This is a genomic window from Nitratidesulfovibrio sp. SRB-5, from assembly GCF_019931275.1.
Lineage (GTDB): Bacteria > Desulfobacterota > Desulfovibrionia > Desulfovibrionales > Desulfovibrionaceae > Cupidesulfovibrio.
Window position 1 is genome coordinate 754864 of record NZ_JAIOTY010000002.1, and the last position, 230686, is coordinate 985549.

The 230686-nt window shown below is 67.7% G+C and carries 171 protein-coding genes, 2 tRNA genes, 1 other RNA gene and 1 pseudogene (2 of these 175 running past the window's edge); 83 read left to right on the forward strand and 92 right to left on the reverse strand.

Translation table 11 applies throughout. The features are described from left to right. Nucleotides 1–3823, forward strand: partial view of a DUF748 domain-containing protein gene (locus K6142_RS10640; protein WP_190244144.1) — the 3' portion only. 485 nt of this gene lie to the left of the window's left edge; 3823 of the gene's 4308 nt are visible here — the last part of the coding sequence; its start codon lies off the left edge, out of view; its stop codon occupies nucleotides 3821–3823. A gap of 775 nt (nucleotides 3824–4598) precedes the next feature. Here K6142_RS10640 and dnaB read toward each other — a convergent pair. The 5 genes from dnaB to alr form a co-directional block, all read right to left on the reverse strand. Further along, nucleotides 4599–6083 (reverse strand): replicative DNA helicase, encoded by a 1485-nt coding sequence (dnaB, locus tag K6142_RS10645; protein WP_223290262.1) that lies wholly within the window; start codon nucleotides 6081–6083, stop codon nucleotides 4599–4601. Continuing rightward, nucleotides 6034–6537, reverse strand: a complete 504-nt coding sequence (rplI, locus tag K6142_RS10650; RefSeq protein WP_012612484.1) for a 50S ribosomal protein L9 — start codon at nucleotides 6535–6537, stop codon at nucleotides 6034–6036. The genes dnaB and rplI overlap by 50 nt, the downstream gene beginning before the upstream one ends. Nucleotides 6538–6546: 9 nt before the next feature. Continuing rightward, entirely contained in the window at nucleotides 6547–6810 is a 264-nt protein-coding gene (rpsR, locus tag K6142_RS10655; RefSeq protein ID WP_007523772.1) for a 30S ribosomal protein S18, read from the reverse strand. Nucleotide 6811: 1 nt separating this feature from the next. Beyond that, entirely contained in the window at nucleotides 6812–7117 is a 306-nt protein-coding gene (rpsF, locus tag K6142_RS10660; RefSeq protein ID WP_012612483.1) for a 30S ribosomal protein S6, read from the reverse strand. Nucleotides 7118–7261: 144 nt separating this feature from the next. Then, nucleotides 7262–8380, reverse strand: a complete 1119-nt coding sequence (gene alr / locus K6142_RS10665; protein WP_190244145.1) for an alanine racemase — start codon at nucleotides 8378–8380, stop codon at nucleotides 7262–7264. A gap of 286 nt (nucleotides 8381–8666) precedes the next feature. On the opposite strand from alr, the gene K6142_RS10670 reads away from it, so the two are divergent. Continuing rightward, nucleotides 8667–11012: an LPS-assembly protein LptD gene (locus K6142_RS10670; RefSeq protein ID WP_190244146.1), complete on the forward strand. Its 2346-nt coding sequence runs from the start codon at nucleotides 8667–8669 to the stop codon at nucleotides 11010–11012. A gap of 284 nt (nucleotides 11013–11296) precedes the next feature. On the opposite strand, the gene queF is transcribed toward K6142_RS10670, so the two are convergent. Continuing rightward, a complete protein-coding gene (gene queF / locus K6142_RS10675) occupies nucleotides 11297–11863 on the reverse strand; it encodes a preQ(1) synthase (RefSeq protein ID WP_223290263.1) in 567 nt (188 codons plus the stop codon). Between the two features lie 184 nt (nucleotides 11864–12047). On the opposite strand from queF, the gene K6142_RS10680 reads away from it, so the two are divergent. From K6142_RS10680 to yjgA, 12 genes are all read left to right on the forward strand, one after another. After that, on the forward strand, nucleotides 12048–15110 hold the full coding sequence (locus K6142_RS10680) for an NAD-glutamate dehydrogenase domain-containing protein (RefSeq protein WP_190244147.1): 3063 nt from the start codon (nucleotides 12048–12050) through the stop codon (nucleotides 15108–15110). Nucleotides 15111–15282: 172 nt separating this feature from the next. Then, on the forward strand, nucleotides 15283–15471 hold the full coding sequence (locus K6142_RS10685) for a hypothetical protein (protein ID WP_012612478.1): 189 nt from the start codon (nucleotides 15283–15285) through the stop codon (nucleotides 15469–15471). A gap of 396 nt (nucleotides 15472–15867) precedes the next feature. Continuing rightward, nucleotides 15868–16686 carry a transporter substrate-binding domain-containing protein gene (locus K6142_RS10690; protein WP_012612477.1) on the forward strand — a complete coding sequence of 273 codons (819 nt, stop codon included), beginning with the start codon at nucleotides 15868–15870 and terminating at the stop codon, nucleotides 16684–16686. A gap of 250 nt (nucleotides 16687–16936) precedes the next feature. Beyond that, complete coding sequence (locus K6142_RS10695) at nucleotides 16937–17950, forward strand: amino acid ABC transporter permease (RefSeq protein ID WP_190244148.1); 1014 nt, start codon at nucleotides 16937–16939, stop codon at nucleotides 17948–17950. After that, nucleotides 17947–18678: an amino acid ABC transporter ATP-binding protein gene (locus K6142_RS10700; protein ID WP_190244149.1), complete on the forward strand. Its 732-nt coding sequence runs from the start codon at nucleotides 17947–17949 to the stop codon at nucleotides 18676–18678. The genes K6142_RS10695 and K6142_RS10700 overlap by 4 nt, the downstream gene beginning before the upstream one ends. Before the next feature lie 435 nt (nucleotides 18679–19113). Next, a complete protein-coding gene (locus K6142_RS10705) occupies nucleotides 19114–19971 on the forward strand; it encodes a LysE family translocator (protein ID WP_223290264.1) in 858 nt (285 codons plus the stop codon). Nucleotides 19972–20114: 143 nt separating this feature from the next. Beyond that, nucleotides 20115–20528: a hypothetical protein gene (locus K6142_RS10710; protein WP_190244150.1), complete on the forward strand. Its 414-nt coding sequence runs from the start codon at nucleotides 20115–20117 to the stop codon at nucleotides 20526–20528. A gap of 191 nt (nucleotides 20529–20719) precedes the next feature. Further along, the gene (locus K6142_RS10715) at nucleotides 20720–21535 is read left to right on the forward strand and encodes a molybdenum cofactor biosynthesis protein B (RefSeq protein ID WP_190244151.1); all 816 of its coding nucleotides are present in this window, start codon (nucleotides 20720–20722) and stop codon (nucleotides 21533–21535) included. Between the two features lie 213 nt (nucleotides 21536–21748). Continuing rightward, nucleotides 21749–23140 (forward strand): HD domain-containing phosphohydrolase, encoded by a 1392-nt coding sequence (locus tag K6142_RS10720; protein WP_223380835.1) that lies wholly within the window; start codon nucleotides 21749–21751, stop codon nucleotides 23138–23140. Further along, complete coding sequence (locus K6142_RS10725; RefSeq protein WP_190244153.1) at nucleotides 23137–23997, forward strand: UbiA-like polyprenyltransferase; 861 nt, start codon at nucleotides 23137–23139, stop codon at nucleotides 23995–23997. Before K6142_RS10720 ends, K6142_RS10725 begins: the two co-directional genes overlap by 4 nt. A gap of 64 nt (nucleotides 23998–24061) precedes the next feature. Next, nucleotides 24062–24544 carry a hypothetical protein gene (locus K6142_RS10730; RefSeq protein ID WP_190244154.1) on the forward strand — a complete coding sequence of 161 codons (483 nt, stop codon included), beginning with the start codon at nucleotides 24062–24064 and terminating at the stop codon, nucleotides 24542–24544. 191 nt (nucleotides 24545–24735) lie between these two features. Next, nucleotides 24736–25275: a ribosome biogenesis factor YjgA gene (yjgA, locus tag K6142_RS10735; protein WP_190244155.1), complete on the forward strand. Its 540-nt coding sequence runs from the start codon at nucleotides 24736–24738 to the stop codon at nucleotides 25273–25275. 144 nt (nucleotides 25276–25419) lie between these two features. Here the strand turns inward: yjgA and K6142_RS10740 are convergent, their stop codons facing one another. The 6 genes from K6142_RS10740 to K6142_RS10765 form a co-directional block, all read right to left on the reverse strand. Continuing rightward, the gene (locus K6142_RS10740) at nucleotides 25420–26931 is read right to left on the reverse strand and encodes a response regulator (RefSeq protein ID WP_223380836.1); all 1512 of its coding nucleotides are present in this window, start codon (nucleotides 26929–26931) and stop codon (nucleotides 25420–25422) included. 165 nt (nucleotides 26932–27096) lie between these two features. Continuing rightward, the gene (locus tag K6142_RS10745; protein ID WP_190245847.1) at nucleotides 27097–27684 is read right to left on the reverse strand and encodes a hypothetical protein; all 588 of its coding nucleotides are present in this window, start codon (nucleotides 27682–27684) and stop codon (nucleotides 27097–27099) included. Between the two features lie 406 nt (nucleotides 27685–28090). After that, nucleotides 28091–28750 carry a histidinol phosphate phosphatase domain-containing protein gene (locus K6142_RS10750; RefSeq protein WP_190245848.1) on the reverse strand — a complete coding sequence of 220 codons (660 nt, stop codon included), beginning with the start codon at nucleotides 28748–28750 and terminating at the stop codon, nucleotides 28091–28093. Nucleotides 28751–29328: 578 nt separating this feature from the next. Beyond that, nucleotides 29329–30057, reverse strand: a complete 729-nt coding sequence (locus tag K6142_RS10755; protein ID WP_190245849.1) for a bifunctional nuclease family protein — start codon at nucleotides 30055–30057, stop codon at nucleotides 29329–29331. 242 nt (nucleotides 30058–30299) lie between these two features. After that, nucleotides 30300–31745, reverse strand: a complete 1446-nt coding sequence (gene miaB, locus K6142_RS10760) for a tRNA (N6-isopentenyl adenosine(37)-C2)-methylthiotransferase MiaB (RefSeq protein WP_190245850.1) — start codon at nucleotides 31743–31745, stop codon at nucleotides 30300–30302. Nucleotides 31746–31820: 75 nt separating this feature from the next. After that, on the reverse strand, nucleotides 31821–32114 hold the full coding sequence (locus K6142_RS10765) for a hypothetical protein (protein ID WP_190245851.1): 294 nt from the start codon (nucleotides 32112–32114) through the stop codon (nucleotides 31821–31823). A gap of 290 nt (nucleotides 32115–32404) precedes the next feature. Between K6142_RS10765 and K6142_RS10770 the strand changes: the two genes are divergently transcribed. Continuing rightward, a complete protein-coding gene (locus K6142_RS10770) occupies nucleotides 32405–32614 on the forward strand; it encodes a heavy-metal-associated domain-containing protein (protein WP_012612461.1) in 210 nt (69 codons plus the stop codon). A gap of 151 nt (nucleotides 32615–32765) precedes the next feature. Here the strand turns inward: K6142_RS10770 and K6142_RS10775 are convergent, their stop codons facing one another. From K6142_RS10775 to K6142_RS10790, 4 genes are all read right to left on the reverse strand, one after another. Next, nucleotides 32766–33812 (reverse strand): GNAT family N-acetyltransferase, encoded by a 1047-nt coding sequence (locus tag K6142_RS10775; RefSeq protein ID WP_190245852.1) that lies wholly within the window; start codon nucleotides 33810–33812, stop codon nucleotides 32766–32768. Between the two features lie 362 nt (nucleotides 33813–34174). Next, nucleotides 34175–35023 (reverse strand): AmmeMemoRadiSam system protein B, encoded by an 849-nt coding sequence (gene amrB / locus K6142_RS10780; protein WP_190245853.1) that lies wholly within the window; start codon nucleotides 35021–35023, stop codon nucleotides 34175–34177. A gap of 237 nt (nucleotides 35024–35260) precedes the next feature. Further along, complete coding sequence (locus K6142_RS10785) at nucleotides 35261–38566, reverse strand: tetratricopeptide repeat protein (protein WP_223380837.1); 3306 nt, start codon at nucleotides 38564–38566, stop codon at nucleotides 35261–35263. 207 nt (nucleotides 38567–38773) lie between these two features. Further along, a complete protein-coding gene (locus K6142_RS10790) occupies nucleotides 38774–39826 on the reverse strand; it encodes a sigma-54 interaction domain-containing protein (RefSeq protein WP_190245553.1) in 1053 nt (350 codons plus the stop codon). 954 nt (nucleotides 39827–40780) lie between these two features. On the opposite strand from K6142_RS10790, the gene K6142_RS10795 reads away from it, so the two are divergent. Then, a complete protein-coding gene (locus tag K6142_RS10795) occupies nucleotides 40781–41794 on the forward strand; it encodes an AEC family transporter (RefSeq protein WP_012612456.1) in 1014 nt (337 codons plus the stop codon). Nucleotides 41795–42174: 380 nt separating this feature from the next. Here the strand turns inward: K6142_RS10795 and K6142_RS10800 are convergent, their stop codons facing one another. From K6142_RS10800 to K6142_RS10815, 4 genes are all read right to left on the reverse strand, one after another. Beyond that, complete coding sequence (locus tag K6142_RS10800; protein WP_190245554.1) at nucleotides 42175–42585, reverse strand: flagellar basal body rod protein FlgC; 411 nt, start codon at nucleotides 42583–42585, stop codon at nucleotides 42175–42177. Nucleotides 42586–42847: 262 nt separating this feature from the next. Next, the gene (gene folE2, locus K6142_RS10805) at nucleotides 42848–43627 is read right to left on the reverse strand and encodes a GTP cyclohydrolase FolE2 (RefSeq protein ID WP_012612454.1); all 780 of its coding nucleotides are present in this window, start codon (nucleotides 43625–43627) and stop codon (nucleotides 42848–42850) included. An 18-nt stretch (nucleotides 43628–43645) separates the two neighbouring features. Beyond that, complete coding sequence (gene nikR / locus K6142_RS10810; protein WP_012612453.1) at nucleotides 43646–44065, reverse strand: nickel-responsive transcriptional regulator NikR; 420 nt, start codon at nucleotides 44063–44065, stop codon at nucleotides 43646–43648. Nucleotides 44066–44293: 228 nt separating this feature from the next. Beyond that, nucleotides 44294–45076 carry a class I SAM-dependent methyltransferase gene (locus K6142_RS10815; RefSeq protein ID WP_223380838.1) on the reverse strand — a complete coding sequence of 261 codons (783 nt, stop codon included), beginning with the start codon at nucleotides 45074–45076 and terminating at the stop codon, nucleotides 44294–44296. Between the two features lie 385 nt (nucleotides 45077–45461). Between K6142_RS10815 and K6142_RS10820 the strand changes: the two genes are divergently transcribed. Together K6142_RS10820 and K6142_RS10825 are read left to right on the forward strand one after the other, a co-directional pair. Beyond that, nucleotides 45462–46040, forward strand: a complete 579-nt coding sequence (locus K6142_RS10820; RefSeq protein ID WP_223380839.1) for a biotin transporter BioY — start codon at nucleotides 45462–45464, stop codon at nucleotides 46038–46040. Continuing rightward, a complete protein-coding gene (locus tag K6142_RS10825; protein ID WP_223380840.1) occupies nucleotides 46037–46792 on the forward strand; it encodes an ATP-binding cassette domain-containing protein in 756 nt (251 codons plus the stop codon). The genes K6142_RS10820 and K6142_RS10825 overlap by 4 nt, the downstream gene beginning before the upstream one ends. A 124-nt stretch (nucleotides 46793–46916) precedes the next feature. Here K6142_RS10825 and K6142_RS10830 read toward each other — a convergent pair whose 3' ends face one another. From K6142_RS10830 to K6142_RS10845, 4 genes are all read right to left on the reverse strand, one after another. Then, nucleotides 46917–47993: a DMT family transporter gene (locus K6142_RS10830; protein ID WP_223380841.1), complete on the reverse strand. Its 1077-nt coding sequence runs from the start codon at nucleotides 47991–47993 to the stop codon at nucleotides 46917–46919. 329 nt (nucleotides 47994–48322) lie between these two features. Then, nucleotides 48323–49147, reverse strand: a complete 825-nt coding sequence (locus K6142_RS10835) for an AraC family transcriptional regulator (RefSeq protein ID WP_223380842.1) — start codon at nucleotides 49145–49147, stop codon at nucleotides 48323–48325. 447 nt (nucleotides 49148–49594) lie between these two features. Beyond that, nucleotides 49595–50776 carry an iron-containing alcohol dehydrogenase gene (locus tag K6142_RS10840; protein ID WP_223380843.1) on the reverse strand — a complete coding sequence of 394 codons (1182 nt, stop codon included), beginning with the start codon at nucleotides 50774–50776 and terminating at the stop codon, nucleotides 49595–49597. A gap of 304 nt (nucleotides 50777–51080) precedes the next feature. Continuing rightward, nucleotides 51081–52565: an aminopeptidase gene (locus K6142_RS10845; RefSeq protein ID WP_223380844.1), complete on the reverse strand. Its 1485-nt coding sequence runs from the start codon at nucleotides 52563–52565 to the stop codon at nucleotides 51081–51083. 331 nt (nucleotides 52566–52896) lie between these two features. Here K6142_RS10845 and K6142_RS10850 point away from each other — a divergent pair, with 331 nt between their 5' ends. Next, nucleotides 52897–53766, forward strand: coding sequence for a class I SAM-dependent methyltransferase (locus K6142_RS10850; RefSeq protein ID WP_223380845.1), 870 nt, complete (start codon nucleotides 52897–52899; stop codon nucleotides 53764–53766). A gap of 105 nt (nucleotides 53767–53871) precedes the next feature. Here the strand turns inward: K6142_RS10850 and K6142_RS10855 are convergent, their stop codons facing one another. From K6142_RS10855 to K6142_RS10865, 3 genes are all read right to left on the reverse strand, one after another. After that, nucleotides 53872–54864 carry a UDP-glucuronic acid decarboxylase family protein gene (locus K6142_RS10855; RefSeq protein WP_012612445.1) on the reverse strand — a complete coding sequence of 331 codons (993 nt, stop codon included), beginning with the start codon at nucleotides 54862–54864 and terminating at the stop codon, nucleotides 53872–53874. Between the two features lie 81 nt (nucleotides 54865–54945). After that, complete coding sequence (gene selA, locus K6142_RS10860; RefSeq protein ID WP_190245564.1) at nucleotides 54946–56466, reverse strand: L-seryl-tRNA(Sec) selenium transferase; 1521 nt, start codon at nucleotides 56464–56466, stop codon at nucleotides 54946–54948. A 45-nt stretch (nucleotides 56467–56511) separates the two neighbouring features. Beyond that, nucleotides 56512–58002, reverse strand: a complete 1491-nt coding sequence (locus K6142_RS10865) for a bifunctional folylpolyglutamate synthase/dihydrofolate synthase (RefSeq protein WP_223380846.1) — start codon at nucleotides 58000–58002, stop codon at nucleotides 56512–56514. Between the two features lie 586 nt (nucleotides 58003–58588). Between K6142_RS10865 and K6142_RS10870 the strand changes: the two genes are divergently transcribed. Both K6142_RS10870 and K6142_RS10875 read left to right on the forward strand, forming a co-directional pair. Continuing rightward, a tRNA-Arg gene (locus tag K6142_RS10870) sits at nucleotides 58589–58665 on the forward strand. Nucleotides 58666–59341: 676 nt separating this feature from the next. Next, nucleotides 59342–60007, forward strand: a complete 666-nt coding sequence (locus K6142_RS10875; protein WP_190244713.1) for a metallophosphoesterase — start codon at nucleotides 59342–59344, stop codon at nucleotides 60005–60007. 149 nt (nucleotides 60008–60156) lie between these two features. On the opposite strand, the gene K6142_RS10880 is transcribed toward K6142_RS10875, so the two are convergent. Genes K6142_RS10880 through K6142_RS10910 form a run of 7 tightly spaced genes read right to left on the reverse strand, consistent with a single transcriptional unit; the run spans nucleotide 60157 to nucleotide 70697 of the window. Next, nucleotides 60157–62928 carry a PEP/pyruvate-binding domain-containing protein gene (locus tag K6142_RS10880; RefSeq protein WP_190244712.1) on the reverse strand — a complete coding sequence of 924 codons (2772 nt, stop codon included), beginning with the start codon at nucleotides 62926–62928 and terminating at the stop codon, nucleotides 60157–60159. A gap of 2 nt (nucleotides 62929–62930) precedes the next feature. Then, the gene (locus tag K6142_RS16570; RefSeq protein ID WP_190244711.1) at nucleotides 62931–65495 is read right to left on the reverse strand and encodes a PEP-utilizing enzyme; all 2565 of its coding nucleotides are present in this window, start codon (nucleotides 65493–65495) and stop codon (nucleotides 62931–62933) included. A gap of 10 nt (nucleotides 65496–65505) precedes the next feature. Beyond that, complete coding sequence (locus K6142_RS10890; protein WP_012611855.1) at nucleotides 65506–65907, reverse strand: response regulator; 402 nt, start codon at nucleotides 65905–65907, stop codon at nucleotides 65506–65508. After that, nucleotides 65876–68509 carry a PEP/pyruvate-binding domain-containing protein gene (locus K6142_RS10895; protein ID WP_190244710.1) on the reverse strand — a complete coding sequence of 878 codons (2634 nt, stop codon included), beginning with the start codon at nucleotides 68507–68509 and terminating at the stop codon, nucleotides 65876–65878. The genes K6142_RS10890 and K6142_RS10895 overlap by 32 nt, the downstream gene beginning before the upstream one ends. 57 nt (nucleotides 68510–68566) lie before the next feature. Beyond that, a complete protein-coding gene (locus K6142_RS10900; protein WP_190244709.1) occupies nucleotides 68567–69331 on the reverse strand; it encodes a TIGR02186 family protein in 765 nt (254 codons plus the stop codon). A gap of 2 nt (nucleotides 69332–69333) precedes the next feature. Further along, the gene (locus tag K6142_RS10905) at nucleotides 69334–70272 is read right to left on the reverse strand and encodes a sulfite exporter TauE/SafE family protein (protein WP_190244708.1); all 939 of its coding nucleotides are present in this window, start codon (nucleotides 70270–70272) and stop codon (nucleotides 69334–69336) included. A 32-nt stretch (nucleotides 70273–70304) separates the two neighbouring features. Beyond that, nucleotides 70305–70697 carry a universal stress protein gene (locus K6142_RS10910; RefSeq protein WP_190244707.1) on the reverse strand — a complete coding sequence of 131 codons (393 nt, stop codon included), beginning with the start codon at nucleotides 70695–70697 and terminating at the stop codon, nucleotides 70305–70307. A gap of 245 nt (nucleotides 70698–70942) precedes the next feature. On the opposite strand from K6142_RS10910, the gene K6142_RS10915 reads away from it, so the two are divergent. Then, nucleotides 70943–72562, forward strand: a complete 1620-nt coding sequence (locus K6142_RS10915) for an ATP-binding protein (protein ID WP_190244706.1) — start codon at nucleotides 70943–70945, stop codon at nucleotides 72560–72562. Beyond that, the gene (locus K6142_RS10920; RefSeq protein WP_190244705.1) at nucleotides 72562–73908 is read left to right on the forward strand and encodes a sigma-54-dependent transcriptional regulator; all 1347 of its coding nucleotides are present in this window, start codon (nucleotides 72562–72564) and stop codon (nucleotides 73906–73908) included. The genes K6142_RS10915 and K6142_RS10920 overlap by 1 nt, the downstream gene beginning before the upstream one ends. 49 nt (nucleotides 73909–73957) lie before the next feature. Here the strand turns inward: K6142_RS10920 and K6142_RS10925 are convergent, their stop codons facing one another. Beyond that, on the reverse strand, nucleotides 73958–74302 hold the full coding sequence (locus K6142_RS10925; RefSeq protein WP_317846379.1) for a DNA/RNA non-specific endonuclease: 345 nt from the start codon (nucleotides 74300–74302) through the stop codon (nucleotides 73958–73960). Nucleotides 74303–74669: 367 nt separating this feature from the next. On the opposite strand from K6142_RS10925, the gene K6142_RS10930 reads away from it, so the two are divergent. Continuing rightward, on the forward strand, nucleotides 74670–74948 hold the full coding sequence (locus K6142_RS10930) for a MucR family transcriptional regulator (RefSeq protein WP_190244704.1): 279 nt from the start codon (nucleotides 74670–74672) through the stop codon (nucleotides 74946–74948). A 23-nt stretch (nucleotides 74949–74971) separates the two neighbouring features. Here K6142_RS10930 and K6142_RS10935 read toward each other — a convergent pair whose 3' ends face one another. The 5 genes from K6142_RS10935 to K6142_RS10955 all read right to left on the reverse strand — a co-directional run bounded on the left by K6142_RS10935 (nucleotide 74972) and on the right by K6142_RS10955 (nucleotide 80967). Then, on the reverse strand, nucleotides 74972–76330 hold the full coding sequence (locus K6142_RS10935; RefSeq protein ID WP_190244703.1) for a sigma-54-dependent transcriptional regulator: 1359 nt from the start codon (nucleotides 76328–76330) through the stop codon (nucleotides 74972–74974). Next, the gene (locus K6142_RS10940; RefSeq protein ID WP_190244716.1) at nucleotides 76327–77844 is read right to left on the reverse strand and encodes an ATP-binding protein; all 1518 of its coding nucleotides are present in this window, start codon (nucleotides 77842–77844) and stop codon (nucleotides 76327–76329) included. Before K6142_RS10940 ends, K6142_RS10935 begins: the two co-directional genes overlap by 4 nt. Nucleotides 77845–77846: 2 nt before the next feature. Continuing rightward, a complete protein-coding gene (phnD, locus tag K6142_RS10945) occupies nucleotides 77847–78755 on the reverse strand; it encodes a phosphate/phosphite/phosphonate ABC transporter substrate-binding protein (RefSeq protein ID WP_190244702.1) in 909 nt (302 codons plus the stop codon). Between the two features lie 503 nt (nucleotides 78756–79258). Further along, nucleotides 79259–79702, reverse strand: a complete 444-nt coding sequence (locus K6142_RS10950) for a universal stress protein (RefSeq protein ID WP_190244701.1) — start codon at nucleotides 79700–79702, stop codon at nucleotides 79259–79261. Between the two features lie 182 nt (nucleotides 79703–79884). Then, a complete protein-coding gene (locus tag K6142_RS10955) occupies nucleotides 79885–80967 on the reverse strand; it encodes a YeiH family protein (protein ID WP_190244700.1) in 1083 nt (360 codons plus the stop codon). Between the two features lie 374 nt (nucleotides 80968–81341). Here K6142_RS10955 and K6142_RS16575 point away from each other — a divergent pair, with 374 nt between their 5' ends. From K6142_RS16575 to eutC, 3 genes are read left to right on the forward strand one after another with little or no spacing between them, the layout of a single operon-like run. Beyond that, nucleotides 81342–81476, forward strand: coding sequence for a hypothetical protein (locus tag K6142_RS16575; protein WP_263284337.1), 135 nt, complete (start codon nucleotides 81342–81344; stop codon nucleotides 81474–81476). Nucleotides 81477–81488: 12 nt separating this feature from the next. Next, nucleotides 81489–82847 carry an ethanolamine ammonia-lyase subunit EutB gene (locus K6142_RS10960; RefSeq protein ID WP_190244699.1) on the forward strand — a complete coding sequence of 453 codons (1359 nt, stop codon included), beginning with the start codon at nucleotides 81489–81491 and terminating at the stop codon, nucleotides 82845–82847. A gap of 11 nt (nucleotides 82848–82858) precedes the next feature. Then, nucleotides 82859–83701: an ethanolamine ammonia-lyase subunit EutC gene (eutC, locus tag K6142_RS10965; RefSeq protein WP_190244698.1), complete on the forward strand. Its 843-nt coding sequence runs from the start codon at nucleotides 82859–82861 to the stop codon at nucleotides 83699–83701. Between the two features lie 121 nt (nucleotides 83702–83822). On the opposite strand, the gene K6142_RS10970 is transcribed toward eutC, so the two are convergent. The 6 genes from K6142_RS10970 to K6142_RS10995 form a co-directional block, all read right to left on the reverse strand. Beyond that, the gene (locus K6142_RS10970; protein ID WP_190244697.1) at nucleotides 83823–87104 is read right to left on the reverse strand and encodes an ATP-binding protein; all 3282 of its coding nucleotides are present in this window, start codon (nucleotides 87102–87104) and stop codon (nucleotides 83823–83825) included. A 279-nt stretch (nucleotides 87105–87383) separates the two neighbouring features. After that, complete coding sequence (locus K6142_RS10975) at nucleotides 87384–87980, reverse strand: cupin domain-containing protein (protein WP_223290327.1); 597 nt, start codon at nucleotides 87978–87980, stop codon at nucleotides 87384–87386. 170 nt (nucleotides 87981–88150) lie between these two features. Next, nucleotides 88151–89302, reverse strand: coding sequence for a sensor domain-containing diguanylate cyclase (locus tag K6142_RS10980; protein WP_190244696.1), 1152 nt, complete (start codon nucleotides 89300–89302; stop codon nucleotides 88151–88153). Between the two features lie 200 nt (nucleotides 89303–89502). Beyond that, nucleotides 89503–91137 (reverse strand): Mur ligase family protein, encoded by a 1635-nt coding sequence (locus K6142_RS10985; protein WP_190244695.1) that lies wholly within the window; start codon nucleotides 91135–91137, stop codon nucleotides 89503–89505. Beyond that, the gene (locus K6142_RS10990; RefSeq protein ID WP_223290326.1) at nucleotides 91130–92050 is read right to left on the reverse strand and encodes an alpha/beta fold hydrolase; all 921 of its coding nucleotides are present in this window, start codon (nucleotides 92048–92050) and stop codon (nucleotides 91130–91132) included. The genes K6142_RS10985 and K6142_RS10990 overlap by 8 nt, the downstream gene beginning before the upstream one ends. Nucleotides 92051–92425: 375 nt before the next feature. Continuing rightward, a complete protein-coding gene (locus tag K6142_RS10995) occupies nucleotides 92426–93652 on the reverse strand; it encodes a D-alanine--D-alanine ligase (protein WP_190244693.1) in 1227 nt (408 codons plus the stop codon). Between the two features lie 574 nt (nucleotides 93653–94226). On the opposite strand from K6142_RS10995, the gene K6142_RS11000 reads away from it, so the two are divergent. From K6142_RS11000 to K6142_RS11010, 3 genes are all read left to right on the forward strand, one after another. Then, complete coding sequence (locus K6142_RS11000) at nucleotides 94227–97046, forward strand: molybdopterin-dependent oxidoreductase (protein ID WP_223290325.1); 2820 nt, start codon at nucleotides 94227–94229, stop codon at nucleotides 97044–97046. A 213-nt stretch (nucleotides 97047–97259) separates the two neighbouring features. After that, the gene (locus tag K6142_RS11005; RefSeq protein ID WP_190244692.1) at nucleotides 97260–98309 is read left to right on the forward strand and encodes an ABC transporter substrate-binding protein; all 1050 of its coding nucleotides are present in this window, start codon (nucleotides 97260–97262) and stop codon (nucleotides 98307–98309) included. Nucleotides 98310–98479: 170 nt separating this feature from the next. Continuing rightward, nucleotides 98480–100696: a PAS domain-containing sensor histidine kinase gene (locus tag K6142_RS11010; RefSeq protein WP_190244691.1), complete on the forward strand. Its 2217-nt coding sequence runs from the start codon at nucleotides 98480–98482 to the stop codon at nucleotides 100694–100696. Between the two features lie 255 nt (nucleotides 100697–100951). On the opposite strand, the gene K6142_RS11015 is transcribed toward K6142_RS11010, so the two are convergent. The 3 genes from K6142_RS11015 to K6142_RS11025 all read right to left on the reverse strand — a co-directional run bounded on the left by K6142_RS11015 (nucleotide 100952) and on the right by K6142_RS11025 (nucleotide 104467). Further along, nucleotides 100952–102394, reverse strand: coding sequence for a catalase (locus K6142_RS11015; protein WP_190244690.1), 1443 nt, complete (start codon nucleotides 102392–102394; stop codon nucleotides 100952–100954). Between the two features lie 301 nt (nucleotides 102395–102695). Next, on the reverse strand, nucleotides 102696–103193 hold the full coding sequence (locus tag K6142_RS11020; RefSeq protein ID WP_190244689.1) for a Fur family transcriptional regulator: 498 nt from the start codon (nucleotides 103191–103193) through the stop codon (nucleotides 102696–102698). A gap of 257 nt (nucleotides 103194–103450) precedes the next feature. Next, nucleotides 103451–104467: a TerC family protein gene (locus K6142_RS11025; protein WP_190244688.1), complete on the reverse strand. Its 1017-nt coding sequence runs from the start codon at nucleotides 104465–104467 to the stop codon at nucleotides 103451–103453. A 1382-nt stretch (nucleotides 104468–105849) separates the two neighbouring features. Here K6142_RS11025 and K6142_RS11030 point away from each other — a divergent pair. The 4 genes from K6142_RS11030 to K6142_RS11045 all read left to right on the forward strand — a co-directional run bounded on the left by K6142_RS11030 (nucleotide 105850) and on the right by K6142_RS11045 (nucleotide 109896). Further along, the gene (locus K6142_RS11030; RefSeq protein ID WP_012612377.1) at nucleotides 105850–106209 is read left to right on the forward strand and encodes a TraR/DksA family transcriptional regulator; all 360 of its coding nucleotides are present in this window, start codon (nucleotides 105850–105852) and stop codon (nucleotides 106207–106209) included. 393 nt (nucleotides 106210–106602) lie between these two features. Then, nucleotides 106603–108195: a fused MFS/spermidine synthase gene (locus tag K6142_RS11035; protein ID WP_190245977.1), complete on the forward strand. Its 1593-nt coding sequence runs from the start codon at nucleotides 106603–106605 to the stop codon at nucleotides 108193–108195. Nucleotides 108196–108292: 97 nt separating this feature from the next. After that, on the forward strand, nucleotides 108293–108832 hold the full coding sequence (locus tag K6142_RS11040; RefSeq protein ID WP_190245976.1) for a CreA family protein: 540 nt from the start codon (nucleotides 108293–108295) through the stop codon (nucleotides 108830–108832). Between the two features lie 314 nt (nucleotides 108833–109146). Continuing rightward, nucleotides 109147–109896, forward strand: a complete 750-nt coding sequence (locus K6142_RS11045; protein WP_223290478.1) for a hypothetical protein — start codon at nucleotides 109147–109149, stop codon at nucleotides 109894–109896. A gap of 134 nt (nucleotides 109897–110030) precedes the next feature. Here the strand turns inward: K6142_RS11045 and K6142_RS11050 are convergent, their stop codons facing one another. Both K6142_RS11050 and msrB read right to left on the reverse strand, forming a co-directional pair. After that, nucleotides 110031–110291, reverse strand: coding sequence for a DUF5334 family protein (locus K6142_RS11050; RefSeq protein WP_223290477.1), 261 nt, complete (start codon nucleotides 110289–110291; stop codon nucleotides 110031–110033). 94 nt (nucleotides 110292–110385) lie between these two features. Beyond that, on the reverse strand, nucleotides 110386–111258 hold the full coding sequence (gene msrB / locus K6142_RS11055; RefSeq protein ID WP_190245974.1) for a peptide-methionine (R)-S-oxide reductase MsrB: 873 nt from the start codon (nucleotides 111256–111258) through the stop codon (nucleotides 110386–110388). Between the two features lie 465 nt (nucleotides 111259–111723). Between msrB and K6142_RS11060 the strand changes: the two genes are divergently transcribed. The 4 genes from K6142_RS11060 to moaA all read left to right on the forward strand — a co-directional run bounded on the left by K6142_RS11060 (nucleotide 111724) and on the right by moaA (nucleotide 115509). Continuing rightward, nucleotides 111724–112635, forward strand: a complete 912-nt coding sequence (locus tag K6142_RS11060) for a formate dehydrogenase accessory protein FdhE (protein WP_223380847.1) — start codon at nucleotides 111724–111726, stop codon at nucleotides 112633–112635. Then, complete coding sequence (locus tag K6142_RS11065; protein ID WP_190244432.1) at nucleotides 112635–113468, forward strand: formate dehydrogenase accessory sulfurtransferase FdhD; 834 nt, start codon at nucleotides 112635–112637, stop codon at nucleotides 113466–113468. Before K6142_RS11060 ends, K6142_RS11065 begins: the two co-directional genes overlap by 1 nt. A 239-nt stretch (nucleotides 113469–113707) precedes the next feature. Then, a complete protein-coding gene (locus K6142_RS11070) occupies nucleotides 113708–114319 on the forward strand; it encodes a molybdenum cofactor guanylyltransferase (protein ID WP_041728229.1) in 612 nt (203 codons plus the stop codon). 50 nt (nucleotides 114320–114369) lie between these two features. Beyond that, nucleotides 114370–115509, forward strand: coding sequence for a GTP 3',8-cyclase MoaA (gene moaA / locus K6142_RS11075; protein WP_223290292.1), 1140 nt, complete (start codon nucleotides 114370–114372; stop codon nucleotides 115507–115509). Nucleotides 115510–116137: 628 nt separating this feature from the next. Here the strand turns inward: moaA and K6142_RS11080 are convergent. From K6142_RS11080 to K6142_RS11105, 6 genes are all read right to left on the reverse strand, one after another. After that, nucleotides 116138–117949: a carbon starvation protein A gene (locus K6142_RS11080; protein ID WP_012612366.1), complete on the reverse strand. Its 1812-nt coding sequence runs from the start codon at nucleotides 117947–117949 to the stop codon at nucleotides 116138–116140. Nucleotides 117950–118518: 569 nt separating this feature from the next. Continuing rightward, a complete protein-coding gene (locus tag K6142_RS11085) occupies nucleotides 118519–120330 on the reverse strand; it encodes a LytS/YhcK type 5TM receptor domain-containing protein (protein ID WP_190244431.1) in 1812 nt (603 codons plus the stop codon). Nucleotides 120331–120463: 133 nt separating this feature from the next. Continuing rightward, on the reverse strand, nucleotides 120464–121246 hold the full coding sequence (locus K6142_RS11090) for a LytR/AlgR family response regulator transcription factor (RefSeq protein ID WP_190244430.1): 783 nt from the start codon (nucleotides 121244–121246) through the stop codon (nucleotides 120464–120466). 320 nt (nucleotides 121247–121566) lie between these two features. Further along, nucleotides 121567–122400 (reverse strand): response regulator, encoded by an 834-nt coding sequence (locus K6142_RS11095; protein ID WP_190244429.1) that lies wholly within the window; start codon nucleotides 122398–122400, stop codon nucleotides 121567–121569. Beyond that, nucleotides 122381–124441, reverse strand: a complete 2061-nt coding sequence (locus K6142_RS11100) for an ATP-binding protein (RefSeq protein WP_190244428.1) — start codon at nucleotides 124439–124441, stop codon at nucleotides 122381–122383. The genes K6142_RS11095 and K6142_RS11100 overlap by 20 nt, the downstream gene beginning before the upstream one ends. Continuing rightward, a complete protein-coding gene (locus K6142_RS11105; RefSeq protein WP_411722705.1) occupies nucleotides 124438–125796 on the reverse strand; it encodes an ABC transporter substrate-binding protein in 1359 nt (452 codons plus the stop codon). Before K6142_RS11105 ends, K6142_RS11100 begins: the two co-directional genes overlap by 4 nt. A gap of 516 nt (nucleotides 125797–126312) precedes the next feature. Here K6142_RS11105 and K6142_RS11110 point away from each other — a divergent pair. The 5 genes and pseudogenes from K6142_RS11110 to K6142_RS11130 all read left to right on the forward strand — a co-directional run. After that, nucleotides 126313–127113 carry a TlpA family protein disulfide reductase gene (locus K6142_RS11110; protein ID WP_190244427.1) on the forward strand — a complete coding sequence of 267 codons (801 nt, stop codon included), beginning with the start codon at nucleotides 126313–126315 and terminating at the stop codon, nucleotides 127111–127113. A gap of 134 nt (nucleotides 127114–127247) precedes the next feature. Continuing rightward, nucleotides 127248–128171, forward strand: a complete 924-nt coding sequence (locus tag K6142_RS11115; RefSeq protein WP_190244438.1) for a transposase — start codon at nucleotides 127248–127250, stop codon at nucleotides 128169–128171. Nucleotides 128172–129212: 1041 nt separating this feature from the next. Further along, nucleotides 129213–132239 (forward strand): formate dehydrogenase-N subunit alpha, encoded by a 3027-nt coding sequence (gene fdnG, locus K6142_RS11120; RefSeq protein ID WP_190244426.1) that lies wholly within the window; start codon nucleotides 129213–129215, stop codon nucleotides 132237–132239. Nucleotides 132240–132241: 2 nt separating this feature from the next. Continuing rightward, entirely contained in the window at nucleotides 132242–132949 is a 708-nt protein-coding gene (locus tag K6142_RS11125; RefSeq protein ID WP_190244425.1) for a 4Fe-4S dicluster domain-containing protein, read from the forward strand. Between the two features lie 365 nt (nucleotides 132950–133314). Continuing rightward, nucleotides 133315–134034, forward strand: a pseudogene (locus K6142_RS11130) (molybdopterin-guanine dinucleotide biosynthesis protein MobB); the annotation flags it as partial. A gap of 885 nt (nucleotides 134035–134919) precedes the next feature. Here the strand turns inward: K6142_RS11130 and K6142_RS11135 are convergent. Next, nucleotides 134920–136572, reverse strand: a complete 1653-nt coding sequence (locus K6142_RS11135) for a methyl-accepting chemotaxis protein (RefSeq protein ID WP_190244423.1) — start codon at nucleotides 136570–136572, stop codon at nucleotides 134920–134922. Between the two features lie 287 nt (nucleotides 136573–136859). Between K6142_RS11135 and K6142_RS11140 the strand changes: the two genes are divergently transcribed. The 15 genes from K6142_RS11140 to K6142_RS11210 all read left to right on the forward strand — a co-directional run bounded on the left by K6142_RS11140 (nucleotide 136860) and on the right by K6142_RS11210 (nucleotide 153414). After that, on the forward strand, nucleotides 136860–138491 hold the full coding sequence (locus K6142_RS11140; RefSeq protein WP_190244422.1) for a sigma-54 interaction domain-containing protein: 1632 nt from the start codon (nucleotides 136860–136862) through the stop codon (nucleotides 138489–138491). After that, the gene (locus K6142_RS11145) at nucleotides 138488–138883 is read left to right on the forward strand and encodes a dinitrogenase iron-molybdenum cofactor biosynthesis protein (RefSeq protein ID WP_190244421.1); all 396 of its coding nucleotides are present in this window, start codon (nucleotides 138488–138490) and stop codon (nucleotides 138881–138883) included. Before K6142_RS11140 ends, K6142_RS11145 begins: the two co-directional genes overlap by 4 nt. Before the next feature lie 579 nt (nucleotides 138884–139462). Further along, nucleotides 139463–139894 (forward strand): histidine kinase, encoded by a 432-nt coding sequence (locus K6142_RS11150; RefSeq protein WP_012612350.1) that lies wholly within the window; start codon nucleotides 139463–139465, stop codon nucleotides 139892–139894. A gap of 283 nt (nucleotides 139895–140177) precedes the next feature. After that, nucleotides 140178–140486 carry a hypothetical protein gene (locus tag K6142_RS11155; protein WP_223290291.1) on the forward strand — a complete coding sequence of 103 codons (309 nt, stop codon included), beginning with the start codon at nucleotides 140178–140180 and terminating at the stop codon, nucleotides 140484–140486. A gap of 292 nt (nucleotides 140487–140778) precedes the next feature. After that, complete coding sequence (locus K6142_RS11160) at nucleotides 140779–142758, forward strand: methyl-accepting chemotaxis protein (protein ID WP_190244419.1); 1980 nt, start codon at nucleotides 140779–140781, stop codon at nucleotides 142756–142758. Between the two features lie 265 nt (nucleotides 142759–143023). Then, on the forward strand, nucleotides 143024–143563 hold the full coding sequence (locus K6142_RS11165) for a chemotaxis protein CheW (RefSeq protein WP_190244418.1): 540 nt from the start codon (nucleotides 143024–143026) through the stop codon (nucleotides 143561–143563). A 196-nt stretch (nucleotides 143564–143759) separates the two neighbouring features. After that, nucleotides 143760–144299 carry an ArsR/SmtB family transcription factor gene (locus K6142_RS11170; protein ID WP_411722706.1) on the forward strand — a complete coding sequence of 180 codons (540 nt, stop codon included), beginning with the start codon at nucleotides 143760–143762 and terminating at the stop codon, nucleotides 144297–144299. Between the two features lie 23 nt (nucleotides 144300–144322). Further along, the gene (locus K6142_RS11175) at nucleotides 144323–144919 is read left to right on the forward strand and encodes a DUF3124 domain-containing protein (protein ID WP_190244417.1); all 597 of its coding nucleotides are present in this window, start codon (nucleotides 144323–144325) and stop codon (nucleotides 144917–144919) included. Nucleotides 144920–145374: 455 nt separating this feature from the next. Then, a complete protein-coding gene (locus K6142_RS11180; protein ID WP_012612344.1) occupies nucleotides 145375–146091 on the forward strand; it encodes a FadR/GntR family transcriptional regulator in 717 nt (238 codons plus the stop codon). Between the two features lie 178 nt (nucleotides 146092–146269). Further along, a complete protein-coding gene (locus tag K6142_RS11185) occupies nucleotides 146270–147289 on the forward strand; it encodes an alpha-hydroxy-acid oxidizing protein (RefSeq protein ID WP_190244436.1) in 1020 nt (339 codons plus the stop codon). Between the two features lie 255 nt (nucleotides 147290–147544). Continuing rightward, nucleotides 147545–148342 (forward strand): sulfite exporter TauE/SafE family protein, encoded by a 798-nt coding sequence (locus tag K6142_RS11190; protein ID WP_190244416.1) that lies wholly within the window; start codon nucleotides 147545–147547, stop codon nucleotides 148340–148342. 410 nt (nucleotides 148343–148752) lie between these two features. After that, nucleotides 148753–149220: a hypothetical protein gene (locus tag K6142_RS11195; protein ID WP_223380848.1), complete on the forward strand. Its 468-nt coding sequence runs from the start codon at nucleotides 148753–148755 to the stop codon at nucleotides 149218–149220. Nucleotides 149221–149762: 542 nt separating this feature from the next. Beyond that, nucleotides 149763–150626, forward strand: a complete 864-nt coding sequence (locus K6142_RS11200) for a YitT family protein (RefSeq protein ID WP_190244414.1) — start codon at nucleotides 149763–149765, stop codon at nucleotides 150624–150626. Nucleotides 150627–150777: 151 nt separating this feature from the next. After that, on the forward strand, nucleotides 150778–151920 hold the full coding sequence (gene dctP, locus K6142_RS11205; protein ID WP_190244413.1) for a TRAP transporter substrate-binding protein DctP: 1143 nt from the start codon (nucleotides 150778–150780) through the stop codon (nucleotides 151918–151920). 156 nt (nucleotides 151921–152076) lie between these two features. Further along, nucleotides 152077–153414, forward strand: coding sequence for an ABC transporter substrate-binding protein (locus tag K6142_RS11210; RefSeq protein ID WP_190244412.1), 1338 nt, complete (start codon nucleotides 152077–152079; stop codon nucleotides 153412–153414). Between the two features lie 317 nt (nucleotides 153415–153731). Here the strand turns inward: K6142_RS11210 and K6142_RS11215 are convergent, their stop codons facing one another. Then, on the reverse strand, nucleotides 153732–154037 hold the full coding sequence (locus K6142_RS11215) for a hypothetical protein (protein ID WP_155860507.1): 306 nt from the start codon (nucleotides 154035–154037) through the stop codon (nucleotides 153732–153734). 174 nt (nucleotides 154038–154211) lie between these two features. Between K6142_RS11215 and K6142_RS11220 the strand changes: the two genes are divergently transcribed. Next, a complete protein-coding gene (locus K6142_RS11220) occupies nucleotides 154212–154484 on the forward strand; it encodes a hypothetical protein (RefSeq protein ID WP_012612337.1) in 273 nt (90 codons plus the stop codon). A 319-nt stretch (nucleotides 154485–154803) separates the two neighbouring features. Here the strand turns inward: K6142_RS11220 and K6142_RS11225 are convergent, their stop codons facing one another. Beyond that, a complete protein-coding gene (locus K6142_RS11225; RefSeq protein WP_007523442.1) occupies nucleotides 154804–155121 on the reverse strand; it encodes a TusE/DsrC/DsvC family sulfur relay protein in 318 nt (105 codons plus the stop codon). Nucleotides 155122–156074: 953 nt separating this feature from the next. On the opposite strand from K6142_RS11225, the gene hrcA reads away from it, so the two are divergent. From hrcA to K6142_RS11245, 4 genes are all read left to right on the forward strand, one after another. After that, nucleotides 156075–157142, forward strand: a complete 1068-nt coding sequence (gene hrcA / locus K6142_RS11230) for a heat-inducible transcriptional repressor HrcA (protein ID WP_190244411.1) — start codon at nucleotides 156075–156077, stop codon at nucleotides 157140–157142. A 99-nt stretch (nucleotides 157143–157241) separates the two neighbouring features. Then, nucleotides 157242–157847, forward strand: a complete 606-nt coding sequence (locus tag K6142_RS11235) for a nucleotide exchange factor GrpE (protein ID WP_190244410.1) — start codon at nucleotides 157242–157244, stop codon at nucleotides 157845–157847. A gap of 425 nt (nucleotides 157848–158272) precedes the next feature. Next, complete coding sequence (locus tag K6142_RS11240; protein WP_190244409.1) at nucleotides 158273–159292, forward strand: DMT family transporter; 1020 nt, start codon at nucleotides 158273–158275, stop codon at nucleotides 159290–159292. Between the two features lie 42 nt (nucleotides 159293–159334). Continuing rightward, nucleotides 159335–159520: a hypothetical protein gene (locus K6142_RS11245; RefSeq protein WP_190244408.1), complete on the forward strand. Its 186-nt coding sequence runs from the start codon at nucleotides 159335–159337 to the stop codon at nucleotides 159518–159520. Nucleotides 159521–159775: 255 nt separating this feature from the next. Here K6142_RS11245 and K6142_RS11250 read toward each other — a convergent pair whose 3' ends face one another. From K6142_RS11250 to mqnE, 4 genes are all read right to left on the reverse strand, one after another. Continuing rightward, entirely contained in the window at nucleotides 159776–160813 is a 1038-nt protein-coding gene (locus K6142_RS11250) for a DUF429 domain-containing protein (protein ID WP_223290289.1), read from the reverse strand. A gap of 159 nt (nucleotides 160814–160972) precedes the next feature. Then, complete coding sequence (locus tag K6142_RS11255; RefSeq protein ID WP_190244406.1) at nucleotides 160973–161833, reverse strand: menaquinone biosynthetic enzyme MqnA/MqnD family protein; 861 nt, start codon at nucleotides 161831–161833, stop codon at nucleotides 160973–160975. A 337-nt stretch (nucleotides 161834–162170) separates the two neighbouring features. Continuing rightward, nucleotides 162171–163295, reverse strand: coding sequence for a cyclic dehypoxanthinyl futalosine synthase (gene mqnC, locus K6142_RS11260; RefSeq protein ID WP_411722709.1), 1125 nt, complete (start codon nucleotides 163293–163295; stop codon nucleotides 162171–162173). A gap of 32 nt (nucleotides 163296–163327) precedes the next feature. Then, the gene (gene mqnE / locus K6142_RS11265) at nucleotides 163328–164515 is read right to left on the reverse strand and encodes an aminofutalosine synthase MqnE (RefSeq protein ID WP_223380849.1); all 1188 of its coding nucleotides are present in this window, start codon (nucleotides 164513–164515) and stop codon (nucleotides 163328–163330) included. 370 nt (nucleotides 164516–164885) lie between these two features. Between mqnE and K6142_RS11270 the strand changes: the two genes are divergently transcribed. Both K6142_RS11270 and K6142_RS11275 read left to right on the forward strand, forming a co-directional pair. Beyond that, nucleotides 164886–165779 (forward strand): 1,4-dihydroxy-6-naphthoate synthase, encoded by an 894-nt coding sequence (locus K6142_RS11270; protein WP_190244403.1) that lies wholly within the window; start codon nucleotides 164886–164888, stop codon nucleotides 165777–165779. Nucleotides 165780–165973: 194 nt separating this feature from the next. Next, complete coding sequence (locus K6142_RS11275) at nucleotides 165974–166750, forward strand: substrate-binding periplasmic protein (protein ID WP_223290288.1); 777 nt, start codon at nucleotides 165974–165976, stop codon at nucleotides 166748–166750. A 509-nt stretch (nucleotides 166751–167259) separates the two neighbouring features. Here the strand turns inward: K6142_RS11275 and rny are convergent. The 5 genes from rny to glmU all read right to left on the reverse strand — a co-directional run bounded on the left by rny (nucleotide 167260) and on the right by glmU (nucleotide 171222). Next, nucleotides 167260–168819 carry a ribonuclease Y gene (rny, locus tag K6142_RS11280; RefSeq protein ID WP_190244402.1) on the reverse strand — a complete coding sequence of 520 codons (1560 nt, stop codon included), beginning with the start codon at nucleotides 168817–168819 and terminating at the stop codon, nucleotides 167260–167262. Nucleotides 168820–169099: 280 nt separating this feature from the next. Beyond that, a non-coding RNA gene (ssrS, locus tag K6142_RS11285) (6S RNA) lies at nucleotides 169100–169285 on the reverse strand. Nucleotides 169286–169307: 22 nt separating this feature from the next. Further along, nucleotides 169308–169571, reverse strand: a complete 264-nt coding sequence (gene zapA / locus K6142_RS11290) for a cell division protein ZapA (protein ID WP_012612325.1) — start codon at nucleotides 169569–169571, stop codon at nucleotides 169308–169310. Nucleotides 169572–169586: 15 nt separating this feature from the next. After that, nucleotides 169587–169823, reverse strand: a complete 237-nt coding sequence (locus K6142_RS11295) for a cell division protein ZapB (protein ID WP_012612324.1) — start codon at nucleotides 169821–169823, stop codon at nucleotides 169587–169589. Nucleotides 169824–169854: 31 nt separating this feature from the next. After that, entirely contained in the window at nucleotides 169855–171222 is a 1368-nt protein-coding gene (glmU, locus tag K6142_RS11300; RefSeq protein ID WP_012612323.1) for a bifunctional UDP-N-acetylglucosamine diphosphorylase/glucosamine-1-phosphate N-acetyltransferase GlmU, read from the reverse strand. A gap of 356 nt (nucleotides 171223–171578) precedes the next feature. Here glmU and K6142_RS11305 point away from each other — a divergent pair, with 356 nt between their 5' ends. Continuing rightward, nucleotides 171579–172049: an HAD family hydrolase gene (locus K6142_RS11305; protein WP_012612322.1), complete on the forward strand. Its 471-nt coding sequence runs from the start codon at nucleotides 171579–171581 to the stop codon at nucleotides 172047–172049. 208 nt (nucleotides 172050–172257) lie between these two features. Here the strand turns inward: K6142_RS11305 and K6142_RS11310 are convergent, their stop codons facing one another. The 6 genes from K6142_RS11310 to cbiD form a co-directional block, all read right to left on the reverse strand. Then, nucleotides 172258–173415, reverse strand: a complete 1158-nt coding sequence (locus K6142_RS11310) for a substrate-binding periplasmic protein (protein WP_223380850.1) — start codon at nucleotides 173413–173415, stop codon at nucleotides 172258–172260. Further along, nucleotides 173399–175126, reverse strand: coding sequence for a multicopper oxidase family protein (locus K6142_RS11315; RefSeq protein WP_190246011.1), 1728 nt, complete (start codon nucleotides 175124–175126; stop codon nucleotides 173399–173401). Before K6142_RS11315 ends, K6142_RS11310 begins: the two co-directional genes overlap by 17 nt. Before the next feature lie 338 nt (nucleotides 175127–175464). Next, complete coding sequence (gene cobM, locus K6142_RS11320) at nucleotides 175465–176382, reverse strand: precorrin-4 C(11)-methyltransferase (RefSeq protein ID WP_190246012.1); 918 nt, start codon at nucleotides 176380–176382, stop codon at nucleotides 175465–175467. After that, a complete protein-coding gene (locus tag K6142_RS11325) occupies nucleotides 176363–177301 on the reverse strand; it encodes a substrate-binding periplasmic protein (protein WP_190246013.1) in 939 nt (312 codons plus the stop codon). Before K6142_RS11325 ends, cobM begins: the two co-directional genes overlap by 20 nt. Further along, nucleotides 177298–178743 (reverse strand): precorrin-6y C5,15-methyltransferase (decarboxylating) subunit CbiE, encoded by a 1446-nt coding sequence (gene cbiE / locus K6142_RS11330; protein WP_223380851.1) that lies wholly within the window; start codon nucleotides 178741–178743, stop codon nucleotides 177298–177300. The genes K6142_RS11325 and cbiE overlap by 4 nt, the downstream gene beginning before the upstream one ends. Beyond that, entirely contained in the window at nucleotides 178740–180221 is a 1482-nt protein-coding gene (gene cbiD / locus K6142_RS11335) for a cobalt-precorrin-5B (C(1))-methyltransferase CbiD (protein WP_223290496.1), read from the reverse strand. Before cbiD ends, cbiE begins: the two co-directional genes overlap by 4 nt. Nucleotides 180222–180411: 190 nt before the next feature. Here cbiD and K6142_RS11340 point away from each other — a divergent pair, with 190 nt between their 5' ends. From K6142_RS11340 to K6142_RS11350, 3 genes are all read left to right on the forward strand, one after another. Next, the gene (locus K6142_RS11340; protein ID WP_223290495.1) at nucleotides 180412–180933 is read left to right on the forward strand and encodes a MauE/DoxX family redox-associated membrane protein; all 522 of its coding nucleotides are present in this window, start codon (nucleotides 180412–180414) and stop codon (nucleotides 180931–180933) included. A gap of 154 nt (nucleotides 180934–181087) precedes the next feature. Next, nucleotides 181088–181609, forward strand: coding sequence for a rhodanese-like domain-containing protein (locus tag K6142_RS11345; protein WP_190246065.1), 522 nt, complete (start codon nucleotides 181088–181090; stop codon nucleotides 181607–181609). Between the two features lie 124 nt (nucleotides 181610–181733). Continuing rightward, nucleotides 181734–182507 carry a C-GCAxxG-C-C family protein gene (locus K6142_RS11350; protein ID WP_223380852.1) on the forward strand — a complete coding sequence of 258 codons (774 nt, stop codon included), beginning with the start codon at nucleotides 181734–181736 and terminating at the stop codon, nucleotides 182505–182507. A 30-nt stretch (nucleotides 182508–182537) separates the two neighbouring features. Here the strand turns inward: K6142_RS11350 and K6142_RS11355 are convergent, their stop codons facing one another. The 3 genes from K6142_RS11355 to K6142_RS11365 all read right to left on the reverse strand — a co-directional run bounded on the left by K6142_RS11355 (nucleotide 182538) and on the right by K6142_RS11365 (nucleotide 188251). Then, a complete protein-coding gene (locus K6142_RS11355) occupies nucleotides 182538–183542 on the reverse strand; it encodes a quinone oxidoreductase family protein (RefSeq protein ID WP_190245436.1) in 1005 nt (334 codons plus the stop codon). 415 nt (nucleotides 183543–183957) lie between these two features. Continuing rightward, the gene (locus K6142_RS11360) at nucleotides 183958–187029 is read right to left on the reverse strand and encodes a hypothetical protein (RefSeq protein ID WP_190245437.1); all 3072 of its coding nucleotides are present in this window, start codon (nucleotides 187027–187029) and stop codon (nucleotides 183958–183960) included. A gap of 232 nt (nucleotides 187030–187261) precedes the next feature. Next, the gene (locus K6142_RS11365; RefSeq protein WP_223290409.1) at nucleotides 187262–188251 is read right to left on the reverse strand and encodes a diaminopimelate epimerase; all 990 of its coding nucleotides are present in this window, start codon (nucleotides 188249–188251) and stop codon (nucleotides 187262–187264) included. Between the two features lie 350 nt (nucleotides 188252–188601). On the opposite strand from K6142_RS11365, the gene K6142_RS11370 reads away from it, so the two are divergent. The 5 genes from K6142_RS11370 to K6142_RS11390 all read left to right on the forward strand — a co-directional run bounded on the left by K6142_RS11370 (nucleotide 188602) and on the right by K6142_RS11390 (nucleotide 193583). Continuing rightward, nucleotides 188602–189765 (forward strand): ABC transporter substrate-binding protein, encoded by a 1164-nt coding sequence (locus tag K6142_RS11370; RefSeq protein ID WP_012612309.1) that lies wholly within the window; start codon nucleotides 188602–188604, stop codon nucleotides 189763–189765. Nucleotides 189766–190050: 285 nt separating this feature from the next. Beyond that, the gene (locus tag K6142_RS11375; RefSeq protein WP_190245438.1) at nucleotides 190051–190971 is read left to right on the forward strand and encodes a branched-chain amino acid ABC transporter permease; all 921 of its coding nucleotides are present in this window, start codon (nucleotides 190051–190053) and stop codon (nucleotides 190969–190971) included. A gap of 30 nt (nucleotides 190972–191001) precedes the next feature. Further along, a complete protein-coding gene (locus K6142_RS11380) occupies nucleotides 191002–192078 on the forward strand; it encodes a branched-chain amino acid ABC transporter permease (protein ID WP_190245439.1) in 1077 nt (358 codons plus the stop codon). Nucleotides 192079–192090: 12 nt separating this feature from the next. After that, complete coding sequence (locus K6142_RS11385) at nucleotides 192091–192858, forward strand: ABC transporter ATP-binding protein (protein ID WP_190245440.1); 768 nt, start codon at nucleotides 192091–192093, stop codon at nucleotides 192856–192858. Then, nucleotides 192858–193583, forward strand: a complete 726-nt coding sequence (locus K6142_RS11390) for an ABC transporter ATP-binding protein (RefSeq protein WP_190245441.1) — start codon at nucleotides 192858–192860, stop codon at nucleotides 193581–193583. The genes K6142_RS11385 and K6142_RS11390 overlap by 1 nt, the downstream gene beginning before the upstream one ends. 121 nt (nucleotides 193584–193704) lie before the next feature. On the opposite strand, the gene K6142_RS11395 is transcribed toward K6142_RS11390, so the two are convergent. Next, nucleotides 193705–201282, reverse strand: coding sequence for a Calx-beta domain-containing protein (locus K6142_RS11395; protein ID WP_190245442.1), 7578 nt, complete (start codon nucleotides 201280–201282; stop codon nucleotides 193705–193707). A gap of 1773 nt (nucleotides 201283–203055) precedes the next feature. Between K6142_RS11395 and K6142_RS11400 the strand changes: the two genes are divergently transcribed. The 4 genes from K6142_RS11400 to K6142_RS11415 all read left to right on the forward strand — a co-directional run bounded on the left by K6142_RS11400 (nucleotide 203056) and on the right by K6142_RS11415 (nucleotide 210529). Next, the gene (locus K6142_RS11400) at nucleotides 203056–205260 is read left to right on the forward strand and encodes a type I secretion system permease/ATPase (RefSeq protein ID WP_190246050.1); all 2205 of its coding nucleotides are present in this window, start codon (nucleotides 203056–203058) and stop codon (nucleotides 205258–205260) included. A 27-nt stretch (nucleotides 205261–205287) separates the two neighbouring features. After that, a complete protein-coding gene (locus K6142_RS11405) occupies nucleotides 205288–206826 on the forward strand; it encodes an HlyD family type I secretion periplasmic adaptor subunit (RefSeq protein ID WP_223290492.1) in 1539 nt (512 codons plus the stop codon). Between the two features lie 401 nt (nucleotides 206827–207227). Continuing rightward, complete coding sequence (locus K6142_RS11410; protein ID WP_223380853.1) at nucleotides 207228–208154, forward strand: transglutaminase-like cysteine peptidase; 927 nt, start codon at nucleotides 207228–207230, stop codon at nucleotides 208152–208154. 131 nt (nucleotides 208155–208285) lie between these two features. Then, nucleotides 208286–210529, forward strand: a complete 2244-nt coding sequence (locus K6142_RS11415) for an HD domain-containing phosphohydrolase (RefSeq protein WP_190245166.1) — start codon at nucleotides 208286–208288, stop codon at nucleotides 210527–210529. 312 nt (nucleotides 210530–210841) lie between these two features. On the opposite strand, the gene K6142_RS11420 is transcribed toward K6142_RS11415, so the two are convergent. From K6142_RS11420 to K6142_RS11440, 5 genes are all read right to left on the reverse strand, one after another. Beyond that, nucleotides 210842–213262, reverse strand: a complete 2421-nt coding sequence (locus K6142_RS11420) for a Cache 3/Cache 2 fusion domain-containing protein (RefSeq protein WP_190245167.1) — start codon at nucleotides 213260–213262, stop codon at nucleotides 210842–210844. Between the two features lie 306 nt (nucleotides 213263–213568). Continuing rightward, nucleotides 213569–214369, reverse strand: a complete 801-nt coding sequence (locus K6142_RS11425; protein ID WP_190245168.1) for an RNA methyltransferase — start codon at nucleotides 214367–214369, stop codon at nucleotides 213569–213571. A 190-nt stretch (nucleotides 214370–214559) separates the two neighbouring features. Further along, the gene (locus tag K6142_RS11430; protein WP_190245169.1) at nucleotides 214560–215069 is read right to left on the reverse strand and encodes a DUF456 domain-containing protein; all 510 of its coding nucleotides are present in this window, start codon (nucleotides 215067–215069) and stop codon (nucleotides 214560–214562) included. Nucleotides 215070–215237: 168 nt separating this feature from the next. Then, nucleotides 215238–216542, reverse strand: a complete 1305-nt coding sequence (locus K6142_RS11435; protein WP_190245170.1) for a phenylacetate--CoA ligase family protein — start codon at nucleotides 216540–216542, stop codon at nucleotides 215238–215240. Nucleotides 216543–216788: 246 nt separating this feature from the next. Beyond that, nucleotides 216789–217937, reverse strand: coding sequence for a DUF1786 domain-containing protein (locus K6142_RS11440; RefSeq protein ID WP_190245171.1), 1149 nt, complete (start codon nucleotides 217935–217937; stop codon nucleotides 216789–216791). 346 nt (nucleotides 217938–218283) lie between these two features. Here K6142_RS11440 and K6142_RS11445 point away from each other — a divergent pair. Together K6142_RS11445 and K6142_RS11450 are read left to right on the forward strand one after the other, a co-directional pair. Then, nucleotides 218284–218370 (forward strand) — tRNA-Leu (locus K6142_RS11445). A gap of 338 nt (nucleotides 218371–218708) precedes the next feature. Beyond that, nucleotides 218709–220178: a cytochrome c peroxidase gene (locus K6142_RS11450; protein WP_223290380.1), complete on the forward strand. Its 1470-nt coding sequence runs from the start codon at nucleotides 218709–218711 to the stop codon at nucleotides 220176–220178. A gap of 137 nt (nucleotides 220179–220315) precedes the next feature. On the opposite strand, the gene K6142_RS11455 is transcribed toward K6142_RS11450, so the two are convergent. Next, complete coding sequence (locus K6142_RS11455; RefSeq protein WP_190245172.1) at nucleotides 220316–221239, reverse strand: LysR family transcriptional regulator; 924 nt, start codon at nucleotides 221237–221239, stop codon at nucleotides 220316–220318. A gap of 196 nt (nucleotides 221240–221435) precedes the next feature. Between K6142_RS11455 and K6142_RS11460 the strand changes: the two genes are divergently transcribed. Continuing rightward, complete coding sequence (locus K6142_RS11460; protein ID WP_190245173.1) at nucleotides 221436–221900, forward strand: carboxymuconolactone decarboxylase family protein; 465 nt, start codon at nucleotides 221436–221438, stop codon at nucleotides 221898–221900. After that, complete coding sequence (locus K6142_RS11465; RefSeq protein ID WP_190245174.1) at nucleotides 221897–222778, forward strand: sulfite exporter TauE/SafE family protein; 882 nt, start codon at nucleotides 221897–221899, stop codon at nucleotides 222776–222778. The genes K6142_RS11460 and K6142_RS11465 overlap by 4 nt, the downstream gene beginning before the upstream one ends. A gap of 96 nt (nucleotides 222779–222874) precedes the next feature. On the opposite strand, the gene K6142_RS11470 is transcribed toward K6142_RS11465, so the two are convergent. From K6142_RS11470 to K6142_RS11500, 7 genes are all read right to left on the reverse strand, one after another. Next, a complete protein-coding gene (locus K6142_RS11470; protein ID WP_190245175.1) occupies nucleotides 222875–224719 on the reverse strand; it encodes a potassium channel family protein in 1845 nt (614 codons plus the stop codon). Between the two features lie 341 nt (nucleotides 224720–225060). Beyond that, the gene (locus K6142_RS11475) at nucleotides 225061–226614 is read right to left on the reverse strand and encodes an L-lactate permease (RefSeq protein ID WP_190245176.1); all 1554 of its coding nucleotides are present in this window, start codon (nucleotides 226612–226614) and stop codon (nucleotides 225061–225063) included. 299 nt (nucleotides 226615–226913) lie between these two features. Further along, nucleotides 226914–227174 carry a hypothetical protein gene (locus K6142_RS11480; RefSeq protein WP_190245177.1) on the reverse strand — a complete coding sequence of 87 codons (261 nt, stop codon included), beginning with the start codon at nucleotides 227172–227174 and terminating at the stop codon, nucleotides 226914–226916. Nucleotides 227175–227580: 406 nt separating this feature from the next. Next, nucleotides 227581–228150, reverse strand: a complete 570-nt coding sequence (locus K6142_RS11485; RefSeq protein ID WP_190245178.1) for a hypothetical protein — start codon at nucleotides 228148–228150, stop codon at nucleotides 227581–227583. A 570-nt stretch (nucleotides 228151–228720) separates the two neighbouring features. Beyond that, complete coding sequence (locus K6142_RS11490) at nucleotides 228721–228906, reverse strand: hypothetical protein (protein ID WP_190245179.1); 186 nt, start codon at nucleotides 228904–228906, stop codon at nucleotides 228721–228723. After that, nucleotides 228903–229118 carry a hypothetical protein gene (locus K6142_RS11495; RefSeq protein ID WP_190245180.1) on the reverse strand — a complete coding sequence of 72 codons (216 nt, stop codon included), beginning with the start codon at nucleotides 229116–229118 and terminating at the stop codon, nucleotides 228903–228905. Before K6142_RS11495 ends, K6142_RS11490 begins: the two co-directional genes overlap by 4 nt. A gap of 123 nt (nucleotides 229119–229241) precedes the next feature. Then, the gene (locus tag K6142_RS11500; protein WP_190245181.1) at nucleotides 229242–229688 is read right to left on the reverse strand and encodes a flavodoxin; all 447 of its coding nucleotides are present in this window, start codon (nucleotides 229686–229688) and stop codon (nucleotides 229242–229244) included. Nucleotides 229689–230294: 606 nt separating this feature from the next. Here K6142_RS11500 and K6142_RS11505 point away from each other — a divergent pair. Beyond that, a protein-coding gene (locus tag K6142_RS11505; RefSeq protein WP_190245182.1) for a DedA family protein crosses the window boundary here: on the forward strand, nucleotides 230295–230686 show its 5' portion. Its footprint extends 259 nt past the window's final position; 392 of the gene's 651 nt are visible here — the first part of the coding sequence; it begins with the start codon at nucleotides 230295–230297; its stop codon lies beyond the right edge, outside the window.

Consider the following 230686-nt stretch of genomic DNA (forward strand, 5'->3'; position numbering starts at 1 on the left):
CCGTGCGGATCGCGCGGACGAGGCGAGCAAACCGCTGTTCCCCTTTGCTGCCAGCAATTTCGAGGTGGTCAACGGCACGGTGATCTTTCACGACGCGCCGCAGAAGACCATCCACACCATCACGGAATTGCAGTTCGTGGTGCCGTTCACCTCCACCATGGAACGTGACCGCGAGCGGATCATCACCCCCAGCCTCAACGCCACCGTGGACGGCAGGGCGCTGAACGTGCAGGGGCGGTTGCTGCCCTTTGCCGAGCACCTGCGCACCGAGTTCGACGTGGTCACCGATGAGGTGGACCTGACCCAGTACCGCGAATACCTGGCCGCGTTCACACCGCTGCGCCTGGAATCGGGGCGGCTGGGCGTGAACCTGAAACTGGTGGTGGAGCAGCCCGCCGCGCACGACGTGGAGTTCGGGCTGGCGGGGTCCGTGACCCTGAACGACCTGCGCGTGAACGCGCCCGACGGCAAGGAGGCGGTGTTGGGGCTGACCTCCGGCGTGGTGGAGGTGGAGGAATTTTCGCTGCTGGATCGGCACGTGGACGTGCGCCGGGTTGCCCTGGACGGGTTGCTGGCGCGGGTGGGACGGTTGGCCGACGGCAGCATCGACTGGCTGGGCTTCGTTGCCCCGGCGGGCGGGAAGCGGCAGGGGCCAGAGCAGTCCAAACAGGATCAGGCAAAACAGGTTCAGGCGAAACAGGATAGGGCAGGGCAGGTCGACGGCGCACGGAATGATCGCCAGAACGGCCCGCAGAATGGAACCATGGCCGCCAATGCCGCCGTTGCGTCCAGCGGGGCCAATGGAACGGGGGCGGGCGGAGCGACAGTGAAGAACCCGGCGTCGCCCCCGGCTTCGGGCACAGCGGCGGACCAGCTGCCTTTCGTGGTCAACGTGCACACCCTGGGCCTGCGCGATGCCACGGTGGTCTGGAAGGATGCCTCGGTGCCGGGCGGCGCGGTGGTGCGCCTGAGCGGCCTTGATGCGACCCTGACCGATTTCGCCACGCCCGGCGGCAAGCAGCAGCCCAAGGGCGGCGGGGCGTTCACCGCGTCGCTGCGCATGGACGGCGGCGGCGCGGCGGGTGAAGCCGCCAAACCCGGCGCCGGTGGCAAACCGGGCGCAGGCGCGGGCACCCTGAAGGCCGAAGGCACGCTGACATTGGAACCGCTGGGTGTCACCCTGCGGCTGGACGCGCGCGACCTGCCCCTGCTGCCGGTGCGCGGCTACCTGGCCCAGGCGGTGCCTGCCCTGTCGCTGGATGCAGGGGCGGCGGGCGTGCAGGGCGAGATGGACCTTTCGCTGGCCGCGCCGGATGCACCGGGGCTTGTGGTGCGCAAGGGCGCGGCGCAGGTGTCGGGTCTTGTCCTGTCACTTTCGGGGGCACTTGCCGACCAGAAGCAGCCGTCCGTGAGCCTGAGCAAGCTGGATGTGGCCGACACCTCGGTGGACCTTGCAGCGCGCAACGTGGCCGTGGGGCCGGTGACGTTGACCAGGCCCGACGTGCGGGTGGTGCGCGGCAAGGACGGCGCCATCGACCTTGCCGCGCTGGCGGGGGGAACCGCACCGGCGGAGTCCGCCAAGTCGCAACCAACCGGGGCCCGATCCGTACGGGGCAAGGGGCAGGAACGCCCGGCGGCGCGCGGGGCTTCACGCACCGCGCCGCAGAAACCCGCCGCCACGCCGGAAGGGCCGGAGTGGCAGGTGTCCGTGGCCTCCCTGCGTGTGGACGAGGGCCGCGTGACCTTCGAGGACCGGCAGCCAAGGGATGCGGGCGCGCTTTCCCTGGAAGGGATGCGTCTGGTCACCGGCCCGCTGTCGCTGCAACGCGGTGCGCCGCTGGACGTGGATTTTTCCGCGCGCTGGCAGAAGCAGGGCACCATCGGCATCAAGGCCAAGGGCACGGCGCAGCCGCTGCACATGACCGTGGACAGCAGGTTGGCCAAGGTGGACCTACGCCCGCTGGACCCGTACCTGGGCGAGGCGACCGACCTGCTGTTCGGCAGCGGGGAGGTATCGTCGGAACTCAAGGTGGCCCTGCGCGAGCAGCCCGCCCCGGCAACTCCGGCAGGCAGGGCACGCCGCGCGTCCCCATCCGGCGGACAGGGGGCGGAACCGGCGCTGGAGGTCAGCGTGGAGGGCGCGGCCCGGCTGGACAATCTGTCGCTGAAGCTGGCCGGGGGCAAGCAGGAGCTTGCCTCGCTGCGACGGTTTGCGGTGCGCGGGCTGCGCTTCGGCCAGCAGCCTTCGGGCGACCTTTCCCTGCGCGTGCAGGAAGTGGGGCTGGAAAAGCCCAAGCTTTCGGTGATGGTGTTCAAGGACGGCTCCACCAGCATCAGCCGGGCCATGGGGGCGAAGCCCCCTGCGGCGGCGAAGGACGCGAAGTCCCCGGCAGACGCAAAGGACGCGAAGGCTTCGGCAGCGGAGAAGGACGCGAAGGCTTCGGCAGGCGCCACCGCGCAGCCTCCCAAGGCTGCGTCCGGTCCCGCCACGGATTCGGCATCGCCGCCACCCGCGCCTTCCGCCGCCTCTGGTTCCTCTGGTGCGCCCGTACCCGGCGACGGTACGGAGGTCGTGGCGCGTCCCAACGCCGGGCCGTTCACCACGCTGGAGGTGGGCAGCCTGTCCATTTCCGGCGGAGCGTTGCGCTTCCGCGACGAGCGCATGTCCCCGGCCTATGCCGCCGAAGTGTCCGACATCGAGGGGCGCATCTCCGGCGTCTCGCTGGACCCGGCCTCGCGGGCCGAGGTGCAGTTGCGCGCGGGCATCGAAGGGGTGCCGGTGCTGGTGGGCGGCACGGTGAACCCGCTCATTCATCCCGTGTTCGCGGACATGCGTTTCACCATGTCCGGGCTGGATCTGGTGCCCCTGTCGCCCTACGCGGTGCAGTACATTGCCTATCCCGTGGAACACGGGCGCTTTTCCGCCGACGTGGCCGTAAAGGCGGAAAACTGGGTGCTGGACGCCGACAACCATTTCACCCTCAGCCAGATCGAACTGGGCAGCAAGGACAACAGGCCCGATGCGCCCAACTACCCGGTAAAGCTGGGGCTGGCCCTGTTGCAGGACATGAGCGGCAACGTGGACCTGCGCCTGCCCGTGAAGGGGCGGCTGGACGACCCGGAATTCCGCCTGGGCGGCGTGGTCATGCAGGCCGTGCTGAACCTGATGGTCAAGGTGGTCACCTCGCCCTTCGCGCTGGTGGGCAGCGTGCTCAGTCTGGGGTCCGGCGGCAGGGACATGCGCTACGTGGAATTTCCGCCCGGCGTCGCAACGCTGAACGAGGCGGCGGAAAAGGATCTGCGCGCCGTGGTCGAGGTGTTGCGCCAGCGTCCGCGCCTGAAGCTGGAAGTGCAGGGCGCGGCGGAACCGGATGGCGACACGCGCGGCCTGAAGGAACAGGCCCTGCTGCGCGCCCTGCGCGAGGCCAAGCACGCCTCGCTGTCGCGCGCCGAGCGGGCGCGGGTGAACGTGGACGATCTGGTCATCGACAAGGACGAATACGAGGATCTGCTGGACGAGGTGTACAAGGACGCGCCCTTCGAAAAGCCGCGCAACGTGGTGGGCTTTACGAAATCACAGCCTGTGGACGTGATGGAGGCCGCGCTGAAGGAACATCACGAGGTGACCCCGGAGGCGCTGAAGGAACTGGCCACCGCACGGTCCAAGGCCGTGCGCGACAAGCTGCTGGAAATCGATCCGACGCTGGGCGAGCGGGTGTTTTTGGCGGGGGCCAAGGTGGCGCCTGCTGCTGGCGGGAATGGTGGGACTGGTGGGGATGGCGCCAAGGGCGGAGGGAGCAGGGTTAATCTGGGATTGCAGTAGTAATTGGGAAAGGGATCAAGAGGGGAGAGGTTGTGCGCGGTTGCAACCGGCTTCCACGAAGACAGTCCCGCCCCTTTGACTGCCCTTGATTTCGTTATGTCTCCGACGGGCAGGGGGTGTTGTAACGAACACCCCCTGCACCCCCGCGTTCCAGGGGGACTTCGCCACCCCTGGACCCCAACGCTTCATTCACCGCGCTCCTTCCGTCGTCAGCTTCCCTCTGGCGCGGGGCGCCTTCGGGTGATCTGCCGACGGGAACGCGAATGTGCGCCCATCTCTCGTCGCCTTGACGTCGCCTGGGCGCCTTTTTAGTACGTATCCTGCACCGCATTCTTACGCCGGGCAGCTTCCCTGCGGCGCTGGCGCGCCTCGGGCGATCTGCCTGGCTGAATGCGATGTGCGCAAGGCTCCCGCAGGCAGGGTGCAGCGAGGGTGTCCGTGCCACACGTATCCTGCGCGGCGTTAGCTCGGCGTCAGCTTCCCTTCGGCGCGGGGCGCTTCCGGGTGATCTGCCGCCGAAGTGACGCCGCGTAGGATACGCTGGGGGGACCCGGGGGGCAGCGCCCCCCGGAGCGCGGGGGTACAGGGGGCCGCCGCTTAGTGGCCCCTTGCCCGCCGGAGGCATAACGAAATCGAGCGCAATCAACAGCGCACGACTGTTTTCGTAGAAGCCGACTACAACCGCGCACTCCCTCTCCCCAAACCGGCCAACACCCTGTTCCCCGTCACCAGCACCACCAAACAAAAGGGGCCACCTTGCGGCAGCCCCCATCAATCAATCCCCGTACCCCTCGGAGGGCGGCGGCGGAACGAACGTCAAATCCTCGAACGCGGTGTGCGAGGCCAGGTAGGCAAGCTCGGCAACGCCCACGGGCCCGTTGCGCTGCTTGCCGATGATGATTTCCGCGATGCCCTTGCGCGGGTTGTCGTCGCGCTTGTTGTAGGCATCGTCGCGGTAGATGAACATGATCACGTCCGCGTCCTGCTCGATGGCGCCCGATTCGCGCAAGTCCGAAAGCATGGGGCGCTTGTTGGTGCGCTCTTCCACCTTGCGGTTCAGCTGCGACAGGGCAATGACCGGGATGGTCAATTCCTTGGCCAGGGCCTTCAGCGAACGCGAGATTTCCGAAATTTCCAGTTCGCGCGAATCCACCCGGCGGGCGGAACGCATCAGCTGCAGGTAGTCCACCATGACCAGGCCCACGCCGCGCTCGGCACGCAGGCGGCGGGTGCGGGCACGCAGTTCCAGGGTGGTGATGGCGGGCGTGTCGTCGATGTAGATGGGCGCCTGCGACAGCACGTCGGCGGCGTGGTACAGGCGCTGCCAGTCCTCGTCGTCCAGGAAGCCCTTGCGCACCTTGGACAGGTCCACCTTGCCCAGCGAGCAGAGCATGCGCATGACCAGCTGCTCCATGGACATTTCCAGGGAGTACACCGCCACCGGCACGTTCTGGTTCACGGCGGCGCGCAGGCACATGTTCAGGGCGAAGGCGGTCTTGCCCATGGAGGGGCGCGCGGCCACGATGATCAGGTCCGACGGTTGCAGGCCCGAGGTCATCTGGTCCAGCTGCACGAAGCCGGTGGTGACGCCGGTGACCACTTCCTTGCGGTCGCAGCGCTTCACAAGGTCTTCGAAGACCTTGTTCACCAGTTCCTTGGCGCTGCGGAACATCTTGCCGCTGACCCGCTCGGAAATGGCGAACACCGCCTGCTCCGATTCGTCCAGCAGCTTCTGCACCTCGCGCGAGGCGTCGTAGCAGTTGCTGATGATCTCGGAACCCGCGCCGATCAGCGAACGCAACAGCGACTTGTCGCGCACGATGGTGGAATAGTGCTCTGCGTTGGCGGCGCTGATGGTGGACTGGGCCAGTTCCGCCAGGTACACGGCCCCGCCCACCCCTTCCAGACGGCTCTGCGATTGCAGGTATTCCGCCATGGTCACGAGGTCGATGGGGGCGTTGCGCCGGTACAGTTCCAGGCACGCGTCGTAGATCTGCTGGTGGGCGGGCAGGTAGAAGTCTTCCGGGCGCAGCGTGTCGACCACGGAATGCAGCACGGAGTTGCGAAGCAGAATCCCCCCGAGCACGGCCTGTTCGGCTTCGGTGCTGTGCGGGGGGACTCGGCGCAACAGATCGGCGGAAGCGCGTTCCGTCGGATCGGGAGCGCCGCCCCCGCCCTGATAGGCGGAGGCGGCGTCGGAATCGGAGTGGCTATTCGGCCGGGGTTTCCGGCTCGGCTTCCACGACGGGTTCTGCGGCATCGCTCACCTTGTCTTCGGCAACAACCTTGACGTTCAGGGTGGCCACCACGTCGGCATGCAGGCGGACGCGCACTTCGTGCGTGCCCAGGGTGCGGATGGCGGCGTCGAGCAGAATGCGGCGACGGTCGATGTCCACGCCCTTCTCGGCCAGCGCATCACCGATGATGGCGGTGGTGACGGAACCGTAGAGCTTGTCGTTTTCGCCCACGCGCACGGGGATCACCAGTTCGGTGGCGGCGATCTTGGCGGACAGGTCGGAGGCTGCGGTGCGCAGGGCGTCCATCTTGGCCTGAAGCTTCTTGCGCTCCAGTTCGAACGCCTTCAGGTTGGCATCGGAGGCCAGCATGGCCAGGCCCTGCGGCAGCAGGAAGTTGCGGCCGAAACCGGGCTTCACGGTGACGACGTCGCCGAGGCGGCCCAGGTTTTCAACGTCTGCACGAAGGATCAGCTTCATCCCATCCTCCTAGATCTGGCTCTTTTTCTTGACGTCGCTGGAGTGGCCCGCGGTGTAGAACAAGAGGGCCATCTGGCGGGCGCGCTTGATTTCACGGGTGAGCAGACGCTGGTGATGGGCGCAGGTGCCGGTGATGCGGCGGGCGATGATCTTGCCGCGCTCGGTGATGAAGTCGCGCAGGATGTCGGCGCGCTTGTAATCGAGGGGCAGGTCCTTGTCGGCGCAGAAGCGGCAGAACTTGCGACGCGGGGTGAACTTTTTCTTGAAGGCCATGTTATGCAACCTCCTCGACCGCGTCGGCCAGCTTGACGGTAACGAACTTGAAGATGCCGTCGGAGATGCGGATGTTGCGTTCCACTTCGGCCACGGCCTCGCCGGGGGCGAGGTATTCGAGGCGCACGTAGTAGCCGCGCATGTGCTTCTGCACGGGGTAGGCGAGGTCGCGCATGCCCCAGTGGTCGGCGGCGACCATCTTGCCCTGTTCACGCTCTACGACGCCGGTGAGGGTGCCAAGCAGCGCCTCGCGGGCATCCGCGGCCAGCTCCGGGGAAAGGAGCAGCAGCGTTTCAAACTTCCTCATGGGATTACTCCTTGTGGGCTTTGGCCCGCCCCGCACGTGGGGGCGAGCAAGGCAGAAACAGGGTCTATAGTCGCAGGCCGTCCGGGTGTCAACAACCCATTTGACGGCGCCGGGCAAGGCCGGGCGGGTGTGCGGCGCCCGCGTCTATTCCCTGTGGGTGCGCGGGTTCATGCCCAGCAGGCACAGCACCTCGTAGGATATGGTGCCCCACAGGTCGGCCAGTTCGTCGGGCGTCAGGGCCTCGCCGGGGCCGCCCAGCAGGTAGGCGTCGTCACCTGCGGCCACGCCGGGCACGTCGGTCACGTCCACGGCGGTCATCTGCATGCACACCCGGCCCAGGATGGGCACGCGGCGGCCATGCACGGTCATGGCGCCCTTGCCGGAAAGTCCGCGGCTGTAGGCGTCGGCGTAGCCGGTGGCCACGATGGCCACGGTCATGTCGCGCGGGGCGGTGAAGGTGCGGCCATAGCTGATGCTGCGCCCGGCGGGCAGCGGGTGCACCTGCAGGATGGGCGCGGCCACGTCCATGGCCGGTTGCAGGCCGTCGCCAAGGTGCTCTTGCGCGGTGCCGCGCAGCGGGTTCGCCCCGTACAGGGCAATGCCGGGACGCTGTACGTCGAAGTGCAGTTCCGGGTGGGCCAGCAGCGCGGCGGAATTGGCCAGCGAGCCCTGCGCGGCGGGCCAGTCGGCGCGCACCCCGGCCAGGATGCGCCCATAGGTTTCGCCCTGCTGCCGGGTGAAGTCGGCCCGCGAGGGATCGTCGGACACGGCCAGGTGGGACATGACCAGCACCGGGCGCAGCATGGGCCTGGCGTGCAGCCGGTCGAGCAGGGCGGGCAGGTCGGCTTCTGAAAAGCCCAGGCGGGCCATGCCGGTATCGAACTTGAGGGCAATGTCCACCTGCTGGCCGGGGGCCGCCCGCCCCGCCAGCATTTCCAGCTGGTCGGCGGAATACACGGCGGGCACGATGGACCGGGCCACGCAGCATTCGGCGTCGGCGGCGTCCGTGGCGCCCAGCAGGGCCACGATGCGGCCGGGAATGCCGCCGTCGCGCAGTTGGGCGCATTCACCCACGGTGCCCGCGGCAAAGGCGTCGGCCCCGGCGGCTTCCAAGGTACGGGCCACGGGCAGCAGGCCGTGTCCGTATGCGTCGGACTTGATCACTGGCATGGCGGCGGGGGCCATGCGGCGCAGCGTTTCGAAATTGCGGCGCAGCGCGCCAAGGCGCACGCGGACGGCTATCTTGTTGTAGGCAATGCTCATGCGGGGCTCCATGCGCGGGTCCGGCTGGGAGGTCGGAGGGCGGTTCCGGCAGATGAAGGGGCGGGCGTCGGGGTGGGGTGCGGCCAGCGGCTTTTCCTGCCGGGAAAGTTGTGGTAAACGACTGCGGTCCCGGTATTGTGCAGGGAGCGGTTGTACCCCCTCGCGCCGTGACATTCAACATCTTCGACACCCCGCCGCGCGCCGCTGCGAGATGCCGCGTGCCGGGATGGCGGAAACCCACGTGACTTCATAAACCGGGCCCATGCCCGGACGATCCGGACCGCGCATGACAGACGGCAGACTCCGCCCGCTCGCCGGGTTCGCGGCATATGTGTTCCTGCTGCTTTCCGGCCTCCTGTTCGCGGGCGGGGCGCACGCCGCCCAGCCGCCGCAGCCCAACGTGTTGCAGATGCGCACGGAGGATGACCGCGAGGTGACCTGGAACCTCACGGCCGATTCCGTCACGTCGCAGAACGACAGCAAGATCATCGAGGCCGAGGGCCGCGTGGCCCTGCGGCGCGGCCAGGACTACCTGAAGGCCGACTACATCCGCTATTATTCCGCCACCAACTGGGTGTACCTGAAGGGCAACGTCGAGGTGCACTTCGGCAAGGACGACATTGCCGCCGAAGAAGCGGAATTCGACCTGCGCAGCCACACCGGCTGGATGAAGAATGGCCGCATCTTCATGGGCGAACCCCACGCCTATTTTGCGGGCGAGCGCATCGACAAGAACTGGGGCGACCTCTACACCTTCACCAACGCCAAGATCACCGTGTGCGACGGCGATACCCCGGCCTGGTCGCTGACCGCCGAGGAAGCCGTGGTCGAAATCGACGGCTACGCCCGCCTGTGGCGTTCGAATTTTCAGGTGAAGAACAACGACGTCGCCTATTCCCCCTACTTCGTCATGCCCGCCAAGCGCACCCGCCAGTCGGGCTTCCTGATGCCGCAGTACGGCATCAGCTCTCGCGACGGTTTCTACTACAACCAGCCGTACTACTGGGTGCTGAACGAAACCAGCGACGTGACCCTGAACGAGTACTTCATGTCCGAGCGCGGGTTCATGCACGGCGTGGAGTACCGCTCGCGGCCCACCACGGACCAGACCGCCTGGCTGCGCCTGGACTGGCTGTACGACAACAAGGTGGTCGACAGCGACGGCGACGACCCCATCGACAGCGGCGACGGCCTGATCCGCACCAATCAGGAACGGTACTGGCTGCGCGGCATGTTCGAACAGCGCCTTGGCGACCCGCGCTGGCGGCTCAAGGGCGACCTGGACTACGTGTCCGACCAGAACTACCTGCGCGAGTTCAAGCGGGGGCTTGGCGGATTCAACGATTCGCGCGACAACCTGTTCACCCTGTTCGGTCGCGACATCAACGAGCGTGACCGCTACCGCACCAGCCAGGTCATGCTGACCCGCGACTGGGACCGCGTTTCCGTGGCCCTGGGCGGCCGGTACGATCAGGATCCGGAGCTGGGCAACGGCAACCATTCCTATTCGTCCGATTCGCTGCCCCAGCGCCTGCCCGAGGCCGACGTGTACCTGCACCGGGGCGCCCTGTTCGAGGAACTGCCGCTGGAAGTGCAGGCCTCGGCGCAGTCGGTGTACTTCCACCGCCGCAACGGCACCCAGGGGGCGCGGCACGACGTGCACCCGCAGGTGGTGCTGCCGGTGAACGGCAAGTACGGCTCGGTGATCTCTTCCGTGGGCCTGCGCCAGACCGTGTACGACACGGAACGCCGCGAGAGCCTGCCCGGTGACGGCGGCGATTCCTCCGGCGATTCCCGCACCCTGCCGGATTACAACATCGCCGCATCGACGGAAGTGGCCCGCGTCTACCGGATCGAAAGCGCGCCGCTTACCCTGACCGCCGAGAATGCAGGGCAAAGCCGTTGGACCGGCATCCGCCATGCGGTGCAGCCGCGCGTGGAGTACAACAACCTTCCGCTGCTGGATCAGGACGACAATCCCCGCTACGACGGCGACGACCGCATCGGCGCACGCAACGAACTGGTCTACTCCATCACCAACGTATTCACGCGCAAGCGCGAAATGGTGCGGATGAAGACCAACGACGAGGGCGTGGCGGAACCGGATCTGGGCACCGACTACCTGGAGTTCCTGCGGTTCAAGCTGCAAAGCGGCTATGACATCCGCGAGGCCACCCGCGACGAGGATCTTGATACCTACGGGCGCCGCCCGGTGCTCGACTACCGGGCCGAGGTGCAATACTTCCCGGTGGCGTGGTTGTCCTGGCGCAGCATTACCGCATGGTCGCCCTATACCGGCGATGTCACCCAGCACGACCACGGCCTGACCCTCATCGATGCCAACAGGGGACAACTGACCCTGGGCTACAACTGGCGCTCAAGTCTCGACGAGTACAACAGGAAGCGCGACTACGACATCAACGCGTTGTACCTGCGCGGAGAAGCTTCCGTGTGGGGGCCGTGGAGCGTGGGCGGCGAGTATCGCGTGGACATCGAGCAAGGTCGCGACCTGGAGCGGATTTTCGACATCATCTACACGCACCAGTGTTTCAAGCTCATCGGCCGGACCACGGTGGACCGGGAGGAAGAACGCTACGAGGTGCTGGTGGTGTTGCCGGGCCTCAGCGAGTAGATGGTGTCGCCACGAGCGCCTTTTTGCCATCTGCCTGACCGACCCGAAGGGCGCGCAGCGTGCCCGTTGGTCGAGCGCGCAGCGCGAGTCCTGCGGGCATCGAGAGCAGAGACCGATCCGAAGGGCGCGTAGCGTGCCCGTTGGTCGAGCGCGTAGCGCGAGTCCTACGGGCATCGAGAGCAGAGCTGCCAAACCTCCGCTGACTGCGCCGCGAACAAACGACGCCGCCGGGTCATCCCCCGGCGGCGTCTTCGTTTCTGGAATGTCTGGCGACAGGCGCGGCGCTACACGGTATGCCGTCCGCTTTCGCGTTTCCACTCCGATACCATTTCGCGCACCATGGCCGCGCGCGGTTCCTCCACCTGCTTGAAGCGCTCGGCGAACACGTGCAGGTGGGTGCCGCCGCGCGGGGTGAACAGCCCCTTCACCCGGCACCACAGCGGGTCCAGCGCCTCGGTCATGTGGTCGAGCACGGTATTGGTGATGGTTTCCATGAACGACTGGTGGTTGCGGTAGGCGAACATGTACAGCTTGAAGCTTTTCGATTCCACGCAACGCTGGTCGGGGATGTATTCGGTGACGATGGTGGCGAAGTCCGGCTGGCCGGTCACCGGGCACAGAGAGGTGAATTCCGGAAAGGCGATGCTCACGATGTAGGGCCGGTCCGGGAAGTTGTTGGGAAAGGCTTCCAGAATGTGCGGGCCGGGGCCCGCGTGCGGATATTCCGCCTTCACGCCCAGCGTGCGCAGGTGCCCGGTCTGGTCCTGGCTGCGGGTATAGGCGGCGTTGGCGGTATCTGATGCGGTGCCCGATGCGGTACCGGACGCGGGGGATTCGGACTTCTTGGTCATGCGGAGTTCTCCCGTGGGAATGTGATGCCTGCATTGTGGCTGCTGGCGTCGAGCTTGGCAAGGGCCGCAGGGTGGTTGCCCGTGGTGGTACTTTCGGCAACCACTCCGGGTGCCAGAAAACGGTTGCCACGGCGGGCCATTGCGCTATCCTGTCCGGTAAACCGCCCGCCACGGAGGATGTCCCATGGCCGAGTCCCATGCCAAAGGAGTGGAAGAAGCGCTCTCGCTCGTCAAGGGCGGGCTTGGCGGCATTGCCGATCAGGTGGTGCCGTGGTTTTTTGCCAACATGCCGGATTACTACCTGCGCACCCATTCGGTGACCGAGCAGGTGCACCACCTGCAAGCCATCATCTCGGGCCGGGTGGTCACGGACAACCACGCGGTGCGCTTGGCCAGCCCGGATGGTCGCAAGATCACCTATATTTCCCCTTTCGCCTCGCGCGACCTGCACGGCATCCTGGCCGGCCTGCTGGGCGAGCACATCGAAACCGCGCGCATCTACACCACGGCAGACGGGCAACTGGGCCTGAACGAATTCCTGCTGGCCCCGCAGCCCCGCGCGGGCAGCCTGCGCACCGGTGACGGTGGCGATGGCGGCGACCTGTTCAGCGCCGCCCTGGACGCCATGCGCGCCAGCGGCGAACTGCCGGAAACGGACATGACCGCCTTTGCCGCGTTTCTGGCCGCCGCCAACGCGGAATACGTGGAAAAGTTCGACCCGGTGCGGGCGGCCCGCCACTTCCGGCTGCTGCGCGAGATAGGCGGCGGCGACGATACCGGGCTGCTCATCGAGCAGTGTTCGGCCCCGACCATACCCGCCGCGCCCGCCGCGTCCGAAGCCGCCGGGGGGGCTGGCGGCGTCGGGACCGTGCTGTCCGCGGAGCCCTGCGACATCCGGCGCGAAACGCGCATCGTGGTGGCCATGCGCCATCCCCCGGCCACGGGCCTGCTGCTGCAAATCGCCCGGATCATGCGCCGCCTGGACATCACCGTGCACCGCTCCTACGCGGACACCTTCGCCGACGAGTCGGGCGAAACGGCCATAATGAGCTTCTACGTGTCGCACAAGGGCGACCTGATCCTGGACGATTCCGCCCTGTGGAAGAACCTGCGCAAGAAGCTGCGCCTGGTAAAGTGGTTCGCCCCGCACGAACTGGAAATCCTGGCCGACGAGGAATCCTGGCCCATCAAGCGCATCATGCTGTTGCAGGCGGCCTGCGGCTTTGCCCACGTGTTCCTGGCCAAGGACAACCAGTGGGCCTTCAGCACCCAGAACGTGGTGCGCATCGTGCTGGCCCGCCGGGCCGAAACCGCCGCGCTGGTGGACTGGTTCGAGGCTCGCTTCGACCCCACCCTGGGCGACCGCGAGGCGACCGCGCGCAGGCTGGAGGCCGACGCGACCGACGCCGTGAACGCGGTGGCCGACGAGCGCGAGCGCGCCGTGCTGCTGATGATCCAGCGTTTCTTCCGCCATGTGCTGCGCACCAACTACTTCCTCGATACCATCTACGGTTTGTCCTTCCGGCTGGACCCGGAATTCCTGCCCCCGGCCTACCGCTACGAAGGGGAGGAACTGCCCTTCGGCATCTTCTTCTTCCACACGCCGGGGGGGCTGGGCTTTCACATCCGCTACCGCGACATGGCGCGCGGCGGCGTGCGCGTGGTGCCCACCCGCACCCAGGAGCAGTTCGAGTTGGAATCGAACCGCCTGTATGACGAGGTGAAGGGGCTGGCCTACGCCCAGCAGGTCAAGAACAAGGACATCCCCGAGGGCGGGGCCAAGGCGGTCATCCTGCTGGGGCCGCTGGGCGACGTGGGGCTGGCCGTGGCCTCGGTAATCAATTCGCTGCTGGACGTGGTGCTGCCCGGACAGGACACCCCGGCCCTGCCCGGCGTGGTGGATTACCTGGGCCGCGAGGAAATCATCTATTGCGGCCCGGACGAGAACATCCAGCCCGCGCACATCGCCTGGATGGTGGAACGCGCCCGCCAGCGCGGCTACCGCTGGCCCTCTGCGTTCATGAGTTCCAAGGCCGGGGCGGGCATCAACCACAAGCAGTACGGCGTCACCAGCATCGGGGTGATGGTCTTTGCCGAGGAAATGCTGCGGCACCTCGGCATCGATCCCTTCTCCCAGCCGTTCACGGTGAAGATCACCGGCGGCCCCAAGGGCGACGTGGCGGGCAACCTGATGCGTCTGATGTTCGAGGCTTACGGCGACAACGTGCGCATCGTTGCCGTCAGCGACGGGCACGGCGGGGCCTGGGATCCGGACGGTCTGGACCGGGCCGAACTGCTGCGTCTGGTGGACGCGCAGCGCAGCATCAGCGCCTTCGACCCGGCCCGGCTGCGCGGCGAGGGGGCGTGGGTGGCCGTGTCCGACACCCCGGAAGGGGTGCGCCGCCGCAACACCCTGCACAACACCGCCCACGCCGATATCTTCATCCCCGCCGGGGGGCGGCCCGACACCATCAATACCCGCAACTGGCACGACTTCTTTGACCGGGGCGGGGTGCCCACGGCGCGCGCCGTCATCGAGGGGGCCAACCTGTTCGTGGCGCCGGAGGCGCGCAAGCGCCTGGCCGAACGGGGGGTGCTGGTGGTGCACGGCTCGTCGGCCAACAAGACCGGGGTCATCTGCTCCTCGTACGAGGTGCTGGGCGGGCTGGTCATGACCGACGAGGAATTCATCGCCCACAAGGACCGCTTCGTGGCAGAGGTGCTGGACATCCTGCGGGTGCGCGCCCGCGACGAGGCGCGCCTGCTGCTGGCCGAAATACGCCGCTGCGACGGCTGCAAGGCCCTGCACGAGATTTCCGTGGACGTCTCGCTGGAGATGAACGCCGTGGCCGATGCGCTGTACGCGGCGCTGGTGGCGCGCGGCGAACCGGTGGAGGCGGACCCCGCCCTGCGACAGGTGTTGCTGGGCTATCTGCCGCCGGTGCTGGTGGAGCGCTTTCCCGAGCGGATATTCGAACGCATCCCGCTGCGCCACCAGTACGCGCTGGTGGCCGCGCACACGGCTTCGCGCATCGTCTACGCGGAAGGCGCGGGCTGGCTGGCCCCGCTGGCGCGCCAGCGCGATGCCGAAAGCGTGGCCCGGGCCTGGCTGCGCGAGGACGGGCGCATCCGCGACCTGATCGCGGCGGTGTCGCGCAGCGGACTGCCGGAAGCCGGGGCCGTGGTGCACCTGCTGGAGCGCGGCGCGCGCAAGCGGGCCACGGAAGAAGCGCTGGGGCTGGAATGACCGCCGGGGGCGGCACCCTGCGGAAGGCGCATGCGAACCCGCACTGCCGTCGCGGGGGCAGATGCCGTACTTGCGGACTTGATTTTTCGCGGTGGCTCGCCCAATATGCCGGTCCGTTTCCGGTGGCGCGGGCAGGCGTGCACTGTCCGGAGGCGGGAAGGAGGTTGCTGCCGTGAACAGGGAAGGACAACACAAGGACGGTCCGTTGAAGGACCGTTACAGGCGCGGTTTCGTCGAGGTCATGTGCCCGAAGTGCCGCACCACGCGCATCATCGTGGTGCCGGAAGAACCCATGCCGCGCTGCGAGACGTGTCGCGTCGAGATGATCGTCAAGGAAGTGCTCACGGAAGGGAAGTATTAGTCCGCACGGGGGGCTTTCGTCTCCGGCTTCGTCGGATTTTGCCGGTTGCTCCGGTCACGTGCGACAGCGCGCCCTGCGGTTGTCATTCGCGCGTTGCGGTTCCCATCCGCAAGGTTCGCGCTTCGCGCTCTCCAACGGCTGGGACAACGCCCGCAGACGCGCATGACGACCGCCGCACGCTCCCTTGGCAATGGGCTCATCTTTCCTGCCGGAGAGCGAAATCCCTGCCGTGCGTGCAGGATGCCCCTGGCCTTCACGAAATTTCAAAGCGGGCTCCCGTGGGGTCCGCGCCGCGCCCCGCGCGTTTTGGGCGGATTGCCGACGCCCGCCGTGCGTCGGGGCGCGGCATCGCGTTGCCGGTTGTGGTTTTTCAACGATATCCGATTGGAGGAACGCATGAAACTGTTCAAGCTGCTGGCCGCCATGCTGCTGGCCGTGCTCGTCGCCGCGCCTGCCATGGCCGCCGACATCGAGCTGGCCAAGAAATCCACCCTCAACGAAATCATGGCGCGCGGCGAACTGCGCGTCGGCTTCGACGCGGGCTACATGCCCTTCGAAATGACCGACAAGAACGGCAACTACGTCGGCTTCGACATCGACCTGGCCAAGGAACTGGCCAAGGCCATGGGCGTGAAGTTCGTACCCGTGAACACCGACTTCGACGGCATGATCCCGGCCCTGCTCAGCGACAAGTTCGACATCATCATCAGCGGCATGACCGTGACCCAGGAGCGCAACCTGCGCATCAACTTCGCCAACCCGTACATCGTGGTCGGCCAGTCGGTCATCGTCAGCAAGAAGCATGAAGGCAAGGTCAAGACCTGGGAAGACCTGAACAAGCCCGAATACACCGTGGTTTCGCGCCTTGGCACCACCGGCGAGGAAGCCGCCAAGCGCATGCTGCCCAAGGCCAAGTACAAGTCCTTCGAAAAGGAAGCCGACGGCGCGCTGGAAGTCATCAACGGCAAGGCCGACGCCTGGGTGTACGACATGCCTTTCAACGTGGTGTTCATGGCCGAGCAGGGCAAGGGCAAGGCCATTCACCTGGACAAGCCCTTCACCTACGAGCCGCTGGGCTTCGGCATCAAGAAGGGTGACCCCGACTTCCTGAACTTCCTGGACAACTTCCTGAGCCAGATCAAGAACGACGGCCGTTACGACCGCATCTACAACAAGTGGATGAAGTCCACCGAGTGGCGCGCCCAGGTCCAGTAGCCTGAGTTTTCCGGCTGGGGCGGGCACCCGCCCGCCCCGCCTTGCTCCGTCTGGCCCGCATCCCCACGGTTTCGCGCGGGCGCGGTTCCTCCGTTTCTTTCCCATCACCGGGCAAGGGCAGGGAACCGCCCCCGCGCGAAGCCATGCGGCTTTCGCCGCGCCATGGCGCGGCCATCCCCCCGGCGCTTTCGCCGCCCGCAGGGTTTCGCACCCGCGTCGGGCGCGCGGTCGCGCCGCAAAAGGAATCACGATGACGCAGTACAGAGGGCTGGACAAGCCCAAGGGCAGGGGTTTCTTCCTGTTCTGGAAAGCCATGTTCGTGGCGGCCATGCTGGCGCTGGTGGCGTTCTTCTGGGTCGCCTCCTCGTCGGTGGAATACATCTGGCGCTGGAACCGCGTGCCCCAGTATTTCTGGGTGAACGAGGCGGCGGACGTGCGCGCCGAGGCGGAAGGCGATGTCACCATCATCGACCGACAGGGCAACGAACAGCGCGTGGTGGTGCGCGACGCCTCCGGCGAGGAACACACCCACCTGCTGCCCGGCGAAAGCAAGGTGCTGGTGTCTTCCGGCGACTTCGCCTACAGGGGCGACGTGCTGGGGCGCTACCAGCTGAACAGGCCCGGCATCCTGCTGGAAGGCTTGTGGATCACCCTTGAGGTCAGTGTGCTGGCCATCATCGGCGGCATCGTCATCGGGGTGGTCACGGGGCTGTGCCGCATCTCCATCAACCCCATGCTGCGCTGGGGCGCCATCGCCTACATCGAGATCATCCGCGGCTCTCCGCTGCTGGTGCAGATATTCCTGTGGTACTTCGTGGTGGGCACGCTCATCAACGCCCTGCTGGAGCACGTGGGCCTTGGGGGCATATCGCCCCTGTGGTACGGCGTCATGGCGCTGGCCCTGTTCACCGGGGCCTACGTGGCCGAAATCGTGCGCGCGGGCATCCAGTCGGTGCACCGTGGCCAGATGGAGGCCGCGCGCTCGCTGGGCATGAACTACGCCCAGGCCATGCGCAAGGTCATCCTGCCGCAGGCCTTCCGGCGCATCATGCCGCCGCTGGCCGGGCAGTTCATCAGCCTGATCAAGGACTCGTCCCTGCTCGGGGTCATCGCCATCCGCGAACTGACCAAGGCCACGCGCGAGGTGGTGACCACCTCGCTCCAGCCGTTCGAGCTGTGGATAGTCTGCGCGGTGCTGTACCTTGTGCTTACCTTCACCCTTTCGCTGTTCGTGCAGTACCTTGAACGCAGGGCCATCCGATGATCAACGCCACCAACGTCCACAAGTTCTTCTACACCCCCGACAAGTTGCACGCCCTGCGCGGCGTTTCGCTGTCCGTTGCCCCCGGCGAGGTGGTGGTCATCATCGGCCCCTCCGGCTCCGGCAAGAGCACCTTTCTGCGCTGCCTGAACCGGCTGGAATACGCCGATGAAGGCGCCATCCGCATCGAGGGCCGCGACATCCTGGACCCGGACTGCGAGATCAACGAGGTGCGGGCCGAGGTCGGCATGGTCTTCCAGTCGTTCAACCTGTTTCCGCACCTGACCGTGCTGGAGAACCTGACCCTGGCCCAGACCACCGTGCGCAAGCGCGGCAAGGTCGAGGCCGAAAAGAAGGGCATGGAACTGCTGCGCAAGGTGGGCATTGCCGAAAAGCACAACGTGTACCCGGACCAGCTTTCCGGCGGGCAGCAGCAGCGCGTGGCCATCGCGCGGGCGCTGGCCATGGACCCCAAGGCCATGCTGTTCGACGAGCCCACCAGCGCCCTGGACCCGGAAATGGTGGGCGAGGTGCTGGACGTCATGAAGAATCTGGCCCGCGAGGGCATGACCATGGTGGTGGTGACGCACGAGATGGGCTTTGCCCGTGAAGTGGCGGACCGCGTGGTGTTCATGGACCAGGGCAGCATTCTGGAAGTGGGGTCGCCGGACAAGTTCTTCACCGCGCCGGAGCATGACCGGACCAGGCTGTTCCTGAGCCAGATATTGTAGCGGAGAGGTGCTGGCTTGCAGGTCCGCGCGGCCATGCCGCCAGCGAAATCCGCACGCGCTGCGGTCGCCATCCGTAATGTTCGCTTCGCTCACATGACGGCTGCCGCTTTCGGGGCCGGGCGGCGTTGAACCGGGATTTTTGCTGCTCACGTACAAAGGTACGCTGCGCTCAAAAATTCCGGTTCGCCTTGCCCGGCCTCAAGAATCGTGATTTCTCGCCTCGTCTCCGCGCCAGCCCCCCGCGATGGAAGCCATCGCGGGGCATAAGGAAAAAGAGGGCAGGCGCGAGTTCGGCCTTCGTCTTGCTGAAAGGCGGGGCGTGGTTTTCAGGCAGACCGTGGGGGCATGAAAGGCCGTCCGCCCATGGGGGGGATACCCCCTGTTGCCCCCGTTCGGTGTAACGGGTAGAGTCGCGCCCATCCGGTGACGCGCCTGATGACGCGCCTGGTGACGCGCTTGGTGACGCGTCCGGTGACGCGTCCGGTGACGCGTCTGGCCTTTGCGGTGCGAGGGTTTGCCGTGGATCATGAATTTCTGGCCTTTCTGGGGCTGGCCGCGCTGCTGGTGGTAACCCCCGGCCCGGATACCATGCTGGTGGTGCGCAATTCGCTGCGCGTGGGCGCGCGGGGTGGCGTGGCCACCACGCTGGGCTGCGTGTCGGGCCTGCTGGTGCACGTGGTGTGTTCCGGCCTTGGCGTGTCCGCCGTGCTGGTGCATTCCGCCGGGGCCTTCCATGTGGTGCGACTGGTGGGGGCCGCCTATCTGGTGTGGCTGGGCGTGCGCGCCCTGCACGCCGCGTGGAAGGGCGTGTCAACTGCGCCGGTTGCACCAGTTGCGCCAGTTGCGCCAGTTGTACATGACGTTCCGGTCGCACCGGATGCGTGCGAAACGTCCTGCGCCGCGCCGTCCGGCCCGGCCCATTGGCGCGCGTACCGCGCGGCCTCGCGCGGCATGGTGCGCCGGGCGTGGGTGGAAGGTTTTCTGAGCAACGTGCTGAACCCCAAGGTGGCCGTGTTCTATCTGGCCGTGCTGCCCAACGTGGTGGCCGCCGGGGGCATGGCGGGGGTTGATGGCGTCACCGGCGCTGCCATGCTGGGCGGCGCCTTTGTCCGGGCCTGCCTGTTTGGCGGCATGCAGGCCGTGGTGGCCGTGCTGTGGTTTTCGTTCCTGTCCGTTTCGGTGCATCGGGCGCGCGCCACGCTGTTGCGCCCCGGCGTGCAGCGGGCCCTGGAAGGCTGCGTGGGCGGGCTGATGGTGGGCTTTGGCTTGCGCCTTGCCCTTGATCGCGGTTGACCGGTCGCCTGACCGGCCCTGACCGGGCCTGACCGGGCCCAATGGGGCCCGTCCGGTTCAATGGGGCCCGTCCTGTTCACCTGCCTCACCTGTGGATGACCACGCACGGCCTGCGCCGTGCGGCAGCTTCAACGGAGGTTTCCATGCGGCGAATTGCCCTGCCGGTTCTTGCGCCGGTCGCCCTCGTGCTGGTTCTGTCCCTTACCGGGTGCGGCGGGCGCGGCGGCCTGTCGCACGTGGCCACCGATCCGTTGATGACGGCCTGTCAGAAGCGTTGCCAGCAGGACGACGAGTACGGCGTGCTCACGCGCAACGGCTGCATGCGCGGGTGCGAGGCCACTCAGGTGCGTTTTCCGCTGCGCGGCAGTCATTACCTGTCCGAGGAAGCCTGCGTGAAGGGCGTGGATGCCCTGAATGTGGACGAGCAACTGCGCGCCATGAACACCTACTGTGAAGACACCTGGGTGAACATCCACGCCCGCAAGGGCTGCAAGGATGCCGCGCAGGCCTTCTACGGCGCCATGGGCGAGCATGTCTGCCGTCCCGACGCCCGCTAGGGGGGTGCGGTCTTTGCGCCCGGCCTGCCGCGCGGTCGGGCGAGCGTGCCCGCCGTGGATAGTGCAGGGCCAAGACGCCGCCCGGGCCCGGGCGGGGCACGCACGATTCTTGTCGCAGCGCAGGGTGGGGGGAAATCCGAATCATGTCCACGACGCACACCGCGACGCACACCGCATGCAGGGAGGCCGCCATGGGCGACGACCGCGTGATGCTTGACGTAGCCACCATGCCCGTGCCCAAGGGGGGCATCATCGCGCTGGCCGCAGGCCCCGTGGGGCTGCCGGGCGCGCTGCCCGCGCTGGCCGCCGTGCAGGCCGACGTGGTGCTGGGGCTGGCCGTGGGCGCCACCCTGCATGACGCCCTGCTGGACCCCATGGGCGACCCGTTGTTCCGGGTGGTGGGGCGCACCCTGTTGCCCCGTTCCGGCTCGGCGCATGCCGGGGCCTGCGTGTTCGTGGAAGCCCTGTGTGACGAGCCCGGCGGGCGGGTGCTGCACCTGCTGGCGCGACGCCGGGGGCGCGCCCTGGCCTGGGTGACCCTTTCCGACAAGGGCGCCGCCGGGCTGCGTCAGGATGCCAGCGGCCCCACCATCGCCGATATGGTGCGCGAGTCCATGCCCCTGTGCATCGAGCGCGGCTACCTGCTGCCCGACGACGGGCAGCGGCTGCGCGCCCTGCTGGTGGACCTGGCCCTGACCCAGGGTTACGACCTCATCCTGACCACCGGGGGCACCGGCATCGGCCCGCGCGACGTGACGCCGGAAGCCACCCTGGCGGTCATCGAACGGCGTCTGCCCGGCTTCGAGCAGGCCATGATGGCCGCAAGCCTGGCCAAGACTCCCAACGCGGTCATTTCACGCGCGGTGGCGGGTACCCTGGGTGGGGCGGTCATCGTCAACCTGCCTGGCAGCCGCAAGGCCGTGGCCGAAAATCTTGCCGCCGTGCTGCCCGCGCTGGCCCATGCGCTGGACAAGTTGCAGGGCGATCCCGCCGAGTGCGGCGGGTAGATTAAACCCCCGGGATTGACGTGGGTTGCCGCATGCCGGGGGCATGCATCATGGCGACCATACCCAACAATCAACCAGCATTCTGCGGCGCCTTGGCGGAAGGAAACGGACACCGCGCATTTCGGGGGAAAGCGCGGCGCTCGGGTCTGCCCGATTCGTCCTGTTCGTTCCGGTCGCCCAGTTTGCCCAGTTCGTTCCGTCAGAGACACACGCATGCAGCAGCCTCTGGAAGTCAGGCTCATCGACCTGACCGTGGCCTTTTCCCGTGCGCTCGACCTGGTGAGCCCGGCAGTGGCCGCGCATCACGTGCACGTGGGGTTCATCGCCGCGCGGCTTGCCGAGCGCCTTGGCCTGCCCGACAGGGACAGGTGCGAACTGCTGCTGGCCTCGCTGATGCACGACGCGGGAGCCGTGCCGCTGAAGGCGGCCCTGGAAGGGCTGGTCTTCGAGCAGGACATGGATTCGCATTCCCGCGCCGGGGCCGTGATGCTGGGCACCTGTCCGCGCCTGGCCGAGGCCGCGCGCCTGGTGCGCCACCACCATGCGCCGTGGTGCCACGGCAGGAAAGAGGACGGCGTCCCCGCCATCGCGCATCTCATCCACCTGGCCGACAGGCTGGACGTGCAACTGCGCCGTGACGAAGATCCTGCCCGCCAGTTTTCCCGCGCCCTGAAGCGGCTGGAGCGGGGGCGCTCCATCCTGTTCCGGCCCGATGCGCTGGACGCCCTGCATGACCTGACCGCCGACCCGGACTTTGCCGCCGGTCTGCGTGCGCCGGAATGCCACCTGCACACCGGCGCGGGCCACAGGCTGGAGGGTGAAGTTCTGGATGCCGACGGGATCATTTCGTTTTCCGCGCTGTTCTCGCTGGTCATCGACTCGCGCAGCCCCTTCACCGCCACCCACTCCAGCGGGGTGGCGGAAACGGCCCGGCTGCTGGCCCGCTGGGCCGGGTTCGACGGCCCGCAGGGCAAGGCCCTGTACGTGGCGGGGCTGCTGCACGACATCGGCAAGCTGGGCGTTCCGCTGGACATCCTGGAAAAGCCGGGGCGGCTGGACGAGCAGGAAATGGCGGGCATGCGCCGCCATGCGGAGCACAGCATGGACATTCTGGCCTCTGTCCCCGGTTTCACCAGTGTGGCCACCTGGGGCGCGCTGCACCACGAGCGCATGGACGGCAGCGGTTACCCTTACGGGCTGACGGGCGACGACCTGCCCCTGCCCGCACGCATCGTGGCCGTGGCCGACGTGTTCACCGCCATTGCGGAGGACCGGCCCTACCGGCGCGGCATGCCGCCCGAGGCGGCCCGGGCCGTGCTGCGCGACCAGGCCCGTGACGGCAAGCTGGACGGCGGGCTTGTGGACCTGTTGCTGTCGCGCTACGAAGAAATGGACGACGCGCGGCGTCAGGCCCAGGAGCGGGCGCGCCACGAATTCGGACTGGTGCGTGCGGCTCTGGAACACGAGCCGGACGATGCGGTGTGCCGTGAACCGGCAGCCCAGGTTCGCATGAACCCACCGGACCATGTCGAGCGGGACCGAACGGAGCTGATCGGAACTGCCCCCCAACTGCCACTAACCGAACCGGACCGGACGCCCACATGAATCCCTTTTCGCGCATCGCGGCCATCTGCCGCATGATCAAGATCGAGCACTCCGTGTTCGCGCTGCCCTTTGCCTATGCCGGGGCCTTTCTGGCCGCCGGGGGCTGGCCGGGCCTGGTGCCCCTGCTGGTGCTTACCGTGGCCATGGTGGCCGTGCGTTCGTTCGCCATGGCCTTCAACCGGCTGGTGGACCTGAAGTACGACCGGCTCAACCCGCGCACCGCGGGCCGCCCGCTGGTCACCGGCGAAATTTCCGTGGCCTGGACCTGGGCCTTCACCGTGTTCATGGCCGTGCTGTTCGTGGCCGCCTGCGCGGGGATGAACCGGCTGTGCCTGTACCTTGCCCCCGTGGCGCTGCTGGTGGCCGCCTCGTACAGCCTGCTGAAGCGCTTCACCTGGCTGTGCCATTTCTTCCTGGGCGGGGTGCTGGGGCTGGCCCCGGTGGCCGGGTGGATTGCCGTGGACCCGCAGTTCACCGTGCCCGCCGTGCTGCTGTTCTGGGGGGTGCTGTTCTGGGTGGCCGGGTTCGACATCCTGTATTCGTGCCAGGACATGGAGTTCGACAGGTCCATGGGCCTGCATGCCGTGCCCGCCCACTTCGGCCTGCCCGCCGCGCTGGTGGTTTCCGGCTTCTGTCATGCCAACGCGGCCATCTTCCTGCTGCTGGCGGGCTGGTCCGCCTCGCTGGGCTGGCCGTGGTACGCGGTGTGGGCCGTCATCGCCGGGGTACTGACGTGGGAGCACCGCATCATCAGCCCCGACGACATGTCGCGAGTGAACATGGCCTTCTTCACCCTGAACGGCGTCATCGCCTTCATGGTGCTGGGGGGGGCGTTGCTGGGGTTGTATTTCGGGTAGAGCGGGCGCCACGGGCGCCCTTCGGCCCGGGCTGTCTTCGGTTTCCATCGCCGGGAGGTCCACCATGCGGCTGACCATGGCGCAGGAATACAACCGCCGCAGGGTGCAGGCCATGTATGGCTGGCAGGTGGCGGTGCCCGTGCCGCATGACGGCATCGGCATGGACGGCGAGGCGGCCGGGCGGCTGCGCGAAGCCGCCGCGCAGGTGGCCGCCGATGCGGGCGTGCCCGTGGCGCTGGTGGCCCGGCGGCTGTTCGACTACGCCTACCGGCTGGAACCCACCGGCACCCTGGTGCTGCTGGTGGGGGTGCCCGAACGGGGCGTGGAGCTGTTCGTGGAGATGGGCGCCCAGCATTGGCGGCCCGTGCGGCCCGAAGATCAGGCGCCTGACGAAGCGGCGCCCGGTGACGAAGCCGATACCGGCGGGGCAGGCGGCAGCCCTGAAAGCCCCGCGAATCGCAACGGCGTTTCCGAAGCGCCCGCAGGCACCCATGGCTTGCCCGTGGTGCATATTTCCGACCTGATGGGCGGCCCGCGCCGCCGGTAGTCCGGCACGCTGGCACAACCCCGTCCCGCTCACCGGTCTGTTCACCAGTCCGGTGACAGCCCGGCGACCAGTCCGGCGACCGGCACAGCGACCGGCACACCGACCGGCACAGCCGTTGGGGCGCCCTTTCGCCCGTTCCCGCCACGTTCGGGAACCGCCTCATTCACGTATGGACAACAAGGAGAACGCGCATGGCGCGACGCAGGATACCCGACGCCCTGCCCCCGTCCGGGGTGGAGACAGACAACGACGTACGCGATGTGAGCCGCTCGCAGAAAAAGCGCGAAAGCAACGCCATGCAGACCCTGGGTCAGGAACTGGTCCGCCTGCCTGCTTCCAAGGTGCGGTCCATGGGGCTGCCCGACGATCTCGAAAAGGCCGTGCTGGAATGGCATGCCATGTCCACCCACGAGGCCCGGCGGCGCCAGTTGCAGTACATTGGCCGGGTCATCCGGGAAGGGGACTGGGAGGCCGTGTCCGCGCAGATGGGCGAGGTGCGTGCCGTGAAGCAGACCGAGGACGACGAGTTCCACCGCATAGAGGAACTGCGCGAGCAACTTCTGGCCGCAGGGCCGGACCGCCTGCACCCCTACCTGGAGCAGTGGCCCGACGTGGACCCCCGCCACCTGCGCCTGCTGGTGCGTGACGCCCTGGCCGAACGCGCCGCGGGCAAGCCGCCCCGCGCCGGACGCGCCCTGTTCCGGTTGCTGCGCGACGTGGCCGAGGAATAGCCGCTCCGTTCCTGCCGTTTTGCAAAAAAGACGCGCCGGGTGCTTCCGCATCCGGCGCGTCTGTCGTTGCATGGGGCGATGTCTGCTGTCCGGCAACGGGCCATGCGGCAGGCAGGGCGGCGGGTGAACCGGACAGTTGCGTTGCTAGATGCCAGCCTCGCGCAGTGCCTTCAGGGTATGCCGCGCCACGGTGACCACGTCGTGCAGCACCGTGCCGCCCAGCAGGCGGTCCAGCAGACCGGCGGGCTCTTCGTGGCCGTCCACGTCGATGCGCAGCGCCGTGCCGAAGCGCCCCAGCATGCGGCGATGCAACTGGGTGCCCAGTTCTGGGTCCGCGCTGGACAGGGCGCGGCACACGGCGGCTGCGGTGCGTTCCGGCGCGCTGGTGAACTGGCATGCGCGGGCCACGTGTTCGTGCAGGGGCGCGCCGGGTGTCAGTTCGCGTCCGGCCAGCAGCGCTGCCGCCGCGTCGTCGATGCGTCCGTCGCGCAGCAGGCGCGCGGCCTCCGCCAGCAGGGGGTTGGGGGTGTCCGGGGGCGAGTCGGCCAGCAGTTCGGCGAATATGTTCTGGGCGCGCCGCCATTGCCGGGCACGGGCGTATATCTCGCCCGCGCGGCTGCGGAATTCGCGGCTCTTGTCCAGGTCGCCCTTGCCCCGCCAGGCATCGGCCAGCCCCAGGCAGGCTTCGGCGTGCAGGGCATTGTAGCGCAGGGTGCGGTTGAAGGCGGTGATGGCAGCATCCCACTGCTCGCGCAGCAGGTGGGCCGTGCCTTCCAGGAAATGAGCCTCGGCCTCGTCGGCGGATTCGGTCGCCGCGTTGGCGAACCGTTCCAGAGCCTGGTCGAATTCTTCATCCGAGAGCATTTGCGTGCCCTCGGCCACGGTGCGTGCCGTGCGCGTTGCCAGCGCGCGCCGGGCGCGCAGCAGTTGCGCGTCCAGCGCGTCCACCGTGTAGGGGCGGCCCAGAAAGCCGCTGCACCCCGCGCCGACGGCGGACAGCACCGCCTCGCGCGTGGCCGCGCTGGACACCACCAGCACCGGCAGGTCGAGCAGGCGCGGGTACGAACGCAGCAGTTGCAGCAGGTCGAGGGCGGACATGTCCGCCAGCCGTTCGTGGCAGAGCACCACGTCGACAGGGGGAATCGCGTCGCTGGCGGGCAGGGTCGCATCGCGCGGCCCGGCGTGGGCACGGCGCTGCCGGGCCAGCATGCGCGCGGCGGCGCCGCCGGATGTCAGCACCGCCACGTTGCGGATGCCCGTCTGGCGCAGGGCGCGGCGGTCCACGGCGCTCAGTTCCTCTCGCGGGGCCAGGATCAGCGCGCTGACGAACCCGTGCGCGGGCACGGCATCCATGCGGGGCGCGGCGGCCCACGACGTTTCGGCGCGCACCGCTTCCACCAGGTCGGAAAGGCTGGCCGCGCCGCGCCCGGCCATGCGCATGGTGGGCGGCACGCCCAGGGCCGCGAGGCCGGTGGCGGTGATGCCGTCAAGCGGACGGGGCTGTCGGGGCTGGCGGGTCAGACTGGGCTGACTGGGCAGATTGGGCGCCTTGGTCCGCGCTGCCGATTCCATGGACTGGAGCGCCCGGGCCGCCGTGGCGGCAAGGCTGTCGGTGGCGCGGTGCGACGGTGTGGCGTGTCTGGCTGCGGACTGCATGTGTGGCCTTCCTTCCGGGAGATCACCCCGTGTACCGGATTCATCGGCGGCAGCGGGGGAAACTTTAGCGTGGCCGGCACATGGCGGGCCTTTCCGGCATCCGTAACGGCGAAGGCCCACCCCCTTGCAGGGACGGGCCTTCGATGCATGGCATGCGGATGGTTGCTATTTCACGAAGGGCAGCAGCTTGCCGACGCGGGCGGGACGAACGGACTGCGCGCCGGGCGGGGGGGCATCGGGCGCCAGATCGTCGCCCGCGCCAAGGCTGGCGGCGCGTCCCGTCCTGTTGGCATGGTCGGTCTTGCCGACCATGCTGGTCAGGTCGGCAAGTCCGGCCAGCGCGGTGCGCCCGGCATCATGGGCCGTGGCCAGCGCCGCCCCCAGGCCGAAGCCGGGCGCGGGCATGCCGTAGCGCGGCTCGCGGTCGTGCACGGTGCCGCAGGTGGCGCACTGCCACGTGTCTTCGTGCGCGGCCAGGCGTACCAGAACGCCATCGCGGTTGTAGCAGCTCTGGCAGAACGGTCCCTGCTTGATGTTGCCGGTGATCAGCCAATAGCAGAACCCGTCAAAGACAAGATTGCGCGACAGGTAGAGGATGTCCTCGAATTCCTGCACCTGCATTTTCAGCATGGTGTTTTCATCGCACAGGGAAACGTAGCGCGACTGCATTTCCATCAGTACGTGCCGTGCTTCCTCGGTCTTGCCTTTCATGAACAGGTCGTGGATTTCCTTGAATCTGTAATAGTCGAGCATGGCCGCACCTCTGCGGGATGGGGAACCGGCGACCGGTCAGCCGCGGTACATGGTTCCCATCGGCAGTTCGGGGCGGAACTTTAGGCCGGGGTGCGTTGCCGCATGCGGGGGGGGCGGAAGCGTGAAGTGGAACAGCCCCAGGGGCTTTCTCCAAATTAGGATTTTTGTTCGTTGGCAAGGAAAACGAGCCTGCCATGAGGGAGTGCCCTAGCCGTTTGGTGAGCGAAGCGAACCTTACGGATAGGGACCGCAACGCGTACTCTTGCTGTATTCGACTGATATGGCAGGTGAAGTTTGACCGCGTTGCGCTCGATGCCCGTAAAGCTCGCAAGCTCGCTTAACGGGCACGCTGTGCGCCCTTCGGGTCGGTTAGCCAACGGACAAAAAAACAATTTGGGGCCAGTCCCTAGCGGGCGGCGCGCACCAACCGTTCCACCAACTGGCGCTGGGTCTGCTCGGCGGCTTCGATTGCCGCCGGGGCAAGGCCCGCGCCCAGGGCCACGGCGCGGCGCTTTTCGGCGGATACGAAGTCTTCCTTGCGGTGGGCGTCGTTGTTGATGACCAGCCGGGCACCCGCGGCGCGCGCGGTGATGGCCACATGGCCGTTGGACAGCGCGTGCGAGGGGCGGGTGGTTATTTCCAGCAGCACGCCGCGCTCGGCGGCGTAGGCAGCGTCTTCCGCAGTGAGCAGGCCGGGGTGGGCCAGCACGTCCGCCCCGCCTTCGATGGCGGCAAGATTGGTGCCCGTCTCCACCACATCGGCCAGCGACTGGCCATGCACCACCACCAGTTGCGCGCCCAGCGCCCGTGCCTCCCTGATGGCGTCGGGGATGAGCGCCGGGGGCACGTGGGTCAGTTCCACCCCGGCAAAGACCTCTATGCCCGCGTACAGCCCGTACTGGCGGGCCATGGGCAGCACCTGGCGCAGGATGAGGTCCATGTTCGATCCGTCGGCATGGTCGGTGAGGGCCACCGCGCGATACCCGGCAAGGCGCGCGAAGCGCACGGCGGTGGCGGGCGTCATGGAGGAGTCGCTGAAGCAGGTGTGCACGTGCAGGTCGATCATGGGGTGGCTCCGGAAATGGCGATGGGTGTCGGCGGGCGGGCATCCGCCGCGTGCTGGTGGGGTGCGGGGTACGCATGCGGGCGCGGGCGCAGGTTGGGCATGCTGGCCGTACGCGGTGGCCGCCCAGCTTTGCCCGGCTCTGCCCGATTTCATTCAGTCGCGTGGAAAATGGTGGGCCACCGGTACACCACGGGCGCAGCGGACGCAACCCGGTGCCGGTGCATCAAGGCGGGTGCCGGAGTCCGAGAGCAGAATCCGGGTGCGGGGTCCGGGGGCAGAATCCGGGTGCGGAAGGCGGGGGGACGAAGGCAGCAGGCGGGTGCAGGAGAGCAGGCCGGGGAGGCCTTTGGCAGGACGCATGGCCGCGCGACAGGCATGAACTACCGACGCAACCGGCGCGGCGACCAACGGACTGGCCGACACCGGCGACCTGCTGGCGCGCGAACGCCGCGTTCCGGCGGGATGCCGGATGGTCCGGATGGCCCGCGTGGATTAGGTGCCCGGATGGTCCGCGTGGCCCCAATGACAACGGCAGCCCGGAAGGCGGCTGCCACCCGGCGGTGGGGGCGCCCGCAGCGCTACATGCGGTACTTGGTTTCCGGGTCCAGCGAGCGCAGCAGTTCCGCCAGTTGCTCTTCCAGATCGTGCTGATCGCGCGGGCGATTCGTTATCTGGTCTGCCGACGGATCAGTGGCCTGGTCGGCCTTGTGCTTCGCGGCGCGTTGATCTTCCATGGCCTCGCGGACGCGGGAAATCTGCTCCACGTTGATGGGGCTGCCCGCTTCGCCGTCGGCCCACGGGGGCTGGCCCGCCCTGCGGCGCACGTCGCGCCGGGCGGTTTCCTCTCGGGCCATGGCCGACGCGGCGTCGGTGGGGCGGCGGGCGGCGTTTTCGTCCATGTTGGGGCGCAGGCGGTCTTCAGCGGCGCGGCGCAGTACGTCCTCGCTGACGAAGATGGGCACGTCGGCCCGCAGGGCCAGGGCAATGGCGTCGGAGGGGCGACAGTCCACGCGGGTGCGAGAACCGTTCAGCAGGATGTCCAGTTCGGCGAAGTAGGTGCCGTCGCGCAGGTCCACCACGTCCACGGCCACCAGTTGCGCCCCCAGCGAACGCAGGGTGTTCAGCAGCAGGTCGTGGGTGAGCGGGCGCGGCACGTCCACGCTGTTGAGCGCTATGGAGATGGCCATGGCTTCCATGGCCCCTATCCAGATGGGCAGCAGTTCCTCCCCGGCCTCTCGGCGCAGGACGAGGATCGGCGCCTTGGTGGCGTCGTCCAGCGACAGCCCCACGACCTTCATTTCTATCATGGGATACCTGCCTGTGCGCCCCTGCGGGCGTTTTCGCATGGTGCCCGGATTTGCCGGACCTGCCGGACCTGCCGGATTTGCCGGATATGCCGGACTTGGCTGATCTGCCGTATCTGCCAGACCTGCCCGGTCAGTCCGATTTGCCCGGCCAGCCCGATCCGTCTGATCTGCCCGTTCGGCCTGACCGGCCTGACCAGTCCGGCCAGTGCGGCCTTGCGGGCCGATGCGGCGCCGGAAGCGGATCATGCCCGCAATACTCCGCGCAGCGAATGCTTCTTGGCCTCCACGATGGTCACCGGCACGATCCGGCCCAGCCAGCCTTCCGGGCCGCCCTCCGCACGGGGGGGCATCACCACGTTGACGGCCTGGCCGTAGGGGTCGCGCCCCTGCCAGCTTTCGCCGCCGGGAGTGCCCGTGGCGCCGTCATGCACGCCCTCGTGCGATTCCGGGGTGGCCATGCCGGGCTTGCGACTCATGCCGTCCAGTAGCACCATTGTGTGCAACCCTACCATGTTCCGCAAGCACTGTTCAGTATAATCATTCTGCCATTCCTGCAGACGGGCCAGGCGGGCGGCCTTTTCGGCGGCGTCCAGCTTGCCGGGCAGCATTTCCGCGCGGGTGCCCGGCCTGTCGGAGTAGCAGAACGAGAAGCTGGCGGCAAAGCCCACGGCCCGCATGGCGGACAGGGTGTCCTCGAAGTCCTGCTCCGTCTCGCCGGGAAAGCCCACGATGATGTCGGTGGAAAGCTGGATGTCTGGGCGGGCCGCCTTCAGCCGGTGCACGATGTCCATGTACCGGGCCATGTCGTACTTGCGGCCCATGGCCTTCAGGATGCGGTCCGACCCGGATTGCATGGGCAGGTGCAGGCGCGGGCACAGGTTGTCCAGCGTGCCGAAGGCGTCGATGACCTCCGGCGCTATGTCCTTGGGGTGCGGCGTGACGAAGCGCAGCCGGGCCAGCCCGGGCAGGGCGGCCACGCGGTGCAGCAACTCGGCGAAGGTCACGGCCTTGCCGTCACCCGCCGCCGTCGCCATGGTCGCCTGGCGGGCGGCTTCCGCGTCCTGCCCGTAGGAATTGACGTTCTGGCCGAGCAGGGTGATTTCCTTCGCGCCGCGCTCCACCAGTTCCGCGCATTCGCGCACCACCGCGTCCGCCGCGCGCGACTTCTGGCGGCCCCGCGTGTACGGCACGATGCAGTAGGCGCAGAAGTTGTCGCAGCCCTGCATGATGTTCACGAAGGCGGAAGGCGGCACCGGCCCGGCGTCCAGTTGGGCGTCGCGCTCGGGGTATTCCTCGGAAAAGTCCAGCAGCGAGAGGCGCAGGCCCGGCTCGGCGCACAGCCGTTCGATGGCCTGCGGAGCCATGGACGAGCCGTCGCCGCCGAACACCAGTCGCACCTGCGGAAAACGGGTGAAGAACCCGGAGCCGATCTGCTGGGCCACGCAGCCGCCCACCACGGCAAAGGCGTCGGGCAACTTGCGGGTGGCCTGGCGGATGCGCCCGAGCACGCTGTAGACCTTCTGCTCCGGCTTGTCGCGCACCGAGCAGGTGTTGACGATGTTCACGCGGGCCTTGCCCAGGGGGGCTTCGGTGAAGCCGCGCGCCACAAGGGCTCTGGACAGCCAGTCGGAATCGTTGACGTTCATCTGGCAGCCAAAGGTCAGGATATGAAATGTACGGTCGCTCATGGTCCGGTGGTATGCTGATGGAATGCCGGGACGCGCCCGGCACGGGTGGTTGAAAAGAGTGGCGGCGGTGCGGGGCTATTCGGCGCCCTTGCCGTCGGCGGATGTCCGGGCCTGTTCGTGCCCCGGCTGCATGCCCTGCGACGGCGTTTGTTCTGTCCGGGCATGTTCTGCCCGCTTGCGTGCATCCTCGCGGCCGCTGTGTTCGCCCGCCAGGTAGAACAGGGCGATGGGGGCGATCAGGCAGGCCACGCACCACAGCAGGGGGTTGCGGCCCTGCCGCCGGGCCAGTATCGCCGCGCCAACGCCCACGCACGCCCAGATGAGCGCCATGTAGACGTAGCCGGAAGTGGTGAAGTCCAGTTCAAGCATGGGCTGCGGGGGTTGGGGTGCGGGGAAGGGCGAAAGGCCGTCCCCGTGTCTGCCGTTTGGCGACTGCCGGGGAACATTGGCGAAACATCGCCACGGCTCGGCAGTCCCTTGAGGTAAGGCATTCATGGGGGGTGCGCAAGGGGGCAAATCCTACTTGCATAGTAGGATAAAAGCGGTATAGTCTCGGCATTGAAGACGAAGTGTCGTCGCGCGCCGGTGACTTCCCCGGCGTTTCCCTTCACATCGTGCGCCGCGTCTGCGGCATGCCGCCCACGCGGGGAGGATTTCCCATGAAAAAGTACAAGGTGAAGGGGCTGCAAAGCCCGGACTGCGCCGCCACCGTGACCACTTCCATCCAGACCAAGGCCGGGATCGAGGAAGTGAACGTGAACCTGGCCACCGGCGAAATCACCTACGGTCCGGCGGTGTGCGTGGATACGCGCATGCTGCGCGAAGCCGTGGAAAGCGCCGGGTACACGCTGGAGGAAGAAGAGGCGTAGCCGCATCCACGCGCGGTGCGCGCCGGATGGCGGGCACCACGGTGCAGGTTTTGCTTCGCATGAAGGGGCGGGGGCACAGGCCCCCGCCCCTTCGATCATTTGCGGAAACGCGGAGCGGCGTCGTGGCCGCACGCAGCCGTGGCGGCTACTGCTACTGGGCCGCCTGTTCCGCCTGCTCCGGCTGTTCCGGCTGTTCTGTCGGCTCGGCAGGCTCGGGGCCATCCTTGACCAGCTGATAGTAGGGCAGGATGTCCGCCCCGAAACTGAGCTTGAACCAGCCCCGGCGGGGGCTGTTCACCCCTTCCAGGTCCACTTCGGTCACGCCCGCGCGGGCCAGCTGGCCGAAGGCATCCCACAGTACGGCGGTGCCGCAGGGGGTGTTGCGCAGGTGTGGGTCGCCCGCGCCGAACAGGTAGTAGGCGCGCTTGCTGTCCATGCCGAACAGGGCCATGGCCGCCAGTTCGCCTTCCGGGGTGCGGGTGGCGAACAGTCGCCCGAAGCCGCCCGCCAGCACGGCGGCGGCCAGGTCGCGCAGTTCGTCCAGCCGTTCCCGCTCCACCTCAATGCCCTGGCGGCCCATGGTCAGGGCGTAGAAGGCGGAAAGGTCTTCGGGGGTTGCGTCTTCGGTGGTGCGCACGCCGGTCTTCAGGGCCTTGCGCACTTCCTGGCGGCGCGAATAGGAAATTTCCGGAAACAACGGCACGTCTTCCGGCGCGGCGGCATCGGCAAAGCCCGCCAGGCTGGTGTAGGCGGTGTAGCGCACGTCGGCCACGTAACGGGGGGCGTCGTCCCTGCCGTAGTTGTGCCACAGGAAGGGCCGGATGTCGGTGACCTGGGGCGACAGGGCCAGTTCCACCCGCGCGTAGCGGCGCGACAGGGCGGCGGCCACGTCCGTGGCGATCTCGAACCGCTCGGACAACACCGTGGAGCGGTTCTGCTTGTTGGCGGGCGGGGCGAACAGGATGCCGTTGTGGATGACGAAATCATGCTGCACGGCGCACGATCCGTCCGCCGATTCGGTAACGGCCACGGCGGCGCGGCGTTCGTTGCCGTTCATGCACCAGTACAGGCGGCTGGGCTGGCGCACGGCAGCCAGGTACGCGGACAGCGAGAAGATGGTGCCGTTGGGGGATGCCTCGACAAAGGCGTCCCACTGGGCGCCGGGGGTGGTCTCTTCGAGACGGTATTGCGTGGTCACGGGGGCTCCGTTGAGTGGCGCGGGAAGGCAGCCGGGCCGCGCGCAACGCGCGGCGCACCGGTGGGCGCGGGAGCGTTGCCCGCAGCCGGGCGAAAAATGACACCGCTGCGCCCCGCCGTCAATATGCGGGACCGCTCGTGCCGGAAGGCACAAGGTGGGCGGCGAAGTGGGGCGGCGCGGGAAACTTCCGGCACCGAGTGAAATCCGGTGACCTGCGCCGGGGCGACTGGCGCAAGAGGGATTTTTGTCTTCTGCCGAGGAAGAACGCCTTTTTATGGAGGGAACGTACTCTTGTTGTACGTGACCGGAGTAAAAAGGCGGTCTGACGACGGCAGAGGCAAAAAGCCCCTTGCGCCTACTGGTTACGCAACAAGAACCCCCGCATACCCCACCACCCGCTGCATATCCCCGCTGACTTCGCCAGAGGTGGCATAGGCCACCACCCGCGCGGTCTGGGCGCCCAGGTCCAGCGCGGCCAGCAGCCCCAGGGTGGCGGGCAGCACCCCGCACATGGAGATGCCCCGGTCGCGCACGGTGGCGTACAGGCCGAGGGGGTCCAGCGCCTCGATGCGCGCCAGGGCCAGGCGGTCCAGCCGGGCGGCATCGGCATGGGTGACATAGTGGCTCATGTCCGACGACACCACCATGGCCACCCGCCGTCCGGCGGCCTCGAGGCGGCGCAGAGCCCCGGCAAGTGCCTGCGCGGCCTCGCGCAGGGCCTGGGGGTGCGGCTCCGCCACGGCCACGGGCACGATGGCAAGGTCGGGCGTGTATTCCTGCAGGAAGGGCAGGACCACCTCTATGGAGTGCTCGCGCATGTGGGCGGCGGTGTCGCGGGTGAAGCCCGCGTCCGATTCGGCCAGGGTGTCCGCCAGTTCCTCGTCCACGGGCACCGGGCCGAGAGGGGTGTGCCAGTGGCCGCCCGGCCAGACGGACAGCGGCGCGCCAAGCCCGGTGTGGTTGGGGCCCAGCAGCACGATGGTGTCGGGCAGGTTGGCCGCGCCCAGGGTCTGTCCGGTCACCTCGCCGGAATAGACGTAGCCCGCGTGGGGCACCATGGCCAGCAGGGTGGGGGCTGCCTCGCGCGGGGCGGCGGCAAGGTGTTCGCGCACGGTGTGGCGCAGCAGGTCGGGATCGTCCGGGTAGAACATGCCCGCCACCACGGGGTTGCGGTCGATGGCGTGTCCGGTGTCCAGATGCCTGTCGTGCATGGTGGCCTCCTGCGGGTAACGGCGGACAGGGTGGAAAGGGCGTAAAGGGCGGAAAAGGGGAAACGCGGCCAGCCCGGTGGGAATGTCCGGGGCTGGTCGGGCACGCCGCACGGACACGGAACCACGCCCATGGGTCCGTACCATCCCTATGCCAGATGCGCGGAAAAACGGAAACAGCGGAGATGCGGCAGCGCCCGGCGTCGGGCGCGCCTTGCGGCGGACAGGCCGTGCCCGTGCCTACGGCTGCGCGCCCTGGGTGAACCCGGAAAGCCCCTTGGTCACGTCGGTGGTGCGCAACTCTGACGCGGCCATCCGGCCATACAGCGACTGCGGGTCGCGCCGGGCCAGGTCTTCCAGGGTGGCCTTCCATGCGTCGACGTTGCCCATCTTGCGTTGCAGGCGCGCCACGCGATAGCGCATGGCCGCGTAGCCGGGGTCGGAATCGGGCACGTACTTGGCGTACTGGTCGGTCCAGTCCAGCGATTCGCGCAGGCGTCCCGCCGCCTCGGTGATGTCCATGAGCGAGAGCAGGCTTTCCTTGATGCGCGGGGTGTCTTCCTTTTCCGGGCTGGCCTGGGCCACGGCAAGGAAGTCGGACAGGGTCTCGCGGGTGAGCAGGTAGGCCTTTTCCAGTTCGCGCTTGCGCTCGGCGTCGCGCGACAGGAAGTAGCCCACGTAGGCCCGCTGTTCCTGGGGCAGGTCCTTGCGGTCGTACAGGCGCTGCCACAGGGGCACGGCCAGGTCTGGGTGCCCCAGGTTTTCCTGGGCCAGGGCCAGCGCGTAGTCCGCCTGCTTCTGCACCGGGTCGGACAGGCTCCACCCGGACACGCCCTGCATCACGTCGGCGATGCGCTGCCAGTTCTGGGTTTCCAGATGCACCTTGAGCGCCAGGGCCAGCACGGTTTCGCCGTGCTTGGGATCCTTCGGCCCCTTCAGGAACCCGTCCAGCATTTCCAGCGCCTTCTGGGGCTGCCCGGTATTGGCGTAGCTGAGGGCGATGGCCACGTGGGTGTCCACCGACAGGTCCTTCTCGTTTTCCTGGATCAGCGGGTACTGTTCCCACAGTTGCAGGATGCGGCCATAGTTGCCGTCCGCCGCCGACTCGGCCACCATCTGGGTGAAGCTTTGCAGCGCGATTTCGCGCACCTTGGGCAGCATGTCGCTGCCGGGGTGGGCCTGGGCGAATTCCACGGCGGATGCCAGCGCCTCGGGGAACTGACGGTTCCACAGGTACCACATGGTCAGCTTCAGCCGGGCCAGCGGCACCAGCGGGCTCTGCGGGTGGCCGGAAATGATGGTGGTGTACGCCTGCACCGGGCGGGTGTTGTCCGGCCTCTGGAACACCGAGACCATCTCGGCGATGCTCGGCGTGTCGTGGATGCCTTCCTCCGCCAGGCGCATCAGCGATATGAGCCCGCCGTCCTTGTCCGGGAAGCGGCGCACCGCTTCTTCGTACAGCACCCGGGCGGCCTCCGGCTGTTTCTGCTTGGCCAGGATGTCGCCCTGCCGGGCCAGCACGGTGTCGATGTCGTCCGCTTCTGGGTTGAGGTTGTAGTACAGCCAGTAGTTGGCGCGGGCGTCGTCCAGCTTGCCCAGGTGGTCGGACACGTCGGCGGCCACGGTGAGCAGTTGCGGGTATTCCAGGTAGAAGCGGCCCCAGCGCTTGTCCACGAAGTCGAGGATGGACGCGGCCTGCTGGTAGTAGCCCATCTTGTACAGGGTGCGGGCCAGGCTGACCGAACCTTCGCGCACGTACTTGCTTTCGGGGAAGTCCTGCACGATGGACTGGAACTTGTCCGCGGCCTTCTGGTAGTCGCCGCGTTTGTAGGCCTCTTCGCCCGCGTAGTACATGGCCAGGGCGGCGTTTTCGTCGTGCGGATACTGGCGCCGCAGCAGGTTGAAGTAGCCTTCCGCCTCCTGCGAGTTGCCGATGCGCGTGTTCAGCAGCCCGAGGCGCAACAGGGCCTGCGGCACCCGGTGCGACTTCAGGTTGTAGTTCATGGCCTCGCTGGTGGCCGTGATGATCTTGTCGAAGACGGGAAGGATGTTGTCCTTGTTCTGCGCGTAGAGCACGTCGCCGATGAGGTACAGCACCTCCTCGTACATGTCCTTGGGCGTGTCGCGTAGGCCCTTCAGGGTTTCCAGCAGTTCCAGCGCCTTGGGGTAGTCGGCGTTGACCATGAAGGTCTTGGCCTGCTCCAGCAGTTCCGCCGGGACCGGCGGCGCGGGAACGGGATTGCCCTTTTCGTCCACGTACACCACCTGGGTGGCGTTGGTGGCATTGGTGCCGTTGGTCGCGACCTTGCCCGCCGCCTCGGCCTGGGGCGAGGTGGCGTTGCCGGTGACCGGGGGCGTGGGCTGGCCGTCGGGCTGCGGTGGCGGCGTGGGGCCTTCGGGACGGGGGGCGGCGGACTTGCGCGCCTCGCCCATATCCTTGGCCTGTTCCTTGGCCTGCTCCGGCTGACCCGGCTGACCCGTTTGGCCCGTCTGGTTTGTCTGCGTGGTCGCCTGCGCCACGGCCTGCGGCGCGGCGGGCTGCTCGTTCTGTCTGGCCGTGGCGGCGGGACCGGCTTCACCGCGCGAGGGCACCGGCGCGGGGGGCGTGGCCTGGGCGGATGCCGCCGCCTCTTCCGGCCATTCGGCAGGGCCGCCGGAATTGATGCGCGCCCGGATGGAATAGGGCACGGCAAAGAAGCTGCGGGGCTGCTCGGGCGCCTGTGCTGCGGGCTGTCCGCCAGTTTGGGCGGCGTCGGTCTGTGGCTGGGCGGGGGGTGTGGCCCCGATTTGTCCGGTAACCTGCGCGGGGGGCGCAGTGCCCGGTCCGGTGGAAAGCTTGCCGGTGATCCCGCCTGCGGGCGCGGCCTGGGTCTGGCCGGTTCCGTTGGCGGTATCGCTGCCGTCGGTGAGGGCGCGTTCGACCACGCGCGGCTGCCGGGCGCCGTTCTGCGCCGGTGCGGGAGCGGTGGAGGGCGCCGGTGCGGGGGGGGCGGGAGGTGCGGGAATCGCGGGTTGGGCCGTCCGGGCGGGCTGTCCCGCCGGGGCGGCGGGCGGTGCCGGAGTGGGCACCGGGGGCGTTGCCCGTCCTGCCTGTTCCGGCGACTGGCCCGACTGGCTCGATTGAGCGGACGGCTGGCCCCCGTCGGAGGCAGTCCAGCGTTCGCCCATGGGATCGCGGAAGATGTCCACCACCACCCTGTCGGGGGCGGGACGGGTGACCACGTAGCCGAACCCCGGAGTGCGCGTGTCTATGCGCAGCCCGCCGGGCTGCGGGGCAACCTCTCCCACCAGGGCCGCGCCTGCCGGGTCGGCCCCGCCCATGCGCGCGGGAGCCGCGCCCACGGCGCGCGATGTCAGCGACAGGGTTTGCCGCCCGGTGCGGGCCACGTCCACGTCGCCGGGGCGGTCGAGGGTGATGGTCACCCGCTCGCGGTCGGGCAGGCCGCTCCACTGCCACGAGGCCGCGTGCGCGGCCGTGGCGGGCGGTCCGGCAAGGGCCGCGATGAGGAGCAGCCGGGCAAGACCGGCGGCGGTGGGTCGTTTCACGCAAGAATCCTGTGCATGTACGCGTACGTGTGCGCGGGCGGAAACGCGCCCGTGGCCCGGCGTCGGCGTTGTTGCGGATGCCGTGCCCCCTGTGCGGCGGGAAAAAACCGACACGGGCACTTGTTTGTAGCAAAAAGCGTGCAGCGGCGGATGGCTGCGTGTGCCCGGCCCGCCGCGCGAGCCTTCGTCACCGGGCGCATGCCGCGATCACGAGTCGGCGCGTTTCTTCTTCAGCTTCTCGATGAGCGTGGTGCGCTTGATGCCCAGGATTTCCGCCGCCTGGTTCTTCACGCCCTCGGCCATGGTCAGGGCCTCGTCCAGCAGGCGTTCTTCCACCGTGTCCAGAAAATCCTTCAGGTTCATGCCCTTGTCGCGCAGATCGGTGATGGTGGGCCAGCTGAAGCCTGCGGGCATGCCGCCGGATGCGGCGCCCGTGGCCGCGGGCAGCGGGTCGGGCGGGGTCGGCTCCGGCAGCGAGACGATGTCGCCCACCTCGTCCAGTATCTTGCGGGGCAGGTCGGCGGGGGGCACCACGTCGTCGTCGGCGAGGATGCTGAGCCGTTCCATGAAGTTTTCCAGCTCGCGCACGTTGCCCGGCCACGAATAGGCGGCCAGCACCTTGCGCGTGTCGGGCGCCAGCGCCAGGCAGCGGCGGCCCTTGCGTTCGCAGAAGCGGCGCATGAAATGTTCGGCCAGCACCAGGATGTCGCCGCCGCGCTCGCGCAGGGCGGGCAGGTGCAGGGGAATGACGTTGAGGCGGTAGTACAGGTCTTCGCGGAAGCGCCCGGCGGCCACCTCGCGCTCGAGGTCGCGGTTGGTGGCGGCCACGATGCGCACGTCCACCTTCTTCACGCCCGCGCCGCCCACGCGCTCGATTTCCTTTTCCTGCAGCACGCGCAGGATCTTGACCTGCAACGTCAGGTCCATCTCGCCGATTTCGTCCAGGAAGATGGTGCCGCCGTCGGCCAGTTCGAACCTGCCGGGCCGCGAACGGATGGCGTGGGTGAAGGCGCCCTTCTCGTGGCCGAAGAGCTCCGATTCCAGAAGTTCCTTGGGAATGGCCCCGCAGTTGATGGGCACGAAGGGCATGGACCGGCGCTGGCTGTTGGAATGCAGCGCGCGCACCAGAAGTTCCTTGCCGGTGCCCGATTCGCCCGTGACCAGCACGGTGCTGTCGGTGGGGGCCACTTTGGCCAGAATGCGGAAAACGTCCCTGAGCGATGTGCTTTGGCCGATGATGCCGCTGGTGTCGAGATCCATTCCCTCTCCCGGAAGGCTCGCTGAATGTGTCCCGATTCCCCCCGTGCCATCCCGATGCGTGCGCCGGTCCGCTTCGCCTGCATGCCGCGTCAGCCCGTCACGCCTACCCGTCACGCCGGGGTGTCGCGCCTGGCCGTTACGATGGCCGCCTCGCGCGGCTGGACCGAACAGGCCGGTTTTCCGGACAATTATCCGTTCCCCGGACAGGTATCCGGTCAGGCACGAACGCACGTGTATGGTCCGAAAACCCCCTGCGGCCCCGGACTTCGCATTCCGGAACACGGGCGGCATGGCACGTCTGGCTTCATCAGTGTCAATTCGCTGACACGAAGTCAAGTATAGGGGCGAAAAAAGCGGCTTCCGTGTGCCGGGGCGGGGCATGTGCCGCCTGTGCGGCGTCCGCGCGGCATCTGGTCGGCCCCCGCCCTTGAAAGGGGGCTGTTGGGCGTGCGCACCCGCACGCACGGAACCCGGGGCGGAAAGGGCGACGCAAGGACCGGGACAGGGCAGGACAGGTAGGGCCGGGACAAGACCGGAGCAGGGGCGGGGGGGCGAAAGGCGTGCAGCGGGGCAGGTGGGGGCGACAGGCAGCCCGGCAGGCAGACTGGCAGGCGCATCGGGGCGGTGCACGGCACGGGGTGGTATCCGCAAGGTGCGTACCTTGCCCGAAGGGCCGTGCCGCCGTATGCTTTACGGCATCTCTGCATCAGGACGCGTTGCGGCGCATCAGGACGCGTTGCGGCGCATCAGGACGCATTGCAGCGCAGCCGGGCAGTGCAGCTTCTGTCCGGGCCGCCCGCGCCTGTCAATGTCCGGCAACGTCTGGCAAGGCCTGCCTGCGTTTGCCTGCGTCTGCCAACGCTTGGCAAGGCTTGGCAAGGTCCGGCAAGGCTTGGCAACGTCTGCAAAGGCTTGGCGAAGTCCGGCGGCCACGAGTCCGCCTGGGAGTTTTTCGTGCTCGACATTCTTTCCGCCCTGGTTCCGGTGTTCGGCATCATCGTGCTGGGCATGTGCGTGGAGCGCATGGGCAGCCTGCCCAAGGGCACGCCCGCCGCCCTGAACCAGTTCGTGTTCCGGGTTTCGCTGCCCGCGCTGCTGTTCCATGCCGTGGCCCGCAAGACGCCGGAAGAACTGGCGCGCGGCGGCTTTGCCGTGGGCACGGTGGCGGGGATGCTGCTGGCCTTTGCGCTGGGGTATCTGCTGTGCTCGCGCGGGGGGCGGCGCCACGGCCCGGACGTGGCCGTGCTGGCCCAGGCCGCCAGCTTTCCCAACAGCGCCTTTCTGGGGCTGCCCATCGTGACCTCACTGGTGCCCGGCAACGACGACGCGGTGCTGGCCGGGGGCATGGTCTCCGTGCTGTGCCTTGCCGTGCTGCTGGTGACCATGGCCCGGCTGGAGGCCATCCGCAGGGGCGGCGGCCTGTCGTGGCGGGTGCTGCGCGAGGTGGCGGCTGCCCTTGGGCGCAATCCCATCCTGTTGGCCTCCGTGGGCGGGGTGGCGGTAAGCCTTTCCGGGCTGGGGCTGGCCCGCCCCGTGGCCGCCATGGCCTCCATGCTGGGGGCCACGGCATCGCCGTGCGCGCTGTTCGGCATCGGCATGGTGCTGGCCGCGCAACTGACCGCCGAGGGCGCAGGCTGCCCGCCCGGCAGCGCGGGGGACGGCAGCGGCGAATGCGACCCGCAGGCCCTTTCGCCGCTGGCCCGGCAGGTGGCGGTGAACGCGGTGAAGCTGTTCGCCCACCCGGCGCTGACCTGGCTGTGCCTGTGGGCGCTGGGAGTGCGCGGGCAGTGGCTGGGCATGGGGGTGCTGTTCGCGGCCATGCCCACGGCGGCGGTGGCCTACGTGGTGGCGGAAAGCTACGGCGCGGGCACGCGCGACACCTCCCGGGCCATCGTGGTGAGCACCATGCTTTCCGCGCTGACGCTGTTCGGCACCGTGGTGCTGCTGCGGCATCTGCAATTGCTGTAGCGGCCATCCCCCCCCCAATATTCCCGAAGACGGAGGCAAGGCGAAAAGGAAGCGCGCCGCGTACCCCTGCGGGTGCGCGGCGCGCATGTTGCCTTGGCTCTGCCCGGCGCGTGCGCCGGTGGATTGCGGGGCAATGCCCCTCGGTTGCGGTGGCCCTTCCGTTCTCTTGTCTTTCCTCTTTCCCTTCCTTTCAGGATAAGCACGGCCCGGTTGGCGGGCAAGGTCGTCGGAAGCCGGGGGCGGTTTCCAAAGGAGGGTTTTCGTTCGTTGGCGAGGAAAACGGGCCTGTCATGAAGGCGTATGCTCTTGCTGTATTCAACTGAGATGGCAGGCGAAACTTGATGGGGCCAACGGGCGAAAGGACAACTTAGAAACAGCCCCTAGACGAAGCGGTCCACGAGTATCCCCGTCATCTCGTCCCGTGCGCGCACCACGGCGGCGTTGGCCTCGAAGGCGCGCTGGTCCGTGAGCATGCTGACCATCTCGTTGGCCACGTCGGTGTTGCTGCCTTCTATGGCGCCTGTCTCCACCGTAACGCTGCCGTCCGCATGCACCACGCGGCGCAGATCCATGCGCAGCGGGCCTTCGGTGGTGCTCTGGCGGATTTCCGCCACCTGCACGCCCCGCTCCTGCCCGTCCTGCCCGTTCTGGCTGGCAGGACCGGTTTGCAGGCGCACGTCGGACGCACGGAATTCGTCCGTGTTCATGTTCGCCACGTTGTTGGCCGTGACGGCCATGGACGTGCCGAAGGCATCCAGTGCGCTGAGCGGTGTGCCGAATCCGTCTATCATGGCGTGTCTCCTGCGCGGGGGCGGTCTCCCCCGATTCCCCCTGCACGGTATGATAAGTCCGATGGCGTCGCCTGTCACGGGGGGCGGGGGGGGGCGAGAAGCGGGAATCGCGCCAGGGTGCGGCGTGGCGTTTTGCGGCCTTGCGTCGCGCGCAAAAAGGCATCCCCGGCGGTTGATTGCCGGGGATGCCTGCCGTGCGTGCTGCTTGATCGATGCGCCGCGAGAGGATGAGGCGCGAATCGCGCCCGGCGGTCAGGGGCGGCTAGCCCTTGCGCACTTCCCGCTCGATGCTGGCGAAGGCGTTGTGGCAGTGGATGGATTCGAAGCTTTCCACCTCCACGCGGAACCAGGCCACGTGGGGGTGGCCTTCCAGTCGCTGGGCCGCCGCGCGCACCACGTCTTCCACAAACGTCGGATGGGCGAAGGCGTCCTCGGTGACGAATTTCTCGTCCTCGCGCTTCAGCAGGGTGTACACCGGCGACGAACCCGCCGCCTCGGCCAGATCGATGAACTCTTCCATCCAACTGAACCCGGTCATGCGGATGGACATGCGCACCACGGCGCGCTGGCTGTGCGCCCCTTCGTCGCTGATGGCCTTGGAGCACGGGCACACGGTCATCACCGGCACTTCCAGTTCCAGCAGGAACGAGGGCTTGCCGTCGCCCAGTTCACCCGTCAGGCGGCATTCGTACCACACCAGGCCGGAGCTGGCCGTGGCGGGCGCGCCCTTGCGCACGAAGTAGGGAAAGCGGAACAGCGCGTAGGCCTTGCGGGCGTGCAGCCGTTCCTTCACGTCTTCGAGCAGGCGCTTCATGGAGTTGTAGTCCAGTTCCTCGGACCAGTTCTCCAGCGCCTCGACGAAGCGGCTCATGTGGGTGCCCTTGAATTCCGCGGGCAGATCCACGCCGATGTCCACGGTGGCCACGGTATGCTGGCTGCCCTGGGCCCGGTCGCGGACCACCAGGGGCAGCTTGAGGTTCTTCACGCCCACGCGGTCGATGGGCATGGCCACCTGCGCCGGGCTGTTCTGTACGTCTTCCATGTGATGCCTGAAAAATCCTTAGGTGAGGTCTTGCCCGGTGGTGGTAAGCGAAAGCTTGCCGTGCTTCACGCCCTTGGTGGAAATGAGCCGCTGCGACAGGGTGCGCACGTCCGCGCCGGGGCCCTTCAGCACCAGCACCTCGAGGCAGTTGTGGTGGTCCAGATGCACGTGCAGCGAGGTGATGATGATGCCGTGGTGGTCGTGCTGGATTTCGGTCAGCCGCTGGGCCAGATCGCTCTTGTGGTGGTCGTACACGATGGTCAGGGTGCCCGCGATTTCGCGGTCGGTGTCTTCCCATTCCTGCTGGACCAGAGTGTTGCGGATCAGGTCGCGGATGGCTTCCGACCGGGTCTGGTAGCAGCGGTCGTCGCACAGGGCATCGAATTTTTCGAGCAGGTCGGAATCGAGAGAGACGCCGAAGCGGATGGTGCGGCCCATAACGGCTCCTGTGGTTGCGGTGGCGGTGTCCTGCGGTGAAGGGGCTGCCCGGAGGCGGGGGATGTCCGAAAAATGTCTTTCAGAGGGGACCGTCACGAGTAGGATTTTTGTTCTCTGCCAAGGAAGAATGGTTTTTTATGGAAGGAATATACTCTGATGGTATTTGACTGGAATAAAAAACCATTCTGACGAAGGCAGAGGGCAAAAAGACATTCGTGGCGGTGCCCTCTAGGTGTGCGGGGGACGCATCTCCCAGATGTATACAGTAACACGTTCGGCCTGCCGGTACAGCGCGTCCACCTGCATGGTGCGGGCGCAACGCGTGGCCCAGCCACGGGCTTCCAAGGTTTCGCGGAAGGTAGCGTACACGTTTCTGCCCGGTTCCGCCACCCAGGCCACCCCGTCGCGTGCCACGGAATAGTCCAGAAAGTCGCTGACGGGTGTTACGAACCGGCGCTCGTACATGATGTCGCCCGCCCAGACCATGTCCAGCGAGCGGGCGGCCACGGCGGGCATGCGCCAGTCCATCGCAGTCCACAGGGGCTGCGCCACGCCGTTGCGCGCGGCGTTCAGCCGCGCAAAGCGCAGGGCCTCTTCCTCGTAGTCCATGCCGATGACCTGGGCGCCCAGCCACTGCCCGATGATGGCCGTAAGCCCCAGCCCGCACCCCAGGTCCAGGCAACGGCGGCCTTGCAGCGCGGCGCGGTTTTCGGCCAGCCATTCCGCCAGGCCAAGGCTGGCGGGCCACAGCTCGGTCCAGTAGGGCAGCCGCTCGTCGTCCACGAAGGCGGCGCGGGCCGCGCCCGCCGTGCCGGTGGTATCCGTAACGGGGTTGGGACCATCGCAGGCGGCCAGTTCTTCCCACAGCGATTCGAGGTCGGCGTGGCGCTCCAGGGTCCAGGCGCGGCCACAGGCATGCACCTCGACCACGGGTGCGTAGGTGTCGGGGCGGCAGGGGGTGGGCGCGGATCCGGACGAAGCGCCGGACGAGGAAGATGGCGGGGTGGACATGGGTGTTTCGGATAGCAGGGTAGCCTGCCCCCGTCCAGCGGCGGTATGGAGCGCGGAGGGGTGTGATGCTGCGTCAGGCTGCGCCGTCCGCTTCCGTCGTGTACCAAAGAGTACACTCCGGTCGCGGCCAGCGAGCCTTCCTTGCCTGACGCCCCTCCGCGCTCCATACCGTCAGTGCGCGGGCGTCGGGGCGGGGGAAAGCTGAAAGACAGGCATGCGATGCATACATGTTGTTGGCTGGGGCAGGGACAGGGATGCGCATGGTCGGTGTGGACGCACGATCACTGCCGCTTCGCCTCTGCGCCCCTCGTTGACCGGCGCGGGCCGTGGCCCTATGTTGCGGGCGCACACCACAACCCCGCGCGGACGCGCGGACGGGAGACACATGCACGACGCCCCGCTGGCGGGCCTGCACCGCCTTGTCTGGACGGCCCTGATGGCCGCGCTCATTGCCGTGGGGGCCATGGTCATGCTGCCCGTGGGGCCGGTGCCGGTGACCTTGCAGACCCTGTTCGTGGCGCTGGCCGGGCTGGTGCTTGGCTCGGCGCGCGGGGCCGGGGCCATGTTGCTGTACGTGCTGGCCGGGGTGATGGGACTGCCGGTGTTTTCCGGCGGCAAGGCCGGGTTCGCTCATCTGCTGGGCCCCACCGGGGGCTACCTGTTCGGGTTCGCCTGCATGGCCTGCATCGCCGGGCTCGGCGGGCTGAGGGGATTGCGGGGACGTGAAGCGCGGGATGCCTCCATCGGCCTGCCCCGTGTCGCGCTGGCCCTGTGCTGCTGCCTTGCCGGGCTGGCCGTGGCCTATCTGGCGGGCGCGGCCCGGCTGATGCAGGTGCTGGATATCGACGTGGCGCGTGCCGTGGCCGTGGGTGTGCTGCCCTTTCTGCCCGGCGACGTGGTGAAGGTCGTACTGGCCGTGGCTGCATGGCGGTTTCTGGCCGTGCGAAGGCTGTTGCCCCGATGATCGTCGCCAAGGGCTTGCGCTACATTCATCCCGGCACCCCGGCGGGAACAGCCCCCGCCCTGGACGGGGCGGAGTTTTCCGTGCCGCCCGGCGCGCTGCTGTGCCTGTGCGGGGTCAACGGCAGCGGCAAGTCCACCCTGCTGCAACTGCTGGCCGGGCTGCTGCGGGCCGAAGGCGGCACGCTGGACGTGGCCGGGCACCACTGCCCCGGAGCGGAAGCGGCGCTGCGCCGCCATGCCGCGCTGGTGTTGCAGGATGCGGACATGCAGATGCTGGGGGCCACGGTGGCGGAAGATTTGCTGCTTACCGCGCCGCCCGCCCACACCCCGCAAGGCGCGGCCGCCCTGGCCGCCGCGCGCGAGGCGGCGGGCCGGTTCGGCCTTGCCGCGCACTGGGACAGCCCGGTGCACACCCTGTCCTACGGGCAGAAGCGCAAGCTGTGCCTGGCTGCCGCGCTGCTTGCCGCACCGGGTCTGCTGCTGCTGGACGAGCCGTTCAGCGGGCTGGACCACCCGGCGGCGCTGGAATTGCGCGACATCCTGGCCCGCAACCGGGCCTCCGGGCTGACCCAGGTTGTCTCGGTGCACGAACTGGAGCCGGTGGTGGACATGGCCGACCTGATGCTGGTGCTGGACGGGGGGCGGCAGGCGCTGTTCGGCCCGCCCGCCACCGTGCTGGACCGGGTGCGCGCCCATGGCATCCGTCCGCCCTGTTCATGGGCGGCGCGGCGCGAGATCGTTTCCTACGAATAGGAGAGGAAGGGCGAAGCCCCGGCGGCCGTTTCTTTCCGTGAAATCGCAAGCGACCACGAATCACGCGGGGCGCGAAGGTATCCCCTTCGCGCCCCGCTTTCGCATCAAAAGGACGAAACAGAGGCTACCGGCTGCGTCCGGTGCCCAGGGCCACGCCCACCATGACCACGCCAGCGGCCAGCATCTGGGTGGCGTTCAGGGTTTCGCCCAGCCACAGCCAGCCGAACCCCACGGCGGCCACGGGCACCAGATTGATGAACGCCCCCACGCTGCTGGCGGGCAGATGGCTGGTGGCCCAGTTGAACAGGCCGAAGGCGCCCAGCGACGAACCCGCGCCCAGATAGATTACCGCCAGCACCACGTCGGCGGGCCATTGCCCGGCACCGGCCAGCACCGCGTACGCCCCCGGCGCGAAGAACAGCGCCCCGGCCAGGGTCTGCAAGGCCGTCAGGGTCCACGGGTTCCAGCGAAAGCCGCCGCGCCCCCCATGACCCCCATGACCCCCATGAGCGGACAGCCTGCGCACCAGCACCATGTTGCCCGCCGCGCAGACCATGGCCAGAAGTTCCAGGATGTTGCCCAGCAGCGGATCGGGCGCGGACTCGGTGCCTGCGCCGCCGGACAGGGTCAGCCAGGCCACCCCCGTGCACGAGAACGCCACCCCCACCCACAGCCGGGGCGAAGGCCGTTCGCCCAGGAACAGCCACGCGCCCGCGCCCACCAGCAGCGGCACCGAGGCGGAAATGACCCCCGCCTGCGAGGCAGTTGTAAGCTGCATGGCATTGGATTCACACAAAAAATACAGGCAGGGCTGCAACAGTACCGTGGGCACGAGCAGCAGCTTGTGCCACCGGGGCACGCCGCTCCAGAAGCCGCGCCGCACCGGCGTGCCGGATGGGGCCGCCGCCACGGTGCGGGAGGGGAACAGCCGGGTGGTGAAGGGGGCCAGCAGCGCCATGGCCACCATCATGCGCGCCCACATCAGCGGCATGGGGCCAAGGGCTTGCACGGCCACCTTCATGGCCGGGAAGGACAGGCCCCACAGGATCACCGCGCCCAGGGCCGCCAGTGCGGGCAGCAGCAGCGAGGCCCGGGCAGGGGCATGGCCGGAAAGGTCGGGGGCGTGGGCGGAAGGGGGCACGGTGTCGGCGGCGTCTGTGATGGCGGCGGCATCGGGCGCACAGGGTGCGGAATCGGACATGGAGGGCGTCTCCGTGAGTTATGGTGTGCGCCGGGTGTATCGCGTTGCAAGGCTGTGCGTCTTGCACGGAGTTTTTGCACGAAATTGCGGTTGGGGTGGGCGGTAGGGCTGGCGGGGATGGGGACCGCATGCCGTCCGGCGGCGGGAGTGGATGCAGAGGGCGGTGACGGATGAGCGGGAGCGCCCGGTGCGCGCGCGGTCCGGGGCATTCGGTCCGGGGCATTCGATCCGGGACATTCGGTCTGGGGCATTCGGTCTGGGGCATTCGGTCTGGGGCATTCGGTCTGGGGCATTCGATCCGGAGGCGGTGGAACCGGTGGCAGGGCGCCTCAGCGCGACAGGTACTGCCCCGGCGTGGCCCCCACGTAGCGGCGAAAGGTGTTGGCGAAGTGGCTCTGGTCCACGAAGCCGGTCTCCTGCGCGGCGTCGGCCATGGCCCAGCCCCGGCGCAGCAGCAGCTTTGCGCGGTCAACGCGCAGTTGGGTGTGGTAGGCATGCGGGGTCATGCCCGTGGCGTCGCGGAACACCCGCAGCATGTGGAACCGGCTGAGGCCGGTGGCCTCGGCAAGGTCTTCCAGCGAGACCTTGTGCGCCAGCCGTTCGGCAAGGTAGGCGCGCACCCGGCGCACGGCGGTGTTGCCGTCGCGGGTGGTCACGGCTTCGGGCCGCACCCCGCCGTGGCGGGCCAGCACCAGCGAGAAGGCGCCCACCATGGCCGACTGGCGGGCCAGCAGTTCCACGCCTTCGGCCACCAGGTCGCAGAGGCGCAGAAAGGCGCGCAGCACGTCGGCGTCGGGCACGATGAGCTTGCGGAAGTCGGGCGGGCCCGCATCGCGTCCGCCCAGTTCCACGGCCACGCGGTGCAGCCAGTGCGGGTCTGCGTAGAACATGCGGTAGGTGGCGGGCACGCCGCGTTCCGGTTCGCCGCTGTGCACCTCGCCGGGGTTGAACAGGCAGACCTGCCCGCCCACCACCACGGAGTTGCGCCGGGAGCGGCCATGGCAGTAGTTGGCCCCTTCCTCCATCAGGCCCACGGCGTACTGGTCGTGGGAGTGCTTGGGGAAGGTGTGCGCACTGCGGAGCACCCGGTTGGTTTCCAGACCGTCCAGGTCGTCGCTGCGCCAGTAACGCACGTTTTCGAGGGGCTGTCGCATGCCGTGGTCCATGGTCGTGCGGGGTGTTTGGTGGTGTGTGGGCGGCTTGGTGGGGAGGTGCGGGTGAGAAAGGGGGAACCGTGCCTGTAGGCGGAGTCTGCCGGGGTTCGCCAGTGGGGTATTGCAGGAAATTGCGGTTGGGGTGGGGGAGCGTGGGGCCGCGGACACGCTGCATCGGGCTTCGCCGGCATTCGGCTTTATGCTTGAGTTGAAATGCTTTTTTCCGTTTATCCCGCGACGGTCTTCCGTCGCGGGGGCGTGTGCGGGCACAATGCAAAGAATTACGAGTTTTGCCAGCCGGACAAGGCGGCACGGCTTTTTTGAGCGGAGCGTACTTCTGTAAGTGAGCATCAAAAAAGCCGGGCCAACGCCGTCCGGCGGCAAAAGACGGATTCTGCCAGCAGTGTGCCCGCGCTTACGGAAGCCTGCCTCGGTCCTCCGCTCCCCTTACCGGTACGCCTTCTCGAAGATCGCGATCACCGCATCCTCGCGCAGGTCCACCGGGGTGACGGCGAACAGGCCCCCCATGGTTTCGCGGGCATTGCGGGCCAGGGCGGGTATCTCCTCGCGGGTCACCCCGTAGTCGGACATCTTCAGGCCATCCAGCCCCACGGCGGCGATGAGCTTGCGCAGCGCCGTGACAAGGGCCAGCCCCTGTTCGCGCAGTTCCATGCCCTCGATGTCCTCGCCCATGGTCACGGCAAGGTCGGCGCAGCGCTTGGGCTGGAAGCGGGCCATCACCTCGAAGTAGGGCAGGGACAGCATGACCAGCCCGGCGCCGTGCGGCAGGGCCGGGTGGTGGGCCGACAGGGCGTGCTCCAGCGAGTGGTGCGAGATGCACGACGACAGCGACTCGCACAGCCCCGCCGCCGTGGACGCCCACGCCAGCATGGTGCGCACCTGCACCGAGTTGCCGTCCTTCACCGCCTGCGGCAGGAACTGGGAAATCAGGCTGACCGCCTCCAGCGCCAGCAGGTCGCTGGAGGGCTGGCGCGCCGTGGAAAGGTACGCCTCCGCCGCGTGGAAGAAGGCGTCCATGCCGGTCATGGCGGTCACCGCCGGGGGCACGCTGACCATCAGCATGGGGTCCACAATGGACAGCGCCGGGTAGGTGGAATCGTCGCCCCAGCCGATCTTTTCGTTGGTGTCCTCGCGGGTGATCACCGTCCACGGGTCGGCCTCGGTGCCGGTGCCCGCCGTGGTGGGAATGGCCACCACCGGCAGGGCCGGGCGCTCTGGCCGCTTGCGCCCGCCGGTGCCGCTCTGGATGTAGTCCCAGTACGAGCCGGGGTTGGCGGCGGCCAGGGCGATGGATTTGGCGGAATCTATGGTGCTGCCCCCGCCAAGGCCCAGCACGAAGTCGCAGCCTTCGGCGCGGGCCAGCGCCGCGCCCTCGTCCACGTGGGTCAGCACGGGGTTGGGCTGGATCTTGTCGAAGATCACCGTGGCGCAGCCGTTCTGCGCCAGCAGGGCCAGCACCTTGTCCAGATGCCCGGTGCGCCGCATGGAGCCGCCCGCGCTGATCACCACCAGCGCCTTGCGGCCCGGCAGGCGGGTGCGGCCAAGCTCGGCCAGCCTGCCCGCGCCGAAGATGATGCGGGTGGGCATGTGGAAGGTGAAGTCGAGCATGGTGATCTCCTTGGGCTGTGCGCGAGGGGCGCGGTGGTGGGGCGGCCTGATTCCGGCCGGACGTCAGCGGGACGTCAACCGGACGTCAGCCGGACGGCAGGCAGATGTCAGCAAGACTCCGGGCAGGCTCTGGTGGACGCCGGGGTGCCGGGCGACCGTGGCTGGTGACCGGTCTGGCGTCCGGGTGCAGGCAAGGCAGGCCGAGAGGAAAAACGTCCGCGCGCCGGTCCGGATCGGTACCGCAAGCCTCCTTTCGGGGCGCGGTGACCGGCGCGCGGGATGGATGTGTCGTCGCGGCGTCCGGCTACTTTTCCAGAAACGCCGTGTAGGCAAGGCGCGTGGCGTACAGGTCGGCCACGCTGGACAGTTCGAACGGGCTGTGCATGGACAGCACCGCCGGGCCGAAGTCGATGATGTCCATGCCGTAGGCGGCAAGGTACATGGCCACGGTGCCGCCGCCCCCGCCGTCCACGCGGCCAAGTTCCGCCATCTGCCACGGAATCTTGCGCCCGTTCAGCACGCCGCGCAGCCAGCCCACGTATTCCGGGTGGGCGTCGTTGGCCTCGTACTTGCCTCGGTGCCCGGTGAACTTGCAGAAGCACGGGCCGTGGCCGATGACGGCGGCGTTGAGCTTTTCGTGCAGTTCCTGCCAGTCGGGGTCGATGGCGGCGTGCACGTCGGCGGACAGGGCGCGGGTGGCCAGCATCACGTCGCTGAAGCGGGCGGCGGGCTGCCACGCGGCGATGAGGTCTTCGATGCAGTATTCGAAGAAGCGCGACTTGGCCCCGGTGGAGCCTTCCGAGCCGATCTCCTCCTTGTCCCAGAACAGCACGCACTGCGGCTGCTGCGGGTTTTCCGCCGCCAGCAGGGCTTCCAGCGCGGCGAACACGCAGATGCGGTCGTCCTGCCCGTAGCCGCCGACAAGGGAGCCGTCCAGCCCCACGTAGCGGGCGGGACCGGCGGGCACGGCCTGCAATTCCGCGGAGTACAGGTCTTCCTCGCGGATGGCGTATTTTTCGTGCAGCAGGGCCAGCATGCGCGCCTTGATCGGATCCTTGACGGGATCCTTGGGGGCGTCCTTCCTGGCGGTGCTGTCGGAGGCGGTGGCGTTGCCGTTGGCGGCATCAGGGGTAGTGGCGGCTGTTTCGGCAGAAGCTGCGGCATCACCGGCGGCTTCTTCCGTCACCGGCTTCGGCATGGGGCGGTGCCCCAGCACGATGTTCAGCTTTTCGCCCTCGAAGGCGTCGGCGATGGTCTGCCCGGCCTGCTTCTGGGCCAGGTGGGGCAGCAGGTCGGCGATGGTGAACACCGGTTCCGCCGGGTCTTCGCCCAGGGTGATGCGCACCGATTCGCCGCTTTCCTTCACCACCACGCCGTGCAGGGCCAGCGGGCGGGCCAGCCACTGGTACTTGCGGATGCCGCCGTAATAGTGGGTCTTGGCCTGGCCGATGCCCGCCTGTTCCAGCAGCGGGCGCTGCTTCAGGTCCAGCCGGGGGGTGTCCGCGTGCGCGCCGATGAGCCGCAGGCCCTGCGAAAGCGGGGCGCGGCCCTTGCGGGCGATGAACACGGTCTTGCCCTTGAACACCCGGTAGACCTTGTCGTGGGCGAAGTTTTCGGTGTAGCCCGCCGCGCGCAACCGCGTGACCACGTAGTCCACGGTTTCGCGTTCGGTCTTGCAGCGGGACAGGAAGTCCACGTAGCGGTCGGCCAGTTCGCGCATGGCGGCCTGATGCTCGTCGCTGGCGTAGGCTTCCCAGCAACTGGTGGTCTCGAAGTCGAGTTTGTCCATGGGAGTTCCTTGGGGGGATCCTTTCGGGGAAATACCCGTATGTGGCGCGGCGCGGGGCCGCGAAGGTGTCGCGAGTGGCACGGCGTTGGGCAACGCCGCGAAGGACTAGGTAATATCTCTTGCGGCGGGGGGCAACAGGTGGGGTGGGGGGAAGGGGGATGCCTGTCGGCAGGGGCACCGGGAGACGGGCGGCAAAACAGGCAAGGAGTGCGCGGCGCACGTGAGGCCGAGCGTACGCGAAAAGCCGGAGGGACGGGGATGTTTTGCGTTGCAAGGGAAAGTGCACTATCTTGACGCACGGCCCCCCATACCATCAGCAGTCGAGCATACCGTGAACGATCCCAAATACATGGCCTTGCTGCATCACCTGGCGTCGCTCAAGGAATCGGGCGCGTTGCTCGAACTGGACGATCCCTATCCCGTACGGCCCGTCAGCAGATGGGGGCACGGAAAACCGTTGCACCAGGGGTTGGTGAGCCTGTTCGACGCCCGCAGGGCGGACTACGTTCCGGTGCTGGAAGCCATCGCCCGGCACGAACCCGCATTCAGGGCCATACCCGCCGAGGCTCCGGCGGACCTCGTCAGCCCGTACTGGAACAACGGCTGGCTGCCGCCGCTGGACGGCATGAGCATCTATGCGCTGGTGGCGGAACGCCGCCCCGCGCGGTTCATTGAGGTGGGGTCCGGAAATTCCACCAAATTCGCGGCCAGAGCCATATGCGACCACGGGACGTCCACGCGCATCGTGTCCATCGACCCCAGCCCCCGCGCGGAAATCGACGGACTGTGCGAAACCGTCATCCGTTGCCCGCTCGAAGACATGGACCCCGCGTTCTTCGCCACCGTCACCGCTGACGACCTCGTCTTCGTGGATTGCAGCCACAGGGCCTTGCAGAATTCCGACGTGACGGCCTTTTTTATGGACGTCCTGCCCTTGCTTCCGGCGGGGTGCGTATTCGGGGTGCACGACATCTGCCTGCCCGCCGACTACCCGCCAGGGTGGGAAAAGCGCTACTACAGCGAGCAGTACATGCTGGCCACCTTGCTGCTGTACGGGGCGCAGGGGTTCGACATCCTGCTGCCGAGCTACCATGTTTCGCTGAAGCCCGAACTGCGCCAGCCGCTGCAATCCGTGGAGTCCTTCCTGCAAGGGGTGGGCGCCGGATGCTTCGGCAGCATCTGCTGGCTGCGCAAGCGCTAGCGGGTGCTGCCCGCGAGGTGACACCGCAGGACATGTCCCGAACGACAAAACCGCCCGTTGAGGGCGGTTTTGTCGTTGTTTCGCAGGAAGGGCGGGCGCGTGGGGCTACACCTCCGCCCCTTCCGCCCGCCGCGAGCGCAGCAGTCCCTCGAAATACTCCACGGTCTTCCGCAGCCCCTCTTCCATGCTCACCTTGGGCTCCCAGCCCAGCTTCTCGCGCGCCTGCGCAATGTCGGGGCGGCGGCGGCGCGGGTCGTCCTGCGGCAGCGGGCGGAAGTCGATGGTGGAGCGCGAGTTGACGAACTCGATGATGATCTCGGCCAGGTTCAGGATGGTGCGTTCTTCGGGGTTGCCGAGGTTCACCGGCAGGTGCGCGTCGTCCGGGGCGTGCATCAGCGCGGTCAGGCCGTCCACCATGTCGTCCACGTAGCAGAACGAGCGGGTCTGGCTGCCGTCGCCGTAGATGGTGATGGGCTTGTCCTGCAAGGCTTGCAGGATGAAGTTGCTGACCACGCGGCCATCGTTGGGGTGCATGCGCGGCCCGAAGGTGTTGAAGATGCGCGCGATGCGGATGGGCACCCCGTGCTGGCGGTGGTAGTCCGTGAACAGGGTTTCGGCGCAGCGTTTGCCTTCGTCGTAGCAGGAGCGAGGGCCGATGGGGTTCACGCGGCCCCAGTAGTCTTCGGTCTGGGGGTGGGTTTCCGGGTCGCCGTAGACCTCGCTGGTGGAGGCCTGGAGGATGCGCGCCTTTACCCGCTTGGCCAGTCCCAGCATGTTGATGGAGCCGTGCACGCAGGTCTTGGTGGTCTGCACGGGGTCGAACTGGTAGTGGATGGGCGACGCCGGGCAGGCCAGGTTGTAGATTTCGTCCACTTCCACGTACAGCGGAAAGGTGATGTCGTGGCGCAGCAGCTCGAAGCGCGGATGGTCCTGCATTTCCTGCACGTGGTCGCGCGAGCCGGTGAAGAAGTTGTCCACGCACAGCACTTCCGCACCCCTGTCCAGCAGGCGGCGGCACAGGTGCGAGCCGATGAACCCCGCGCCCCCGGTGACCAGGATGCGCTTGCGGGCCAGTTCCTTGAATTCGCCTTGTTGCATGGGGGCTCCTGTGCCGTCGGTCTGGCGGGGCTGGGGGGCGGGACGAAAAGAGAGACGGGCGCGCCGTATACCCGCGTCGTGCTAGCCGCGCCGGGAGCGCGGCGCACGTTTGCCTAGCCGCGCCGCGTTCGGCGTGTCAGGCAGGCCCAGCGCCTGCGCCAGCGCGGCGGCTGCCAGGGGAAATTCCGTATCGTCCAGGGTGCGCGGGTCCAGGCGGAAGGTATCGTCCTCCAACCTGCCTACCAGTGGAGGATCGGTGTCCAGCAGCCGTTCCTTCAGCGCGGTGGCGGAACAGGCCGCCGGGGCCACGCTGACCAGCGTGGTGGGCAGGTCGCGTTCCGGAAAGGAACCGCCCCCCACCCGCGATACGCCGGGGGCAAGGCCGATGGTGGCCGCATCGCCCAGCGCGGTGCGCAGCCGCGCGGCCAGCCTGCGCGCCCGCCGGGCCAGTTCGTCCGCCGGGGCGGTCATCATGTGCAGGGTGGGCACCTTGCGGCGGGCCAGCTCCGGGTCCAGATACAGGCGCAGGGTGGCTTCCAGCGCGGCCAGGGTCATCTTGTCGATGCGCAGGGCGCGGTTGAGCGGGTTGCGCTTGATGCGCGCGATGATCTCGCGCCGCCCCACGATAAGCCCGGCCTGCGGGCCGCCCAGCACCTTGTCGCCCGAAAAGCTGACCACGTCGGCCCCGTCGGCCACCACTTCGCGCACGGTGGGTTCGCCATGCAGGCCCCACGGGGTGAAATCCAGAAAGCTGCCGCTGCCAAGATCCTCGATGACCGGCAGGTTGCGCGCCCGGCCCAGCGCCACCAGTTCCGCCAGCGGCACTTCCTTGTGGAAGCCGGTGATGCGGTAGTTGGAGGTGTGCACCTTCAGCAGGGCCACGGTGCGCTCGTTGATGGCGTTCTCGTAGTCGCGCAGATGGGTGCGGTTGGTGGCGCCCACCTCGCGCAGCACCGCGCCGCTTTTTTCCATGACTTCCGGGATGCGGAAGCTGCCGCCGATTTCCACCAGCTGCCCGCGCGAAACCACCACCTCGCCGCCCTTGCACAGGGTGTCCAGCACCAGCAGCACGGCGGCGGCGTTGTTGTTGACCACAAGGCCCGCCTCTGCCCCGGTGACCTTGCACAGCAGTTCTTCCACGTGGGAATAGCGGCTGCCGCGTTCGCCGGTGGACAGGTCGAACTCGAGGTTCGAATAGTTGGCGCAGGCCTCGGCCACGGCGGCGGTGGCTTCTTCCGCCAGCAGGGAACGACCGAGGTTGGTGTGGATGACCACGCCCGTGGCGTTGAGCACGCGGCGGAAATGGGGACGCGCGGCGCGCAGCACGTGCGCCATCAGCGCGGGCAGCAGCGCCTGCGTGGAGAGGGCGGCGGCGTCGGTGATTGTTCCGGCCCGGATGGCCTCGCGGCACTGGTCGAGAAAGGCGTTGACCAGGTCGCGCAACAGCGGGCGCGGCAGGGCGGCCAGGTCGGCCTGTGCGGACTGCGCATATCGTGCGGTCTGCCCGGATGCGGCGGGCGTTCCCGGCCCGGCCTGTTCCGGATGTGCCAGGGCGTTTAGCAGGGCGTCCATGGAGGGCAGGGACCGGAACAGGTTCGACACGTGGGGCTCCTTGCTGGCGATGCGGCGAATACGGGGCGCGGCCTGTCAGTTGCCGGAGTGCGGCGGGCCGGGTGGTGTTTCCGGTGCGTCGTCCGGATGTGTGGCCGACGAGGCGGCTGGGGGGGCGCCCGGTGATGTGTCCGGTGACGTGCCCGGTGACCTGTTCGAGTGCTCTGCGGGCACTTCGCAGGTGCCGCCAGCACCGCGCGATTCCAGACAATCGGGCCGAAGTGTAAAGAACTCGCCGAGCAAATACAAGGAGCCGCACAACAGCACCGGGCCTTGCGGGGCAAGGGCGGTGGCCTCGGCCAGCGCGGCGGCCATGTCCGGCACGGCGCGGGCGGCGGGGCCCAGCAGGGTTGCCAGGTCTTCGCCGCGCGCGGCGCGGGCGTTGTTGCGGATGGTGGGCACCAGCACGGGCGCGTCCCCGGCAATGCGGCGCACCTCTTCGGCCACGGCTGCCAGGTCCTTGTCGGCCAGACACGAGAAGATAACCACGGCGGGGCGCGCGCACTGGTCGGCCAGAGCCGCGCGCAAGGCGACCAGTCCGTGGGCGTTGTGCGCGCCGTCAATGACAAGGCGCGCAGGCATGTCGGGCATGCCGGGCGCTTTGGGAGCCACGGGTGCATCCGTTTCGTCCGCCCCATCCGCGTCGTACGGTTCGGCGGCGGGTCGCTCCACCCATTGCAGGCGACCGGGAATCCACGCCTCGGCCAGGCCCCGGTGTACGGCATCTTCGTGCGATTCCCAGTCGTTGGCCGTGGCCAGGGTGGTCCATGCGGCCAGGGCCACCAGCGCGTTGGTGCGCTGGTGCGGCCCGGCCAGGCCCAGTTCCGCTTTGGCGGGCAGCCGGGCCACGTCGTCGGCCTCGTGCAGGGTTGCGCCGCAGGCGTCCGCCGCCGCGCGCAGTTCGTTCATGGCGTCCGCTGGCTGGGGCGCGGTGACGGCGGGCACGCCGGGCCGCAGCGCGCCGGCCTTGTCGGCGGCAATGGCGGCGATGGTGGGGCCCAGTACGGCCTGATGGTCCAACCCGATGGGTGTCACACAGACCACGTCGGCGGCCACGGCGGTGGTGGCGTCGTGTGCGCCGCCAAGGCCGGCCTCCAGCACGGCAAGCTGCACGTCTGCCTCACGGAAGGCCAGCAGGCAGAGCACGGTGAGGAATTCGAAATAGGTCAGAGCCTCGCCGCCCGCCGCCATGACCCGATTGGCCAGGCCCGGCCACTGGTTGGCAGCCAGCATGGACCCGTCGATGCGGATGCGTTCACGCGGGGTGACGAAGTGCGGCGAGGTGTACAGCCCGGTGCGCAGGCCGTGCGCCGTGCCGATGGCGGCGAGAAACGTGGACGTGGACCCCTTGCCGTTGGTGCCCACCACCTGGGCCACGGTGAAGGGAGGCGCGGCGAGGGACAGCGCGTCCAGCACGCGTTCCATGCGGCCAAGGCCAAGGTCCATGTGGAACATGCCCAGCCTGTCCAGGTGGGACTGCACGTCGTCGTACGTGGCGAAGGGAGATGCGGCGGAAACGTGTGTCATGGTGAGCGTGCCTGTAAAAGGAGCGGAAGCGTGCCCGGCAGCCGTACATGCGGAAGGGGCGCATCTCTTCCGGTAGGACGCCGGGCGGGGCGCGTCAAGCAGGGGAACGGATTGCATGTGGAAGGTGGGGAGGGTGCGGGGGGGAGGGAAACGATGCGAAGCGGGCATGGTGGCGCATCCGAACGGGAAGAGGCGGTGCGGGGCGGCGGAGCGGATGCCGACGAGACTTGCGTGATTGGAGGGGGGATGCGTTGAGCCGGAGTGGTTGGTGTGGTCGGATGGCCCGGACGCATTGTTTTGGGGCGCCACGGCTGGGCGAGCGGCTGTCCGGTGCGCTGGCGGGCGTTGATCGCCTATGGGGGGCGGGAGTGCGCGGGGAGTGCGCGGAGGTGCGGTGGGCAAGAAACGGATACTCGGGAGGCTGCCTTGCGGTCCGTATTCCGGCACAGCCACCATTTGGTTCCGGCCTGCTCCCCCCCAAAAAAACACCACCACCTCCACGCAAACACCGTGTCACCCCACCCTTGCCCCACCCTTGCCCTTGACCGGCGGCAACGGCTCGGCTAGAAAAATCCCCTCCCGTCACGCGCCCGTAGCTCAGTTGGACAGAGCAGGAGCCTTCTAAGCTCTTGGCCGGGGGTTCGAATCCTCCCGGGCGCGCCAGTAAAAAAACGGCTAGTCATGCACGTAAGCATGGCTGGCCATTTTTGCATTTTGGAATCTCTCCCACTCTCTACCACCTTCTGTGAGCCGTCGCCATAGTTGAGAAATTTCGCCATGTGAGTTGAGAATGCTGGTTTCTCAGGTCGGGTGGCAGGCGTCATGCTCGCCGCGCGCGGGGCGTGGGGGGCAGGCCTGCCCTCTTTTCGTTGATATGTGCAATGCGCACGGCAAGGAGACATCAGTGGCACCCGATGCATGCTGGGTACTTGGAGCGTTCGCCGAGCTTGCCCCGACTTGACCTGAGACGCCTTCTGGAACGAAGGAGGGAATGTCGTTCTGGTGGAAGTGCAAACGAACCATCAATCGGGTACCATGCTCATGGAGTTCCTCTCTGGGGGGCAACCAGAACATTACCCGGCACAAGGCAGGGCGTCTTGATTTTATGAGGGAATCTGAAAGGATACCCAGCAAGGCTGCATGATGGTGCTTTTGGGGGATGTCTTTTCCCGGTATCAGGCGGCACGGGATGCCGGGAGAAAGTGCAGTTCAAGGTCAGCCTCCGAAAGCCGAATCTGCATGGCCGGGGCGAGGAAGCCCCGGAGCATGCTGTCTGATCGAAGTTGAATTGCTACCTGCGACTGCCAACGCTCAGGATTTTGCAACGTTGCACGAACCGATGCCCCACCAGACCCGTACCTTTGCCTTGGGCGACATCCATGGCTGCCGTGACCGACTGGAGGCGCTGCTGCGCCGCCTGCCGCTGGACCGCGAGCGGGACACAGTGGTGTTTCTGGGCGATTACGTGAACCGGGGGCCGGACAGCAGGGGCGTCATCGACCTGCTGTTGGGGGTGCAGCGCACCTGTCCGGGCGCAGTCTTTCTGCGCGGCAACCACGAACAGATCCTGCTGGATTACGCGGATACGGGCGATGCGGACCTGCTGCCGCTGCTGCGCTTTCTAGGGGTGGAAGCAACCCTGCGCAGTTACGGTGTGGATACGCCGCACCGGCTGGCCGGGCTGGCCTGCCTGCCGCCGGAGCACACGGCCTTCCTGCGCGGGCTGGCCTTTGCGCACGAAACACCCACCCACGTCTTCGTGCATGCCGATCCGGGGCTGACCGACGACCCGCGCAGCGAAACCCAGCGCCTGGACAGCCGCCGCCTGGTGCGGCGGGACATGGCCCCGCACGACCATATCGGTGGGCGCACCGTGGTCTTCGGGCACAGTTCCTTTGCCACACCGCTGGTGGCTCCGGGCCGCATCGGCATCGATACGGGCGCGGGCGGCGGGCACATGCTCACCGCACTGGAGCTGCCCGCCCTGCGTTTCCACCACGCCTGAGCGGCGGCGTGTTCTTGCAGAGTGCGTGCGGGCGTCTTTTCCGCCAACGCCTGCTTGTCAGGCCCGACTCGGCTTGTGTGCTGTGGGCCGAACCGACAGCCTGCCCAGCTTCTCCCCATCTCGCGTTGTCCGGTTCCGGCTTGTCGCCGTCACTTCTGTCCTGAACCGGTCGTGGCGTCGTGTCCGGCATTCAACCCGGCGGCATCCCGCAACACCCGCGCGTCCTTGGTGTCGTACCTGCCGGACAGGAAGGCCCGTGCGAACAGCGCCGGAGTCTCGTCGTCGGTCATGGCCGCGTCCAGCAGGCGGGTGTAGCCCAGCAACCGTCCCAGCAGCACCAGCCGTTGCCGCATCACACCGGCGGGTTCCCCTGCCAGCGAGGCCGTGAGCAGATCGTCCACTGCCGCCGTGAAGAATCCGGCCCCGGCCAGCACCTCGCGCATGAAGGCAATGCGCCGCGCCCGGCGCGCCCCGCCCGTGCCGCCGCCCTTGAACCGGAAGCGGATGTGGTTTTCGCGCGGGTTGTCGGTACACAGCGCATCCAGCATGGCAAAGTGGTATTCCACCCGCGCGTTGAGGTTGCAGTAATCGCGCGAGACCAGCGCATAGTTGAAATCCCCCACAGGCCTCTCGCCGCGCCCGTCCAGCAGCGCGCGCGACAGCAGCCCGGCGGGCACGCCCCCATCGGGCGGGCCCCAGGCCAGCCCCGGCGTGGTCAACCCCTCGCACAACGCCGCGAACGGCACCGAGGCCACGTCTTCCGGAATGGCCTGCAGCGCCGTGCCCCTCGTATTGCCTCGTGCCCCTCCGCTGGCCGCTCCGTTCCGGAAACCGCCGCCCACATCGATGGCCAGCACGTGGAAGGGCACGCCCAGTTCCACGCGTCGTAACAGGGTTCCCGCCGTCTCCATCACCTCGTCCCCGGCCCGGAACATGGCCAGAACGGCCTTTTCGTGCACGTAACGCACGATGTCGTGCAGCGAACGGCATTCCCGTTCGTTGAACGTGGGGCCGTAAGCGTCGGTAAGGTTCAGCGGCACGACCAGCGAGCGCAGTTCCCGTTCGCCGGGCGTCTCCCTGTCGTGCGGGGTGCGCCTTCGCGCGGCCTCGCGCCGGGTGGCGGCCAGCACGCCGTCCCACAGGGCGTCGGGCACTTCCAGCACGGCCCCGCGCCCTGCGTCCACCAGCACGCCTGCGCCTTCGGCCAGATTCATGGCCCCTGCCACCCCCACCAGCATGGGGATGGCGCGTTCGCGGGCCACGCACGAAAGATGGTCTGCCGGGTTCCCGGCCTCCACCATGATGGCCGCGTAGCCGTCCAGATGCGTTGCCGCGTCGGGGATGCTGTGCGGCAGTACCAGTACGGCTGGGGCGTCGTTGTGTGGTGCGGCATCGCCGCCGGTATCGCCACTTTTGCCAGCGCCGCCGGTTCCATTGTGTCCTGTTGCCGCGGTCCCGTTCGGCGGCGCGAATTCGCGGGGCCTGTGCGCCAGGTGTGCCCGCCCCAAGGCCCTGCCCGGCGAGGCGCAGGCCCCGCGCAGCAGCGGCGCGCCGTCCATGCCGTCCTGATGCGCGGCGGATGGGGGCCGGGTCCCGGCCATGCGCAGGGGGCGGGCCTGCAACAGAAGCACCGCGCCGGTGGCTTCATGCACTGCCCATTCGATGTCCTGCGGGCCGTCCTCCACGCCTTCCACCATGCGGGCCAGCCGCACCAGCGTGGCCAGTTCCGGCGGCGACAGCGTGGGGGCTTCGGCGTCTTCCGGGGGGACAGGACGCCGGACCAGCGTGCCGTCCGGTTCCAGTGTTTCGCGCAGGGTCTTGCGGGCGATGCGTGTTTCCACGTCGCCCGCCCGCACCGCCGCCGGGTCACGCGCGGGCAGGTAGACGTCCGCCGGGGCGGCCCCGTCCACGGCCAGCGTGCCCAGGCCCGGCACGGCCACCACCAGCATGCGCTCGTCGTCGGCCTGATAGCTGCCCGGCGAACGGGCAGGGTCGCGCGTGAACAGCACCCCGGCGGTGCGGGCGGGCACCATGGCCTGGCACAGCACGGCCATGTCCGCCTCGCCGCGCGGCAGGCCCATGTGCCGCCGGTAGGCCAGGGCGCGCTGGCCAAAGGCACTGGCTGCCACTTCGCGCAGGGCGTCCAGCAGTGCTTCCGGCGTGCGGACGCCCAGCACCGTGGCGTATTGCCCGGCAAAGGAATGCTCTGCCCTGTCCTCCGCCGTGCCGCTGCTGCGCGCCGCCAACAGCAACGGACCGTGCTCCGGGGGCAGGCCTGCCGCCAGATCAGCCCATGCCCGGCGCACCGCCTGTTCCACTTCGGCGGGCATGGGGGCGGCCAGGATGGCTTCGCGGATGCGCGCGGTGGTCACCGCAAGGCTGCCCGGATCGGCCTCGGCCACGTCCAGCAGGCGGCGCAGCTGTGCCTCCAGCCCCGGCGCGGCCAGCAGGCGGGCCACCGCCGTGGCGGTAACCACGAACCCGGGCGGCACCGGCAGCCCGTAGCCGCGCAGCCGTGCCAGCGTGGCGGCCTTGGTGCCTGCCAGACCGGCCTGTTCCGGCGGCAGGTCGTCCAGTGAAAGACACAGAATCTCCCCCTCCCGCGCCGGGTCAGTGTCCGCGCCCAGTTGCTCCACCCGCCCCGCGATGCCCCCGTACGCCCCGAACAGGCCGGGATGCGCCCCGTCGGACAGCAGGTCCAGGCCGTCCACCAGCTCGCCGGTCAGCGAGACCAGTTCTTCCACCAGTTCGCGGCGGGTAGTGCCTGATGTGCCGTCGAAACCGGCCAGGCATTCCAGCGCCCGCCCGTTGTTTTCCAGCAGGATGCGGAAGGCGTGATAGCGGGCTTTCAGCGTGTCCAGCGCCGCTGCCTGCCGCGCGGCCCTGCGTGCGCGCCAGCGTTCCAGAAGGTGGTGCAGCATGGTCAACCCCGTGCCTGCCGCTGCGAATGTTCGCGCAGCAGGCGGAAATCCGTGGCCGCGCGCACCAGGTCGGCGTCGTCGTTCAAGGTGGTGTCCACCTGCCGGGTAAAGGCCGTCAGCATGCCCAGCGCGCCCACGGCGTCGCGCAGGGCGGCGTGTTCCATGGCGCGCAGCCTGCCGGTGACCATGTCGCCGCGCATGCGGGTGGCGAAGCCAAGCTCTTCCAGCACGTTGCGTACAAGATGGGCGCGGCGCACCCGCCGGGCCGGATCGGCCATGCCCCCCGCAAAGCGGAAATAGGCGTGGTTGCGGTTGGGATTGTCGCTCAGCAGCACGTCCAGCACGGTGAAATGGTAGCCGAGACGCAGGGTGAGGTTGAGGTAGTCGCGCCCGGCGATGGCCAGGTTGGCCCCGGTGGCGGCCCACTCTGCATGCGGTCCGGCCCCGTTCGCGGCATTGCCCGCCCCGCCAGCCATCCCGGACAGGATGTCGCCCGCGCGCAGCCGGGCAGGGCGGTGGGACCACGCGCCCTCTGCGCGCAACCCGTCCAGAAAGGCCAGCAGGGGCGCGCTGCGCACGGCGGACAGGTCCATCCATGCGTCGCCCCCCGACAGTGCGCCCGCCCCGTCCGCCATGCCGGGCGGCACGGCCACGCCGTCGCCCACGTCCAGCAGGCGCAGGTCCAGCGGCAGGTTCAGCCGTACCCTGTGCACGCGCGGCGCAGCCAGTTCGGGGCGGGTGTCGCGCAGGTTGATCAGCGCCTCCACGGACATTTCGTGGCAGAAGTGCAGGATGTCGTGGTAGGTGCGGCAGCCCGCCGGAGAAAAGTCGGGCGCGTCGGGGTCCACCAGGTCCAGCGGGGCCACCAGACGCAGCAGGCGGCGCAGGGTGCGGTATTCCGGCGCGGCGGGGTGCAGGTCTTCGTTCGCGTCCGTGGTGTGCAGCAGCCCTTCCACCGCGCCCTGGTAGAGCACCGTGCCGCCTGCGTCCAGGGTGACGATGTCGCCTGGCCTGGCTGCGTCGCACACGCCGGGCATGCCGAACACGGCGGGTACGCGCAGTTCGCGCGCCACGGTGGCCAGATGACCGGCGGTGGTGCCGAATTCGGTGACCAGCCCGGCCAGCCTGCCAAGCAGGGGGGCCAGGTTGGGCGAGGCGGCGCGCGCCACGCCGATGCCGCCCAGCGGGCAGTCCTCCGGTCTGGTGGCTTCCGTCAGGCGCACCACGCCGCCCGCGGCCACGCCCATCTGTACGGTCTGTCCGCCGTGCCGCAGTATGTGCATGGCGTGGGCGTCGTCCGCGTTGCCTTCCGAATCGGCTGGTTCCTCCGGCTGGTCCTGCGGGTTTGTCGCCAGCCGCACCGTGGACGGGTGAACCCCCAGCAGCACGCAGCGTCCCTCCGGGTCCATGCCCCAGCGTAGTTCCACCGGTTGCCCGGCCAGGCGTTCCGCCGCCATGGCCAAGCCGGCCAGCCCCTGCAGGAAGGGCGGCTCCAGCAGGGCGGAGCCGCGCAGCAGGCCGCGCAGCGAATCGGAAGGAGCCAGCGGCTCGTGGCCGTCCGGCAGGGGGGCATTGGCGGCGCGTTGGGGAATTTCGCAACACAGCAGGTCGAAGGGATGCACCCGCGACAGGGCGTAGCGGTCGGTGGACACGCGGGGGGCGTGCTCCGCTGCGTCTCCAGAGGAAAACCGGGCCTCCACCAGCACGGCATGGCGCACAGGCCCCATGGGCGCGTGGCTGTGCAGCCAGCCGGAAACGGGCAGGGGAGATTCCGGCAGGATCAGGGCCACCTCGCCATGGGCGCTGCCCGCCTTGCCTGTCGTCGCGGCATCACCCGTCACGTCCCGCAACATATCCTGCAATGCAGGGGACAGCATGTCGGGGGCCACCCCGGTACGTTCCGCTTCGCGCTCCGCCGGGCGGCCTGTCTCGTCCACCGCGCTGATCCGCAGGGTGAAGGATGCGGTGCCGCTGCCCATCCGCACGGCCCGGTCGTGCAGGTCTCGCGCAACGACTTCGGCGTTGGCGCCACCGACCGCAAGCACCGCGCAGCCGGTCGTGCCCGTCACCAGCGCATCCGCGATGCGCGCCCCGTGGTGGCGGGCCAGCCGGGCCAGGCATGCCGCCTCGAATCCTGCCGTCGGTTCCTGCTCCCAATCCACGTCGCGCACGTCCGCAACCATGCCGGACAGGCTTCCCGCAGCCGCTCCCGCGCCCGTGTCCGAACCCGGTCCCGCGCCGTCCATGCCCGCCGCCAGCACGCCGCCCAGCGCACCGCGCAGTTCCTCGTACCTGTCGTACAGTGCCACGTAACCGTTCCCGGTCAGCGCGTTGAGGTTGTAGACCACGTGATGCACCAGCCGCGACAGTTCGTGCACCGAAGCCTCCAGAAAGGCCCGGTCGAAGATGTACGCGCCGCCGAGGGCTTGGTCCATTTCCGCCATGCGTTCCATCGCCTGCGTGTTGCAGGCCAGAATGCGCCGGAAGTTCTGGAACAGCGCCCGGATGCGCCAGCGGGTATCCGCCGGGGGCTGCGCGTTCGCGCGTCTGGAAAACGGCCACCACATGCGCGCCCCCCTACATGCCGTTTCCGGTGCTGCCCCCGCCGCGCAACTCCGCCTCGATGCGCCGTACGCAGTCCAGAATGTCGCCCAGCTTGAACGGCTTGGCCACGAAGTCGAACGCGCCCTTGCGGAACGATTCCTTGGCCGTGTCCAGCGTGGCGAACCCGGTAATGACCACGATGCGCGCCTGCGGCAGTATCTGGTGGGTACGTTCCACCACCTGCAGGCCGTCGGCCCCTTCCATCTTCAGGTCCGTGACCACCACGTCGAACGCGGTTTCTTCTATGCGCCGCAGGGCAGCGGCGCTGTCGGTGTAGGTCTCCACCTCGTAGCCCGCCTTCTGGAAGGCGGGTTTCAGCCGCTTGCAGACGATGGGTTCGTCGTCAAGCACCAGGATGCGCAGTCGTGACGGCATGTCCGCCTCCCTTCCGTTCGATCCGGTCGTCATGGTGTGTGGCGACGACAGTGGAAATTGCCTCCATGAAGGTCCGCACGTGGTCCGCCACCTGTGCGTCGCTGTGCATGCGGGCGTCCAGCTGGCGGGCATAGCCCACCAGTCCGCCCAGCATGCGCATGCGCAGCAGCATGCGCGGTTCCGACAGTTTCTTGATACGGCCTACCACGAGGTCGCCGTGAACCTCCACGCGAAAGTCGAAGCGTTCCAGCACCTCGGCCACGAAGCGGGCCCGGCGCGAGCGCCGCACCAGCTCCGTAACCCCGCCAAGGAACCGGAAGTAGATGTAGTTGTCGTTGATGGTGCTGCCTATGTAGGCGTCGATGATGTTGAAATGGTAGCCCAGGCGCATGTTCACGTTCATGTATTCGCGCAGCACCACGGCCAGGTTGCGGCCCACCTCGCGCGGGCCCGCCTGCGAGGCGCTGAAGGTGCGCGTGAAGCTGGACATGAAGCTGCCAAGGTCCACCGGCACCGGGGCCGTGTCCCACATGCCCGATTCGGTCAGCCCGTCCAGAAAGGCGCGCAGCGGCACGGAGCATACCTGCCCGGTGACCAGCCCAGCCTCTTCGGGCAGGCATTCGGTGCCGCCGCCCGCGTCGATGACGGTAAGCCCCAGCGGCGGGCCGTCCAGCAGGCGGCGGGCCGGGGCGTGGTGCAGCGCCTCGTGCCGCTGGCTGAGGTCCACCAGCGTTTCCACGGCCTTTTCGTGAATGTATCGGGTGATGTCGTGGTAGGTGCGGCAGGCCCTGGGCTTGAAGTCGTCGGAATGCGGGTCCACCAGGTTCAGCGGCGAGATGCGCTTCAGCAGGCGGCGCAGCAGCCGGTATTCGTACGATTCCTCGAACACGTCGGTCTCGGTCCGCTCGAAACGGTCCAGCTCCGCGATGCGCCCCCGGTAGATCACGTTCTGGGTGGCGTCGAGGGTGATTTCCTCGCCGTCGCGCAAGAGTTCGGTGGCCACTTCCGTGTTCACCACGGCGGGCACGCGCTGTTCGCGGGCGATGGTGGCCATGTGCCCGGTGGGCGAGCCCACGTCGGTGATGATGCCCTGCGCCCGCCGCATGACCCGCGCATAGCGCGGCGAGGTGTACTTGGACACCAGGATGCCGCCGTCGGGAAAGGTGTCGAGGTCCGTGGCGTGGTCCACCAGCACCACCCGGCCCACGGCCACCCCGCGCTGGGCCACCATGCCCCTGCCGGACAGGATGACCTCTGCCCGGCTGGTGGCGTCCTGCACCGGCACGCACAGGCCCGCGTCGCCCGTGGAGCACAGCGGGCGCGATTGCAGCACGTGCAGGTCGCCGTCGGCGTCGAAGGTCCATTCCACGTCCTGGGGACGCTTGTGATACCGTTCCAGCGACATGCCCGCGCGCGCCAGCTGCTCCAGTTGGGCGTCGGTCAGGCTGGGGGCGTCGCGCTGGTCGGCGGGCACGTCTTCCCGGGTCATGCCGCCCTTGGGCGCGGGCACCATTCGCCGCGTCTTGCGGGCGATTTCGCGGGTGGTGATCCGGTAGGGCGGGGTGCGTTCCAGCAGAAAGGTGTCGGTGGCCGTCTCGCCGCTCACCACGGCGGCGCCGCCGCCCCACGCGGCGCTGATGACCATGGCCTCGCAGTTGTCGCCCGCGTGCAGGGCGCAGGTGTACAGCACCCCGCTTGCCCTGCTGTGGGCCATAAGCTGGCAGCCCACGGCCATGGCCACCTCGGTTTCGCGAAAGCCCCTGTCCAGCCGGTAGCGCCACGCCTCCACGGAATAGACGCTGGCGATGACGTTCTTGTACGCCTCAACCACCCGGTCGGGCGGCACGTTCAGTTCCGTGGCGTACTGACCGGCAAAGCTGGCGTCGCCGTCCTCGCCCCAGGCGCTGCTGCGCAGGGCCAGGCGCAGGGGCTGCTTGCGGCGCATGCCCAGCACGTCCACCATGGCGTTGATCTGGGCCACCAGCCCCCACGGCAGTGGGGCATCGTGAATGCCGCGCTGCATGCGGTCGGAAAGTTCGCGCAGGCCGCCATCGGTGCCGTCCCAGTCCTGCATGCCGCGCTGGGCCTGCGCGAGCAGGCCGTTGCGGGTCATGAAGGCGAAGAAGGCCGCCGTGGTGATGGCAAAGCCGTCGGGCGTGCGCAGGTGCAGGCGGTTGGACAGGTCGCCCAGTTGGGCCAGCTTGCCGCCCACCTCGTCCTCGGCATCCGGGCCGATGTCGCGAAACGGCAGCACCAGCCGCCCCCCCTCGAAATGGTGGCGCCCGGCGATTTCTTCCTGCAACTGGTGCTGGATGCGCTCGAAGGCCAGGAACAGCTCCACGTTCTTGCGCTGGCCCAGCACGCTCATGTCCGAGATGAGCTTGAAGACGTGGTCGTCCAGTTGTTCGCAGGCATCGACGATGTACTGGCGGTCGAACACGTATTCGCCGCCCAGCTTGTCGCCCATGTCGGCCATCAGTTCGAGGATGCGGTTGTTGCGTTCGAGGATGCCCTTGAACTTCTTGAAGAGCAGCGCGAACGGCAGCCCCCGCGAACCGCGCCAGCGGGCGAGAAGGTCGGCCATGTGCGAGAGGATTCCCACGACTGCTCCGGGTTCGGGGGGCGGCGGGCCGCCCCCCGGTAGTGGCGGGGTGCCCTTTTAATGGGCGCCCTTGCTCTGAAACACCATTCCCACGGCCAACCCGGCCAGGATGGCCACCAGAGTGGCCAGCACGCCGTACAGCAGCCCCCGGTCGAAGGCCATGTGCGCGAGCCACGCGGGCGCGCCCACCAGTTCGGCCCGCACCGGTACGGAGGTGGAACCCACCACCTGTCCGTCGCGCAGGGCGAACACGTCTAGCGTGTAGGTGCCGGGCGACATGCGCGAGGGGATGGCCAGTTCGGCGGAGAAGGCCCCGTCGTCGGTGACGGTGATGCCGCCCACGCCTTCGCGGTACAGCCCGTCGTGCTGCTTCAGGCGCACCAGTTCGGCGGGCACGTCCAGTGTGTCGGCGCCTTGGGCTGCCGAGCCTTCTTCCTGCTGCACCCCGGCGCGCACGGCGTCGAGGCCAAGGCCGGTGCCGCCGATGTCCGCCAGCGGACGCGACGAGGTCACCAGATACACCGAGGGCACGTCGTGCAGGTGTACGGTGCCCATGTTCATCCATAGCAGGCCGAAGGCCTTGCCTTTCTGCCGCAGGGCCAGGTCGCCGGAAGCCCCGGTGAACCGGGCCACTATGGCGCTGCCGCGCGGCGCCTCGCCCGAGAAATGCAGGGTGGTGCCGGTGTACGAGGTGCCGATGACGATGTCGCCGGGCTTCACGGCCAGGGCCACGCCGCCGTCATCGGCGCGTGCCGTGGCGGCCAGCAGGCACAGGCACAGGAGAAGGCCGAAAATGATGTGCAGCGGATGCGTGCGACGCATGGCTAGTGCCCCCCCGCGTAGGCCAGCAGCACGTCGGGGCGCGCCAGCAGGTCGAAGAGCATCTTGCCCATGACGGCGAGCACCAGCGTGGCCAGCAGGATCTTCAACTGGTCGCCCTGCAGTTTCTTGCCGATGCGCGTGCCCACCTGCGCGCCCACGGACGAGCCGATGAGCAGCAGCAGGGCCAGGATGAAGTCCACGGTGTGGTTTTCGACGGACTGCATGACCGTCACGTTGACGCAGGTGAACAGGATCTGGAACAGGCTGGTGCCCACCACCACGTGCATGGGCATGCGCAGCAGGTAGACCATCACCGGCACCATGATGAACCCGCCGCCCACGCCCATGATGGCGGCCAGCACGCCCACCAGCGCGCCCAGCCCCAGCGGCATGAGCAGCGAAAGACGCACCCCGGAACGGGGGAAGTCCGTCTGCCACGGCATGCTGCGGATGCACCGTTCGTACATCGATTCATCGGTGGGGGCGGGCTTGGACGCGGCCCCGGCGCGGGGCGCCCGCAGCGATTGCAGGCTTTCGAAGAACATGTAGCCGCCCACCAGCCCCAGCATGAGCACGTAGGTGACGTTGATCAGGAAGTCGGCGTTGCCCATGGCGCGCAGCAGCTTGATGATGCGCACGCCCACGCTGCCGCCAGCCACACCGCCCACAAGCAGCAACAGTCCCATTTTGAAATCGACGTTGCCCAGGCGGAAATGGGCCAGCGTGCCGGAGGTGGAGGCCCCCACGATCTGGTTGGAGTCGGATGCGGCGGCAACCGTGGGCGGAATGCCCAGCATGATCAGCAGGGGGGTCATCAGAAAGCCCCCGCCCACGCCGAAGATGCCCGAAAGCAGCCCGACGGCCCCGCCAAGGCCCAGAATGGCGGCGATGTTCACGCTGTTTCCTGCTATGGGCAGGTACATGTGCAGCGGTATGTTCATACGTCAGCCTCGTTGTGGTGCATCAGCGCACGTTATGCACGTTTGGGATTCACGATCTCGACCCGGCACGAAATCCGGTGGCGCAGCGCCTGCAACGCGGATACGGCATGGCCGGTGGCAGCATGATCGATGGGAGCCGCTTCATGAATGAGCAGCGTTATTCCGTGGGTGTTCACGAATGAAACTATGGCGTCTTCGTATCCTCCTTCGGCGATGAAATATTCCACGGGAACTCCTTCGGCCTTGGCCGCGCCCACCAGCAGTTCCAGACGCTGGCGCACTGCACCGCCGGAAGCCCCGGCCCGCGTGCCGTTCACGAACAGCACGTACAGCCTGGCCCGGATGCGCCGGGCCAGCGAACAGCCATGGGCCAGCGCCTCCCAGTGGACGCGGCGTTCGTCGATGCCAACAAGAATGCGTTCCATGCACGACCTCGTGCGGCGCACTAAGCAACCGCGATGCCATGCGGGAACGCATTTTTTTGGTGAGTTGTTCCGGTGTGTTGTCGAAGGGCAGGGCGGAGGAGGGCAGGTTGGACTATTCCATTTTGAACAGCCTGCGCGTAAACATCGTGAAAAATGTTTCAATATGGAAATACGGCAGGGGCCAACGCTCGCGCACTGCGGGAGCTTGCCGTTGTCGTGTTGTCACAACATGCCGGGAATACAGCATGAACAGCCAGAATGATGCGGGCGGGGACAATCTGTCTGCCGCAGCAGGTGCGACATCAGAAACGCGCACGGCTGGCGCATCCGGTGCGGCGGGCGCCCCGCCAACGTCCCCTGCCGCATCCGACAGGGGGGGAAAGGGCTGCGCCCTCGGCTGCCCCCGGCAGTTCTTCCGCTCCATCAAGGGGAAGATATTCATCCTGTTCGCCGTGACGTTCATCTCCATCGGCGCGCTGGCCGCGCTGAACTACTGGAGCCTGTCCACGGTGAGCCAGCGGTTGCTGCTGGGAGAACGCTACGACGACCTCCTGAACAACATCCTGGAGGTGCGCCGCTACGAAAAGAACTACCTGTTCTACCGCGACGCGGGCAGCCTGACGGAAAGCCTGGCCTACCTGGAACGCATCGACGCCCTGACCGCCGAACTGGCCGACGACATGGCCGTGGTTGCCGGGCAGGCCGAACTGGTGCGCTTTCGCGACCTGCTGGCCCGGTACGGCCATTCGGTGCGCACTCTGGTGCAGGGCGGCACGGCCAATCAGGAAGAGTTGCGCACCCTTGGCAAATCGCTCATCGACGAGGCCGACGCCCTGCGCAAACAGAAGCGCGAGCGGGCGCACAAGGCGCTGGAACGCACGCTGGTGCTGCCCCTGGCCTTTCTGGCGGTGTTCCTGCTGCTCATGGTGCTGGTCATCAAGCTCATTTCCACAGGTTTGCTGCGCCCCTTGGACATGGTGGCAGCCACCACGGGCCGGGTGGGGCGCGGCGACTTCAGCCCCATTGCCACCGGGGCGGAGCAACTGAGCGAGATCGCCAGCTTCATCCACGCCTTCAACCGCATGGCGCACGAATTGGCCGTGAATCAGGAGCACCTGTTGCAGGCCCGCAAGATGGCGGCGCTGGGCACCTTTACCGCGGGCATTGCCCACGAGCTGAACAACCCCATCAACAACGTGCTGCTGAGCGCCGAAGGTCTGCGCGAGGACTATGGCGATGCCATAGACGCCGACGGGCAGGAGATGATCGGTGACATCATGCAGCAGGCGGAACGGGCCTCCGACATAGTGCGCAACCTGCTGGACTTTTCGCGCACCGAGCATCCCACCTTCACGGCGCTGCACCCGGTGGACGTCATAGGGTCCACGGTCAGCCTGCTGAAGAATCAGGTGATGTTGTCGGGCATCAGTCTTGCGGTGCACGTGCCCGCCGACCTGCCCATGGTGCGCGGCGACCTGCGCAGCCTGCAGCAGGTGTTCATGAACCTCCTGCTCAACGGCATACAGGCCACGCCGCGCGGCGGCGCGGTGGCCGTGGTGGCCATGGGCGTGCCGCCGGGGCACGTGGCCTTCGAGGTGCGCGATTCCGGCCCGGGCATACCCGAGGAGATTCGCGAGCATATCTTCGAGCCGTTTTTTTCGACCAAGGAGGTGGGCAAGGGCACCGGCCTTGGTCTGGCCGTCACCTACGCGCTGGTCCACAGGCACGAGGGCCGCATAGAAGTGCATGGCGGCGAGGGCAGGGGGGCGGTGTTCACGGTGCTGCTGCCCGTGGCCCGGCCCGGAGGAGACAGGGAGAGCGGCGGCATGATTGACGATACTGCGTTTGAAGAGGGGGATGCCTGATGCTGTTGTTGCGCGTCGCCATCGTTGACGACGAACCCGTGGTTTGCAAACGCCTCAGCCACGCCCTGTTCAAGGAAGGCTACGAGGTGGAGGCGTTCATGAGCGCCCGTTCGTTTCTGGAGGCCATGATCGACCGGCCCTTCGACGTGGTGTTCTCGGACATGCGCCTGCCCGACATGGACGGGCTGGAACTGCTGCCCAAGATCAAGGCCCTGCGGCCCGAGACCGAAGTGGTCATTGTCACCGGGTACGGCAGTATCCAGACTGCCATAGAGGCCATGCGCGAGGGGGCCTTCCATTACGTGACCAAGCCGGTGAACTTCACCGAGATCCGGGCCATTGCCAGGCGGGCGCAGGAAAAGATCGGCATGCGCATGGAAAACGCCCGCCTGCGCGAGGCGCTGCTGGGCAGTTCCGGCCTGTCGTCCATCGTGGGCAACAGCCCGGCCATTCAGGATCTGTTCGCGCTTGTGCGCAAGGTGGCCCCGGTGGACTGCAACGTGCTGATCCAGGGCGAAAGCGGCACCGGCAAGGCGCTGGTGGCGCTGGCCCTGCACCACCTTTCCCCGCGCAAGAACCAGCCGTTCGTCACCTTCAACTGCGGCGGCTTTACCGAGGAACTCATCAGCAGCGAGTTGTTCGGGTACGAGAAGGGGGCCTTCACCGGGGCCAGCGCCAGCAAGGTGGGCCTGCTGGAGGCGGCCAGCGGGGGCACGGTGTTTCTGGACGAGGTGGGCGAGATGCCCCTGTCCATGCAGGTGCGCCTGCTGCATGTGCTGCAGGAGCGGCGCATCCTGCGGGTGGGCGGGACAAAGCCGGTGGAACTGGACATCCGGGTCATCGCCGCCACCAACCGCGACCTGAAGGCGGAGGTGGAAAAGGGCACCTTCCGCGAGGACCTGTTCTTCCGGCTCAACGTGGTCAGCACCACCTTGCCGCGCCTGGCCGACCGGCGCGAGGACATCCCCCTGCTGGTGCGCCATTTCATCGACAAGTACGGCCTGGCCTTCCGCAAGTCGGTGCATGGCATCGACGAGCAGGCCCTGGCTGCCCTGCAGGGGTACAGCTTTCCCGGCAACGTGCGCGAACTGGAAAACATCATCGAACGTGCCGTAGCCCTTACCGACGGCCAGACCATCGGCCTGCTGGATCTGCCGGAGGACATTCGTAATCTGGAGTTCGACACGCTGGAGGGCGACGGCCTGCCTACCTTGGCCGAGGTGGAACGCCGCTACGTGATCAAGATTCTGGAAAAGACGGGCTACAACAAGCGCCTTGCCGCGCAGGTGCTGGGCGTGCCGCGCACCACGCTGTGGCGCAAGTTGAAGGAGTACGGGGTGGAGTAAAGGATATGCTGGCGAGCTACAGTCCACTCCTGCCCTCCCTCCTTCCCCATCACTTCCCCAGCAGCTCCTGCACCAGCGCGCCATCCACCGTGCCTTCCATCCGGTCTTCCACGTCGTCCGGCAGGGTCCAGAAGAAGTCCAGCCCGGCGCGCTGTTCCACATCGCGCACGGATACGGCATCGCTTGCGGCGGGCTTTCGTCCCGGCGTCTCCTGAGCGAAGATGAACGCGGCCACCCGGATGGGGGCGGCGCTGCCCTGCGGCGCGGGAACGGCGATGATGCGCCAGTATCCGCTGGGGATGGTGTGTTCCTCGTCCGCCCCGGGCAGCTTGGGCATTTCGCGCTCGTACAGGGGGCCGGTAAGCACGAAGACGCGCTTGCCGGTCTTCACCACGTAATCGCGTTCCGCCTCTTCCGGCAGTGGCCATGACTGCTGGTTAAGCAGCTACTTCTGCGGGGTGATGTTGCTCATCGCGTTGGTGTCGGCCCAGTGCGACGTGGTGACCGCCATCTGCTTGGTAAAGTCCTGGCCTGAGCGGTGACGACATGAGCAGGGCCACGGCGGCAAGCAGCCAACTGTCCATCCGGAAGCTGCGTGGCATCGGGCACATCTTACTGTTGCGGTGGAAAGGCAAGTATTTCACATCGCAAACGGGGTGCGGTGCCATTATTTTGCGCCTGTCCCTTCGTGGGTGGTCGTGCGCCCCGGCTGCGAACTGTGTGCATGGGCGCACACAGTGCCAGCCATAGTGTGAACATTCGTGCAGAATGTTGGCTGGTTGGCGCAACAATGTATGTGCCTAGAAAATATGCTTAAGGAAACACTGGAACTGGTGAAGGCACAGACAACTGTCCGTGCGATGACTGCTGATGAAATGACAGTCATGGTGAATACGTTGTCCAAAAAACTGCAAGTTTTGTTACAGCCCGTTGCGAAGGCATCCGATGACGCGCCTTCCGCCATTGCGAAGGCAGGTGGTGCGAAGTCCATAGCAACAGCCACTATCAGAAGTGCCGGGCACGTTCCGGTTGGTGCGTGAGCCCGGCAACCTCCCCGGCGGTTCTACAACTTGATGTCCAACTCCTTGAGCTTGAGCCAGAGTTGTTTCCGGGTGATGCCCAGAAGCTCCGCAGCCCGAATTCTTCGCCCCCCCGTTTTTTCCAGCGCCTCAAGGATGCGCTTTTTCTCGAACTGGGCCACCCCGTCGGCCAGATGGACAAATCGGGTTTCCTCCGGTTGCTGCTCCTGGCTTGCCTGCGTGGCGTCGCGGATGCGCTTGGGCAGGTGCCCCACGTGGATCTTGTCTTCGGCGCACAGGATAACCGCGCGTTCAATGGCGTTTCGCAGTTCCCGCACGTTGCCGGGGTAGTCGTAGGCCAGAAGGGCGTTGCGGGCCTGTTCCGAAAACGTGACCTGCCTGTCGTGCTGGGCGCAGAAGCGCCGCAGGAAGCGCTCCGCCAGGAGAGCCACGTCGCCGCCGCGCTCGCGCAGGGGCGGCAGGGTCACGGGCACCACGTTTATGCGATAGTAGAGATCCTCGCGGAAGGTTCCTGCCTCTATGGCCTCCTCAAGGTCGCGGGCCGTGGCGAACACGGTGCGCACATCAACCTTGCGGGGCATGTTGCCCCCTACCGGGGTCACTTCCTGATCCTCCAGCACGCGCAAGAGCTTGGCCTGCACGGCAAGCGGCATCTCTCCCGCCTCGTCGAAAAAGAGCGTTCCCCCGTCGGCGGCCTCGAACTTGCCCTTGCGGGCCTGCTGCGCCCCGGTGAACGCGCCCTTCTCGTGCCCGAAGAGTTCGCTCTCCAGAAGATGCTCCGGCAAGGCCGCGCAGTTTATCTTGATGAAGGGCTTGTCGCGCCGTTTGCTCAGGCGGTGCAGCGCACCGGCCACCAGTTCCTTGCCGGAACCGCTGGGGCCAAGCACCAGCACCGGCACGCAGGATCCGGCGATTGCCCGGATGCGTTCGAACACCTTGAGCATCATCGGGCTTTCGCCGATGAACTCGCCCTCGTCGCGTTCGCCGCGAAGCCTCGCGTTTTCCCGCTTGAGGTCAAGAAACCGGAAGTAGCGCTCAACCGCGATAAGCAGTCCGTCGCGCGGGAAGGGCTTGCACAGAAAGTCGAAGGCCCCGGCCTTGATGGCCTGCACCGCCAGTTCCACCTCCGGAAAGGCGGTGATGAGGATGACCCCCGTGCCGGGATAAAGCTCGCAGATGCCCTCCAGAAGCTCCATTCCGCTCATGCCCGGAAGCCTCAGGTCCGTGATGACCAGGTCGAAGGGGCGTTGCCGCAACAGTTGCTGGGCTTTTTCGGCATCACCAGCGGTGGCTACCTCGTAGCCCGCCTGGGAGAGGGCGTGCTGCATGCCGAGGAGCATGGAGAGTTCGTCTTCGACAAGAAGTACCGAATGCTTGGTCATGGAATGTCCCTTGCGAGAGGCAGGCGGATGACGAAGGTTGCGCCGGTGCTTGAAGCGGGCGTTGCGACGCCCTCTTCCTCGGTCGTGTCCGGTTCCGGTTGGTCCTGAGGCGCAAGCGTCAGCGTGCCGCCATGCCGGGAGACGATGGCAGTGGACACGGCAAGCCCCAGCCCCGTGCCGCTTCCCGAGGGTTTGGTGGTGAAGAACGGATCGAAGATGCGTTCGCGGTGCTCGGGCGCCACGCCCGGTCCCGTGTCGGACACGGTAATGCGCACCTCGTTTTCGACGATCCTGGCGTCCAGGGTCAGGGTTCCCCCGGCGGGCATGGCGTCGGCGCCATTGAGCACCAGATTCAAGATCACCTGCCCCATCTTGTCCGGGTCGATGAAAAGCGGCGGCACGTCCGGTGCCACGTGGCTCACAAGAGCCACGCCTTTCCTCTGAAGGGTGAACTCCACAAGGGCCCGGGAGCTGGCGAACAGGTCCTCGATGCGCGTCTCGCTCACGGCAAGGGGCGAGGGCCGGGCGTAATGCATGAGCTCGCCCACGATGCGTCGAATCTTCTCCAGGCCGTCGTCGATCACCTTCTCATGCTGGCGTCTGGCATCTTCGTCCATGCCGCCAGCGGTGAGGTTGCGAAAGCACAGGATCACCCCGCCCAGGGGGTTGTTGATCTCGTGGGCCACTCCCGAGGCCAGTTGGCCGATGCTGGCCAGCTTCTCGGCCTGGTGCATGCCCTCGATGCTGCGCAGGCGCTCGCGCTCCGCGTCGCGCAGGCGCGCAACCATCCACAGGAAGCTGGCCTGCAGGGCGCCAATCTCGTCCTCTCGGGCCGGCAACTCGCGTATGGGAGCGGTAAGGTCGCCGCGCGCGGTGATGTCGTTCATTGTCCGGGTGAGCGCCGTGAGCGGCCTAGAGAAATGCCTGCCCGCATACCATACCAGGGCCAGCGCCACCAGAAGCATTGCGCCGCTTATGCCCAGCACCTCCGAGCGCAGCGTGCGCAAGCCCTGGTACATGACGTTCAGCGAATAGCCGATGCGGCACGCCCCCCAGCGTTTCGAGCCGATGGTCAGGGGGACCGCGATGTCCAGATGAGGTCCGAGGTCCGCGTTGTCCTTTAGCGTGATGAGCGGTTCGGTCGCGCCAAGGGCGGCCACGGTGGCCTTGTCCGAATGGATTTTGCCGTATTCGCGCAGGTTGTTGTGGGCGATGACGCGTCCTTCGGTGTCGAACACCATGAAGTAGACGATGCGCGCATCCAGCCGCATCACGTCGGCCACGAAATAGTCCAGGTAGTCGGTCATGCCGGTGGAATCCACCATGCCCAGGCTCTCGTAGATGCTGGCGTTGGTGAACAGGACAGATGAAATGCGAGCGATTCCGAGCCCCTGTTGGGTGACGTCGTGCAGAAGAAGGTCCTCTTCGCGCTGTATGGTCACGAAGCTTATGACGCCAATGAACACCGCGATGCAGGGCACGGCGAACAGGATGAACTTGGCCTGCATGCCCATCTTCACGGTTTTTCCTCCGTCCCCGGCTGTTCCTGGGAAGGCAGCCCCAAGCGCGTCTCCATGGCCCGGAAGGCTTCGTACACCGAGGTGTCGACCGTAACGAATCCGTGGCGCAGCACCTCGTTCCATCCGGTGGAGCGGGCGGCCACCTCGGGCGATGCGGGGTCGATGGCCAGCAGGGTCTTGCGAAGGGCTTCCCGCACGGGCTCGGGCACGGCGGCCCGGGCAACTATGATGAAGCCCGGAAACGGCGGCGTGGCCGCCAGCATGCGAAGCCCGGAGCCCAGGTAGCGCATGGCCATGGGTTCGCCCACGGCCCCGGCGTCGTACTCGCCCCGCAGCACGGCTCGGGCAACGGCGTCGTGGGTGCCCAGATTGTTCCAGCGCGAGAAGGAGCCGAGGGTAATGCCATGCTGCTTCAGATAATCCAGCGGAATGAGATAGCTTGCGGTGGAGTCCGGCGAGCCGAAGGCGAAGCGCTTGTCGGCAAGGTCGGCCACGGTGCGGATGTCCTCGCGATCATCGCGCACCACGATGAGGCTGCGGATGGTGGGGGTGCCGTCCACGCCCGTCACGGCGCATATGGGCTCGAGCGGCGTGCGTTCGCGCGCCTGCAGGAAGGTGCGGCCAGCCAGCAGGGCAATGTCCAGGGTACCGGCCTGGAGGCGGTCGACGATGGCCGAGTAGCGCTGCTCCAGTACCAGCTCAAAGCGCCACGGCTGGCGCTCGGAAAGGTAGTCGAGGAAGGGCTGGTACTGCTGGTAGATGACCAGGGGATGGTTCAGCGTGATCACGCCGAACCTGAAAACGCGTCCGGGGGGGGAGTCGTCCGCCAGGGCGCCCGGCGCCGAAAGGCAGAGGGCAAGACAGAGAGAGAGGACGACCAGCGGCGTGGTGAGCATATGGCCCATGGTCAACTCCGGCCCGCGGCGTCGGCGCTGGCCATCAGGTTAGGTTTGAAGGCGGTTGCGGCAGGTCCGGAGGGCCACGCCAGCGCCCTTCATATCTCCCGCGTGCTGACCGCTGAACCCCGCAAGATGTCCGGGCAGGCTCACCCGGGCGCTGAATTCTCCTTCAGGGGCTTCATCGCGAGGGCATTGGTTCTCTGCCACACGCACCACCAGCCCGTTCCTGTGCATGGTGTACCACGCGCTGTCCGAAGCGGGAAAGCAAGGCCGCCATCCCCCTGCATGCGGCCTGACCAGCCATGGACTCATCTGATATTTCGCCGCCAGAATGATGTCCATCCAAAAGGCCCGGGGACTTCGGTGCAGTTGGCGCCATGCTGAATGAACAGGCAGCCCTCTTGCCCAGGAGGCATCACCCGCATTTGGGGCGACGGCATTTCTCTGCCCTGGACGAACCTCTCACCGCAGGCATGGAAAACTCCGGCCAGCGGCCCTGGCGCGAGCCATCATGCCAGTACGGTAACCTTGCTCGGGCATGAGCTGTTCACGGCTTCGGCAAGACGCGCGCCGGTAAATTCCCTGCCCCAGCAGCGTGGGGGCAGGAACACCTCGTCCACGCGGTTTTCGGTGGCGGCTGCCAGTATTTCGCCGAGCGGTTCGCCCCAGCGAACCATCAGCGTGACGTCCACCCCCTGCTCGCGAGCGCGCTGGCGAAACTTCCCGAGCCGGTCCAGGCATTCGCGCTCACCCAGTTCGCGAACGTAGCGCACGAAGCCTTCCTTGTCGCCCTGGGTGGCCAGATGGTCAACCATTCCATAATGCATGAGGTCTTTCTCCACAACATGCACAGCCAAAATGCTGCCACCGTCGTCGTGCGCCAGGGAGATCACGTGGTCCTCCGCCTGCCTTGCCTGCTCCGATCCGTCGCTGCCAAGTAAAATGCGCCTCATTTCATTCTCCTTGAAAAGGCGCGGCCGCCGGACGCTCGTCCGGCGGCCGCCTGGATGAAGGCATGAACTAGGCGATAACCTTGCACAGCGCGATGACCGCGAACCCGAGAAGGACGACGATGGAATCCTGACGGCGAGACTTGGAAATGGACTTGAAGAAAGACATGATTGGCTCCTTTTGATTATTTCATGAAGTAGAGGACGGCGACCAGAGCCAGCACGGCTTTCAGGCCCGCGACGCCAAATCCGAACAGGAAGCCCTTGAGGCCTGCGGCGCGCAGGTCGGAAAGGCGGGTGGTCAGGCCGATGCTGGCAAAGCCCAGAAGGAAGGCCCATTCCATGAACACCTTGGCCACCTTGATCTCGGCCTTGCTCAGCATGCCCATGGTGTTCATGCACACGATGGCGATGAAGCCCAGGATGAACAGGGGGAACTTGTCGCGGATCATCTGCAGCTTGTTGATCTTGACCACTTCGTTGCCCTGCTTGGCCTCCTGCGCCGCGGCCATCAGGGCCAGCATCAGCACCACGAAAGGCAAAAAGATCACCCGGCCGATGTTGTAGATGCCAGCCACCTTCCCGGCTTCCGGGCTGTAGCCGAACCCGGCGGCGAGCACCTGCGCGGAGTTGATGATGCCCACGCCCGCGAAGGCGCCGAACTGCTCGGCGGTCAGGTTGAACAGCCTGCCCACCAGAGGGAATGCCACCAGGGCCAGCAGGCCGAACATCAGGACCACCGCGATGGCATAGGCCATGTCCTCGTTCTTGGCTTTCACCGCCGGGGAGATGGCGATGGTGGCGGAAACGCCGCACACCGACATGCCCGCCGCCAGGCAGGCGCCAAGCGAAGAGGACATGCCAAGCCTGTTGCAGAGCCACATCATGATCAGGGCGGTGCCGAACAGGAACACCGCGATGAACACCAGGGCCTGGCCGCCAACCGACACCAGACCGGCCAGCGAATAGCTGGACCCCATGACCACGATGCCGGTCTTGGTCATGATGGTGGAATAGCGCAGACCCGGCTGGAACACGGCGGGCACGCCCACGGTGTTGCGGATCGCGATGCCTATGATGATGGCCAGGATGAAGTCCTTGAGCGAGAGGTAGGTCTTGAACAGGGGATAGGTTTCAAGAATCGGGGCCACGAAGTTGGCCACAAGGGCCACCGCCGTGATCAGCATCAAGCCGGGCAGGCTTTCGAATATGGCTTGGGCGAATGCCTGCTGCTTTTCAAAGGGTTGCGAAATGACGTTCTCCGACACGGGATCCTCCTGCGTGCTGTGGTATCCCCACCCTAGGCAAGAGTAGTGCCAGAAGGTCATGCGCCGTGATGTCGGATGGTTATGCTGGAGACTTCCCGTGTTGTCCGGCTTTGATGGGCCGAAGGGGAACGCATTGGCAGTTCATGTTCCCATTCGGGAACATGAACTGGTGCTTGCGACAAGAGGAGGATGCGATTTCCCCGGAAGGCCCGCAGCTGGACCGGGGATGCCGAGGAATCTCGACCCTCGGGGGGCGCGGTCCGCTCCATCGGGTGGGGCAGCGCGTCAACGAAGACCCGTACAGGAGGTGTGGCGACAAGCTGCGGAGAATATCGAAAGGCCCCCTACCATTTCCACAACATCCTGATGAGGCCATGGCGCCCAAGGGCGTTACCCCCGGCGACATATACAGCTCCATCGTCCCCATGGTACTCCTCATGCGCATAGGTCTGGTGCCGGTCATGGTCTTCCCGTGCATCGCCATGTTCCTGCCCCGGGTGTTCCTGTAAAGCGAGGCTCCCATGAACGTTCACAGTCCGCTGCGTGAACTTCTGGCCAAGGCGTCCCCCCTGCGTTCGGGGGATGTCCTGGCCGGGGTGGCCGCAGCCAGCGACGAAGAGCGCGTGTGCGCCCAGATGCTGTTGGCCGACGTGCCGCTGAAGCGCTTTCTCGACGAGGCGGTGATCCCCTACGAGGACGACGAGATCACCCGGCTTATCATGGACAGCCACGACGCAGCGGCCTTTGCCCCAGTACGCTCGTATACCGTGGGCCAGTTCCGCGACTGGCTGCTTACCGACGCGGCGAACCATGCCAGCCTGGCCGCGCTTGCCCCCGGCCTGACGCCGGAAATGGTGGCGGCGGCCAGCAAGCTGATGCGCCTGCAGGACCTGGTGCTGGTGGCCTCCAGGTGCCGGGTGGTCACCCGGTTCCGCAACACCATCGGGCTGCCGGGCCACTTTTCTGCCCGCCTGCAACCCAATCACCCCACCGACGACGCGCGCGGCATCCTGGCCTCCACCATCGACGGGCTGTACTACGGCTCGGGCGATGCAGTCATCGGCATCAACCCGGCTTCGGACAGCCTGGATAACATCGCCCGGCTGATGCACCTGCTGGACGAACTCATCGCCCGGTACGAGATACCCACCCAAGGCTGCGTGCTCACCCACGTGACCAGCGCCATGGAGCTCATTCGGCGGGGCGCGCCGCTGGACCTGTGCTTCCAGTCCATCGCCGGGACGGAAAAGGCCAACGCCAGCTTCGGCATCAGCCTGGGCCTGCTGGACGAGGCGTGGCAGGCCACGCTGGAATTGCAGCGCGGCACGCTGGGCGACAACGTGATGTACTTCGAGACGGGGCAGGGCAGCGCGCTTTCGGCCAACGCCCATCACGGCGTGGACCAGCAGACCGTGGAATGCCGGGCCTATGCCGTGGCGCGCCGCTACCGCCCGCTGCTGGTGAACACGGTGGTGGGGTTCATCGGGCCGGAATACCTGTACAACGGCAAGCAGATCATCCGGGCCGGGCTGGAGGACCACTGCTGCGGCAAGTTGCTGGGCCTGCCCATGGGGGTGGACATCTGCTACACCAACCACGCCGACGCGGACCAGGACGACATGGACGCGCTGCTGACCCTGCTGGGCACGGCAGGCTGCAATTTCATCATGGGCGTGCCGGGCGCGGACGACATCATGCTCAACTACCAGTCCACCTCGTTTCACGACGCTGCCTACCTGCGCAAGCTGCTGGGCAGGCGTCCCGCCCCGGAATTCGAGGCCTGGCTGGAACGCATGGGCATCCACGACCGGGACGGCAACCTGCTGCCCCCCGGCGGCGCCCTGCTGGGGCTTGAACAGCGCGTGCGGCAGGACGCCTGAGGAGGGACGCCATGGACAGGGCACGAGACGACGACCTTGCGGCGCGGCCCGCCCCGGTGACCGACGACACCTGGAGCGACCTGCGCCGCCACACCGATGCCCGCATTGCCCTGGGTCGTTGCGGCATCAGCCTGCCGCACGGCCGGTGGCTGGATTTCCGCATGGCTCACGCCAGGGCGCGCGACGCGGTGCTGACCCCCTTCGACATGGCGGGCGTGCGCGCCGCCCTGGAACGGGGCGGCGTACAGTGCCTGGAACTGCACAGCGCGGCGGCGGACACGGCGGAATTCCTGGCCCGACCGGACAAGGGCCGCCAGCTTTCCGATGCCTCGCGGGGCATCCTGCGCGAGGCATCGGCTGGGCAGGCAAAGGGCGCTTCGGACGCAAAAGGGGCGGACATCTGCGTGGTGGTCAGCAGCGGGCTTTCCGCCCGCGCCGTGCACGAGAACGCCGCCCCCTTCGCCCTGCGGTTTCTGGAGCAGGCCCGCGCGGCGGGCTACACCGCCACGCCCGTGGCGCTGGTGGACCACGGGCGCGTGGCCGTGGCCGACGAGGTGGCCCACCTGCTGGGCGCGCGGCTGGTGGTGATGCTGATCGGCGAGCGGCCCGGCCTCAGCTCGCCCAATTCGCTGGGCGTCTACCTGACCCATGCGCCCGTGCCCGGCTGCACGGACGAGGCCCGCAACTGCATCTCCAACGTGCGTCCCGGCGGCCTTGCCATCGAAGAAGGCGTGCGCAAGCTGTGCTATCTGGTGCAGGGGGCCTTTGCCGCCGGGCTTACCGGCGTGAACCTGAAGGACGACATGCCGGGCGACTACCTGCCCTTTGCCCCGGTGCACGCTCTGAAGGACTGAGCTTCCGCCCGTTTTCGCGCGCACCAGCCGGTGCCGCGTCTACCGGATGCCGTGCCCACCGGGTGTCGTGTCCACCAGATGCCGTGCCGGCGCATTCCGCCCGTACGGCCTTGCGGCCCGGCTATCCTTGCCGTGTTGTCTGTCCCTGCCCGCACAGGCGGCCAATGACCGCATGCAGCGTATCCATGTCCGTGGGCTTGGTGGCGTAGGCGTCCATGCCTGCGCCCATGAATCGTTCCCGGTCACCCTCCATGGCGTAGGCGGTCAGGGCCACGACGGGAATGCCTGCCCTGTCCGGCCCGGCCTCCCCCTTGCGAATGCGGGCAACGGCCTCCATGCCGTCCATGATGGGCATCTGGATGTCCATGAGCACCATGTCGAACGAGCCGCCAGCCAACGCGTGCAGGCCAGCGCGCCCGTCTCCCGCCACGGTGACGGTATGCCCCGCCTTTTCCAGCATCCGTCGCACGGCCAGCTGGGTTACCGTGTCGTCTTCCACCAGCAGGATCCGGCAGGGCGATGCCGCATCTGGGCGGGGGGCCGGTGCCGCGCCCCGCGCGCCAGGCATGCCGGGCACGCCAGCCACGCCGGGCACATCGGGAAGGTCAGGCGCATTCGCCGTATCCGGCGCCTCCGTTCTTTCGCCGGTATCGGGCACTAGGGTGAAGGGCAGACTGACGCAGGCCGTGGTGCCCGCGCCTTCCTGGCTTTCGATGGTGATTTCCCCGCCCATCAGGTGCACCAGCCGCTTGCAGATGGAAAGCCCCAGCCCGGCGCCCTGGTGCGAGCGGCGCATTCCGTTGCTGGCCTGGGTGAACGGCTCGAACAGTTCGCCCAGCTTGTCTTCCGGAATGCCGCACCCCGTGTCCGAAATGGTGAACAGCACCCGGCAGGCGGGGCCGTGCGGCGGGGGCAGGCGGTGGACCGCCAGGGTGATGCCGCCGCTTCTGGTGAACTTGAAGGAATTGCCCAGCAGGTTGGTGAGCACCTGCTGCACCCGCACGATGTCGCCAAGCAGGGTTTCGGGGGTGGCCGGGTCCATGCGCACGTCGAGCCGTATCCCCGCTTGCAGCGAAATGGGCAGGAACAGTTCCACCACCTGCTGCACCGCTGCCGCAAGCCGGAAGGGCACGTGGCGGATATCCAGCTTGCCCGATTCGATGCGCGACAGGTCCAGCATGTCGGAAAGCAGCCGCGCCAGCCGCCTGCCGGACTGGATGGCGATGTTCGCATAGTCCGCCTGCTCGGCACCCAGCCGGGTGGTGTGCATGAGCTGGAGCATGCCCAGGATGCCGTTGAGCGGGGTGCGTATCTCGTGGCTCATGTTGGCCAGGAATTCGCTCTTGGCCTTGCTGGCGGCCTCTGCCCGCAGCTTGGCGTTGAGCAGTTCGATTTCCGCCGTCTTGCGTTCGGTGATGTCCTGAAGCGTGCCCAGGATGAGCTGCTCCCCGTGCTCTTCCACGCAGCCCACCGCGCGCAGGTGGGTCCACTTGCGGGTGCTCCTGCTGGTGACGACCTCGCATTCCATATCCACGGGGGTGCCGTCGCGGGCCACGGTTCGCAGCATCTGCCACACCCCGGGCCGGTATTCCGGCGCGTAGAGCGAAATGCTCTCGGCAAGCCCCGGCTTGTAGTTCGGCGGCACCTCGAGGATGCGGTTGACCTCGTCGGTCCAGACCAGCCTGTCGGACCGGGTGCCCGCCTTCCATCCGCCCACGCGGGTGATGCGCTGGGTTTCCAGCAGGAACATTTCGCGTTCGCGCAGGGTGTCTTCCGCCCGGCGGCGTTCGGTGAGGTCTTCCGCCATTATCAGGCCGTACAGGTGTCTGCCGCCCGGCGCGAAGATGCACTTGAGAATGCAGCTGACCAGCGTGGTCTTGCGGCCCGCCACCGAGGTGTAGCTGCCCTCGTAACGGCCTATGCCGCCTTCGAAGGCGGTGCGCACGGCCCGCAGCATTTCGGGGTCGCGCACGTCGTGCAGCATGTTCAGCCCCAGCACCTTGTGGCGCGGCGCCCCCACGATTTCCTGGAACTTGGCGTTCAGGGCAATGATGCCGCCTTCGCCGTCGAAGTGGGCGATGCCCACGGGCGACTGGTCGAACAGGATGCGGTAGCGTTCCTCGCTGTGGCGGATGTCCGTTCTGGCCTGGCGCAGGCGGATGACGTGAAAGATCAGGAAGAGCGTCAGAGCCAGGATGACCACCAGCGCCGCCGCCGCCACCCGCAGTTCGCGCCGGTAGACCACCCACGGCGACGAGGGGGCGTTGAGGATGCGGCTGCCCGGCGGCAGTTGGCTTTCCGCGATGCCGAAGCGCGCCAGCACCTGATGGTCGAAGATGTACCTGTTGGCCGCGTCGCCCTCGATCACGGGGATGTCGCCGGGGGATGCGCCGTTCATGATGCGCAGGGCCAGTTGCGCCGCGATGCGCCCCTGCTCGAAGTGCGAAATGACCTTGCCGCCCGCCAGCCCCTTGCCCAGGCCGTGCTCCCACAGGTGGAACACCGGCGCGTCGGCGTGGCGCAGGATGAAGGCCAGGCTTTCCTCGAACGGTCTGGGTGCGCCCGCCGCGTCTTCGTACGCCGAAAGCAGCAGGATGGCGTCGGTGTCGGGCAGGGCGGCCACGCGGCGGGCCAGGTCGTCCCAGGTCAGGTTTTCCAGCGACAGTTCCCGGCTGGGGGCCGGGACGTTGCGGGCCGCCAACTCGCGAAAGGTCAGCATGTCCGCCCGGCCGGACAATGTGGCGTCCGAGATGGCGTGAATGGTGCCGCGCGGGCGCAACTGGCGGATCAGGTCCAGCGTTTCCTGCATGGAAACGGCCTCGATGACCCCGGCAAAGGCGGGGGAACCGCTCAGGCCCTGGGCCAGCGCCACGTTGTTGACCCCGCAGAAGACCACGGGCGTGGCGGGGAACAGGGCATCCCGGTGTTCCAGGGCAAGGTTCAGCGCGTTGTCGTCCGAGGTGATGATGACGTCGTACGGGGCCACGCGGGACAACTTGTAGCGTAGGTGGTCGAGAAAGTGGGCCTGGTTGCGCGGGTCGTTGAAGCGCTTGCTGTCCATGAATTCCACGTCCAGGGCCACGCCCGCCGGGTCCAGTTCCGAGCGGATGCCGTCGATCTGCTGGAAGAAGGTGGGGAAAGCCGGGTGGTAGGAACTGATCAGCAGGGCCCGTTGCGGCGCGGCAAGGCCGGGAGCGGGCCACGCGGCCAGCAGGAACGCACACGCGGCAATGGACAGCAGGGCGGAGGTCAGGGTGGATGTCAGGGCGGATATCGGGCCGGATGCTGGGCCGGATGCTGTGGCGGACGGCAGGCGCAAGGCGGTGCGTGCGGCAGGGGGGCGCGGCGTGGCGATGCCGGTGGAGCGGGGAGAGAAGGAGGGACAGGCGGTCCGGGTGCTCATGGAGGTGTCCGATCTGCTGCGGCGCGGCGGCAGGCCGCCGTGCGTTGCCCGTTGGAAAAGGCGGCATGCCGCCGCGCATGGGGATACGCGGGACTCCGGAGTCGGGTGTGCGCCCAAGCACCAATGTAGTGTATCCTTGCCGGGTATGCAGTCCCTGATTTTTTCAGGGGGTGGTGCGGCATGCGGAGAAGGCGAGACAATGAGGAGAAGCGGAGAGACGGCGGGCACAAGGCCAGTGCCCTGCGCCCCATGAGGAGAGGATGGCAGGAATCGGGTCGGCTATTGCCCCTGCTTGACGGCCAGCGGAGTGCCCGCCTGCCCGGCGTAGAAGACGATGATTTCTGCGGGCTCGCTGCCGGGGTTGAAGCCCTGATGCGGGTTGTTCACCACCTCCACGATGGGGTCGCCCGCCGCGAGGCGCAGTTCCTTGCCGTCCGACGTGGTGACCAGCAACTGGCCGCGTGTCAGCACCCCGGCGTTGATTACCGGGTGATGATGCAGGGGCAGCCGCGCCCCGGCGGGAATGGTGATGCGCAGGATGGTGACCTGCGGCTGGCCCTGCGGATACGCGGGCAGCGTGGCGCCGTCCCAACTGCGCTCCGACTGGACGAGCTGGACGGAACTGACGGCCTGCGAAGCTGGCTGGAGGGGGCGCTGGCCCGCAGTCTGGTCGGCGGACTGGAGGGCGGCGGGCGCGCTCGGGTGCCGGGCCGCACAACCGCCTGACAGCGTGAGGGCGCCCAGCATCAGGGAGCCCAGCATCAGGGCGGCCAGCACGCCGGATGGCGCCAGTCGGCAGGCCGGAAGTCTGGGGGTATGGTCGGCGAGGCCGGGGAAGCAGGCGTTGCCGGGGCAGAAGATGGTGGATGTGCGCATGCTGCTCCCCAAGGTGTGTTCAGGTGCGGGACCGCGACTGGGAACCGGCGGCAGGGCGCCCGCCATGCCTGGGCCGGGAGGGGGGGGCCTGGACGATGCGGAAAGGTGCCGGGCCGACCGGGCGTGGTCAGGGTGACAGCCGGGCGACGTCAGGCGGGAACGGGCGCCGCTCAGTGGGCGGTGGCGTCTGCCTTGATGTGCTTCTGGCGTTTGCGGTCGTACATCAGCGTATCGCACCGCTTCAGCAGGGCGTCAACGCATTCGCCGTCGCGCGAGCAGGCCAGCCCGTAGCTGAAGGCCACGCGGTACGGCCTGCCGAAGGCGGCATCCTGTTCCGCCAGGTCGTTTTCAAGGGTGCAGAGCCGTTCGTAGATGGCGGCGGGGTCGTTGTCGAACTGGACAACGGCGAATTCGTCGCCGCCAAAGCGCATCACGCTGAACCTTTCGTCAAAGGTTTTCCGCAGCCCTTCGGCAAGCGCCAGCAATGCATGGTCTCCGGCGGCATGCCCGTACCTGTCGTTGATGGCTTTCAGGCCGTCCATGTCCAGCAGGGCCACGCACATCTTCAGTTCGCGCATGCGGCGGGCCTTGGTGATGGCGTTGCGATAGGCGGTCCTGTTGGCCAGCTTGGTCAGTTCGTCGCGCTCGGACGAATTGATGAACACGGTCACCAGCAGGATGATGCACGAGATGGCCCAACTGCTCCAGATGGTCAGAAAGGTGAAGTAGTGCAGCTGGATGGCCGCGGTGATGGCGGGCAAGACCAACGCCAGGGCGAACAGGGCCGCTTCCTCCGCCCGCAGCCGGGCGCGCTGGCGGACCAGGACGCTTACCGCCAGGGTTTGGTAGCCGTAGAATATGGCCGGGGATATGACGAACCACGGCCCGCGCGAGTAGGTGTTGTCGGGGGCGACGGAAAACAGCAGTCCCTCGTTGTAGCTGAGTATGGCCAGTGCCGCGTTGCAGGCAAGGGGAAGCGTCCAGAACAGGATGGCAGGTGCGGCAAGGCGCACGCCGGTCCAATGGTGCAGGAAGGTCCACGTCAGAAAGGCGGGCGCGGGCACCAGCAGGAAGCCGATGCTGTTGACCAGCTTGCCGAGGGGGACAAGCTGCACGTTGTCGCGGATGGTGGCGTTGAAGTTGGCATCCAGAGCCACGCTGCATGCTTCAAGCACAAGCAGGATGAAGACGCACACCATGATTGATATGAGATGCCGGTGCGCGGGAATGCTTCTGTCGAGCTTGATGGCAGCCACTGCAATGGCTGGCAGCAAGGCGAGACACATGAGAATATCGACGTGGATCGTGGACAGGTATGTCATGAAGTGTGTCTGCTGGGTGTGCGGGGCTACATGCTGTTGCAGTTGCACATCGCGGGTGTCACAAGGCCGACTGTTCTTGCGAAAGCGGGCCGTTGTCTCCGTCGTGTCGTCTCCGTTATCGTGTCCGCGTCAGTAGAGCGTACCGGAACTGTTCCGTCAAGGGGCGGAGTAATGGGGGGGCGGTGGCCGGGAAGCGTCCCCTACACCCGCACCTTCTTTTCGTACAGGTCCGGCAGGTCGTTTTCCAGCAGCACGGCGTCGCCGGGGCCGATGTTGGCGGCCAGCCAGGCGCGGGCGGCGGCAAAGTCCGCGCATTCCACCACCAGTTGATCCGGCCCTGCGGCGGCGCGGAAGGCATCCACCAGCGTGGGGATGCGGGCCGGGGCCACGGCCAGCAGCACGTCGGCGCAGGCCGCGGCGCGCGCGCCGAGTTCCGCGTGGGCGCTGTCGTGCAGCGTGCCCAGTTCCACCATGCCGGGGGTCACCAGCACGCCGCGCTGCCCGGACTTGCGGTACAGGTCCAGCAGGTCGAGGGCGGAGGCGAAGCCGGAGGGGTTGGAGTTGTAGGCATCGTCGATGAGCACGGAACCGTCGGGCTGGGGCTTTACCTCCAGCCGGTGGGCGATTTGCGGCAGGCTGCGCAGGGCGCTGACCACCCGCTGCGGCTCCACGCCCACGCCGCACGCGGCGGCAAAGGCCAGGGCCACGTTGTCCACGTGGTGCATGCCGTGGATGGGCGCGCGCACCTCGTATTCCTGCCCCCGGTACAGCAGGCGCGCATGGATGCCGGAAAGGTCCTGCCCGGCGTCCAGCACGCGCACCGAAGGTTCCGCCACGCCCGCTCCGCCTGCGTCCGCGTTCACGTCCGCGCCAGCGCACAGCAGTACCGCGCCCGCGTTGGCGGCTGCAAAGTCGCGCGCGTGGTCGTACGCCAGCAGGGCGGCGGGCAGCACCACCCGGCCCCCACGGGCCACGGTGGCGTGCGCCAGTTCGAACTTGGCCCGCACCACGGTGGCCAGATCCTTGAAGCGTTCGTAGTGCGCCGGGCCCACGTTGGTGATGATGGCGAAATCGGGCGGTGCCAGCCTGCACAGCCGTTCGATGGAGCCGATGCCGTAGGCGCCCATTTCCGCGATGAAGAAGCGGTGCGCGTCGGTCAGCCGTTCCCGGATGATGCGCGAAATGCCCATGGGCGTGTTGATGCTGCCCGGCGTCATCAGCGTGGGGTGGTAGCAGCCCAGCACATGGGCCAGGATGTGCTTCACGCTGGTCTTGCCGTACGATCCGGTGACCGCGATCACCGTGGGAGCAAGGCGCAGCAGCTTTTCGTGAGCCTCGTTCCAGAAGCCCTGCTGGATGCGCGCCTCCACCGGGGCCAGCGATGCGTTGGCCGCAACCAGCGCCAGCGGCAGCGCCTGCACCCCGAGTATCCAGAACGGCAGCAGCGCAGCGGGTGCGGCGGGGCACAGGGCCAGCGCCACGGCGTACACCGCCGTCAGCCCCAGCGCCACGGACAGGATGCGCTTGACCCGCGCGGTGAGCACCAGCTTTTTCTTGGCGGCCTTGAGGGGGTTGTCTTCCACGGCGGCCACGGCCAGCAGCACGAATCCCGCCGCCCATTTGGCGTACGGTGCGGACTCCGGCGCGGCCAGTGCCGCGCCCCAGCAGGCCAGCAGGGGCAGGGTGGCGCGCTTGTCGAAGGCGCGGGCGGCGGCCATCCAGCGCAAGAAACGCGGGCCGTCGTATTCTTCCTGCTGAAAGATGTGCAGCCAGGTCAGGCCGCGCCGCACGGCGAACGCAAGAAACGCCGCGCCCAGAAACAGAGAGCTAGCCACCGAAGATTTCCTCGCAGAAGGTGTCCAGGGCGTACACGGCCTGATGGCCGCCCGCCGTCAGAATATCCAGATGCCCGAAGCGCGGCAGCACCTGCAGGTGCGCGTGCGGCAGCAGCCGGGCAAAGTCCTGCCCCATGGAGGGCGGGGTTTCCGTGTCGTTTTCTCCGTACAGCAGGTGCACGGGGCAGGCCACGCGGGCGGCCACGTCGGACAGGTTCTCGTTGACCACGCTGACGAACACGGGCCGCAGGGCGCCCGCGTTGGCGTAGTCCGCGCTGCCGAAGAAGCGGCGCACCCGCTCCGCGCCGAGGCCCAGCCAGTTGAGGTGCTTCAGCGTCTTGAACGCGGCGATGCGGCACCCGCGCGTGAATCTTTCCGTGGGGGTGCGGCGGCGGGGCAGCCCGGCGGCGGCCATCAGGAACAGGCCGTCCAGCAGGTCCGGATGGCGGGCCGCCAGTTGCAGGCCCACCCGGCAGCCGAAGGAATGCCCCACCCAGATGCGCCTGCCGCGCGGCAGGGTGCGCAGCCATGCGGCGGCGTGGTCGGCGTAGTCCTGCGTGCCCCAGGTGGCGGGCGGCATGCCGGAGCGGCCGAAGCCGGGCATGTCCAGCAGGTAGTTGTCCCGCCCGTGGGTGCAGGTGTTGGCCAGCGGCAGCAGGTTGGCGTGGGTGTGCATCCAGCCGTGCGCCCAAATGATCTGCGGGACAATCCGGGGGACTATTTGCGGGGCGGGGGTGCCCGCGTCCGCAGGGGCCGTGTCCGGGGCGTTGGCCGACTTTCGGCGGACGGGCGCGGCATTGGGCAGGTGCACCACGTGCAGGTATGGCCCCCCGTTTGCCACGGTTGAGGAAGTGGAGGAAGCGGCGGCGGAGGTGGCCGCGTCTGCGGCGGTCTGCGGGGTGGCGGAATCCATGCTGGCCTCAGGATGGTGTGTTCGGCGTGGCGGCCATTGCCCCTGTGCGTAAAGGCACGCGGGCGACAATGATGAGGGCGGGGCAAACGGCGTGGCGCGCCCCGTGGTGTACACCGGGGGCCCGCGAAGGGGCAAGGGGCGGGCGTATGGGGGCCCAACGGGCTGGGCCCGGACAGGTTGAGGCAGACAGGCTGGGGCCGGACAGGCTGAGACAGGCAGGTTGGGGGCAACACACTGGGCAAGGCTGCGGGCAGGGAGAAGCCCTTTGCCAGTGTTGCCCGCGCGAGGGCGACAAAACAAACGCGCGCCATCCGGCGGGGACGGCGCGCGTTGCATGCGAAAGAGGCAGGGGGACACGTATGTCCCCGGCAGTGACTACCGGCGGGGGAACAGCCGGGCGGCCTCGGGGGTCGGGTCCTCCGGGCAGGCGGTGTGCCGGGCCATGGCCCGCGCCTCGTCGATCATCAGCGAGAGCAGCCGGGTGAAGCGTATCGGGCTTTCCGCCGCTTCCCACAGGAAAAACGCGAACGAACCGGGGATGGGGTTCACCTCGTTCAGCCACACCTCGTCGCGGGTGGCGTCGTACATGAAGTCCATGCGCGGCGCGCCGGTGCCGCCAAAGGCCGCGTAGGTGCGCACCGCAAAGTCGCGGATGCGGCCTTCCAGGCTTTCGGGAAGGTCGGGGTTGATCTCTCGCGTCAGCGAAAGCATGCCCGCGCTGCCGGAATCGCCCGCGCTCTTGGTGCCGCCCATTCCGCCGGTCTTGCTGCCGGTCTTTCCGCCCGACGAAAGGTACTTCTGGCGAAAGTCCAGCAGTTCGCTGTCGCGCTTGGGCCGCTCGATGGCCGAGGTGGCGTGCCCCTCGCCGTCGCGCCGCACCGAAATGTTGTACTCCACGCAGCCGTCCAGATACGGCTCCACGATGGCCACGGTGTCGTTCCTGAACAGGCCGGGCAGCACCGCTTCGATGTCCTCGATGGAATCCACCTTGGCCACGCCGATGCTGCTGCCAAGGTGCGCGGGCTTCAGGCAGCCGGGCAGGGTGATGCCCGCCAGCGCGGCCTCGATGTCGGCGCGCGGGGGCAGCAGGCCGCCCACGGGCTTGCGCAGCACCGCGCAGGGCAACATGGGAATGCCGGTGCCGGCCAGGGCCTGCTTGGTGGCCGCCTTGTCCATGAAGATGGCGGAAGCCAGCACGCGCATGCCGGTGTAGGGAATGCCAACGGCCTCGAACAGGCCCTGCATGTCGCCGTCTTCGCCGTAGGGACCGTGGAAGGCGGGGATGGCCACGTCGAAGGGAATGCGCCTGGGCTTGCCGAACAGCCTGGAGGTCTGCTCCACCAGCATGCCGCCCTTGCCGGGGGCGATTTCCAGCGACACGGCGGGCAGGCCGTCGGCCTCGCGGGCGGGGATGTAGGTGGCGCGGTCCAGCAGTTTTTCGCCGGTGCGCCAGACGCCGCAGCGGTCCACGTAGACGGGCACGGGTTCGTACTGCGCGGCGTCCAGGGCCTGGATGACCTGCAAGCCGGTGACGATGCTGACGTCATGCTCGGGCGAACGCCCGCCGAAAAAGACCGCGACGCGGATTTTGCCGTTGGACATGATGGCTTCCTGTATGGTTTGCGGGCGCGGCGCGGGGCCGTGCGGCCCGCCATGTGGCGGTGGCGGGGTGACCTGCCGCGCGGCGCTGGCCTTCCGGAATGCGGGAGACGGCGCGCGGCGGGTGCCAGCCTGTGGCACCCTTGCCCCATGGCGCCGTGGGTGTCAATTGGCAGGTGGGCGGCGCGGGGCGCCCGGACGGGTGCGGCGGAACGGACGGAAGTGCCCGGCGCGGGGGCGGTGCCGTCATGGTTGTAGCGCCGGGGCGTCCCCTGCACAAGGGCCGGTTGGGGCCGGGTGCAGACCGGACGTGGACCGGACGTGGACCGGACGTGGACCGGACGCGGGCCGGGCTGGCGACGGGGCGGGTGACGGGGCTGGTGACGGGGCGGGTGACGGATGCTTGCCGGAGTGGGCCGGACGGGTGGAGACCACGTGGCGGTCACGCCGAGGGCACGGGGCCGCTTGCCGCGCCGGGGCGGCTGTGCCATGAACGGGACTACGGGCGTGCGGGCAGGGCTCGTCCTTTCCGGCCTGCGGGCCGCCATCCGGGGTTGCGCCACGGGATGGAAACGACATGCGCAGCACATCGGCCCATGCTCCCCATGGGGCAGAAGCGGACTCCGGCCACTCTTCCGGCCACTCTTCCGGCCACGCGGCAGGCCACGCCTGCATCGAACAACGCATCATCACCAGTTGCACCCGCGACTGCCCCAACAGCTGCGGGCTTGTGGCCACCGTGCGAGATGGCCGCCTGGTGCGGCTGGCGGGCGACCCGGACCACCCGCTGACGCGCGGCAAGGCCTGCGTCAAGGCGCAGCGCTACGTGAAGCGGGTGTACAGCCCGGAGCGCATCACGCACCCGCTGCTGCGCGACCACCGCCACCAGCCCTGGCGCCGCGCCACCTGGGACGAGGCGCTGGACCGCATCGCCGCGCGCATGACCACCATCCGCGACGAATCCGGCACGGAAGCCATCCTGTACTATCAGGGCTATGGCGAACGCACCGCGCTGAAGCTGCTGAACCGCTACTTCTTCAACCTGTTCGGCGGGGTGACCACCCTGCGCGGCTCGTTGTGCGGCGGGGCGGGGCAGGGGGCGCAGAACCTCGACTTCGGCCAGCGCGTCTCGCACGACCCGCTGGACCACTGCAACAGCAACTCGCTCATCCTGTGGGGCCGCAACCCGGCGTCCACCCAGATCAGTCTGGTGCCCATCCTGCGCGGCATCCGCAAGCGGGGGGGCACGGTGGTGCTGGTGGACCCGGTCCGCAACCGTTCGGCCCCGCTGGCCGACCGGCACATCGCCCCGCGCGCGGGCACCGACGCCTTTCTGGCCATGGCCGTGACCAAACTCATTGTGCGCGCGGGGGGCGAGGACCGTGAATTCATGGCGCGCCACGCCGAGGGCGCGGCGGAATACCTGCGCATACTTGACCGGTACACGGTGGACGACCTGTGCGCCCGCTGCGGCGTGGACGTGGCCGACGCGGAATTTCTGGCGGACATGATGCTGCGCCAGCGGCCCACGTCCATCCTGCTGGGCTGGGGCATGCACCGGCACGAGGCGGCGCACCTGTCCATCCGCGCCGTGGATGCGCTGGGGGCCATCAGCGGCAACATCGGCGTGCCGGGCGGCGGCGTGAGCCAGGGCTTCGAGGAATACGGCCCCTACGACCAGCAGTACTGGGGCGACGGGTTGAACCCGCCCCGGCGCACCCTGTTGCTGCCCGAGATCGGCCGCGAGATTCTGGACGCGCGCGACCCGGAAATCCGCATGCTCATGGTCACGGCGGGCAACCCGGCCTGCATGGCGGCCGATGCCGGGGCCGTTGCCCGCGCCTTCCGCACGGCGGAATTCGTGGTCTATTCCGGCCACTTCATGGACGACACGGCGGACCTTGCCCACGTCTTCCTGCCCGCCACCACCTTTCTGGAAGAAGACGACGCCATGGCCAGCTACGGCCACAACTACGTGGGGCCGGTGAACAGGGCCATCGAGCCGGTGGGCGAGTGCCGCTCGGAATTCATGATGTTCCACGACCTTGCGGCGCGCTTTCCCTTTGCTGACCGCTTCCGGCGCGGCGTGGACGAATGGCTGCGCGACCTGTGCGCGCCCATGTGGGAACAGGACTGCACGCCGGAGCGGCTGCGCGCCGGGGCCTTCCGGCTGGATGCGCCCATGGTGCCCTACGCGGACAGGACCTTTCCAACGCCGTCCGGCAGGTTCCGGTTCATGGCCGACTTCGACCCGGCCGGGCTCGGCGCGGTGGACCCCGACTATCCCTACCGCCTGCTGACCATCGCCCCGCACGGGTACATCTGCTCCGAACGCACCATGGCCGAGCACGACGCCCTGACCGAGGTGGCGCTGGCCACGGAAGAGGCCGCACGGCTGGGCCTGCCCGACGGCGCGGTGGTGCGGGTGGAAAGCAGCGTGGGCGCGGTGAAGGCCATCCTGCGCACCGCAGACGGCCAGCGTCCGGACATCCTGGTGGCCGAGCGGGGCGGCTGGAACAAGGCCGGGCACGGGCTGAACCTGCTCACCCGCGCCCTGTCCAGCCGGGTGGGGCGCGGCACGCCGTACTACGAAACCTGCGTGCGGGTAACCCCGTGGCCCAACGACGGCGTCACCGGGCTGCGCGTGTTGGTGGTGCGGCCCGGCAACGACGCCCCCGGCGGCAGCTTCTGCAAGGAACTGGCACGCTGCGGCGCGGCGCTGACCACCCTGCGGCCGGGGCGCGGAGACGCGCTGCCGTCCCGCGACGAGGCCCTGTCCGGGTACGACGCGCTGGTGGTGTTGGGCGGGGCGCAGCACCGCCGGGACAACGAAGGTTCGCCCCATTTCCCGCACCTGATGGACCTGCTGCGCGCCTTCGGCGCGGCGGGCAGGCCGGTGGCGGGGATCTGCCTGGGGGCGCAGCTGCTGGCCCGCGCCCACGGCGGCAGACCGTGGGCCATGGGCGCGCTGGAGTTCGGCTTCGTGCCCCTTGCCCCCACCGAGGCGGGCCTGACTGATTCCGTGCTGGGGCCCGCATTGTCCGGCGCGTTGCCCCTGCCGCACCTGATGTCCTTCCATGAAGACACCTTCGACCTGCCGCAAGGGGCCACCCTGCTGGTGCAGGGCGCCCGGTGCCGCAACCAGTGCTTTCGCGTGGGCAACGCCTCGTACGGTTTCCAGTTCCATCTGGAAGTGGATGCCGCCATCGTGCAGGACTGGGTGGACATGTTCCGCAAGGGGCGCATGAGCGAATACGCCGCCTGCCGCGAGAAGTTCGACGACGCGTACTTCGACGAACTGGCCCGCGACATGCCCCTGCTGGCGGAAGCCTCGGAGGCGTTCTGCCGCAAGGTGGCGGCGGCGTGGCTGGGGCTTGCCCGGCAGCGGGGGGATTGAACCCGCCCGCAGGCACCGCCTGCGCATGCAGGCGAAACTTTGGCCCCGCGCCGGGTTTTTCCGTGCGCGCCAGCGGCGGACGACAGTGGCTTTGGCGCAGTCCCGGGCCTGTGGCACTGATGGACATGGCGGCGACTTTGTTCCATGATGCAAAATGGCGGGTGCCGCTGTTACGGTTGCGGCATCCGGCCACGGACTCGTCATGGGGGTGCCATGGTACGCCGTTTCCGTTTCATCCTGCTGTTGGCGGCGCTGCTGCCGATCATGCTTGCCGGGGGCGCGGCGTTTTCGCAGGCCGCCCCGGCGCGCACTGCGTTGACGCGGGTGTGCGTGGTGCAGAGTTACCATTCAGACTATATATGGTGTCGGAACATCAATGAAGGCATCCGCGACGCATTGCGGGACGCGGGGGTCGTCATCGAGGTGTTCTATCTGGACGCCAAGCGCAATCCTTCGCCCGACCATCTGCGCGCCGCCGCGCGGAGCATTGCCGCCCGCATCGCGGAACTGGAACCCAGGGTGGTGATAACCGTGGACGATGCGGCACAGCTGTACCTGGCCGTGCCGTACCTGATGGGCAAGGGCGTGGACGGCCGAGGGCCGCAGGTGGTGTTCTGCGGGGTCAACGCCCCGTTGGGCAGCTATGGGTATCCGGCATCCGACGTTACCGGCGTGCGCGAACGCTGGCACTTTCGCGAAGGGTTCGACCTGCTGCGCAAGATAGACCCCCGCATCAGGAACGTGGCGGTGCTGCTGGATGATTCGGAATCCGCCGGGTACGTGCTGGCCGACATGCGCGACGACATGACCCGCAACGGTCCCTTTGCCCTGCAACTGTCCGACGTGGCCATGGTGCGCACCTTTCAGGAATGGAAACGGGCGGTGCTTTCCGCTCAGGAGCATGCCGATGCCCTGGCGCTGGGCCTGTACCATTCGCTGGTGGATGCCTCCACAGGCAAGACGGTGCCCGCCGAAACCGTGCGCGACTGGAACCTTTCCGTGTTGCGCAAGCCCACGCTGGGCTTCAGCGATGCCACGCGCGACCATGGCCACCTGTGCGGCATACTGGAGTCTGCCCACGAGCAGGGCCTGCTGGCGGGCCGCATGGTGCGCCATCTGGTGCTGCGCGGGGGGCGGGCGGGCGACCTGCCCGTGGCCATCAACCAGCAGGGTCTGGTGTTCGTCAACCTGAAGACGGCGGAGCGTCTGGGGCTGGTCATTCCCTACGAGATCATCAAGGCGGCGGATCTGGTCATCCAATGAATTCCCCCGATCAGCAAAGCCAGCCAAACCAGCCAGGCCATTCGGACACGCCCGCCAGGCCCGTCAGGCCCGTCAGGCCAGACCGGCCAGACCGGCCAGACCGGCCAGAGCGGCCAGATCGGGCAGACGGGTCAGCCCCGCACGCGTCGGGCAGCCCCCGGATATGGGGCATGCCCGAGCGGTTCATCGCCACGGCGCTCACTGCGGTGTTCATCGGGGTGCTGGTCATTTCCGGCGTGGCCTATCGCTATACCCGCGGCGCGGCAGAGGAAATGGCCGGTGCGCAGATGGTGCAGGCGCTGGAGTTGCTGGACCGCGACGTATCCGGGCGGGTGCGCGACATCGCGCGGCGTACTGTCCTTGTCAGCCAGGAAGAGGTGCTGCAACTGGCGCTGGAGGATTCGTACCTGGGGCGCTCCGCGCGGGTGTCGGCCCAGCGCAGGTTGGATGCCTTCGTGCAGGTTGGCGGGTTCAGCCATCTGCTGCTGGCCGATCGGGCAGGAATGGTGGTGTTGGCCACCCTGCCACTGGACGGGGACCGGATGAATATTTCCGGTCGCGATACGTTCCGGTCGGCCATGCGGGGTGTCTCTGCCCTGGAACTGGTGGAGAAATCGCGGCTTACCGGGGGGGCGGTGCTGGTCACCGCAGAACCCGTGCGAGGTTCCGATGGCGAGGTGGCGGGCATTGTGGCGGCCATTACCGCCATGGATGTCTTTGCGCGGGACATTCTGGACAGCGTGCATCTGGGCGCGGCGGGCGGTGCGTACATCCTGAGCGGTACGGGGCGGCTGCTGGCACGCCCCGCGTGGGCCGGGCCCGAGGATTTTTCGCCCGACGCACGACTGCTGGAAATGCTGCTCGCGGGTGACGGCGCGGTGCCGGGCGCCAACCTGGCCCCCCAGGCGGTGCGGAGGGCGGGACGGCAACACTTGATCACGTTCCGGCGCAACGCGGCCACCGACTGGTTTCTGGTGGTCGAGGCGGACGAAGGGGACATCCTGGCCCCGGCGCGCCGTCTGGCTGCGGCCAGCGGGGGCATATCGCTGGTCACGCTGGCCTGCGTGGCGCTGGCGCTGGGCGCGCTGCAACGGGCCATGGCCCGGTTGCGCCGGTCCGAGGACCGTTTTTCCAGCCTGTTCCGCCTTTCGCCGGACAGCGTTCTGCTGGTGGCGCCGGAGAGCGGCGTGGTGGAAGACGTCAACGATGCCGCTGCCGCCGCGTTCGGCCTGTCTCGCCAGGCCGTGGCGGGCCGCAGGGTGGGGGATCTGGGCATTTTTCCCGACGATTCCGTGCGGCAAGGCGTGTGGGCGCGGCTGAAGGACGAAGGAACCATCCGCAACGTGGAAGTGGCGGGGCGCGCCCCGGATGAGGGGGACGGGCCAGATGGGGCAGGCGGGCCAGATGGGGCAGGCGGGCGGGAAGTGTTCCATTCCCTCTCCGGCCAGGCCATGGACATCGGCGGCAGATCCCTGTTCATGCTGGTGCTGCGCGACGTGACCGAACTGAAGAAGATGCAGGCGGTGATGATCCAGACCGAGAAGATGATTTCGGTGGGGGGCATTGCGGCGGGCATCGCCCACGAGATCAACAACCCTCTCGGCGCCATCATGCAGGCTTCGCAGAACATGCAGCAGCGCATGAACACCGTGCTGCCCGCCAATATCGCCGCGGCGCAGGAGGTGGGGCTGGACCTTGATGCCCTGCAACGCTACCTGCGGATACGCAAGGTCGACCGGTTCATCGAGGACATCCGGGCGGCGGGCATTCGTGCCGCGTCCATCATCCGGCACATGCTGGACTTCAGCCGTGGCAGCGCCGCACGCAGCACCGCCTGCGACCTGCGGGGGCTGATGGACCGCGCCGTGAACCTTGCGGCCAGCGACTACGACCTGAAGAAGAACTACGATTTCAGAAAGATCCGCATAGACATTCACGTGGCGGATAACCTGCCCCCGGTGCCCTGCGTGGAGACGGAGGTGGAACAGGTGCTGTTGAATCTGCTGCGCAACGCGGCGCAGGCACTGGCGGGCATGGACCCGCGCCGCGACGACCCGCGCATCGTGCTGCGCGCCTTTGCGCTGGAGGGGTGGCTGCGCCTGGAGGTGGAGGACAACGGCCCCGGCATGACGCCGGAGGTGCAGCGCCGCATCTTCGAGCCGTTCTATACCACCAAGCCGCCCGGGGTGGGCACGGGGCTTGGCCTGTCGGTGTCGTACTTCATCATTACCAAGGGGCACGAGGGGCGCATGGACGTGGAGTCGCGCCCTGGCGAGGGCAGCGTGTTCCGCGTCGACCTGCCCTTGGACGGGCTGTCCACGGGGGCAGGGCCTTCCCGGCGTGAAGACGGCGGGGATGCCCCTCCGGACGATACAGCCCTGTCCTGAACGGACGGCTTCAGTCCCTGCCCCATGACATGACGCACAAGGCCCCCGGCGTGACGCCGGGGGCCTTTCCGCGTGGCCGTGCAGGGGGGGCCCGCAGACAGCAGGATGCATCAAGGAACGGATGCATCACGGGGGGTCCGCCGGGCATCCCGCCAGATGCGGGGTGCAGCCCGCGTTGCCGGAATGCCGGAGCGGAAGATTGGGCGGCGAGGGGGCGGCGGGCGGTTCCGCTGGGGATGCCCGCCGCCGGTGGCGCTACATCTTCAGGCCCAGGGCCTTGGCCACGCCCGCGCCATAGGCCGGGTCGGCCTTGGCGCAGTTGCCCACGTGGCGGCGCTTGATCTCTTCCGGCGCATCGCCCATGGCCCGCGCGGTGTTCTGGAACAGCTCGTCCTGCTGCTGCGGGGTCATCAGGCGGAACAGGCGTCCGGGCTGGTCGTAGTAGTCGGCGTCGTCCTCGCGGAAGTTCCAGTGCGCGGCATCGCCCTTGATGGCCAGGGGCGGCTCCGCGAAGTCGGGCTGCTCCTGCCATTCGCCGTAGCTGTTGGGCTCGTAGGCCAGGGTGCTGCCGTGGTTGCCGTCAACGCGCATGGCCCCGTCGCGGTGATAGCTGTGCACCGGGCAGCGCGCGGCGTTGACCGGGATCAGGTGGTGGTTCACGCCTAGGCGGTAACGGTGCGCGTCGCCGTAGGAGAACAGGCGGCCCTGCAACATCTTGTCGGGCGAAAAACTGATGCCCGGCACGACGTTGGCGGGGTTGAACGCGGCCTGTTCCACTTCGGCGAAGTAGTTTTCCGGGTTGCGGTTCAGTTCCAGCACGCCCACCTCGATGAGCGGGTAGTCCTTGTGGAACCACACCTTGGTCAGGTCGAAGGGGTGGTAGGGCAGCTTTTCCGCGTCCTTTTCGGGCATGACCTGCACGTACATGGTCCACTTGGGGAAGTCGCCGCGTTCGATGCTGTCGTACAGGTCGCGCTGGTGGCTTTCGCGGTCCCTGGCCACGATGGCCTCGGCCTCGGCGTCGGTCAGGTTCCTGATGCCCTGCTGGGTGCGCAGGTGGAACTTTACCCAGTAGCGCTGGTTGTCCGGGCTGATGAAGCTGAAGGTGTGGCTGCCGAATCCGTGCATGTGCCGGTAGCTGGCGGGAATGCCCCGGTCGCTCATGACCACGGTGACCTGGTGCAGCGCCTCGGGCAGGGATGTCCAGAAGTCCCAGTTGTTCTTCGCGCTGCGCATGTTGGTGCGCGGGTCGCGCTTCACGGCGTGGTTCAGGTCGGGGAATTTCAGCGGGTCGCGCAGGAAGAAGACCGGGGTATTGTTGCCCACCAGGTCCCAGTTGCCCTGTTCAGTGTAGAACTTGATGGCGAAGCCCCGGATGTCGCGTTCCGCGTCGGCGGCGCCGCGCTCGCCCGCCACGGTGGAGAAGCGCACGAACAGATCGGTCTTCTTGCCGATTTTCGAGAACAGGGCGGCCTTGGTGTACCTGGTGATGTCGTGGGTGACGGTGAAGGTGCCGTACGCGCCGGACCCCTTGGCATGCATGCGCCGCTCGGGGATCACCTCGCGGTCGAAGTGGGCCAGTTTTTCCAGAAACCACACGTCTTGCAGCAGCATGGGGCCGCGCGGCCCGGCGGTCATGGCGTTCTGGTTGTCGGGTACCGGGGCGCCTGCGTTGGTGGTGAGCTTGTGCTTCGTCATGGGTTCCTCCTGTTGGGGGTGACTGATGGGTGTCAGCCGGGGGGGATAGGGTGCCAGTCGGGTGCCAGTCCGGTGAGACGGCGCTATAGTAGATGATAAAAATAGCTTTGTAATAATTATTATCCACAAGCGGGAGCAGCTGTCAACGAAAAATGAAAAGGCCCGGCGGACCGGGCCTGGGTTGGGCATGGGTGGGCGCGGATCAGGCCCGTGTCAGGTTCGGATCAGGTTCGGGTCTGGTCTGACGTCGTGCGGAGTGCCCTGTCGCGGCAGGGTGTTGTGTGCTTCGGCGTGCGGGCGCTCAGCCCCGGAGGGGGGGCGTGTCGGCTGGCGTGTCGGGCTGGGTGTCCGTATTGGCTGGGTGGGCAGCCCCCCGGCAGGCAGGGCACAGCCCGAACATGTCGAATCGGTGGCTGGTCACGGCAAAGCCCGTTGCGGCGGCCATGCGCGCCACCAGTTCGTCCAGTTCCTGCAACGAATAGTCGGCGATGGCCCCGCAGCGGGTGCAGATCAGGTGGGGGTGCGGTTCCGGGTGCCTGCCGTCGTAGCGGCTGCCCAGTTCGCCAAAGCCCAGTTCCAGCACCTCGCCGTCTTCCTTCAACAGGGCGATGGTCTTGTACACCGTGGCCAGGCTGGTGGTGGGAAAGTCCGGCAGGATGGACTGGTGCAGTTGTTCCACCGTGGGGTGGCCGTCGTGTTCGATCAGGGCGCGGACGATGGCCACCCGCTGGGGGGTGAGCCGGTGTCCGTTGTCGCGCAGGCGTTCCAGCAGGGAGGCGAGGCGGGTGCGGGTATCCATGGGGGTGCCGGTGCATTCCGGAGCCGGGGCGGTTGTCGAGGATGCGTCGTTGTGGCCCGTCGGACCAGTTCCGATCAGTTCGCGCAGTCGTGTCCAGTGGTGTGCAGGCGCGTGCCGTCGTGTGCCGTCGTGTGCCGTCGTGTCCAGTCGTGTCCAGTCGCGACTGCCCCGCCAGTGCAGCCCCCCTGGGGTGCAACTGCGGGGCAGACGGGGAACAGTTGTTTCCGGATAAAGAATATTCCGTGGCAATAGGGGTGTCAACGCGGGGTCTTGCCGGTGTTGTCGGTAGACCGTTCATTTTTGCGCGGGGTGCCCGGCACCCAACCCAGGGGCGGAGCGGCCTGTGCCGCCGCGCCCGCGCCGCGTGTCTTTACCATGGAAATCAGCATGGACCCGGCGATTATGCCGAAGGTCACCAGCAGGGCCGCGCCAGTGGAAATGATCTTGGCGTCGAAGGCGGCGTTGACGATCATCTTGGCACCGATGAACACCAGCACCAGCGACAGGCCGTACTTGAGATAGCGGAAGCGGTGGATGACCCCCGCCAGGGCGAAGTACAGCGCCCGCAGGCCCAGGATGGCGAACACGTTGGAGGTGTAGACGATGAACGGGTCGGTGGACACGGCGAAGATGGCGGGGATGGAATCCAGCGCGAAGACCAGGTCGGAGAATTCTATGATTACAAGCACCACCAGCAGCGGGGTGGCGTGCAGCAGGCCGTTCTTGCGCACCACGAAATGCCCGCCCTCGTATCCTTCCGTCAGGCGGAAGTGGCGGCGGAACAACCGCACCACCCGGTTGCCGGAAAGGTCCGGCTCGCTGTCGGCCGCCAGCAGCATCTTGATGCCGGTGATGACCAGAAACCCGCCGAACACGTAGATCACCCAGTGGAAGGCATTCAGGATGGCCGCCCCGGCCAGGATAAGCCCGGCGCGCATGGCCAGCGCCCCCAGAATCCCCCAGAACAGCACCCGGTACTGCAAGGCGGCGGGCACCGCGAAATGGGTGAACACCAGCACGAACACGAATATGTTGTCCACGCTCAGGCTTTTTTCGATGAGGTAGCCGGTGATGTATTCCAGCCCCTTCTGCTCGCCCATGAACATGAACACGCCGCCGCCGAAGGCCAGCGCCAGCGCGAAATAGGCAAGGCTCATCCACAGCGCGCCGGACAGGGACATCTCCTTGTCCTTGCGGTGCAGCACGCCAAGGTCGAAGGCCAGCAGAACGAGCACGAAGAGGTTGAAGCCGCCCCAAAGCATGTAGCCGGACATGAAGGTTCTCCCTGTCATGGTAGGTAGAGTGGTGTCCCACGGGGTGACGTGGAGCGAAACCGCGCGCCCGACCCGTGCGCCTGACCTGCGCGCCTGACCCGTGCGCCTGACCTGCGCGCCCGACCCGTGCGCCTGACCTGCGCGCCCGACCCGTGCGCCTGACCTGCGCGCCCGACCCGCGCGCCCGACCCGTGCGCCTGACCTGCGCGCCTGACCGCGCCATGCGGCTGCTGTCGGGCGGGTACGCTTTTCGATGTTCGCAATCTAGCAGGATGACGGCACGGAAGCAACTCGGCAGCCGGAGGAGGCGTCGGCAGCCTTGCCGGGTGGTGTGCCCGCCATCGCAAGGGGCAGGGGGTCCGGCAACGGATTGACGCGTGGCCATCACGCCGTTGCGCAATGTTTTGCACCGTGCGGAAAAGAAACGCATTTTGGCTTGCGCGACGGACCATCCCGGACTATAGCGCATGCAACGGGGACCGCATTGCGCAGGCAGGCGCCCAGGGCGCCGTACCTCGCCACCTTCAACCGTCGCAGAAGGATGTCCGTTAGATGAGGTACTTGTTGCTGGCCATCATCATTCTCACTTCGGCCCTGTTCACATTCGTCCATGCGCAGAACGAGGTAGCGCGCGGTGCCGCGGCATCCGCGCCCTTTGAAGCCACGCAGGACCGCTGAGCCAATCCGGCGCACCACGCCGGGCGAACGCGCCGACCAGTCTCCGGGCTGGTCGGCGCGTTCCGTTTTTTTCGGGCGCCCGGCCCCGGATGCTCCAATCCCCGGCCCGGCGACGCCCCGATTTCCGGTACCCCTGAACACGAACAGGCCGAATGCTGGCAACAGCTGTTGTGGCCCGTCCCGGCTGCGGCCCGCTCCGGCTGCGGTCCCGGCCCTGTGGGGCAGAACGCTGCGGGCGGCGTGCTGTCCGCGTCGAACGCAAGATAATTCATGGTGTTGTGCAGTGCCGGTGCAGCGTGGCGCGAAGCGTGGAACAGGTGGCGCAGCAGGGCTTGCATTGGGCGCGGGATGATGTATAGTAAGGCCGTTGCGTCCGAAACAGTTCTTTCGCGAAGCACACGGAATTTATCCTCACAAGGCCAGCAAGGAATATCCCATGCGTTTCATTTCCCTTTCCGTCCGCGCCACCGCATTCACCGGTTCCGACCGGTTCTTTGCCCGTGGTGAACGCGTCACCGGGACAGGGGGGGGCGCATAGCGGCATTCTGCACGCACACGCAACACGCGGCCCCGTCCACCACCTTGGTAGACGGGGCTTTTTTTTCACCCCACCCGACAAACTTGCCCCAAGGGGCACCCGGCGCCTGGCCGCCCCCCCGCGCATTGCGCGGGCAGGGCCTGGGCCGCGCCGAAGGAGGAACGACATGCGCGAAGAAACCATTGCCGTGGTACGGCGCAGGCTGAAGCAGGAAATCCGCGACCTGCGCGAGGCCCTGGACCGCTGGCGCGGCTTGCAGGGCGTGGAGGATGCGAGCGACCCCGAGCGGATGCCCGACGTGGAAGGCATGACCTACCGGTCGTGGAAGCAGCGTACCGAAACACGCTTGCAGGTGCTGCGCGCCACGCTGGAGAGGCTGGACGACGAGGACTTCGGCTACTGCGACGACTGCGGCAACGAGATTCCCGCCGCGCGGCTGCTGGCCGTGCCCACCACCACCCGCTGCGTGCACTGCATGTCCGCGCGCGAAGAGCGCGGGGCGCAGGCCCGGCCCATGGTGTTTTGACAAGGGGGCTCCGCATTGGCGGAGCCCCTTTTGCGTGCCCGACCGTGCCCGCACTTGTGGCGGCAGGCGCGTTGCTTTATGCCCCGATGCGAAGGCCGTCGTGCCCGGTGCCGACCGCGAAATCGCTTCGGTCCGCCATGCTCCGCCGCGCAGCGGAGACGCGAAAGGGATGTGGCGTACCCCTGCCGGGCACGGCGACCTTCCCTTTCATGTACGGGGCAACGCCTCGCACGACCGTGCGCGACCGCGCACGGCCGGCCTGTTTATCCGCCAGTCCCCGCCCTTTCCGCCGCCGCCCCGTTGCCTCGCCGCCCCGCCCCCTGATACAGCAAGAGCACGGCATCCCCCCGCATTCTCTCTCTTCCCCCATTCCCCGTTCCCGCAGGAGGCCCCATGCTCGACGCGATCATGTTCCTGTCCGGCACCATGGTCATGGTGCTCGAAATGGTGGGGGCGCGCCTGCTGGCCCCGCACCTTGGCACCTCGGTCATCGTCTGGACCAGCCTCATCGGCGTGGTGCTGGCCAGCCTGAGCGCGGGCTACTGGCTGGGCGGGCGCCTGGCCGACCGCACCCTGTCGCGGCGCACCCTGTCGCGTATCCTGGCCGGGGCCGCGCTGTCCGTGCTGGCCGTGGCCCTGGCGCATGGCCGGGTGGTGGGCTGGGTGGCCGGGGCGCTGGATTCGCTGCATGTGGCCGCCGTTGTGGCCGCCGTGCTGCTGTTCGCCGTGCCGGGCGTGCTGTGCGGCATGGTGTCGCCCTACGTGGTGCGCCTGGCCCTGTCGGACATGGACACCTCTGGCGCGGTGGTGGGGCGGCTGTACGCCGTGTCCACCACGGGCAGCATCCTGGGTACCTTTCTGGGTGGCATGGTGCTGGTTTCGTGGTTCGGCAGCACGCTGATCCTGCACGGGGTGGCCGCCTGCCTGCTGGGGGCCTCGCTGCTGGCGCACCCCCGCGCGCCGCTGGCCCGGCTGGCGCTGCTGGCCGGGGTGGGCGCGCTGGCCTGGGCCTCGCACGCCTATGCCGCCTTTGCCGAACGCTACTACGGGGTGCGGGTGACCGAGACGCCGTACAACCACATCCGGGTCTACGACGCCACCCAGGCCGGGCGGCCCCTGCGCCTGCTGGCCACCGATCCGGGGCGTTACCAGTCCGCCGCCTATCCCGACGACATGGCCGAACTGGCCCTGCCGTACACCCGCTTCTACGCGCTGGGCCCGGCGCTGGTGCCCGGCGCGCGCCGGGTGCTCATGCTGGGCGGCGGCGGGTATTCCGTGCCCAAGTGGCTGCTTTCCGGGCGGGCCGGGCTGAACGCGGATACGCTGCGGGTGGACGTGGTGGAACTGGACCCCGGCATGACCGGGGTGGCCCGCCAGCACTTCGGCCTGGCGGACGACGCGCGGCTGCGCATCTTTCACGAGGACGCGCGGGCCTTCCTGAACCGGCGGGCGCAGGCCCGGGCCGGGCAGGGTGCCGGTGCGGCCAGTACGGCAGAGGCAGGCGTCTCCGGGGATGGGGGCGCCTTGGGGGATGGGAGCGGCGCGGCCCGCTACGACCTGATCTTCACCGACATCTTCAATTCGTACTATTCCGTGCCGTTCCATGTGGGCACGGTGGAGGCGGCCCGCCGCATGCGCGCGCTGCTGGCCGACGACGGGGCCGTGGTCATGAACATCATCTCCGCCGCAGGGGGCGAGGACGGGCGGCTGTTCCGGGCCATCCGCGCGGCGTTCGCCGCCTCGTTCGCGGATGTGCGGGTGTATGCCGTGGCCACCGCCGATTCCGTGGACTACGTGCAGAACCTGATGCTGGTGGCTCGCCCGACAGGAGGGCCGTCGGAGGTGCCCGCCGCCGCCCTGACACCCGAGGTGCGCGAGATGCTGGCCCGTAGGCTGGAACTGCCCGCCAGCGACGACGTGCCCCCGCTGACCGACGAATACGCCCCGGTGGAGCGGTATGCGCTGGGACTGGTGCGCTGGCGATAGGCGCTTGCCGCCATTCCAGCCTTGCATAGTCCGCGCGATGCGTTATCCTGAAAGCTGGTTGCGTTCATCCGACGTCACGAAGCCCAAGGAGCACCCCATGCATCTCCGTACCCGCACCGCCCGCCCCCGCGCCGTGGCCCTTGCCGCCGCCCGCGACGACACCTTTTTCGCTGCCCTGCTGGCCTCCGTCGTGCTGCTTCTGCTGCTGGCCATGCTGGCCCTTGCCGCGCCCGCGCGCGCCGACGACAGCGAGGTGGGCTGCGTGACCACCGAATGGAAGCTGCTGGGCGCCAACCATCAGGTGTGCGTCTTCGCCTTCCAGGATCCGCGCATTCCCGGCGTGTCGTGCTTCATCAGCCAGGCCAAGACCGGCGGCATCAGCGGCAGCCTGGGCCTGGCGGAAGACCCGTCCAACTTCTCCGTTTCGTGCAGCCAGACCGGCCCCATCACCATTCCGGACAAGCTGCCCGCCAAGGAAAACGTGTTCAAGGAATCGACCTCGGTGTTCTTCAAGGCCACGCGGGTAACCCGATTGTGGGACAAGGACCGCAACACCCTGGTCTACCTGGCGGTAAGCCGCAAGATCATCGACGGATCCCCGTACAACTCGGTGTCCACGGTGCCGGTGCGTCCGTAGATGGCACGCAGGAGGCACGCCAGCGCCTTCGGCGTACCTCCCGGCGTTCCCGTCCCGTTTTTCTGCCCGGCATGACTGCACGGCCCGTCGCAATCGCGGCGGGCCTTTGTGCTGCCAGAAGCTGTCTGCCAGAAGCTTTGTGCCAGAAGCGTTGTGGCGAAAGCTGTCCGGCAGGGACTGTCCGGGCATGCCTGGCCCCGGGGGCGAATCAGGGTTTGCCCATGGCGCTGTGGGTGCGCTATGCTGCGTGGCGGGGAAGGCCGAATCACGCCCGGTGCCGCGTGCACGGGCACGGAGGTAGCCGGATGCAGGACATGTACGGGATGCGGGCCGCGTCGAGGAAGGCGTTGATCGTGTCGTGCCTTGCCGTGGCGGTCCTTTGGTGGGCCGTGGAGGCGCGGGCGGGCAGCGTCAGTGACTATGCCGGGGACATGGTGTCGCTGGACGCGGCAGGCAAGGTGGAGAACACCAGCCGCCTGTTCTTCTCCGGCGGCAAGGCGCGCGTGGAGATACCCGCGCAGGAAGACATGGGGCCCATGGTGATCATCGTGCGGCCCGACCGCAAGGTGCAATGGATGATCGACGTGAAGGCCAGAACATACTTCGAGCAGCCGCTGGACGAGAAGGCACTGGCCGGCATGAACCGGGGCGGTGCGCCTGCCATGCCCATGGGCGAGAGCACCGTGAAGGAAGAGCCGCTGGGCAGCGAAAAGGTGAACGGCTACGACACGCGCAAGAAGCGGGTTACCGTTACCTCCAGAATGATGGGCCATGCCCGGACCTCGGTATCCACGGTGTGGACGGCCGACGAGTTCGACGTGCCCCTGCGGGAGCGCGGCGAAACGGGCGAGACCGAGGAATTCCGCAATATCAAGGTGGGGGCGCAACCCGCCGCGTTGTTCGAGGTGCCCCAAGGGTACACCCGGAGCAAGAACATGCCCGGCATGCCGGATATGTCGGGTATGCCTGACATGAAGGACATGCCGGGCATGCCAGATATGAAGGACATGAAGGCGCTGGAAGGCATGGGAATGCCGCCGGGCATGAAGCTGCCGGGGCAGTAGCCGCAAGCGGCAGAGAGAAGGCAACACAAGGGCCGGGCATGAAAATGCCCGGCCCGCGTGGTGTATGGCGGTGGGGAGCCCATTGCAGGCGCCCCGTGGTGCGTCCAGGGGATAACCCTGCGGACGGATGCGCCCTAGCGGGCTTCCATCACCAGGATGCGCGTGCGCCCGGTGTCGGACTCGCGCACCGTGAGTTCCACGGTGCGGGCGTTGTTCTTCACGGCGTCCACCATCAGCGTGGCTGTCTCCTTGGTGTCGCAGTCGAACACGTCGACGATCTCGCCGCGCATGGGCACGGCGTCCACGTCGACTTCCACGAGATGGCCCGATTCGGTGTCAAAGCCGTCCCACGCCATGGCGGCGCAGGGCAGGGTCAGGGACAGCAAAGCGGCCAAGGCGAACGGTCGGACGAGCGGGCGGATGGTGTGCTTCATCCGGCCCGTGTAGCAGAGCCGGAAGGGGGCGGCAAGTGCGTATTTTGTCGGCTGGTTACGGCAGCATCCCGAGGAATTCCCCGTAGCCCTCGGCCTGCATGGCCTCTTGCGGGACAAAGCGCAGCGCGGCGGAATTCATGCAGTAGCGTTGCCCCGTGGGGGCCGGGCCGTCGGGAAACACGTGCCCCAGGTGCGACCCGGCAATGCGGCTGCGCACTTCGGTGCGCACCATCCACAGGGTGCGGTCCACGTGCTCGGTCACCGCGTCCGGGGCCACGGGCCGGGTGAAGCTGGGCCAGCCGGTGCCCGAATCGTACTTGTCGGACGAAAGGAACAGCGGCTCGCCCGACACCACGTCCACGTAGATGCCCTGGCGCTTTTCGTCCCAGTATTCGTTGTGGAAGGCGCGTTCGGTGCCTTCCTTCTGGGTGACCTCGTATTGCAGGGGGGTGAGGCGGGCGCGCAGTTCCTTGTCTGCGGGCTTGGAAAAGCGCTGCCATGGTGCGGATGTGGTCATGGGAATGTCTCCCTTGATCCCGGATGCGTCGTGTCTGGCGTCTGGCGCGGTATGGGGCGCGATGTCCGGCGCGGCGTTCGGGGCGTGTGTCGGAAGGGGGGCGGCATCGGATGCGGCCATGCCGGGCACCGTTGCGCCGGATGCCGATGTGGGCTGCTGCGCCGCCACGCCCGGCTGGCCTGCCAGCAGGGCGAACAGCAATACGGCCAGCAACAGCCAGAGCAGGTCGGGCAGGCCTTCGCGCGTGCGGATGCGGCCATGGGCGGGGAGAGACCCGGCGGCGTCCGCCGGTTCCCGGCCGGGACGATGGTGCCGGGCGCGCGTCAGGCGGGCGGCAACGCGCGAGAGCAGGCGCGGCCTGGCGCCCGGAGAGCGGCGGGTGGGACGTGCCGTGGAGTGGGTAGCGAACATGCGTGCCTCCCGGCGGTGCTTTTGCGCCGCCTTGCCGTGGCCCTTGCCCGATCCCGCGCGTTCTGGAGTGGCGTTCCGGGCGAGGCTGGCTTCTTTTACACAGGTAGAGCCTGCCGGGACGGTGTCAAGGCGGGTGCCGGGCGGAGGGGAGATGGGCCGACCGGAGGGGAAGTGGGCCGGACCGGAGGGGAAGTGGGCCGGACCGGAGGGGAAATGCGCCGGTATGGTTCACAGAGGCGCGGAACATGGTTACCGTAACATCCCGGCCCGGAGACGGACCGCCCGAAACGGCACCGGTCCGGTGCAAGACCTTGCGCAGGAGCCTCTGCCATTGAACGGGTTCGCCAAGGGCTGTAGGGTGCTTGTCAGGGTGTGTCCGCAACAGGCACGGCCTGCCGGAAAATCGTGACCGGCAGGGCCGCCTGCCGAGGCCGTACCCCATCCACGTTCCACCCAGGAGAACGCATGACCTTCGATTTCGACCGTGAGCTGCAACGCCTTGAAGGCAAGCTGAAAGCCCTGCGCAGCAAGGAATACATCCCCGATGCCCTGCTGGAGATCGTGGCGCGCACCGCCGCCATCCAGTTGGAGGCCCGCGCCGCCGCACAGGCAGGCCCGCTGCCGGAACTGGCCACGCCCGAGGCCCACGCCCAGGGCGCGCCGCTGCTCCCGCGCGACGCCTTCCCCTACGACAGGGCGCGCACGGCGGCCACCTTCGGTCGCCTGCTGGCCATGATGCGCGCCGCCGGGGGCAGCCTTGGCGCCGCCGCCGAGGTGGTGCGCGAGGCCATGGAAAAGGGCGAGCTTGCCGTGGAGGACGCCTGCGACGCGGCCCTGCGCGACGATTCTGCCTGGTTCGACGCCTGGGCCCTGCGCCTGAACGATGCCCCCAGCCTGGTGCGCTTCCTGGCCATGGGCAGCGTTGTGCCTTCGGTGGAAGTGCTGGCCCAGGCGGTGGCGGCGGAACAGGCCCGCCGCACCGGCGCGGACCAGCCGGGCGCCACCCCGGTGGTCTGGCAGCACGGCCACTGTCCGGTGTGCGGCAGCGCGCCGCTGGTGGGCCGCCTGGTGGGCAAGGAAGGGGCGTTGCACCATACCTGCTCGTTCTGCCGCCACGAATACCGCGCCAAGCGGTTGCAGTGCCCGTTCTGCCTGGAGAACGAATCGAAGAATCTCGAATACTTCACCGCCGACGGCGAACCCGGCTTTCAGGTGCACGTCTGCACGTCGTGCAAGGGGTATATCAAGGTGGCGGACTTCCGCGAATTCGACCGCATCTCCATCCCGGTGTTGGACGACCTGGAGTCGCTGGCGCTGGACATCGTGGCGCGCCAGCAGGGTTACGCGCGGCCCACGGCGTCGGCCTGGGGGTTCTGATGGCCGGGCGCGACGCGACGCAACTGCCAGCAGGGGCCGTTCCGCGCCAGGTTTCCGTGCGCCGGTACAAGGACGCGGCCTGGGGCGACATGGACGATGTGTTGAGCCGTGAAGTGCCGGTGCGCGTTGAATGGGGGCCGGAACCCTCGGACGCGGGCGCGGCGGGCACAATGGGCATTGTCGCCGGGTCCACCCGGCTGTGGGCCTGGCCGCACGGCCTGGCCGACCTGGCCCTTGGCCACGTGCTGCTGGACCGGGTGCACCCCGCCGTGACCGGGAGCGAGCCGGGGGCCTGGGGCATCCGCCACGCGGGCACGGTGACCGACATGAGCCGGGACGCGGGCGATGGCGACAACCTTGCCTTTGCCGTGAGCCTGCGCGCCGCACCGGTCGCGGGCGTGCCGCAACCCCCCGCCCCCATGCGGGCCGCCGTCCTGCTGGCCGCCATGCGCGCCTTCATGGGCGAGGAAGGGCTGTGGGACGGCACCGGCTGCTTTCACCGCGCGGGCGTGTACGACCCCGTACAGGGCCGCCTGCTGCGCCGGGCCGAGGACATTGGCCGCCACAACTGCATCGACCGCCTGGCCGGATGGGCCGCACGCGAAGGGGTGGACCTGGCCCCCCGGCTGCTGCTGGTTTCCGCGCGGGTGACGGCCAGCCTGTTCGCCAAGGCGCGCCGGGCGGGGTTTTCGTTCGTCGTCAGCCGTTCCGCCGTGACCACTGCCTCGGTGGACATGGCCACGGAACAGGGCGTGACCCTGGTGGGCTTTGCGCGTGACCGCGAGGAACGCTTTACCGTGTTTGCCGATGCCGGGGGCAGGGTGCTGGAATGAACCGCCACCGGGGCACGGAACACGCGGCGGACATGCCGGGGGAAGGGGCGGACGCCGCCCCCGGCGCTGGTGTCGGCGTGGCGCTGGCCCCCGCGCCGGAAGGCTCGCCGGTTCGTGACGCCGCGACGGTCCGTGAGGATTCCCCAGTCCGTGATGATTCTCCAATCCGGGGGGACTCCCCAGTCCGGCGCGACGCCACCGCCTGCAATGACGCCCCCGTCTGTCATGACGCGCACGGCATTGTCGGCGTGGTGCTGGCGGGCGGGCTGTCCACCCGGCTGGGGCAGGACAAGACCCGGCTGCACCTGCACGGCGAATCCTCGCCGGGCCTGCTGGCCCGCACGGCGGCGCTGCTGCATTCTGTCACCGGCGAGGTCTGGATTTCCTGCCGGGGCAACCGCCCCTGCCCGGTATCCGAAACGGGCGTTGACGGCCCCTACTACCGCCTGAACGACGAGGTGGAGGGCATGGGGCCGTTCGGCGGGGTGATCACCGCCCTGCGCGTGGCGCAGGGGCCGGTGCTGGTGCTGTCGTGCGACCTGCCGTTCATGGAGCGGGCCGTGCTGGAGCGGCTGCTGGCCCAGCGGGCCGTGCGCAGGCCGGGCACGGTGATGACCACCTTCCGGCAGGTGGAGACCGGCTTCATCGAATCGCTGGTGGCCGTGTACGAGTTCGAGGCCCTGCCGCTGTTCCGGCAGGCGCTGGAGGACGGAGAACGCAAGCTGAGCCGGGTGGTGCCGCCGGACCTGCGCGAGCACATTCCCTACGCGGTGCGCGAAGCCCTGCCGTTCTTCAACATAAACTACCCCGCCGACCTCGAAATGGCCCGGCGGATCATCGGCGCGCTGTAGCAGGCATGCCGCACGGGCAGAAGCCCCCGCATCGGCTTCGCGGAAACGCCATGACCAGAACCGTCGTCCTTGCCAGAGATGGAGCCGCTCCCGAAGGGGATGCCGGGGCAGCGGACACCGCGCCCGACAGGGCCACCCTGACCGACACCCATGGCCGCAAGGTGCGCTACCTGCGCCTGTCCGTCACCGACCGCTGCAACCTGCGCTGCTCGTACTGTTGGGGCTGCTCCGAAATGCGCTTCATCCCCCACGACGACGTGCTGCGCTACGAGGAAATGGCGCGCATCGTCGACGTGGCCGTGGAAGAGGGCGTGGAAAAGGTGCGCCTGACCGGGGGCGAGCCCTTCGTGCGCAAGGGGCTGACCGGCTTTCTGGACATGCTGCACCGCCGCCATCCGGCGCTGGACATCCGCATCACCACCAACGGCACCCTGTTGGCCCCGCACGCCGCCGCACTGCGCGGCCTTGGCGTGAGCACGGTGAACATCTCGCTGGATACCTTCCGGCGCGACCGCTTTGCCGCCACCACCGGGCGCGACATGCTGCCCCAGGTGCTGGAAGGCATCCACGCCGCGCTGGACGCGGGCCTGGCCGTGAAGATCAACGCCGTGGCCCTGAAGGGCGTCAACGATGACGAACTGGCCACCTTCCTCGACTTCGCGCGCCGGAATCCCGTTGACGTGCGGTTCATCGAATTCATGCCCATGGGCGGCGGCACCAGCTGGACCGAAGACCAGTTCTGGGGCGCGCCGGACATCCTGTCGGCGGCGGAGCGACTGGCGGAACTCGTTCCCCTGGCCCCCGGCGAACGGCGCAAGGGCCCGGCCAAGCTGTGGGGCATTGCCGGGGGACTGGGCCGCTTCGGGCTCATCACGCCCCTGTCCGACCACTTCTGCGGCGACTGCAACCGCCTGCGCGTGACCCCCGACGGACGGCTGCGCACCTGCCTGTTCTCCGACCGCGAATACCGGCTGCGCCCGTTGCTGCGCCATGCGAAACTGGGCATGGACGCGGTGCGCAAGGTGCTGCGCCTGGCCAATCGCCGCAAGCCCCTGGGCTACCAGTTGCTGGCCAGGGTGCGCGCGGGCCAGCTGGCCGAACTGCGGGGGGCGGGGCAGGATTTGCCCAACGCCCCGTGCGAGGGCGGCACCGCCGTGGCCAACCGCCGGATGAGCGCCATCGGCGGCTAGGCGGAGCGCCATTTTTCCACGGATGAGCGCCATCGGCGGGTAGGCGGAGCGCCATTTTTTCTTCCTCCGTCCGGCAGGTTCCGGACGACGCCCGATAGAACAGACAGTGCAGGCAACGAGAAGGCGGGGTCCGGTGGACCCCGCCTTCGTGCGTTCATGCCGGGCGCACCCGGTGGCGTTCATGCGCCGTGCATCCGGTGTGCCTTCCACCGATATGCGGTTGCGCCGGGGATGCCGCGAAGGCCTTGCGCGTGGACAGAAACAGCCGGAGCGACACCACGGGCACGGTGCTGTTCGACGATGCACCCACGGGCGAAGCATCCGACCCTGAGTGCTGCGGGACTGCGCAGAAAATGCATGGCTGGTGGCCTTTCCGTGTTCCTTTTGCCGGAAGCCCGCAGTGCCGTTTGCATTCGATTGGCGTGAATCGCTTTCCGGAAAAGAGGGGTGCTCGCGCCAGGCGGAAAAAAAGCGCCGCCCGGCATGTTTCCGGGCGGCGCAAGGGGTATGCGGGGGAGGGGCTCCGCCGTGGGTTTCCCGGGCGGTTCCCCGGGGGGCGGATGCCGTGCGGTCTCGGGGTGCACGCGACGACCGCGGGCTGCCGCCCCCCTCGTGGTCCGGGTGTCAGCTATTCGGTGACCACCTGGAGCACTTCCTCGCCGTCCTCGTCGGTCACGGTCTTCTGGATGGCCAGCAACTGCATCCAGCGCTTCACCGTGCCCACGATGACCACCGCCATCAGGCACATGACGATGATGGCCAGCGAGGAGAGCAGGTACAGGCCCTTGGGCAGGTAGTTGTTCATCACGTTCAGGTAGCCGGCCCAGAAGGTGATGACCACCATGGACAGGCCGGGGATGGCGGTCATCCACGCGTACTTGGCCTTGTTCATGCGGATGATCATGGTGGTGCCGATCAGCAGGCCCACGGCTGCCAGCAACTGGTTGGACATGCCGAACAGGGGCCAGATGGTCGAGATGTCACCGGTGTACACCAGGTAACCCCACGACGCGGTGAACAGCGCGCTGGTGATCAGGATGCCGGGCATCCAGCGCTTTTCTGCGAACTTGGGAACCACAGTGCCGATCATTTCCTGCAGGAAGAAACGGCCCACGCGGGTGCCGGTGTCCACGGCGGTGAGGATGAACACCGCTTCGAACATGATGGCGAAGTGGTACCAGTACGACATCAGGTGTTCCATGAACGGGATGGACGAGAAGATGTGCGCCATGCCCACGGCCAGCGAAACCGCGCCGCCGGGACGGCCCTGGATGTTTTCGCCCACGGCCTGGGCCAGGTGGGGCAGGTCCACGGGGGTCATGCCCAGCTTGGCGTACACGGCCGGGGCGGAGTTGATGGCGAAGTAGTCGGCGGGCACCAGCACGCAGGCGGCGATCAGGGCCATGATGGCCACGAAGCCTTCGGTGAGCATGGCGCCGTAGCCCACGAAGAGCAGGTCGCGTTCGTTGCCGATCATCTTGGGGGTGGTGCCGGTGGCGATGATGGCGTGGAAGCCGGACAGCGCGCCGCAGGCGATGGTGATGAACAGGAACGGGAACACCGCGCCGGGGATGATGGGGCCGCCGCCGTTCACGAACGGGGTGATGGCTTCCATCTGCAGGGTGGGATGCACCCAGAAGATGCCCACGGCCAGCGCCGCGATGGTGCCGATCTTCAGGTAGGTGGACAGGTAGTCGCGCGGGCACAGCAGCAGCCACACCGGCAGTACCGACGCGGCGAAGCCGTACACCGGGATGGACAGCGCGATGGTGTGGCGCGACATGTTGAACCACGAGGACAGCACCGGATGTTCCACCACGTACGGGCCGGCCAGGATGGCCAGGGCCAGCAGCACCACGCCGATGATGGAGGCGCCCTTCACGTCGCCGTCGCGCCACACGTGCAGGTACACGCCCATCAGCAGCGCGATGGGAATGGTGGCGAACACGGTGAAGGTGCCCCAGGCGCTGTCGTGCATGGCGTTGACCACGGCGATGGACAGGCCCGCCAGGGTCAGGATGAGGATGAACAGCACCGCGAACGAGGCCACCGAGCCGGTGAACTTGTCGATTTCCTTGGAGGCGATGTAGGCGAGGCTCTGGCCCTTGTGGCGCACCGAGGCGAACAGCACCACGGTGTCATGCACCGCGCCAGCCACCACGCAGCCCACAAGGATCCACAGGGTGCCCGGCAGGTAGCCGAACTGTGCGGCCAGCACCGGGCCAAGCAGCGGCCCTGCCGCCGCGATGGCGGCAAAATGGTGCCCGAAGAGCACGTATTTGTTGGTTTCCACGTAATCGTGTCCGTCGGCCATGCGTACCGCCGGGGTCGGCCTGCCGGGTTTTACCCCCAGGACCGTGCGGGTCAGGAAAAGCCCGTAGAAGCGATAGGCGATGGCGAAGACGCATAGTGCAGCGAAAACGAGCGTCAAAGCGTTCATCGTGTTCCTCCGTTGATGCTGTCGGTTTGCCAGTGTTCATGGAACACTGGCGGGTGCCCTGTGTGCAGTTTCCAGTTCTTGGGCGAATATTCGGAGGAAAACACGGTTCCTGGCAATGCACCTTGTTGCGATGTGCACTTTTTCATGTGTGGGATGCAGGAAAGAAGGTCCGAAATGCCTTGGCGCGCGGGGAACGGCTTTTTTCATGGCGAAAGAGTGCGCGACCGAGGTGTGCATTCCGAGCGCGTATTTTTATAATACACTTGAAGTAAAGGATATTTTCCGGGGCATGGTCTGCTCCGGGCAAGGCAGGGCGTGTGCGGGCGGGTCCGGGCTTGCTGGGCGGCAAGGGGCGTAACGGCAGGGAGGGGGGCGGGTTGCGCGGGAGGCGTGCGGGGAGGGGAGAAAGGCGGCCTGCAATCCGACGGGTTTCGGATGCAGGGCCATGCCCGGGGTAGACCGGATCAGCGCCAGCACCACCCCCGCCAGCGAGAAGACCTGCATGAGGCGACCGTAAAGAAAATGGCGGCAGGCAGGCGCGGCAACGCGGCGGGCCGCTTTGCCCCGTGCTACTGCAACTGCTGGCGCGGAATGCGGAACGAGATGCGCGTGCCCCTGCCCGGCTCGCTGTCTATGCGCATGGCGTACGAAGGGCCGTACATCTGCATCAGCCGCTGGTTGCAGTTGCGCGCGCCTATCCCGTCACGCAGGCTTTCGACCATGGTGTCGGAGCAGGTCTGCCCGGGCTGGGCCTCGTACGGCGGCTCGTTGCGGGCTTCGACGTACATGTGGGGCGAAAGGTCGCTGGCGTCCGGGGCCAGGATGGCGTTGCGGGTGTCGTCGTCCATGCCCGCGCCGTCGTCCTCCACGGTCACCAGCAGGTGGTCGCCGTCCGCATGGGCCGAAAGGCGCACCAGCCCGCCTTCCTCGCGGGCCAGGATGCCGTGGCGCACGCTGTTTTCCACCAGCGGCTGGATGAGCAGCGGGGGAATCAGCCAGTCGGCGGTGCCGGGGGCAAGGTCGATGTCGGCGCGAATGCGGTCGCCGAAGCGGGCCTGCTCGATGACCAGGTACGAGCGCACCTGCTCCAGTTCCTCGGACAGGCGGATGGCCCCCCGGCTGGAATCGAGGTTGCGGCGCATGTACCGGGCAAGGTCCAGGATCAGGTCGCGGGCCTGGCCGGGCGCGGTGCGGCAGAACGAAGCCACCGTGTTCAGCGAGTTGAACAGGAAGTGCGGGTTGATCTGGGCTTGCAGGCGCCGGATTTCGGCGCGGGCGATGAGTTGGTTCTTGATGCCGATCTCTTCCAGTTCGATCTGGGTGGAGAACAGGTCGGCCAGCCCCTTGGCCAGTTCGAAGCGGGTCTGGTCCAGCGGGCGGTTCTTGGTTCCGTACAGCTTCAGGCACCCCAGAATCTGGCCACCCTTGCGCAGTGGCACGATGATGGCGTCCGTCAGCGGGCAGCCGGGCTGGCGGCAGCCGATGGAATCGCGGTCGCGCACGAACAGCGGCTCGCCCGTTTCCGCCACCCGCCGTGTGGCCATGGTGCGTACCTGAAATCCGGACATGTGGTGATCGTCACCGGCGCCCACGTGGGCCAGCACCAGATCGCCCCCGGTCAGGGCCACGGCGGCCACGTGGGTCTCGTCCAGGATGATTTCCGCCGTGGCCTGGGCGGATGCGCGCGTCAGGCCCGAGCGCAGGTGAGACAGGGTCCGGTTGGCGATGGACAGGATCTGCCGGGCCTGGGTGGAGTCGCGCAGGTCGCGGAAGTGCAGTTGCATGCGCAGGGCCTGCACGAACAGCGCCGCGCCCATGGCGTTGATGAGGATCATGGGCAGGCTGATTACCCGCACCAGTTCCACGGCCTCGGTGAACGGTTCGGCCAGCCACAGCACGAGGCCCATGTGGTAGGTCTCGCCGATCAGGCCCAGGGTCAGGGCCGTGGCCCAGTCCAGCCGCCGTTCCGGAAAGCGCCACGCCACCAGACCGGCCAGTATCCCCTCGCTCAGGGTGGCAAGGCCGCACGGCAGCGCGCTGAAGCCGCCCACGTCGATGAGGTAGCGGTGCCCGGCGGCGATGATGCCCGCCCCTGCTCCCACCACCGGCCCGCCGAACAGCCCGGCGGTGATCACGCCCATGGCCCGCAGGTTGGCGAAGGACTGGAACACGAAGTTGCCGGTGTAGGTGCCCAGGATGCCGAACATGCCGAACATGGCCACCAGCAGGGCAGTGGCCCACAACGGGCGCGAGCGCCCGGGCCCCACCTTGTCCAGCGGGGCGACGGTCATGATGGCGAAGCCCCCGGCCAGCAGCAGGCCGAAGCGCTGGGTCAGGGTAATGAACAGTTCCGGTACGTGGGGGGAAAGTATCGGGTCCATGCGGCCCTCTTCTGGAACATGTTGCGCGCGCACCCGCCGCCGCACGGCGGGCAAGGCCCGCCTGCAAGGGGTGCGCGGCAGGGTCTGGCGGTCAAGGCCCTGCGGCAGTGCGCGGCATTTGCCGTTGTAGTGCCTAGACGCCCAGCCGGGCGCGAAAATCCCGCGCGCGGTTGCGGCTGACGGTGACCTCGGTGCGGTCCGGGTCGTTCATGACCAGGTGGTACTTGCCGTTGATCCACGGCGAAAATTCGGCAATGCGCTCCAGGTTTACCAGCACGGCGCGGTTCACCCGAAAGAACGGCAGCCCGGCCAGGCGTTCTTCCGCCCTGGCCAGCGTGTTCATGTTGTGGCAGGGCAGGCGCCCTTCGTCGGTAACGGCCACGATGCGCTTTTCCTCGGCCTCTATCATCACCACGTCGCGCGTGGGGATGAGGCTGATGCGCCCGCCCTGTTCGATGGCCAGGCGTTCCACCGGCTTGGAGTGCCCCAGCGCGCCCAGCAGGGTGGCCATGGCGTTCTGCAACGGCCGCGTCCCGTCGGTGGCAAGGCGGCCACGCACCCGGTCCAGGCAGCGGGCCAGCCGGGCCGGGACCACGGGCTTCAGCAGGTAGTCGAGGGCGTTTTCCTCGAAGGCGCGAATGGCGTGCTCGTCGAAGGCGGTGACGAAGACGAACAGCGGTCCGGCCTCGCCCGGCTGGGCCTGCGCCTGCGCCTCGCGCTGCACGTGGAAGCCGTCGTGCCCCGGCATCTGGATGTCCTGGAAGACCAGGTCGAACCTTTCTTCCGCCAGCTTGCGCAATGCCTCGCTGGCCGATGCCGCCTCGGCGGCCTCCACGTCCGGGTAGGCCGAGAGCAGGTAGGCCAGTTCGTCCCTGGCGGGGCGTTCGTCATCGACAATGAGGGCGCGGATGGTCATGGCGAGCCTTTTTGTGGGGACGGACCGTTCCGGAAAGAGGACCGCTGGGGCGTGCCGGGGCGCGCTGGCCGCATCGGGCAACGTCAGTGCCAGCCTGGGCCTGCCCGTGCCCGGCCGTGTCCGCCCGTGTCCGACCGCGTCCGGCCGCGTCCGGCCGTGTCAGTCGGACCGCGCGGCGCGCCGACGGTGGCCCCTTTGCGCCTATCTAGCGCCGGGCAGGGGGGCTGTCCAGAGGGGGGGGAAGGGGCCTGAATGAGCGCCGCGCGGACCTGTGCGGCCGCGCGGCGAAAGAAGTGGTTTCGGCGGCTGCGGGGCTGCGGCTATTCCGTCATCGCCGCCACTTCCACCGTGGCGTTGTGGGCAATGCCCACCACGTCGAACACGGTGGAAAGGTTGGGCGACACCCCGCTGATGCGCACCGCGCGGCCCAGGCCTCGGGCGTGGCGCACCAGTTCCGCCAGCACGGCGATGCCCGCGCCGTTCACCGAAACGGACGGTTCGAAATCCAGCACCACGGTGGGCGCGCCGGTCAGCAGCGCTTCTTCGAACACGTGGCGCAGCACCGGTTCCGCCGGGCTGTTCACCGTGCCGCGTATGCGCACCACGGCGGCGCCGTCGTGGGCCGCGTCGGTTGCTGTCTCCGTCGCGTTCGCGACATCCGTGACACCCGTGACATCCGTGACACCCGTGACATCAGGGGCATCCGGCCCCGCATCGCGTGCCGCAGCCGCAGCCTGCAAGTCCACGCCCGGCCCGGCCACCAGACGGATTTCCTCTTCCTTGGCGCGCTTCAGGCGGATGCGTTCCTCGGCCCGGGCCAGGGCGTGTTCCAGCGCCTCGCGCCGTACCGGCTTGTTGATGAAGTCGGTGGCGTCCAGGTGCAGCGCCTCGATGGCCAGTTCCGTGTCGCCGTGGCCGGTGATGACGATGACCTCGCTGCGCGGGTCGGCTTCCTTCAGGGCGCGCAGCACGTCCATGCCGTCGATGCCGGGCATCTTGATGTCGGTCAGCACCACGTCGGGGCGTTCGCGGTCGAAGCGGATCAACCCCTCCTCGCCCGATTCCGCGGCCAGCGGCACGTGCCCCAGCGCTTCCAGCAGCAGGCCGAACATCTTCAGGGTGGGCACCTCGTCGTCAATCACCAGGATGCGCATGGCTGTCGTCCTTTTTGCCGCCGTGGGGCGGGGTATCGCGGTGGGCGGGCAGGCGCACGTGGAACGCGGTGCCCTTGCCCTCCGTACTTTCGATGCGGATGTCGCCGCCGTAGTCGCGCACGATGCCGTACACGATGGACAGCCCAAGGCCCATGCCCTGGCCCGTGACCTTGGTGGTGAAGAACGGCTGGAAAATCTGCTCGCGCAGCGCCTCTGGAATGCCCGCGCCGTTGTCGGACACGGTGGCCACCACGGCGTTGCCGTCGGCCTCGGCCCGGGTGGCGATGGTTATCACCCCGCGCAGTCCGCCATCCTTGCGGGCGCGGTCCAGGATGGCGTCGCGGGCGTTGGTCACCAGGTTGAAGAACACCTGCTGCAAGCGGTTCTCGTGGGCGCGCACCGGGGGCAGCCCCTCGGCCAGGTCCAGCTTCACCTCCACGTTCTGGAGCAGGAACTGGCGCTCCACCAGCGGCAGCACGGCGCGGGTGGGCCGGTTGATGTCCAGCGGCTCGATGACCGTATCTGCCTTGCGACCGAACGAACGCAGGGTGTTGATGATTTCCGTGGCGCGGTCCACCTGGGTGCAGATGTCGCGCGCCACCTCGTGCAGGCGCGATTGCGGCACCGGCAGCCCCTGCTCGATGACCAGCGACAGAAAGTCGCTGCCCATGCGGATGGCGTTGAGCGGCTGGTTCAGTTCGTGGGCCACCCCGGCGGACATTTCGCCCAGCGACTTCATCTTGGCCGCCTGGATGATCTGGGCGTCCTTGTCCATCATTTCGGAGATGTCGGTGGTGGACACGATGATGGCGGGCCGCCCGCGATAGCTGATGGGGCAGGCGTGCAGGTTGACGTGGAACACGCTGCCGTCCTTGCGCACCTGCATGGCCTTGGGAATGTTCAGGCAGCCGCCCGCCGCGTCGCCGCCATCGAACACGGTGTCGAACACGGCGCTGCATTCGCGCATCACGTCGCCGCCCAGCGCGGTGAGCGGCAGGCCGTTCAGCTCTGCGCGGGTGTAGCCGTACATTTCCACGGCGCGCGGGTTGGCGTCCAGAATGCGCAGGTCGGTGCAGTCCACCACGAAAATGGGGTCCGGCCCGCTGTCGAACAGCGAGCGGTACTTGCCCTCCGATTCCTGCAACCGCTTGCGGTACAGCCGGATGGACCACACCATGTTGCGGAACGAGTCGGCCAGCTGGATCACCTCGTCGCCGCCGCGCTTGCGGTAGAACACGCAGGTGGGGCAGCTGTGCAGCCTTTCCGGCGCCTGGCGCGGGCCACGCCGCTGCTCGTCGAAGTGCCAGCAAGGCAGGTCGGTGTTGCTGTAGGCGGGGCAGTCGTGGATGTCCCAGCCCGCGTCGGGCACGTCGAGGTCCACGGCGGTATTGAAGTTGCCGCGCGAAAGATCGTCGGAAATGCGCGTCAGCCGCGTGACCGGCGCGGTGATGTACCGGGCGAGGTAGTGGCTGATGAAGAAGGTTATCACCACCACGGCGGTGATGAAGCCCAGAAAGGTCACCCGCAGCTTGCCCACCAGGCTGTCCATGTGGTCCTTGCTGAGGCCCACGTGCACGTCGCCGATGCGGTACAGCCCCTCCTTCACCGGCACGGCGATGTCGTAGGCCGACACGCCCATCACGTCCACCAGTTCCACGCTTTTGGCCGCGCCGTCGGGCAGGGGGTTGGCCATGCGCAGGTATTCCGGAAACGGCTTGATGAAGGTGTGGGCCAGCACGGTGCCCTGGGGGTCGGTGACGAAGATGTAGGCGATGAACTGGTGCCGTTCGCGCAGCTGGGCCTCGTCGAAGATGAGCCCCACCAGCTGGGCCTCGTCGTTGTCCAGTATGTAGCCCGCCCCGCGCGCCGCCACGCTGTGGGCAATGGCCGCGCCGCGCAGTTCCAGTTCCGCCGTCAGGCCGGATACCAGAATCCACCGGGCCAGCAGGGCGATGGTGCCGCTGATGGCCATGATGACCACCAGAATGGTGATGAAGAACTTCTGTTGCAGCCCCAGGCGCTGGAAGCGGCGCAGGATCATGACCGTGCCTCCGCGCTGCCGGGGGTGGGGGAGGGTGCCGGAGCCGGTACGGAGGAGGCGCTATCCGGACCGGAACCGTTGTCCGGACCGACCGCGCCGCCCGGATCGGGCAGGGGATCCTGTCCGGCCTCGGGGGCTGGCCCGGGCAGGGGGTGCACCTCGCGGAAGTCGCGGATCAGTTCGAACTGCCCGTCGTGCAGCCGGGTGAAGTACACCTGGTTCATGCCCTGCCTGCTCTCGGGCGAAAAGGACACGTAGGTGCTGCCGCCCAGCGGGTAGTCGCGCAGCGACTCCAGGGCCCGCATGAAGCTTTCGCGGGTCAGGTCGCGGCCCGCGCGGCGCAGCCCTTCCACCAGGATGCGCGCGTTGACGTAGCCTTCAAGGCCGATGGTGTTGGGCGTCTCGTCGGGAAAGTAGCGGTGCAGCAGCTGCACGTAGTCGGCGGCGGCGGTCAGCAGGTCGGGGGTTTCCTTGGCGCGCGGGGGCGGCACCACCTGCGACATGGTCACCGGATTCACCGGCGCATTGCCCAGCAGCCGGGCCAGTTCCTCTGCCCCGGTGAACGACAGGCAGTGGAACACCGCGCGCAGGCCCGCCTGTTCCGCCAGACGGATGAACCGGGCCGAGGGCTCGTAGGTGCCCACCATGACCACGGCCTGGGCGTCGGCGGCCAGGATGCGGCGCAGCCCGTCTTCCACCTTGGTGGTGCCGCGCACGTACGAGCCGCGCGCCACCGGGGCCAGGCCCAGTTCGCGCAAGGCTATTTCCGTGCCGGTCAGCCCGTCGAAGCCGTAGGCGTCGTACTGGTAGAACACGGCAATGCGCGTCAGCCCAAGGTCGCGCACCAGATGGCGCACGGCGGCCTTGGTTTCCTGGTAGTACGAGGCGCGCACGTTGAACACGTAGCGGTTGAACGGCTCGCGCAGGCCGTTGGCCCCGGTGAACATGCCCACCAGCGGGATGCGCGCCTCTTCCACCAGCGGCAGCACCCGCATGGTGGTGGGCGTGCCCACGTAGCTGAACAGGGCGAACACGTCGCCCTCGATGAGAAACCGCTGGGTGTTGGCAAGGCAGCGGGGCGGATCGTACCCGTCGTCCACGGCGGTGAGCTGGATGCGCCGCCCGTGCACCCCGCCGGAGTCGTTGATGTGGTGGATGTACGACAGCGCGCCGCGCAGGGTCTGCACGCCAAGGTAGCTGGCATGCCCGGTCAGGGCGAGGGACGAGGCGAGATGGATGGCGTCGTCGGTGACGCCCGGCGCGGCGGCGTCTTCCTGATGGTGAGGATTGTCGGCGTTGCAGGCGGCCAGCAGGGGGGGCAGGGCCAGCAGGCACAACAGGTGAAAAAGGGGCAAAAGGGACAGCAATGACCGCAGGCGGGGCCATGCAGAGCGGCGGGGGGTGCGCGGCGGTGCGGCGGGTGGTACGGGGACGGGGGGCACGGCAGGAACGGACGCGGTGGCCGATGCGCATCGGCGGATGCTTCCGGCCCGGCCCAGTGGGGCCGGGTGCCGGGCGGCGGCGCGCGATGCTGCGGTGCGCGTGGTCACACTTGCTCTCCCTGCTCTCGGGCGTTGTCCGGTGGAATCCGGGGCGGATGCGCGCGCAAGGCGCCGCGCCGTGCGGACTGTAGCCTGACGACGGCGGAAAGTTCAAGGGTGCGCGAACCCCGGAAAGGAGCGTGCGCGGTATCCGCGTGCGGTGCGGAACCGCCGGGAATGGCTGATAAACAAAGCGGATGGCCGGTTTGCGGGCGGCGTGCGGCGATGCCCCGTTGTCAGGAACGTGAAGCGTGGCTACACTTTTCAATGGTGCCACGAGGCGCGGCCCGGCACCACGCTCCACCTGCCGCGCCATATACGGGAGTGCTGATGGCATCGGTTTTTTCGCGCAGGGGGCTGTGGATGGACGGAATGTGCGGCGTGCTCCCGCACGGGGGGGCAAGACGGCGCGCCGTGCCCGCCATGGGACCGGCAACGCGGTTCGGTCGGCTGCATTGCGGCGTGCTGCTGGTTGCGTGCCTGCTGGCGTTTGTCGCGGCTTCGGTCACCATGGCCCGGGCGGGGCAATCTGCCGTGCCGCTGGAGCAGCCCGGTGCGGTTGCGCATGATGCCGCAACCCCCTGGCCCGCGGGCGCGCGCTTTCCGGACATCGTCCTTGGCCCCCCTGCGCCCGATTCCGGCTGGACGGGCAGCCCGGACGTGGCCATGCCCGAGCGTGCGCCCGGTGACCGCGAAGGGCTGCCCGCCCGCCTTTCCGATCTGCGCGGCCAGGTGTTCATCGTGAACCTGTACAGCTGGTTCTGCGCCCCCTGCCAGGAAGAAGCCCCGGCCCTGCGCGCCCTGCACGCGCGGATCGCGTCCGCCGGCCAGGGTGCATCGGGCAGCCGCGGCGAACTGGCCGGGCGGGTGCGGCTGGTGGGCATTGCCGCCGGTGACGACTGGAACCTGGTGCAGGCCTTCCGCCAGCGGCACGGGCTGGCCTTTCCCCTGTTCGCAGACCCGGAACTGGCGCTGCACGGCCAGCTGGGCAACCTGCCGGTGCCGTTCACCTGGGTGCTGCGGCGCGAGGCGGACGGGTTCCGGGTGCTGTTCACCCATGCCGGGGCGCTTTCCGGCACCCCGGCGGACTTCCTGGACCGCGTGCTGGCGGCGGCGGGGCCGCTTTCGTGAGCACCACGGGCCGGGACAGGCTGCACGACAAGGTGCGCGACAAGGTGCGCGGCAAGGTGCGCGACGGGGTGAGCGGGGTTTCGCGGCGAGAAGGCGCATTGCGCGCACGGGGTGACTTGGGCTACCAGAAGGATATGGAATCGTTGCCCGAAGAGCCGCAGCTTGCCCCGGAAGGACAGCATCCTGTTCCGGACGAGCCGTGCCTTGCCTCGGAAGAGGCGGCCCTTGCCCACCTGCTGGAACACTGCTGGCCGGGCGGGCGCAGTTTTTGCCCCCGCTGCGGCGGCGGGCGGCTGTACGAACTGTCCGCCGGGCGCTGGCGCTGCGCGGGCTGCAAGTATACCTTCCATCCCTTTTCCGGTCGCTGGATCAACAACGGCAACCTCACGCCGTTGACCTGGCTGCGCCTGCTGCACATGTACGCGGGCGAGGCCACCGTGCACACCCTGGCCGCCGAACTGGGCCTTTCGTACAACGCCGCCTACAAGGCCGTGACCACGGCGCGCTTCGCCATCCTGGCCCACGCGCCCGATGCCCGCCAGTTGCTGGGGCCGGAAACCGGCCTTGGCGGCTACCTGAAGGGCAAAAAGCTGACCGGAGAACCCCGGGGCGGGGGAGGGCAGGTGCCCATTCCCGTGTTCGGCATCCTGGAACGCAACGGGTGGGTGTTCATCGACCTTGTCTCCGGCCTGTCCGCCGAGACGGTGTTCCACTTCAACCACAATTTCCACCTGCGCATCGAACGGTCGGGCAATCTGGTGCACACCGCGCCCTATCGCCACTACGACGCGCTGGTGCTGTGCGGCGACGATTCGCTGCCCTACGAGTACATCCGGCGGCGGGCCGACGGGCAGGCGGAACCGAAAAGCGAGTTCTGGAAGTTCGCCGGGGGGCGGCTGCGCGCCTTCAAGGGCGTGTCGCCCCAGCGCTTTCCGCTGTATCTCAAGGAACTGGAATTCCGCTTCAACCACCGGCGAGAGAACCTGTTCGCCACGCTGGTGCGCTACCTGTGCGACATGGTGCCCGACGTGCCGGAACTGGATGAATCCCGCCCGTAGGGGGGGCTGGATTGTCTTTTCGTCCATTGGCATCCGACCCGAAGGGCGCGAAGCGTGCCCGTTAGGTGAGCGCGTAGCGCGAGTCTTACGGGCATCGTGCGCAACGCGGTCAAACTTAGCCTGCCATGGCTTTGCTGTCCTTATCCGTAAGACTCTCGCTGCGCGCTCGCCTAATGGCTAAGGCTCGGTCGAATACGAGAAGAGCGCGCTGCGGTCCTCATCCGTAAGGCTCGCAAGCTCGCCTAACGGCTGAGGCATACTCCCTCATGGCAGGCTCGTTTTCCTTGCCAATGAACGAAGATCCTAATCCAGCCCCCCTCCCGGCAATGCCCGGCCAGAGCTTTCCCTCGCGGGTCCCTCCCCTGGCACTTCGTCACCGTTTTACACCCGATTCGTGATTTTCAGGCCCGTGCCCGGTTTTCAGGGGGCGGGCCTTCTCTTTTGTATTCCGGCATGTTGCGAGAGTAGCGCTGTCGTGATGTGTGGCGCGGCTTGGTGTCAAACCGTAATTATATGCTTTCTGACATCATGTAACGGGTGCGAATGATGGCACAAAAAAACCGGCACCGGTGCAGGACCGTGCGCAGGAAAACGCCCGTTGCCGCCTTGCGTGGTCACGTCTAACACCCTGCTGTAACAGGAAAGATGTCTCGTTTGCGCCGCCGGGAACGGCGCGGAGGGGGCAGGGGCCCGGCATGCCGCCGGACCTTTACAGGGAAAGGGGACTACCATGTTCGCATACCCTGCAACACATGAGGTGCCGGGGGAAACTCCGCTGCCGTTCTCGGGCCTGGGACACGACCTGGCGCCCGTGGCGTCGCGCGCCCGACTGCTGGCATGGATTCCCGTGCGGCGGCCGCGCGATGTCCGGCCGCATGCGGCGTGGAGGCGCGACGTGGATCGCGCGCCCCGCCGCGCGGGCTATGCGCTGCTGGTGGAACAGGGGCGGGAGATCAGGGGGCGCTGAACGCGGTGCGCCACCGGCGCATCCGCATCACGGCGCCCTGCGGCAACGGTGCAACCGGTACGCAAGGAGGCATGATGACTGTCAATCGCAGGCAATTTCTCAAGCTGAGCGCGGGCGCCACCCTGGCAAGCGCGTTCGGCGGGCTGGGGATCAGCCTCGCGCCCTCGGTGGCGCGGGCCGAACTCCAGAAGCTTCAGTGGGCAAAGCAGACCACCTCGGTTTGCTGCTACTGCGCGGTGGGCTGCGGGCTCATCGTCCATACCGCCAAGAATGGCGAGGGCCGCGCCGTCAACGTGGAAGGCGACCCGGACCATCCGATCAACGAAGGTTCGCTGTGCCCCAAGGGCGCGTCCATCTTCCAGCTGGGCGAAAATGACGCCCGCTCGCCCAAGCCCCTGTACCGCGCGCCCAACAGCGGCGAGTGGAAGGAAGTGGAATGGGACTGGGCGCTGACCGAAATCGCCAAGCGCGTTAAGAAGACCCGCGACGAATCCTTCCAGCTGGCCAATGCCGCCGGTGAAAAGGTGAACCGGACGGAAGCCATCGCCTCCTTCGGCTCCGCCGCCATGGACAACGAGGAATGCTGGGCCTACCAGGTCATCCTCAGAAGCCTCGGCCTGGTGTTCATCGAACACCAGGCGCGGATCTGACACAGCCCCACTGTACCGGCTCTGGCAGAGTCGTTCGGTCGCGGTGCTATGACGAATCACTGGAACGATCTTGCGAACAGTGATTGTGTGTTGATCATGGGCAGCAACGCTGCCGAAAACCACCCCATTTCCTTCAAGTGGGTGCTGCGCGCGCAGGACAAGGGCGCCACGCTTATCCACGTGGACCCGCGCTTCACGCGCACTTCCGCCAAGTGTGACATCTACGCCCCCATCCGGTCGGGCGCGGACATCCCCTTCCTTGGCGGCCTCATCAAGTACATCCTCGAGAACAAGCTGTATTTCGAGGAGTACGTGCGCGAGTACACCAACGCCTCGGTCATCGTGGGCGAAAAGTTCTCGTTCAAGGACGGTCTGTTCAGCGGCTACGACGCGGACAAGCGCAAGTACGACAAGTCGCAGTGGGCCTTCGAACTTGACGAGAACGGCGTGCCCAGGCGCGACCCGTCGCTGAAGCACCCCCGGTGCGTCATCAACCTGCTGAAGAAGCACTACGAACGCTACACCGTGGACAAGGTGGCCGACATCACCGGCACGCCCAAGGACCTGATCCTGAAGGTCTACAAGGCCTACGCGGCCACGGGCAAGCCGGACAAGGCGGGCACCATCATGTACGCCATGGGCTGGACGCAGCACTCCGTGGGCGTGCAGAACATCCGCGCCATGTGCATGATCCAGCTTCTGCTGGGCAACATCGGCGTGGCGGGCGGCGGCGTCAACGCGCTGCGCGGCGAATCCAACGTGCAGGGCTCCACCGACCAGGGCCTCCTGGCCCACATCTGGCCCGCCTACAACCCCGCGCCCAACAGCAAGCAGACCACGCTCGACGCCTACAATGCGGCCACCCCGCAGTCCAAGGATCCCATGAGCGTGAACTGGTGGCAGAACCGGCCCAAGTACATGGCCAGCTACCTGAAGGCGCTGTACCCCGACCTTGCCCCGGCGGACGCCTACGACATCATGCCCCGGCTTGATGCGTCCAAGCCCGCCACCTACTACTTCTGGCTGAACATCTTCGACAAGATGGACAAGGGCGACGTGAAGGGCTGCTTCGCGTGGGGCATGAACCCCGCCTGCGGCGGCGCCAACGCCAACAAGAACCGGCGTGCCCTGGGCAAGCTGGACTGGCTGGTGAACGTCAACATCTTCGAGAACGAAACCTCTTCGTTCTGGAAGGGCCCGGGCATGAAGCCGGAGGAAATCGGCACGGAAGTGTTCTTCCTGCCGTGCGCCGTGTCCATCGAAAAGGAAGGCTCGGTCGCCAACTCCGGCCGCTGGATGCAGTGGCGCTATCGCGGGCCGAAGCCATGGGGCCAGACCAAGCCCGACGGCGACATCATGCTGGAAATGATGCACAAGATCCGCGACCTGTACGCCAAGGAAGGTGGCGTGCACGCCGACCCCATCCTGAAGCTGAACATCAAGGACTGGGAAGAACACAACGAGTTCTCCCCGGCCAAGACCGCCAAGCTGATGAACGGCTACTTCCTGAAGGACACGGAAGTGGGCGGCAAGCAATTCAAGGCCGGGCAGCAGGTGCCCTCGTTCGCCTTCCTGACGGCGGACGGCTCCACCTGTTCCGGCAACTGGCTGCATGCCGGGTCGTTCACCGATGCGGGCAACATGATGGCCCGCCGCGACACCGCGCAGACGCCGGAACAGGCGCGCATCGGCCTGTTCCCCAACTGGTCGTTCTGCTGGCCGGTGAACCGGCGCATCATCTACAACCGCGCTTCCGTGGACAAGACCGGCAAGCCGTGGAACCCGTCCAAGGCCGTCATCGAATGGAAGGACGGCAAGTGGGTGGGCGACGTGGTTGACGGCGGCGGCGACCCCGGCACCAAGCACCCGTTCATCATGCAGACGCACGGTTTCGGCGCGCTGTACGGCCCCGGGCGCGAGGAAGGCCCCTTCCCCGAGCACTACGAACCGCTGGAGTGCCCGGTTTCCAAGAACCCGTTCTCGAAGCAGCTGCACAACCCGGTGGCCTTCAAGATCGAGGGCGAAAAGGCGGCGGTGTGCGATCCGAAGTTCCCCTTCATCGGCACCACCTACCGCGTCACCGAACACTGGCAGACCGGCCTGATGACCCGCCGTTGCGCCTGGCTGGTGGAAGCGGAGCCCGAGATCTTCGCAGAAGTCAGCAAGGAACTGGCCAAGCTGCGCGGCATCAAGAACGGCGACCGGGTCAAGGTCTCCAGCCTGCGTGGCTCGCTGGAGGCGGTGGCCATCGTCACCGAGCGCATCAAGCCCTACAAGGTCATGGGTGCGGAAATCCACATGGTGGGCCTGCCCTGGCATTACGGCTGGATGGTGCCCCGGAACGGCGGCGATACGGCCAACCTGCTCACGCCGTCTGCGGGCGACCCGAACACCGGCATCCCCGAGACCAAGGCGTTCATGGTCGATATCCGCAAGGTGGGAGGTAAGTAGTCATGGGAAAGCTGTTCTTCATCGACCTTACCCGCTGCACCGGCTGCCGCGGCTGCCAGATAGCCTGCAAGCAGTGGAAGAACCTGCCCGCCGAGGAAACCCGCAACACCGGTTCGCACCAGAATCCGCCGGACCTCTCGTACGTCACCCTGAAGACGGTGCGCTTCGAGGAAGGCGTGTTCGACAAGAAGATGGACTGGCTGTTCTTTCCGGAACAGTGCCGCCACTGCGTCGAGCCGCCCTGCAAGGGGCAGGCGGACGTGGACATGGAAGGCGCCGTGCTGAAGGACGAGGCCACCGGGGCCGTCATCTTCACCGAACTCACCGCCAAGGTGGATGGTGACATGGTGCGTTCCGCCTGCCCGTACGACATCCCGCGCAAGGACGAGGCCACCGGCCTGCTGTCCAAGTGCGACATGTGCAACGACCGCGTGCAGAACGGCCTGCTGCCCGCCTGCGTGAAGACCTGCCCCACCGGGTGCATGAACTTCGGCGACGAGCAGGACATGCTGGATATGGCGAAAAAGCGCCTGGAGACCGTGAAGAAGAAGTACCCCAACGCCGTCCTGGGCGACCCCGACGACGTGCGCGTGGTGTACCTGTTCCAGCGTGACCCCAAGAGCTACTTCAAGCACGCGGTGGCGGAACTGGAATCCGGCCCGCTTACCCGCAAGCAGCTGTTCGCGCGGCTGTTCCGGGCGCGCGCGTAGCACAGAACCGCATTGCAACCCGGCCCGCCGCGCCGCGTTTTCGACGGTGCGCGGCGGGCCGGTGTTTTCCTGTCATCCCTGCCTCCTTGGGCGCGAGGCGGTTTCCCGCCTGTCTCGCGCCGGGCGGTGCCCGCAGGCTCTGCATGTGGTCATGGGCCATGTGCAGGGTGCCGGACATCGCGCAAGGCGGCATCCCGCGCCGTCCGTGCGTCCGTGTTCCCGTATCGGGAAACGGGACGCGCGGGCGGCGCTCCTTTTTTCCGCCCCGGCTTGTGCCGGAAGCGGGGCAACGCTAGGATGGAATGCAAAAGGGGCACACGCGGAGCAGCGCGCGGGAGCGTGCCGCGCACCGCACCAGCCATACGGAGGACGCCGTGAAGGCAGTAAGCATCATCGGATTCAAGAATTCGGGCAAGACCACCTGCACCGCCCTGCTGGCCGACGCGCTGGAGGCGCGCGGCCTGACCGTGGCCGTGGCCAAGCACACCCACCACAACCTGGACAAGGCGGAAACGGACACCGCCCGGTTGATGAAGCCGGGCCGCACGGTCATCGGCATTGCCGAAGGCGAGTGCGCGGTGTTCTGGTCCACCCGGCGGCACCTGGCCGACCTGCTGCCGCTGGTGTGTGCCGACGTGCTGCTGGTGGAGGGCGGCAAGAGCCTGGGCTGGTTGCCGCGCGTGCTGTGCCTGCGCGAGGCGGGCGAGGCCCAGGCCCTGGACAGGGGGCTGGCGCTGGCCACCTTCGGCGGGGTGGGCGCGGAAGGACTGCCCCGGTTCGACGCGTCCAGCGTGGACGCGCTGGCGGACCTTGTGGCAGAGCGCGGCTTCGTGCTGCCGGGGCTGGACTGCGGCGCCTGCGGGCAGCAGGACTGTGCCGGGTTCGCCCGCATGGTGGTGGCCCATCAGGCGGTGCCGGGCGACTGTTGTTCCATTGACGGGCCGCTTTCGGTGATGGTGAACGGGCACCAGCTGGGGCTGAATCCCTTTGTCGCGCGCATCGTTTCCGGTGCGCTGAAGGGTATGCTGGCGGAACTGAAGGGCTATTCGCCGGGGGCGGAAGTGGTCATCCGCCTTGCGGAGTAGGAATTGCCGGAAAAGCATGTGTCCACTCTTGTGAAAGACAGTGGCTTTCATGCTCTAACAATGTGCAATCGTTCGCTAAAAAAATCACAAAAACCTGTGGTGAAATGCTGGACTCCTGCCGGGAACTCGACTAAGCAGGAATTGTGTCTGGTTGGTTGCACAGTTCAGGTGCCAGCCGGGCACACGCCGCAGCACCTGCCGCATTTGGCCACGAGCCGGAGCGGGTGGCGTTACGGCGACCACGACATGGGAACTGCCGCCACGGCGTCCCCATGATGGAGAGACGAGAGTACCCACGCCCCCAACGGCGGGCCGCCGCCCTGCCGGGGGCGATTTGAGAGACGAGAACAACGGGGCCAGTGCTCCCGGCCCCGCCGATCATGCCTGTTCGGTTCTCCCTCTTGCCCTGCGGGGCCAGGGACGCCCACACCCCTGGCCCCACCCTCTCCTCCCTGCCGTTTTCTTGGTGAACGGCGCGTATTTTTCACATCGCCAGCCTCCACACGGCGAATCCGCCCTTGCACGGCCCGGTGAGTCGGCAGTCCCGGACCGATACGCTACAGGCGGTGCGCGTCCGCCGCTTCCCGGTTCCGCCCCGGCGGAACAGGCGAGACGACGCAGGACAGGCCCGGTGCCCCGTGCACCGGGCCTGTTGCCTTTTCGGCTCCCCGGTGCGGGCACGGCGCGCGTCAGACGCGCGTCCGGCGCACGTTCAACGCACGTCAGGCGGACGTCAGGCGGTCGTCAGGCGGTCGTCAGGGGGGGAGCGTCAGGGGGCGCACTGCAGGGCTTCGCCCCTGCCATACCCATCGTCAGGACGGAAACGGGGCGGGCACGCATGTGCCCGCCCCGTGGTGCGTTTGCGAATGTGGCGTGCGGCAGCGGTCAGCGCTTGCCGCCGTCCATCTGCTGGATGATCGCCCGCAGCCGCTGGGCCATCTGCGCCAGGGCGCGCACGGCCTCGCTTGCCGCCTCCATGCCCCGTGCCGATTCGGTGGCCACGTCGTTGACCTCGGTGACGGCCCGGCTGATCTGGTCCGACGCCGCCGACTGCTCTTCGCTGGCGGCGGCGATGGACTGCACCTGCCCGGCGGTGTTGTCCGCGAACTGCACGATGCGCCGCAGCGCACCGCCGGATTCGTCGGCAAGGCCGGTGGCGTCGGCCACGGCCTGGGTGGCCGTGTCCATGTTGTTCACGTTGCGCTGGGCCGCCGTCTGGATGGCCGAGATGCGCATTTCCACTTCCTTGGTGGCGTTGGTGGTCTTTTCGGCCAGTTTGCGCACTTCGTCCGCCACCACGGCAAAGCCGCGCCCGGCGTCACCGGCGCGGGCCGCCTCGATGGCCGCGTTCAGCGCCAGCAGGTTGGTCTGGTCGGCTATTTCGTTGATGACGTTGATGACCTCGCCGATGGATTCGGCGTCGCGCCCCAGCGACTGCATGTCGGTGCGCAGGCGGGTGGCGATTTCATGCACGCGCGAGATGGACTTTCCGGCGTTCTCCACCACCTGCGCCCCCTTCTGGGCTTCTTCGCGGGTGGACTTTGAGGCATCGGCGGCCAGGGTGGCGTTGCGGGCGATCTCCATGACCGTGGCGTTCATCTGATCCATGGCGGTGGCCGTCTCGGCCATGCGGGCGCGCTGCACCTCGGCCCCGGCGGACACCTGCTGGGTCTGGGCGGCCAGTTCCTGCGAGGCGTCGGTAAGGTCGCCCACGATGACGGCGGCCTCGGCGGCCACGCGGCGCATGGTTTCCACCAGCGCGTTCACTTCCTGTTCGCGCGCGGTGGCCGCCTGCATGGCGGCGCGGGCCTGCTCTGCCTGATTGCGGGCCTCGTCGCCCTTGGCGGAGCAGTCGTGCAGGGTTTCCTTCAGCCTGCCGACCATGGCCGTCAGGTCGTCGCGCAGCAGGCCGAATTCGCCCGCCATGCTGCCGCTGGCCGTGGCGTCCAGCCTGCCTGCCGCCACCTCGCGCGAGAAGGCCTGCAACGCGGCCAGCGACCGGGTAATGCCCGAAATCACGGCCAGCACGAACAGGGTTATCAGCACGCCCATGCCTGCCTCGATGACCGAGTTCACCATATTGACCAGGTCAGAGATTTCATCGGCCTTTTCTTCATAGGCCTTGCGGATGTCGGCCAGCGCCGGTTCCACGGCCCGCCCGGCCTGTATCATGGCGTCGGTTTCGGTCACCGTGCGGAACACTTCGTCCAGCGAGGCGTTGTAGCGGGACAGGGTGGAGCGCCCCTTGTCGCACATGGCGGCATTGCCGGGGTCCGCCGCGGCGATGCGTTGCAGCAGCGAATCCACGGTGCCGATGTGCTTGCGGGTCTTGTCGGCCCACTGCTGTTCCTTGCGCATGAGAAAGTTCTTTTCCTGGCGGCGGGCCTGCAACAATTCCGTGTTGGCGTCCACGGCCAGGGTGCGCAGCTCCAGCGCCCGTTCAACCTTGGCCGAGCCCACCCAGCTGGCGGCCACGATGGCGCCAAGGGCCACGAGAACGGAGGCGAGCAGCAGATACAGTCTGGTCTTGATCCCCATGAAGATGCTCCTCTTTGGGAAACGGCGACGGCGACGACACGGTCCACTGCGGTGTCCGCTCGCGGTGCGTCGGTTCAGTGTCAGGGAAGCAGCAAGCTTCGTTCCATAATTCACATGTAATTATTTATATGTTATTTTAAGATGTTGTCAGGATTCGGTGCGAGGGCGCTTGCTCCGGGAAGGAGCATGGGATAGCGTTGTGAAAAGTTTTGCAACATTTTGCATCGTGCGTGTTGCGTATCGCAGCACGATGCGGCGAACGGGCGGCGCGCGGGCAGGGGAAGGGAATGGCCGAAGGGACGACACAGGGCATGGCCGCGGCGCTGGGACCGCTGCTGCAAGGGCTGTTCGATCAGCCTGTGGCGGCGCGGACCCTGCTGGACCGCATCCCCTTGCCGCTGGCGCTGGTTTCCGCCGAGCGGCGGGTGGTGTTCCTGAATCAGGCGGCCTGCGCCCTTACGGCCATGTCGCCCGACCGGGCCCAGAACCTGCCGTGCCGCTACGTGTTTCGATGCAGCCTGTGCACCGGGGGCTGCCCGCTGGACGTGGTGGACAAGTCGCCCACGGCTGCCGTGGCCCCCGTGGCGCGCGAGGCGGACATCGTCAACGCCGACAGGGCGCGCATTCCCGTGCGGGTGACCTGCGGCGCGCTGACCGCCCCCGACGGCAGCCGGGTGGGCTACTTCGAGACGCTGGAGGATCTGCGCCTGTTCCGCCCGGCAGAGGCCCGGCCGGAGTGGCCGCAGGGCTTCGGCGACATGCTGGGGCACAGCCCCGAGATGGAGCGGGTGTTCCGGTTGTTGCCGGGCATCGCCCAGACGGATTCCTCGGTGCTGGTCACCGGAGAAACGGGCACCGGCAAGGATCTGCTGGCCGAGGCCCTGCACAATGCCTCCAACCGGGCCAAGGGGCCGTTTGTCAAGGTGAACTGCGGCGCCCTGCCGGAAAGCCTGCTGGAATCGGAACTGTTCGGTCACCAGAAGGGGGCCTTTACCGGGGCGTCGGAAAACAAGCCGGGCCGCTTCCGGCTGGCCCACAACGGCACGCTGTTCCTCACCGAAGTGGGCGACCTGCCCCTGCCGTTGCAGGTCAAACTGCTGACCTTCCTGGATGACAAGATCATCCATCCGCTGGGCTCCACGCGCGGGGTGCACGTGGACGTGCGCATCATGGCCGCCACCCACCGCGACCTGCGGCGCATGGTGCGCGAGGGGCGCTTTCGCGAGGATCTGCTGTACCGCCTGAACGTGGTGCGTTTTCACCTGCCGCCCCTGCGCGAACGCGGCGACGACATCGCGCTGTTTCTGGCGCATTACCTCAAGGTGTACGCGGGTATGTTCGGCAAGCGGCTGGCCGGGTTCTCCCCGGCGGCGGAGCGGGTGCTGCTGCGCCACGCCTACCCCGGCAACGTGCGGGAATTGCGCAATATCGTGGAGTACTGCGTCAACGTGTGCCAGGAGACCCACGTGGACGTGCCGCATCTGCCCCGCTACCTGCTGGAGGAAAGCGGCGAGCCTGATGCCCCCGATGGGGGCGGCGTGGCGACCGTTGGCCAGCGGGTGGGGGCGGGGGCGCAAGCCCCGCGTGGGGGCGGCGTGGCCGGGGCGGATTCCGGCGTTGCGGGCGCGGGCCTGTCAGGTCATTCGGGACACCCGGGGCATCCGGGTCATCCGGGTCATCCGGGTCATCTGGTGCAGGGCGGCCCCCCCGGTTCTACCGGCTCTCCCGGTTCTCTTGACCAGGGCATGCCCTCTGCCGGGGTGTCCCGGGAGGAGGCCACGTGGGCCGAGACGGAGCGCCGCCTGATCGTGGAGGCGCTGGTGCAGGCGCGCGGACGGCGCGGCGAGGCCGCAATGGCGTTGGGCTGGGCGCGAACCACATTGTGGCGCAAGATGCGCCAGTACGGGTTGGATCAATGAGCAGCAACGACAATGGCGTGGTGGCGTCCAGGGCGGACAGGCCCGGTGGGGGCACGCGCGGCAACGTGCTGGTGGCCCTGCACCGCGATGCGGTGGCGCCCCGCTTCGATCGGGCCACCGAGGCGTGGCTGGGCCGCATCGACAGCGAGGGCGGCCTGGCACGGTCGCGCACCATGGTGCTGGCCAACGCCTCCGCCGAGGAATTGTGCCGGATCATCCTGACGGAAAACGTTGCCGTGGTGGTCTGTTGCGGCATTGAACAGGAATTTTACGATTACCTCACCTGGAAGCGCATCACCGTGCTGGACGGCGTGGTGGGAGGACGTGATGCGGTCATCGGGGCGCTGCTGGCCGGCACCCTGAAGGCAAATGCCGTGCTGGGCGGGGTGTAGCAGGCAGTGCCCCGCCAGGCCTCGGCACAGGGAGGGGCGTTGGCGGGTCCGGGGTTTCGCCGCGTTTCAGGCCCGCGCTGTCGCCTGTCCGTCCCGTTTTTCCTGTCTTCCTTCCTTCCTTCCTTCCTTTCCTTCTTTCTTTTCTCCGACCTGCCCGTGTCTGCGTCCATGCCGGTGTGCCCGCTTTGCCCGGTCCCACTCCGTTAACAGAGTGATGGCGTCTGTGTTGCAAGATGTTGCATTATGATGCGCTGCGGGTGTGCTGCCGCTTCCCGTGACTGCCTTTGGGTAGGTGATGCCAGGGGGTGGATTTGGCAACATGCCGCAACCATAGGGTAACTATTGCTGGAACGGACATTGCTAACAAATTCACGATGTGCTTCCGCATGCACGGGTGAGCACTGCTTTCCGGCGTTGTTTCCCGCCCGGCGCGAAAAGGTTCGGGCCGGTCTGATCTCTGTCCGGCCCGGACAGGTCAGAAGGGCGCCCGAAACCTTGCATCCGGACGTGGCGCGGCAGCGGACCGGCGTGGCAACGGCCAACACACTAACCGGTTAACAAGACAGGGACCGGTGCATCATGTGGATGACCTCGGTGCTGGTGTTCGATACCGATACGTCCTTCGCCCGGCATGTGGCAGAACTGCTGGGTGGCGGCGGCAGCGCCTGCGTGGTGGCGGCCGAGCCGGACGATGCCCGCCGCCTGCTGGCCACCGGCGGTTTCAGCGTGTTCCTGTTCGGCTGTGCCGAAGGGCCACCCTGTCCCCTGGGGCTGCTGGATTCGGCGCGGCGACTGGCCCCGCACATGGGGGTGATCCTGATGGTCCGCCCCGACCAGGTGCGGCTGTCCATCCAGTGCATGAAGCGCGGCATCGACGATGACATCCTGATTCCCTTCGACATGGATTCCATGTTGCGCAAGGTGGCCTCGGTGGCGCAACGCCGCCGTCTGGCCCCCCCCTCGGCGCTGGCGACGGGGAGTGGCGCGCCCGGTTCGCGTGATGCGTCGTGACAATGCGGTGTGCGCCGGGTGTGCCGCTCCGGCAGGGGGAGGGGGCGCCGGGTCGTGATGGTGCGTTGCTGTCGTGACCGGATGCGACTGCACCGGCATGATGCGGTGTGCTGTCCGTGTGCCGATGCGTTGCCGCAGGCGTGGCGTTGCGATGGGTAGGGGTATAGGCTGGCAAATGGCGAAGGGTCGGCATGTTCCCCTGCATTCACTTGCGTCTGCGCACTCTGCGGCGTAGGGTGCTGTGCCCTGCATCGTCGTGCAGCACAGGAGAATGCAACGAAATATGAACCCTCGTGTACTTGCGGACCTTAGGAAATTTCTGAAAGTTGCCGATCATACTCCCGGCCGGTTGCGGCTCAAGGTGGACCTCGCCGTCCTGCGGCACCCGGCCGCCGCGCAGTTGCGCGCCCTGACGCCGGAAACCTGGCCGGGGCTGCGCGGGACGCGGTTTGACGTGTTCACCTCCACGCTCACGCTGGACTACGATCCGGCGGTGCTGCCGGGCGAACTGTTCGAAGAACTGCTGGCAACGCCCGACGATGAGCGGGCGGTGCAGCTTGCGGTCAGGTTGTGCGGCACCACGCACAGCTGACGGCAACGTGAAAATCATGTCGCGCATGCGGGGGCATGGCTAGGCTGGTCAGGCAGCATGGTGCCGCCTGGGCAGAACGGGGTTGGGTTGCACTGAATGGGCCGGATGGGGCACGCCGTGTTCCGATGCGTCCCCGGTTGCGTCTGCCGGAGCATCTTCAGGATGCACCGGCGGATGTGCCCGGCCAGATGTGCTCGGGCGGCGTAGCCTTGGGGACCGGCCAGACGGCAGCGCGGGGTGGTGGTGCGCCATCCGTGCTGTCGTGACGTCAACGTTCCGGACGGAGAAACACATGACGCTCGCCAAAAAGCTGATTCTGGGTTTCGGCCTTGTGCTCGTGCTGCTGGTTGCCATGGGGGGCATTTCCTACAAGGCCCTGTCGGACGCCACGCTGGGCTTCTCGGACTACCGGCGCACGGCCCGCGGCTCGCTGATGAGCGGGGAAATCATGTCGAGCATGCTCCAGATGCGTCTCGGCGTGCTCAGCTTCATGAACACCTCGTCCGAGGCCGCGTTGCGTTCCTATGAGGATGCCCGCGCGGAACTGGCCAAGGGCCTGGACGAGGCCGACAAGAACATGAAGAACCCGGCACGCCGCAAGCATCTGGCCACCGTGGCCGAGGCGCTTGCCCAGTACGCCGCTGGCGTCGACGAGTTGCACAAGTACGACCAGACGCGCCAGGACGAAATCCGCACCTTGAACACCATGGGGCCGCAACGCGTGCAGGCCCTTGCCCAACTGGCGGAAGCCGCCCAGCGCGAAGGCGACGTGGTGGGGGCTGCCCGGGCCGAGGCGGTCATGCGGGCCATGCTGGAACTGCGTCTGGCCGTGGTCAAGATGATGGCCGACACGGACGTGAAATGGCTGGAACAGGCCAAGCAGGAGGCCGTTCTGGTTGGCGAGGCATTCAACCGCCTGATCGCCGACGTGCGCAACCCGGTGCTGCGTGACAAGGCGCGGGAACTGTACCAACAGCGCACCGACTATTTTTCGGCGTTCGAACGCATGTCCGCCGCGGCCCTGAAGCGCGACGCGGTGTACAACGAGCGCCTGGCCAAGCTGGGCCCGGCCATCGCCCAGGCCTGCGACGCCATCCAGAGCAGCTACGAGGCGGAGCAGAACGAGATCGGCCCCCGCGTGCAGGCATCCAACGATCAGGCGCAGATGCTGACCGGCGTCATTGCCCTTGTGGCGGTACTGTCGGGCGTGACCATCGCGTGGCTGCTGATCCGGGTGGTCATGGCCCAGTTGGGCGCAGACCCGGCCGCACTGGCCGCCGTTACCCGGCGCATTGCCGCAGGCGACCTGGACGTGTCGTTCAATGCGGCCAGCGGCAAGCTGCGCGGCGTGTACGCCGACATGAAGGACATGGTGGACGGCCTTGTCTCGGTGATCACCGAGGTGCGCTCCGGTGCCGAAAACGTGGCCTCCGGCAGCGAGGAGCTTTCCGCCTCGGCCGAAACCCTGTCGCAGGGGGCCACCGAGCAGGCGGCGTCCATTGAGGAAATTTCCTCGTCCATGGAAGAAATGGCGGCCAACATCCGCCAGAACATGGAAAACGCCCGCCAGACGGAAACCATCGCCACGCAGGCAGCCACCGACGCGGAAGGCGGCGGCAAGGCCGTGGGCGACACCGTGGGCGCCATGCGCGAGATAGCAGCCAAGATTTCCATCATCGAGGAAATCGCCCGCCAGACCAATCTGCTGGCCCTGAACGCGGCCATCGAGGCTGCCCGCGCCGGTGAACACGGCAAGGGGTTTGCCGTGGTGGCGGCGGAAGTGCGCAAGCTGGCCGAGCGCAGCGGGCAGGCCGCCGCCGAGATCAGCGATCTGTCGTCCTCCAGCGTGGCCGTGGCCGAGCACGCCGGTGCAATGCTGACCAAGATGGTGCCGGGCATCCGCCGCACCGCCGAACTGGTGCAGGAAATCGCCGCTGCCAGCAACGAGCAGAACGTGGGCGCGGAACAGGTCAACAAGGCCATTGCCCAACTCGACCAGGTGATCCAGCAGAACGCTTCCGCCTCGGAAGAAATGGCGTCCACGTCCGAAGAACTGTCCAGCCAGGCCGAGCAGTTGCAGGCCACCGTCTCGCGCTTCCGCGTGGCGGCGCTGGACGACGGCCTGGTGCGCACCCCGCGCCGGGCACAGCCCAAGGCGACGCCCCGCGCCGTTGCGGGCCAGGCCCCGCGCAAGGCGGTGGCCGGCAAGGGCGGGCATATCGCGCTGGACATGGATGGCGATGCGGATGACAGTGAGTTCGAGCGCTTCTAGCGATTGTTTCCGAATGATGGTTTTCGTTCGTGGGCAAGGAAAGCAAGCCTGCCATGAGGGGTATGCGCTTGTCGTCTTTGACCGGGGCTTGGCCGTCAGGCGAGCTTGCGGGTAAGGCCAGCAGGAATGTCAGGCGAAGTTTGCCCTCGTTGCGCACGGTGTCCGCAGGGCTCGCAGACTAGGCCAGCGGCCACGCTTCGGAAGCCAACAGGCGAAAGAACAATCTGGAAACAGCCCCCAGCGCTTGGCTGCTTCGGGAGGGAGCATGTACGAAACCAGTCAGTATCTGACGTTCACCCTTGGCGAAGAGGTGTTCGCGCTGGACATCGGCACCGTGCGCGAGGTGCTTGAACTGACCGCCATCACGCGCATACCGCGCACGCCGGAATTCATGCGCGGGGTCATCAACCTGCGCGGGCGCGCCGTGCCCGTGCTGGAGTTGCGCCGCAAGTTCGGCATGGAGCCGACGACCGACACCGTCAACACCTGCATCATCATCGTCGAGGCCGAGCTTGAGGGCGAGGCCGCCGTCATCGGCACGCTGGTGGATTCGGTGCGCGAGGTCATCGAGATTCCGTCCGACGCCATAGAGCCCGCCCCGCGCATGGGCACCGCCGTGCGGCAGGATTTCATCAAGGGCATGGGGCATCGCAACGACGGCTTCGTGATCATTCTGGACGGCAATCGCATCTTCTCGGTGGAGGAACTGGCCGCCACCGGGGCCGCCATCGGCAACGTGCCCCTGACGGGTGACGGCGGCATGCCCGCCGCCGCGCTGGCTGGCGGCGAAGGCGCGCCCGCGTAGCGCGGACACGCTGCATACACCACGCACAACGGGCCGGGCGCATGCGTTCGGCCCGTTTTCGCGCCGTGCCGCAGGGCCTTGCGTCGCCCCGGTGTTCCGGGTAGCCTTGCTGATATTGGCCGTTGCCCGCCGCGATTTCCTGCGTTGCGGGCCCGGCCCGCAACGGGCGGCATGCCGCCGCAGGAGTTCGCGACAGGTGAGCGCCCCAGACGCCCCAGACGCACCAGGCGCACCAGGCGCCCCAGACGCCCCAGACGCACCCGGCGCCACGCAATTCGCCAGCCCCGGTGCCGCATCCCGTTCCGGGCGCGCCCGTGCCCGCAAGGCCGAATGCGCGCCCGGCAGGGCCGTTGCGCCGGGCATGGGCAACCTTGACCTTGCCGAAGCCCCGGTGTGCCAGCAGCACTGCGAGCATGCCGACGTCATCGCGCGGGTGCGCGCCCGCATGGCCCCGGACGAGGACATGGCCGAACTGGCCGCCACCTTCCGGCTGCTGGGCGACCGTACCAGGGTGCGCATTCTCGAGGCGTTGGCCGGTGACGAGTTGTGCGTGTGCGACCTGGCCGCCGTGGTGGGGCACAGCCAGTCCGCCGTTTCACACCAGCTGCGCCTGCTGCGCGCGGCCAAGCTGGTGCGGGTGCGCCGCGACGGCAAGAACGCCTTCTATTCCCTGGACGACGACCACGTGCGGCACCTGTTCCGCCAGGCGCTGGACCACGTGCAGGAAAGCCGCTGACCGGCGGCGCAAGGAGCGTTTCCATGTCCCAATTGTCCCGGTCGACCCGCGTGTCCGCGCCTTGCCCCATGGCCGCCCGCATGCGCGGGATCGCCCTGCGCGTGACCGCCTGTCTTGCGTTGTGCTGCGGCCTTGCCGCTCTGCCCGTGCCCACGCAGCACGGGGCGGCATCCACTCGGCCGGTTCAGTCCGCGCTGGCATTCCTGCCCGGCGAGGCCCGCGCGGAAATGACCGTGGGCCAGACCATCTACGTGCCGGTGTATTCCTCCGTGGTTTACGGAAACCGGGGCCGCACCCTGAACATCACCACCATGCTCTCGGTGCGCAACACCGACCAGCGCGCGCCCATCACCCTCATGGAGGTGCGCTACGTGGACGAGCACGGCCAGACGGTGCGCAGCTATCTGGACGGGCCGCGCCAGTTGCCGCCGCTGGGGTCCGCCCAGTTCGTGGTGGAGGAGTCGGACACCCTGGGCGGTTCCGGCCCCGCGTTCATCGTGGTGTGGCGTGCGGCGGCGCAGGTATCGCAGCCCCTGGCCCAGGGGGTGATGATCGGCACCGTGTCGTCGCAGGGCATCTCGTTCATTACGGAGGGGAAGGTCATCGGCGGCGTGAAGTAGCTGGCGTCGCAAGGGGCTTTCTGCTTCTGGCTAACCGACCCGAAGGGCGCGGAGCGTGCCCGTTGGGCGAGTCTGCGAGCCTTGCGGGCATCAAGCGCAGAGCGGGCAAACTGTTTTTTCCTGCCAGAGAACAAGACTCCCTCTTGCGACGCTACGGCACTCTTTCGTGGCGTTGCTGCCATGGGGGATACATGGTCAAGGTGCAATGCGCGGTCCTTCGGGGCCGCGTCGTTTTTTGTCCGTTCACATCCTGGCGCAGCCGGGCTCATCCTGGCGCAGCCGTTCATATCCTGGCGCAGCCGGGCGTAACCACATCATGTTGCCTGCGAGGGGGCGCCCGGCGTGGTTTTTCGTTGACAGGGGGAGGGTGTTCGGGTGAATTGGTTCAACCAGTGAGTGGTTGTACCAATTTCGCAACCGTTCGCGCAGTCCACATGCACCGGGAGGGCCGTTGCGTGAAAGCGCAGATGACCCCCGCCTTCAAGCCCGCACGCCGTATCCGCCTGCACGAGGAAATCGTGGGGCAGATCCGCGACCTCATCGAGAAGGGCGAACTGAAATCCGGCGACAAGCTGCCCCCCGAACGCCGCCTGGCCGAGCTGTTCGGGGTCTCGCGTCATTGCGTGCGCGAGGCCATCCGTTCGCTGGAGCAGCAGCGCATCGTCACCAGCCGCCTTGGCGACGGCACCTACGTGCTGGACGACACGGAAGAAACGCTCATCGAGCCGCTGGCCGCCATCATCGAGCAGCGCCGCGCCAAACTGCGCGAGGTGCTGGAATTCCGCCGCCTGCTGGAACCGCAAATCGCCGCGCTGGCCGCGGCACACGTCAGCGACGGCGACCTCGCGGCCCTGCGCCGCGCCCTGGACGCCCAGATCGCCGAGATCGGCGGCGGCAACACAGGCTCCGACGCCGACGTGGAATTCCACATGATCATCGCCCGCGCCACCCGCAATACGGTGGTGCAGGAAGTGCTGACCCGCCTGCACGACATCCTTACCGACAGCCGCGATTTCACCTTGCAGACCGAAGACCGCCGCCAGTGGGCCGTTGCGACCCACGCCAACATTCTCGCCGCCATGGAGGCGCGCGACCCCCAGGCGGCCTTTCGGGCCATGCACGAACATATTCTGCACGTCGAGGAAATAGCCCTCGAATGGTCGGGGGAATGACCCCCATGGGCAACCACGCATGACCACGCAAGCGGCAAGACCACTCACCCCGCGCCCCGGCGCATCCGGCACCGCCGGAATGTCCGGAGCGCCCCACGCCAACGACACCCAGGGCGATCCGCGTCCGGTGCGGGCACGGCCCGCGCCGCCCATGTTCGCCTGGCAACGGAGGGACATGATGAAGGAAGTTCGCGACAAGGCACGCCAACTGATGAAGGGCTACTGTAGGGTGTGCCCGGTGTGCAACGGCAAGGCCTGCTCGGGCGAGGTGCCCGGCATGGGCGGCCTGGGCACCGGCGCAACGTTTGCCGCCAACCTTGACGCCCTGGCCGCCGTGCGCCTGAACATGCGCCTGGTGCACGACGTGAAGGAGCCCGATACCACCACCACCGTGTGCGGCATCGCCCTGGACATGCCCGTGCTGGCAGCGCCCATCGGCGGCGTGTCCTTCAACATGGGCGGCGGCGTGAGCGAGGAAGACTACGCGGCTGCCGTGGTGGGCGGCTGCGCCGAGCGCGGCATCATCGGCTGCACCGGCGATGGCGTGCCCCCGTTCATCATCGACGCGGGTTTCGCGGCCATCACCGGCGCGGGCGGGCGGGGCATTCCGTTCATCAAGCCGTGGGACGGCGCGGAACTGGACGAAAAGCTGGACCGCGCGCTGGAACTGGGCTGCCCGGCCATTGGCATGGACATCGACGCGGCGGGCCTTGTGACCCTGCGCAAGATGGGCCGCCCCGTGGGCCCCAAGACCCCGGCGGAACTTTCGCGCATCGTGGCCAAGGTCAAGGCCCGGGGCATGGCGTTCATCCTCAAGGGCATCATGACCACCATCGACGCCAGCCTGGCGGTGGAAGTGGGCGCTGACGGCATCGTGGTGTCCAACCACGGGGGCCGCGTGCTCGACCATGCCCCCGGCACCGCCGAGGTGCTGCCCGAAATCGCCGACGCGGTGAAGGGGCGCATCGCCATTCTGGCCGACGGCGGCGTGCGCGACGGCGTGGACGTGTTCAAGATGCTGGCCCTGGGGGCCGACGCCGTGATGCTGGGCCGCCCCTTCTCCATCGCCGCCGTGGGCGGCCTGAAGGATGGGGTGACCATGCTGGTGGACAGCATCAAGGGCCAGCTGGTGCAGGCCATGGTGCTGACCGGCAGCGCCAATGTGGCGTCCATTGGCCGCCACGCCCTGCGCATGTGATTGCAAGTGGCCGTTTCGCGTGCTGGCCGTAAGGCCAGCAAACGAAAAACCGCATTTGCACTGTGACGGATATCCGGTTCGGCGGCTGCCCGTGCAGGCAGTCGCCGGACCACCAAAACGGTGTTCGGCAAACCGGTGTTCGGCAAACCGGTGTCCGGCAAGCCGACGTCCGGCAAACCGGTGTCCGGCGGAACGCCGCGCGCCATGGCCGGAACCACGCGGGCCGCACACTGCCCGCAACGCGGAGAGCCTTTCATGATTCTCACCCTCGCGCTCTACCTTGTCGTTGGCGCCATCGCGGGCATTCTGGCCGGGCTGCTCGGTGTGGGCGGCGGGCTGGTCATCGTGCCCATGCTCAATTTCGCCTTCGCGTTGCAGGACATTCCGGGCGACTACATGCAGCATCTGGCGCTGGGCACATCCATGGCCAGCATCATGTTCACCTCCATTTCCAGCTTCCGGGCGCACCACAAGCGCGGGGCGGTGCTGTGGAACGTGGTGTGGCGCATCACCCCCGGCATCATCACCGGCACGCTCATCGGCACGTGGGTGGTGGCCCAGCTTTCCACCAGTTTTCTCAAGGGCTTCTTCGTCTGCTTCCTGTACTGGGTGGCGGCGCAGATGCTGCTGAACCTCAAGCCCAAGGCCTCGCGCGAGTTGCCCGGCTCCATGGGCATGTTCGGCATGGGCAACGTCATCGGCGGGGTGTCCAGCCTCGTGGGCATCGGCGGCGGCACGCTGTCGGTGCCGTTCATGGCGTGGTGCAACGTGGCCATGCACACGGCCATCGGCACCTCCGCCGCCATCGGCTTTCCCATCGCGGTGTCCGGCACCGTGGGCTACATAGTTAACGGGCTGGCTACCCAGGGCCTGCCCGCGAACACCTTCGGATTCGTTTACCTCCCCGCCCTGGTCGGCATTGTCTGCGCCAGCGTGCTCACGGCCCCCCTTGGCGCCCGGCTGGCGCACAGCCTGCCGGTGACCAAGCTCAAGCGCATCTTCGCCGTGCTGCTCATCGTCATGGCCACGAAAATGCTGATAGGTCTCTTGTAGACGGGTTTCTCTCCCACCGAAGGTATTCTCACGCACGGCCCCCGGCGCCCCTACGCCGGGGGCTGCTGCGTTTGCGGGCCCCGCCCCGCCGCGCGCGTTCGTGCGCCGGGACAGGCAGGACAGGCGAAACTGGCAGGACAGGCAGGACAGGCGAAACTGGCAGGACAGGCAGAACAGGCAGAGCAGGCGGGACAGGCGAAGCTGGCCGAGCGGGGGTTGCATTCGCCGGGCGGGGCATATAGAGGGGCTGAATGTCCACGCCTCTTTACGAAACTTTACATTGGCCCCGTGAAGGTGCGGACCGCGTATCCGACGGGGTTCCCTGCCGGGCAGGGGGGCGTGGCGCGGCAAGGCCCCCGGCTGTCCGGTTTGTGCCTCGCACGCGTGCGCTGGCCGCGTGCGCATTGCTCGTGTGCCTGCTGCTGCCCGGTCCCGTGGTCCGCGCGGCGGGCAGTACCCTGGGGCAGGACGCCGACGCCGTGCAGCAGTTCATCCGTACCGGGGCGCAGCTTGCCGATGCCTACGGCGCCGGTCCCGTGTGCAGTCGCATCGACCGGGATGTGGCCAGCGTGCGGGATGCGCGCCTGGGGTCCGAGGCGGCCATGAAGCGGCTGCTGCTGGTGGAGAACGACCCCAAGCAGGAAATGCTGCGCAGTGCCTTCCGCCGGGCCAACGAATCCGCCTTGCGGCTGGAGCGTACCCTGGACGGCACCGGGGCCATATGCCGCCAGGGGGGGGATGCCCGCATCGACTCCACGGGCTTTCGCCTGCGCCTGGAAAACGAGGCGCTGTTCATGGTCGAGCATGGCCGCACCCTGTGCCGCACCCTGCGCACCGAAGTGCCCGGCCTGGTCTGGCCGGACTGCGACCGGCCCTGAAGCAGGCCCTTGCAACCGGGCCTGACAGCCGGGCCTGAATCCCGGCCTGACATCCCGGGCTGACATCCCGGCCTGACAGCAGGGCCTGACATCCGGGGCCTGCATCCGGGTGCGCGAATTCGCCCCACCGTCTCCCGCCTGCCCCGCCTTTCCGGCTGCCCATACTCGCCCCGCGGTCTGTCGGCGTGGCGCGGCAGCATGTCTTGCGCCCGGCAGATGCATGGATGGCCTTCCCGCGTCGGCGTGGTGGCAGCGACCGCGCGCGCTGGGGGCAACGTGCGGGAACCGCAGCCGTTTTTCCCGGATTGGACACCGCCAGGGGCGGCAGGCTGCGTGCCCGCCGCATTTCGGCCCGCCGCCGCCCTTGCCCGCGTGCCGCATCCGGGGTAGAGGCACGGCCAACGCGCCCCCGGCTTCACGGCAACGGCGGTACGCGGTGATCTGGACCGAGCTGGGCGCGCCTGCCGCATGGCGGGGCGTGCCCCTGTTTTTTTCATGTCGGCCACGGTATTCGGGAACCGGGCCGGGCAGGGAGGTTTTGCATGTTCACCCGCAAGGAACTGGCCTATTCCATTCGCTGGAACCTGCTGCTGCTCACCGTGGGGTCGGCGCTGTTCGCCCTTGGGGCGCAGGGCATCGTGGCCCGGCACGGGTTTCTGACCGGCGGCATCTACGGCATCGCGCTGCTTGCGTGGTACCACACCCACCTGCTGACACCGGCGGCATGGTACCTGCTGTGCAATATCCCGCTGTTCGCGCTGGGTTGGCTGCACGTGGGGCGGCGGTTCCTGCTCTACAGCCTGTACGGCATGCTGGCCACCTCGCTGTTCGCGGAAGTGTTCAAGAACGTGGACCTCGGCGTGCACGACCAGTTGTACGCCGCCGTGGCCTCCGGGGTCATCTGCGGGGCTGGCGGCGGCATCATGCTGCGTTCGCTGGGGTCCGGCGGCGGGCTGGACGTGGCGGCCATCATCCTGCACAAGCGCTTCGGTCTCGGCATCGGACGGTTCGGCTTCGGCTTCAACGCGGTGCTGTTCACCGCCAGCCTTGTCTCCATGCCGGTGGATACGGTGATCGCCTCGCTGATCCAGGTGTTCATCGCGGCGGTGACGCTGGAATACGTGCTGGCCCTGTTCAACCAGCGCAAGGTGGTGTTCATCATCTCCGAGCACAGTCGGCGCATCGGGCACGACCTGGTCTCCGAACTGGGACAGGGGGCCACCTTTCTGCAAGGGCGGGGCGGGTATTCCGGCGACGACCGGGAAATCGTCATGACCGTGACCAACAACGTGCAGCTGAAGCGCATGGAGGAACTGGTGTTCACGGTGGACCCTGAGGCGCTGTTCATCGTGGAAAACACCTTCACCGTGCTGGGTGGCCAGTTTGCCCGCAGAAAGGTGTACTGATGCAGATCGCTGTGGCATAGTCGCCAACACGCAGACATCGTTTCGACATCGCCTTGGGGGAGGCTGCATGACCAACCGTGTTCCGCGAACCCGGCCTTGCGGGCGGTGCCCCGCGCGTCCCGCAGGTTTCTGGCGCGCGCGTGGCCCGTTCGTGCCGCGTGTCGCCGCGTTGGTCGCCTGGCTGGCCATGGCTGCCCTGTGCGCCCTGCTGGCCGTCACCGTGCCGCACGCGCAGGCGCGGGATGCCGCAGTCGCAGCCCCGGAATCGCCTGGTTCCGAGGCCCCTGCGACTGATCCCCCCGCCGATTCGCCCCCGGTCACCCGCTCCGAAGGCGGGGTGCCGGTGCTGCGCATTTCCGTGGACAACGGCCCCACGCACTTTCAGGTCAAGGCCTTGCGCCGCTTCGCGGAGGACGTCCGGCATCGCCTGGCCGGTCGGCTGCGGGTGGAGGTGTACGACAGCGCCAGCCTGTACCGCGACCGCGACGTGTTGCAGGCGTTGAACCTTGGCCGGGTGGAAATGGCCCTGCCGGGAACCTGGGTGCTGCATTCCGTGGTGCCCGATTGCGGCGTGTTCATGCTGCCCGCCTTCTACGGTGCCCCGGCCCGCGCCAGCCTGGCCGTGGCCGACGGCCCGCCGGGGCGCATCATTGATGCGCGCATCGAGCGCAACCTGCGCGTCACCGTGCTGGGGCGTTGGCTGGAACTGGGCCACGCCAACCTGTATCTGGTGGACCGCGCCGTGCGGCGGCACGAGGACCTCGCGGGGCTGCGCATCCGCGTGGCGGGTGGCCCGGCCAACGAACTGCGCCTCGCGGCCATGGGCGCAAGACCCCTGGTGGTGCCCTGGCCAGACCTGCCGCACTGGCTGCAAGGCGGCAACCTTGACGGGCTGATGACCACCCACGAGACGGCGGTGTCCGGCCAGTTGTGGCGCTACGGGGTGAGCCACGTGTTCGAGGACCGCGCCTACTTCGCCATGTACGTGCCGCTGGTCAGCCGGACGTTCTGGGAACGCCTGCCCGAAGACATGCGCGACGTGCTGCGCGACGCTTGGGAAGACCATGTGGCCGAGGCGCGCGCACAGGCGGCGGAGGCCCAGGCCGAGGCTCGCGAGGCATTGCGCATCCAGGGGGTGGTGTTCTCCGTGCCCGACGATGCCGTGCTGCGCCGCTGGCGCGAACGGCTGCGCCTTGGCGAGCGCGAGGTGGTGGATTTCGTGGGAGTGGACCCGACGCTGTACGAAATCGCCAGGTCGACGGCGTGGCAGGCGGAGCAGAACCCCCAGAAATAGGATGGCTGCGGTCCCGGCCCTGCAATGGTTGATCCGGCATGGCCCAGCCCTTGCCAGTCTGCCCGCCCGCGAAGCAATGCCGGGCACCAGTTCTGTCTTTGGTCCCGCCTTCCGCACGCTGCCACGATACTGTCAGTCCACCCACAGGGAGGGTACATGCATCCGTTCCGTTCGCCTTCCGTTCGCCCGGCCACTTCGCGTTGCCTGTTCCGCCCGTTCCACCTGTTCCGCCCGTTCCACCTGTTCCGCCCGTCTCGTCCGTCCCGCCCGTCCCGTCAGCTCCATGTGGCGCTGCTGATGCTGTTGGCGCTGCTGTGCCTGGGACGGCCAGCCCTGGCCGAAGATGCGCCCCTGCCCAAGCCCGCGTCCCTGCCGTGGGCAGAGGTGGAGGCCGCCGCGCGCGGCACCACGGTGCGCTTTCACATGTATGGCGGCATGGCCACGGCCAACCGCTACGTGGACGGCTTCGTGGCGCCGGAACTGGCGCGGCGCTACGGCATCACCCTGGTGCGCGTGCCCATGGAGGCCCCGGTGTTCGTCAACCGGCTGCTGGCGGAAAAGGCGGCGGGTCGCGCCACGGGCAGCATGGACCTGTTGTGGATCAACGGCGAGAACTTTCGCAACGCCCGGCTGGGCGGCGTGTTGTGGGGACCGTATGCCCCGGCCCTGCCCAACATGGCGCTGACCGACCCGGTGCAGAGCGCCACCGACTTCGGCTATCCCGTGGACGGCCATGAATCGCCCTACGGGCGGGCGCAGCTGGTGCTGGAGTACGACACCGCCCGCACCCCCGAGCCGCCGCGCACCATGGCCCAGCTGGGCCAGTGGGTGAAGGCCCATCCGGGGCGGTTCACCTATCCCCAGCCGCCGGACTTCACCGGGTCGGCCTTCATCCGTCAGGCCTTCTACGCCCTTACCGGGGGGCACGCGCAGTACATGCGCCCGCTGGACAAGGATCTGCTGGGCCGCAAGGCTCCGGCGCTGTGGACGTGGCTGCGCGATCTTGCCCCGCACCTGTGGCAGGCCGGGCGGGCCTACCCGCGCGACGCCGCCGCGCTGGATGCGTTGTTCGCGCGGGGCGAGGTGGATTTTTCCGTCTCGTACCATCCGGCCCATGCCCAGGCGCTGATCGATGACGGCACCTATCCGGCCACGGTGCGCACCGTGGCCCTGGACGACGGGTCCATCTTCAACACCCACTTCGTGGCCATACCCTTCAACGCGCCCAACAAGGCGGGGGCCATGGTGGTTGCCAACTTCCTGCTGTCGCCCGAGGCGCAACTGGCCAAGATGGACCCGGCCTGGTGGGGCGATTTTCCGGCCATCGAGGTGGAGCGGCTGCCCGGGGAATGGCGCGCGCGCTTCGCCGCCGTGAAGATGGGCGAGGCCACCCTGTCCCCCGATGCGCTGTCCAGGCGGGCCGTGCCCGAGATACCCGCCGACTGGCTGGAGGCGCTGGAACGCGGCTGGGATGCCGAGGTGCTGCGCAGGTAGTCCGGCGGTTCCGGCCAGGATTCGGGCAGCGGATGCCGACATGATGCGATGCAGGGGCCGCTTCCCGAGGGGGGCGGCCCTTTTGCGCGGAGTGTCGGGGGGATGGGATGCGTGGGGGCGGGCGCACGGAAGGGCGAAAGGGCTGGCCGGTTGCATGGGTGCCATGCCGTGTCCGAACCCCGGGGGGGGCAGGGGATGTCTGCCGGAAATGCACGCAGAGGAGGCAGGCGGAAATCGGCGGGAACAGGTGATGGCAGGCGGGGCAGGCGCGCACGGGAGATGCCCGCTCGGGCAGGCGAGGCAAGGGGGAGGTGGACCTATTCGTGCCCGCCGTACTCGCGCGCATGCCAGGCGCGCAGCCCGCGCGGCTTGTCGCGCAGGTAGCCGGTCACCAGATAGTCCAGCAGGTTGCGCGCGGCCTTGTCAGACAGCAGCAGCAGGGGGGTGTCCGCTCCCTGCGCGTCGAGCAGCAGCAGGCTGGCGTCCTGGGTGCAGCAAAAGCGCTGGCCGGGGCCGCGCGTGCGCAAGGCAAGGCACAGGTCGCACAGATCCTGCTCGCTCAGGGGCGAGAGGGAGGAAAGCCAGGCCATGGCATCGGTGGTTGCATTGGTATAATCGAACATAATGTATTTTCCAATGTATTGCCCGGCATGGGTTGCGTCAAGCATGTGCGGGCGCGCACCGCTGGCCTGGCGGAGGAAAATATAAATGACCGGCGCGGGTCGCCCCTGCTAGACCAGTACCGGCGTTGGCGCCAGCCGCGCACGACGCCAAGTTCGCAGAATGGGGTTCGCAACGTGAAGCATGACATTGACGGCCTACTGGGTAACGTGGGCAAGGAACTGACGGGCCTTTCCGTATCGCTGGACGGGCTGGAACGCACGCCGGAGGGCGCGTACATCGTGCCTGCGTCGGTGCTGCTGTCCATGGTTCATTCCGTGCAGCAGATACTTTCCCTGTGGAGAAAGGCCCACTCGACGTTCAGCATAGCCATGGCGTCGAGCGTCCTGTGCCGCGAAGAGGCGCTGAACACGTTGTTCGACGCCGCTGAGGACGGCACGGAGCATTGATTCCGGTCGTCCTTCCCACCAGCAACCACGCTTCGCAGTACGAAGCCCGCAACCGGCGCGCCTGAACTGGCCGGGCGTGCCATTGAAAGCCGCAAAGGGCGGGAGCATGTGCTCCCGCCCTTTGCGGCGTGGCGCAACCGTAGCCACATGTCGCCAGCCGTAGTCACATGTCGTCGCACCGGAACTGGTGACCGCTGTAGGCAGCCGCTGTCCGGCTCCGCTTTCGGCGCGCCCGTGCCCCGCATGGGACCAGGGCGCGGAAATGGAGAAGGGCGGAAGCTTGCGCTCCCGCCCTTTCGTGAACAATGGGCCGTATGGACTACACGCAGCCGGTGGGCTTGGGCAGGCCGGCCATCTTGCAGGCGCCCTTGCCGGGGCCGGAGGGGAACAGTTCGTAGATCTCCTTCAGCTTGAAGCCGGTGTTCTTGGAGAGGATACGAACCATCGGGGCGATGCCGTTCTTCTTGTAGTAGTCCTGCAGGAAGTCGATGATCTTCTGGTGATCGGGGGTGATGTCCGCGATACCTTCGGATTCCTTCACGAATTCAACCCACTCGGTGCTCCAGTCATCAAAGCGAAGAAGGAAGCCGTCTTCATCGACTTCGAAGCTCTTGCCCTTGTAAGTGACTTCAGCCATGCGTGTCCTCCTTGGACAGGTTCTTGGCAGTGAAAGGGATGCACGACAAACGCCTGACCTTCGCATCGTGCGGCGATGCGCCGGCCGATGATAAGCAGCGATCCGCTGCCTCTATCCGAATGATGGTCGTCCCAAGGCAGATTCTGCCCGCTGGATAAACCGCAGCCACCCGGCGTGTCAACGAGGACCTCTTGCGGGCCTTCGCTGGTGAACCCGCAACGCTCTCCCGAAGGGGGGGCGGTCACGGGTGTCGGAGAACCGAATCGCGCGGATTTTTCCGGGTTCCAGACATGCGGACGAGGCACAAGATGCCACAATGTCATGAAAAATTCAAGGCAGGCGTGGGTGTTTTTTCGGCAAGCATTACAGCCCCCTACGGGTGAGCGTGTAAACAGTTGCTCACCAGCCGCAACGAGCCCGGCAGAATGGGCGCGATACGGGCCGTATGGGGTGTGCTATGGGCGGGCGGGGGAAGTGATGCATGCAGTGATGCGTTGCCACCTCCCCAATGACAGGGGCACTGTAGTGTGTTGCCGGAAACGTGTCAATGTATGTGAAATAATGCACGAGATGTGAGTGTTCACAATATGCCGCATACAGTGAAGTGTTGTTTGGTGTGTCGGAAATGGAGTTTGGGGCGGATTTTGTCATTATGCTGAAATAACAGTTTTTTTTGTAGTTGCCGGGGGTGCTGGCCAGTACATTTGTGATTATATTCACAAATGGTGGACCTGTCAGGTCCGAATGGGCGTGCGCACGGCCTGGAGTCCGGAGGGCGCTGGCCTGATCCATTTTGCCCCTAGCCTTTGTCCGGCATCTGTCGTGGATGGGCAAGTGCCTGCCATATTTCCCGACCCGGCAGGTCCGCCCCGGCCAACCTTGACAGCCCACACCCCCGTTGTTACCCGTTTGTGCTACTGCAAGAACTGCATCCTCATGATGCCGGAGCCTTCATGCCCAGCCTCGGACAGCGCGAAACCCAGGTGCTTGCCACCATCATCGAAAGCTACATCGCCTCGGCCTCGCCCGTGGGGTCTCGCGCCGTGGCCGAGCATTCCGGCTTGCGTCTTTCCCCGGCCAGCATGCGCGCCACCATGTCCGACCTGACCGACCTTGGCTATCTGGAGCAGCCGCACACGTCCGCAGGCAGGGTGCCGACGGCGCGCGCCTTCCGGCTGTACGTGGACAGCCTGCTGCGCCCGTTGCCGCTGGGCAGTGCCGAGCGCGATGCCATAGCCGACGAGCTTTCGCGGCAGGAACTGGAGATTTCCGGCATCCTGCGTCGCGCCGCCAACCTGTTGTCCGGCCATGCCCGGCAACTGGGCATGGTGGTGGCCCCCAGCGAGGACGAGGCCCGCTGGCGCAGCATCGAATTCGCCCCGGCCGCCGAAGGGCTGGTGTTGGCCGTGCTGATGCTGGAAGGCGGCCTGGTGCGCACCCGCACCGTGCGCGTGGACGAGCGCTACGGGCAGGATGAACTGGTGCGCTTCGGCAATTATCTCAACGAACATTTCCGGGGCCTGTCCCTGTCCGAGGCGCGCGATCGCATCGGCCACGAACTGGCCCGCGCTGGCTCGCGGCTGGAAGAAATGTGCGTGCGCGCCCTGGCCCTGTCGCGCCGCGCCGTGGAACACATGGGCGACGACCGCGAGCTCATCGTCAACGGCACGCTGAACATGCTGGCCCACGCGGAATTCACCGACGTGGGCCGCATGCGCGACCTGCTGGCCGCCATCGAGGAACGCTCGCGTCTGTTGGAACTGCTGGACCGCACCCTGTCCGAACGCGACGTGCGCATAACCTTCTGTCAGGACGTGGCCGACGGCGCGCCCGACGGACTGCGCGGGTGCAGCGTGATCAGCGCCGCCTACGGCGGCGACACGCCGCGTGGCGTGGTCAGCGTGGTGGGGCCGTTGCGCATGGACTACGCCAAGATCGTTCCGGTGGTGCAGTGCGTTTCGCGGGCGCTTACCCAGCTGTTCCGCGAACGGTTTGCCGCCGCGCCTTGCCGGTTGCCGTAATCCCGTCCATTTTTCGGTCATTTCCGATACATGCGACCCGCCCCGGCGGGATATTTCAACGACGACGTCACGCTTCAGGATTTCAAGGAGATTCAGGACATGCCCCCCAGCAATGCGTTCAAGGACAATGTGGAGATCAGCCCCGAGGCAGAGGCCCTGCGTACCGAGGCCGATGCGTCTTCGCGGCACCAGGCCGCCGGTGCGGGTTCCCCCATGGTGATTGACGATGACGCCCTGCGCGAACAGTGCGCGGTCCGGCTGTGCCCGGAATGTCCCGAACGGGCCGATGCCGACGAGCAGCGCCTGCGCGCCCTGGCGGAAATGGACAATTTCAAGAAGCGGTTGCAGCGCGAAAAGGACGACCAGGTGCGCTACGCCGCCGAAGTGGTGCTGGCGGACCTGCTGCCCACCCTGGACAACCTGGATCTGGCCCTGCAATACGGGCGCGGCAACGCGGCCTGCAAGGACATGCTGATCGGCGTGGAAATGACCCAGAGGCTGCTGCTGGACGCGCTGAAGCGCCACGGCCTGGAGCCCGTGGGCGAGGCGGGCGAACCGTTCAGCCCGGAAATCCACGAGGCCATCGGCGCCGAAGTGCGCCCCGACCTGCCGGAAAACACCGTGTGTGCCCTGATGCAGCGCGGCTACCGGCTGAAGGAGCGCCTGCTGCGGCCCGCCAAGGTTGCGGTAAGCCGTCCGGAATAGGCGCCCGGATAGTAACGTCACACATGCGGACATCAGGCGGCACGTTCCCCGGCGGGGCGTGCCGCCTTTGCGTTGCGGGGCGGAAGTTGGGCGAGGCGGGGGCGAAAGTGGCCCAAGGGGGGCGGATGTGGCGCAGCTACCCCCCCCATCGCATGCCCTTGGCGTAAGCCAGACTGATCCATATACGGCCTATATATGGCCCCATGTGGATATGACGTGAGTCTGAAGCGGGGCCTCGCCTTGCCTGTCGCCTTGCCCGTCGCCCTGTCCGGTGTGTGTCCGATGATCTGCCTGGCCCCGTCTGGGCCAGTCTGGGCCAGTCTGGGCCAATTTGGGCCAGTTTGGGCCTGTCTGGCGCGCTGCCCGGCGCCAGTCCAACACGGTATCATTTGCGCTTCACCCGGCTTCGCAGTATGGGGGGCCGCATGAGTACACACCGTTCCCCCTGCCTTGATGCGGGAGGGCTGCTGCGCGTTGCCGGGGGCGGCGTGCTTATCAGCTTTTCCGCCGTGTTCGTGAAGCTGGTGCATGTGGGGCCCAGCCAGTCGGCCTTCTACCGCATGTTCTTCGGCGGGCTGGCCCTGCTGTGCGTGGCCCTGGCCCGGCGCGAACGGCTGCGCGCGCGGTCCGGCGTGTGGGCGGTGATGGTGGGCGCCGCCGTGCTGTTCGCGCTGGATCTGGAGTGCTGGCACCGGGGCATCCTGCTCATCGGGCCGGGGCTGGCCACCATCATCGGAAATTTCCAGGTCTTCTTCATCGCCATTGCCGGGGCGCTGCTGCTGGGCGAAAAGTTGTCCGCGCGGCACATGGCGGCCATTCCGCTGGCCCTGGTCGGGCTGTGGCTGCTGCTGGGCGTCAGTCCGGCGGAACTGCTGCCCACCTCGACGGCTGGCGGGCTGGTGGTGGGCGATTCGCTGGCCGGGGTGGGCTACGGCTTTGCCACGGCGCTGTTCTACACCGGGTTCATCCTGCTGCTGCGCCAGTCGCGCGGCATGGCGGGCATGCTTTCGCCGGTGGCCAACATGGCCGTCATTTCGCTGGCCTGCGCGGCGGTAAGCGGCGCGGGCATCCTGGCGCGGGGCGACAGCTTTGCCATTGCCGATGCGGCCAGCGGCGGCTACCTGATGGCCTATGGCGTGCTGTGTCAGGGCGTGGGCTGGGTGCTGCTGTCCACCGGGCTGCCGCGCCTGCCCGCCTCGCTGGCGGGGCTGGTGATGCTGGTGCAGCCCGCGCTGTCGTTCGTGTGGGACATCCTGGTGTTCAAGCGGCCCACGGACGGATGGGGCATGGCCGGGGCGGGGATTGCCCTGTTCGCCATCTGGCTGGGCCTGTCTGGTGCGTCTGGTGCTTCTGGTGGTGCGGGCGCGCGGGTATGCCGCCCGGGCGAACTGGAAGATGCCCCGAACACGGCGCCGCCCGACGCGGCACCGCATGAGGACGAATGACAAACAGGGCGCGCGGCGCCGCAACCGGACGGGGGAACGACGATGAAGATACTGGGCCTGATATTCGTGGCCGCCGTGGCTGCTGTGCTTGGCTGGCTGCTGCTGCGCGGACTGCTGGCCGCCGCCGGGTGCGTGGTGCGCCTGTTTCTGGGGCTGCTGCTGCTGGCCCTGCTGGGGGCCACATGGTCCTTGCTGTCCTTCCTGTTCACGGGCGGGGCGGGCTGGTAGGCGGACGCAGGCTGCTGTCGGTGAGACGGCGGCAGGCTGCGTCAAGCGGGACGAGCGGGTGATGCCGCCAGTGAAAGGCGAGTCATGGAGTGCTTTGTACGGCGCGTGGCGGATGACCGTCGCGCGCCGCTTTTTTGGGGCAGGGGAGACGCGCGGCAAGATGAAAATGGAGCCGGGTGCCGGGGCGTGCAGCGTGTCAGCCGGGTAGGCGGATAGGGCCGGATAGGACAGGAGAGCGTGGGTTCGCCGGGGCGGCTATTCTTCCAGCGGAAGTCCGGCGATCCAGCCTTCCACATCCAGTTGCGCGGCGGTGACGCCGTGGGGAGGTGTGGCTGGTGACGGCAGGCCGTATTCGGGGCGCAGGGCGGAACTTGCTGCCAGCACGGCGCAGAACAGGGCATCCAGCAGGTCCGCTTCCGGATCGTCCAGCATGCGGGCGGCGTGGTCCGCGTTCCAGCGGATGGTCAGGCGGGGCAGGTGGCCAGACAGGGGGCCAGACAGGGGTGATGACAGGGGGCCAAGCTGGGGGCCGGGCTGGAGTGATGACAGGCCAATGGGGTTCGTTGGGCCGAAGGCGCTGGTCGATTCGGCCGGTTCCCCCAATCCCGCAAGATTTCGCAGCAGTTGGGTGCGTGCCTCGCGCCGGGCGGTCCGCCCGGTGGCATCGCCGCCCTTGTACGGGGCGCGGCCCATCAACTGCCGGGCCAGCCAGCCGGGGTAGGTTTCCAGCGCCACGCGGGCGTTGCCCGGCACATGTGGCAGGGGGCGCAGCAGGGGAACATGCACCGCATGTGCGGCAAGCCGTGGAGCCACGGCGTGGAACATCAGGGCCACGGGCGGGCGCACCGTGTTCATGGGGCTGGCCGCTCCGGCGCGGCGGCAGCAGGCGCGGTACAGGTACTTCTGCCCGGCGGGCCGGGCGGCGGACACCCCGCGCAGCAGGTCGCGAAAGTCGGCACGGTCCATGCCGCCGCACAGGGCGGCATACCCGGCCCAGTCGCGCGGCCAGTCCAGTTCTTCCACCAGTTCCAGCGGTTGGGCCAGCGCGGCGTCGATACCCAGCACCCAGCCTGTGCCAGACGGAACATCGCCCCCCGCGAATCCCGCGTCAAACTGCCCGCCGAACAGCCGGTCCAGGTCGTCCAGGGTGTGCAGTTCACGCAGTTCGTGCAGGGTGAGCACGGGCGGTGCGTCCGGTGCGTTCCCCGGTTCCTGCGCAAGGTCGCATACCGCCAGGGTCAGGGGTTTGCGCGGGCCGGGCGTGGCCGTGACGTCCAGCCCCAGTATCCGCAAGGGCAGCGTGCGGGCCGGGTGTGGTGTTATGGGCGCGTCTTGGCTGAATGGCGCTCCCGGAGCGCCTTGGCTGGCTGGCGGTGCGGATTTTTCGCGGGTGTGCATGGCTGGTCGCAAACGCAAAACGGCCCCGCGTCTGCTTCGCGGGGCCGCCTTGCGCTACATGCTGAAGAATTCCAGTTCCGGCGCGGCGGGTATTTCGCCCGCCTCGGCCAGCCGGTGGTAGAACAGGCGCAGCCCTTCCATTTCCGGAAAGCCCATGTGGAAGACCAGGCCGTGGTAGTACTGGCGCAGTTCCTCGCGGGTCAGCGGGCAGCCCTGCAAGGTCAGGTCGAGGATCACGTCCATGTGCAGTTCGCCCCAGTTGCGGGCGCGCTGCAACAGTTCGCACGGGTCGCTGGTGAAGCATCCCGAAGCCGCCGCCGCCCGGCTGACCACCCACACCCCGAACACGAAGGGCAGGCCGGTCCATTGTCGCCACGCCTCGCCCAGGTCCAGCCGGTACGGAAACTCCGGGTGGTTGCGCAGGCGCAGGGCCTCGTCGCCGATGGCCAGGAACGCCTCCGGCGGGTTGCCCGACGCGATGCGCCCGGTGGCCGAACCCACCTCGTAACGCACCGGAAACTTGTAGTAGTCGCGGAACAGCAGGCGCAGCAGCGCGGCAGAGGTGTGCGTCTCGGCGCTGACCAGCACCGGCTGGTCGGCCAGGTCTTCCACCGGGCGGCGCGAAAGCAGCAGCACGCTCTGCACCGGCCCCCGGCTGCCGATGGCAAGGTCCGGCACCAGCAGGTAGTTCTGCGGCCTGTGCGCATACTCCACCGACGAATTGGCCGACACGTGCAGGTCGCCGCGCGCCATCATGTTGTTCAGCACCGCGGGCGGCCCGGCCACCAGCTCGTACTCGTGCTGGATGATGCCCGACTCCAGCGGGTGGTAGATGGGCAGCACGTTCAGGTACCCGATGCGGCCCAGACGCAGCGGGCGCGCGCATGACGACGGCGTGGTGGTGGCTTTGTTCATGGCATGTATCGCGTTTGTATCCCCTGCCGGTCCGGCTGTTTTTATGCCTCCGGCGGGCAGGGGGCTTTGCCCCCTGCACCCCCATATTGAGGGGGTTGGGGCGTTTTTTGATAAAGAAGCGGAAGCCTGATGTTCCGTATCCCCCCAATTAAAAAGTTTTGGGGGGAGCTTCAGCCGTTATGCGAGTCTTCGAGCATTACGGATGAAGACAGCAGAGCGGGGTCCGGGGAGGGAGACCCTTTTACGCGTTGCGGTCGCCATCCGTAACACTCTCGCTTCGCGCTCGTGTAACGGCTGCCGCAAAGGGTCCCTTCCCCCGATTCTCCTCTTTCGCTCTTTACCCCTGTATTTCCCCTTCCACCACGGGTTGGGGCGACACGGGGGTGTAGTTCATGGTGCGTTGCACGGGGGTGAACCCGGCGGCGCGGATGCAGTTGTGGATTTCGCGGCGCGAGAGGCTGAAGCTGACGCCTGCGGCGGCCACCACGTTTTCCTCGATCATCAGCGAGCCGAAGTCGTTGGCGCCGAAGTACAGGGCCAGCTGGGCCACCTGCGGCCCCATGGTCACCCACGAGGCCTGCACGTTGTCCACGTTGTCCAGCACTAGGCGCGACAGGGCCAGCAGGCGCAGGTACGCGGGCGCGGGTTCCGGGTCGCGGTGGATGTTGGTGTGCGCGGGCTGGAAGGTCCAGGGGATGAACGCGGTGAACCCGCCGGTGCGGTCCTGCACCTCGCGCACGGCGAACAGGTGGTCCAGACGGTGGCGGGGCTGCTCCTCGTGGCCGAACATCATGGTGGCGGTGGTGCGCAGTCCCTGAGCGTGGGCTTCTTCCATGACGCCCAGCCAGCGCGCGGCGGAACACTTGTTGGGCGAAACCTGCGTGCGCACCTCGTCCACCAGGATTTCCGCGCCGCCGCCGGGGATGGAATGCAGCCCGGCGGCACGCAGCCGGGTGATGACCTCGGCCACGGTGATCTTTTCGAGCTCCGCGAAAAAGACGATTTCGGGCGGCGAAAAGGCGTGGATGTGGATGGTGGGGTAGGTGTCGCGGATCCAGCCGATCATGCCTTCGTAGAACGACAGGGGCAGATCGGGGTGGTGCCCGCCCTGCAGCAGTATCTGGGTGCCGCCAAGGGCCAGGGTCTCTTCTATCTTTCTGCCCAGTTCCTCGCGGCTCAGCACGTAGCCCTCGGGGTGGCCGGGGGCGCGGAAAAAGGCGCAGAAGCGGCAGGCGCACACGCAGATGTTGGAATAGTTGATGTTGCGGTCGGCCACGTAGGTGACCACGGGCTGCGGATGCTTGCGCAGGCGCACGGCGTGGGCCAGATGCCCCAGGGTGTGCAGCCCGGCGTGGTCGTACAGCAGGTCGGCATCGGCGCGGGTAAGGCGCTGGCCTTCCAGCACCTTTGCGGCGACGGCGCGTACGTCCGCGGATTCACCAAGGGACGAGCCGCCCGGCATGATGGGGGCGTTGGTGGCGTTGGCGGCGGCGCTCATGCCCGGACCTCCGGCGTTGCGGCGTGGTCTGTATCGCATTCGGGGCCATGCCCGTCGTCGTTCCGGATGGCGTCCGGGTCGGCCACCGGGTTGAAGTGCGAGTCGCGGCGCACCGGGGTGAAGCCGGAGCGGCGGATCATCAGTTCCAGTTCGGGCACGGTGAGCGACTGGGCGGAATCGGCCCCGGCGTCGTGGCCGATGCGTTCCTCGACGATGGTGCCGTCCAGGTCGTCGGCCCCGAAGTACAGGGCGGTCTGGGCCATCTTGACGCCCATCATCACCCAGTAGGCCTTCACGTGGGGAATGTTGTCCAGCATCAGGCGGCTGACGGCCACGGTGCGCAGCCGGTCGAGGCCCACGTGCTCGCCCACCCGTTCGGGCGGGAGCTTGAGCAGGCTGTTTTCCGTCAGGAAGGGCAGGGGGATGAAGCAGGTGAACCCGCCGGACTTGTCCTGCTGCTCGCGCAGGCGGCACAGGTGGTCCACGCGGTGCTCGAAGGTCTCGATGTGCCCGTACAGCATGGAGCAGTTGGTGCGGATGCCGAGGGAATGCGCCTCGCCCGCCACACGCAGCCATTCGTCCGCCGTGGCCTTGCGCGGGCAGATTCTTGTGCGTACTTCGGGCGCAAAGATTTCGGCGCCGCCGCCGGGCATCATGGCCAGGCCCGCGTCCTGCAGGCGGCGCAGCACGTCCAGCGTGGAGATGCCTTCCATGGCGGCGAAGTGGGCGATTTCCACCCCGGTGAACGCCTTGACGATGCTCTGGGGGCGGGCCTTGCGAATCCGTCTGATGACGTCCTCGAACCAGGCAAGGCCAAGGTCCGGGTGGCAGCCGTCCACGATGTGCACCTCGGAGAACGGGGTGCCCCTGTCGTCCAGCACGCGGTGCAGGATGTCGTCTGGCGTCAGGGCGAAGGAACCGGCCTGCCCGCGTTCGCGCTGAAAGGCGCAGAACAGGCAGCCGTTGACGCAGATGTTGGTGTAATTGACGTGCCGGTTGAGCACGTAATAGGTTCTGTCGCCGTGCAGGCGGGTGCGCGCGTGGTGGGCCAGGGCCCCCACGGCGGTGATGTCCGGGCAGTGGAACAGCGCCAGACCCTCTTCGGGCGAAAGGCGCGCGCCTTCCATCACCTTTTCGAAGGCGGTCCCAAGGCCCAGGCGGGCGTAATGGGCAGCGTCGAGCATGTGTCCTCCGGTGTGGCGGGACTGAAATGTCTTGCGGATGGTGCGGGACTGCGTTTTCGGGCCGGATCGTGTCCGAGAGGGCCTGATCTGGTCTGAACTGGCCTGTTCTGGTCTGATCTCTGGCCCGATCTGAGCGGGCAGAACCCGATGGGGGCTTGCGTCCCGCTGACGGAAGGCGGAGTATCGACCCGCCGTGGCCCCGTGTCAACACCGTGGGCACACCGGGGCGACAGCGCGCCGCGTCGGTCTTGAGTCATTTCCGCCCGTGCGCCTGGCCATTTCACCCGTCATTGCAGCACACCCGGCCCATCGGCATTCCCCATCATTCCCACCCGCCCGGCCATCCGGGCGGCCCAGCAAGGCCGCTTCCATGTCTTCGCAGACCCCGCACACCCCGGCAGATACCCAGTCCACGTCGCCCACCCCGTCGCGCACCCTGTCGCTGGGCATTTCGCCCTGCCCCAACGACACGTACATCTTCCACGCCCTGGCCAAGGGATGCATTCCGCTGCCCTGCGGATTCGACCTGTTCATGGCCGACGTGGAGGTGCTGAATGGCCGCGCCCGCGCGGGCACGCTGGACGTGACCAAGCTGTCGCTGGCGGCCATGGCCCACGTGCTGGACGACTACGTGCTGCTCAATGCCGGGGCGGCGCTGGGGCGCGGCTGCGGGCCGCTGCTGGTGGCGCGCGAGCCGTTGTCCCCCGCCGACCTGGCCGGGGCGCGGGTGGCCATACCGGGGCGCATGACCACGGCCAACCTGCTGCTTTCCCTGCACGACGTGCTGCACGGCCCGCGCGAGGAAATGGTGTTCGACCAGGTCATGCCCGCCGTGGCTTCCGGCAAGGCCGACTGCGGGCTGGTCATCCACGAAGGGCGCTTCACCTACGGCGGCTACGGCCTGCACTGCGTGCTGGACCTGGGCCAGTGGTGGGAATCCGCCTACGGGCTGCCCCTGCCGCTGGGAGCCATTGCCGCGCGGCGCGACCTGGGCGAGGCCACCATCCTCGCCGTGCAGGACGCCATCCGGCGCAGCCTGGAATACGCCAACGCCAACCCGGCGGCCTCGCGCGGGTGGATACGCGAACATGCCCAGGAAATGTCCGACGAGGTCACGGACAGCCACATCCGCACCTTCGTGAACGACTTCAGCCTGGACCTGCGCGACGAGGGGCGCGCCGCCATTCGGGCGCTGCTGGAAAAGGCCGCAGCCATCTCTGGCGGCGCAGGCAGGGGCCTGCCCGATCTGCCTCTGTTCGCCTGAGGGGCGCAACATTGACAATCACTCCGGGCCATCATAGCTCACTATGATACTGGGGGCATACTCGGCGGCATGCCGCAGGGTGAGCCCCAGGGGTCCGGCATGCCTCTCCACAGGGGGGATGGGCGTGGGGCCTGCCACTGAAAACACGCACGGCAGGGCAAGCGCCGGGGCGTGTCCTGTCGTCGGGGGAACCCATGATGCTGCCATGGGGTTTACTGACGCACCGCGCCATGGCGGCCTTGCGAAGGCTCGTGGTTCTGGTGCTGACGCTGCTGGTGCATCCGGCGGCGGGCAGTGCTGCGTCTCCCGTGGTGTTGTGCAACGACGAGCATTTTCCCCTTTCCTACCGTAACGACGCCGGACGGCCCGCCGGGCTGTATCCGGAAATCCTGCGCGAGGCAGTGCGCCGGTCCGGCGTGCAACTGGACATTCGCGTGGTCCCGTGGACGCGCGCGCTGCGTGCCCTGGAAACGGGAGAGGCGGCCCTTGGCGGCGTCTTTTCCACCACCCGCGCACGCGGGCAGTGGCGGGTCAGCCTGCCCCTGCATCTGGAGCGCATCGTGGCCGTGCTGCCGCAGGAATCCGCGATTGCCGCCGCCCGTGTGGCCGATTTGAAGCCGTATCGCATCTGCATCGTGGAAGGGTGGAACTACGGGCCGCCGCTTGACGGTGCCCAGATGGACGGTGGCTGGAACCTGGACCCCGCGCCCAGCGAGGCACTGTGCCTGCGCAAGCTTGAGGCGGGCCGGGTGCAGGTGGCGCTGGTGGGCGAGGCTGCGGCCCTGCGCCTGCCGGACCCCGCCATGCCCACACGCCTGCGCACCATGCCCGTGGGGCTGGAACTGCCGGTGCACGTGTTCTGGCCGTTCACCGTGCCGGACGAGACGGTGCGCCGCATGGACGTGGCCCTGCGCCACATGGACGAGGACGGCACCCTGCGCCGCATCGTGCAGCACTACCTGGAGCCGTGACGGCCATTCCGCGGGCTGCCGGGAATGCTCCCGCCACAATGGCAACGCCGCCGATGTCACGTGACATCGGCGGCGTTGCCATTGTGGCGGCATGCCGGTCGGGGGGGGCACTTTCGCCGACGCGGTTTTCCGTCGGGGCGGCATGCCGGTGGGGAGCCGGAGCGCAGGACGACTTTTTTGCGGTGCTCGGGCGCCGATGCTCGCGTCGGGCAGGGGGCAGGCCGTGCCCGACAAAGCCGGAAACCGCCCTGGCACGGCCTGCGCCTGCCGGTGACGGTTCCCGTCGCCGCGTGCTGCGACAATGAATCCCTGCGGTACCAGGATTCCGGGAAAGGCCATGAGGAATGGCTATCGCGTAAGGAGTATCTTCTTGCCTGCCGTTGCGCAGCCCCCGTCGTCAATGGGCGGAACGCGAAAAAGCCCGGCCATGGGCCGGGCTTTCATCGTTCTGTCGGTGAGTGAGGGGCGTGTGCGTGCGCGTGGCGGGCCGTGCGGCGGGGCCGCGCGGGCTACTTGGCGAAGCCCACGGCGCGGCGTTCGCGAATGACCGTGACCCGGATCTGGCCGGGGTAGGTCAGGTTCTTTTCGATCTTGCCCGCGATGTCCTTGCACAGCATGTAGGTCTGGTCGTCGTCCACGTTGTCGGAGTTGACCATGACCCGGATCTCGCGGCCCGCCTGGATGGCGTAGGCCTTGGCCACGCCTTCGAAGCCGGTGGCGATGTTCTCCAGGTCTTCCAGCCGCTTCACGTAGTTTTCCAGCAGTTCCTTGCGGGCACCGGGGCGGGCGCCGGACAGGCCGTCGGCGGCCTGCACCAGCACGGCCAGGGCCGACTTGGGCGGAGTGTCCTCGTGGTGGGCGGCGATGGCGTGGATGATTTCCTTGCTCTCGTTGTACTTCTTGGCGATGTCCGAGCCGATGATGGCGTGCGGCCCTTCCACCTCGTGGTCCACGGCCTTGCCGATGTCGTGCAGCAGGCCCGCGCGCTTGGCCTTCTTGATGTCCATGCCGAGTTCGGCGGCCATCATGCCACACAGGGCGGCCACTTCCAGCGAGTGTTGCAGCACGTTCTGCGAGAAGCTGGTGCGGTACTTCAGCTGGCCCAGCAGGCGCACGATGTCGGGGTGGATGCCGTGCACGCCCGCGTCGAAGGTGGCCTGTTCGCCCACCTCGCGGATCTGCACCTCAAGCTCCTGCTCGCACTTGCGCACGATGTCCTCGATGCGCGCGGGGTGGATGCGCCCGTCCTGGATCAGCCGTTCCAGGGCCATCTTGGCCACCTGGCGGCGCAGCGGACTGTAGGCGGAAAGGATGACCGTCTCGGGGGTGTCGTCGATGATCAGGTCAACGCCCGTGGCCGCTTCCAGCGCGCGGATGTTGCGCCCTTCGCGACCGATGATGCGGCCCTTCATGTCTTCGCTGGGCAGGGTCACGGCGGTCACCGTCTGCTCGCCCACGTAGTCGCCCGCGTAACGCTGGATGGCGTTGGCGATGATTTCCTTGGCCTTGCGGTCGGCGGTTTCCTTCGACTCGGTTTCGATGAGCCGGATCATCTTGGCGGCTTCGTGGCGGGTGCGCGATTCGATGTCTTCGAAAAGACGCGACTTCGCCTCTTCGGCGGTCAGGCCGGATATTTCCTGGAGGCGGCGTTCCTGTTCATCGATGCGGGAGGAAATCTGTTCCTCCATGTCGGCCAGGTGGCGTTCGCGGCGGGTCAGCTCCTTTTCGGCGGCCAGCACTTCGTGCTCCTTTTCGGTGGCCTTTTCGAGCTTTTCCTCCAGGCGTTCGCCCTGTTCCTGCATCTTGCGGTCACGCGCCTTCAGTTCGCGTTCGCGTTCCTTGAACTCGTGTTCCAGTTCGCGTTTCTGGTGAAAGATTTCGTCCTGGCCCTGGAGCAGGATTTCCTTTTTCTGGGCCTGCGCTTCCTTGCGGGCTTCCTCGACGATGCGCTTGGCGAGTTCGTTGGCATCGGCGATGCGCTTGGAGCTGATGTAGCGGTGCAGGGCATAGCCCGATGCCGCGCCGATGATCGCTCCCACGACGACGTAGATGATTTCGATGAGCCCCATACTGCAACTCCCGTTATGGTGTCGGACCAGCGTCCGATGTAGCGTCCGGCAATCGGGCCGGGCGCGCCATTGGGGCCGCGCGGGCCGCCCCCCGGAGGGGAACGGCGGTCAGTGCCGCGGCGTCAAGACGCGCCAGATCACCGTGCCGATTCCATGAGCACGGGGAAGACGGAAGCTCGGGCAAGGAGGGGACGGGCGGTCGCGTCGCCGGGGTCCGCGCACTCTTGTGCTAAACGCGGATTCCCCGACGGGCGGGCCTTGTTGGGGGCGAGGGGCATGAGCGAGCCCCGGAGCGCCGTGTGACGTGCCAAAGCAGGACCTGACTATGTCAGGGTGGGAACCTCGGGCGGGCCTTCAGGCTCCCCGGCGCGGGGCCGGGTATGCACACCGGTCCGCCGTACAGGTTCCCTGTTTTTTTCTTGTGAGGTCAGCGATGGCAAATCAATCACGCACACTCCAGGGATCGTTATGCATCCGCGCAACGGGAGTTACGCGGATTCCTCTATTTTCGCCAGCAGGGCTTCCATGCGGGTGCGCATTTCGTCCTTCTGCTGGGTAGACTGCAACAGGTCGTCCGCCAGTCCCAGAACCAGAAAGGTCAGCAGCTTCTCCTTGCTGAGCTGTCTTCCGTGGAACTTCAGTCTGTTGAACCGTTCTTCCACCAGGGCCTTGGCGGTTTCGACCCTTGCGGGGTCGGCCTCGGCCTTGAAGGAAACCTCAAGCCCCAGGACGGTGAGGTTGTAAGTACGCATGGGGCCTCGACGCGCCTAGGCGCCGCCGGTTTGGTCCTTGAGGCGGAGCAGCAGCGCGTCGATGCGCGTAAGCACCGCATCTTTCACGGTGCGCTCCTCGTCAAGGGCTTCCTTGAGGATTCGATTCTCTTCCGCCAGCGCCGAAAGGCCGCCTTCGACCTCTTCCCGAAGGCGACTGTTCTCCTCGCGCAGGGTTTCGAGCTGCGACAGGAGCGCCGTGACGCGGGTTTCAAGCAGGTCAATCAGTTCCATGTCTGTTAACTAGCCGTTTCACGGCGTGAAATCAAGAGTTCCTGCGTCGCGGCAGGGTCGTCTGGCGCCCCCGCGCGATGGCCAGCGAATCGTCCGGAACGTCCTTGGTTATGACGGAACCGGCGCCCACCAGACTGCCCGCGCCTATGGTTACCGGGGCCACCAGCGCGCTGTTGCTGCCGATGAAGGCCCCTTCGCCGATGACGGTCTTGTGCTTGTGCACCCCGTCGTAGTTGCAGGTGATGGTGCCAGCGCCGATGTTTGCGCCGGGGCCCACTTCCGCGTCGCCAAGGTAGGTCAGGTGGTTGGCCTTGGCCCCCTTGCACAGGCGGGCCTTTTTCATTTCCACGAAGTTGCCGACCCGCGCGCCTTCTTCCATCACCGCGCCGGGGCGCAGGCGGGCATAGGGGCCCACCACGCAGTCGGGGCCGATCTCGGCCTTTTCCACGTGGCTGAAGGGGTGCACGGTGGCGCCTTCGGCCACCACGGCATCGCGCAGCCAGCAGTGCGAATGGACAACGGCCGCGCGCGCGATGCGCGACGCCCCGTAGATTTCGCAGGGGCCGTATATTTCCGCGCCCGGCTCAAGCACCGCGCGCGGGCTGATGCGCACGGTTTCCGGGGCATGGATGAGCACGCGCTTTTCTATCCAGTTCAGGGCGATGCGCGCGCGCACCAACGCTTCGGACCGGATCAGCTCCGCCGGGTCGTTGACGCCCAGCAGGTTGGGGTCCTGCCCGCATTCCACGCCGATGACGTCCATGCGTTCCGCCACGGCCAGGCCCACAAGGTCGGTGATGTAGTATTCGCCGCTCTTGTTGGCGTTGGTCAGGCGCGGCAGCAGCTTTTCCACCGCGTCCATGCGCAGGCAGTAGATGCCCGCGTTGATTTCGTCCGGCTCCGGGCCGTACAGGGTTTCGTCGTAGTCCTTGGCCTCCACGATGGCCACCACGCGGCGGTTGTGGCGCACCACGCGGCCATACGCGCCGGGGTCGGGCAGGGTCAGGGTCATGAAGGCCACGTCCGCGTCCATGGCTTCCTTCAGGAAGGTGGCCACGGTGGACGTGGGCAGCAGCGGGGTGTCGCCGTTGACGACCACCACGCGGTCAAGGCCCGCGGCCTTCAGCTCGCCCCAGGCGGCCTGAAGGGCGTGCCCGGTGCCCAGCTGCTTTTCCTGCACCACGAAGCGGTGGTCCTCGCCCTTGAACGCTTCGCGCACCATGTCGGCCTTGTGGCCGATGACGGTCCACAGGTTGCCGCCGAACAGCGGCTCCAGCGCATCGTACACGAAACGCAGCATGGGTTCGCCAAGAATGGACTGCAATACCTTGGGCTTGTCGGAATGCATGCGGGTGCCCTTGCCCGCTGCCAGTATGAGAGCGCCGGTAATGGACGCCATGGTTCCTCCGTCACGAAGGGGTGTTTTTCGGGTGTGCGCGCCGGGGGGCGCGCGTCGTCCGGTTTCTAGCCCCCCGTGCGGGGGCTGTCCAGTGGGAAGGGGTGGGGGGCGGCCCGCATTGCGGGCGCGTGTCTGCCTTGTGCGGAACAGGTGCGGAACAGGTGCGGGCTGGCGCGGCGCAGGCCGGGGAAGGACGGGGTGCGCCGCGTTCCTGCGGGCGGGTCCGCACGCGTTGCCACACCCGGCGCAACCGGCTACAGGGACGGAGCGCGCACCGCGCGGGCGGCGACTGCGGGAGGGGCCGCAAGCAAGCCATGGTGCCTGCCGGAAAGGGACGCGCAACCGGGGTAGACGACATGCTCAGACTGGAGATTCCGGGCCGCGAGGCCCTTGAACTGGACCATCTGGTCCTGGACTACAACGGCACCATCGCGGCGTCCGGCGCGCTGGTGGACGGGGTGGCCGAACGCATTACCCGACTGGCCGATGAACTGGCCGTGCACGTGGTCACGGCGGACACCTTCGGTTCCGTGGCATCGGCGCTGGCCGGGCTGCCGGTGCGCCTGCACGTGCTGCCGCCCGGCATGCAGGACGAGGCCAAGCGGCGCTACGTGGCCGACCTTGGCTCGCTGCGCACGGTGACCATGGGCAACGGGCGCAACGACCTGCTCATGCTGCTGGAGGCGGGCCTTTCCGTGGCGGTGATGGGTGACGAGGGCGCCTCGGTGCAGACGCTGTGCGCCGCCGACGTGGCCGTGCGCCACATCCGCGACGGGCTGGACCTTTTGCTGCATCCGCTGCGGCTGGTGGCCACGCTGCGCAGGTAGGGAGCGTCAGGCAGCGCCGCCCTTGCCGCTGTCGAAGCCCGCGCGCGCCGTCGGTGCGGGGATGTCGATGCGCAGGGGCGCGTTGGTCCATGAAGACCGGGATGCGTCGTGGCTGCATGGCCACGGATCGTGCGGGCCGGGCTGCGCCGTGGCCGCATCGGCGTCGGCCCGTGGCAGGGACGCGGCAAGCCGTGCGCCCGCCGTCTGCCTATTGCCCGTTCAGGGCGCGCTCCACGATGCGGGCGTAGGTGCCGTCGGCCTTCATGTCCCGGATGCTCGCATCGAAATCGCGCAACAAGTGATGCTGCGCGTCCTGTCTGCGAAAGGCCAGGTGCACCGGCAGCACCGCCAGCGGGTGCGGCGCCATGGTCACCAGGGAGGTCAGTCCCAGCCGTTCACGCAGCCACAGCGCCCCTTCGCGGGTGACGATGGCCCCGTCCAGCCGCCCCCCGGCCACCTTCAGCAGGTTCTGGGCCTCGCTGCCCGCTTCCTCGGCGATGAAGGCGCCCGCCTCGCGCGCGGCGTCCAGCGTGTCGCCGTAGCTCCACCCGCGCACCACGCCCAGCCGCATGCCCCGCAGCGCGGCCAGCGGCGTTCCTCCCGCCCCCGCAGTGGCCGTTCCGTCGAATCCCGCAGGCACCACCCCGCCAGCCCCCGCAAGGGCCTCGGGAATCGTGGCGCTTGCCGGAAACACCAGATGCAGGTGCTCTTCGAACAGCGGCGCGGAAAAGTCGTGCAGCAACAGGCGTTGGGCAGTGACGTACAGGCCGCATGCCCCGATGCGCCTCCCGGCGTGGCCCCCGACACACTCCCCAGATCGTTCCCCGGATATTTTCCCTGACCGTTCGCCACCCCCTTCTCCCGCGCATTCATGGTTCAGTTCCGCCATGGCCCTGGCCCACGGGGCGGGTACCATGGTTGCCGCAAGACCCAGACGGCGAAAGGCCTCTGCCGCAAGTTCCGGATAGATGCCACGCGCGCCTGGTTGTGCGCCTTTTCCCCTGTAGGAGTAAGGCGGCAGGTCTTCATCAAACAGCACGTGCAGCGATGCGGAAGCAGGCGGGATGTGCCGGGCCGCAGGGGCGGGCGCGATGGCGACGGTCTGGGGGGCGGCAGCCCGCGTGTCGGCGGGCCGGGCTCCGGAAGCAGGGGGCAGTGCGGTGACCAGCACCGGCAGTGCCACGGCCAGCAGCAGCCAGCGGAGTTTGCCGGTCAGGCCCCGCCGGACACGCGGCCCGCTGGCGCAACCGTCCGCCCGCGCGATGCCACGGCCCATGCCCGCGCCCGTGCCCGTGCCGAAGGCGTCCCGTGCGGCAGCGGCAATGCTGTCAGCGGCGGCCCCAGCCGCCTCAGGGCACGGAGACATCCTGCACCATCCCGTCATCCAGGCATTCCAGCACGCGCGAATACAGCGCGGCGCGTTGCGTCCCGGGCGATGCATCACGAAAATCAACCAGAACCCGTACCGTTTCGCCGGGCCAGACCAGCACGGTATCCTTGATGCCGGAGTCGGTGGCCGAACACCCGGATGGGGCCACGGCCAGTGCCGCCACCTGGGGCGGGCTGTCGCGCCGCTCCAGCACCCGCAACTGGAAGCCCGACAGGTGCAGGGCATGGGGGATGGACGCCGCGTCGTTGGACAGTTCCCATGTTTCGGTCGTGCGTCCGGGCACACGCAGCGCGGGAAAGCCGTCCGGCAGGTCCGCGTCGGTGTCGTGGCGCAGGGCGAACGGCTGGCCGTTCAGCAGCCACGACGGGCGGCCCAGCACCTCGCCGCGCGAGACGTGCAGGCGACGCGGCGGTCCCTGCGGCAGGGGCGGCATGGCCGGAAAATCACACAGCCGCACGGGCAGGGGCAGGTCGTAGTCCACGCGTTGCACCACCCGCAGCCGCAGCAGGCGCGCCGCCTCGCCTTCGCCGGGGGCTCCGGCCCCGCCGGAGGCCGATCCGGCGCGGCGCATGGGGTCGAAGGGCAGGTTGACCAGATGCCATGCGTCGTCGGGGTTTGCCGCACGCAGGTCCACCAGGATGTCCGCCCGCTCGCCGGGGCCCAGGAACAGGCGCTGCAAGGGCAGCGGACGTTGCAGCATGCCGCCGTCGGTGCCCATCAGCGTGAAGGGCTGCGGCGTGCCGTCGGAGCGGGCCAGCCCCACGTGCAGGATGCGCGCGTTGCACATGTTCACCAGGCGCAGGCGGTACATGCGGGTGACCACGTCCAGCCGGGCACCGGCCACGCCGTTGACGGTGAGCACGTCGCCGACGAGGCCCGATATCCGGTCGTCCAGGCCGGGCGCGTACACCGGCACGCCGTGGCGGTCCAGGCGGCGGTCCTGGAACAGCAGGGGAACGTCCGAGGGGCCGCTGCCCGGCGCGGGCAGGCTGGCCCGAAAGGCGCCGGTGCCGCCCGCCCCCAGCGGTTCGATGTCCATGGTGGCCAGGGCGGCGCGCTCCTCCTCGTCGTCCACGATGCACAGCCCCACCATGCCCTGATGGGTCTGGCGGCCCGAAAAACCCGGCGCGATGGCGTGGTAGGGATAGATGCCCGCCCGGTTGCGCAGGGTGACGCGGTATTCGAAGCTGGCGCCGGGCAACAGCATCATCACGGGGTGGCCGCCCATGCGCCAGTCGGCGAGCAGGCCGTGCCAGCGCAGCAGGGTGGGGGCGTCCAGCCGGTTGACGAGACGCACCCGCAACGAGGCGCCGCGCTGGAGAACCAGGGTGGGATTCCAGTACGGGCGGCGGGCATGCTCGGTTTCAAGGCACAGCGGCGGTGCGGGGGGGATGTCGTCGGTGGGCAGGCGCGGGTCGGACGTGGCGGAAAGCTCGATGCGCGCCCCGCCGTCCATGAGCCCCATGAACGAATGGTCGCCGGGCAGGGGCAGGGGGGTGTCGAGGCTGGCGGCGGATTGCAGCCCGACCACGGGGCGAGGCGGTGGCGGCGGCACGGTGACCGGGCGCGGCGCGGCGGCGTTCTGCGCAGCAAGGAGGGGAACCGTGGGCGCCATGGACCAGGTTGCTCCGGCAAGCGCGGTGATTCCGGCCAGCTTCAGGAAACGTCGTCTGCCGATGCGCCGCATGGTTGCTCCCTTCGTTTCCGGTGGGGTGTGTCGCACGTGCCGGGCGGCCCGGCATTCCTCCGCGCGGCGGCCCATGGCCCGGCGGATGCACGGGCGCCGTGGAGAGTGCGCAATATCCAGAAATGTTACGGGGATACTAGCGTGGATGCCCGCGAAAGTGAAGCGCGTGCGGTATCGCCCTGCGGCGTGTTCTTTGCGCGGGGCGCGGCGCGGTGATGCCGCCGGGCACTGGCGGATTCGTCAATACGCATGGCGCGGGGGGGCGCATGGCGCAGGGGGGCGCGTGCCGCCGGGATGCACATGCCGCCGGGGCGGCGTGATCGGACGTGCCCGCCCGGTCAGTTTGCGTCGGCCTTGGGGGCCGTGCCCACTACCCCGGATGCGTCCGAAGGATCGGTCCCCCCGTGCGCGCCGATTTCGCGCCAGCCGTGGGCAAAGTCCGCCGCGTAGAGGCGCGATGCGGTATCGCCCGCCGCCTCGCCGGGCAGCACCAGAAACACCGTCTGGCGCGAAAATCCGCGGGCGCGCACGGTATCCGCCAGTGCCCCCGCCGTGGTCCAGGCCAGCGCCTCGTCGGGCCAGCCCACCCGGTGGGCCGCCAGCACCGGGGTGTGCGGGGCCACGCCCGCCGCCGCCAGTTCTTCTTGCAGCCGTTCAGGGGCGGCGGCGGAAAGGTACACGGCCATGGCGCTGCCATGGCGGGCCAGTTCGCGCAGCTGTTCCGCCTCTGGCACCGGGGTGCGCCCTTCCAGCCGGGTAATGACCAGCGACTGGGTGACCTCCGGCGCGGTGAACGACACCCCGGCGGCGGCAGCGGCGGCGAAGGCCGCCGTCACCCCCGGCACCACCGAGCAGGCGATGCCTTCGGCGTGCAGCAGGCGCATCTGCTCGCGCACGGTGCCGTACAGCGAAGGATCGCCGGTGTGCACCCGCGCGGCGGTGCCGCCCGCCAGGGCCGTTTCGCGTAGCAGGGCGTGGGTCTGTTCCAGCGTGAGCGGCGCGGAATCGATCACCCGTGCATCGGGCCTCGCGCAGGACACCACCTGGGGGGGCACCAGCGAGCCGGCGTAGAGCACCAGGTCTGCCTCTGCGATGATGCGCCGGGCCTTCAGGGTGAGCAGTTCCGGGTCGCCGGGGCCTGCCCCCACGAACCAGACATGCCCGCCACGGGAAGCGGGCGCGGAAGAATCGGCGCGGCAGGCGTTGGAAGGCGCGGCGGGTGCGCCGCCGGAACGGTCATTGTCCTTGATGGGCATGCAGGATCCTGTCGGCTTCGGCCAGAATGCGGGCGTATTCGCCGCTGGCGCGCATGCGCCCCAGCGTGGCGTCGAAATCCGCCGCCAGCAGGGCGTTCTCGTCGGTGGGGGCAAAGGCCATGTAGGCGGAAACATAGTCGTAGGGCGGGCGCAACAACACCGGTGTGCTGCCGGGGGCAATGCGGTGCAGCAGCGCGCGCAGGGTGGGTTCCGTGCCGGGCACGGCCGCCACCTCGTGGCGCAGCAGGGCCTGCACGCCTTCCTGCGCCGAATAGAAGGAACTGGTGCGGATCAGTCCCTTGCGGGCGAAGATGGCGTCCAGCGTGGGCCCGTAGCTGTACCCCAGGGCCACGGCCACGGGCTTGTCGCCGTACAGGATGGCATCGCGCGCGGTGCCGCTGGTGTCGTTGGCCAGAGCCCGGTCGTCCGGGTGCACCATGAGCAGGATGTCTTCGTCGTACAGGGGCACGGTGGTGTAGTGCAGGAACTGTTCGCGTTCGGGGGTGCGGTAGACCGCAAGGGCCGCGTCCAGCTTGCCCTGGCGGACCAGCGAAAGCCCGCGGTTGAAGGGCGTGACCACGAATTCCACGTTGCGCCCCAGACGGCGCAGCACGGCGCGGGCCACGTCCACGGCGGCGCCTTGCGGCTGGCCTTCGTGCAGGTAGCTCCACGGCGGCTGGTCCAGGATGAACACCCGCAGCGGCGCGTCGGTCCTGACGGGGCTGCTGCCCGTGGCGTTGGCGGCCAGAAGGATGGAGTCCGGGGCGGTTTCCGTGGCCGTGGCGGTGCGCGGCAGCAGCATGACCGCCAACAGGAACGGCAGGGCCAGCAGGAACGCCAGAAGCGGCAGGGAAGGCTGGGCGTGGGGCCGCGCCGCGTTGCCGCCGGAACGGACAGGGAGGAAGTGGCGCGGGATCATGCTGCGTTGCCTCCGGGCCGGGTGGCCGCCACGATGAAGACGGGGTTCAGGGCCGCAAGGCGCAGGTCGCCCAGCAGGGGCACCGCCTCGCTGGCCTGGATGCAGGCCACTTCGGCGGGCCAGCCGTGCCGGACCAGCGCGGCGCGCACCCGTTCCAGAGTGCCCAGCAGCACGCAATGCACCACCAGTCGTCCGCCGGGGGGCAGGCGGCGGCACACGGCATCCAGCAGCGGGTCCGCCTGCGGGGAATGGCTGTCGCCGCTCAGGCCTCCCCCCAGACCTCCCCCCATGAACACCCGGTCCGGGTCGGGCAGGTCGTCGAGACAGTCCGGCAGCGCGGCGTGGACCACGTGCAGGTTGGGAGCCCGGAAGCGGCGGCGGTTTTCCTCTATCAGGGCCACGCGGGCCGGGTCGCGCTCCACGGCCACCACCAGTCCGTCGCGGGCCAGCGCTGCGGCCTCCACGGCAACAGCGCCGCTGCCCGCGCCCAGGTCCCACACGGTATGGCCGGGGGCGATGCGCAGGGCGGCAAGCCCGGCGGCGCGCACCGGCCATTTGGTGATCAGCCGGGCCTGCACGGCAAAATCATGGTCGGGGATGCCCAGCACGGGCGGGGCTGAGCGATCGCTGGCGGCATGGCAGGACGGGGCGGGAGCGGCGCGGGGCACCAGCAGGACGGTGCAGTTGGCGCCGAGTTTGTCCAGCTTGTCCAGTCCGTCCAGTTCGTCCCGGTTGCCCGGTTCTCCCCGTTCCTGCACTCCGGCGGCATGGTTCTCCGTGCCGCGTTCGTCACGGGGCAGGGCGATGGTCACGTGGCGTTCGCCGGGGCTGCCCATGTCGGCGAAGGCATGCAGGCGCAGGCCGGTCACCCCGCGTTCGATCAGGAAGCGGGCGATGGCCCCCGGCGTGTTGTGGCCGTCGGTCAGCACGCAGACCGGATCGCCCTGATGCACGGCGCGGCGCAGGGCCGAGGCGAGGGGCCGGTAATCGTTGCGGCCATGCAGGGAAACGCAGCGCGCGTCCTGCCAGGGCAGGGCCAGTCGGGCGGCGGCCTGTTGCAGGCAGGAAGCGGCGGGCAGCACCCGCAGCGCGTCCGGACCGAAATGGCCCGCCAGCCGCGCGCCGATGCCGTAGAACAGCGGGTCGCCGTCGGCCAGCACCGCCACCCGCAGCCCGCGTGCCCGGCACGCGTCCATGGCGTGCAGGGCTGCATCCAGCGCGGCGCCGATGACGATGCGCTGGCCGGGATGTTCCGGGAAGGACTCCAGCAGGCGCGCCCCGCCCGCCAGCACTTGGGCCGCATCCAGCGCGGCGGCGTGGCCGGGCGGCAGGGGGGTGCCGCGCAACCCGCAGCCGATGACGGTGACGGGATGCCTCGCGGCGGGCGCGGCGTCGGCCTGCCCGGCATGGGAAATGGAGTGGGGGGGCGTCGCGTGGGTCATGCCGTCACCAGACATCTGCCGTCCATGTGGAAAAGATGCACCGTCACCGTGACGCTTTCCGCCCCGCCTGTCCAGCCATGGGCGGCATCGCGGGCCCGCCGGGCCACGGCGCGCAGCACGGCGGGGTGGGCCGGGTCGGTCAGCAGCAGTTCCAGGGCCTGCCCGGCGGTGTTGGCGGCGGCCACCGCCGCGCGGGTTTCCGTCCCCGCGCCCGCGTCCGCCGCCCACCGGGCCAGCAGGGGCAGGTCCAGTGGCGCGGTGTGGGCGTGGGTGTGCGGAAGCCCTTGCGCCAGTTTGACCAGCTTGCCGAAAAAGCACCCCCAGGCCACGCGGGCAAAGCCCCGCTGCGCGGCGGCTGCCAGCGAGAACGCCGCGAAGTCCGCCGCCTGCACGAAGGCCAGCGGCGGCAGGGCGGGGTAGGCGCGCATGAGCAGGGTTTCGCTGCGCCGTCCGGTGGACAGGCAGACCTCGGTCAGTCCGGCGGCGCGGGCCACGTCCAGCCCCTGGGCCACGGCGGCCTGCCACGCGTCATGGCTATAGGGGCGCACCGTGCCCCGCGTGCCCAGGATGGAAATGCCGCCCACGATGCCCAGGCGCGGGTTCAGGGTGTGCCGGGCCATGCGTTGGCCCTCTGGCACCCGCGCGGTGACGCGCACCGTGCCGCGCCAGCCCGCCGCGGCGCACTCGCGGTGCACGGCGAAGGCCAGCTGCCTGCGCGGTTCGGGATTGATGGCCGGTTCGCCCACGGCTACGGGCAGTCCGGGCAGGGTGACCCGGCCCACGCCCGTGCCGCCGCGCAGCAGCACGGTGACCCCGTCACGCGGGGGGCAAGGGCCGGATGAAGGGGGGGGCGAAGGGGCAACCTGCGGCGTGGAGATGGCCGGGGCGACGGGGAATGCCTCGCCGCCGGGAAAGGGCAGGAGCAGGTCGGGCATGCCGGGCGTAACTGGCGTATCGGGCAGATCGGGCAGATCGGGCAGTCCGAGGATATCGGGCGAGCCGTTTCCGGTCTCCGTCAGGCCATCCCCGATTTCCGGCAGGTCGTTTACGTCCTGCGGCAGGGGCATCCCTGCGGGGGCGCATTCCACCAGCGCCTCGATGCGCGCCCGGTGGGTGGCGTCCGGGTCGTCGCCGCCGTCCTTGATTACCACCCCAAGCGCCGCACGGGTGCCCGCGCGGGCCCCGTCAAGGCGTGCCACCGTCTCCACGGGCACGTCCAGCCAGCCTGCCGGGGCGGCATCACCCCCGTTGTCTCCATGGCTTCCGCTTACCCTGTCATCACGGTCGTCGGCGGTGAACGGCGGCAGTGGCACGGTCACGCTGTCCGGGGCCTCTCCGCGCAACAGCAGGCGCAGGGCGGCCATGGCGGCGGCTGTCAGGGCGGAACCCGTGGTGAAGCCTTCGCGCAGTCCAACGCCACGGGGCGGCGTTTCGCCTGGCGTTTCGGGTGGCGTATCGGCAGCGTGAATATTTTTCATATCAATGGATTGGAATAATCGATTTGACGCGGGGCCGCTGCTCTGTAAGCACCGGAACATGCTATCAGGAAATGCCTCGTCACGCAGCAGTGGGGAAGGCGGGTGCGCCGGGCCGGCAGCGGGCGGCGTTTCCGTCCCGTCCGCTGCCGCGGTCTTGTCCGACGTATCCGGCTCGCCGGACCTATCCGGCATGCCCGGCGGATTCGGCAGGCCCGGCAGACCTGGCTCGTCCAGGGTGTCTGGCGCCGGCGCCAGCCCCGTGCTGCGTTTGCTGGCCAACGTCTGGTGCCAGCGCGTGGTGCGCGTGGCCCTGGCGCTGGTCTTCGTGGCGGCGGGCGGGGCCAAGCTGGCCGACGTGCGCGGCTTTGCCGAAATCATCCACCATTACGGGATACTGCCCGTGTGGGCCGTGGGGCCGGTGGCGTTGCTGCTGCCCCTGGCAGAGGTGGTCGCGGGGGTGGGCCTGCTGTTCGCCGTGCGCGGCAGCCTGACGGCCATCGCCGCCATGTGCCTGCTGTTTCTCGGCGTGCTGGGATACGCGCTGGCGACGGGGCTGTCCATCGGCGATTGCGGCTGCTTTGCGCCCGGCGAACTGCCGGATGGCGTGGAAGACGGCTCGGCCCTGCGCGGCGCGCTTGCGCGTGACCTCGTGCTGCTGGCCGGGGCGGCCTATCTGTATGCCTGGCGTCGGTTGCGCCGTCGCATGGGCTGATGCCCCATGCCCGGAGATCTGCCGGGTAATGGCCGGGCCGGACCGTGGGGACACGGCAATTCGGGCACGCGTCACGAGCCGTGACCGCGCGGCGGCACGTCGCGAAGGCGGGCGGGTGAAATATTTCGTTCCATAAACTCTTGAGGAGGTTGCGATGTCCATGAAGAAGCTGGTTGCCCCGTTGGTGCTGCTTGCCGCGCTCGGCCTTGCCGGGTGCAACAATCCGTTTGCCGGGCCGTCCGAGGTGGACCTGGAGGCCAAGGCCGTGAAGCTGGCGCGCGACACCGCCAAGGGCGGCTACGAGCTGCTTACCGTGGCGGAACTGAAGAAGTGGCAGGACGATGGCAAGGACATGCTCATCGTGGACACCATGCCCTTCGAGGATTCGTACAAGAAGAACCACATTCCCAATGCGGTGCAGTTCCTGTTCCCCATCCCGGACATGCCGGAATGGAAGATGACCGAGACCGGCGACAAGAGCGAGCAGGACTTCGAAAAGCTGCTCGGCCCGGACAAGGACCGCCCGCTGGTGTTCTACTGCGGCTTCGTCAAGTGCACCCGTTCGCACAACGGCGCGGTGTGGGCCAAGAAGCTGGGCTACACCAAGGTGTACCGCCTGCCCGGCGGCATCGTGGCCTGGAAGGAAGCCCAGTACCCCGTGAAGACCGTCAACTAGGCGATTCCGGCGGGGCGGCGCACCATGCGGCGCCCCGCCTTTTTCTTTGCCGCGCGGGCACCCCGTTCGGCAGAGGCGGATTTTCCGCTTGTCCGCCTGCATGGCGCGGCATATCAGGACTGGCATGAAGACAGGCGTTCCCCCCCATGCCGACATGGATGGCGCATCCCGCGCCGGTTGTCCGGATGCGTGCGGCCTTGCCTGCGGCAACGCGGGCGAAGGCTGCGGAGGCGGTGCCGGGTGCGGGGACGGCGCTGTCGATGGCCGTGCCGAACCCGGCGCTGGAGCGTGCGGTGCCCCCCGGCCCCCGGTGGACGGCTGTTTACCGGCGCGGACTGGCCAGCGGGATGATGCCTTCGATCCCGTTGTCGAGGCCATCCGGTGCCGGGCCGAGAACCTGTTCGATACCCGCCAGCTGCTGTGCGCGGAGGCCGTGCTGCATGCCGTGGCCGAAACGCTGGGCGGGCCCCTTTCGCCGGACCAGGCTGCCGCGCTGGGCACGCCGTTCTGCCAGGGCATGGGCGGCGCGGGCTGCACTTGCGGCGCGTTGAGCGGCGCCGTGGCCGCCGTGGGGCTGTACCGTGGCCGTCCGGAGCGGGGCGCGGGCGGCGCGAAAGGGCGCGCCCTGGCCCGGCGGATGCACGACGCCTTTCGCGACGACTGCGGGGCCACCTGCTGCCGGGTGCTCATCCGCCACGTGCGGCATGACAAGACGGCCCACTTTGCCCAATGCCGCGCCCTGACCGGCAAGGGGGCCGTGCTGGCCGCCCGCGAACTGCTGGCCGAGGGGGTGCGCCCCCGCGACGGGGCACTGCCCCTTCCGTCGGACACCGGTCTGACCCTGTGGCGCAACCGCCTGCGGGCGCTGCTGCGCCTGCCCTTCCGCCGCCGGGGCTGACCCCGGCGGGCTTCCGTCTCCGCTTTCTTCCTACACCAGCAGCACCGTGGACCCGGTGGTCCGGCGCGATTCCAGCGCGCGGTGCGCGTCGGCGGCCTGCGCCAGCGGGAAGGTCTGGTTCACCTGCACCTGCACGATGCCCGCGCGCACCACGTCGAACAGGTCGCGGGCATGGGCCAGCAGGTCGTCCCGCTTTGCCGTGTAGTGCATCAGGCTGGGCCGGGTGAGGAACAGCGAGCCCTTGGCCGCCAGCAGGCCGGGGTTGAACGGCTCCACGCTGCCGGACGACTGCCCGAACGAAACCATGGTGCCCATGGGCCGCAGGCAGTCCAGCGAGGCCATGAACGTGGCCTGCCCCACCGAATCGTACACCACGTCCACGCCGCGCCCGTCGGTGAGTTCGCGCACCCTGGCCGCAACGTCCTCCTGCCGGTACAGGATGACGTGCTGGCAGCCGTTGGCCCGCGCGCGCTCGGCCTTGGCCTCGTCGCCCGCCGTGCCGATGACCATGGCCCCCAGATGCCGCGCCCACGGCACCACCAGCGACCCCACGCCCCCCGCCGCCGCATGCACCAGCATGGTGGTGCCCTCCGTCACCGGGTAGCAGCCGTACAGCAGGTAGCGCGCGGTCATGCCGCGCAGCATCATGCCCGCCGCCGTGACGAAGTCGATGTCGCCCGGCAGCGCCACCAGCCGGTGGGCGGGAATCAGGCGGCGTTCGGCATAGGCCCCCACCGGATTGCCCGCGTAGGCCACCCGGTCGCCGGGGCGCACCCCGGTCATCTCGGTCACGCCGTCGCCCACGGCCTCCACGGTGCCCGCGCCCTCCATGCCGGGGATGGCGGGCAGCGAGGGCAGCGGGTACAGCCCGGTGCGGTGGTACACGTCGATGAAGTTGAGCCCCACGGCACCATGGCGCACCAGGGCTTCGCCGGGGCCGGGCGTGCCGGGGTGGTGGTCTTCCCAGCGCAGCACCTCCGGCCCGCCGGTTTCATGAAAGAAGATGGCCTTGGATGTTCCGGACGATGCGGTCATGTGTGCCTCCCGCGTGGGGCAGAGGTGGATGTTTGCCTTGCATGGTAGGGCAGCTTGGGGGTTCGCACAAGAAGGTCCGGAAAAGTAACCGGGTTCCCTGGCGGGAACGGGGAGGCAGGTGGGCAGGCGGTAGGGGCCCAGCGGGAAGGCTGGCGCGGAGGGATGGCAAGCCGGGCGGATGCCGCTGGCCGTGGGCAACGGGCCGTGCAGGTGATGCCGGGGCTGCGAAATGACGGGCTGCGAAATGACGGGCGGGGGATGGCGGGGTGGAGGGGCACGCCAAAAGGAAAGCCCCGCCGAAGCGGGGCCAGTGGGGCGAGCAAAGGCGGGGTTACCGCGGCTCGCGCGGCCTGTATGGCACGAAAGCGCGGGCCGGGCAAGGGGTGCGGATTGACGTGCAGGCAAGACGCCCGTGCTAGACGGGCGAGGCTACCCGGTTGCCCACCGTGTCCACGCCGGTGAGCTGCGACATGGCCGTCAGGTATTCCACGTTGCGATCCAGATAGAAGGCCAGGGGCTTGGAGAAGTTCTTGCCCACGATGCCGTCCACGAACAGCTGGCTCACCTCGCGCTCGCGGGTCAGCACCATCTGCGAGCGGGCCAGGATGGCCATTTCCTCCGGCGACATTTCGCGCACCAGCAGTGAAAGCACGCTGCGCGCCCGTGGCTGGTACATCCAGAAGTACATCAGGTCCAGGGCGTTGATGATGATGGTGCGCTCCAGGTCTTCTGCCTCGGCCTCCACCGTGCGGATGAACTGCTTGGGCTGCGAGAGCATCTCCAGCACGTCTTCTTCGGGGAACCGCAGTTCCAGCCTGGAGAAGGCATCGAACAACTGGTACAGCTTGCTTTCGTAGTCCCAGCGGCGGATGCGCATGTTGTTGTTGCGGTCTGCGTAGCCTTCCACGGCACCGGCAATGGTGTCGGAAGCCATCTTGGAGATGACCGCCGCATAGGGCTGGATGAGTGCGGTGGGGTTGGGTACGTGCATCAGCACCAACAGTTCTACCACCATCTCGCTGTAGAGCAGTGAGGTGGGTATGGCCAGCACGCTGCGGAAGATGTTGCCGAGAACCGCCTCTTTGGGCAGGCCCCGGTAAATGTTGTGCGCGGCGATGTAGGCCCCGTTGGCAGCTGAAATGACGGCGTAGACCAGAGCGGGGTTGTTGCTCACCGTCAGTCCGAAGCCTTGTTCCAGCAATAGCACGCGGATGACGTTTTCCAGCAGTGGCACGGAAATGCCCGTGAACAGCAGCGAATCGCTTATCCTGCTCCAACTCACGTAGTCGTTCCAGCGCAACAGGGGAGAACGGCTTATGCCGCCGCCGCCCGTCACTGCCTGGATGACGTTGCGCACCCCGGTGATGCCGAACCATATGGTGGTCCACAACATGGCGGTGAGCAGGCTGTCCTGGGTCTGCATGAACGAGAGCACCGCGGGGATGAATCCGGCCAGCACCTTCAGCGCGTTGGATACACCGGTGTTCAGGTAGCGCATGCCCATCCAGCGCTTGCACACCGCCCCGCCGCGCTGGTGCAGCGAAAGGCCGTTGCCGCCGCTGCGCGCGAAGCCCCCCAGGGTGGCGATGTTGCCGCGCGGGGTCACGCGCGAGGTGTCGGTGCGCACCACCCATTCGCGCGACCGGCGAAAACCGAAGCGCGAACATCCCGGCAACCGCCGTATCAGGTTGACCAGCATGGAGCTGGGCAGCACGGGGGTGCGCCGCTCCAGCATGCTTTCGCGCAGGTACACCTCTGTGTGCACGGGGATGATCTGGCGCATGGTGTCGCGCGGGTCGTCGATCTGCTTCTGGGCGCGGGGCGGGAGCGTTTCGCGGAACACCAGCCCCATGCCGTGCACCCGGTGCGAGCGGCTGGTGGAGTCGCTGCCGATGCGCGACTTGAGCTGCACCGACTTGTAGAACGCTTGCAACCGGGGAATGTTGCGGAGGATGCGGCGGAATTTTTCGCAGCGTTCGGCGGCGTTTTCCGCGCCGGATTCCGCACCGGATTCCGCGTAGTCGCGGATCAGCGCGCGGATGAGCCGCTTCAGCCGTGGCGCGCTGCCGCTGTTGATGGCCAGTTGCAGTTCGTTGATGGCGCGGATGTTGGCCACGTGGGCCTCGTCGCCTTCCGCCCAGTCCTTGAGGTTGAACAGTTCGAGGTGGGTGATCAGCCCCTCGCAGTCCCACAGCAGCTCGAGCACGTCGGCCACGGTGAGTTCCGAGAGGTTCAGGGTGATGCGGTAGCCGCTGTGCAGGCTGGTCAGCCAGTCCAGCAGGGCGCGGGGGGGCGTGCGCAGGATGTCGGGCACGTCGGCCCCCTCGTGGGGCACGAAGGCAGAAGGGATGTCCGGGTTGCAGGACGGGGCCAGCCACAGGTCGTGCACGGTCTCGGCGTCCAGCGCGTCCAGTCGCTGCACCAGGGCCTCTATGGCCTCGCGATCGGGCTGGGTGGCGATGGCCCATTCGTCGCGCAGTTCCTCGACGCGCCCCTGCAGGGCGGGCACCAGCCGCTTGTGGATGAATTCCGCCAGGTGCAGCAGCGAGGGCTGCCCGGTGCCCACGAAGGCCAGGAACTCTTCGCGGTGCAGGGGTTCCAGGGTCAGGCCGAATTCGTCGTTGATGGTGCGGCGGTGGCGCTCGTTGTAGCGGCGCAGCACCTGCAAGACGTATTCCGCGAGATATTGCGAGGCCTTGCGGCCTTCCTGCATCAGATGCTGGGTGGGTGTTTCCTCCAGAAACGACAGAAACCCCTGCGAATCGGAAAAGCCGCGCGGCACCCAGATGAGTTCCGCGTACTTGTTGCGCGCCGGTACCCGGAATTCCACCCCGATGCGGACGGAAACCCCCATGATGTCGGCTGCCTGCATCAGCTCGCGTGCGGCCGAGGACTCCACGAAGTTGTAATAGATGACCGTAAGGTGCCGAATGCCCTTGATCCACGCATCCATGATGAGGTGCGTGGGATTCTTGCGGCCCTTGGTGTTGGCATCGTGCACGTGGTTGTCGAAGGCCAGCTGGTTCCATTCTTCCGGCATTTCCAGCAGGTGATACTGGGCCAGCAGGTCGCGCACGATGCGCGGCTTGCCCGATGCGGCGCGCCGGAAATCGTGCGCCAGCTTGAGCTGGCGGCAGGTGTCGCCGTGGGCACGCACAAGATCCTTCATGATCTGGATGAGCACGCGCGCCGTGTTGCGGCGCAGGCCGGTCTGCGCACTGTACAGCACCTCGTCGCGCAGGGTCTGGAGGGCCAGCAGGCGGTCTTCCGCCAGACCCGCTTCCAGCGAGTCCAGCAGGTTGATCACCGCGTAGGCCACGCGCAGTTCGCGCGAGACGGAAAGCTCCTTGATGCCGTGCGGATGCAGGCTGGCGTCGAACAGCTTGCGCACGAAGGGGCTGGGAGTGCGGGCCTTCTCCAGCACCTTGTTGACCATGAGCAACAGCTCGTGGTCCTGCTGATCGAAGAAAAGTGTGCGAAATGCCATGGATATGTCGCAGTGACGTCGTGCGTCCGTGAAGGTTGCGATGTTTTCGGCAGCCGAGGCCTGGCGATGACGGGAACGACGGGGCGAGCCTTCGTGATTTCGGGAGGTTCCCGTTCATGCATTGTTACGGAAAGGTTACGGCGCCGTCAATCGGGCACGCGACCGGCGCCAGGCAACGCACCGTCGATGCAGGGAAAGCCGTGCGCGCGGTGCGGGGTGAGGGATGCCGGGGCTAGGCGTGCTGGTCGCCGTACAGGTAGGCGGTGCCGCTGGCCACGTGGCGCACCGTGCCGCCTATCCATGCCTCTGGTGTCAGGCCGTCGCGGCGGCTGACCGAAACGCGAATGGTGGCGCCGCTGGGCTGGCGCACCGCCAGTGCCGTCTCGCCGCCGGTCGCGGCGGCCCGGTGCAGGCCGTAGGCCAGCGAGCCGGATCCGCAGGCGGATTCGAGAAGGATGCTGTCGGTGTCGCGCACCCGGACCACAGGGGTGATGGAGGGGGCCGCCAGGGGGCCGTGGTGCCAGATGCAACCGGCCGCGGGTTCGTCCTCCAGACCGTGGCGGGCAATGAGCACGCGGGCCTGGGCCTGCCAGTCGTCGGGGAAGGGGTGCACGGAGGCGTCCAGAAGCAGGTGGACGATGCCCGGCAAGCGCACCAGTTCCAGTCCTTCGGCCAGCGGCTGCACCAGTTGGAACGCCGCGCCGTCCTGATCCGCCCGTTTCGGAACCGTTACCGCCGCCTCCGCCGATCCTGCCAATGCATGGGGCTCCGCCCCCTCTGCCGACGCGGGGCGCGTGGCGGAGGCGAAGGCGAAGGCCGGCAGGGGCATGCGCACGGCGGCATCCGGGCCGTGCGGGGTCTGCACCACCCGTACCGGCAGGGTGCCGGATACGCCGGAACTGGCAATGGCCCCGGACATGAGCCCGCCGGGCCCGACATGCAGCACGCGCTTCAGCGCCAGCAGCGCGGCCAGCGAGCGACAGGCGTTGCCGCAGAATTCGCCGCCCATCATGTCGATACGCGGGTATGCGCCAGCCAGCGTGACAAAGCCCACCTGCTCGGCGTGCACGTGGTGCTCTCCCATCAGTTCCGCCGCCACGGCGGCGCGCAGGGGCGCGGGCACCGGATCGGTGACGAGAATGGTGGTGTTGCCGCCGGGGCTGAACTTGTGGAAGCGCAGGGCGCTCTGGTGGTGCATGGCGAGAATGGGTTGAATGAACAATCTTGTCGTGTCAAGTGGGCGCGACCACGTGGGGGCAGGCGGGGTGCCGGGCCGAAAATCCGGTCAAAGTTGCGGAACATGCCGGATTACCACGGCATACCGGCAAGTAGGGCGGCGCGGGGCCACGTGGCGTCCCCTGACGCACGGCATGTTGTGCATGATGCCTTATGGCCATCTAACTGTCCAGCATGACGGGATAAAATTCAATAACAAAATGGTAAAATAGTAACATACTGAAATAATGTCAGTTTTACAAAAAAGACATTATTGAAGAAAGCGGTTCCCTTCATGGTCTGATTGCGATACTAAACCGCTATCCAAAACCCTAGTTTCCCTGCGAGGAGGCAAAGATGAAGAAGACAGTATTGCTCGTGCTGGCACTTCTGCTGGTGCTGTCGGGCCAGGCGTTCGCCGCCGACACCATCAAGCTCGGCTTCGTCATTCCCCTGACCGGTGACATCCCCAAGGTGGGCGAGGCCTCGAAGTTTGCCGCCGAAATGCTGCGCGAAGAAATCAACGGCAAGGGCGGCCTGGATGTGGGTGGCAAGAAGTACAAGCTCGAATTCGTGTTCGAGGACAACGAAGCCAAGCCCGAATCCGCCGTCAACGCCATGCTGAAGGTCATCGAGCGCGACCAAGTGCTGGCCGTGGTCGGCCCGCAGTCGTCCAAGCAGGCCGTGCCCGCCGGCGGCGTTGCCAACGACAACGAAACCCCGATGATCTCGCCCTGGTCCACCAACCCGGATACCACCAAGGGCCGCCCCTGGGTGTTCCGCGCCGCCTTCCTGGATCCCTTCCAGGCCCCCGTGGTGGCCAACTTCGCCACCAAGCAGTTCAAGGCCAAGAAGGCCGCCGTGCTGTTCGACATCTCCAACGACTACTCGAAGGGCCTTGCCGAGTTCTTCAAGGCGGAGTGGGAGAAGATGCACGGCGCCGGTTCCGTGGTGGGCATGGAATCGCACGGCACCAAGGACCAGGACTTCTCGGCCCAGCTGACCAAGGTCGTCGCCGCCAAGCCCGACTTCATCTTCCTGCCTGAGAACTACAACATCGTCGCCCTCATCGTGAAGCAGGCGCGCGACCTTGGCTACAAGGGTCCGTTCATGGGCTCCGACGCCTGGGGTTCCGCCGAGCTGATGGACCTGTGCGGCAAGGAATGCGTGGGCCAGTACTTCTCCACCCACTACGCCGCCGCTGGCGCCACCGGCGCCACCAAGGAATTCATCGACAAGTACAACAACAAGTACGGCTACATCCCCGACGACGTGGCCGCGCTGACCTGGGACGCCACCCGTCTCGTGCTTCAGGCCATCCAGAGCGTGGGCAAGGTTGACTCCGATACCCGCAAGATGCGCAAGGCCGTGCGCGACGCCATGGTCAACATCAAGAGCTTCGACGGCATCACCGGCAAGATGAGCTTCGACGAAAACCGCGACCCCATCAAGTGCGCCGTGGTCGTCAAGATCAGCGAGAAGGGCGAATTCACCTTCGCCGAATCGGTCTGCCCCAAGTAGTATGATGAATCCCCGCGCGGCCCTCTGGCCGCGCGGGGCCTTTTCCGCCGCACGCACAGCGCGGCTTCCGCTTCCATCCGCGCCGCCCCTGCGGCGTGCCGGGTTGCCGCCCGGCCAAGGTGCCGCCCTGCGCGGGTTCCCATCCGGAACCTGGCACCTGTGAAGCGGAACATACGAATCACCTTTCACGGACGGCGCGCACGACGCGCCGCCCGTGTTCTGCCCCCCTGACGCGTGCACGGCGCGCGCCAAGGGGCAAACCGTTCCACGGAGGGTTTCGGGACTGTGGAAATCTTCATCCAGAACCTGTTCAACGCGCTCCAGTGGGGCAGCTTCTACGCACTGATCGCCCTGGGCTACACCCTGGTGTACGGCGTGCTGCTGCTCATCAACTTCGCCCACGGCGACATATTCATGGTGGGCGCGTACATCGCATTTTTCGTCTCTTCGCTGCTGCTGGGCGACCTTATGGGCGTATTCAACCTGCCCGGCTGGGCCGCGCTGGCGCTGACCGTGCCGCTGACCATGCTGCTTACCGCCGGGGTCGGCGTGACGCTGGAGCGCATCGCCTACCGCCCCCTGCGGCGCAAGGGCGCGCACCGTCTGTACGTGGTCATCACCGCCCTGATGTGCGGGCTTATCCTTGAAAACGGCAACCTCGCCCTGCTGGGCGCCAGCCGCCGCAAGCTGCCCGACATGGTGGACAAGGTGGTGTACACCTTCGGCTCCGTGTCGGTGACCAACCTGAAAGTGTGGGTCATCATCACGGCGTTCCTGGTGTTCTTCCTGCTGCAATTCATCGTCACGCGCACCCGCATCGGCATGGCCATGCGCGCGGTGGCGTGGGACAAGTTCGCGCTGCCGCTGATGGGCATTCCGCTGGATTCGATCATCGTGTTCACCTTCGTGCTGGGGTCGGGCTTTGCGGGCCTTGCCGGGCTGCTCTTCGCCATGTCCTACCCCATCCTCGATCCCTACATGGGCGCCATGGTGGGCTGGAAGGCCTTCATCGCGGCGGTGGTGGGCGGCATCGGCGACATTCGCGGGGCGTTCATCGGCGGCTTTCTGCTGGCGTTCATCGAGATCATGGTGGCGGCGTTCCTGCCCTCTACCTTCAGGGACCTGTTCGCCTTCACCATCCTGCTGATGATCCTGTGGCAACGGCCCACCGGTCTCTTCGGCGTGGCAAAGACCACCAAGATCTAACCCGCGACGCACGCCAGAGGATACGCGAACATGCAGAAATACACCCTCAACGCCGCACTGGCGGCGCTGTGCCTTGGCCTTGTGCTGCTGGCGCAGTTCAACGTCATAGACCAGTACACCCAGACGGTGCTCATGTTCATGGGCATCAACATCATCTTCGCCAGCAGCCTGAACGTCGTGAACGGCTACATGGGCGAGTTCTCGTGCGGGCACGCCGGGTTCATGTGCGTGGGCGCCTACGCCTCGTCGGTGCTTTCGGTGGTGCTGTTCACCTCCAACAAGCTGGTGGGCGACGCGCTGCTGCCGCCGGAACTGGCCCCCATGCTGTTCCCCGTGGTGCTGATCGTGGCCGGGCTTGTCTCGTCGGTGTTCGGCCTGCTGGTGGCGCTGCCCTCGTTCCGCACGCGCGGCGACTACCTGGCCATCATCACCATCGCCGCCAACTACATCGTCATTTCGGTCATCGAGAACTTGGACATCATCGGCGGCCCGCGTGGCTTTCACGGCATGAAGCGGGTCATCAACGGCATGCGCGACATGGTGGACATCCCCTGGATGTTCATCTGGGTGATTCTGGGCACGCTGTTCTCGGTGTGGCTGCTGCGCCGCCTGGTCAACTCCACGTACGGCAAGGGCATTTCCGCCGTGTGCCAGGACGAGGTGGCCGCCGAGATCATGAGCGTGGACACCAACCACGTGAAGCTGGTGGCCTTCATGGTGTCGTCCGGCCTCGCCGGGGTGGCCGGTGCGCTGTACGCCCACGTGTACGGCTACGTGAACCCGCAGGCCTTCAACATCCTGAAGTCCACGGAAGGCCTGGTCATGGTCTACCTTGGCGGCATGGCCTCGCTGTCCGGTTCGGTCATGGCGGCCATCCTGTTCACGCTGCTGCTCGAATCGCTGCGCTTCGTCATTCCCGGTCTGGATGCGGCCCTGCACGCGGTCAACCTGTTGCCCGCCGGGTACGAACTGAGCCAGGTGTGGAAGTGGGTGCTCATCCCGCTCATCCTCATCCTGCTCATGCAGTTCCGGCCCGAAGGCATCATGGGCAACCGCGAGCTTTCGGGCGTTTTCCCGAAGCTGCGCCGCTTCTACACGTTCAAATAGGGGAACGAGGACATGCCGCTGCTTGAAATGAAAGGCGTGACGCAACGCTTCGGCGGGTTGCAGGCCGTTTCCGACTTCAACATATCGCTGGAAGAGCGCAAGCTCATCGCGCTTATCGGTCCCAACGGCGCGGGCAAGACCACGGTGTTCAACCTGGTCTCCGGGTTCTACCAGCCCACCGAAGGGCAGATCATCTTCGACGGCCAGCCCACGGCCGGCCTGCGCCCGCATCAGGTGACGGCGCGGGGCATTGCCCGCACCTTCCAGAACATCCGGCTGTGGCACGAGATGAGCGTGCTGGACAACATCCGCATCGCCCAGCATCACCGCCTTGGCTACACCATCTGGGACGCCTTTCTGCGTACCGGCCGTTTTACCAGAAGCGAAGGCAACATCGACGCCATCGCCTGGGAAATGCTGGAGGCCATGGACCTGAAGGACGCCGCGCACGAACTGCCCCGCAACCTGCCCTACGGGTTGCAGCGCCGGGTGGAGATTGCCCGCGCCATGTCCATCAGGCCGAAGCTGCTGCTGCTGGACGAACCGGCGGCGGGGCTGAACTCGGCGGACGTGGACGGGCTGATCAAGCTCATCCGCTGGATTCACGACGAGTTCGACATCGCCATCTGGATGATCGAACACCAGATGAAGGTGGTCATGAGCCTGTGCGAATGGATCAAGGTCATCGATTTCGGTAGCACCATTGCCGAAGGAACGCCGGAGGAAATCCAGTCCAACCCGGTGGTCATCAAGGCATACCTGGGAGACGATACGATCTGATGCTGCTCTCCATCGAGAATCTCTACGTAAAGTACGGCAATATCGAGGCGTTGCACGGCCTTTCGTTCCATGTGAACGAAGGGGAGATCGTCACCCTCATCGGGGCCAACGGCGCGGGCAAATCGACCACGCTGAAGTCCATCATGCGCCTGCCCCCGCCGGAGGCGCCCAAGGTCAGCGGCGGCGACATCCTGTTCAAGGGCAAGTCGCTGCTGAACGTGGAACCGCACGACGTGGTCAGCAAGCTGCACATCGCGCTGGTGCCCGAAGGGCGGCACATCTTCGGCAACCTGACGGTGATGGAAAACCTGATGCTGGCCACCTACGCCCGCAAGAACGACCCGGCCATCAGCCGCGACCTGGAACGGATCTTCGACCTGTTCCCCCGCCTGGCGGAGCGGCGCACCCAGCGCAGCGACACCCTGTCCGGCGGCGAACAGCAGATGCTGGCCGTGGGCCGCGCGCTGATGACCAGCTGCGAGGTGCTGCTGCTGGACGAACCGTCCATGGGCCTTGCTCCGCTGCTGATGTACGAGATGTTCCGCACCCTCAAGGAACTGAACCGCGAGGGGCTGACCATCATCGTGGTGGAACAGAACGCCCGCCTTGCCTTGCAGGTGGCCAGCCGCGGCTACGTGCTGGACACCGGCGAGATCGTGGCGCAGGGCCCGTCCGATTCGCTGCTGAACGACCCGGAAGTGAAGAAGGCCTATCTCGGCGGGTAGCGTGCACGGTTGTTGAACACGGCAACGTGCGGGCTTCCGCGAGGTTCCGGACATTGAAACGAAGCGGGCCGCTCCGAAAGGAGCGGCCCGCATTGCGTTTCAGGGGAGCGCCGCTGGCGGGCTACCCGCCCGACGTGGAGCTGACCACCTGGTGGATGAGCAACTGGTGGTCATGGGTATCGGTCAGGTCGCCGATGCTGGCGATCTGGGTGGAGGTAAGGCCGGTAAGGGTCACCGAATCGCCCCCCGCCGCCGTGAAGGTAACCGAGCCGTCGGCCGCGTGTTCCGAACTGGCCGCCGTGCTGCCGGAAAGTGCCGGGGCCTCGCCGAACACCACCGCCAGTGAACCTGTGTCGCTGGAGGCCAGGTCGTCCAGGCTGAGGATGACGTGCTGCGCGCCGTGGGCGGTAAGGTCGATGCCCTCGATGCCGGTGACCGTGCCCGCCGTGATGCGGCTGAAGTCCAGGGTCACGTCATCGCCCTGCACCAGCAGGGTGTCGTAGCCGTCACCGCCGTGCAGCCCGGCGAAGTCGTGGCTGTCGAGGTGGCCGTCCGCCACGCCCGTGCTGCCGCCGGTGTCGCGCAGCACCAGGGTGTCATCGCCCGCGCCGCCGTACAGGGTGTTCACCCCTGCGCCGCCATCGAGGTAGTCGTTGCCGTCGCCGCCGTGCAGCACGTCATTACCATCGCCGCCGTGCAGCACGTCGTTTCCGGCCCCGCCGTAAAGGTGGTCGTCGCCCGCGCCGCCGTAGAGATGGTCATTGCCGCCGCCGCCGGTGATGGTGTCGCCCTGGCCGGACCCCACCACCACCTGCGCATGGGTGACGGACGAACCGTCGTAGTCGTGCCCCAAAGGCGCACCATCCCCGTCCGTCACCGTGGCCTGCACGGTGACGTGCAGCGTCGCGTCATTCGTGTCGTTGGCGTCGCCAGCGTCGGCGGCGGTGTAGGTGTACTGGTGGCTGCCGTCGACCAGCCCCGACAGGGTGAGATTGCCGCTGCCGTCGTCCGTGACCCCGAGCCCTCCGGCAATGCCGAACACCATGCCTTCGGCATGCGCGCTGGGGTCCGTGGCGGCGCTCAGCAGAACGCTATCCGGCAGGGTGACGCCGGAGGCGGCATCGCCCAGCACCACGAGGTGCAGGTCTTCGGCCACGATGGGTTGCGTGGTGTCCGTGATTTCCACCACCGCCGCCCCCAGCACGATGGCCCCGCTGACCGTGGCATTGGCGCGGTTGGCGGTGCTGTTGGCGTTGTCCGCAAAGGTAACGGTTATGGTGGCGCCAATGGTGCCAGCCCCTTGCGCCATGCTGATGGCCAGCTTGCCGCCCGAAAGCGACAGCGACAGGGGGGCTGCGTTGCCAAGGCCGTCGACGAAGCCGCCCGCGCCGTCCGCGGTGTAGGTGACGCCGCCGAGCGTGAAGCCGGTCACGGCGCCGCCGCCGATGGCGATGGTGCTGATGGTGGCGTTGCCCACCTTGATGGATGATACATCGGTGGCAGCGGCCACGCCGTTCAGGGTGTAGGTGACCGTGGACGTGGAGGTGGTGGCGGCGTTGGCGGCCACGGCGTAGGTCACGTAGCCGGTGCCTTCCTCCACATAGGTGCCGGTCATGGCGGGCGCGCCGCCCACGCTGGCCTCGCCGCCCGTGACGGAAACCAGTTCCACCGAAAGGGACGCGTTGTCGCCCACGGCGCCGGTGGTGTCCGCCGTGGGGAAGCTGACCGTCACGTTCCCCGCGGGGGTACCCACGGGCACGGTGAAGGAAAGCGTGCCATCGGCTGCGATGGCAACGACCTGCGGGCTGCCGTTGATGGTCACCGTGGCGCTGTGGACGGAAGGATCGGTGGCGTCCGGTTCCAGCGCATCGATGTCCACCTTCATGGTGACGGTGACGTCTTCTCCCTGCACGGCCTTCGAGAACGCCAGCGTGATGTCCGCGCTGTCCCCTTCGTTCACCGTGGCGGGCGCGCTCATGGTCACCGCCGGGCCGTCGAGGCTGTCGGTGACGGTCACCTCGATGGGCGTGCTGTCCGCAAGGGTCACTTCGCCCTTCAGGTCGCCCGCGTTGGAGACGGACACGGTGAAGGTTTCGTTGCCTTCGGACAGGCGGTCGTTGGCGGCGTCCACGCTGAACGCCGCGCCGGAAGCGCCCTTGTCCACGGTAAGGTGCAACTGCCAGCCGGTCACGTTGCCATCGCCGTCGAGGACCTCGGTGACCGTGACGGTTCCGTCCCCGTTGCCTTCACCCGGACGGTAGGTAACCCCGCCCACGGTGATGCCCTTGAGGTCGTTGCCGTTCATGCCTTCGTTGAACTTCACGTCCACGACGAACTCGACGGGTTCTTCCACCGCCTTGTCCATGGTCAGGCGGAAGGCGGCGCTGCCGCCATCTTCGGACACGGAGGTACTGCCCGCGACCAGTGTGGCCGTGGGGCCGTTCACGCTCTCGATGATGGTCAGGGGTGTTTCCGTGGTGCCGGATATGCCCGCAAGGGTGTCGCCGTAGTCGTTGTACGGGTCGTTGCCCTTGATGGTGGCCGTCACGCTCAGCGTCTTGTTGCCGTCGGATATGTAGTCGTCCGGCAGCGCCACGCTGACCGTGGCCTTGCCGTTCTGGCCGGGCAGGATGGTCACGGTGGTGGTGTAGGGCGCGAAGTCGGTTCCGCGCGTGGCGTCGCCGCCAAAGGTCAGTTCAAGGGTGATGGGCCCGTTGGCGGGGTCCAGCGGGTTGCCGTGGGCGTCCACCAGGCTGACGGTGATGGTGACGGGACCCTGGCCTTCGTGGGCGTTGCCGTGTTCATCAAGCCCGCCGGTCACTTCCACCTTCACCAGCGGCGCGTCGTCGTCCTTGATGGTGGTTTCGGCCATGCCGCCGTCGCTGCCGGAGACAGTGGCATTGGAACTGGTGCCGGTGATGATGGTGGTGAAGGCCTCGTCGCCTTCCACGCGATTGTCGTCAATGGCGGCGGGCAGGTCGCCCGTCACCTTGATGGCCCCCGGCAGGATAGGGGTGAAGGGGGTGCCGTTGCTGTCGCAGATGGTGGCAACGATATTGCCGTTCCCGTCGTCGGTGAGCTTCAGCGTGAAGTCGCCGCCCTCGAAGTACTTGATGCGGGCCAGCAGTTCCGCGCTCAGGGTCACGGTCACTTCGCCTTCGGAGTAGTCCGTGCCCTGGGTGGCGCTGTTGCCGTAGGTCTTCAGGGTGAAGGTGACGTCGCCGTTCAGCAGCGGCATGTAGTTGTCGGGCAGGTGCCCGGTGATGGTGTAGCTGGCCACGCCGCCGTTCTCGACGATGGAGTCCGACGCATCCAGCGACAGCACCAGCCGCCCGTTGAAGGGGCCGGAGCCGCCACCGTTGCCCACGTCCACGAAGCGGAAGGTGTCGTCGATCCGGGTTTCGCCGCCGGTGCTGCCCACGATGCGCACGTGGTAGTAGTCGGTGTTCGGCACCGTGAGATCAAGCGTGGCGGAGGTCTTGCCCTGTTCGATGACCACGGTGTGCGTCTCCGTGGTGCCGTCGCTCTTCACCAGTTCGAGGGTGACGGCAACGTCTTCGTTGACGGGTGTGCCTTCTTTCAGGCTCACGACGATTTCGGACGTGCCGCCGCCGGGTTGCGTGACGTCCAGTTCTGTGATGGACACCACCGGGCCGCGCATGTCGTCGGCGATGGCATCGCCGGTGCTGGCGGGGGCGGTCGTGTCGTACACCACCTCGCTGCCCTGCATGTCCACGATGGTCCACGACACGGCATCGGTTCCGGAATCCACGCCGCCGTCAACACTTGCGGTGTCGTGGTCGTGCAGGATGTCCACGGTGAACCGGGCCGAGGCTTCGCCCGCCTTGACGATGACGTAGTAGTTGGCACCGTCCGGCTTTTCGGCGTAGCCGGGCAGGCCGGTGGCCGTGGCGGCGTCATGCACGCCCTCGCCGAGCCTGAAGTCCTTGCCGAGGCTGGCGTCGTCCAGCTTCAGCCACACCACGACGTCCTCCGCCGCCACATCGGTGAGGATGATGGTGTAGCCCACGGTGTTCACCGAACCGTCCCCGGAGGTGTTGTTGCCGTCCGTGTCGAACCCGGCGGATTCTCCGGGGGCCACGGGCTCGCGCACCACGGTTTCCGGGCCGAAGTACTGCAACTCCGGGCCGTCCAGCTTCGGCTCGTGGCCGGGTGCCGTATCGTCCGTGATGGTGACGGTGGCGGAACCGTCGCCAAACACGCCCGCCTCATGACCGGAAACGCCGGTGATCTTGACCTCGAACCCCTCCGCGCCTTCGCTCAGCCGGTCATCGGCAAGCTGCACGGGAATGATGGCCTTGTAGTAGCTGACGGTGTTGCCGCTGCCGTCCGTGGTCGTCACCAACGTCCACGCCCCGGCGGGAATGGTGCAGGAGCCGCTTTCGAAGTAGTCGGCGTCGGCCTTGGCGCTGCCGTCCGAGAAGTCCAGCCTGACGGTCACGTCCTGCACCGGCGCGTCACCGGTGTAGTAGTCCCCGTTGCCCGAATTGACGTACAGGCGCACTTCCACGCCCGCGTCCCTGCTGCTTTCCTGCACCGAGCCGTCCACCAGCCCCAGCAGAAAGCCGTCGCTGTTCTGGCCGTTGCCTTCGTCGTGGATGGTGGTGTCTACCTTGTTCCTGGTGATGGCCACGTCGAACGAGCCGGGCGTGTCGTCGCCCAGCGTCAGGTTGCCCACCACGACGCCGTACCTTTCGCCGTCGTCGCCCACCATGTCGTCCACGGCCTGGATGGCAAGGGGCAGATCCTTCAGCGGCGCGCCGTCGCGCACGGTGAAGGTGAGCTTGAGGGCGGAATCCATCTCCACGGTGACATGGGCGTTACCGGCGCTGTCCGTGCCGTAGTACGCCTTGAGCGCCTCGTTCAGGGCGCTTTCGAGATCGGTCGTGGACGTGGCCGTCCAAGAGGTGATGTTGCCTGCCCCGTCCACCGTGGGCACCATCCAGACGATGTCGCCGGTCTGGCTGATGTTGCCGCTGGCCCCGCCGTTGTCCGCAAGGTCGTTGTCGTAATGGACGGAGGACGGGGTGCCGGCGGGCAGTTCGGAAACGCCTTTCAGCGTCACGTCGAAGCTGAAGGTGCCGCTGGCCTTGTCCGCCGCCGCGTCGCCGTGCCCGGCGTAATCCATGGCAATGGTGTAGTGCGCGACGTTGGACATGCCGGAACTGTTGCCCGGGTCTTCGTGCACCGAGGTGTCGCCGGTTATGGAAAGCTCCAGCCTGGGAGCGGGCGTGACGTTGATGGTCAGCGTCGATGATGCGGTATCGCCGTCGCTGTCCGCGCTGGTGGTGTAATTGACCTTGATCTGGAACTTGTCGTCGATGTCCTGCCCTTCGGCACGGGTGAAGCGGTACGAGCCATCCGCGCCGAGCGTTAGCGTGCCCGCGAATTCCTTGGTGGTGGCGTCGTAGATGTAGTAGGTGCCGGGGGCGATGGTGCCGGAACCGGCGGGGCCGGTCGGCGAGCCGTCCGCATCCATGCCCGTGTACACCTTGTAGGTGTGCGCGGGGGTGGAACCGTCCGAGTCGGTGACGCGGACGTTGTTCCAGCGCGCGACCGAGGGGCCGCCATGGGCCCAACCGTCCACGCCGGGCGTGTCGTTGCCCAGCACATTGCCGCTGGCGGCCGCGTCCGTGGCTTCGTTGAAGGTGGCCGTGTCCGCCGTGGCCTTGGGCCCGTCGTCGTGCACGTTCACCAGCACCGTGGCGTCGACGGAATCGCCCTCGTCGTCGGTGACGGTGAAGGTGAAGGGCAGATCCTTGATGTCGTCGCCATTGTTCGCCACATCGTGGTGCAAGGGCATGTACTGGACAAAGGTGACGGTGGCGGTGTTCGCCCCGTTGGAAAGGATGCCGTCGTTGTCGGCAAGGATGACCACGCAGGCCGTCTTGCCGCCGCTCGTGCCCACCAGCACGTCGTGGCCGTCCACGGCCTGCACGCTCCACGTGATGGCGGAGCCGTCGGCGGTTTTCAACCCGGCAAGGTCTGTTGCGATCTGGTCAAGGTTCCACGCCAGCGAAAGCTGGCTGTCCGAGGCCGGGTTCGGGTCGCCCGCGCCGTCCGTGCCGAGGTTGTACCTCACCTGGCCGTCGGAGGCGGAAAGGGGCGCGTCCGCAAGGCCAAGAGCGCTAAGGATTCCTTGCGCGGTGGGGGACAGGGCCGACAGGGCCTTGTCGTCGTGCTGTTGTTTTGCCGATTCATCCACGGTCAGCACGAGGGCGTTGCCGCCGGTCACGGTGACGGTGGGGATGTCTTCCGCGCGGGAAACGACAATGGTGGCGGTGTCGGACGTGGCGGTGTCGTTGTCCGTCCGCTCGCCGGGCACGGCGGTTTCCTGCGCGATGGCGGTTACGGTCAGTTCCGCCGCGCCGTGGGGGTTGGGGGTGCCGTCGTTCAGCCGGGCGTCGGACCAGTCGTGCGGGTTGAACGTCAGCGACGCCGAAACCGCGCCATCGTTGTTCGCCGCCGCTTCGGTCACCTCGAAGCGCAGGGTGGACAGGCCGTCTTCGGTGACGGTGGAAACCAGCGTCCAGCCTGCGGGCAGGCTGCCCATGTCCAGCGTCCAGTCGCCGGGCACGCCGTCGATTTCGACGTAGTGGCGTTCCGAGCCGTCAAGGTCGTGGAAGGTGGCGGAGACGGGAATGGTGACCGTCGTTTCCTCGCTGCCCGCAAGCGCGAGGCCATCCGGATCGGTGATGCCCGGCCTGTCGGCCACGGCGTCGATGACGATGGTGAAGCTGCCGCCGATGGTGGCGGACAGCCCGGAATCGGGATCGGTGATGGTTGCGGTGACCGTGATGCCCATGTCCGCCGAGCTGTCCTGCGGCGGGCGCAGGTAGATGCCCGAGGCGAGTTGCGCGGCGGTCAGGGTGATGGCCTGGCCGGAACCGGTGACCACGATGTCGCCCGCATCGTCGAAGTCCGCATTGCCTATGCTGATGCGCGTGCCGGGGGTGAACCCGGTGAGGGTGATCTGGTCGAGTACTTCGTTATCCGCGGGGGTGAAGACAAGGACGAATTGCAGCGGCAGTTCCGTGCCGTCGCCAGCGTGGGCATCCACGGAACCGTCGTTGGCTCCGGGCAAGTGCTGGCCGGGCTGGTTGTCCTCGTACCCGTGCAGGGTGCCGACCAGGGTGCCGTCAGGCCCCACCAGTTGCAGGGAAGAGCCAAGGGAGCCCGATGCAGGATCCAGCGGGCCTTCGGCTTCCAGGGTGGGTTCCACGGCGCTGTTCCAGAAGAACGGCGTCAGCGGATCCAGCCGGTCAATACTCGCGATGAGGCTGCCAGGGTCGTCGCTGTAGTCGCCAACGCCCCCACCGGCCGCGCCCGCGCCCGCGCCGGGGCCCGCGGCGGGCAGCAGGTCGGGCTCCAGCGCGGCCAGAAAATCGTAGCCGGAAACGGTGCCGCCTTCGGGAAGGCTGAATTCCGGCAGCAGGTCGGCGTTGTTGCCTTCGAAAAACCCGGAAAGCACGATGCGGCCACCGTCGGGAAAGCTGAACACCAGGTCGTCGCCGTTGCGGTCCAGGGCAGCGGCGTCGGTGGGAAAGCCCAGGGCGAAGCGGGAATCGGCGTTGGCGTCGTAGTGGAGCTCCTGCCCGGCGGCGGGCAGGAGCAACGTGACGGGGTCGGTGGCGGGGGCGGCGCCGCGCCCGGCGGCACCCTGCGGGGAACGGGTCATCGCTACCTCATGAAGTTGCGCGCCATGCGGCGCGGGTTGTGCTGGCAGGCCCGGTGCGCAATCGCGTGGTCGCCCAGTCGGGCAGTCGCCGAGTTGTGCAGTCGCCGAGTTGTGCAGTCGCGCACCGGCTCCGGGTGGGGTACAGCGCCTTTTCGCACCGGTTGCGTGCGATGCAGCGCTGGACGATATCGAACTTCTGAAAAACAGTGTTTGAGTGTATACATACTGCAATGCATCTGCGCAAGCGAATGCACGTCTGTTTGCGGAAAAATGGGGGGAGATGCGGTGGCGAATGAAAAAAAATGTAAGGAAATATGCAGAAATTCCAGATTTGACAGGAAGTGTGATGTGTCGCGTTGTAATGGCGCACAATCGACGATGGGGAACGGGTGAAGTTTGCGTTGCGTCGTGGTAGGGGTATCCCTACGTTGTGATGCTTGAGGGATGCGGAATATTGTTGTCCGAGAACAGGATTTCAATGCGGCTCGTGCGGTGTGTCGATCACCTTCAGGCCTCTCGTGCGGGGGGATTCCCTACCTTTTCCGCGCGCCATGGTCGCGTCCGGTGCCGTTGCGGTCTGCATTGCCGCGTAGTGACCGGCAAGATTGGCATAATCCGGTTGCACGGCTGGGTGCCCGCGCGTATAGGATGGAATGTCCGGAAAGGGGGGGCGGTTGCCGTACCCTCGCCGCGCTGTTGGTCATCCACCTCACGAGGGGTTCCGCCGTGTCAGACAAGCCTTCCTCCCCGCCCTCCGTCCGCCCCGAATCCACGCAACCCGGCAAGGATCCGGACAAGGCGACAACCGGGCGAGACCCTTCTTCCGCCGCCGGGCTTTCGCCTTCCGGGACTTCTGGTGTGACCGCTGCCACGCGACCAGAGGCCAGAACGGGCGAGCGGCCCTTTCCCGCAGGTGCGGGCGGCTCCGGCACTCCCGCCGCGCCCGGCGGGCCCAAGGCCGTGGGTGCCCAGGACTCCCACGGTTTGCTGGACAAGGGGGCGCAGCGCCCGGCAAGCCCGGATGCGGCAAAGCCCGCCGAGCGTCCCCTGTCGCGTTTTTCGGAGCGAAGTTCCGACAAGGCCCCAGACAAGGCCCCAGACAAGGCGCCAGACCGGACTGCGGGCAAACCGGCGGACGCTTCGGCGGGCAGGCCTGCCCAGCGAACTCCGGAACGGACCCAGGAAAGAACGGGTGACAGGCCCGCAAGGCCTTCGTACGGCTTTGCCGGACGCCCCGGCCCGGGCAGCGACGGCGAGATCGGCAAGGCGGCGGGCAACGACGGCGCCAAGCCCGTGGGCGCGGTTTCTTCCGTCGGCCCGACTGCCCCGGCCAGTGCCGCCGCCAGCCCTGCCAGTCCTGCCAGCCCTGCCAGTCCCGCCAGTCCCACCAACCCGGCCAGTCCGCCCAGTCCGGTCCGTTCGACGGGGGCTGCCCCCGTTTCCGGTCCGATTGGTGCATCCGTTACCTTTGCCCCGTCCGCTCCGTCTGGGCCATCCGCCCCGTCTGGCCCGCATGGTTCTCCTGCGGCCAAGGCGACAGGGCCCGGACCTGCAACCCCGGCACCACGTCCGGCCATGCCGCCGGACCCCGACCGCGCCGCCGCCTTTGCGCCGGAAGGTGTCATTCCCGCCGTGGGCACGCCGCGCCCCGTGCCGCCCCCTCCGCCTTCCGCCATCCCGCGCGATGCCGCGGAGGCAACGGCCGCCGCGCTGGAAGGCCCGCAGCTTGACGCCGCGCTGGAACCCCCGGTGCCGCAGGCGGGCATCCCCGACATGCGCGGGCTGGACCCGGCGGACGTGGACTACACCCCGCCGCTCATCGAATGCATGGCCTTCCTGTTCCGCCTGCACGGCAAGCCCGTGTCCACGCGGTTTCTCATCGCCGGTCTGCCCATGTCCGACGGGCCGGTGCAGCCTTCGGCCTGCATCCGCGCCGCGCGCACGGCGGGCATGGCCTCCAGCGTGGTGTACCGCCCCACGCTGGACCGCATCTCGTCCCTGACCCTGCCGTGCATCCTGCTGCTGCGGCAGGAAAAGGCCTGCGTGCTGCTGGGCCTGAACGGCGACAAGGCCGAGGTGCTGTTTCCCGAAACGGGCATGGAGCCGCGCACAGTGCCCGTGGACGAGCTGACCAAGGAATACACCGGCTATGCCATGTTCGCCCGGCTGGAAGGCAAGCTGGACCGCCGGGCCAGCGAGATAAAGCTGCTGAAGGCCAAGCGCTGGTTCTGGGATACGCTGCTGCACTTCCTGCCCATCTACAAGCACGTGCTGTTCGCCAGTGTGGTGGTGAACCTGCTGACCATCGTCAGCCCGCTGTTCTTCATGAACGTGTACGACCGCGTGGTGCCCAACAGCGCCACGGAAACGCTGTGGGTGCTGGCCATCGGCATCGGCATCGCCTACGTGTTCGACTTTCTGCTGCGCAACCTGCGCAGCTACTTCGTGGACGTGGCGGGCCGCAACGCCGACATCGTGCTGGCCAGCCGCCTGATGAACCAGTTGATGACCCTGCGCCTGGACGCCAAGCCCGACTCCACGGGGTCGCTGGCCAACAACCTGCGCGAGTTCGAGTCGCTGCGCGAGTTCTTCGGCTCCACCACGCTGCTGGCGCTGGTGGACCTGCCCTTCCTGGTGCTGTTCGTGCTCATCGTGTGCTTCATCGGCGGGCCCATCGGCGTGGTGCCCATGCTGGCGGTGCCCATCGTGGTGGGCATAGGCATGCTGCTCCAGTTGCCGTTCCAGCGGGTGGCCGAGGCGGGCTTCAAGGAAGGCATGCAGAAGAACGCCCTGCTGGTGGAGATCATCAACGGGCTGGAAACCGTGAAGTCGTCGCTGGCCGAAGGCCGCATGCAGCACGCCTGGGAAAAGGTGGTGGGCATGAGCGCCTCGTCCAACGCCCACTCCAAGGGGCTGGCCAACATCTCGGTAACCATGTCCATCCTGTTCACCCAGCTGGTCAGCGTGACGGTGATCATCTGGGGCGTGTACCGCATTTCCGACGGCCTGCTGACCATGGGCGGGCTGATCGCCTGCAACATGCTGGCCTCGCGCGCCATGGCCCCGCTGAGCCAGGTGGCGGCCATGCTGGCGCGGTTGCAGCAGTCGCGCATGGCCCTGAAGTCGCTGGACATGCTCATGAACCTGCCCACCGAGCGGCCCGATGACCGCCCGTACGTCGATTTCGGCCCGCTGGAACACTCCATGGTTTTCGAAAGCGTGTCCTTCGCCTACCCCGGCTCGGAACGGCTGGCGCTGGAAAACGTCAACGCCACCATCCGTCCCGGCGAGCGGGTGGGCATCATCGGACGCATGGGGTCGGGCAAATCCACCCTGGGGCGTCTGGCCATCGGGCTGTACCAGCCGCGCGACGGCGCCGTGCGCTTCGGCGGGGTGGACATCCGCCAGATGGACATGGCCGACCTGCGCTCGCGCGTGGGGTACCTTGCCCAGGACAACTACCTGTTCTACGGATCGGTGCGCGACAACATCGCCATCGGCGTGCCCAACGCCGACGACAGGATGATCCTGCGCGCCGCCACCATCGCCGGGGTGGTCGATTTCGTGCGGGGGCACCCGGCGGGCTTCGGCATGCCGGTGGGCGAGCGGGGCATGGCCCTTTCGGGCGGGCAGCGCCAGGCCGTGGCCCTGGCCCGTTCGCTGCTGCACGACCCCGACGTGCTGATACTGGACGAACCGTCCAGCAACATGGACAATTCGTCGGAAATGGCGCTGAAGCGGCGCCTTGCGGAAATACTGGACAAGAAGACGCTGATCCTGGTCACCCACCGGGTGAGCATGCTGGACCTGGTGGACCGGCTGATAGTGCTCGACCATGGCCGGGTGGTGGCCGACGGCCCCAAGCAGGCCGTCCTTGCCGCGCTGCGCGGCGATCAGGTGCGCGCGTCGGGGCCCGCGCGCTTTTCGGGCGCGCCCGCCCCGGCACCCAGACCAGCGCGCCCACCGCAACAGGGCTGATGCCCGGCGCACCAGCGGAGCATGACCATGGAACACGACAAGACCACAACGGACGGGCCGGGGTCCGTGACCACTTCCGGCATTCCTTCCGGCGCACGGACCGGCGCGCCGCTTTCCGTGCCTTCGGGTACGCCCGGGGGCATGCCCGAAGGCGCGTTGCCCGGCACGGGCGCGCCCGCGGGAGCGACGCTTGGCCAGCGCCTGGCCGAGGCCGGTCGCACCAGCGCGCTGGGCAATGGCGGGGCGCACGGCGTGCGCCGTGATGACCTGGAGTTCATGAGCGAGGTGGACGCGGCCCTGCACCGCAAGGGGCATCCGCTGGCCTTCCTGCTGTCCGCCTCGCTGGGGGTGTTCCTGCTGGTGTTCATCGTCTGGGCGGCGTTTGCCTCGCTGGACGAGGTGACGCGCGGCCAGGCCCAGGTCATCCCTTCGCAGCGCATCCAGGAGATCCAGAACCTGGAAGGCGGCATCATCAGCGAAATATTCGTGCGCGAAGGGCAGATCGTGGAAAAGGGCACCGTGTTGGTGCGCCTGGACAACGAATCGGCGGCCAGCTTCTTCCGCGACGCGGTGTCCAAGTCGTACGAGCATATGGCCGCCATCGCCCGTCTGGAGGGGGAACTGGCGGGCAAGGATCCGGTGTACCCGCCCGAAGTGGTGCAGAAGGCCCCGCAGGTGGTGGCCGACCAGACATCCATCCACAACGCCCGCAAGCGCCAGTTGGAACTGGAACTGAGCGTGCTGGAAAGCCAGCTTTCGCAAAAGCGCCAGGAAGTGGACGAAATGGTGGGGAGGCAGGGCCAACTGGGCGCCAGCCTGCGCGTGGCGCAGGAACAGCGCGACATCGCCCGGCCCCTGGTGGAAAAGCAGATTTACTCCAAGGTGGACTACCTGAGCCTTGAGCAGCGCGTCATCCAGCTGCGCGGCGACATCAGTTCGCTGGCCGTGAACATCCCCAAGGCGCGCAGCGCCGTGCATGAAGTGGAGCAGCGGTTGTCGCACCGCAAGGCCGAGGTGCGCTCGCAGGCGGTGGAAGAAATCAACAAGCGCCGCGTGGAACTGAATTCGCTGCGCGAAACCCTGTCCGCCGGCGAAGACCGGGTGACCCGTACAGACCTGCGCGCCCCGGTGCGCGGCACGGTGAAGCGGATCATCATCAATACCCAGGGCGGGGTGGTCAAGCCGGGCGAATCCATCCTTGAACTGGTGCCGCTGGACGACACGCTGCTGGTGGAGGCGCGCATCCGCCCGGCGGACATCGCCTTCCTGCATCCGGGCCAGAAGGCCATCGTCAAGGTCACCGCCTACGACTTCTCCATCTACGGCGGCCTGGAGGCGGGGCTGGAGCAGATCAGCGCGGACACCATAGAGGACCGCAAGGGCGAGTTCTACTATCTGGTCAAGCTGCGCACCAAGAAGAACGCCATCACCTATCGCGGCGAAAACCTGCCCATCATGCCGGGCATGACCGCCACGGTGGACATTCTTACCGGCAAGAAGACGGTGCTTGACTATCTGCTGAAGCCCATCCTGAAGGCGCAGCAGAATGCCCTGCGGGAGCGTTGATGCGGAAAGGGGACAGGGGTGAGGGATTCGGCGCGGGAAGTGCGCCGCATCATCCCGGTCCGCCGGTTGCGGCGGGCGGGGCAGGGGGTCTTTTCGGGCGTTGCCTGCGGGCGCTGCCGGGACTTGCCCTGCTTGCCGTGTGTTCCCTGAGTCTGGCGGCGGGCGTCGGCCCTTGGGACGCCATGCGGCCCGTCGCGGCCATGGCGGGCGGTTCCGCCCCCAAGGCCGCACCGATGCAGGCGGAGGATGCGGGCAGCGCCGCACGCACCGGGACACCCGCCCCCGCGGAAGTGCGCGGCGCGGTTGCAGGTGCCGCCAGTGATGCAGTCGAACCGGCGCGGGACGCGGCGGGTGCGGACGCCGGCGTACAGGCGGCGCGTGCCGTTGCCGATACGGCTGCCATGCCCCGCGTGCCCGATGCCTCGGCCACACCCGGGGAGGCCCGGCCCGCCCCGAAGATGGACGGCGTCAGGGCCGCCGACGGAAAGGGAACGCCCCCCGTGGCTGCGGACACCGCCACGGGGGGCACGAAAAAGGCAGACGCGGAGACGGTGGGCCTGCCCGATGCGCCCCTTGTGGCCCAGGCGGAACAGGCCGGACAGTCAGGACAGGCCGGACAGTCAGGACAGGCAGGACAGGCGAAACCGGCAGGTCAGGCCGCGCAGCCAAGGCAGCCGGGCCAGTCTGGGCAGTCGGCAGAAGCCGAGCAGGCAGCCGAACCCCGGCAGGGCGCCTCGTCGGCCTCGCGCGGCATCCGGTTGTTCAACACCATAGAGTTTCGCGGGCCGCTGAAAAACCTGCCCAAGTGGGACAGGGTACTGAACGTGGACCGCAAGACGCCGGGGCTGATTCCGGAACGGGCGCTGGGCGGGCGCAATGCCCTGTGGGGCGATCTGCGGTCCGAATGGCGCAACCTGCCCACCATGGACAAGCTGCGCAACGTGAATTCCCTGTTCAACCAGTGGCCCTACCGGCTGGACAGTGAAGTGTGGGGCGTGGTGGACTACTGGGCGGCGCCCATCGAGTTCCTGCGCAAGTCGGGTGATTGTGAAGACTACGCCATAACAAAGTATTTCGCCCTGAAGCAGCTTGGCGTGCCTGTTTCGGACATGCGCATCGTCATCCTGCTGGACTCCATTCGCCGGTTGGCCCATGCCATACTGGTGGTATACACGGGGGGCGACGCCTACGTGCTGGACAACCTGTCCAACGTGGTGTTGTCGCACCAGCGTTACGGGCACTATGTGCCGCAGTATTCGATCAACGAAGAATTCCGCTGGGCGCACATCCCCATCAAGGGCGGCCCAGGCACCCGAAGAATGCAATAGGACGTTTTTGCATAAAAATGTCCTGGCGGCGCGGAAAGCGCCGTCCGCCCCGGAGGCGCAGGCGAAACCGCGTTTCGCCGCAAGGCGCCGGAGGGTGCGTCCTGAAAATCTGTCCAGACCGCGGAGGACCCATGGCAGAGAACAGCGCATCGACAGGCACGCCGGACCGCGACAGACCCGCCGGTCGTTCGAGGCTTCTGTGGTTCGGCATCGTGGTGCTTGGGGTTACCGTGGCTGCCGCCACGGTGGGTGCCTACTGGAACATCTCCGACGCACGGCACAAGCTGGAGACGGACATCGCCCAGCGTCAGGCCGTGCTTACGCTGGCTCGCGTGGAGTCCGTGAACCTGTGGCTGGAATCCATGACCGAGCAGGGCGCGCGGCTGATCAATGCCGACCTGTTCCGGCTGTTCGCCTCGGAAGTGAACCAGCTGGAAGGCGACGTGGGCCTGCTGCTGAATAAACCAGGACAGGGGCCAGGACAGGGGCCAGGACAGGGGCCAGGACAGGGGCCAGGACAGGGGCCAGGACAGGGGCCGGGGCAGGGGGCTGACCAGGGCGCGGGCAGCGCCCGGCCCGGCAAGAACGGCGGCAAGCCGGGCGCCGATGCCGGAGACGACGACATCTCGCAGTTGGCCGCGCAACTGCCGCTGATGCGCAACCTGCTGCGCGAGTTCGTGACCTATTCCGACTTCGTGTCCGGGCGCATCGTGAATACCCGCGCCCAGACCTACATTTCCACGGACGCCACCCCCGTGCCGCTGGGCGAAGACCAGCAGGGCGCCATCCGCGCCGTGCTGGAAACGGGCAGGATGCGCTTCTCGCATGCCCGTTCCACCCAGACCGGGCTGGTGCTGGACCTGTTCATGCCCATCCTGCCGCCCCAGTTCGAGGCGGCCACCGGCGCGCGGCCCGTGGCGGTGCTGATGCTGTCCAAGATCATCTCCGGCAAGGTGGGCGAGTTTCTGGCCGCCTCGCCGCTGGTGGAGAAGGGGCAGGTGTCGCGCCTGGTGCAGCGCACCCCGCGCGGCTTCGAGGAAATCGCCCCCTCGGCCCAGGAAGGGTTGAAGAACGTGCCCCCGCCCGCCTTCGCCGAAACCGGCGACCTGCCGTTCATGCGGCGCGCCTCGGTGGATGGCGGCACGCAGGTGTACTCCACCGGGCGCAAGGTGCCTAACCTCGAATGGTGGACCGTGGAGGAAATTCCCGCCGATCTCGCCCTGGCCCGCCTGGCCGAGCGCGAGCGCACCGTGGTGGGGCTGGCCGTGCTGTGCACCCTGCTGCTGGTGGTCATGCTGGCCTCGCTGTGGTGGTGGCTGGTGGGCCGCGAGCAGCGCGAAATAGCCCGCGACTTCAAGGCCCTGTTCGAGGTCATCGACGATCAGAAGCAGCTTCTGGACGGCATCAACTCGGCCATGACGCACCCGGTTTCGCTCACCGACGACCAGAGCGTGTTCCAGTACGTCAACCGCGCCTTTGCCCGCGCCGTGGGCCGCAGCCCCGAAGAGTTGCTGGGTATGGACATGCAGGCGGTGTTCGGCTTCGACACCGCGCGGCGCATCACCGCCCCCGACGCCCAGGTGCTGATGGGCGGCGACCCGGCCACAGTGAACGAGGTGGTGTACCTGCAATCGCGCAAGCGGCACTTCCAGATCGTCAAGGCCCCGCTGTTCGGCCCCGACGGCAGGCAGGTGCGCGGTGTGGTTTCGGTGTTCCACGACATCACCGACCTGGTCGAGGCGCAGGAACGCAACCGCCGGGTGGTGCAGCAGACCATCGATGCGCTGGTGCGGGCCATCGAGCAGACCGACCCGTATTTGGCGGGCCATTCGCGGCTGATGGGCATTGCGGCCAGCCTGACCGCGCGGGCCATGGGCCTTGGCGAGCGAGACGTGGCCACTGTCGAGGCGGCGGCCAACCTTTCGCAGGTGGGCAAGATGTTCGTGCCGCGCGACATCCTGAACAAGCCCGGCAAGCTCACCACGCAGGAAAAGCAGGAGATGGAACGCCACGTGGAATACGCGCGCGACGTGCTGTCCTCCATCGAGTTCGACCTGCCGGTGCTGCCCGCCATCATCCAGATGAACGAACGGCAGGACGGCAAGGGTTACCCCGAGGGCCTTTCCGGCGAGCAGATATCCGCCCACGCACGCATCCTGGCCGTGACCAACGCCTTCTGCGCCATGCTGCGCCCGCGTTCGTACCGCCCGGCACTGCCGCTGGAGAAGGTGCTGGATGCGCTGGAAAGCCAGACCGACAGCTACGACGTAAGCGTGGTGCATGCCCTGCGCGACGTGCTGGACACCCCGGCGGGCGAGCGGCTGCTGGGCCAGATCGGCGGGGCGGCCACCGGTGGGGGCAACGGCGAAGCCTAGCCGGACAATCGCCGTCCGCGCAGCGGATGGAAACGGTAAAAAAGAGGGGGGCGCCGCATGGCGCCCCCTAGGTTGTTGACAAAGCCTGCTTTTGGACGCCTCCGGCGGCCAAGGGGCTACCGCCCCTTGGAACCCCATGCTTTGTGACCTCGTAATATCCAGGAAATACAAATGAAAGTTTTTGGGGGAGGGGGTGCGGGGGAGGAGACCCTTTTTCAAAAGGGTCCCTCCCCCGCAAGAATTTAGGTTTGTCATCAACCTGGGGGGCGCCATGCGGCGCCCCCTTCGTGTCGTTTGGCAGGTGGCCCTGCGTCAGGCGCGCATCTCGGCGGTCAGGCGGCGCAGGTCGCCCGCCAGTCCGGCCAGGTCGTGCACCGCCGTGGCCGAGCGGGACATGATCTGCGCGGTGTCCTGCGCGATCATGTTCACCTCTTCGGTGGACCGGCTGATCTGCTCGCTGGCGGCGGACTGCTGCTCGCTGGCCGTGGCGATGGAGCGTACCTGGTCGGCGGTCTGGTCCACCATGGTCACTATTTCCTTCAACGCGCCGCCGGACTTTTCGGTGAGTTCGGTGGAGTGCACCACCGCGTCCACGGCTGCCGCCGTGGCCTGCACGTTGTCGCGTGCGCCGGACTGGATGGAGGCGATGGCCTGCCCCACCTCGCGGGTGGCGCCCATGGTCTTTTCGGCCAGCTTGCGCACCTCGTCGGCCACCACGGCGAATCCGCGCCCGGCGTCACCGGCGCGGGCCGCCTCGATGGCCGCGTTCAGCGCCAGCAGGTTGGTCTGGTCGGCGATGTCCTCAATGACCTGCATTACCCGGCCAATGTCCTCGGCCTGGCGGCCCAGCCCTTCCATGTTGGTGCGCAGGTCCATGGCCAGGGCGCGCACGCCGGTGATGGCCTGTACCACGTCGGCCACCAGGTGTTCGCCCTCGTCGGCCTTGGCCCGCGCGCCCTCGGCGTTGGCCGCCGCCTGCGAGGCGTTGTGGGCCACCTCCAGCATGCTGGCGTTCATCTGTTCCATGGCCGTGGCCGTCTCGGAGGCGCGGGCGCGCTGCCTGTCGGCGCCGCCGTTGGCGTCCTGCACCTGATTGGCCAGTTCGTCCGCCGCGGTGGCCACCTGACGGGCGATGGCGTCGGCCTGTTCGGCCACGCGGGTGATGGCGGCGTGCTGGGCCTCTGTGCGGGCCTGCTGGGCGCGCAGGTCGGTGACGTCGGCATAGATGGTGAAGGCCCCGATGAGGGTGCCGTCAAGGTCGTACAGCGGGGCCACGTCCACCTGGGCGTGCACGGTCTTGCCGGTCTCCGTGGTCAGGTCCACGCTCAGGTTGCACTCGGCGCTGCCGCTCTTCAGGCAGCGGCGGGTGGCCATGTCGTCCACTTCGCGGCCATACACGAAGCGGTCCAGCTGCCTGCCCTCCCAGTCCTTCGGGGTGCCGGGGCGCTCGAGCAGGCGCACCAGCGCGTCGTTGGTGAACAGCACCTTCTCGTCGGGCGAGCTGATGGCAAAGGGCATGGTCATGCCGTTCAGCACGCCCTGGGTGAAGCCGAGCTTGTTCTTCATCTCGGCCACCATGGCGTTGACGGCGCCAATGGTGTCGCCCACGGCGTCGCGCGCCCCGTAGCGCATGGTGGCGGAAAAATCGCCCGCTGCCACGGTGCGGGCATAGGCGGCCAACTGCCCCATGGGCTTCATCAGTTCGCGCACCAGCAGCCACACGAACAGCACCGCCAGCGCCAGTGCGGCCACGCCGCCGCCCGCCGTCCAGCGCAGCATGTCGGTGTCCGCGCCCTGCAACATCTCGTCGCGGGTCATGGCCACGGCCAGGTACATGTCCCACGGCTCGAAATAGCGCACGTAGCCCACCTTGTGGCCCTGATACTCCCATTCTAGGAATCCGCTGCGGGTTTCCAGCATCTGCTTGCCGTAGACGTCCTGCTGGATGTTGGTGCCGGTGCGGGTGGGGTGCAGCACGCGGGTGCCGTCGGGCGCGAAGATGAAGGTGTAGCCGCGCCCTCCCACCTGGGCCTGGCCGAACATGGTGCGGAAGGCTTCGGTAAGCAGCGGCTCGCCCACGAACAGCGCGCCGACGACCTTGCCGTAGGCGTCCTTTATCGGGCGGTAATGGGTGCGGAAGGCCTTGCCCATGACCATGGCCCGGCCCGTGTAGTCGTTGCCCGCGGCAATGGCCTTGTATACGGGGCTGGAGTCGGGGATGTAGGTGTGGATGGCGCGCTTGCCCTGGGCGTCGGTGATGGTGGTGGCCACGCGCAGCAGCTTGCCGGGCAGCAGCACGAACAGGGTGGCGTCGGAACCCACCGTGTGCTTGTGTCGTTCCACCAGCGCGTTGGGCGAGAAGGGCTGGGGCATGCCGTCGCTGCTCAGTTCGAAATCCGGCACGGATACGGTGGATGTGGCCCCGGTGGTCTGGTCCGTCACCTGATGCGTGTCGGCGCCGGACGCGCCGAGGTTCAGTTCGCCCTGGCCCAGCAGCCCGCTGACCAGCGCTTCCAGGCTGTTGTGCAGCGCTTCGCCGCCAATGCGATCCTGCATGGCCGCCACGTCGCACATGGCGTCCATGAACCCGGCAAGGTTGTCGCGCCCCATCCTGTTCAACGTACCCTGGGTGCGCCAGGCCACCAGGCCGGACAGGAACACAATGGTGCACAGCACCACGCCGATGACCCCGGAGTACATCTTGGTGGTGATCCTGAGTGTGTCTAGCCGCATTGTCGTAGCCTCCCGTTAACGGTCCCCCACAGGTACGTAAGCCCCCACTCCTTCGACGGGGGGTTGCCCTTTTTTTCACAATAGGTCAATCGATTTTTGCATACACAAGTGTCAAGATTTGTTTGTAATATGCTGAATTGAAACAGTAATGGTATTGTATGGCAATGTCGGGAGATGTGCAGGGCGCCCGCCCGTGGTGCTGGACCAATGCACAGCGGCCCGGTGGAATGCCGGGCCGCTGCGTGGCGTCGTGCCGAAACGGAGGGGTGCATGGCGTCGCGGTGATGGGGCGACGTGGCGGGGGAGCTAGCTTGCGTTTCCGGTGTCGTCCGGGGGAGTGTTTTCCGTGGCGGGGGCAGCGTGGGCCAGGGCGGCCATGCGTTTCACCTGGCGGCATACGCCCATGACCAGGTCGAATTCGTGGCGGCGCAGTCGGGTACGCCCCAGGAAACGGCGCACCGGCATCATGAAGTAGTCCGGGTTGTCGGCGCGCAGGTAGTCGATGGCCAGCAGGGTGTCGCGCAGGGTGTCGTGCAGGAGTTCCAGCTCCGCGTGGTTGGCCAGGCGCGAATCCGGTGCCGGGCCGGGGCGGAAGGGATGCGCCGCCGTGCCCTTCAGGCATTCGTACAGCACCACCAGCACGGCCTGGGCCAGATTAAGCGACGAGGCTTCCGGCGCGGTGGGGATGGTCAGCAGACGGTGGCAGTGCTCGATCTCGTCATTGGTCAGCCCCCGGTCCTCCGGGCCGAACACCACGGCCACCCGATCGCCTCCGGCCAGCACCGGGCAGGCCTCTGCCGCCGCGCGCTCGGGCGAAAGCAGTTCGCGCCGCCAGCCGCCGGTACGCGCCGTGGTGCCGAACACCACAGCGCAGTCGGCCACTGCCTCGGCCAGCGTGGCCACCACGCGCACCCCGGACAGGATGTCCTGCCCTTTGGGCGTGGCCAGCGGCGCCGCCTTGGCCGGGTCGCCGTTCGCCTCGCTCCAGCGTTCCGGGTCCACCAGCACGATGTCGCGCGCGCCCATGTTGGCGCACGCCCGGGCCACCATGCCCACGTTTTCCGGAAACCGGGTCTTTACCAGTACCACCGTCAGGTTGTGCAGCATTGTCGTTTGGGGAAGAAATGTTAGGAGAAAGAGGGGAGGGAACCGGGGGAAGGGAGGGAATTTTTCGCTCTGCGGTCGCCATCCGTAATGTTCGCGCTGCGCGCTCACAAACGGCTGCCGCAAAAGTTCCCTCCCTTCCCCCGGACCCCCATCCCCCCCTCAAAACTTTTTAGTTGTTTTGAGGGGACATCTACGCGGGCCAGACCTGCCCCGCGCCCATGACCGCCACCACGGCCCCTGCGGCGAACTTGAGCGACAGGCCCAGAAACTTGCCGACGAACGCGCCCCACGCGGCCTGCCGGGCCGCGTCGCGCGGGCGGCCATGGCTCAGTTCCGCAAGGTAGCAGCCGAACCATGCCCCGGCCAGAGCGCCGGGCAGCGCCCCCAGCCCGAACAGGAAGGGCGCGCCAAGAATGGCCCCGGCGATGGCCCCCAGAATGCCGCCCAGGTTGCCCCGCCCGGTGGAGCCGTACCGCTTGCCGCCCAGCATCTGCACGCCGAATTCCAGCACTTCGCCCACGGCGGCGGCACCGATGACCGTGGCAAAGAACCACGTGTCCATGCCCGGCGCGGCGGGGGCCAGCAGCTTCCACAGCGCCAGCACGCCCACGGCCAGCCAGTTGCCCGGCAGCCCGAACACGTTGAGCCCGATCATGCCGAACAGCACGATGATGCACAGGGTGGCGAGAATGTAGTCCATGGTGATTTGGTTGTTAAGGTATGGGATCGGGGCCACCGGCAGGCCATGCTGCCTTGATGGTCTCAATTGAAACGTTTTGAAGGAGGGGTGGGGGTGCGGGGGAGGAGAGGAAACTTTTGGAAAAGTTTCCTCTCCTCCCCCGTGTGGATTTCAACAGGATTCCGGATTCTACAAGGCGGGGCGTTCGCGCAGGTCCTGCACGCGCTGGGCCTTGCCTTCGCTTTTGGGCAGGCTGTTGTGCTGGACCAGGTCCACCTTGGGGGTGACCAGGATTTCGTCGTGGATGCGGCGGGTGATGCGTTCGCGCAGGCCGTGCAGCTTGCGCATGTCTTCCTCGAAGTATTCGTCGCGGATTTCCACCTTCACGCGCAGCACGTCGCGGAAGTCGTCGCGTTCCAGCACGATAAGGTAGTTCTGGCCCACTTCGGGGAAGCCCATGAGCACCTGTTCCACCTGCATGGGGTAGATGTTCACGCCCTTGACGATGAGCATGTCGTCGGCGCGGCCCAGGATTCGGTCGAGCCTGCGGTGCACGCGGCCACAGGGGCATTCGCCGGGCAGGAACCGGGTCAGGTCGCGGGTGCGGTAGCGCAGCACGGGCATGCCCTGACGGCACAGGGTGGTCATGACCAGTTCGCCCACCTCGCCGTCGGGCACGGCTTCGCCGGTGGCGGGGTCGATGATTTCGGCGATGTAGGCGTCTTCCCAGACGTGCAGGCCGTTCTGGTGCACGCACTCGAAGGCCACGCCGGGGCCGTTCATCTCGGACAGGCCGTAGGAGTTGTAGGCCTTCAGGCCCAGCATGTCCTCGATGCGGCGGCGGGCTTCCTCGGTGTGGGGCTCGGCGCCGATGAGGGCGATGCGCAGGGGCAGTTCGGCGGGGTCTTCGCCCTCGTCGCGCAGGGCGGCGCCCAGGTACAGCGCGTACGAAGGGATGATGTGCGCCACGGTGGTCCGGAAGTCGCGCACCAGCTTGACCTGGCGGCGGGTGTTGCCCGCCCCGGCGGGGATGGTCAGGCAGCCAAGGCGCTCTGCGCCGTAGTGGATGCCGAGGCCGCCGGTGAACAGGCCGTACCCGGCCATGTTCTGGAACACGTCCTCGCGGCGGATGCCCACCATGTGCATGCAGCGGGCCATCAGGTCCGCCCACGAATTGAGGTCGGACTGGGTGTGGTAGACCACGGTGGGGGTGCCGGTGGTGCCGCTGGAGACATGCATGCGCACCAGTTCCGACTTGGGCACGCAGATCAGCCCGTCGGGGTACTGGGCGCGCAGGTCGTCCTTGCTGGTGAGCGGGATGCGCCGCACGTCGTCCAGCGAACGGATGGAACCGGGGGTGACGCCCGCCTCCTTCAGCCGTTGGCTGTAGAAGGGCGACTTCATGGCCTGCTCCACGGTGTTGCGCAGGCGGACGATCTGGGCGGCGGTGATGGCCTCGCGGCTCCAGGTTTCGGCGATGTCGAAGAATTCCATGGCACCCCTCTTTATGGTTGCCCGCGTGGCGGGCCGTGTTGGCCGAAAAAAACGTGTGCCTGGCTGGCGTTGTGGTCAGCAGGTGGTGGAAGTGCCCACCTGTCGCGAACCGGGCAAGGCCGCCGCATGGGGGCTGAACCCAGCCACGCGGTCGGGCAGCCTGCCGCCGGGGCGGCCTGCCCTGTCGCACGGGCGGACAGGGCCTGCTAGGGCCAGTTAAGGCCTGTTAGGCCCTGTTAGGCCCTGTTAGGCCCTGACGCGCAGATCCAGCCCGTGCAACAACCCGTGGCAGCCCGCCAGCATCATGTCGCCATGCGGGGCGATGAACTGGCCGTGCCCGCGCAGCATCTCGCGGCGCGGCCCCAGCACGAAGGCGGGGCGAAAGCCTTCCGTCTCCGGCGGGATGTCCGGGGCAAAGGCGCTGCCGTGGCCCCCGGCGGCCCGCACCTGCTCGTCGGGCAGCCAGCACAGGCGGAATTCGTTCAGGTCGTGCAGCAGGCTTTCGGTGGTCAGCATGCCGGTGTGGTGCTCGTACACGCCCCACACCCGCTGGCGGAACACCAGAAAGGCGATGGTGTGGCTGTTGCCCGCGTTGACCACCAGCACCCCTTCGCGGGCGCTGCGGGCCTGCACTTCGGGCAGGGCCAGCGCGCCCAGCACGGCGGCCGCGCCGGTATCGGCCACGGGGCCGCCGCCGATGGCGCGCTGCAAGGTGGCCAGGCGGGTGAACTGGGCGGGCGGTACGTCGTAGATCAGGCTGGCCGGGTTGGCGCCTGCTTGGCCGTCACCGGACTGGCCGTCCGAGGAATTGTTGAGAAAATCGCGCCACAGTTCGAAGCGGCCCACGGTGTTGGACCCCTGCGGGTGATGCCCGTGGTCCTGCGCGGCGGCCACCACCAGATGCGGCTGCGGCAGGCCGCAGGTATCCAGCAGGGCGCGCCAGAAGCCGGGCTCGTAGTCGGCCAGACGCACCGGGGCATGCCCGGCGGGGCAGGATTCGGCGATGTCCACGCCAAGGGCGCGCACCCGGTCCGGGTTGTCGTGCAGGGCCAGGGCCGCCTGCGGGTGGGCGGCCATGCGCAGCCCGGCGGCCACGTGGGCCTTCACCGCGCCGAAGAACCCGCCGCCCATGTTCTCGCCGTGCAGCCAGATGTGGCGGCCCTCGGCGGTGAGTTCGGCGATGCGTCTGGCCACCCGCCGGGCGGGCGTGGGCAGCACGAAGCGCGGCCAGTTTTCCGGATTCAGGCCCGGCATGGTCAGCAACACGTCCTGCGTGCCGCTGCCGATGTCCAGGCACAGGATGCTGCCGGGCGCAGGGGCTGCGCCCGTGGCGGCTTGCGTGGATGCGGACGTGTTCCGGGCCTGCTGGGCGGGGTGAAAGTTGGGTATGTTCATGCTTGGGTGAGGTTCGTGTGGATTCGGGGTGGCTGCGGCAACGCAGGCCGTGCCGTGGCATGGCGACCCGTGCGGGTTGCCGGAAAGGGCCGCTGCGGCGGCGGATGAAGGCAGAGTGCGACAGTACATGCAAACCCGCAACCACCGCAAGCCGCCGAGGGCGCGGCGGAATGCGCGCGGCGGCGTGCCATGAGGGGAGGGCCGTTTGGCCGTTTTCCGCCGCGCGCGGAGAAGGCGGCGGAAACCCGCGCCGAGGGTTTGCCGCGCATCGGCATCGATGGTGCGGAAAAACGCCAGAAAGTGCTTGCCAATCCGGGGCATCCAGCGCTATACGGTCGTTCCCCGTGCCGAGGTGGTGGAATTGGTAGACACGCTATCTTGAGGGGGTAGTGGGAGAAATCCTGTAAGGGTTCGAGTCCCTTCCTCGGCACCATATTTCGAAGAGGCCGCAGCGGTAACGCTGCGGCCTCTTTCTTTGCGCCCTCCGCGCGGCAAGGGTGTGGGAAAATAGGAACAAGCAGGCATCGATGCTTTGTGGGATTAGCCATTTAAATCATGATGTTGAGTGCAAGGCGCTATAAGCCGTATCAGTAATAATTACTATTGCTAAAATAATGATTTTCGATATAGTCCCCCCAGCGATTGGGGTCATCAAATGATCCAGGGTGTTATCGAACCCTGCGACCTTGCGGCACAGGCCTGGAAGATGGCGACGCTCGTGAGGTTTCGCACAGACCGTGGGCATGCGGATGCCCGCGACAGGAGGCGATGATGCGAAAGGGAACAGCACGGATGTTGGCGGGTTGGGCCATTGCGGCGGCCATGGGGTTTGTCGCGCCCGCCCTGTGCGCAGTGCCCGGCGCGCACGCGGCAGCCGCCGAAAAGGGAGCGGAGGCCCGGCAGCCGGTGAAGGGCGTGCCGCAGATGGCCAAGTTCAAGCAGGTGTCCGAAGTGGTGCGCGACAAGTGCATGGCCTGTCACAGCCGCGACTACGATCTGCCGTTCTACGCCAGGGTGCCCGGCATCAAGCAGATGATCGAGAAGGATTTTCGCGACGGCCTGCGCGCCATGGACCTGAACGTGGAACTGGTTGACGCGGCCCCGGGCTCTGCCCAGGGGAATGGCCAAGGCTCTGGTACTGGCGCACCCGTGGGCGAGGCCACCATCGCCAAGATGGAATGGGTGGTGCTGAACGAGACCATGCCCCCCGCCAAGTTCACGGCGGTGCATTGGGGCAGCCGCCTGACCGCGGAAGACCGCAAGGCCATACTGGAGTGGGTGGCGGCCACGCGCGCGGCCCATTACGCCACCGACGCCGCGCCCAACCGCGCCAACGAGCCGTTGCAGCCCCTGCCCGCGTCGCTGCCCACCGATGTCCGCAAGGTGGCCCTGGGCGAACGGCTGTTCAACGACAAACGCCTGTCTGCGGACAACACCCTGGCCTGTTCCGGCTGCCACGCAGAGGACAAGGCGGGCACCGACAACCGCCGCTTCGCGGAAGGCATCCGCAAGCAGTTCGGCGACATCAACGCCCCCACCACCTTCAACGCCGTGTTCAACACCCGCCAGTTCTGGAATGGCCGCGCGGCCGACTTGCAGGAACAGGCGGGCGGCCCGCCGCTGAACCCCATCGAGATGGGTTCCAGGGACTGGCAGGAGATCATCGCCAAGCTGGCCGCCGACGCACCGCTGACGGCGGAGTACGCGGCCCTGTACCCCGGCGGCTGGAGCGCGGCGGGCATCACCGACGCCATCGCCGAGTACGAAAAGACCCTGATCACCCCCGACAGCCGTTTCGACAAGTGGCTGAAGGGTGACGACAAGGTCTTGACCCAGGCGGAACTGGACGGTTACCAGCGCTTCAAGGCGTACCGTTGCTCCAGCTGCCACGTGGGCAAGGCCGTGGGCGGCCAGTCGTTCGAATACATGGACCTGAAGGCCGACTACTTCAAGGACCGGGGCAACCCGCTGGGCTCCGACGCGGGCATGAAGGACTTCACCAAGAAGCCCGAGGACCTGCATCGCTTCAAGGTGCCCAACCTGCGCAACATCGAACTGACCGCGCCCTACATGCATGACGGCACCGTGACCACCCTGGACGACGCCGTGCGCATCATGGGCACCTACCTGTCCGGCATGCCCATTCCCGAAGGCGACCGCGCGCTCATCGTGTCCTTCCTGCGCACGCTGACCGGCGAATACAAGGGCAAGCCGCTGACCGGCGTTGCCGTGGCGAAGTAGCGGCTGGCGGCGCGGCCGCACGCGACGCGGTGGCCGCATTCGACCGGCAACGATACTGCGATACATGACGCCCAAGGGCGGAGCGGGATTTCCCGTTCCGCCCTGTTCGTTGGTGCGGGGCAGGGCAGACGAGGCAGTCAGGGCCGGAACAGGTCGCGCAGAATCCCGGCGAAAAAGGCGGCAGCGGCGGGCACCTGCCGCCGGGCGGGCAGGGCCAGCAGCACCGGGACGGACAGGGTGGTGTGCATTCCTGGGGCATCCGTTCGGGAAGATTCCACGAGGGCGGTGGCGTCCAGCGCGCGCAATTCGCCCCGGTCCACCTCGTCGCGCACGGCGCACAGCGGCACCACGGCCACGCCCAGCCCCGCCGCCACGCACCGCTTGACGATGACGATGCTGGAGCATTCCAGCACGGACCCGGGCTGCACGTGGGCGGCGGCCAGGGTCTGTTCGATGGCGGGGCGCAGGCTCCACACGTGTCGGGTGAGCACCAGCGGCTGGCCCGCAAGGTCTGCCGGGGTTACCCGGCCATGTCCGGCCAGCGGCGATCCGGGCGCGGCGATGCACGCCAGCGGTTCATGGCGCAGGGTTTCCATGTCCACGCCATCGGCGGCAAAGGGGCGCCCCAGCAGCAGTGCCAGGTCCACCTCGCCGTGGCGCAGGTCCGCCGCAAGGCCGTGGCGCGAGGCCGTGGCCACGTGCACCCGCGTTGCGGGAAAGCGCGCGCGGAAGCGGCGCAGCGCCTCCGGCAGGCAGAGCATGCCGAGGCTTTGCGACATGCGCACGGAAAGCTCGCCGGAATCGGCATCGTGGGTGACGGCGCGGCGGGCGTCGTCGGCCATTTCGGCAATGCGCCGTGCGCGGGGCAGCAGCCGCCGTCCGTGGTCGGTGAGCAGCACGCGGCGGCCCGTCCGCTCGAACAGCGGGGCGCCCAGATCCTCTTCCAGTGCGCGGATCTGCGCGGTGACGGTGGAGGGGGCGTAGTGCAACGACTCTGCCGCCTTGCGGAACGAAAGCCCGGCGGCCACGGCCAGAAAGGTCTTCAGGTGGCGGATGTCCATGTGATGCTCCGGGGGCTCCAGGCGTTGTTCCCGTGGCTGAGGCCGCGCGATGTGGCGCGGCAGTATTGTTCGAAATTCATGAATCAGGTCTTCATGACGATTCGTTTGTTGCGAAGCGTGCCATGCGGTACCTTGGCAGACAAGGAAATACCCGCATCGTGCAATGATTCGTGAAACGTGAATCGAGGAGCCCGCCATGAACGACCAACTGCGCGCGCTGACCGTACAGCGCAAGCGCGCCCATTCCCGGCTTGCGGCAACGGGCGCCCCCGTGTACGCCGCCTTTCTGGACATGGAGCGGGCCGCCTACGCGGACGGCGCGCTGCCGAAACGCCACAAGGAACTGATTGCCGTGGGAATTTCCGTGGTTCTGGATTGCCGTTCGTGCATGCAGTGGCACATCGAGCAGGCGGCTGCCGCAGGGGCCGGCCCCGCCGAGGTGCTGGAAGCGGTGGAGGTGGGCATCGAGATGGGCGGCGGACCGGCCACCGTGTCTGCCCGCTTTGCGCTGGAGGTCATGGACGAGGTTTTCGGGGCGCGGTGGCCGGACGACGTGAAGGCGGGCATCGCCGCGCGCCGGGGCGTCGCCAAGGCGAACGCATTCGATGCCGCGGTCATGGGCGCCGGGCAATCCGAAGCCGGTGGCGAGGGTGCGGCATGACCGACTTTTTCGCGCAGGCCGCATCCCTTGCGGGGGATCTGGCCGCCACGCTGCATGCCCCCTTTCCCGCGCTGGTCGATCTGCACGGCCTGAGCGACATGCGCGACATGCGTACTCTGGGCGCGGTAAGCGCGGCGGCGCTGGCCGCCGGGTTCACGCAGGGTTTCGCCGGGTTCGGCTCCACGGTCATTGCCCTGCCCCTGCTGGTGGCCGTGCTGGGCATGCGGGTGGCCGTGCCGCTGGGCTGCCTGATGGCGCTGACCATCAACGTGGCGCTGGTGGGCCGTCTGTTCGGGCACATGCGGCGCGGACCGCTGACCGTGTTGCTGCTCACCTCGCTGCCGGGCATGGCCGTGGGCGGCAGGCTGCTGTCCGTGGCACCGGAGGCGTGGCTGGAAGGATTGCTGGGGGCCATGGTGCTGGCGTTCACCGTGTTCGCGGCCCGCACCGCGCCCACTGGCAACGACGACGGCGCCGCCCCACCGTTGCATGCGGCGGGCACGCCATTGCGCCACGTGGTCACCGTGGCGGTGGGGCTGGTCAGCGGCGCTCTGGGTGCGGCGGTGGGCATCAACGGCCCGCCGGTGGTGGCCTGGGCCATGCGCCAGGGCTGGGGCCGCCACGCGCTGAAGGCCACCCTGGCCGGGTATTTCCTGCTGGCGGGGGTGGGCATCGTGGGGGCGCAGGGCCTGCACGGCGAACTCACCGGGCGGGTGCTGCTGCTGTTCTGCGCCGGGCTGCCCGCGCTGGCCGCCGGGTTGTACGGGGGGCACCTGTGCTTCGGGCGTCTGGACGAGGCCGCTTTCCGCAGGGTGCTGCTGGGGCTGTTCGCCGTATCCGGCGCGGGCCTGCTGTGGCGCGCGGCGGGGCTGGGGTAGCCGCCGTCCGGCGGGCAGCGGGCATCCGCCATGGGACACCCGACATAAGGCATCCGGCAGCGGGCAGTCCGGCAGCGGGCAGTCCGGGGCAGGCCCTTACGCCTCTTCGCATTCCTCGTTGTCTGGGTAGCGTTCCAGAAAACGTCGTTCGGCCTCGGAGTCGCCGATCAGGATCAGTTCATCGCAGGAGCGCAGCAGCAGGGCGGGGTCCGGGTTGACGGAAAGACCGCCCGGCCCGCGCAGGGCCACCACGCTGCACCCGGTCTCGTCGCGGATGCCGCTGTCCTTCAGGGTTCGCCCGGCAAGGCCCAACCCCACCGGGGCGCGGAAGATGTTCAGCCCTTCGCTGAGCATCAGCACCTTGCCGGGGTTCAGCAGGTTGATCACCGTGTTGGACACCAGCGATCCGTGCGACATGACCAGGTCCGCCCCGGCCTTGTGCAGGATGCCGATGTTGCGGTCGAGCGTGGCACGGGTGATGATCTGGATGTCGGGCCGCAGCCTGCGGCAGTAGATGGTCAAGTAGATGTTCAGGTCGTCGTCGTGGGTGGTGACCAGCACGGCGGGGGCCTCGCGGATGCCCGCGCGCTCCAGCACGTCGAGGTCTGCGGCGCTGCCGGTGATGGTGTGGGTGTCGTCGTGCACCAGCCGGGGGTTTTTCTCCACGATGCGGTAGTCGATGCCTGTTTCCGCAAACTGCCGCGCCGCGGCCAGCCCCACGCGCCCGCCGCCCAGGATGAGCACCGGCGCGTCGGATGCGGGGGCGGTGGATGTTCCGCCCGCGCGGCCATGACGGCCCGCTTCGCCAGTCTTGCCAGCCGGGCCAGCCGGGCCAGTCTCGCCAGTCGGGCCAGCCGGGCCCGCTCCGCCAACTCCGCCAGGCGTGCCGTTCACGCCGCGTCCCCCGATATAGCGGTCAAAGGCGTCCATCTGCTGGCGCGTGCCCGCCAGCACCAGCACGGTGCTGGCCTCCAGCGGCGCGCCCGGACGCGGCAACTGGAACCGGCCACGTTCCCACACCCCCACCACGTTGACCCCGGTGACCTTGCGCAGGTCGCTGTCGCGCAGCGAATGGCCCACCAGGCCGGTGCGCATCACCGGGGCCTCGGCCACCACCAGGTCGTCGAAGCGGCCCACCACGCCGGTGCGCATGTTTCCGGCCAGGGTGCGCCGGGCAAGGCCCTGCCCCAGCATGTTGGAAAAACGGAACACGTGGGTGCCGCCCGCCATGGTCAGGATGTCCACGGCCTCGTCCTGGTCGGCCCCGCAGACCACGGGTATGCCGGGGCTGGCCTCTCGCGCGGTGAAGGCCACGTTGGTGTTGCGCACGTCGCCGTCCAGCGCCACCAGCATGGCCGCCTGTTCCACGCGCAGCCGCCGGTAGGTTTCCGGGTCGTCGTAATCGCCCACGGCCACGGAAAACCCCTGATCCTGCAAGTCCAGCGCGGTCTGGGCATCGGCGCACAGCAGCACGTAGGGGTGGGCATACTGGGCCAGGTCGCGCCCAAGGCCCAGGGCCGTGGCGTCGCCGCCCACGATGATCACGTGGTCGCGCGTTTCGGCGGGCAGTTCGCGCGGGGCGCGCAGGCGGGTCTGCGCTTCAAGCCATGGCGCGTAGAAGAACTGGATGAAGGTGAACGGCAGCATCACCAGCAGGAAGATGATGCCGGAAAGCAGCACCACCAGCGTGAACAGCTTGCCCGTGTCGCTGAGAAAGGTGATGTCTCCGAAACCCAGCGTGGACATGACCGTGAGCGTCCAGTAGAAGCCCGTGGCCCACGAGTAGTCGCGTCCCTCGTAGTCCATGATGACGTGGAACAGCACGCTGTACAGCGTGATGACCGCCACCAGCAGCAGCACGAAGCGGAACAGGAAGCGCATGTTGCGCTGGGCCGAGCGGCTCTGCATGAAAAAGGCGATCTGCGAGGGCAGGAACTTCATCGGGCATCCTCTGCTGCATCGGAAAGGGAGTGTCGCGGGGCCTTCATGCTATCAGCGCGGGCGGCGGGACGCCAGCGGGCGAAATGAAGAAGGCCGGAAACGGGTGCGTTTCCGGCCTTCGGTTGTTTCAGGCGGGATGCCCAGGCCAGGGGCTGTTTCTAACTCAGGTTTTTCGTTCGTGGGCAAAGAGAACGAGCCTGCCATGAGGGAGTATGCCTCAGCCGTTGGCGAGTCTTCGAGGCGTACGGATGAGGGCCGCAACGCGCTCTAATCGTATTTGCCCGATATGGCAGGCAAAGTTTGACGTGCCAACGGGCGAAAGGACAATCTAGAAAGAACTCCTAGGGGAAGGCCCAGAACAGGGTCATGACGGCGCACACCGTGGTGATCAGCACCGAGATGACGAACGCGGGCCGGATGGCCTGCGACGCCTCGCGGATGCGGTCGATACTGGCCGCCGCGTTCTGCAGCTTGGCGGGCGATATGACGCTGGCAAGCCCGCCGCCGATGCCGCTGGCCGCCGCGATGACCAGTCCCGACGCGCCGATCTTTTCGGCGGTGGACAGGTGCAGCTTGGTCAGCATGGCGATGGACGACGATTCCGAGCCGCTGATGAACCCGCCCAGCAGGCCCAGGTAGGGCGCCACGAAGGGGTACATCTTGCCGAACAGCGAGGCCGATGCGTCGGCCATGACGTAGACCATGTTGTGCAGCGGCTGGGCCAGGGACCAGTCCGCGCCCTTGCCGGAATGATTCATGACGTAGGCGATGGCGAAGAAGACCGAGGCGGACATGAACGGGCGCCCGGCGCGCTTGCCAGCCTTGACCAGCGCGGTGGACACCTGCTGGCGCGTGGCCTTCATGAGCGGCAGCGCGGCGGCGGTGCAGACGAGTACCCAGAAGTAGGCCTGCCAGAAGATGCGCAACCGCTCCGGCGACTTGGGGATGATTTCCAGCGGCATGGACCACTGCTTGAAGGTCAGGTCGAAAAACGGCAGGAACGGCGCGTTAAGGATCAGCGAAACCACGGTCAGGATGATCCACGGCGAGCATGCGGCGGCCAGCGAGTGGCGCCGCTCCGCCGCCAGATCCGCCTCGTTCAGCAGGCTGCGGTCGCACAGGGGGCGGCCCGTCAGGCGGATGTACAGCATCAGCGCCGCGATGACCGCAAGGCCCGCGGCAATGCCGGTAATGGTCACCAGCCCCAGCTTGGCCATGAAGATGGCCACCAGGCCGGCGGTAAGGCCCGCGATGAGCGCGGGCACGATGCCTTCGCGCAACATCTTCATGCCGCCGGCAAGGTACAGCATGCCCAGGGCGATGCAGGTGGAGATGGCGGGCATGAACCGGGCGAAGTAGCCGCCCACCTCGGTCACCGGCAGGCCCACGAAGTTGGCGTAGACCACGGCGGGGATGCCCAGCAGGGCGTAGGTGCACAGCGCGTCGTAGCCCAGCGCGGGCAGGATGATGGCCGCAAAGGTGGAATAGCCCAGCGCCAGCATGATGGGCGGCAGGATGGACACCGTCACCGCGCCCAGCGAGGTGAGCAGGATGCCGAAGCCCACGTTGATCAGCATGATCTGCACGGCCTGCTGGCCGGGGGCCACGCTTTTCATCAGCGCCACCACGCGGGACACGGCCCCGGTTTCCTGCATGACGGTGATTTGCAGGATGCTGGCGGACATGACCAGGGCGATGGGCAGCGAGGCCACCAGGCCCGCCACGGTGGACAGCAGGATGACCGTGGGCGCGGTGTCGAAGTACAGCCAGGCGATGGCGGCGGCCACGGCCCAGCCGATGTACCCGGCGGTGTCTGCCGCCACCCGGTACACGAGCAGCAGCACGAAAATGGCGATGACGGGCATGAAGGCAAGCAGAACGGACAGGGCATACATGGGGTGCTGGACCTCCTCGTGAAATGTTCTTACCGGTCCCGGCGGCGCGGCACCGCTGGCGGAACGTATCCGGTGCGGCGCGCCGTTGCGGGCCGGGCGGCCTGCGGTGCCGCGCGTCCCATGCCTGCGACGGCCATGGGGCGACGCCAGCCGCTGGCGGGGTGCGCGGGCCGTGGTGGCCGAATCCTCGTGGTCATGTCCCTTTCCTCCGTCTGTCGTTCATGGCCGCCGCGCGGCATGAAAAAAGGCCGGGTGCACCTGCGGTGCGCCCGGCCATGCATGCCATGCGAGACGCCCGCCTAAGCTGCCCGGCAAAAGTAATAGAAGTAAAAGAACGCCCCGTTGGAACGGGGCGCTAGGAATACTTCAGGAGTGGCGGCCAGGGGCTGGCGGGACGAAGCGGCCACGGTGCGTTTGGCACACGGGGCGGAAAGGGCCACGGAAGCCGAAACCGATCCCCGGCCCGCGTCGGCGTGGTCCTGCGCCGGACGAAGGGGGGCATTGGGCGCGGCGGCCATGGTGGGCCGCGTTGCGGGACGGTGTTCGGTGCTGGCGGTCATGCGGTACCTGTGTACGATGTCGGGGGCCAGGACATGGCGCTGCCATGTCTTCCATGGTGCCGCGCACTTCCTTGCGTCATGGCTGCGTCGTGCGGTGCATGGCGCAGGGCGGCTGCGGCGCATCCCGAGAGTGGTGCTGCAAACATGCGGAGCGCCACCCGGCGGGATGGGAGCGAGAATAGGCGGGTCCGGTGGGGAAGGCAAGCGGAAAAGCTCCGAAATCACAAAAACGTCAGCATGGCGGGGCGGTGGGAGGCACGCTGCCGTCGGTGCAACGCTTTGGGTGACGGATGCGTGAAAATGGGGCGCGGCGTTCCGACCACCGGAACGCCGCGCCTTGGCCGTATCCGGCGCATGGCCCCGCACGGTGGGGCCACGGAGGCCGGACGGCAAATGCATGCCAGCCCTACGCCGGGGGCGGGGCGGTGAATTTCGCCATGCCAGAGGGCGGCGGGGGCAGGTGGCCGGGCAGGGGCGTGCGGATGCCCGTTTCGCGAATGATGCGCTGGCGCATTTCGATGGCCAGATCCTGTTGTTTAGCTGTCACGTCGCGCAGGGCCGCCGCGTTGCGGGCGGTTTCGTCCGGGTTGGGCGCGGCGCGGGTCAGCGAGGCTTCCAGCGCGACCCATGCGGCATAGTGTTCCTGATGCAACGCGGCGAAGCGCGCGGCGAACGCGGCGCGGATGTTCCGGATGATGGAACGCTGCTCTGCCGTGGGCGGCGGGGGGGCGCCATGGGAGGCGCCAGTGGGAAACGCGGACGGCGGCGCCGGGGGAAACCCCATGCCCGGGAGGGGCGGGGGCGGCGGGGGCGGCTGTCCCCGGTCGTGCCCCCAGTCGTGTCCCCATTCGTGCCCGGAATCGGACCGCAAGGGGGAGTGCAGCTGCCCCACGGCACGGGCGGTCACGGCGGCAAGGGCCATGCCCGCCAGCAGCAGGGCCACGCAGGTCCCGGTACGCACGGTGGCTGGCAACATTTCCATCTCCTGGATAACCGGCCACGCCAGAGACGCAGGCATGCGCGGATCGCCGCCGCATCCCGTGGCGCGCAGGGCCGGTGCATGGAAATGCTATCGTCCGTATCCCGCGCGGCTCAACCCGTGATTCGGTTAAGAATTGTAAAGGTGCCGATATGGTGGCGTGGTAGGAAACGGTTGCGTGCGCACTGGGAAGGGCAACGGCGAATTCCCGTAGGCGGTCGCCGCATGGGGGCGGCCACCAGACGGGTCGGTCACCGGACAGGTTGGGCACCGGACGGGTCGGTCACCGGACAGGTTGGGCACCGGACGGGCTGGGCGGCGGATCGAGTGTGGCGGTTTCTGGAGAATTCGCCCGGACAGGCGAAGGGAAGGGCCGGAAGAAGGAATCACGAGGGGGGGATCCGTGTGCGGCCCGGGTGGTTGCCGTGCGGCTGCACTCCGGCCAGCGGGCGTGACCGCGCTACCGTGTGACCGTGCCAGTGCGGCGGTGCGCTGCGTGGCGGGGGGGACGGCGTCAGGGGGGGGGCGTCAGGCGTCGTCGTCGGGGCGCTCGTCCGCTGGCGCGGGTCAGCCCAGCAGCAGGGTGGCCACGGTGATTTCCAGCAGCAGCGCGGCGGTGATGAGCAGGGCAAGGTCTTTCATGGCGTGTCTCCGGTACCGGGCGGCGCGCCACTGCGCCCGCCCGGCTCGGTCTTGTCTGGTGTGTTGCGCGGAAGGCGGAAGCCAGCCCGCCGCTACGCGCTGTTGCGTCATGCTCCGGGGCGCCCCGTGGCGGCAGCGGAGGACCGGAGCACCTCGTCCGCTCCGTGGACGTGGTCGGCACCGCCAAGCCCGTCAGGGCCGAGCTGCCCCGCAAGGGCAAGATCGTGTTCCCTGCGGTCGTCACTGGTGATGAGGCGGCGCAGCGACCCGGCGAAGCGCCGGGCCACCACGCGACCGGAACCGATGGAGCAGGCAAGGGTCATGGCATGGTCCTCCGTGATGTTGCGATGCGGCAGGGCCGCGCTGGCCCCGCCGACATGGTGGCGGGCGGGGCAACAGCAGGGGCGGCAGCGGGGACGGGGCGGGGTGTGTGAAGGCGGGCGACCCTACAGGGCGGCCACCACGCGCCCGGCCCAGGCGGAAACGTCGTCGCGCATGGTGCGCGGATCGCCGTCGATTTTCAGCGAATCGGCCACGATGTCCGCGCCAAGGCCGGACAGGCGCTCTTCGATGGCATCCACCGCGCCGCAGAAGTAGGTGTAGCTGCTGTCGCCGCAGCCGAAGCAGGCGGCACGGCCCTTGCCCGCGCCCGTGGCTTCCAGCGATTCGTACAAGTGGATGAAGTCGTCCTGCAGTTCGATTTCGTCGTCGCCCCAGGTGGAGCAGCCGAACAGCACGAGGTCGCGGCCCTCGCACAGTCCTTCGGCCTCTACCTGGCCCGCGTCGCGGATTTCAACGCTGTGGCCCGCTTCGGCGATGTCGCGACCGACGGTTTCGGCGACCCAGGCGGTGTTGCCGGTGGTGGAACCGTAGACGATGAGCACGTTGGCCATTGGAATCCTCCAGGTGGGTGGTATCTGTGAGCGTGTCGGTGTTCGAGTGGGGCCACCCGTCAGGTGGCCCGACTACACCGTTCCGCCTGGTGGGCGGACCCAATGGGCCCAATAGGCGGGCCGGGCAGGGCGGGATGTGCGCATCCTGCGGAACGTGCCGCGTGCGTGCAGGGGGTGGCGTTCCCCGTCCGCCCCGGGTTGCAAGGCCGGGACGGACGGGAAAGGCCGGAGGCTGGAATACGTGGGAGTGATGTGGGCATGGGTGGGCGTCGTTAGGGTTGTTCGTTGAGGGAACCGTAGTGAAAATGAAAATCCTTTTCAAGCAAAAAGCGCAGCTCCCCGCAAAAAAGATCCGGCACCCGGCGGATTTCCGCCCGGTTTCGGCCTTTCGCAGGCATATGCGAGCCGACCTGGTAAGTCGGCCTTGCGAGCCGACCTTGCATGACGTTGCAGGGGCTTGCGCGCCGGTCACGCCGGTCACGCCGGTCACGCGCAGATTGCGCGCCGCTTGCACGGGGGCGCGGCGTGGCGTAGAGAGGCGAGGTCGCATTCCCGCGGCCCTGGCCGCACCGCAACACGCCGTGAATACCGGCACCGGAGCCTTTCGTGGACATCCTGGGCATTTTTTCCACCTTTGTTTCCTTCCTGCTGCACGTGGACAGGCACCTGTTCGAACTGGTCTCGAACTGGGGCGTGTACACGTACGCCATCCTGTTCCTGATCGTGTTCTGCGAGACGGGGCTGGTGGTCACCCCGTTCCTGCCCGGCGATTCGCTGCTTTTCGCGGCGGGCACCATCGCCGGGGCGGGGCACCTGGAATACTTTCCCCTGGCCTTCACGCTGCTGGCAGCCGCCATCATCGGTGACGCGGTGAATTACCGCATCGGGCGCTACGTCGGGCCGCCGGTGTTCGAAAGGAACTATCGCCTGCTCAACCGCCAGCACCTGTACCGGGCGCACGAATTCTACGAGCGCCACGGCGGCAAGGCCATCGTGCT

Bases quoted from the DNA above. Each gene is read 5' to 3' on its own strand.
- K6142_RS11355 (WP_190245436.1), bottom strand. From the start codon at position 183,542: ATGACCGCATCGTCCGGAACATCCAAGGCCATCTTCTTTCATGAAACC.
- glmU (WP_012612323.1), bottom strand. From the start codon at position 171,222: ATGGCGTCCATTACCGGCGCTCTCATACTGGCAGCGGGCAAGGGCACC.
- K6142_RS11045 (WP_223290478.1), top strand. From the start codon at position 109,147: ATGTACGGGATGCGGGCCGCGTCGAGGAAGGCGTTGATCGTGTCGTGC.
- K6142_RS11085 (WP_190244431.1), bottom strand. From the start codon at position 120,330: ATGGACCCGATACTTTCCCCCCACGTACCGGAACTGTTCATTACCCTG.
- K6142_RS10875 (WP_190244713.1), top strand. From the start codon at position 59,342: ATGCCCCACCAGACCCGTACCTTTGCCTTGGGCGACATCCATGGCTGC.
- K6142_RS11030 (WP_012612377.1), top strand. From the start codon at position 105,850: ATGCGCGAAGAAACCATTGCCGTGGTACGGCGCAGGCTGAAGCAGGAA.
- miaB (WP_190245850.1), bottom strand. From the start codon at position 31,745: ATGAGCGACCGTACATTTCATATCCTGACCTTTGGCTGCCAGATGAAC.
- K6142_RS11440 (WP_190245171.1), bottom strand. From the start codon at position 217,937: ATGAACATACCCAACTTTCACCCCGCCCAGCAGGCCCGGAACACGTCC.
- K6142_RS10705 (WP_223290264.1), top strand. From the start codon at position 19,114: ATGACGCGCCTGGTGACGCGCTTGGTGACGCGTCCGGTGACGCGTCCG.
- K6142_RS10710 (WP_190244150.1), top strand. From the start codon at position 20,115: ATGCGGCGAATTGCCCTGCCGGTTCTTGCGCCGGTCGCCCTCGTGCTG.
- phnD (WP_190244702.1), bottom strand. From the start codon at position 78,755: ATGGGCCATATGCTCACCACGCCGCTGGTCGTCCTCTCTCTCTGTCTT.
- K6142_RS10725 (WP_190244153.1), top strand. From the start codon at position 23,137: ATGAATCCCTTTTCGCGCATCGCGGCCATCTGCCGCATGATCAAGATC.
- K6142_RS11240 (WP_190244409.1), top strand. From the start codon at position 158,273: ATGAGTACACACCGTTCCCCCTGCCTTGATGCGGGAGGGCTGCTGCGC.
- K6142_RS11215 (WP_155860507.1), bottom strand. From the start codon at position 154,037: ATGTTCGATTATACCAATGCAACCACCGATGCCATGGCCTGGCTTTCC.
- K6142_RS11125 (WP_190244425.1), top strand. From the start codon at position 132,242: ATGGGAAAGCTGTTCTTCATCGACCTTACCCGCTGCACCGGCTGCCGC.
- yjgA (WP_190244155.1), top strand. From the start codon at position 24,736: ATGGCGCGACGCAGGATACCCGACGCCCTGCCCCCGTCCGGGGTGGAG.
- rpsR (WP_007523772.1), bottom strand. From the start codon at position 6,810: ATGGCCTTCAAGAAAAAGTTCACCCCGCGTCGCAAGTTCTGCCGCTTC.
- K6142_RS10695 (WP_190244148.1), top strand. From the start codon at position 16,937: ATGACGCAGTACAGAGGGCTGGACAAGCCCAAGGGCAGGGGTTTCTTC.
- mqnC (WP_411722709.1), bottom strand. From the start codon at position 163,295: ATGCCGGGCGGCTCGTCCCTTGGTGAATCCGCGGACGTACGCGCCGTC.
- K6142_RS10880 (WP_190244712.1), bottom strand. From the start codon at position 62,928: ATGCTGCACCACCTTCTGGAACGCTGGCGCGCACGCAGGGCCGCGCGG.
- K6142_RS10920 (WP_190244705.1), top strand. From the start codon at position 72,562: ATGCTGTTGTTGCGCGTCGCCATCGTTGACGACGAACCCGTGGTTTGC.
- K6142_RS11345 (WP_190246065.1), top strand. From the start codon at position 181,088: ATGTCCATGAAGAAGCTGGTTGCCCCGTTGGTGCTGCTTGCCGCGCTC.
- K6142_RS10995 (WP_190244693.1), bottom strand. From the start codon at position 93,652: ATGTCCAACGGCAAAATCCGCGTCGCGGTCTTTTTCGGCGGGCGTTCG.
- K6142_RS10845 (WP_223380844.1), bottom strand. From the start codon at position 52,565: ATGGACAAACTCGACTTCGAGACCACCAGTTGCTGGGAAGCCTACGCC.
- K6142_RS11325 (WP_190246013.1), bottom strand. From the start codon at position 177,301: ATGATCCCGCGCCACTTCCTCCCTGTCCGTTCCGGCGGCAACGCGGCG.
- K6142_RS11000 (WP_223290325.1), top strand. From the start codon at position 94,227: ATGCGCAGCACATCGGCCCATGCTCCCCATGGGGCAGAAGCGGACTCC.
- K6142_RS10935 (WP_190244703.1), bottom strand. From the start codon at position 76,330: ATGACCAAGCATTCGGTACTTCTTGTCGAAGACGAACTCTCCATGCTC.
- K6142_RS11160 (WP_190244419.1), top strand. From the start codon at position 140,779: ATGACGCTCGCCAAAAAGCTGATTCTGGGTTTCGGCCTTGTGCTCGTG.
- folE2 (WP_012612454.1), bottom strand. From the start codon at position 43,627: ATGGAAGACGTACAGAACAGCCCGGCGCAGGTGGCCATGCCCATCGAC.
- moaA (WP_223290292.1), top strand. From the start codon at position 114,370: ATGACCAGAACCGTCGTCCTTGCCAGAGATGGAGCCGCTCCCGAAGGG.
- K6142_RS11435 (WP_190245170.1), bottom strand. From the start codon at position 216,542: ATGGAATTCTTCGACATCGCCGAAACCTGGAGCCGCGAGGCCATCACC.
- K6142_RS11420 (WP_190245167.1), bottom strand. From the start codon at position 213,262: ATGCGGCTAGACACACTCAGGATCACCACCAAGATGTACTCCGGGGTC.
- K6142_RS11275 (WP_223290288.1), top strand. From the start codon at position 165,974: ATGATGCTGCCATGGGGTTTACTGACGCACCGCGCCATGGCGGCCTTG.
- K6142_RS10800 (WP_190245554.1), bottom strand. From the start codon at position 42,585: ATGATAGACGGATTCGGCACACCGCTCAGCGCACTGGATGCCTTCGGC.
- K6142_RS11145 (WP_190244421.1), top strand. From the start codon at position 138,488: ATGAGCAGCAACGACAATGGCGTGGTGGCGTCCAGGGCGGACAGGCCC.
- K6142_RS11380 (WP_190245439.1), top strand. From the start codon at position 191,002: ATGCAGAAATACACCCTCAACGCCGCACTGGCGGCGCTGTGCCTTGGC.
- K6142_RS11040 (WP_190245976.1), top strand. From the start codon at position 108,293: ATGCATCTCCGTACCCGCACCGCCCGCCCCCGCGCCGTGGCCCTTGCC.
- K6142_RS10690 (WP_012612477.1), top strand. From the start codon at position 15,868: ATGAAACTGTTCAAGCTGCTGGCCGCCATGCTGCTGGCCGTGCTCGTC.
- K6142_RS10750 (WP_190245848.1), bottom strand. From the start codon at position 28,750: ATGATCGACCTGCACGTGCACACCTGCTTCAGCGACTCCTCCATGACG.
- K6142_RS10765 (WP_190245851.1), bottom strand. From the start codon at position 32,114: ATGCTTGAACTGGACTTCACCACTTCCGGCTACGTCTACATGGCGCTC.
- K6142_RS11465 (WP_190245174.1), top strand. From the start codon at position 221,897: ATGACCGACTTTTTCGCGCAGGCCGCATCCCTTGCGGGGGATCTGGCC.
- K6142_RS11395 (WP_190245442.1), bottom strand. From the start codon at position 201,282: ATGACCCGTTCCCCGCAGGGTGCCGCCGGGCGCGGCGCCGCCCCCGCC.
- K6142_RS10975 (WP_223290327.1), bottom strand. From the start codon at position 87,980: ATGCGCACATCCACCATCTTCTGCCCCGGCAACGCCTGCTTCCCCGGC.
- K6142_RS11225 (WP_007523442.1), bottom strand. From the start codon at position 155,121: ATGGCTGAAGTCACTTACAAGGGCAAGAGCTTCGAAGTCGATGAAGAC.
- K6142_RS11035 (WP_190245977.1), top strand. From the start codon at position 106,603: ATGCTCGACGCGATCATGTTCCTGTCCGGCACCATGGTCATGGTGCTC.
- zapA (WP_012612325.1), bottom strand. From the start codon at position 169,571: ATGCGTACTTACAACCTCACCGTCCTGGGGCTTGAGGTTTCCTTCAAG.
- K6142_RS10855 (WP_012612445.1), bottom strand. From the start codon at position 54,864: ATGCAACAAGGCGAATTCAAGGAACTGGCCCGCAAGCGCATCCTGGTC.
- K6142_RS11100 (WP_190244428.1), bottom strand. From the start codon at position 124,441: ATGATCCTGCGCCGCTTCCAGCGCCTGGGGCTGCAACAGAAGTTCTTC.
- K6142_RS10730 (WP_190244154.1), top strand. From the start codon at position 24,062: ATGCGGCTGACCATGGCGCAGGAATACAACCGCCGCAGGGTGCAGGCC.
- K6142_RS11500 (WP_190245181.1), bottom strand. From the start codon at position 229,688: ATGGCCAACGTGCTCATCGTCTACGGTTCCACCACCGGCAACACCGCC.
- K6142_RS11155 (WP_223290291.1), top strand. From the start codon at position 140,178: ATGAACCCTCGTGTACTTGCGGACCTTAGGAAATTTCTGAAAGTTGCC.
- K6142_RS10960 (WP_190244699.1), top strand. From the start codon at position 81,489: ATGAACGTTCACAGTCCGCTGCGTGAACTTCTGGCCAAGGCGTCCCCC.
- K6142_RS10815 (WP_223380838.1), bottom strand. From the start codon at position 45,076: ATGTCCACCCCGCCATCTTCCTCGTCCGGCGCTTCGTCCGGATCCGCG.
- K6142_RS11210 (WP_190244412.1), top strand. From the start codon at position 152,077: ATGCATCCGTTCCGTTCGCCTTCCGTTCGCCCGGCCACTTCGCGTTGC.
- K6142_RS10890 (WP_012611855.1), bottom strand. From the start codon at position 65,907: ATGCCGTCACGACTGCGCATCCTGGTGCTTGACGACGAACCCATCGTC.
- nikR (WP_012612453.1), bottom strand. From the start codon at position 44,065: ATGGGCCGCACCATCCGCTTCGGCGTCTCTCTCGATTCCGACCTGCTC.
- K6142_RS10740 (WP_223380836.1), bottom strand. From the start codon at position 26,931: ATGCAGTCCGCAGCCAGACACGCCACACCGTCGCACCGCGCCACCGAC.
- K6142_RS11010 (WP_190244691.1), top strand. From the start codon at position 98,480: ATGCCCGAGCGGTTCATCGCCACGGCGCTCACTGCGGTGTTCATCGGG.
- eutC (WP_190244698.1), top strand. From the start codon at position 82,859: ATGGACAGGGCACGAGACGACGACCTTGCGGCGCGGCCCGCCCCGGTG.
- hrcA (WP_190244411.1), top strand. From the start codon at position 156,075: ATGCCCAGCCTCGGACAGCGCGAAACCCAGGTGCTTGCCACCATCATC.
- K6142_RS11235 (WP_190244410.1), top strand. From the start codon at position 157,242: ATGCCCCCCAGCAATGCGTTCAAGGACAATGTGGAGATCAGCCCCGAG.
- K6142_RS11005 (WP_190244692.1), top strand. From the start codon at position 97,260: ATGGTACGCCGTTTCCGTTTCATCCTGCTGTTGGCGGCGCTGCTGCCG.
- msrB (WP_190245974.1), bottom strand. From the start codon at position 111,258: ATGTTCGCTACCCACTCCACGGCACGTCCCACCCGCCGCTCTCCGGGC.
- K6142_RS10745 (WP_190245847.1), bottom strand. From the start codon at position 27,684: ATGCTCGACTATTACAGATTCAAGGAAATCCACGACCTGTTCATGAAA.
- K6142_RS11460 (WP_190245173.1), top strand. From the start codon at position 221,436: ATGAACGACCAACTGCGCGCGCTGACCGTACAGCGCAAGCGCGCCCAT.
- K6142_RS11060 (WP_223380847.1), top strand. From the start codon at position 111,724: ATGACCTTCGATTTCGACCGTGAGCTGCAACGCCTTGAAGGCAAGCTG.
- dnaB (WP_223290262.1), bottom strand. From the start codon at position 6,083: ATGCCGCAGAACCCGTCGTGGAAGCCGAGCCGGAAACCCCGGCCGAAT.
- K6142_RS11135 (WP_190244423.1), bottom strand. From the start codon at position 136,572: ATGGGGATCAAGACCAGACTGTATCTGCTGCTCGCCTCCGTTCTCGTG.
- K6142_RS11165 (WP_190244418.1), top strand. From the start codon at position 143,024: ATGTACGAAACCAGTCAGTATCTGACGTTCACCCTTGGCGAAGAGGTG.
- rplI (WP_012612484.1), bottom strand. From the start codon at position 6,537: ATGAAGCTGATCCTTCGTGCAGACGTTGAAAACCTGGGCCGCCTCGGC.
- K6142_RS11065 (WP_190244432.1), top strand. From the start codon at position 112,635: ATGGCCGGGCGCGACGCGACGCAACTGCCAGCAGGGGCCGTTCCGCGC.
- queF (WP_223290263.1), bottom strand. From the start codon at position 11,863: ATGACCAAGAAGTCCGAATCCCCCGCGTCCGGTACCGCATCGGGCACC.
- K6142_RS10900 (WP_190244709.1), bottom strand. From the start codon at position 69,331: ATGCGTCGCACGCATCCGCTGCACATCATTTTCGGCCTTCTCCTGTGC.
- K6142_RS11175 (WP_190244417.1), top strand. From the start codon at position 144,323: ATGTCCCAATTGTCCCGGTCGACCCGCGTGTCCGCGCCTTGCCCCATG.
- K6142_RS11200 (WP_190244414.1), top strand. From the start codon at position 149,763: ATGTTCACCCGCAAGGAACTGGCCTATTCCATTCGCTGGAACCTGCTG.
- K6142_RS11415 (WP_190245166.1), top strand. From the start codon at position 208,286: ATGGCAGAGAACAGCGCATCGACAGGCACGCCGGACCGCGACAGACCC.
- K6142_RS10915 (WP_190244706.1), top strand. From the start codon at position 70,943: ATGAACAGCCAGAATGATGCGGGCGGGGACAATCTGTCTGCCGCAGCA.
- K6142_RS11115 (WP_190244438.1), top strand. From the start codon at position 127,248: ATGGAATCGTTGCCCGAAGAGCCGCAGCTTGCCCCGGAAGGACAGCAT.
- K6142_RS10905 (WP_190244708.1), bottom strand. From the start codon at position 70,272: ATGAACATACCGCTGCACATGTACCTGCCCATAGCAGGAAACAGCGTG.
- K6142_RS10820 (WP_223380839.1), top strand. From the start codon at position 45,462: ATGCACGACGCCCCGCTGGCGGGCCTGCACCGCCTTGTCTGGACGGCC.
- K6142_RS10715 (WP_190244151.1), top strand. From the start codon at position 20,720: ATGGGCGACGACCGCGTGATGCTTGACGTAGCCACCATGCCCGTGCCC.
- K6142_RS11140 (WP_190244422.1), top strand. From the start codon at position 136,860: ATGGCCGAAGGGACGACACAGGGCATGGCCGCGGCGCTGGGACCGCTG.
- K6142_RS11310 (WP_223380850.1), bottom strand. From the start codon at position 173,415: ATGTCTCCGTGCCCTGAGGCGGCTGGGGCCGCCGCTGACAGCATTGCC.
- K6142_RS11485 (WP_190245178.1), bottom strand. From the start codon at position 228,150: ATGTTGCCAGCCACCGTGCGTACCGGGACCTGCGTGGCCCTGCTGCTG.
- K6142_RS11095 (WP_190244429.1), bottom strand. From the start codon at position 122,400: ATGCGCATCCTGGTGATTGACGACGAGGTGCCCACCCTGAAGATGTTC.
- K6142_RS11190 (WP_190244416.1), top strand. From the start codon at position 147,545: ATGATTCTCACCCTCGCGCTCTACCTTGTCGTTGGCGCCATCGCGGGC.
- K6142_RS10865 (WP_223380846.1), bottom strand. From the start codon at position 58,002: ATGACACACGTTTCCGCCGCATCTCCCTTCGCCACGTACGACGACGTG.
- K6142_RS11390 (WP_190245441.1), top strand. From the start codon at position 192,858: ATGCTGCTCTCCATCGAGAATCTCTACGTAAAGTACGGCAATATCGAG.
- K6142_RS11470 (WP_190245175.1), bottom strand. From the start codon at position 224,719: ATGAAGTTCCTGCCCTCGCAGATCGCCTTTTTCATGCAGAGCCGCTCG.
- K6142_RS10970 (WP_190244697.1), bottom strand. From the start codon at position 87,104: ATGAGCACCCGGACCGCCTGTCCCTCCTTCTCTCCCCGCTCCACCGGC.
- K6142_RS11245 (WP_190244408.1), top strand. From the start codon at position 159,335: ATGAAGATACTGGGCCTGATATTCGTGGCCGCCGTGGCTGCTGTGCTT.
- K6142_RS11090 (WP_190244430.1), bottom strand. From the start codon at position 121,246: ATGACCATCCGCGCCCTCATTGTCGATGACGAACGCCCCGCCAGGGAC.
- K6142_RS11360 (WP_190245437.1), bottom strand. From the start codon at position 187,029: ATGGCATTTCGCACACTTTTCTTCGATCAGCAGGACCACGAGCTGTTG.
- cbiE (WP_223380851.1), bottom strand. From the start codon at position 178,743: ATGACCCACGCGACGCCCCCCCACTCCATTTCCCATGCCGGGCAGGCC.
- K6142_RS11295 (WP_012612324.1), bottom strand. From the start codon at position 169,823: ATGGAACTGATTGACCTGCTTGAAACCCGCGTCACGGCGCTCCTGTCG.
- K6142_RS11340 (WP_223290495.1), top strand. From the start codon at position 180,412: ATGCCCGGCGGATTCGGCAGGCCCGGCAGACCTGGCTCGTCCAGGGTG.
- K6142_RS11255 (WP_190244406.1), bottom strand. From the start codon at position 161,833: ATGAACAAAGCCACCACCACGCCGTCGTCATGCGCGCGCCCGCTGCGT.
- K6142_RS11495 (WP_190245180.1), bottom strand. From the start codon at position 229,118: ATGACCCTTGCCTGCTCCATCGGTTCCGGTCGCGTGGTGGCCCGGCGC.
- K6142_RS11315 (WP_190246011.1), bottom strand. From the start codon at position 175,126: ATGCGGCGCATCGGCAGACGACGTTTCCTGAAGCTGGCCGGAATCACC.
- K6142_RS11480 (WP_190245177.1), bottom strand. From the start codon at position 227,174: ATGACCGCCAGCACCGAACACCGTCCCGCAACGCGGCCCACCATGGCC.
- K6142_RS10790 (WP_190245553.1), bottom strand. From the start codon at position 39,826: ATGGATCTCGACACCAGCGGCATCATCGGCCAAAGCACATCGCTCAGG.
- K6142_RS16575 (WP_263284337.1), top strand. From the start codon at position 81,342: ATGGCGCCCAAGGGCGTTACCCCCGGCGACATATACAGCTCCATCGTC.
- K6142_RS10830 (WP_223380841.1), bottom strand. From the start codon at position 47,993: ATGTCCGATTCCGCACCCTGTGCGCCCGATGCCGCCGCCATCACAGAC.
- K6142_RS10990 (WP_223290326.1), bottom strand. From the start codon at position 92,050: ATGGATTCCGCCACCCCGCAGACCGCCGCAGACGCGGCCACCTCCGCC.
- K6142_RS10940 (WP_190244716.1), bottom strand. From the start codon at position 77,844: ATGGGCATGCAGGCCAAGTTCATCCTGTTCGCCGTGCCCTGCATCGCG.
- K6142_RS10700 (WP_190244149.1), top strand. From the start codon at position 17,947: ATGATCAACGCCACCAACGTCCACAAGTTCTTCTACACCCCCGACAAG.
- K6142_RS10670 (WP_190244146.1), top strand. From the start codon at position 8,667: ATGACAGACGGCAGACTCCGCCCGCTCGCCGGGTTCGCGGCATATGTG.
- K6142_RS10910 (WP_190244707.1), bottom strand. From the start codon at position 70,697: ATGGAACGCATTCTTGTTGGCATCGACGAACGCCGCGTCCACTGGGAG.
- K6142_RS11270 (WP_190244403.1), top strand. From the start codon at position 164,886: ATGTCTTCGCAGACCCCGCACACCCCGGCAGATACCCAGTCCACGTCG.
- K6142_RS10980 (WP_190244696.1), bottom strand. From the start codon at position 89,302: ATGACATACCTGTCCACGATCCACGTCGATATTCTCATGTGTCTCGCC.
- K6142_RS10840 (WP_223380843.1), bottom strand. From the start codon at position 50,776: ATGCTCGACTTCACCTTCCACATGCCCACCCGCATCATCTTCGGCGCG.
- mqnE (WP_223380849.1), bottom strand. From the start codon at position 164,515: ATGCTCGACGCTGCCCATTACGCCCGCCTGGGCCTTGGGACCGCCTTC.
- K6142_RS11400 (WP_190246050.1), top strand. From the start codon at position 203,056: ATGCGCGGGCTGGACCCGGCGGACGTGGACTACACCCCGCCGCTCATC.
- K6142_RS11425 (WP_190245168.1), bottom strand. From the start codon at position 214,369: ATGCTGCACAACCTGACGGTGGTACTGGTAAAGACCCGGTTTCCGGAA.
- rpsF (WP_012612483.1), bottom strand. From the start codon at position 7,117: ATGAGGAAGTTTGAAACGCTGCTGCTCCTTTCCCCGGAGCTGGCCGCG.
- K6142_RS11450 (WP_223290380.1), top strand. From the start codon at position 218,709: ATGCGAAAGGGAACAGCACGGATGTTGGCGGGTTGGGCCATTGCGGCG.
- K6142_RS11385 (WP_190245440.1), top strand. From the start codon at position 192,091: ATGCCGCTGCTTGAAATGAAAGGCGTGACGCAACGCTTCGGCGGGTTG.
- K6142_RS10825 (WP_223380840.1), top strand. From the start codon at position 46,037: ATGATCGTCGCCAAGGGCTTGCGCTACATTCATCCCGGCACCCCGGCG.
- amrB (WP_190245853.1), bottom strand. From the start codon at position 35,023: ATGCACGACAGGCATCTGGACACCGGACACGCCATCGACCGCAACCCC.
- cobM (WP_190246012.1), bottom strand. From the start codon at position 176,382: ATGCCCATCAAGGACAATGACCGTTCCGGCGGCGCACCCGCCGCGCCT.
- K6142_RS11150 (WP_012612350.1), top strand. From the start codon at position 139,463: ATGTGGATGACCTCGGTGCTGGTGTTCGATACCGATACGTCCTTCGCC.
- K6142_RS11015 (WP_190244690.1), bottom strand. From the start codon at position 102,394: ATGACGAAGCACAAGCTCACCACCAACGCAGGCGCCCCGGTACCCGAC.
- K6142_RS11020 (WP_190244689.1), bottom strand. From the start codon at position 103,193: ATGGATACCCGCACCCGCCTCGCCTCCCTGCTGGAACGCCTGCGCGAC.
- K6142_RS10755 (WP_190245849.1), bottom strand. From the start codon at position 30,057: ATGATAGAAATGAAGGTCGTGGGGCTGTCGCTGGACGACGCCACCAAG.
- K6142_RS11430 (WP_190245169.1), bottom strand. From the start codon at position 215,069: ATGGACTACATTCTCGCCACCCTGTGCATCATCGTGCTGTTCGGCATG.
- K6142_RS16570 (WP_190244711.1), bottom strand. From the start codon at position 65,495: ATGTGGTGGCCGTTTTCCAGACGCGCGAACGCGCAGCCCCCGGCGGAT.
- K6142_RS11475 (WP_190245176.1), bottom strand. From the start codon at position 226,614: ATGTATGCCCTGTCCGTTCTGCTTGCCTTCATGCCCGTCATCGCCATT.
- K6142_RS10680 (WP_190244147.1), top strand. From the start codon at position 12,048: ATGGCCGAGTCCCATGCCAAAGGAGTGGAAGAAGCGCTCTCGCTCGTC.
- K6142_RS11350 (WP_223380852.1), top strand. From the start codon at position 181,734: ATGAAGACAGGCGTTCCCCCCCATGCCGACATGGATGGCGCATCCCGC.
- K6142_RS10835 (WP_223380842.1), bottom strand. From the start codon at position 49,147: ATGCGACAGCCCCTCGAAAACGTGCGTTACTGGCGCAGCGACGACCTG.
- K6142_RS11110 (WP_190244427.1), top strand. From the start codon at position 126,313: ATGGCATCGGTTTTTTCGCGCAGGGGGCTGTGGATGGACGGAATGTGC.
- K6142_RS11025 (WP_190244688.1), bottom strand. From the start codon at position 104,467: ATGTCCGGCTACATGCTTTGGGGCGGCTTCAACCTCTTCGTGCTCGTT.
- K6142_RS11185 (WP_190244436.1), top strand. From the start codon at position 146,270: ATGAAGGAAGTTCGCGACAAGGCACGCCAACTGATGAAGGGCTACTGT.
- K6142_RS11410 (WP_223380853.1), top strand. From the start codon at position 207,228: ATGCCCCGCGTGCCCGATGCCTCGGCCACACCCGGGGAGGCCCGGCCC.
- K6142_RS10720 (WP_223380835.1), top strand. From the start codon at position 21,749: ATGCAGCAGCCTCTGGAAGTCAGGCTCATCGACCTGACCGTGGCCTTT.
- cbiD (WP_223290496.1), bottom strand. From the start codon at position 180,221: ATGAAAAATATTCACGCTGCCGATACGCCACCCGAAACGCCAGGCGAA.
- K6142_RS10950 (WP_190244701.1), bottom strand. From the start codon at position 79,702: ATGAGGCGCATTTTACTTGGCAGCGACGGATCGGAGCAGGCAAGGCAG.
- alr (WP_190244145.1), bottom strand. From the start codon at position 8,380: ATGAGCATTGCCTACAACAAGATAGCCGTCCGCGTGCGCCTTGGCGCG.
- K6142_RS11080 (WP_012612366.1), bottom strand. From the start codon at position 117,949: ATGAACGCTTTGACGCTCGTTTTCGCTGCACTATGCGTCTTCGCCATC.
- K6142_RS10770 (WP_012612461.1), top strand. From the start codon at position 32,405: ATGAAAAAGTACAAGGTGAAGGGGCTGCAAAGCCCGGACTGCGCCGCC.
- rny (WP_190244402.1), bottom strand. From the start codon at position 168,819: ATGGGGCTCATCGAAATCATCTACGTCGTCGTGGGAGCGATCATCGGC.
- K6142_RS11405 (WP_223290492.1), top strand. From the start codon at position 205,288: ATGGAACACGACAAGACCACAACGGACGGGCCGGGGTCCGTGACCACT.
- K6142_RS11455 (WP_190245172.1), bottom strand. From the start codon at position 221,239: ATGGACATCCGCCACCTGAAGACCTTTCTGGCCGTGGCCGCCGGGCTT.
- K6142_RS11490 (WP_190245179.1), bottom strand. From the start codon at position 228,906: ATGACGCAACAGCGCGTAGCGGCGGGCTGGCTTCCGCCTTCCGCGCAA.
- K6142_RS11305 (WP_012612322.1), top strand. From the start codon at position 171,579: ATGCTCAGACTGGAGATTCCGGGCCGCGAGGCCCTTGAACTGGACCAT.
- K6142_RS11370 (WP_012612309.1), top strand. From the start codon at position 188,602: ATGAAGAAGACAGTATTGCTCGTGCTGGCACTTCTGCTGGTGCTGTCG.